226 protein-coding genes, 3 tRNA genes, 1 other RNA gene, 1 pseudogene and 1 riboswitch (2 of these 232 cut by a window edge) are annotated in these 226,315 nt (G+C 55.7%); of the genes and pseudogenes, 90 read left to right on the forward strand and 141 right to left on the reverse strand.

Translation table 11 applies throughout. The features are described 5' to 3' along the window. The 3 genes from AC4IC4_RS18680 to AC4IC4_RS18690 all read left to right on the forward strand — a co-directional run. Positions 1-425, forward strand: the 3' portion of a protein-coding gene (locus AC4IC4_RS18680; protein WP_023294491.1) for an ABC transporter permease. The gene continues 1,345 nt to the left of window position 1, outside the view; the window shows 425 of its 1,770 coding nt (coding positions 1,346-1,770); its start codon lies beyond the left edge, outside the window; its stop codon occupies positions 423-425. Further along, positions 418-1,488, forward strand: a complete 1,071-nt coding sequence (locus tag AC4IC4_RS18685; RefSeq protein WP_023333294.1) for an ABC transporter ATP-binding protein — start codon at positions 418-420, stop codon at positions 1,486-1,488. Before AC4IC4_RS18680 ends, AC4IC4_RS18685 begins: the two co-directional genes overlap by 8 nt. A gap of 364 nt (positions 1,489-1,852) precedes the next feature. Beyond that, positions 1,853-2,665: a LecA/PA-IL family lectin gene (locus AC4IC4_RS18690; RefSeq protein WP_491471683.1), complete on the forward strand. Its 813-nt coding sequence runs from the start codon at positions 1,853-1,855 to the stop codon at positions 2,663-2,665. A gap of 531 nt (positions 2,666-3,196) precedes the next feature. Here the strand turns inward: AC4IC4_RS18690 and AC4IC4_RS18695 are convergent. Continuing rightward, the gene (locus AC4IC4_RS18695) at positions 3,197-3,919 is read right to left on the reverse strand and encodes an HNH endonuclease (protein ID WP_491471684.1); all 723 of its coding nucleotides are present in this window, start codon (positions 3,917-3,919) and stop codon (positions 3,197-3,199) included. Positions 3,920-4,555: 636 nt separating this feature from the next. Here AC4IC4_RS18695 and AC4IC4_RS18700 point away from each other — a divergent pair. Continuing rightward, a complete protein-coding gene (locus tag AC4IC4_RS18700) occupies positions 4,556-5,794 on the forward strand; it encodes a tyrosine-type recombinase/integrase (protein ID WP_475680594.1) in 1,239 nt (412 codons plus the stop codon). Positions 5,795-5,980: 186 nt separating this feature from the next. Next, positions 5,981-6,232 (forward strand): hypothetical protein, encoded by a 252-nt coding sequence (locus AC4IC4_RS18705; protein ID WP_114506843.1) that lies wholly within the window; start codon positions 5,981-5,983, stop codon positions 6,230-6,232. Between the two features lie 19 nt (positions 6,233-6,251). Here AC4IC4_RS18705 and AC4IC4_RS18710 read toward each other — a convergent pair whose 3' ends face one another. From AC4IC4_RS18710 to AC4IC4_RS18760, 11 genes are all read right to left on the reverse strand, one after another. Then, the gene (locus tag AC4IC4_RS18710) at positions 6,252-6,926 is read right to left on the reverse strand and encodes a phage baseplate protein (protein WP_475680593.1); all 675 of its coding nucleotides are present in this window, start codon (positions 6,924-6,926) and stop codon (positions 6,252-6,254) included. Further along, a complete protein-coding gene (locus AC4IC4_RS18715) occupies positions 6,927-8,795 on the reverse strand; it encodes a hypothetical protein (RefSeq protein ID WP_491471685.1) in 1,869 nt (622 codons plus the stop codon). 2 nt (positions 8,796-8,797) lie between these two features. Continuing rightward, positions 8,798-8,998, reverse strand: coding sequence for an uL22 family ribosomal protein (locus tag AC4IC4_RS18720; RefSeq protein WP_225561446.1), 201 nt, complete (start codon positions 8,996-8,998; stop codon positions 8,798-8,800). Between the two features lie 122 nt (positions 8,999-9,120). Continuing rightward, entirely contained in the window at positions 9,121-10,158 is a 1,038-nt protein-coding gene (locus tag AC4IC4_RS18725) for a major capsid protein E (protein WP_058671553.1), read from the reverse strand. Positions 10,159-10,181: 23 nt separating this feature from the next. Beyond that, on the reverse strand, positions 10,182-10,529 hold the full coding sequence (locus tag AC4IC4_RS18730) for a hypothetical protein (RefSeq protein WP_032625268.1): 348 nt from the start codon (positions 10,527-10,529) through the stop codon (positions 10,182-10,184). 7 nt (positions 10,530-10,536) lie between these two features. Continuing rightward, a complete protein-coding gene (locus AC4IC4_RS18735; protein WP_032625265.1) occupies positions 10,537-10,734 on the reverse strand; it encodes a hypothetical protein in 198 nt (65 codons plus the stop codon). Positions 10,735-11,362: 628 nt separating this feature from the next. Beyond that, positions 11,363-11,710 carry a hypothetical protein gene (locus AC4IC4_RS18740; RefSeq protein ID WP_475680591.1) on the reverse strand — a complete coding sequence of 116 codons (348 nt, stop codon included), beginning with the start codon at positions 11,708-11,710 and terminating at the stop codon, positions 11,363-11,365. After that, positions 11,703-12,086 carry a hypothetical protein gene (locus AC4IC4_RS18745; protein ID WP_475680590.1) on the reverse strand — a complete coding sequence of 128 codons (384 nt, stop codon included), beginning with the start codon at positions 12,084-12,086 and terminating at the stop codon, positions 11,703-11,705. The genes AC4IC4_RS18740 and AC4IC4_RS18745 overlap by 8 nt, the downstream gene beginning before the upstream one ends. 112 nt (positions 12,087-12,198) lie before the next feature. Continuing rightward, positions 12,199-12,477 carry a hypothetical protein gene (locus AC4IC4_RS18750; RefSeq protein WP_332934085.1) on the reverse strand — a complete coding sequence of 93 codons (279 nt, stop codon included), beginning with the start codon at positions 12,475-12,477 and terminating at the stop codon, positions 12,199-12,201. A 20-nt stretch (positions 12,478-12,497) separates the two neighbouring features. Next, positions 12,498-13,313, reverse strand: a complete 816-nt coding sequence (locus AC4IC4_RS18755; RefSeq protein WP_475680589.1) for a DUF6945 domain-containing protein — start codon at positions 13,311-13,313, stop codon at positions 12,498-12,500. A gap of 14 nt (positions 13,314-13,327) precedes the next feature. After that, the gene (locus AC4IC4_RS18760) at positions 13,328-13,504 is read right to left on the reverse strand and encodes a hypothetical protein (RefSeq protein WP_023309089.1); all 177 of its coding nucleotides are present in this window, start codon (positions 13,502-13,504) and stop codon (positions 13,328-13,330) included. Positions 13,505-15,417: 1,913 nt separating this feature from the next. Here AC4IC4_RS18760 and AC4IC4_RS18765 point away from each other — a divergent pair. Further along, positions 15,418-15,978 carry a tyrosine-type recombinase/integrase gene (locus AC4IC4_RS18765; protein ID WP_045148753.1) on the forward strand — a complete coding sequence of 187 codons (561 nt, stop codon included), beginning with the start codon at positions 15,418-15,420 and terminating at the stop codon, positions 15,976-15,978. Here AC4IC4_RS18765 and AC4IC4_RS18770 read toward each other — a convergent pair. From AC4IC4_RS18770 to actS, 6 genes are all read right to left on the reverse strand, one after another. Then, positions 15,973-16,383, reverse strand: a complete 411-nt coding sequence (locus tag AC4IC4_RS18770) for a hypothetical protein (protein WP_114506849.1) — start codon at positions 16,381-16,383, stop codon at positions 15,973-15,975. The genes AC4IC4_RS18765 and AC4IC4_RS18770 overlap by 6 nt on opposite strands. 49 nt (positions 16,384-16,432) lie before the next feature. Continuing rightward, entirely contained in the window at positions 16,433-16,855 is a 423-nt protein-coding gene (locus tag AC4IC4_RS18775) for a hypothetical protein (protein ID WP_475680588.1), read from the reverse strand. A gap of 270 nt (positions 16,856-17,125) precedes the next feature. Beyond that, positions 17,126-17,623 (reverse strand): hypothetical protein, encoded by a 498-nt coding sequence (locus AC4IC4_RS18780; RefSeq protein ID WP_114506851.1) that lies wholly within the window; start codon positions 17,621-17,623, stop codon positions 17,126-17,128. A gap of 23 nt (positions 17,624-17,646) precedes the next feature. After that, positions 17,647-18,213 (reverse strand): hypothetical protein, encoded by a 567-nt coding sequence (locus tag AC4IC4_RS18785; protein ID WP_114506852.1) that lies wholly within the window; start codon positions 18,211-18,213, stop codon positions 17,647-17,649. A gap of 511 nt (positions 18,214-18,724) precedes the next feature. Beyond that, positions 18,725-18,798: transfer RNA gene (locus AC4IC4_RS18790), tRNA-Gly, on the reverse strand. Between the two features lie 80 nt (positions 18,799-18,878). Continuing rightward, positions 18,879-19,622 (reverse strand): amidase activator ActS, encoded by a 744-nt coding sequence (actS, locus tag AC4IC4_RS18795; protein ID WP_024906588.1) that lies wholly within the window; start codon positions 19,620-19,622, stop codon positions 18,879-18,881. 163 nt (positions 19,623-19,785) lie between these two features. On the opposite strand from actS, the gene idi reads away from it, so the two are divergent. Continuing rightward, positions 19,786-20,328 (forward strand): isopentenyl-diphosphate Delta-isomerase, encoded by a 543-nt coding sequence (gene idi, locus AC4IC4_RS18800; protein WP_032650117.1) that lies wholly within the window; start codon positions 19,786-19,788, stop codon positions 20,326-20,328. Positions 20,329-20,366: 38 nt separating this feature from the next. Here the strand turns inward: idi and lysS are convergent, their stop codons facing one another. From lysS to xerD, 5 genes are all read right to left on the reverse strand, one after another. Beyond that, positions 20,367-21,884 carry a lysine--tRNA ligase gene (gene lysS, locus AC4IC4_RS18805; protein ID WP_032650119.1) on the reverse strand — a complete coding sequence of 506 codons (1,518 nt, stop codon included), beginning with the start codon at positions 21,882-21,884 and terminating at the stop codon, positions 20,367-20,369. A gap of 9 nt (positions 21,885-21,893) precedes the next feature. Continuing rightward, a protein-coding gene (gene prfB, locus AC4IC4_RS18810; RefSeq protein WP_095908218.1) for a peptide chain release factor 2 occupies positions 21,894-22,992 on the reverse strand; the annotation gives its coding sequence in 2 pieces (ribosomal slippage) (positions 21,894-22,916 and positions 22,918-22,992; 1,098 coding nt in all). 90 nt (positions 22,993-23,082) lie between these two features. Next, positions 23,083-24,816, reverse strand: coding sequence for a single-stranded-DNA-specific exonuclease RecJ (gene recJ / locus AC4IC4_RS18815; RefSeq protein ID WP_370884348.1), 1,734 nt, complete (start codon positions 24,814-24,816; stop codon positions 23,083-23,085). Positions 24,817-24,821: 5 nt separating this feature from the next. After that, positions 24,822-25,535 carry a bifunctional protein-disulfide isomerase/oxidoreductase DsbC gene (dsbC, locus tag AC4IC4_RS18820; protein WP_024906584.1) on the reverse strand — a complete coding sequence of 238 codons (714 nt, stop codon included), beginning with the start codon at positions 25,533-25,535 and terminating at the stop codon, positions 24,822-24,824. A gap of 28 nt (positions 25,536-25,563) precedes the next feature. After that, positions 25,564-26,460, reverse strand: a complete 897-nt coding sequence (gene xerD, locus AC4IC4_RS18825; RefSeq protein WP_023309098.1) for a site-specific tyrosine recombinase XerD — start codon at positions 26,458-26,460, stop codon at positions 25,564-25,566. Positions 26,461-26,561: 101 nt separating this feature from the next. On the opposite strand from xerD, the gene fldB reads away from it, so the two are divergent. Further along, entirely contained in the window at positions 26,562-27,083 is a 522-nt protein-coding gene (gene fldB / locus AC4IC4_RS18830; protein ID WP_090418575.1) for a flavodoxin FldB, read from the forward strand. Positions 27,084-27,089: 6 nt separating this feature from the next. Here fldB and AC4IC4_RS18835 read toward each other — a convergent pair whose 3' ends face one another. Next, a complete protein-coding gene (locus AC4IC4_RS18835) occupies positions 27,090-27,500 on the reverse strand; it encodes a protein YgfX (protein ID WP_023326024.1) in 411 nt (136 codons plus the stop codon). Continuing rightward, positions 27,481-27,747, reverse strand: coding sequence for an FAD assembly factor SdhE (sdhE, locus tag AC4IC4_RS18840; protein ID WP_006178375.1), 267 nt, complete (start codon positions 27,745-27,747; stop codon positions 27,481-27,483). Before sdhE ends, AC4IC4_RS18835 begins: the two co-directional genes overlap by 20 nt. Before the next feature lie 294 nt (positions 27,748-28,041). On the opposite strand from sdhE, the gene ygfZ reads away from it, so the two are divergent. Then, the gene (ygfZ, locus tag AC4IC4_RS18845) at positions 28,042-29,022 is read left to right on the forward strand and encodes a tRNA-modifying protein YgfZ (RefSeq protein ID WP_024906581.1); all 981 of its coding nucleotides are present in this window, start codon (positions 28,042-28,044) and stop codon (positions 29,020-29,022) included. Between the two features lie 98 nt (positions 29,023-29,120). Here ygfZ and trhA read toward each other — a convergent pair whose 3' ends face one another. Then, entirely contained in the window at positions 29,121-29,780 is a 660-nt protein-coding gene (gene trhA, locus AC4IC4_RS18850; RefSeq protein ID WP_024906580.1) for a PAQR family membrane homeostasis protein TrhA, read from the reverse strand. A gap of 265 nt (positions 29,781-30,045) precedes the next feature. Between trhA and AC4IC4_RS18855 the strand changes: the two genes are divergently transcribed. Together AC4IC4_RS18855 and AC4IC4_RS18860 are read left to right on the forward strand one after the other, a co-directional pair. Beyond that, positions 30,046-30,777 carry a MurR/RpiR family transcriptional regulator gene (locus tag AC4IC4_RS18855; protein ID WP_063144934.1) on the forward strand — a complete coding sequence of 244 codons (732 nt, stop codon included), beginning with the start codon at positions 30,046-30,048 and terminating at the stop codon, positions 30,775-30,777. A 116-nt stretch (positions 30,778-30,893) separates the two neighbouring features. Further along, positions 30,894-32,327, forward strand: coding sequence for a 6-phospho-beta-glucosidase (locus AC4IC4_RS18860; protein ID WP_491471686.1), 1,434 nt, complete (start codon positions 30,894-30,896; stop codon positions 32,325-32,327). Positions 32,328-32,402: 75 nt separating this feature from the next. Here AC4IC4_RS18860 and AC4IC4_RS18865 read toward each other — a convergent pair whose 3' ends face one another. The 8 genes from AC4IC4_RS18865 to AC4IC4_RS18900 form a co-directional block, all read right to left on the reverse strand. Then, the gene (locus tag AC4IC4_RS18865; RefSeq protein ID WP_473722246.1) at positions 32,403-33,146 is read right to left on the reverse strand and encodes an SDR family oxidoreductase; all 744 of its coding nucleotides are present in this window, start codon (positions 33,144-33,146) and stop codon (positions 32,403-32,405) included. A 70-nt stretch (positions 33,147-33,216) separates the two neighbouring features. Then, a complete protein-coding gene (gene gcvP, locus AC4IC4_RS18870) occupies positions 33,217-36,090 on the reverse strand; it encodes an aminomethyl-transferring glycine dehydrogenase (RefSeq protein WP_248165625.1) in 2,874 nt (957 codons plus the stop codon). Positions 36,091-36,217: 127 nt separating this feature from the next. Further along, positions 36,218-36,607 (reverse strand): glycine cleavage system protein GcvH, encoded by a 390-nt coding sequence (gene gcvH / locus AC4IC4_RS18875; protein WP_368526026.1) that lies wholly within the window; start codon positions 36,605-36,607, stop codon positions 36,218-36,220. Positions 36,608-36,630: 23 nt separating this feature from the next. Then, entirely contained in the window at positions 36,631-37,725 is a 1,095-nt protein-coding gene (gene gcvT / locus AC4IC4_RS18880; protein ID WP_370884343.1) for a glycine cleavage system aminomethyltransferase GcvT, read from the reverse strand. Between the two features lie 397 nt (positions 37,726-38,122). Next, positions 38,123-39,325, reverse strand: a complete 1,203-nt coding sequence (ubiI, locus tag AC4IC4_RS18885) for an FAD-dependent 2-octaprenylphenol hydroxylase (protein WP_491471687.1) — start codon at positions 39,323-39,325, stop codon at positions 38,123-38,125. Between the two features lie 12 nt (positions 39,326-39,337). Continuing rightward, the gene (gene ubiH, locus AC4IC4_RS18890; protein WP_491471688.1) at positions 39,338-40,516 is read right to left on the reverse strand and encodes a 2-octaprenyl-6-methoxyphenyl hydroxylase; all 1,179 of its coding nucleotides are present in this window, start codon (positions 40,514-40,516) and stop codon (positions 39,338-39,340) included. Then, positions 40,513-41,826, reverse strand: coding sequence for a Xaa-Pro aminopeptidase (gene pepP / locus AC4IC4_RS18895; protein WP_090418935.1), 1,314 nt, complete (start codon positions 41,824-41,826; stop codon positions 40,513-40,515). Before pepP ends, ubiH begins: the two co-directional genes overlap by 4 nt. A gap of 31 nt (positions 41,827-41,857) precedes the next feature. Then, entirely contained in the window at positions 41,858-42,436 is a 579-nt protein-coding gene (locus AC4IC4_RS18900) for a YecA/YgfB family protein (protein ID WP_024906571.1), read from the reverse strand. Between the two features lie 168 nt (positions 42,437-42,604). Here AC4IC4_RS18900 and zapA point away from each other — a divergent pair, with 168 nt between their 5' ends. The 3 genes from zapA (at position 42,605) to AC4IC4_RS18915 (ending at position 43,780) form a co-directional block, all read left to right on the forward strand. Then, entirely contained in the window at positions 42,605-42,934 is a 330-nt protein-coding gene (gene zapA / locus AC4IC4_RS18905) for a cell division protein ZapA (protein WP_006811891.1), read from the forward strand. A 41-nt stretch (positions 42,935-42,975) separates the two neighbouring features. Continuing rightward, a non-coding RNA gene (gene ssrS / locus AC4IC4_RS18910) (6S RNA) lies at positions 42,976-43,159 on the forward strand. Between the two features lie 24 nt (positions 43,160-43,183). Beyond that, positions 43,184-43,780 carry a 5-formyltetrahydrofolate cyclo-ligase gene (locus AC4IC4_RS18915; protein WP_032650138.1) on the forward strand — a complete coding sequence of 199 codons (597 nt, stop codon included), beginning with the start codon at positions 43,184-43,186 and terminating at the stop codon, positions 43,778-43,780. A gap of 107 nt (positions 43,781-43,887) precedes the next feature. Here AC4IC4_RS18915 and serA read toward each other — a convergent pair whose 3' ends face one another. Beyond that, the gene (gene serA, locus AC4IC4_RS18920) at positions 43,888-45,120 is read right to left on the reverse strand and encodes a phosphoglycerate dehydrogenase (RefSeq protein ID WP_491471689.1); all 1,233 of its coding nucleotides are present in this window, start codon (positions 45,118-45,120) and stop codon (positions 43,888-43,890) included. Positions 45,121-45,386: 266 nt separating this feature from the next. Continuing rightward, positions 45,387-46,046 carry a ribose-5-phosphate isomerase RpiA gene (gene rpiA / locus AC4IC4_RS18925; protein WP_491471690.1) on the reverse strand — a complete coding sequence of 220 codons (660 nt, stop codon included), beginning with the start codon at positions 46,044-46,046 and terminating at the stop codon, positions 45,387-45,389. Between the two features lie 127 nt (positions 46,047-46,173). On the opposite strand from rpiA, the gene argP reads away from it, so the two are divergent. After that, on the forward strand, positions 46,174-47,067 hold the full coding sequence (gene argP, locus AC4IC4_RS18930) for a DNA-binding transcriptional regulator ArgP (RefSeq protein WP_008499727.1): 894 nt from the start codon (positions 46,174-46,176) through the stop codon (positions 47,065-47,067). A gap of 42 nt (positions 47,068-47,109) precedes the next feature. On the opposite strand, the gene AC4IC4_RS18935 is transcribed toward argP, so the two are convergent. From AC4IC4_RS18935 to tkt, 7 genes are all read right to left on the reverse strand, one after another. After that, positions 47,110-47,841 carry an oxidative stress defense protein gene (locus tag AC4IC4_RS18935; protein ID WP_008499728.1) on the reverse strand — a complete coding sequence of 244 codons (732 nt, stop codon included), beginning with the start codon at positions 47,839-47,841 and terminating at the stop codon, positions 47,110-47,112. 91 nt (positions 47,842-47,932) lie between these two features. Then, a complete protein-coding gene (gene argO / locus AC4IC4_RS18940) occupies positions 47,933-48,568 on the reverse strand; it encodes an arginine exporter ArgO (RefSeq protein ID WP_021242063.1) in 636 nt (211 codons plus the stop codon). Positions 48,569-48,713: 145 nt separating this feature from the next. Beyond that, complete coding sequence (gene mscS, locus AC4IC4_RS18945; RefSeq protein WP_024906566.1) at positions 48,714-49,568, reverse strand: small-conductance mechanosensitive channel MscS; 855 nt, start codon at positions 49,566-49,568, stop codon at positions 48,714-48,716. Between the two features lie 186 nt (positions 49,569-49,754). Beyond that, a complete protein-coding gene (gene fbaA, locus AC4IC4_RS18950) occupies positions 49,755-50,834 on the reverse strand; it encodes a class II fructose-bisphosphate aldolase (RefSeq protein ID WP_008499731.1) in 1,080 nt (359 codons plus the stop codon). Positions 50,835-50,926: 92 nt separating this feature from the next. Further along, entirely contained in the window at positions 50,927-52,090 is a 1,164-nt protein-coding gene (gene pgk / locus AC4IC4_RS18955; protein ID WP_024906565.1) for a phosphoglycerate kinase, read from the reverse strand. Positions 52,091-52,139: 49 nt separating this feature from the next. Then, a complete protein-coding gene (gene epd / locus AC4IC4_RS18960) occupies positions 52,140-53,159 on the reverse strand; it encodes an erythrose-4-phosphate dehydrogenase (RefSeq protein WP_023333324.1) in 1,020 nt (339 codons plus the stop codon). A gap of 341 nt (positions 53,160-53,500) precedes the next feature. Beyond that, entirely contained in the window at positions 53,501-55,492 is a 1,992-nt protein-coding gene (tkt, locus tag AC4IC4_RS18965) for a transketolase (protein WP_032650139.1), read from the reverse strand. Positions 55,493-55,764: 272 nt separating this feature from the next. Here tkt and loiP point away from each other — a divergent pair, with 272 nt between their 5' ends. Further along, on the forward strand, positions 55,765-56,523 hold the full coding sequence (loiP, locus tag AC4IC4_RS18970) for a metalloprotease LoiP (RefSeq protein ID WP_021242066.1): 759 nt from the start codon (positions 55,765-55,767) through the stop codon (positions 56,521-56,523). A 210-nt stretch (positions 56,524-56,733) separates the two neighbouring features. Beyond that, positions 56,734-58,002, forward strand: coding sequence for an OprD family outer membrane porin (locus AC4IC4_RS18975; RefSeq protein WP_491471691.1), 1,269 nt, complete (start codon positions 56,734-56,736; stop codon positions 58,000-58,002). A gap of 51 nt (positions 58,003-58,053) precedes the next feature. Here AC4IC4_RS18975 and speB read toward each other — a convergent pair whose 3' ends face one another. From speB to AC4IC4_RS18995, 4 genes are all read right to left on the reverse strand, one after another. After that, complete coding sequence (speB, locus tag AC4IC4_RS18980) at positions 58,054-58,974, reverse strand: agmatinase (protein WP_008499737.1); 921 nt, start codon at positions 58,972-58,974, stop codon at positions 58,054-58,056. Positions 58,975-59,184: 210 nt separating this feature from the next. Continuing rightward, entirely contained in the window at positions 59,185-61,161 is a 1,977-nt protein-coding gene (gene speA / locus AC4IC4_RS18985) for a biosynthetic arginine decarboxylase (protein WP_024906561.1), read from the reverse strand. Between the two features lie 8 nt (positions 61,162-61,169). Beyond that, on the reverse strand, positions 61,170-61,301 hold the full coding sequence (gene yqgB / locus AC4IC4_RS18990) for an acid stress response protein YqgB (RefSeq protein ID WP_127312443.1): 132 nt from the start codon (positions 61,299-61,301) through the stop codon (positions 61,170-61,172). Positions 61,302-61,395: 94 nt separating this feature from the next. After that, positions 61,396-61,539 (reverse strand): hypothetical protein, encoded by a 144-nt coding sequence (locus AC4IC4_RS18995; protein WP_419716730.1) that lies wholly within the window; start codon positions 61,537-61,539, stop codon positions 61,396-61,398. A gap of 425 nt (positions 61,540-61,964) precedes the next feature. On the opposite strand from AC4IC4_RS18995, the gene metK reads away from it, so the two are divergent. From metK to ruvX, 8 genes are all read left to right on the forward strand, one after another. After that, on the forward strand, positions 61,965-63,119 hold the full coding sequence (gene metK, locus AC4IC4_RS19000) for a methionine adenosyltransferase (RefSeq protein ID WP_010435443.1): 1,155 nt from the start codon (positions 61,965-61,967) through the stop codon (positions 63,117-63,119). 415 nt (positions 63,120-63,534) lie between these two features. Further along, positions 63,535-64,932, forward strand: a complete 1,398-nt coding sequence (gene galP, locus AC4IC4_RS19005; protein ID WP_048991665.1) for a galactose/proton symporter — start codon at positions 63,535-63,537, stop codon at positions 64,930-64,932. A gap of 58 nt (positions 64,933-64,990) precedes the next feature. Further along, a complete protein-coding gene (locus tag AC4IC4_RS19010) occupies positions 64,991-65,488 on the forward strand; it encodes a SprT family zinc-dependent metalloprotease (protein ID WP_032650144.1) in 498 nt (165 codons plus the stop codon). A 94-nt stretch (positions 65,489-65,582) separates the two neighbouring features. Then, positions 65,583-66,290, forward strand: a complete 708-nt coding sequence (endA, locus tag AC4IC4_RS19015; protein ID WP_491471692.1) for a deoxyribonuclease I — start codon at positions 65,583-65,585, stop codon at positions 66,288-66,290. Positions 66,291-66,341: 51 nt separating this feature from the next. Beyond that, a complete protein-coding gene (gene rsmE, locus AC4IC4_RS19020; protein WP_024906558.1) occupies positions 66,342-67,073 on the forward strand; it encodes a 16S rRNA (uracil(1498)-N(3))-methyltransferase in 732 nt (243 codons plus the stop codon). A 19-nt stretch (positions 67,074-67,092) separates the two neighbouring features. After that, entirely contained in the window at positions 67,093-68,040 is a 948-nt protein-coding gene (gene gshB / locus AC4IC4_RS19025) for a glutathione synthase (protein ID WP_024906557.1), read from the forward strand. 87 nt (positions 68,041-68,127) lie between these two features. After that, complete coding sequence (locus AC4IC4_RS19030) at positions 68,128-68,688, forward strand: YqgE/AlgH family protein (RefSeq protein ID WP_032645077.1); 561 nt, start codon at positions 68,128-68,130, stop codon at positions 68,686-68,688. After that, positions 68,688-69,104, forward strand: a complete 417-nt coding sequence (gene ruvX / locus AC4IC4_RS19035; protein WP_021242076.1) for a Holliday junction resolvase RuvX — start codon at positions 68,688-68,690, stop codon at positions 69,102-69,104. The genes AC4IC4_RS19030 and ruvX overlap by 1 nt, the downstream gene beginning before the upstream one ends. A 10-nt stretch (positions 69,105-69,114) precedes the next feature. Here the strand turns inward: ruvX and AC4IC4_RS19040 are convergent, their stop codons facing one another. Then, a complete protein-coding gene (locus AC4IC4_RS19040) occupies positions 69,115-70,095 on the reverse strand; it encodes a type IV pilus twitching motility protein PilT (protein ID WP_491471693.1) in 981 nt (326 codons plus the stop codon). 17 nt (positions 70,096-70,112) lie between these two features. Between AC4IC4_RS19040 and AC4IC4_RS19045 the strand changes: the two genes are divergently transcribed. The 6 genes from AC4IC4_RS19045 (at position 70,113) to AC4IC4_RS19070 (ending at position 73,829) form a co-directional block, all read left to right on the forward strand. After that, the gene (locus tag AC4IC4_RS19045) at positions 70,113-70,814 is read left to right on the forward strand and encodes a YggS family pyridoxal phosphate-dependent enzyme (RefSeq protein WP_491471694.1); all 702 of its coding nucleotides are present in this window, start codon (positions 70,113-70,115) and stop codon (positions 70,812-70,814) included. Positions 70,815-70,835: 21 nt separating this feature from the next. Beyond that, complete coding sequence (locus tag AC4IC4_RS19050) at positions 70,836-71,402, forward strand: YggT family protein (RefSeq protein ID WP_024906554.1); 567 nt, start codon at positions 70,836-70,838, stop codon at positions 71,400-71,402. Then, on the forward strand, positions 71,399-71,695 hold the full coding sequence (yggU, locus tag AC4IC4_RS19055; protein WP_023333349.1) for a DUF167 family protein YggU: 297 nt from the start codon (positions 71,399-71,401) through the stop codon (positions 71,693-71,695). The genes AC4IC4_RS19050 and yggU overlap by 4 nt, the downstream gene beginning before the upstream one ends. Positions 71,696-71,698: 3 nt before the next feature. Beyond that, positions 71,699-72,292, forward strand: a complete 594-nt coding sequence (locus AC4IC4_RS19060; protein WP_370884338.1) for an XTP/dITP diphosphatase — start codon at positions 71,699-71,701, stop codon at positions 72,290-72,292. After that, positions 72,285-73,427: a radical SAM family heme chaperone HemW gene (gene hemW, locus AC4IC4_RS19065; protein ID WP_491471695.1), complete on the forward strand. Its 1,143-nt coding sequence runs from the start codon at positions 72,285-72,287 to the stop codon at positions 73,425-73,427. Before AC4IC4_RS19060 ends, hemW begins: the two co-directional genes overlap by 8 nt. A 63-nt stretch (positions 73,428-73,490) precedes the next feature. Further along, on the forward strand, positions 73,491-73,829 hold the full coding sequence (locus AC4IC4_RS19070) for an endonuclease domain-containing protein (RefSeq protein ID WP_491471696.1): 339 nt from the start codon (positions 73,491-73,493) through the stop codon (positions 73,827-73,829). 82 nt (positions 73,830-73,911) lie between these two features. On the opposite strand, the gene AC4IC4_RS19075 is transcribed toward AC4IC4_RS19070, so the two are convergent. The 3 genes from AC4IC4_RS19075 to trmB are packed head-to-tail and all read right to left on the reverse strand — an operon-like array spanning position 73,912 to position 75,730. Next, positions 73,912-74,628, reverse strand: coding sequence for a YggN family protein (locus tag AC4IC4_RS19075; protein WP_024906551.1), 717 nt, complete (start codon positions 74,626-74,628; stop codon positions 73,912-73,914). A 56-nt stretch (positions 74,629-74,684) separates the two neighbouring features. Then, positions 74,685-75,011, reverse strand: coding sequence for a YggL family protein (locus AC4IC4_RS19080; RefSeq protein ID WP_014885198.1), 327 nt, complete (start codon positions 75,009-75,011; stop codon positions 74,685-74,687). Next, complete coding sequence (gene trmB / locus AC4IC4_RS19085; RefSeq protein ID WP_491471697.1) at positions 75,011-75,730, reverse strand: tRNA (guanosine(46)-N7)-methyltransferase TrmB; 720 nt, start codon at positions 75,728-75,730, stop codon at positions 75,011-75,013. The genes AC4IC4_RS19080 and trmB overlap by 1 nt, the downstream gene beginning before the upstream one ends. A gap of 144 nt (positions 75,731-75,874) precedes the next feature. On the opposite strand from trmB, the gene mutY reads away from it, so the two are divergent. From mutY to AC4IC4_RS19105, 4 genes are all read left to right on the forward strand, one after another. Further along, a complete protein-coding gene (gene mutY, locus AC4IC4_RS19090; protein ID WP_175557797.1) occupies positions 75,875-76,927 on the forward strand; it encodes an A/G-specific adenine glycosylase in 1,053 nt (350 codons plus the stop codon). A 26-nt stretch (positions 76,928-76,953) separates the two neighbouring features. Then, on the forward strand, positions 76,954-77,226 hold the full coding sequence (locus tag AC4IC4_RS19095) for an oxidative damage protection protein (RefSeq protein ID WP_023309138.1): 273 nt from the start codon (positions 76,954-76,956) through the stop codon (positions 77,224-77,226). Between the two features lie 84 nt (positions 77,227-77,310). Then, a complete protein-coding gene (gene mltC / locus AC4IC4_RS19100) occupies positions 77,311-78,387 on the forward strand; it encodes a membrane-bound lytic murein transglycosylase MltC (RefSeq protein WP_024906549.1) in 1,077 nt (358 codons plus the stop codon). Between the two features lie 218 nt (positions 78,388-78,605). Continuing rightward, the gene (locus AC4IC4_RS19105) at positions 78,606-79,862 is read left to right on the forward strand and encodes a nucleoside permease (protein WP_008499767.1); all 1,257 of its coding nucleotides are present in this window, start codon (positions 78,606-78,608) and stop codon (positions 79,860-79,862) included. An 80-nt stretch (positions 79,863-79,942) separates the two neighbouring features. Here AC4IC4_RS19105 and citG read toward each other — a convergent pair whose 3' ends face one another. The 8 genes from citG to AC4IC4_RS19145 are packed head-to-tail and all read right to left on the reverse strand — an operon-like array spanning position 79,943 to position 87,251. Then, positions 79,943-80,746: a triphosphoribosyl-dephospho-CoA synthase CitG gene (gene citG, locus AC4IC4_RS19110; protein WP_491471698.1), complete on the reverse strand. Its 804-nt coding sequence runs from the start codon at positions 80,744-80,746 to the stop codon at positions 79,943-79,945. Then, on the reverse strand, positions 80,724-81,263 hold the full coding sequence (gene citX, locus AC4IC4_RS19115) for a citrate lyase holo-[acyl-carrier protein] synthase (RefSeq protein WP_024906547.1): 540 nt from the start codon (positions 81,261-81,263) through the stop codon (positions 80,724-80,726). Before citX ends, citG begins: the two co-directional genes overlap by 23 nt. Further along, positions 81,260-82,783: a citrate lyase subunit alpha gene (gene citF / locus AC4IC4_RS19120; RefSeq protein ID WP_491471699.1), complete on the reverse strand. Its 1,524-nt coding sequence runs from the start codon at positions 82,781-82,783 to the stop codon at positions 81,260-81,262. The genes citX and citF overlap by 4 nt, the downstream gene beginning before the upstream one ends. A gap of 10 nt (positions 82,784-82,793) precedes the next feature. Beyond that, positions 82,794-83,669 (reverse strand): citrate (pro-3S)-lyase subunit beta, encoded by an 876-nt coding sequence (gene citE, locus AC4IC4_RS19125; protein WP_216357817.1) that lies wholly within the window; start codon positions 83,667-83,669, stop codon positions 82,794-82,796. Beyond that, the gene (citD, locus tag AC4IC4_RS19130; protein ID WP_491471700.1) at positions 83,666-83,959 is read right to left on the reverse strand and encodes a citrate lyase acyl carrier protein; all 294 of its coding nucleotides are present in this window, start codon (positions 83,957-83,959) and stop codon (positions 83,666-83,668) included. The genes citE and citD overlap by 4 nt, the downstream gene beginning before the upstream one ends. 16 nt (positions 83,960-83,975) lie before the next feature. Further along, on the reverse strand, positions 83,976-84,998 hold the full coding sequence (gene citC / locus AC4IC4_RS19135; protein ID WP_491471701.1) for a [citrate (pro-3S)-lyase] ligase: 1,023 nt from the start codon (positions 84,996-84,998) through the stop codon (positions 83,976-83,978). A 10-nt stretch (positions 84,999-85,008) separates the two neighbouring features. Beyond that, complete coding sequence (locus AC4IC4_RS19140; RefSeq protein WP_491471702.1) at positions 85,009-85,872, reverse strand: fumarylacetoacetate hydrolase family protein; 864 nt, start codon at positions 85,870-85,872, stop codon at positions 85,009-85,011. Positions 85,873-85,889: 17 nt separating this feature from the next. Continuing rightward, positions 85,890-87,251, reverse strand: a complete 1,362-nt coding sequence (locus tag AC4IC4_RS19145; RefSeq protein ID WP_032650157.1) for a 2-hydroxycarboxylate transporter family protein — start codon at positions 87,249-87,251, stop codon at positions 85,890-85,892. Positions 87,252-87,596: 345 nt separating this feature from the next. Between AC4IC4_RS19145 and AC4IC4_RS19150 the strand changes: the two genes are divergently transcribed. Further along, positions 87,597-89,222 (forward strand): ATP-binding protein, encoded by a 1,626-nt coding sequence (locus AC4IC4_RS19150; protein WP_491471703.1) that lies wholly within the window; start codon positions 87,597-87,599, stop codon positions 89,220-89,222. After that, positions 89,212-89,904: a response regulator gene (locus tag AC4IC4_RS19155; RefSeq protein WP_491471704.1), complete on the forward strand. Its 693-nt coding sequence runs from the start codon at positions 89,212-89,214 to the stop codon at positions 89,902-89,904. Before AC4IC4_RS19150 ends, AC4IC4_RS19155 begins: the two co-directional genes overlap by 11 nt. A gap of 88 nt (positions 89,905-89,992) precedes the next feature. Here AC4IC4_RS19155 and AC4IC4_RS19160 read toward each other — a convergent pair whose 3' ends face one another. Further along, complete coding sequence (locus AC4IC4_RS19160) at positions 89,993-92,128, reverse strand: ornithine decarboxylase (RefSeq protein WP_491471705.1); 2,136 nt, start codon at positions 92,126-92,128, stop codon at positions 89,993-89,995. Between the two features lie 181 nt (positions 92,129-92,309). Here AC4IC4_RS19160 and AC4IC4_RS19165 point away from each other — a divergent pair, with 181 nt between their 5' ends. Further along, positions 92,310-93,026 carry a DUF554 domain-containing protein gene (locus tag AC4IC4_RS19165; protein WP_491471706.1) on the forward strand — a complete coding sequence of 239 codons (717 nt, stop codon included), beginning with the start codon at positions 92,310-92,312 and terminating at the stop codon, positions 93,024-93,026. 95 nt (positions 93,027-93,121) lie between these two features. Beyond that, positions 93,122-93,197: transfer RNA gene (locus tag AC4IC4_RS19170), tRNA-Phe, on the forward strand. Positions 93,198-93,695: 498 nt separating this feature from the next. On the opposite strand, the gene AC4IC4_RS19175 is transcribed toward AC4IC4_RS19170, so the two are convergent. The 7 genes and pseudogenes from AC4IC4_RS19175 to AC4IC4_RS19205 form a co-directional block, all read right to left on the reverse strand. Continuing rightward, complete coding sequence (locus tag AC4IC4_RS19175; RefSeq protein ID WP_491471707.1) at positions 93,696-95,726, reverse strand: RNA/DNA-binding domain-containing protein; 2,031 nt, start codon at positions 95,724-95,726, stop codon at positions 93,696-93,698. Between the two features lie 98 nt (positions 95,727-95,824). Next, positions 95,825-96,973, reverse strand: coding sequence for a DUF3322 domain-containing protein (locus AC4IC4_RS19180; RefSeq protein WP_491471708.1), 1,149 nt, complete (start codon positions 96,971-96,973; stop codon positions 95,825-95,827). Beyond that, the gene (locus AC4IC4_RS19185; protein ID WP_491472839.1) at positions 96,974-98,320 is read right to left on the reverse strand and encodes an SbcC/MukB-like Walker B domain-containing protein; all 1,347 of its coding nucleotides are present in this window, start codon (positions 98,318-98,320) and stop codon (positions 96,974-96,976) included. A gap of 1,785 nt (positions 98,321-100,105) precedes the next feature. After that, a pseudogene (locus tag AC4IC4_RS19190) lies at positions 100,106-100,261 on the reverse strand (ATP-binding protein); the annotation flags it as partial. Beyond that, the gene (locus tag AC4IC4_RS19195) at positions 100,258-101,007 is read right to left on the reverse strand and encodes a DUF4194 domain-containing protein (RefSeq protein ID WP_491471709.1); all 750 of its coding nucleotides are present in this window, start codon (positions 101,005-101,007) and stop codon (positions 100,258-100,260) included. The pseudogene AC4IC4_RS19190 and the gene AC4IC4_RS19195, both read right to left, overlap by 4 nt. Positions 101,008-101,012: 5 nt before the next feature. Next, positions 101,013-102,509: a DUF3375 domain-containing protein gene (locus AC4IC4_RS19200; RefSeq protein WP_491471710.1), complete on the reverse strand. Its 1,497-nt coding sequence runs from the start codon at positions 102,507-102,509 to the stop codon at positions 101,013-101,015. Positions 102,510-102,850: 341 nt separating this feature from the next. Next, positions 102,851-103,378, reverse strand: coding sequence for a LuxR family transcriptional regulator (locus AC4IC4_RS19205; protein WP_491472840.1), 528 nt, complete (start codon positions 103,376-103,378; stop codon positions 102,851-102,853). Positions 103,379-104,050: 672 nt separating this feature from the next. Here AC4IC4_RS19205 and pgaA point away from each other — a divergent pair. Genes pgaA through pgaD form a run of 4 tightly spaced genes read left to right on the forward strand, consistent with a single transcriptional unit; the run spans position 104,051 to position 110,190 of the window. Further along, positions 104,051-106,489 (forward strand): poly-beta-1,6 N-acetyl-D-glucosamine export porin PgaA, encoded by a 2,439-nt coding sequence (gene pgaA, locus AC4IC4_RS19210; protein WP_491471711.1) that lies wholly within the window; start codon positions 104,051-104,053, stop codon positions 106,487-106,489. 8 nt (positions 106,490-106,497) lie between these two features. Then, entirely contained in the window at positions 106,498-108,435 is a 1,938-nt protein-coding gene (gene pgaB, locus AC4IC4_RS19215) for a poly-beta-1,6-N-acetyl-D-glucosamine N-deacetylase PgaB (RefSeq protein WP_491471712.1), read from the forward strand. After that, positions 108,428-109,759, forward strand: a complete 1,332-nt coding sequence (gene pgaC, locus AC4IC4_RS19220) for a poly-beta-1,6-N-acetyl-D-glucosamine synthase (protein ID WP_491471713.1) — start codon at positions 108,428-108,430, stop codon at positions 109,757-109,759. The genes pgaB and pgaC overlap by 8 nt, the downstream gene beginning before the upstream one ends. Next, entirely contained in the window at positions 109,756-110,190 is a 435-nt protein-coding gene (gene pgaD / locus AC4IC4_RS19225) for a poly-beta-1,6-N-acetyl-D-glucosamine biosynthesis protein PgaD (RefSeq protein ID WP_032650232.1), read from the forward strand. Before pgaC ends, pgaD begins: the two co-directional genes overlap by 4 nt. A gap of 52 nt (positions 110,191-110,242) precedes the next feature. Here the strand turns inward: pgaD and gss are convergent, their stop codons facing one another. From gss to AC4IC4_RS19255, 6 genes are all read right to left on the reverse strand, one after another. Further along, a complete protein-coding gene (gene gss / locus AC4IC4_RS19230) occupies positions 110,243-112,105 on the reverse strand; it encodes a bifunctional glutathionylspermidine amidase/synthase (RefSeq protein ID WP_061714481.1) in 1,863 nt (620 codons plus the stop codon). Between the two features lie 111 nt (positions 112,106-112,216). Next, positions 112,217-113,194, reverse strand: a complete 978-nt coding sequence (locus AC4IC4_RS19235; RefSeq protein WP_491471714.1) for an ABC transporter ATP-binding protein — start codon at positions 113,192-113,194, stop codon at positions 112,217-112,219. Then, on the reverse strand, positions 113,191-114,168 hold the full coding sequence (locus AC4IC4_RS19240) for an ABC transporter ATP-binding protein (RefSeq protein ID WP_491471715.1): 978 nt from the start codon (positions 114,166-114,168) through the stop codon (positions 113,191-113,193). Before AC4IC4_RS19240 ends, AC4IC4_RS19235 begins: the two co-directional genes overlap by 4 nt. Next, positions 114,161-115,006: an ABC transporter permease gene (locus tag AC4IC4_RS19245; RefSeq protein WP_021242100.1), complete on the reverse strand. Its 846-nt coding sequence runs from the start codon at positions 115,004-115,006 to the stop codon at positions 114,161-114,163. Before AC4IC4_RS19245 ends, AC4IC4_RS19240 begins: the two co-directional genes overlap by 8 nt. A gap of 5 nt (positions 115,007-115,011) precedes the next feature. Continuing rightward, positions 115,012-115,965 carry an ABC transporter permease gene (locus AC4IC4_RS19250; protein WP_491471716.1) on the reverse strand — a complete coding sequence of 318 codons (954 nt, stop codon included), beginning with the start codon at positions 115,963-115,965 and terminating at the stop codon, positions 115,012-115,014. Between the two features lie 45 nt (positions 115,966-116,010). Next, the gene (locus AC4IC4_RS19255; protein ID WP_491471717.1) at positions 116,011-117,600 is read right to left on the reverse strand and encodes an ABC transporter substrate-binding protein; all 1,590 of its coding nucleotides are present in this window, start codon (positions 117,598-117,600) and stop codon (positions 116,011-116,013) included. Between the two features lie 245 nt (positions 117,601-117,845). Between AC4IC4_RS19255 and yghU the strand changes: the two genes are divergently transcribed. Both yghU and AC4IC4_RS19265 read left to right on the forward strand, forming a co-directional pair. Continuing rightward, the gene (yghU, locus tag AC4IC4_RS19260) at positions 117,846-118,712 is read left to right on the forward strand and encodes a glutathione-dependent disulfide-bond oxidoreductase (protein ID WP_491471718.1); all 867 of its coding nucleotides are present in this window, start codon (positions 117,846-117,848) and stop codon (positions 118,710-118,712) included. A 158-nt stretch (positions 118,713-118,870) separates the two neighbouring features. Next, positions 118,871-119,203, forward strand: a complete 333-nt coding sequence (locus tag AC4IC4_RS19265; protein ID WP_008499797.1) for a glycine zipper domain-containing protein — start codon at positions 118,871-118,873, stop codon at positions 119,201-119,203. 119 nt (positions 119,204-119,322) lie between these two features. Here AC4IC4_RS19265 and AC4IC4_RS19270 read toward each other — a convergent pair whose 3' ends face one another. From AC4IC4_RS19270 to AC4IC4_RS19280, 3 genes are all read right to left on the reverse strand, one after another. Further along, positions 119,323-119,595 carry a hypothetical protein gene (locus AC4IC4_RS19270; protein ID WP_491471719.1) on the reverse strand — a complete coding sequence of 91 codons (273 nt, stop codon included), beginning with the start codon at positions 119,593-119,595 and terminating at the stop codon, positions 119,323-119,325. Positions 119,596-119,798: 203 nt separating this feature from the next. Continuing rightward, positions 119,799-120,053, reverse strand: coding sequence for a hypothetical protein (locus tag AC4IC4_RS19275; protein WP_024906521.1), 255 nt, complete (start codon positions 120,051-120,053; stop codon positions 119,799-119,801). Positions 120,054-120,180: 127 nt separating this feature from the next. Next, on the reverse strand, positions 120,181-121,728 hold the full coding sequence (locus AC4IC4_RS19280) for a methyl-accepting chemotaxis protein (protein ID WP_491471720.1): 1,548 nt from the start codon (positions 121,726-121,728) through the stop codon (positions 120,181-120,183). A 219-nt stretch (positions 121,729-121,947) separates the two neighbouring features. Here AC4IC4_RS19280 and AC4IC4_RS19285 point away from each other — a divergent pair, with 219 nt between their 5' ends. Next, the gene (locus tag AC4IC4_RS19285; RefSeq protein ID WP_491471721.1) at positions 121,948-122,988 is read left to right on the forward strand and encodes an aldo/keto reductase; all 1,041 of its coding nucleotides are present in this window, start codon (positions 121,948-121,950) and stop codon (positions 122,986-122,988) included. Positions 122,989-123,081: 93 nt separating this feature from the next. Here AC4IC4_RS19285 and AC4IC4_RS19290 read toward each other — a convergent pair whose 3' ends face one another. Both AC4IC4_RS19290 and AC4IC4_RS19295 read right to left on the reverse strand, forming a co-directional pair. Next, entirely contained in the window at positions 123,082-123,570 is a 489-nt protein-coding gene (locus AC4IC4_RS19290; RefSeq protein WP_023333400.1) for a TIGR00645 family protein, read from the reverse strand. An 81-nt stretch (positions 123,571-123,651) separates the two neighbouring features. Then, entirely contained in the window at positions 123,652-124,155 is a 504-nt protein-coding gene (locus AC4IC4_RS19295) for an ESA_00282 family adhesion-associated protein (protein ID WP_023309170.1), read from the reverse strand. Positions 124,156-124,258: 103 nt separating this feature from the next. Between AC4IC4_RS19295 and AC4IC4_RS19300 the strand changes: the two genes are divergently transcribed. Both AC4IC4_RS19300 and AC4IC4_RS19305 read left to right on the forward strand, forming a co-directional pair. Next, on the forward strand, positions 124,259-124,663 hold the full coding sequence (locus tag AC4IC4_RS19300; RefSeq protein ID WP_024906518.1) for a hypothetical protein: 405 nt from the start codon (positions 124,259-124,261) through the stop codon (positions 124,661-124,663). Between the two features lies 1 nt (position 124,664). Next, positions 124,665-125,111, forward strand: coding sequence for a cytoplasmic protein (locus AC4IC4_RS19305; protein WP_491471722.1), 447 nt, complete (start codon positions 124,665-124,667; stop codon positions 125,109-125,111). On the opposite strand, the gene AC4IC4_RS19310 is transcribed toward AC4IC4_RS19305, so the two are convergent. From AC4IC4_RS19310 to exbB, 3 genes are all read right to left on the reverse strand, one after another. Continuing rightward, positions 125,108-126,559 (reverse strand): methyl-accepting chemotaxis protein, encoded by a 1,452-nt coding sequence (locus tag AC4IC4_RS19310; protein ID WP_491471723.1) that lies wholly within the window; start codon positions 126,557-126,559, stop codon positions 125,108-125,110. The genes AC4IC4_RS19305 and AC4IC4_RS19310 overlap by 4 nt on opposite strands. Positions 126,560-126,832: 273 nt before the next feature. Continuing rightward, the gene (gene exbD / locus AC4IC4_RS19315; protein ID WP_024906515.1) at positions 126,833-127,258 is read right to left on the reverse strand and encodes a TonB system transport protein ExbD; all 426 of its coding nucleotides are present in this window, start codon (positions 127,256-127,258) and stop codon (positions 126,833-126,835) included. Between the two features lie 4 nt (positions 127,259-127,262). After that, on the reverse strand, positions 127,263-127,994 hold the full coding sequence (gene exbB / locus AC4IC4_RS19320) for a tol-pal system-associated acyl-CoA thioesterase (RefSeq protein WP_024906514.1): 732 nt from the start codon (positions 127,992-127,994) through the stop codon (positions 127,263-127,265). Between the two features lie 251 nt (positions 127,995-128,245). On the opposite strand from exbB, the gene metC reads away from it, so the two are divergent. After that, the gene (metC, locus tag AC4IC4_RS19325) at positions 128,246-129,433 is read left to right on the forward strand and encodes a cystathionine beta-lyase (RefSeq protein ID WP_491471724.1); all 1,188 of its coding nucleotides are present in this window, start codon (positions 128,246-128,248) and stop codon (positions 129,431-129,433) included. Between the two features lie 143 nt (positions 129,434-129,576). Beyond that, entirely contained in the window at positions 129,577-130,236 is a 660-nt protein-coding gene (gene yghB, locus AC4IC4_RS19330) for a DedA family general envelope maintenance protein YghB (protein WP_024906512.1), read from the forward strand. Between the two features lie 48 nt (positions 130,237-130,284). On the opposite strand, the gene AC4IC4_RS19335 is transcribed toward yghB, so the two are convergent. Continuing rightward, complete coding sequence (locus tag AC4IC4_RS19335; protein ID WP_032650243.1) at positions 130,285-131,184, reverse strand: AraC family transcriptional regulator; 900 nt, start codon at positions 131,182-131,184, stop codon at positions 130,285-130,287. A 195-nt stretch (positions 131,185-131,379) separates the two neighbouring features. On the opposite strand from AC4IC4_RS19335, the gene yqhD reads away from it, so the two are divergent. Beyond that, entirely contained in the window at positions 131,380-132,543 is a 1,164-nt protein-coding gene (yqhD, locus tag AC4IC4_RS19340; protein WP_024906510.1) for an alcohol dehydrogenase, read from the forward strand. Positions 132,544-132,648: 105 nt separating this feature from the next. Further along, entirely contained in the window at positions 132,649-133,476 is an 828-nt protein-coding gene (gene dkgA / locus AC4IC4_RS19345; RefSeq protein ID WP_491471725.1) for a 2,5-didehydrogluconate reductase DkgA, read from the forward strand. 83 nt (positions 133,477-133,559) lie between these two features. Here dkgA and AC4IC4_RS19350 read toward each other — a convergent pair whose 3' ends face one another. The 5 genes from AC4IC4_RS19350 to AC4IC4_RS19370 form a co-directional block, all read right to left on the reverse strand. After that, positions 133,560-135,731 carry a YgiQ family radical SAM protein gene (locus AC4IC4_RS19350; RefSeq protein ID WP_491471726.1) on the reverse strand — a complete coding sequence of 724 codons (2,172 nt, stop codon included), beginning with the start codon at positions 135,729-135,731 and terminating at the stop codon, positions 133,560-133,562. A 151-nt stretch (positions 135,732-135,882) separates the two neighbouring features. Beyond that, positions 135,883-137,295, reverse strand: coding sequence for a cell division protein FtsP (gene ftsP / locus AC4IC4_RS19355; RefSeq protein ID WP_491471727.1), 1,413 nt, complete (start codon positions 137,293-137,295; stop codon positions 135,883-135,885). Between the two features lie 58 nt (positions 137,296-137,353). Beyond that, on the reverse strand, positions 137,354-138,091 hold the full coding sequence (gene plsC / locus AC4IC4_RS19360) for a 1-acylglycerol-3-phosphate O-acyltransferase (RefSeq protein ID WP_024906505.1): 738 nt from the start codon (positions 138,089-138,091) through the stop codon (positions 137,354-137,356). A 163-nt stretch (positions 138,092-138,254) separates the two neighbouring features. Next, complete coding sequence (gene parC, locus AC4IC4_RS19365; protein ID WP_032650247.1) at positions 138,255-140,513, reverse strand: DNA topoisomerase IV subunit A; 2,259 nt, start codon at positions 140,511-140,513, stop codon at positions 138,255-138,257. Between the two features lie 118 nt (positions 140,514-140,631). Beyond that, the gene (locus AC4IC4_RS19370) at positions 140,632-141,033 is read right to left on the reverse strand and encodes a YgiW/YdeI family stress tolerance OB fold protein (protein ID WP_023344926.1); all 402 of its coding nucleotides are present in this window, start codon (positions 141,031-141,033) and stop codon (positions 140,632-140,634) included. 137 nt (positions 141,034-141,170) lie between these two features. Here AC4IC4_RS19370 and qseB point away from each other — a divergent pair, with 137 nt between their 5' ends. The 4 genes from qseB (at position 141,171) to AC4IC4_RS19390 (ending at position 144,209) form a co-directional block, all read left to right on the forward strand. Further along, positions 141,171-141,830 carry a quorum sensing response regulator transcription factor QseB gene (gene qseB / locus AC4IC4_RS19375; RefSeq protein ID WP_491471728.1) on the forward strand — a complete coding sequence of 220 codons (660 nt, stop codon included), beginning with the start codon at positions 141,171-141,173 and terminating at the stop codon, positions 141,828-141,830. Then, on the forward strand, positions 141,827-143,176 hold the full coding sequence (gene qseC / locus AC4IC4_RS19380; RefSeq protein WP_491471729.1) for a quorum sensing histidine kinase QseC: 1,350 nt from the start codon (positions 141,827-141,829) through the stop codon (positions 143,174-143,176). The genes qseB and qseC overlap by 4 nt, the downstream gene beginning before the upstream one ends. 105 nt (positions 143,177-143,281) lie before the next feature. Next, positions 143,282-143,863: an NAD(P)H-dependent oxidoreductase gene (locus AC4IC4_RS19385; RefSeq protein ID WP_047650114.1), complete on the forward strand. Its 582-nt coding sequence runs from the start codon at positions 143,282-143,284 to the stop codon at positions 143,861-143,863. A gap of 31 nt (positions 143,864-143,894) precedes the next feature. Next, the gene (locus AC4IC4_RS19390; protein ID WP_032640570.1) at positions 143,895-144,209 is read left to right on the forward strand and encodes a putative quinol monooxygenase; all 315 of its coding nucleotides are present in this window, start codon (positions 143,895-143,897) and stop codon (positions 144,207-144,209) included. Between the two features lie 96 nt (positions 144,210-144,305). Here the strand turns inward: AC4IC4_RS19390 and AC4IC4_RS19395 are convergent, their stop codons facing one another. The 5 genes from AC4IC4_RS19395 to AC4IC4_RS19415 are packed head-to-tail and all read right to left on the reverse strand — an operon-like array spanning position 144,306 to position 148,967. Next, complete coding sequence (locus AC4IC4_RS19395) at positions 144,306-145,181, reverse strand: MurR/RpiR family transcriptional regulator (RefSeq protein ID WP_048990494.1); 876 nt, start codon at positions 145,179-145,181, stop codon at positions 144,306-144,308. Beyond that, positions 145,178-146,128, reverse strand: coding sequence for an iron-siderophore ABC transporter substrate-binding protein (locus tag AC4IC4_RS19400; protein WP_491472841.1), 951 nt, complete (start codon positions 146,126-146,128; stop codon positions 145,178-145,180). Before AC4IC4_RS19400 ends, AC4IC4_RS19395 begins: the two co-directional genes overlap by 4 nt. 9 nt (positions 146,129-146,137) lie before the next feature. After that, positions 146,138-147,178, reverse strand: a complete 1,041-nt coding sequence (locus AC4IC4_RS19405) for a FecCD family ABC transporter permease (protein ID WP_491471730.1) — start codon at positions 147,176-147,178, stop codon at positions 146,138-146,140. Further along, positions 147,175-148,158, reverse strand: a complete 984-nt coding sequence (locus tag AC4IC4_RS19410) for a FecCD family ABC transporter permease (RefSeq protein WP_491471731.1) — start codon at positions 148,156-148,158, stop codon at positions 147,175-147,177. The genes AC4IC4_RS19405 and AC4IC4_RS19410 overlap by 4 nt, the downstream gene beginning before the upstream one ends. Then, positions 148,155-148,967, reverse strand: a complete 813-nt coding sequence (locus AC4IC4_RS19415; RefSeq protein WP_491471732.1) for an ABC transporter ATP-binding protein — start codon at positions 148,965-148,967, stop codon at positions 148,155-148,157. Before AC4IC4_RS19415 ends, AC4IC4_RS19410 begins: the two co-directional genes overlap by 4 nt. Before the next feature lie 382 nt (positions 148,968-149,349). Between AC4IC4_RS19415 and AC4IC4_RS19420 the strand changes: the two genes are divergently transcribed. Continuing rightward, complete coding sequence (locus tag AC4IC4_RS19420; RefSeq protein WP_491471733.1) at positions 149,350-151,491, forward strand: TonB-dependent siderophore receptor; 2,142 nt, start codon at positions 149,350-149,352, stop codon at positions 151,489-151,491. A gap of 125 nt (positions 151,492-151,616) precedes the next feature. On the opposite strand, the gene parE is transcribed toward AC4IC4_RS19420, so the two are convergent. Genes parE through nudF form a run of 5 tightly spaced genes read right to left on the reverse strand, consistent with a single transcriptional unit; the run spans position 151,617 to position 156,025 of the window. Further along, positions 151,617-153,509 carry a DNA topoisomerase IV subunit B gene (gene parE / locus AC4IC4_RS19425; RefSeq protein WP_157189732.1) on the reverse strand — a complete coding sequence of 631 codons (1,893 nt, stop codon included), beginning with the start codon at positions 153,507-153,509 and terminating at the stop codon, positions 151,617-151,619. Between the two features lie 28 nt (positions 153,510-153,537). Then, positions 153,538-154,119: an esterase YqiA gene (gene yqiA / locus AC4IC4_RS19430; RefSeq protein ID WP_008502976.1), complete on the reverse strand. Its 582-nt coding sequence runs from the start codon at positions 154,117-154,119 to the stop codon at positions 153,538-153,540. Continuing rightward, on the reverse strand, positions 154,119-154,946 hold the full coding sequence (gene cpdA, locus AC4IC4_RS19435) for a 3',5'-cyclic-AMP phosphodiesterase (protein ID WP_024906493.1): 828 nt from the start codon (positions 154,944-154,946) through the stop codon (positions 154,119-154,121). Before cpdA ends, yqiA begins: the two co-directional genes overlap by 1 nt. A 27-nt stretch (positions 154,947-154,973) precedes the next feature. Continuing rightward, positions 154,974-155,396 (reverse strand): DUF1249 family protein, encoded by a 423-nt coding sequence (locus AC4IC4_RS19440; RefSeq protein WP_014833293.1) that lies wholly within the window; start codon positions 155,394-155,396, stop codon positions 154,974-154,976. Beyond that, entirely contained in the window at positions 155,393-156,025 is a 633-nt protein-coding gene (gene nudF / locus AC4IC4_RS19445; protein ID WP_024906492.1) for an ADP-ribose diphosphatase, read from the reverse strand. Before nudF ends, AC4IC4_RS19440 begins: the two co-directional genes overlap by 4 nt. Positions 156,026-156,229: 204 nt before the next feature. Here nudF and tolC point away from each other — a divergent pair, with 204 nt between their 5' ends. The 3 genes from tolC (at position 156,230) to AC4IC4_RS19460 (ending at position 159,734) form a co-directional block, all read left to right on the forward strand. After that, positions 156,230-157,708, forward strand: coding sequence for an outer membrane channel protein TolC (gene tolC, locus AC4IC4_RS19450; RefSeq protein ID WP_491471734.1), 1,479 nt, complete (start codon positions 156,230-156,232; stop codon positions 157,706-157,708). 194 nt (positions 157,709-157,902) lie between these two features. After that, positions 157,903-158,571 (forward strand): DUF1190 family protein, encoded by a 669-nt coding sequence (locus AC4IC4_RS19455; RefSeq protein ID WP_491471735.1) that lies wholly within the window; start codon positions 157,903-157,905, stop codon positions 158,569-158,571. A gap of 2 nt (positions 158,572-158,573) precedes the next feature. Continuing rightward, positions 158,574-159,734: a glutathionylspermidine synthase family protein gene (locus AC4IC4_RS19460; protein WP_032650261.1), complete on the forward strand. Its 1,161-nt coding sequence runs from the start codon at positions 158,574-158,576 to the stop codon at positions 159,732-159,734. 93 nt (positions 159,735-159,827) lie between these two features. On the opposite strand, the gene ygiD is transcribed toward AC4IC4_RS19460, so the two are convergent. Beyond that, on the reverse strand, positions 159,828-160,616 hold the full coding sequence (ygiD, locus tag AC4IC4_RS19465; RefSeq protein ID WP_491471736.1) for a 4,5-DOPA-extradiol-dioxygenase: 789 nt from the start codon (positions 160,614-160,616) through the stop codon (positions 159,828-159,830). Between the two features lie 196 nt (positions 160,617-160,812). Here ygiD and zupT point away from each other — a divergent pair, with 196 nt between their 5' ends. The 5 genes from zupT (at position 160,813) to AC4IC4_RS19490 (ending at position 166,811) form a co-directional block, all read left to right on the forward strand. Continuing rightward, the gene (zupT, locus tag AC4IC4_RS19470) at positions 160,813-161,586 is read left to right on the forward strand and encodes a zinc transporter ZupT (RefSeq protein WP_491471737.1); all 774 of its coding nucleotides are present in this window, start codon (positions 160,813-160,815) and stop codon (positions 161,584-161,586) included. Between the two features lie 334 nt (positions 161,587-161,920). Then, entirely contained in the window at positions 161,921-162,481 is a 561-nt protein-coding gene (locus AC4IC4_RS19475) for a fimbrial protein (protein ID WP_491471738.1), read from the forward strand. 75 nt (positions 162,482-162,556) lie between these two features. Then, entirely contained in the window at positions 162,557-164,995 is a 2,439-nt protein-coding gene (locus AC4IC4_RS19480; protein WP_491471739.1) for a fimbria/pilus outer membrane usher protein, read from the forward strand. 9 nt (positions 164,996-165,004) lie between these two features. After that, positions 165,005-165,766 carry a fimbrial biogenesis chaperone gene (locus AC4IC4_RS19485; RefSeq protein WP_491472842.1) on the forward strand — a complete coding sequence of 254 codons (762 nt, stop codon included), beginning with the start codon at positions 165,005-165,007 and terminating at the stop codon, positions 165,764-165,766. Next, positions 165,750-166,811 carry a fimbrial protein gene (locus AC4IC4_RS19490; RefSeq protein WP_491471740.1) on the forward strand — a complete coding sequence of 354 codons (1,062 nt, stop codon included), beginning with the start codon at positions 165,750-165,752 and terminating at the stop codon, positions 166,809-166,811. The genes AC4IC4_RS19485 and AC4IC4_RS19490 overlap by 17 nt, the downstream gene beginning before the upstream one ends. A gap of 45 nt (positions 166,812-166,856) precedes the next feature. Here the strand turns inward: AC4IC4_RS19490 and ribB are convergent, their stop codons facing one another. Then, a complete protein-coding gene (gene ribB / locus AC4IC4_RS19495; RefSeq protein WP_010435670.1) occupies positions 166,857-167,510 on the reverse strand; it encodes a 3,4-dihydroxy-2-butanone-4-phosphate synthase in 654 nt (217 codons plus the stop codon). 106 nt (positions 167,511-167,616) lie between these two features. Beyond that, positions 167,617-167,767, reverse strand: a riboswitch (FMN riboswitch). A 119-nt stretch (positions 167,768-167,886) separates the two neighbouring features. Between ribB and ubiK the strand changes: the two genes are divergently transcribed. Next, the gene (ubiK, locus tag AC4IC4_RS19500; RefSeq protein WP_014071796.1) at positions 167,887-168,183 is read left to right on the forward strand and encodes a ubiquinone biosynthesis accessory factor UbiK; all 297 of its coding nucleotides are present in this window, start codon (positions 167,887-167,889) and stop codon (positions 168,181-168,183) included. Between the two features lie 80 nt (positions 168,184-168,263). On the opposite strand, the gene hldE is transcribed toward ubiK, so the two are convergent. Genes hldE through AC4IC4_RS19515 form a run of 3 tightly spaced genes read right to left on the reverse strand, consistent with a single transcriptional unit; the run spans position 168,264 to position 173,913 of the window. Beyond that, positions 168,264-169,694 (reverse strand): bifunctional D-glycero-beta-D-manno-heptose-7-phosphate kinase/D-glycero-beta-D-manno-heptose 1-phosphate adenylyltransferase HldE, encoded by a 1,431-nt coding sequence (gene hldE, locus AC4IC4_RS19505; protein WP_003862540.1) that lies wholly within the window; start codon positions 169,692-169,694, stop codon positions 168,264-168,266. Positions 169,695-169,734: 40 nt separating this feature from the next. Beyond that, on the reverse strand, positions 169,735-172,590 hold the full coding sequence (gene glnE, locus AC4IC4_RS19510) for a bifunctional [glutamate--ammonia ligase]-adenylyl-L-tyrosine phosphorylase/[glutamate--ammonia-ligase] adenylyltransferase (protein ID WP_491471741.1): 2,856 nt from the start codon (positions 172,588-172,590) through the stop codon (positions 169,735-169,737). Between the two features lie 21 nt (positions 172,591-172,611). Further along, on the reverse strand, positions 172,612-173,913 hold the full coding sequence (locus AC4IC4_RS19515) for a CYTH domain-containing protein (RefSeq protein ID WP_491471742.1): 1,302 nt from the start codon (positions 173,911-173,913) through the stop codon (positions 172,612-172,614). Between the two features lie 229 nt (positions 173,914-174,142). Between AC4IC4_RS19515 and AC4IC4_RS19520 the strand changes: the two genes are divergently transcribed. Both AC4IC4_RS19520 and AC4IC4_RS19525 read left to right on the forward strand, forming a co-directional pair. Beyond that, positions 174,143-174,763 (forward strand): TIGR04211 family SH3 domain-containing protein, encoded by a 621-nt coding sequence (locus AC4IC4_RS19520; protein ID WP_024906484.1) that lies wholly within the window; start codon positions 174,143-174,145, stop codon positions 174,761-174,763. Between the two features lie 60 nt (positions 174,764-174,823). Continuing rightward, positions 174,824-176,065 (forward strand): multifunctional CCA addition/repair protein, encoded by a 1,242-nt coding sequence (locus AC4IC4_RS19525; RefSeq protein WP_157189737.1) that lies wholly within the window; start codon positions 174,824-174,826, stop codon positions 176,063-176,065. A 10-nt stretch (positions 176,066-176,075) separates the two neighbouring features. Here the strand turns inward: AC4IC4_RS19525 and bacA are convergent, their stop codons facing one another. Together bacA and folB are read right to left on the reverse strand one after the other, a co-directional pair. Then, positions 176,076-176,897 carry an undecaprenyl-diphosphate phosphatase gene (gene bacA, locus AC4IC4_RS19530; protein ID WP_024906482.1) on the reverse strand — a complete coding sequence of 274 codons (822 nt, stop codon included), beginning with the start codon at positions 176,895-176,897 and terminating at the stop codon, positions 176,076-176,078. A 105-nt stretch (positions 176,898-177,002) separates the two neighbouring features. Further along, positions 177,003-177,371 (reverse strand): bifunctional dihydroneopterin aldolase/7,8-dihydroneopterin epimerase, encoded by a 369-nt coding sequence (folB, locus tag AC4IC4_RS19535; protein ID WP_032645073.1) that lies wholly within the window; start codon positions 177,369-177,371, stop codon positions 177,003-177,005. Between the two features lie 107 nt (positions 177,372-177,478). On the opposite strand from folB, the gene plsY reads away from it, so the two are divergent. Both plsY and AC4IC4_RS19545 read left to right on the forward strand, forming a co-directional pair. After that, positions 177,479-178,099: a glycerol-3-phosphate 1-O-acyltransferase PlsY gene (plsY, locus tag AC4IC4_RS19540; protein ID WP_023309216.1), complete on the forward strand. Its 621-nt coding sequence runs from the start codon at positions 177,479-177,481 to the stop codon at positions 178,097-178,099. Between the two features lie 84 nt (positions 178,100-178,183). Then, complete coding sequence (locus tag AC4IC4_RS19545) at positions 178,184-179,650, forward strand: MFS transporter (protein WP_491471743.1); 1,467 nt, start codon at positions 178,184-178,186, stop codon at positions 179,648-179,650. A 38-nt stretch (positions 179,651-179,688) separates the two neighbouring features. On the opposite strand, the gene AC4IC4_RS19550 is transcribed toward AC4IC4_RS19545, so the two are convergent. After that, positions 179,689-180,111: a MarR family winged helix-turn-helix transcriptional regulator gene (locus AC4IC4_RS19550; protein ID WP_023617355.1), complete on the reverse strand. Its 423-nt coding sequence runs from the start codon at positions 180,109-180,111 to the stop codon at positions 179,689-179,691. Between the two features lie 148 nt (positions 180,112-180,259). Between AC4IC4_RS19550 and AC4IC4_RS19555 the strand changes: the two genes are divergently transcribed. The 9 genes from AC4IC4_RS19555 (at position 180,260) to ureG (ending at position 186,914) form a co-directional block, all read left to right on the forward strand. After that, on the forward strand, positions 180,260-181,273 hold the full coding sequence (locus AC4IC4_RS19555; protein WP_491471744.1) for an alpha/beta hydrolase: 1,014 nt from the start codon (positions 180,260-180,262) through the stop codon (positions 181,271-181,273). Between the two features lie 149 nt (positions 181,274-181,422). Continuing rightward, positions 181,423-182,250: an urease accessory protein UreD gene (locus tag AC4IC4_RS19560; protein WP_491471745.1), complete on the forward strand. Its 828-nt coding sequence runs from the start codon at positions 181,423-181,425 to the stop codon at positions 182,248-182,250. Between the two features lie 10 nt (positions 182,251-182,260). Beyond that, positions 182,261-182,563 carry an urease subunit gamma gene (locus AC4IC4_RS19565; protein WP_003862556.1) on the forward strand — a complete coding sequence of 101 codons (303 nt, stop codon included), beginning with the start codon at positions 182,261-182,263 and terminating at the stop codon, positions 182,561-182,563. A 10-nt stretch (positions 182,564-182,573) separates the two neighbouring features. Beyond that, the gene (locus AC4IC4_RS19570) at positions 182,574-182,888 is read left to right on the forward strand and encodes an urease subunit beta (protein ID WP_491472843.1); all 315 of its coding nucleotides are present in this window, start codon (positions 182,574-182,576) and stop codon (positions 182,886-182,888) included. Then, a complete protein-coding gene (gene ureC, locus AC4IC4_RS19575) occupies positions 182,881-184,584 on the forward strand; it encodes an urease subunit alpha (RefSeq protein WP_491471746.1) in 1,704 nt (567 codons plus the stop codon). The genes AC4IC4_RS19570 and ureC overlap by 8 nt, the downstream gene beginning before the upstream one ends. 9 nt (positions 184,585-184,593) lie before the next feature. Next, positions 184,594-185,064: an urease accessory protein UreE gene (gene ureE, locus AC4IC4_RS19580; RefSeq protein ID WP_491472844.1), complete on the forward strand. Its 471-nt coding sequence runs from the start codon at positions 184,594-184,596 to the stop codon at positions 185,062-185,064. Positions 185,065-185,073: 9 nt separating this feature from the next. Beyond that, the gene (locus AC4IC4_RS19585) at positions 185,074-185,613 is read left to right on the forward strand and encodes a HupE/UreJ family protein (protein ID WP_491471747.1); all 540 of its coding nucleotides are present in this window, start codon (positions 185,074-185,076) and stop codon (positions 185,611-185,613) included. Further along, the gene (locus AC4IC4_RS19590) at positions 185,613-186,287 is read left to right on the forward strand and encodes an urease accessory protein UreF (RefSeq protein WP_491471748.1); all 675 of its coding nucleotides are present in this window, start codon (positions 185,613-185,615) and stop codon (positions 186,285-186,287) included. The genes AC4IC4_RS19585 and AC4IC4_RS19590 overlap by 1 nt, the downstream gene beginning before the upstream one ends. 9 nt (positions 186,288-186,296) lie before the next feature. Then, the gene (gene ureG, locus AC4IC4_RS19595) at positions 186,297-186,914 is read left to right on the forward strand and encodes an urease accessory protein UreG (RefSeq protein ID WP_024906473.1); all 618 of its coding nucleotides are present in this window, start codon (positions 186,297-186,299) and stop codon (positions 186,912-186,914) included. A gap of 87 nt (positions 186,915-187,001) precedes the next feature. On the opposite strand, the gene tsaD is transcribed toward ureG, so the two are convergent. After that, positions 187,002-188,015: a tRNA (adenosine(37)-N6)-threonylcarbamoyltransferase complex transferase subunit TsaD gene (tsaD, locus tag AC4IC4_RS19600; RefSeq protein WP_032650276.1), complete on the reverse strand. Its 1,014-nt coding sequence runs from the start codon at positions 188,013-188,015 to the stop codon at positions 187,002-187,004. 236 nt (positions 188,016-188,251) lie between these two features. Here tsaD and rpsU point away from each other — a divergent pair, with 236 nt between their 5' ends. The 3 genes from rpsU to rpoD all read left to right on the forward strand — a co-directional run bounded on the left by rpsU (position 188,252) and on the right by rpoD (position 192,329). Next, entirely contained in the window at positions 188,252-188,467 is a 216-nt protein-coding gene (gene rpsU, locus AC4IC4_RS19605; protein WP_001144069.1) for a 30S ribosomal protein S21, read from the forward strand. Between the two features lie 115 nt (positions 188,468-188,582). Further along, positions 188,583-190,328 (forward strand): DNA primase, encoded by a 1,746-nt coding sequence (gene dnaG / locus AC4IC4_RS19610; RefSeq protein WP_320732147.1) that lies wholly within the window; start codon positions 188,583-188,585, stop codon positions 190,326-190,328. A gap of 153 nt (positions 190,329-190,481) precedes the next feature. Beyond that, complete coding sequence (gene rpoD, locus AC4IC4_RS19615; RefSeq protein WP_023309228.1) at positions 190,482-192,329, forward strand: RNA polymerase sigma factor RpoD; 1,848 nt, start codon at positions 190,482-190,484, stop codon at positions 192,327-192,329. Positions 192,330-192,864: 535 nt separating this feature from the next. Here the strand turns inward: rpoD and mug are convergent. After that, positions 192,865-193,371 carry a G/U mismatch-specific DNA glycosylase gene (gene mug / locus AC4IC4_RS19620; RefSeq protein ID WP_029741755.1) on the reverse strand — a complete coding sequence of 169 codons (507 nt, stop codon included), beginning with the start codon at positions 193,369-193,371 and terminating at the stop codon, positions 192,865-192,867. A gap of 125 nt (positions 193,372-193,496) precedes the next feature. Here mug and AC4IC4_RS19625 point away from each other — a divergent pair. Further along, a tRNA-Ile gene (locus AC4IC4_RS19625) sits at positions 193,497-193,572 on the forward strand. 82 nt (positions 193,573-193,654) lie between these two features. On the opposite strand, the gene AC4IC4_RS19630 is transcribed toward AC4IC4_RS19625, so the two are convergent. The 25 genes from AC4IC4_RS19630 to AC4IC4_RS19750 form a co-directional block, all read right to left on the reverse strand. Beyond that, complete coding sequence (locus AC4IC4_RS19630) at positions 193,655-193,855, reverse strand: ogr/Delta-like zinc finger family protein (protein ID WP_032650280.1); 201 nt, start codon at positions 193,853-193,855, stop codon at positions 193,655-193,657. A gap of 67 nt (positions 193,856-193,922) precedes the next feature. Further along, on the reverse strand, positions 193,923-195,077 hold the full coding sequence (locus AC4IC4_RS19635) for a phage late control D family protein (RefSeq protein ID WP_048990830.1): 1,155 nt from the start codon (positions 195,075-195,077) through the stop codon (positions 193,923-193,925). After that, entirely contained in the window at positions 195,074-195,538 is a 465-nt protein-coding gene (locus tag AC4IC4_RS19640) for a phage tail protein (protein WP_024906449.1), read from the reverse strand. Before AC4IC4_RS19640 ends, AC4IC4_RS19635 begins: the two co-directional genes overlap by 4 nt. A 17-nt stretch (positions 195,539-195,555) precedes the next feature. Continuing rightward, complete coding sequence (locus tag AC4IC4_RS19645; protein ID WP_491471749.1) at positions 195,556-197,829, reverse strand: phage tail tape measure protein; 2,274 nt, start codon at positions 197,827-197,829, stop codon at positions 195,556-195,558. Then, on the reverse strand, positions 197,822-197,941 hold the full coding sequence (locus AC4IC4_RS19650; RefSeq protein WP_023616176.1) for a GpE family phage tail protein: 120 nt from the start codon (positions 197,939-197,941) through the stop codon (positions 197,822-197,824). Before AC4IC4_RS19650 ends, AC4IC4_RS19645 begins: the two co-directional genes overlap by 8 nt. 32 nt (positions 197,942-197,973) lie before the next feature. Further along, entirely contained in the window at positions 197,974-198,282 is a 309-nt protein-coding gene (locus tag AC4IC4_RS19655; protein ID WP_024906448.1) for a phage tail assembly protein, read from the reverse strand. Positions 198,283-198,338: 56 nt separating this feature from the next. Next, complete coding sequence (locus tag AC4IC4_RS19660) at positions 198,339-198,857, reverse strand: phage major tail tube protein (RefSeq protein WP_023309235.1); 519 nt, start codon at positions 198,855-198,857, stop codon at positions 198,339-198,341. 11 nt (positions 198,858-198,868) lie between these two features. Next, positions 198,869-200,056 carry a phage tail sheath protein gene (locus AC4IC4_RS19665; RefSeq protein ID WP_491471750.1) on the reverse strand — a complete coding sequence of 396 codons (1,188 nt, stop codon included), beginning with the start codon at positions 200,054-200,056 and terminating at the stop codon, positions 198,869-198,871. Positions 200,057-200,180: 124 nt separating this feature from the next. Further along, the gene (locus AC4IC4_RS19670; protein WP_491471751.1) at positions 200,181-200,702 is read right to left on the reverse strand and encodes a tail fiber assembly protein; all 522 of its coding nucleotides are present in this window, start codon (positions 200,700-200,702) and stop codon (positions 200,181-200,183) included. Continuing rightward, positions 200,699-202,426, reverse strand: a complete 1,728-nt coding sequence (locus tag AC4IC4_RS19675) for a phage tail protein (protein WP_491471752.1) — start codon at positions 202,424-202,426, stop codon at positions 200,699-200,701. Before AC4IC4_RS19675 ends, AC4IC4_RS19670 begins: the two co-directional genes overlap by 4 nt. Before the next feature lie 11 nt (positions 202,427-202,437). Further along, entirely contained in the window at positions 202,438-202,968 is a 531-nt protein-coding gene (locus tag AC4IC4_RS19680; protein WP_248165531.1) for a phage tail protein I, read from the reverse strand. After that, a complete protein-coding gene (locus AC4IC4_RS19685; protein ID WP_024906443.1) occupies positions 202,961-203,869 on the reverse strand; it encodes a baseplate assembly protein in 909 nt (302 codons plus the stop codon). Before AC4IC4_RS19685 ends, AC4IC4_RS19680 begins: the two co-directional genes overlap by 8 nt. Before the next feature lie 5 nt (positions 203,870-203,874). Then, complete coding sequence (locus tag AC4IC4_RS19690) at positions 203,875-204,225, reverse strand: GPW/gp25 family protein (protein ID WP_023309241.1); 351 nt, start codon at positions 204,223-204,225, stop codon at positions 203,875-203,877. Beyond that, the gene (locus tag AC4IC4_RS19695) at positions 204,222-204,863 is read right to left on the reverse strand and encodes a phage baseplate assembly protein V (protein WP_491471753.1); all 642 of its coding nucleotides are present in this window, start codon (positions 204,861-204,863) and stop codon (positions 204,222-204,224) included. Before AC4IC4_RS19695 ends, AC4IC4_RS19690 begins: the two co-directional genes overlap by 4 nt. 112 nt (positions 204,864-204,975) lie before the next feature. Beyond that, complete coding sequence (locus AC4IC4_RS19700) at positions 204,976-205,443, reverse strand: phage tail protein (RefSeq protein WP_491471754.1); 468 nt, start codon at positions 205,441-205,443, stop codon at positions 204,976-204,978. After that, positions 205,406-205,651, reverse strand: coding sequence for an Rz1-like lysis system protein LysC (gene lysC / locus AC4IC4_RS19705; RefSeq protein WP_230581841.1), 246 nt, complete (start codon positions 205,649-205,651; stop codon positions 205,406-205,408). Before lysC ends, AC4IC4_RS19700 begins: the two co-directional genes overlap by 38 nt. Further along, positions 205,539-205,964 (reverse strand): Rz-like lysis system protein LysB, encoded by a 426-nt coding sequence (lysB, locus tag AC4IC4_RS19710; RefSeq protein ID WP_491471755.1) that lies wholly within the window; start codon positions 205,962-205,964, stop codon positions 205,539-205,541. The genes lysC and lysB overlap by 113 nt, the downstream gene beginning before the upstream one ends. Continuing rightward, positions 205,961-206,470, reverse strand: a complete 510-nt coding sequence (locus tag AC4IC4_RS19715) for a lysozyme (protein WP_024906439.1) — start codon at positions 206,468-206,470, stop codon at positions 205,961-205,963. Before AC4IC4_RS19715 ends, lysB begins: the two co-directional genes overlap by 4 nt. Continuing rightward, positions 206,454-206,675 carry a phage holin family protein gene (locus AC4IC4_RS19720; protein ID WP_023309247.1) on the reverse strand — a complete coding sequence of 74 codons (222 nt, stop codon included), beginning with the start codon at positions 206,673-206,675 and terminating at the stop codon, positions 206,454-206,456. Before AC4IC4_RS19720 ends, AC4IC4_RS19715 begins: the two co-directional genes overlap by 17 nt. Then, the gene (locus tag AC4IC4_RS19725; RefSeq protein WP_024906438.1) at positions 206,666-206,869 is read right to left on the reverse strand and encodes a tail protein X; all 204 of its coding nucleotides are present in this window, start codon (positions 206,867-206,869) and stop codon (positions 206,666-206,668) included. Before AC4IC4_RS19725 ends, AC4IC4_RS19720 begins: the two co-directional genes overlap by 10 nt. Positions 206,870-207,047: 178 nt before the next feature. After that, a complete protein-coding gene (locus AC4IC4_RS19730) occupies positions 207,048-207,488 on the reverse strand; it encodes a DinI-like family protein (protein ID WP_024906437.1) in 441 nt (146 codons plus the stop codon). 109 nt (positions 207,489-207,597) lie between these two features. Beyond that, positions 207,598-209,787, reverse strand: a complete 2,190-nt coding sequence (locus AC4IC4_RS19735) for a replication endonuclease (RefSeq protein ID WP_491471756.1) — start codon at positions 209,785-209,787, stop codon at positions 207,598-207,600. A gap of 1 nt (position 209,788) precedes the next feature. Then, on the reverse strand, positions 209,789-210,010 hold the full coding sequence (locus AC4IC4_RS19740) for a TraR/DksA family transcriptional regulator (RefSeq protein ID WP_032650300.1): 222 nt from the start codon (positions 210,008-210,010) through the stop codon (positions 209,789-209,791). After that, on the reverse strand, positions 210,010-210,237 hold the full coding sequence (locus tag AC4IC4_RS19745; protein WP_491471757.1) for a DUF2732 family protein: 228 nt from the start codon (positions 210,235-210,237) through the stop codon (positions 210,010-210,012). Before AC4IC4_RS19745 ends, AC4IC4_RS19740 begins: the two co-directional genes overlap by 1 nt. Before the next feature lie 68 nt (positions 210,238-210,305). Beyond that, positions 210,306-210,644: a DUF5347 domain-containing protein gene (locus AC4IC4_RS19750; RefSeq protein ID WP_491471758.1), complete on the reverse strand. Its 339-nt coding sequence runs from the start codon at positions 210,642-210,644 to the stop codon at positions 210,306-210,308. 227 nt (positions 210,645-210,871) lie between these two features. On the opposite strand from AC4IC4_RS19750, the gene AC4IC4_RS19755 reads away from it, so the two are divergent. After that, entirely contained in the window at positions 210,872-211,447 is a 576-nt protein-coding gene (locus tag AC4IC4_RS19755) for a phage repressor protein CI (protein WP_032650305.1), read from the forward strand. Positions 211,448-211,548: 101 nt separating this feature from the next. On the opposite strand, the gene AC4IC4_RS19760 is transcribed toward AC4IC4_RS19755, so the two are convergent. Beyond that, complete coding sequence (locus AC4IC4_RS19760) at positions 211,549-212,232, reverse strand: outer membrane protein (RefSeq protein WP_491471759.1); 684 nt, start codon at positions 212,230-212,232, stop codon at positions 211,549-211,551. Between the two features lie 363 nt (positions 212,233-212,595). Here AC4IC4_RS19760 and AC4IC4_RS19765 point away from each other — a divergent pair, with 363 nt between their 5' ends. Further along, entirely contained in the window at positions 212,596-213,765 is a 1,170-nt protein-coding gene (locus AC4IC4_RS19765) for a DNA repair protein (RefSeq protein WP_491471760.1), read from the forward strand. On the opposite strand, the gene AC4IC4_RS19770 is transcribed toward AC4IC4_RS19765, so the two are convergent. Further along, positions 213,766-214,530 carry a siderophore-interacting protein gene (locus tag AC4IC4_RS19770; protein WP_491471761.1) on the reverse strand — a complete coding sequence of 255 codons (765 nt, stop codon included), beginning with the start codon at positions 214,528-214,530 and terminating at the stop codon, positions 213,766-213,768. Between the two features lie 147 nt (positions 214,531-214,677). Here AC4IC4_RS19770 and AC4IC4_RS19775 point away from each other — a divergent pair, with 147 nt between their 5' ends. Next, the gene (locus AC4IC4_RS19775; RefSeq protein WP_024906427.1) at positions 214,678-215,172 is read left to right on the forward strand and encodes a PadR family transcriptional regulator; all 495 of its coding nucleotides are present in this window, start codon (positions 214,678-214,680) and stop codon (positions 215,170-215,172) included. Here AC4IC4_RS19775 and AC4IC4_RS19780 read toward each other — a convergent pair. Both AC4IC4_RS19780 and AC4IC4_RS19785 read right to left on the reverse strand, forming a co-directional pair. Then, positions 215,169-216,728 (reverse strand): methyl-accepting chemotaxis protein, encoded by a 1,560-nt coding sequence (locus tag AC4IC4_RS19780; RefSeq protein WP_024906426.1) that lies wholly within the window; start codon positions 216,726-216,728, stop codon positions 215,169-215,171. The genes AC4IC4_RS19775 and AC4IC4_RS19780 overlap by 4 nt on opposite strands. Before the next feature lie 336 nt (positions 216,729-217,064). Beyond that, a complete protein-coding gene (locus AC4IC4_RS19785) occupies positions 217,065-218,585 on the reverse strand; it encodes a methyl-accepting chemotaxis protein (protein ID WP_032650310.1) in 1,521 nt (506 codons plus the stop codon). A gap of 435 nt (positions 218,586-219,020) precedes the next feature. On the opposite strand from AC4IC4_RS19785, the gene ygjG reads away from it, so the two are divergent. Beyond that, positions 219,021-220,400, forward strand: coding sequence for a putrescine aminotransferase (ygjG, locus tag AC4IC4_RS19790; protein WP_491471762.1), 1,380 nt, complete (start codon positions 219,021-219,023; stop codon positions 220,398-220,400). 36 nt (positions 220,401-220,436) lie between these two features. Here the strand turns inward: ygjG and AC4IC4_RS19795 are convergent, their stop codons facing one another. Beyond that, positions 220,437-221,039, reverse strand: a complete 603-nt coding sequence (locus AC4IC4_RS19795) for a helix-turn-helix domain-containing protein (RefSeq protein ID WP_491471763.1) — start codon at positions 221,037-221,039, stop codon at positions 220,437-220,439. A 42-nt stretch (positions 221,040-221,081) separates the two neighbouring features. On the opposite strand from AC4IC4_RS19795, the gene AC4IC4_RS19800 reads away from it, so the two are divergent. The 3 genes from AC4IC4_RS19800 (at position 221,082) to AC4IC4_RS19810 (ending at position 223,731) form a co-directional block, all read left to right on the forward strand. After that, entirely contained in the window at positions 221,082-221,768 is a 687-nt protein-coding gene (locus tag AC4IC4_RS19800) for a B3/B4 domain-containing protein (RefSeq protein ID WP_491471764.1), read from the forward strand. Between the two features lie 12 nt (positions 221,769-221,780). After that, the gene (locus AC4IC4_RS19805; RefSeq protein WP_491471765.1) at positions 221,781-222,629 is read left to right on the forward strand and encodes a dihydrodipicolinate synthase family protein; all 849 of its coding nucleotides are present in this window, start codon (positions 221,781-221,783) and stop codon (positions 222,627-222,629) included. 130 nt (positions 222,630-222,759) lie between these two features. Further along, on the forward strand, positions 222,760-223,731 hold the full coding sequence (locus AC4IC4_RS19810; protein ID WP_491471766.1) for a WaaS/CpsH family glycosyltransferase: 972 nt from the start codon (positions 222,760-222,762) through the stop codon (positions 223,729-223,731). A 42-nt stretch (positions 223,732-223,773) separates the two neighbouring features. Here the strand turns inward: AC4IC4_RS19810 and lsrG are convergent, their stop codons facing one another. The 4 genes in view from lsrG to lsrD are tightly spaced (at most 11 nt apart) and all read right to left on the reverse strand, a layout consistent with a single transcriptional unit that may run on beyond the window. Further along, the gene (gene lsrG / locus AC4IC4_RS19815; RefSeq protein ID WP_463699965.1) at positions 223,774-224,067 is read right to left on the reverse strand and encodes a (4S)-4-hydroxy-5-phosphonooxypentane-2,3-dione isomerase; all 294 of its coding nucleotides are present in this window, start codon (positions 224,065-224,067) and stop codon (positions 223,774-223,776) included. Next, complete coding sequence (gene lsrF, locus AC4IC4_RS19820) at positions 224,064-224,951, reverse strand: 3-hydroxy-5-phosphonooxypentane-2,4-dione thiolase (protein WP_491471767.1); 888 nt, start codon at positions 224,949-224,951, stop codon at positions 224,064-224,066. The genes lsrG and lsrF overlap by 4 nt, the downstream gene beginning before the upstream one ends. A gap of 11 nt (positions 224,952-224,962) precedes the next feature. Beyond that, positions 224,963-225,964: an autoinducer 2 ABC transporter substrate-binding protein LsrB gene (gene lsrB / locus AC4IC4_RS19825; RefSeq protein WP_491471768.1), complete on the reverse strand. Its 1,002-nt coding sequence runs from the start codon at positions 225,962-225,964 to the stop codon at positions 224,963-224,965. A gap of 1 nt (position 225,965) precedes the next feature. Beyond that, positions 225,966-226,315: the 3' portion of an autoinducer 2 ABC transporter permease LsrD gene (lsrD, locus tag AC4IC4_RS19830; RefSeq protein WP_491471769.1), read on the reverse strand. 628 nt of this gene lie beyond the right edge of the window; 350 of the gene's 978 nt are visible here — the last part of the coding sequence; its start codon lies beyond the right edge, outside the window; it ends in the stop codon at positions 225,966-225,968.

Raw genomic sequence — 226,315 nt, forward strand, 5'->3', positions numbered from 1 at the left:
TCATCGTCTGGCTGCGTTCGCTGCGCAGCACCATTTTCAGCGTCTGGCTGGCCTATACCGTGGTGTGGATGGCTTACGGGCTGAGGCTCATCTCTTCCACGCTGCTGCAGGTAGGGCCGGAGCTTGAAGAGGCGGCGCGCAGCACCGGGGCGACGCGCGGGCAGATCACCCGCCACGTCACCATTCCGCTCTCCCGCTACGGCCTTATCGGTTCGTGGCTGCTGATGTTCCTGATCTTTGAACGCGAATACTCAACGGGTGTGTATCTGCTTTCGCCCGGCACGGAGACCATCGGCTCGATGCTGGTTTCCCTCTGGGCCGCGGGTGCCATCGATATCGTGGCGGCGCTCTCTTTCATTAACATCCTGCTGGTCGTGGTAGGTCTGGGCATTGCCCTTCGTTTCGGAGTGAAAATACATGATTGAATTAGCGGTTGACGATCTGCACTTAACCTACGGCGACAATCCTGTTTTAAAAGGTGTCTCCATGAACCTGAAGCGCGGCGAAGTGGTCTCCCTGTTAGGCCCCTCCGGCAGCGGTAAAACCACCCTGCTGCGCGCCGTCGCGGGTCTGGAAAAACCGACGCAGGGGTCGATTGTCATTGGCAACAATAAAGTTTACGACGGCACGCCGCGCAGTGAGGTCCCGGCGGAAGAGCGTAACCTGGGGCTGGTGTTCCAGTCCTACGCCCTGTGGCCGCACAAAACCGTGTTTGAGAACGTGGCCTATCCGCTCAAGCTGCGCAAAGTCCCGGCCAAAGAGATCCAGCAGCGCGTGCAGGACGTGCTGGACCAGCTTGGTCTGGGCCATCTTGGCAAACGTCACCCGCACCAGCTCTCCGGTGGGCAGCAGCAGCGCGTAGCGATTGGTCGTGCACTGGTGTACAACCCGCCGGTGATTTTACTGGACGAGCCGCTCTCTAACCTCGACGCCAAGCTGCGCGAAGAGGCCCGCGTGTTCCTGCGCGAGCTGATTATCAAGCTCGGGTTATCCGCGCTCATGGTGACGCACGACCAGAACGAAGCGATGTCCATATCCGACCGCATCCTGCTGCTCAACAACGGCAAAATTGAGCAACAGGGCACGCCGCAGGAGATGTACGGCTCGCCGAAGACGCTGTTTACCGCCGAGTTTATGGGCAGCAACAACCGCCTGCACGGCAAGGTCACCGAAGTGCGCGACGGCAAAGCGCGCATCGAGGGGAAAGGCTGGGTGCTGTGGGGCCAGGCCGGTGAAGGGGTGCAGAGCGGTGAAGAAGCGACGGCGGTGATCCGCGTCGAGCGCGTGGCGGTGGTCGAGGGGCCAGGGGAAAATCAGCTTGAGCTGCCGCTGCTCACCAGCATGTATCTCGGCGACCGCTGGGAGTATCTGTTCCGCACCGTGGGGGATGATTTTGTCATTCGTGCGTATGGGCATGAGGTTCGGGATCCACAGCATTGTCATCTTTCGCTGCCGGAGAAGCATGTTTGGGTGTTCCCGAAAGGGTGAATGTGAAAAGAAAAGGCTGCGGGATGCAGCCTTTTTTATTTTTAGAACATAAGAGTCGTTAATAAAAGAACACCGATTTACACAATGCTTCAAATTAAGATTATTCCTAATATTATTTATAATAGCTTTTGATTTTTAATGAATTATAAAACTGCAACCTAAAATAGAAGTATCAGGATTTTGAAATGTATATACACCCAGACTATTCTCATTCGAGTCGATAAGAAGCAGAAGTAAACACGGGAATATTTCGCAATATTCATTGAACTTATCAGGCAATTAATCGAAGAGTTTTAAACTTACTCTTTATGTATGGATATTTGAGAAGGTGTATTATTGCACCACTATGTCACGGGAGTCCGACATGAGTACAAACTTAATCTGGTCAGGAAAAGTTGACGCAAAAAACGCCGAAGGGACAAATACAGGGCTCGCCCTCAAAGCGGGAGAGATAATTACTATTCTGGCCAGTGGTTGGGCCAAGAATGGGAGTGAAATGTTTGCACTGACCGCACCTCAGGGACGCATTCCCAGAGAGGGAGAAACGCTGACGATACGTAATGCTTCGCTTCAGGCACGGATTGGCAATGAAACCTGGCCAGTGGGCAACCATAAATATCGCTGGCCGGTTCCTGCAGAAGGTACTCTGACGCTAATTTTTGCCGATGGTAAAGACCAGTACAAAGACAATTCTGGTGAATTCAGCATTGAAATTTATCGCGAGAGCGATATTTTAGCCCCGACGGCTGCCCCGTTTGAAGATTTAACCAACTTCGAACGTGATAACTGGAATAACTGGCAGACGGGACCGGCCGGACACGATCTTTACCTGGTTGACGCCAGCTCCCGTGCCGTCGAGTTCATTACCAATGCCAATAAAAACCATGCCGGAGTGATCCTCAAAAAAACGCTGACAGGCCTTACTGCCGGGCATGAATATACCTGGACGGTGAAAGCCGCACGCATTATCGGAAAATATGAAGCGCCAAAAATTTCGCTCCGTGCTGACGGCAAAGATATTTCCGCACCTCAGGAACTGAAGCAAGCAAACGAATGGGTAATCCTGAGTGGAAAATTCAAAGCCACAGGCAGTAAAGCTGAACTCGAGGTTGTCAGCCATGTTGCAGCCAGTATGGGGAATGATTTCCGCATCAAGGAGCTCAAAATTAAGGGTTAATCAACAGAAATGTCGATCTGCTTTTCAGCAAAATGTGGGATGGCAATTCGATATTCAAAAATAGATTAAAAATTGTGTAGCGCATACGATGAGATATGCGCTACACCAACAGGCAATAAACACACACGGTATTACTCTTTGTTATGTTATCTTTCCTCTCAGGATCGCTAGCGCGTTGAAACAAGACACGTCTCGATTAGCGCTACTCTGAAGCAAGACTCTTAACGATTCCACTGCGCATTAACGCTTAGGGTACCTGAGCGGAAGTAACACACTTCACGCCTAATAAAACCAATGGGGTATTCCTGATTGCGAACCTGCGTTCGAAAAAGCGTATTCCTTTACTAAAAAGAACATGGTGCCTTAAAAAACGCACCATGTAAGAGTCACTACCTGTAACTGAGCAAAGCACTTCCCTGTTTAATTAAAAGGCAACGCAATTGTACTGCCTCGATATCACGAAACGATACAAGACCTGTCTGGTTAATGTATGATGACGGTGAGAATGGCGCTACTGGCTAGTGTTTAGGTTTATTTGTTAACTGGAACTAACTCCAAAACGCCGAAATGTGCCTGTCTGTGACAATTCGGGCACAATGCAATCGCATTTTTAACGGAATCCTCCCCACCATTCGAAAGCCACTCAATGTGATGAACCTCAAGAAATGGTGTGCCGTCTACTTTGAGAAAAGGAGCGTCACTCTTACAGCTTTGACACTTGCCATTAGCCCTTGAAAGAACTTCGGCTACTACATACGGGCTTCGCTTATAAACTCGCGTTGTAACCTCGATTAGCTCAGGAGTTTTATTCTCGTTTTTTAAAAACTCTTTGCGTTCTGGTGGGGAAAGTTCTAAAGCAGCATCAACAGCCTTTTCAAACTCGGACTTTACCTGGCGGTAACTCCATTTCCCTTGCTGATCCTGATACAACTCCCAAATGCCATGCACAGAGGGTTGATAGATTTCAAAAATGTTCCCTCGCTTGAATAAGCGGTCATATTCATGGTAACGGTGAGTCGTGTCATCTGTTCTTCTGGCAACTTCATTACAAGGCCAATGACTTCTATTGCAATTGACGGTGTTAATAACCAAGTTAGAGCGCGTGTTGTCCCGATAGTGAGGATACAATCCCCTAAGATAAGCATCGACTTGCTTTATTGTTGCAGCCCCTCCCAACTTCTCCACTACCTGAACAGTAGTGATCCTAATCGGCTGATCTCCATACTTCAAAGCACGATTTGATTTTGTCACCATCCTGGCCTCACCTGGAACTAAGATTTATCTTAGACTATCTATCGAGCATAGTTTGTGCAACTTTCTGATTTGAAGCAATAGAAGCCATAAAGCCCCGTTGGCGATACAGCAACAAGCGGAGCATAGCGACTTCATCAGACTTCAGAGGGTTCACATCTTATCAGGGTGCTCATGTACCGTTAGGAGCGTGAGCGAAACGCTGATAGAGCCTACATGTCGTTTGTAGGTACATAAGCCTGTTTACGTGGCTCATAAGGCCTCACATCGGGCTTTAATGCGTGTGTTCAATCTGTCGATGACATAACGATGCCTGAATGGGCTTTTTCTTCACGTTTTGCTATCGCGGTGTGAGGATGCAACTGCCGCCAACGCTGAATTATAAAGTCATCTCGCCATCTAACTTAGAGTAACAATTACTAAGGGCGAATCAGAATGGTAGAACCTATAGACGACTAAAATAGGTAGCAATTTAAGTAGCTGATAGAGAGGATTTTAAAGATTTCTTCACAAGGGAAAATTCTGGAGCGGGCGAAGGGAATCGAACAAAAATCCATTCCACTTCTGTAACCTACTGACAGATAACGATATTGCGATCAGCATAGGTAACTGATTACGTGATAATAGAGGATCATTATCGTGTCAATCAAGGGCCAGGCTTACCTTTACAAGCGAAAAGATGGAATCTGGATGTTTCAGATCTTCGTCCCGAAGTACCTCAGATTTTTATACCCGTGCCGGATGTGGCGTAAAACCACCTCAACCCGCGATCTTAATGAGGCTCGACGGTTCAGAAACCACCTGTTATTAGAATGGGAAGAGCTTAAGCGGAAGTACAATCCGAGCAACCCCGATCAGTGGTTGCAGCAGTCAATAGCCGCCTTGCACACGGAAGGGAAAAAGAACAAGAGCCGCCCTCAGCCTGTAGCGCGATCCTGTTCTATTCCCACTCTGTGCCTCTTACGGGACGAATACGCCGAAAGCTATAAAGACCGCCGCTCTTATTCCACCTTGAGCAAATCGGCGCGAGCCGTTGAGCTATTTCTTGAGAGCGCCAATCAACCGGACATTGCCTTAGAAAGGATAGGTCGCCGCCTGGTGACTGAGTTCCTCGATACGCAAAAGGAGAAAGGAGCCGCCGATCAATCTCGTCAAAACTGGCTAACGTGTTTAGGGAGTCTCTACGAGTTTGCAAAGCGCCGCTACGATGGCATACCAGACCGCAACCCTTTTCACGGTCATAACCTCGAAGCACGTCGCACGATAGAGAGTTATCAGCCGTTTGAGCCTGACCAGATGCAAAAGCTACTGGATGCAGCAGAGCCGGAGATCAAGAACATCATACTTATGGGGCTGTTTTCAGGATGCCGCCTTGATGAACTGGCAAGCCTCAAGAAGTCAGAGATCCAAACGGTGGAAGGTGTACGCTGTTTCTACATTTCGAAATCAAAGACCAAGGCGGGGGTACGGTACGTCCCTATTCATTCCCGAATAGCTGAAATTGTCGATGAATACCTAAGCCACAGCTACGGAGAATACCTATTCCCACAGGCTAACAAGATTAACCGCGCTGACGGTAAGAAAGGCCCGTTCTATTCTCAAGCGTTCACCAGGCTTCGCCGTCGTGTTTTGCCTACAGCTACAGATCGCCAATGCTTCCACAGCTTACGAGGGATGTTCATAACCTGCCTGGACCGTACCAGATGCCCCGAACAACGCATAGGGGCTATCACCGGACACACAGAGCAAAAAGCCAAAACAGAAGCGTTCCGCACCTATTCCCAGGGGGCGAGCTTGGAAGAGTTAGCGGGGTATGTTGAGATGGTGGATTATGAACAAATACCGACCAACAAAACCAGTTTTATCCTCTACTCATAGCGTAAATGAACCCAAAAGAACAGCATAAAATACCGCACGAATTACCAACTGTGAATTTAACCAGTGAACTGGGTTTTCATCGTTGCAAAGCGAAGCGGTGAGGATTACCATAATACTATATGTTGTGTTTATTGATGTAGATAATACAACATGTGCAATAATTCACTTCATGAATAGGTGTTGATAATGGCTAATAATCCAAAGCAAACATCAAGCAAAGTCGCATCAGTGGCAGCACAAACCTTGAACAACCCTAACGCATCTGGAATCCAAAAGAGTCTTGCTGGTTCAGCACTGTCTCAAAAGGGTTCTTCAAACCAAACAAGCGGTGCAATGGAACATAAAGCATCTGCTGCCCTCAACAACCCTCGCTCAAGTGAATTGACCAAAGAACTTGCCGCCTCTGTTCTGGCTCAGTCCAACAAAGGGCGTAAATGAAAAAAGGGGCGCAAGCCCCTTATTTTTTAAACTCCGTAGTAACAGTGTCACCCTCGGTTTTCTTAGGTGCATTGTTCACTACCTTCTGTTTCACCGTACCGCCTACAGATTTATTTCCCTGCGTTTTAGTTGCAATCACATTAACTGTAGCTTTACTGACAAGCCTGATCTGTTCAAATTCAAGATCGAATTGCATCGCGTATTCAGATTTATAATCGTAGGAAATGCCGGAGAGAATAACATTCTCGTACACTTTGTGCTCTGTCACTAATGTGATGGGCTGGCGACTGTCAAACATCTTATCGAGGTATTCGATAGCTTGACTGATACGAGTGCCATTCACACCAGCGCTGTATAACAAATCCTTTTCCAGCCTCACCGGAGTTTCGGAAATAATCCCCGATAGCTTGAATATATTATTCTTAATCTGAACGTGATCGCTCACCTCTGCCCCGCTCTCAACGGGATAACTGGTAATGTCAGCCTGTCTACGGACTCCCGTGTCCGTCACAGCATCAAACACTATCGCCTGATAGTTCTGGATATAGCTATCTGAGGACGAATTATATACAGATGCAAGGATAGTGAATCCATTTTCACCTTTGGTGCGGGTAGCACTGCTGTTATTACTATTCGAGGTGGAATTCACACCTTCCGAGGTGTTTCCGATAGTTAAACTACCTGGTGTTGCCATTTAGCCCCCCGTCCCTTGTCCAGATGAAACAGCCAGCACCATACGCTGATTGTTGTCATTGATACGCTGATCAACGGTAGCATTGAGCATGTTTCCAAACGTTGGATCAGGAGAAATAGTTAGATGGATAAGCCCTTCCGGTAGCTGATTCTGCAACACTACAGGCTGCATGATCGGTGCATTGGCTGGCTTAACTGGCGCTGCTGCACTCTGTTTCAACATCGAAACAGGAGAGTAATCTCCGTTGGTGCTCTGCGCGTAGCTGCTCACGTCTTTAGCGTCGCTTGTCCCGTTCCACCAATCATGGAATGTATCGAACACATTAGGCTGGTGTGTGCCGTCTGCTTTCGGCTGGCTGGCTCCATAGGCGTTAGCCACAGGGTTACTTCCAGGCTGTGCAGGTGCTGACGTAGTGCCGTAGTGCTGGCTAACAGCTTCTTTAGAGGTGTTATCCCCATTGAGGAGGTTTAGCTTGCCTGTGATCCAGTTGGTTAGCTTCATCAGACCATCCACCACATCGCCCGCAGCCCGTCCGACACCCTGAAAGAAGGGTAACGCCTCCTGCATAGCGTCCTTAAACTCTCGCATGGTTTCAGGGTCAATCTCTGACATAAACCCTTCGAAGAATGCCAGCTTCTGGCTATCGGAGAGAATGCTAAGCTCCTGGTTAAACTTACGGTAGGCGACAAGCTGATCCTGCTGCTCCTGGTTCAACCATTGCCCGTTACGCTTGAGCACGTCCACCTGATCAGTGAGTGCCTTACCTTGATTGCGGAAAGCCCCCACATACAAACCCATGTCATCACCAAGCTGTTCCAAAGATGCGAGGATTTGCTCTGAGGATTTCCCTTTTTTTTCCAAGGTGTTAACATAAGCAGAGGTAAAGCCCATCGGGTTTGTTTGGTATCGGCGTAAATCGTCCATCGTGAATCCGGCAGTGTTCACTGCTGACAGAATCCCCTGATCGCCACCTTTCCACTCTCCAGATTTCTTATCGTATTTAGCCTCATTGAGAGTTTGACCGATGCGGTCCTGGATGTCTTTGTAGTTGTCCAATAGCTTACGCTGGCCTTGAATACCCATTCCCGAATCAATCCCGTTAGCGGTAGCGTATTGGCTCTGTGCGGCTAATGCGTTAACGTCAACGTTCCCTAATCTGGCACGTTGCACAATTTCGCTACGCTCTTCCTGTGCTGTAACAGCCTCTTTCCCCCATGAATAAGCGCCATAAGCCGCCGCCCCGATACCAGCGCCAGCCAGCGCACCAGTGCCTAAACCCATTAGAGAACCAGAGATTGCCCCTGTAGCCTTACCACCGCCACCAAGAGCGTTAGCCCCTCCCGCCTTTGCTGCTGCCCTACGCTCTGCGTTAATGCGTCTGTAGCTCTGCTGTAGTCGTTTGATCTCGCTGTTTTGGCGTTGTAATGAGATAGTACCTGCTGCATATGCTTTAGTGATCCGTGACGCTGCAAGCGCGGCCTGTGTAAGCTCAACATTGGTAAGGTGCTGCATACTCTTAAAGCTGCTGGCTGTATCTAAGAGCCGCAATTCAGCCCGTTCACGACGAGCCGCCGAACGTGCGGCCTCTTTCGCTGCCTGAGCCTCTACACGGGCTTGCGCCTTAGCTGCCCTTGCCTTTTCTCGTTCATCGCTATTACGTGGCTTAGAGGCTTTCTTATTCAGCTTGTCTAATTCTCTTTCAGCAGATTTAAGCCCTTGGCTGAATCTCTTCATGTTCAACGTAGGGTCTTTAATGCCTTTGGCTTTCTTCTGAATTTGATCGAAAGCGTCCATAGCTTCTTTCATTGAATTACGATCAACGCTAAATGTGACGGTAGATTTTATTTGTGCGACGTTGATATCAAGCATGATTATTCACACCCTTTCTTTTCGTTCACAAGATAATTAAGTGCATCTGATACACTCATTCCTTTGAAAATAAGTTGTCTTAAATGTGAATAGCTCACATCAAGTGCTCTCGATACGGCTGCTAAATTCAGTAGTTGCTCTGCATTTGTATCATTTAGTTGTAAATGCAAGCCTCGACTCTTTAGGATAAGTTCCAATTTCATCTTTCCTCTTATTCTGGAAATAAAAAAGGGCGGGAACACTGGGGAGATGTTCCCAACGTTCACACGCCCTATTCAAATAGTTCTTCTTTATTTCAGACGGTTAGAACTACCGTCTACGCTCGTTAAGCGCTCAAGCTACCGAATACAATCGACTGTGCCACCACTTGTGGGATGAACGGCAGGAATGAAGACTCGGAACAGATAGAAGGGAAACCAAATTGCTGATCAACCACAACGTATTGATGAACCAGATCAGCACCCTTGCCCTGTGTAGCGTGGCGAGTACCTACACCGCTATGCAGAGTGAAAGCATTGTTATCAAGCAGTGGGATCGCTACGAAACCATCAGCGCCAATGCGGGAGGCAATGGAAGGGATTCCGGTAACATCGATCACGGTAACGCCGTTTAACTGCCAGGACTCAAGCCCAGGGTTATCGGTCTGCACTTTGGTAAAGAAGTTATCAGGATTGTTAACGCTCAGGGTGTAGGTCATAAACTGCGAAATGCTTGAATGGTAACGGAGGGCGCTTGCGGCCTTTCCTGCTGCCAGAATCACCATACCACGGCGTTGTTTTGCCAGCCCTTCACCCAGAGTTACCGACTGAATACGGTTAATCTGCGTTAGCTGTTCAAAGATATTCGCTGTGTCGCTTGCATCAAGCGTGAACTGCGTTTTAGCACCACCTGCAAGGAAATCTAAGTTTCCCTGATCGGCGTAGTCGCTGTCCTGTTTCAGATCCAACAGGGCTTCACAAAGTGCAAGCTCGATACTGTTTTGAATCTGACTGTATTGGGCGGCAGAGAAATCAGCCAGTGCCAGCGTAATCTGATCGCCTACATCTGGAATTTGACGGCTGCGGTACTGTTCCAGATCACGCGAGGTTACGGAGTTTAAAGAGTTCACGTAGCGAAGACCATAAAGCTGAGTGCTGAACTCTGGACGGCGTGCCGTACCCCAGGCGCTTTGTGCGTAGGCTGGCTGTTCCGGTGCAGTCAGATTATCAGAGATAATGCTGGTATCAATTGCAATGCGGTTTAGCTGGTGATGTTCAATCTTAAATAGATTTAAATTCGAGATGACATTATTGGGGGCAACGCTGATCTCGAAGGGAGAGGCGAAATCATACATTTTCCCAGAAAATAGATCGGTGTAAGACATTATGTTGTTATTCCTTATTATTCTTATGTGGTACGCAGTGCAACAGTGCCATAATCGGCAAAGACATAGCCTTTAGCTAAAAGGGTCGCCACGACAGAAGCGTGATCGAGAGATGTTTCCAGAGCTTCCGCATTCAGAACCACCATTACCGGATTGGCAACAATCAGATATTTATCCCCTGCTTTCGCTGGTTCTACGAGTACATACGCAATTGAGCCAGTGCTTGCGGCTGATTCGCCGTCTTCGTCCACCACAGCCCCGACAGGGAGATCGGTAGAGATACCAGCATCCAGTTTGATTAAAGAATCCTGCAAAATACCATCTGCTGCGTAGCAAACCACTGATGCTCGGATTAGGTCGTTAAATGACATTGTGTTATCAGTCCTTATTCTTTGCCGCTAATGCTGATAACTTGTCTTTCAATCCGTAGGATGTATCTTTATTAGCTGCTTTGGTTTTAAATAAACGTTCAGTTTCTTTGATTAGCTCTTCTTTAGAAATATTAAGTAGCTTAGAAACTGCCGTAATAGTTTCATCAGAGAGTGTCAAACTCTCACCTTTATTCATCAGAAACATTGTTGTTTCCTCGTATTTATAACGTTTTTGTTACTGTGGGTAAAAAGAAAGCGGCAATAAAGCCGCTTCTTTGGGATAGCTGGAAATCTTATAAACCAGCCTGGGGATCATTCCGTGTCGTTGCAAAACACGCTTAGGATGAATGTTCCCCTATTGGAATTTCTTATCACTACCAAGCCTTTCGGCTTAATAATTAATAAGGAGACAATACAACTCGACTAAAGAAAAAATGTTCCAGTGTCTGAATTCTCTGTATTGTCTGACAACCACGCTTATGATTAGAATGGTTATGAAGAGCCGGATTGCTCTTCTATAAAATCACTCGTTGTGAATGGCTACCTTTAGAATGAAGGGCGCACCTTAAAAAGGTGCTCTCCACCGGATATCCCCTATTCATTGAGAAGAGGCAATAAATAAGGCAGTGGAGATCCCTTGTTAGAAACAAACGAAACGTAGCAATAAAGGACACAACCAAAAATCACAGAAGGAATGATTTTAGAGAAGAGGGCTACCCTACAAGGGAGGAGTAGCCATCTATGGGAGAAGTGATTCGAATACTTACCCTATAACTTATATTAACATAAAAGTTATGCACCTGTCAAGGTATTTATGCACTAATGGTGAATATTTATTCACACTGAATCATGCCATAAACCTTGGCAATCTCGATGCTAAGCTCTCCGAGTTCAACGGTGAGATGTTGCATAGCGAGGGCAAGCTCCTCCATATCATTTGCAATGCGCCACGCCTGATCCACGGTGACGGTATCCCCGTTCAACTGCACCAGGTGCTCTACAGCAGCGTTCCAGTGTTCAAGCGCGGTGATTGCCTGTTCAATGTATTGTACCGCTTCCAGGAGCGCGGAGGGCGTTCTCTCACGCCACGCCTTATTAACAAGCTGTAAGGCTGGTAAATGCCAGATATCGTGGAAAGAGTTAATTAGGATGTTCACGGTGTCCATAGTTTTATTATTCATTGTTGTTTTCCTTGTCGTCAAAGAGAATGTCAAAATCTTGTATGTGGTGAGATAAGCCGTTAGTTTGGGAATACCCTACCCAGTCAATATAGTTTTCTGCGTATAGCTGCCACTTCTTGAGATTCGATGAATCAACACGGTATTCACGGCGGCGGCGTGGTTTATAGAAGACATTATCCGAAGATGCTAAAACATCCTGCAATAGTTCAAACTCTGCCCCTACAGGCACCGTTGCAGGGTGTTCTATTATTTCGGTGATCCATTCTCCTGGAATAGACTCTCGTGCGAGGTCTTGTAGAGAATTGGTGTATTTACGTTTGCTGGCGCGAGTGGCTTTTTCGATTCTAACAATGTTACTTCGTTCTTTTCGTCCCATTCATTCCTCGTAGAGGGGGAAACTCCGTGTTTTCTCGTTAATGTCCATACTGCGTAAAATGCAAATAACCAATACATAGCGATGATCATAAAAGTTTCCCGATTGTTGTTATTTAGTCGTTCGAATAAATGATCTCATAATCCGAGATCATAGATTTTATTGTTATGTCGAAATGTCCAGCTTCCTTAAAAGCGATCACACCGAAAGATTTAAGAGAATGTAGCCAGAACATCACACCACCTTGCGAACATCCAGAACGTTCGATAATGTCACCGTAGCTGATCTTTGTCGGTTTGGATTTATAGAAGTAATGCAGGGTTTCTAACACACGCTTTCCAGCGTCATTAATCTGAATACGGTCAACGCCGTATTTCACTAAGTATTGGATCATAATCCTCCTGGTTAAAATGGCTACAAGCGCCCTATTGTTTCGAAGAGATTCCTCTTCATTTTCAAATGTTCTATTGCGGCTGGGTTGGTTAGTTTCCCCTGACTTTCGAATAACACGAGGTATGGCAGATCGTAATCCTGGAAAACTAAGAAGCGATCAGATGCGTCGTTTAACCTTTCAAAGGCTAACCCATCAAAACGTTCGTCTCGTGGCGTTTTAAACTCGAATGGGGAAACGGTTTGCTGTTTGGCGGGTGCTTTCCTTGCCGCTGGTTTCTTCGTGGGCTTCACTTTTTCCGGCGCTGGCGCTTCTTCTTCCGGTGCTTCCTCAAGTTCGCACATCGGATCGGCTTTCGCCTCTTCGCGTTGCACCTCTAATTGCACCTCTGGAGTTACGTCTTCATTAGATTTGCCAAACACTGGATGTTTTAGACAATCTACCCACACTGGATCGGCTGTTGTTCCCGCGTTGCGTTCAAGCAAGAAAGAATCCGGTGTAATGTTGGCTACAGTCCATTGATTAGATCGGCCTGACAGAGTGGCAACCACTAAACCAACTTGTTTTAACACCCTCAAACATCGTAGCGCTGTACTCTTCGAGAGATTAGCACTATCTTTCAACTCTTCAATGTTGTCATGGTAAATCCCTTTATTGCCGCCAGCGCTGGACGTGGTAAAGAAGTGATAACGCTTGCGCATACGCGAGTATAAAATTTTTGCATCATTGGAGAGTTCCACGCGCTCGCCTGTTTTAAGGTTGGTAATGTGGCTTGCTTCGATTAATGCTTCTTCTGTACCAAAGTATCTGTAAATGTCTCCGTTTATAATGTCGGTCATGTTAGGGTGTATCCTTATTTGGTAGAACGTTCTCCGTTCTTAATTGATGTGGAAAGTGTGGTTGCAGCGTCAATTAACATCTCCTGCACTGTTACGCCTCTCGCTCGCGCCTCTTTGAACAAAGTGCTAAACACTTCATCAGGCAGTTTTACGAATGTTCCGGCTGGTTTCTTCTTCTGGATTTCGCTCATTTGGTTTCTCCTTCTGGTTTATTCGTTAGTTTCTTTCTGTTCTGCTCGGATTAGATCGAAACGGCGAAGCACTTCATTAAAGAACTCTTCACGATCTTTATAACCTTGTCTGCGGTTGGTGTTGCGGATTGCTTTAATCTGAAAGCGAGTGACCTCGCCATTTACAAGCTGTGACACCGTAGTGTCAATGTCAAAATACTTAATTTTGGTTCTCCTTGCGTGAGATAAAAGAAAACACCATCCAGGGAGAACGTTAATAACGTTGCCTGATAGTGCGGTGTAATTTAGATTGTTTAAGAGGCTGAACACCTCAGAGATAGAAGGTAAGAATCTTTTTCTTAGCTCTTAATACTACTCTAACACAAAAAAGCCATTCTGTCAATTATTATTTTTACCCATTTTAGATCATAACACGCTTTCCAGTTGGGATCAACCTCTACCATTCACCATAAAACGCGCTGTATCGCGTCATGCGAGGTTTGCATACACATGCACTACATCGGTATTCCCTGCACCGTTTAAAGCGCTCTATGGGCTTCCTGTTAAGCGTGGCGGCATACGGGCGCACCTCTGGCACTTACCGAAACCAATAGCACCACTACAGAGGGATAACGGTAGTTATCATGATAGTAGGTGATGGTATTGGATTGAGGCTGGCTGAACCGTAGCACGGTGAAGCCTTAGCCGTGGGCTAACTTTGCATGGATGAAATGCGGAGCATGGAAGACAGGCAGAAGTTATGCCGAAAGACATTGCGCACACGGCGCATAGCTTCTGTGCCTCGTTTCACGAGGGCGAAGCCCTGGCACAATCACAGACAGATGCGCTGATCGCTGCGTCGTGAGCGGCTGACCGAGTAGCCACCCAAAGGCGAATCAGGTCACTTGCCAGGCGACACACGCCAGCAAAGCGAATCTTTCACAAGATCTTCTAAAAGCTCTCTTTTAGAGATCGCTTTTTGAATCTCTTTGTATAGAGTGCCAAATTGACACCAATCACAGCTCAATCGGTGCCAAATTGACACCTGTTATTCCCGAATAGGTGCCATTTTGACACCTATCCATGAGTGCCATTATGTCAATCGGTGCCAAATTGACACCATTTAGGGTTATCCAAAGTGCCGTTTCGTTACTTCACCCAACGGTAGGCTGTCGCCCTGCTCACTACGAATCGTCCATGCTTCAACCCTAAGATTAATCTTAGATAATTCCCATCAAACAGGCGTCTAATCAGCAGGTAAATGGCAGGTAAAGAATGCCGTTGTTACAGTGGTAAAGTTGCCATAGCTATTAAGATAGTAACAATTGAAACTATCACTTACTTTGCGTAAAGCCTTGCGCCATGCGACTCACAGCGATCATTGTCCACAATGAGCACTTCCATATTCGGTGCAATGTGCTGAACGAGTTTTCTCATTTTATTGTTATAAAGTAACAATTCGATTTTTCCATGCCAAACCCGTCAATTAGTTAGCATTCTAATCATTTCATGATGCAATCAGTTTCAAGTGCATAAACTCCGCATAATCTGTGCATACAGGCAGGTTAGCGACGCCCTCGCCCAACGAACAGACATTCATCCCCATTAAATCAATGAGATAGGCAACAACCACACACAACCACCTGTAGTGTGATGTTCTGGTGTTCCCGCTCTTCTTCGAGCCGATCTGATGGTTTGGCAACGTTCAAACACATGTTTATAAATGCCAACACAATGATTTTATTGAAGATATTTCAAAATCATGCAGATTTCGATCTGGGTGTGCCTGATCTTCGCGTTCAGCAGTGGACACAACCGCGCCATTTACCACACATAATCAAGATCAATTTTTGATCATTTTTATTGCAACCCACTGAAAATGATCATAATGTTTATTTCATTAGTTTAGATATGTGTCCTTAAAGGAGGGTAAATTGAACAGAGCAGTCGTGTTAGACGAGCAGCAAGCAAAAGCGATCAGGGAGTGGCTAAACGCTCATAACAAAAGCCTGATAGCTGACGTTACGTTAATGATGCAAGCCGCCGTATTGCGTGTGGGGGATGCCGTAGCTTTGCGCTTCGACGAAGTGATCAACGGAGAGATAGACATAGAAGAACAGAAGACTGGGAAGCGTAAAGCCCTCACCCTTCCGGCTCCAGTGGTGCAGATGATAGCTCGTCGCCGTGCTGAGTATCCGCATGATGTGCATGTGTTCAGGAGCCAGCGTAACCGATCAATGAACAAGCAAGCGCCTGTACGACGCGAAGAAGTGAGCAAGCAGATCGCAGAGGCCGCTAAAGCTATCGGTATTCATGGCACTGTATCGGCTCACAGTTTCCGTAAAGCTGGCGGGAATGCCATCTACAAGCGTTCAGCAAACAACATCGCTTTAGCTATGACCGTGCTCAATCATAGCAACATCACCGACACCAGGCGCTATCTGGATTTAGACAAGCAAGCCGTTAGCCGGATTATCAATGAAATGGATTTATGAGAATCGAACACTCAATTTGCAGACACTACAGTACCAAGCGTTTTGACCCCTCGTGACAGCAAACTGTTGCATGTGTCTTTTGATATTGCCTGTTTCATAACAATGAGGACAAAATGGAACTTCATCTCCAGCTTTCCAATAAACATTATCCTTGAAGATAAATGTCGATTTATCTTTCAGCTGATCTTCAAGCTGCTTATTTTTCTGTTCCGCGTCGAAAAGTAGAGTTTGTGTTGTTACCGCTTCAATCTTGGCGTTAGCAAGTTCGACCATTAGATTGGCTAACTCAAGTTTGAGCGTAGCCTTGTCCAGTTCATCACTGTTATTTGCCAGCTTCTGAGTGATGCTTACTGCTTTATCAAGAATCCCTATAGCTGCCACCGTGCTTGATAATACTCCTGCCATACTGACTAACCTCCTATTATTAAAAATTCATACGGAATAATCGCACTCTTTACTGGCAATGCTTGTCAAACCACTGGCGGACTTCATCAGTGCTGATGCTCTCATCATGTTTGGCCACAGCCCAAGAAGCAAAGTTACTCTGGTACTTATCGTAAAAACCGCCGACAGGGTATTCGATCCTTTTTTTCAAGAAAGCCGTTACAAATTTTTGCTCTGCTACTTCCTTCTGACGGTTTGAAAAATCCACAGAGTAGCGAGGCGCGTTAGCAATAAAATGGCAATAAACCGCGCTAAGTATGTCAGTATCATTTAGCATTGGGGAAGTCTGACAAGCCCAAACTTCTTGAATAGTGGATGTGTTGCCAGCAGTCGTCTTATAGAGAGTCGCCTCCTTCCCTTTGCTCCTGCAAAAGTCTCCAACCAGTGACATAACGATTTCTGCATTTTCTGAATCCCGATAACGAGCAGTCACTAACCACCCCAGGGCTTGATCGTAGCTCTCCGAGTAAGTCGGCACATCTAAGTGCTCTTGCCGCTGCGAGTACCCACTACAACCAACGCAAACGGCACAGAAGAACAGAGATAATCCCTTAATACGCATGATCCACCGACAATAGTTTGTTTTTCAAGCTATCTTAGCGGTCAGATTGTTCCTGGACAAGGGTAGTTAACTATCGGCGTTCTCGTATTGGCAGCGCTGATTATGGAAACAATCTCACATCCGCTAAAAAAGAATCATAGGCTAAAGGTTTGAAGTATCGCTTGCCACCCTACTGTTTGGAATATACCGAACAATTGTCTGTGCCATAATCCCATTAATGACCATCTGACTTAACTCAACCGTTGTGTCAGGAAGTTTCCAGGTTACTTTACTTGGATCAGAAAATTCAGGCTTTCCATACTTCTGAGTTAGTAATTGATTTAATGTGCCAAATTGACGTGCTGCGATGCCTTCATTTTTCTTCTCATTGCTGGCTACGTTCGTTTGGACAAGACGATCAGCGCTGTCGAACAAAAATGTCACTGTATAGAGACCGCTACCAATCGATACATTATCAATCCGCACTTTCCCAAAGTTATCCTTATATTTTTCTGGTGAGATGAGATGTGCACCATTGCCCTGAGCAGCAACAACTTCTGATGGATTCATGTCCCATTTAGTGTTTCCGTAACCAATACCTTTAGCGAACGAGAGCAGAGGTAAAGTTAGAATCACGAAAGCCATTAGTAATTTTTTCATTCCATCCCCACGAATTGAGTTTATTAATTATGAACCAGTTTACAATGATCCCATTGCTCAGTGCTTCTTGCGATGCGGTCACTAATTGCAAAGTTTCCCAGCGACGGATCATAGGCGTACACCTTGCTTTTATCATCTGCCATCATCAACTTACCGTTAGCTTTCAGCTTTGGTGAGAGCAGGTACGTACCATTTAAACGGTTAGCTTTGAAGCTATCGACATACAACGTTACCTCGGCACTACCCAACACACGTAAAGCACCGATTCTTCCATTCTGTATCGCTGCAATAGCATACTGACAGAGATACGTTTTAGCAGTTGAAGACGTATTTTTTCCGTCAACCTTAGCTGATGAGGAAGGGGAAGAGGATTTAGGGATTGAACTATGAAGAGAAGATGACGGGTAAGAGTATGAATAATTTTTATACGTAGATGAGGTGCCTGATCCAATCCGGCACGTTTTTCCAACCGCAATGCACGAATTACCGCATGGAATACCTTTCTTGCAGTTCTTAGCGTGTGCAGAGAATGACAACCCAGCCAATAGAAATGTACCAATGGTTATCCTAACCAACGAAGACCAGCCCATAAACCACCCTTCTTTTAAGATTTCCTCTACATGATACCATATTTAAATTAAGGGAATAGAAGCCATAAAGCCCCATTAGTGGTACAAGCAACAAGCGGAGCGTAGCGACTTCATCAGATTGTCAGAGGGATCACACCTTATCAGGGTGCTCGTGTACCGTAAGGAGCGTGAGCGAAGCGCTGGCAGAGCCTGCATATCGTGTGCAGGTACGTTTACCACTATTCACCTGTTTACGCAGCCACAAGGCCGCACATCGGGCTTAAAATGCGTATGATCAGTCTGTCGATGACATAACGATGCCTGGGTGGGCTTTTTCTTCACGTTTTACTGTCGCGGTGTGAGGATGCAACTGCCGCCAACGCTGAGTTATACTGTCATCTCACCATGTAACTTAGCGTGACAGTTACCAGGGGCGGATCACAATGGTAGAACCCATAGGCGACTAAAATAGGTAACTATTTAAGTTGCTGATAGAGAAGGCTTTCAAGGCTTCTCCACAAGGGGAGAGATCTGGAGCGGGCGAAGGGAATCGAACCCTCGTATAGAGCTTGGGAAGCTCTCGTTCTACCATTGAACTACGCCCGCTTTGAGGTGCGTAAGGCATTATAGACCTTACGCACCTTCATACAAGCCTCTTCACAACTAACCGGCGATTAAATAATCACTTAGCACTTCGGTTTGCTGCCGGGCGCAGGAAGATAGCGCTGCGGATCGATGGCCGTCGCCTTATAGCGAATCTGGAAATGCAGCTTCACCGCATCCGTACCGGTGCTGCCCATGGTGGCAATCTTCTGCCCGGCTTTGACGTTCTGCCCGTTGTTGACCAGCATCGTGTCGTTGTGCGCATAGGCCGTGATGTAGTCTTCCCCATGCTTAATCATGATCAGGTTACCGTAGCCGCGCAGCTGGTTACCGACATAAACCACCTTCCCGGCTCCGGAGGCATAAACCGGCGTACCGCGCGCAGCGGCGATATCAATACCCTTGTTACCACCTTCAGAGAGTGAGTAAGGGGCAACCACTTTACCGCTGGCAGGCCAAATCCAGCAGCGCTGTCCAACCGGCGGCCATGACGATTGCGGCACCTGATAGGACGGCGTCACTTTGGCGGTTTTGCCTTTCGAAGAAGACTTTTTACCCGAGGACGATCCGCCGCTCACCTTCAGCTGCTGCCCCACCTCGATGGTGTAGGGCGGAGAAAGGTTATTCATCCGCGCCAGATCCTTCACGCTGGTCCCCGTTGCGCGCGAAATCCGGTATAGGGTGTCCCCGCGTTTGACGGTGTAGACCGAACCGGAATAGCTTCCCGTATCCGAAGATTTGCTTCCTGAACAGCCTGCCAGGAATAGCGTCAGCGTCAGGCAAAAAACAGCGGTAATGGGATTTTTCGTCAGGCTTCCTGCAAACAAAACAGATCCTCGGTCAGCGTGAATGGCGCCCTATGATAACAGCCAAAACGAACAGGGGTCATGCCCTTTTCCGCTCTACGAGCCAAACCGTTCGTATAAGAATGCAGTATAATGCTTCGGCTGATGGTGCTGAACCACTCGGCATTTTGGCACTGGAGCATCAATGAGTATTCAAGAACACGTTATTTTGGTAAACGACCAGGGAATGGTGATTGGCACTCAGGAAAAATATGCCGCGCACACGTTACATACCCCGCTGCATCTGGCGTTCTCTTCCTGGCTTTTTAACGCAAAAGGCGAATGTCTGATCACCCGGCGCGCCTTAAGCAAAAAAGCCTGGCCCGGCGTCTGGACCAATTCCGTCTGCGGCCACCCGCAGTCCGGCGAAGAGACGATACAGGCGATAATCCGCCGCTGCCGCTTTGAAGTGGGCGCGGAACTGGCCGATATCACCGCCGTCGCCCCTGAATTTCGCTATCGGGAAACCGACCCGTCCGGGATCGTGGAAAACGAAATTTGCCCGGTATTCGCCGCCCGCATCACCAATGACGTGACGATAAACGAAGATGAAGTGATGGACTATCAGTGGGTTGAGCTGGACGCGTTATTCCGCGCGCTGGACGCGACGCCCTGGGCCTTTAGCCCGTGGATGGTCATGGAAGCGACGACCGCCCGCGAAAAACTCAAAGCCTTCGCGGCGCAATAAAAAAGCCCCTTTCGGGGCTTTTTTTACATCTTAATGTCTTATTTCACCGGGCGCATCGCCGGGAACAGGATCACGTCGCGGATGGTGTGGCTGTTAGTGAACAGCATTACCATACGGTCGATACCAATCCCCAGACCCGCCGTTGGTGGCAGACCGTGCTCCAGAGCGGTCACGTAGTCTTCGTCGAAGAACATCGCTTCGTCGTCGCCTGCCGCTTTCGCGTCAACCTGATCCTGGAAGCGCTGAGCCTGGTCTTCCGCATCGTTCAGCTCGCTAAAGCCGTTGCCGATTTCACGGCCGCCGATGAAGAATTCGAAGCGGTCAGTGATCTCCGGGTTCTGATCATTACGACGTGCCAGCGGAGAGACTTCAGCCGGGTATTCGGTGATGAAGGTCGGCTGAATCAGGTGCGCTTCGGCGACTTCTTCGAAGATCTCGGTCACGATACGGCCCAGACCCCAGCTCTTCTCAACCTTGATACCGATGCTGTCGGCGATCGCTTTCGCAGAATCGAAGTTATCCAGATCCGCCATGTTGGTCTCAGGGCGGTATTTCTTGATCGCTTCGCGCATGGTCAGTTTTTCGAAAGGCTTACCGAAGTCGAAGACTTCTTCACCGTAAGGCACTTCGGTGGTGCCCAGAATGTCCTGCGCCAGGGTGCGGAACAGGGATTCGGTCAGCTCGATCAGATCTTTGTAATCCGCATACGCCATGTAGAGTTCCATCATGGTGAACTCTGGGTTATGACGAACGGAGATACCTTCGTTACGGAAGTTACGGTTGATCTCGAACACGCGATCAAAACCACCAACGACCAGACGCTTCAGGTACAGTTCCGGCGCGATACGCAGGTACATGTCCAGGTCCAGGGCGTTGTGATGGGTGATGAACGGACGTGCAGATGCGCCGCCAGGGATCACCTGCATCATTGGTGTTTCCACTTCCATAAAGTCGCGGTTCACCATGAACTGGCGGATACCGGCCATGATCTGGGAGCGAATTTTGAAGGTCTTGCGGGATTCATCGTTAGAGATGAGATCCAGGTAACGCTGACGGTAGCGCGCTTCCTGATCCTGCAGGCCGTGGAATTTGTCCGGCAGCGGGCGCAGGGCTTTGGTCAGCAGACGCAGCTCGGTGCAGTGGATAGACAGTTCACCGGTTTTGGTTTTGAACAGTTTACCTTTCGCGCCCAGGATATCGCCCAGGTCCCACTTCTTGAACTGCTCGTTGTAGATGCCTTCCGGCAGATCGTCACGGGAAACGTACAGCTGGATACGGCCGCCAACGTCCTGCAGGGTTACGAAGGAGGCTTTACCCATGATACGACGGGTCATCATGCGGCCTGCAACGGCCACTTCGACGTTCAGCGCTTCCAGCTCTTCGTTCTCTTTCGCGTCGAAGTCAGCGTGCAGTTGGTCTGAGGTATGGTCACGACGAAAATCGTTCGGGAACGGCACGCCCTGCTCGCGCAGCGCTGCCAGCTTCTCGCGGCGGGTTTTCAGTTCGTTGTTAAGATCGACTACCGCGTCAGCGCCCTGTGCTTGTTGTTCAGACATGTTGGTTCCTCATAACCCTGCTTTCAAACTTGCTTCGATAAATTGGTCCAGGCTGCCGTCCAGCACCGCCTGCGTGTTGCGGGTTTCAACCCCGGTACGCAGGTCTTTGATGCGGGAGTCATCAAGGACGTAAGAACGGATCTGGCTGCCCCAGCCGATGTCAGACTTGTTGTCTTCCATCGCCTGTTTCTCAGCATTTTTCTTCTGCATCTCCAGCTCATAAAGCTTCGCTTTCATCTGCTTCATGGCCTGGTCTTTGTTCTTATGCTGGGAACGGTCGTTCTGGCATTGCGTTACCAGCCCGGTTGGAATGTGGGTAATACGCACCGCCGATTCCGTACGGTTAACGTGCTGGCCGCCCGCGCCGGATGCGCGATAAACGTCGATACGCAGGTCCGCCGGGTTAATTTCGATATCGATATCTTCATCAACTTCCGGGTAAACAAACGCGGAGCTGAAGGAAGTATGACGACGGCCACCGGAGTCGAACGGGCTCTTACGCACCAGGCGGTGAACGCCGGTTTCAGTGCGCAGCCAGCCGTAGGCGTAATCACCGATGATCTTGATGGTGACGGATTTAATACCGGCCACTTCACCTTCAGACTCTTCGATAATTTCGGTTTTGAAGCCGCGCGCTTCGGCCCAGCGCAGATACATGCGCATCAGCATGCTGGCCCAGTCCTGCGCTTCGGTACCGCCAGAACCTGCCTGAATATCGAGATAGCAGTCAGCGCTGTCGTATTCGCCGGAGAACATGCGACGGAATTCAAGCTGCGCCAGCTTCTCTTCCAGCACGTCGAGTTCTGCTACGGCTTCGTTAAAGGTTTCTTCGTCGTCGGCTTCGACGGCCAGCTCCAGCAAACCGGAAACATCTTCCAGCCCCTGGGCCATTTGATCCAGCGTATCTACGATAGCTTCGAGAGAGGAACGCTCTTTACCCAGCGCCTGTGCGCGTTCAGGTTCGTTCCAGACGTCCGGCTGTTCCAGCTCGGCGTTTACTTCTTCAAGACGCTCTTTCTTGGCATCGTAGTCAAAGATACCCCCTAAGAACGTCAGAGCGCTCCGTGAGGTCCTGAATACGGTTTTTTACCGGATTAATTTCAAACATGGTCTGTTTTCTTTTATGGACTTGTCAAAATGCGGTGATAAGAGCGGGATTGTACCGAATCCACGCCCTTTTTTATAGAGATTACTGCCGCTAAATTGGCCAGATATTGTCGATGATGATTTGAAGGGTGCGGTTACCGCGAAACTCGTTGATGTCCAGTTTGTACGCCAGCTCGACCTCGCGCACGCCGTTGTCCGGCCATACCGCCGTGTCAACGTTAAAGGCAATACCGTCCAGCAGCGGGCCGCCGCCGACCGGTTCAACCATCACCTTCAGATGACGCTCGCCGACAATGCGCTGCTGCAGCAGGCGGAAACGGCCGTCGAACAGCGGTTCCGGGAACATCTGCCCCCATGGACCGGCATCGCGGAGCATTTGCGCCACGTCCATCGTCATCTCAAGCGGTGAAAGCTCGCCATCGGACACCACTTCCCCCTGCAACAGGGCCGGGTCGATCCAGTCGGTGACCAGTTCACCAAACAGACGCTGGAACTCGTCGAACTTCGCCTCTTCCAGCGACAGGCCCGCCGCCATCGCATGGCCGCCAAACTTGATCATCAGACCCGGGTACAGCGTATCGAGACGCTCCAGCGCATCGCGCATGTGCAGACCCTGGATTGAGCGGCCAGAGCCTTTGAGCGTGCCGTCGCCCGCGGGGGCGAACGCGATCACCGGACGGTGGAAACGCTCTTTAATGCGCGACGCCAGAATGCCGACGACGCCCTGATGCCACTCAGGATGGTACATCGCCAGACCGCCCGGAAGCGTATCTCCGCTGCGCTCAAGTTTTTCGCACAGGGTCAGCGCCTCGGCCTGCATCCCCTGCTCAATCTCTTTACGAGTCTGGTTCAGGGCGTCCAGCTCGTTGGCCAGCACGCGTGCTTCACCGATGTTGTCGCACAGCAGCAGCGCCACGCCGACGGACATATCGTCCAGCCTTCCGGCTGCGTTAAGACGCGGCCCGAGGGCAAAGCCCAAATCGCTTGCCGCCAGCTTGAGCGGATCGCGGTTGGCAATCTCCAGCAGCGCCTTGATCCCTGGACGGCACTTGCCTGCCCGGATGCGGCTTAAGCCCTGCCAGGTCAAAATGCGGTTATTGGTATCAAGCGGCACCACGTCCGCGACGGTACCCAGCGCCACCAGATCGAGATATTCGGCCAGGTTCGGTACGGCAATACCGCGGGAGTCGAACCAGCCCTTATCGCGTAACAGGGTACGTAACGCCAGCATCAGATAAAACGCCACGCCCACGCCTGCTAGGGATTTCGACGGGAAATCGCAGTCGCGCAGGTTGGGATTAATAATCGCTTCCGCATCTGGCAGCGTTTCGCCCGGCAGGTGGTGATCGGTGACCAGCACCGGGATCCCCAAAGCGTGAGCATGATCGACGCCCGCATGGGAAGAGATCCCGTTATCGACGGTCATGATCATCTGTGCACCACGGGCGTGGGCCTGATCGACCACTTCCGGGCTGAGGCCATAGCCGTCTTCAAAACGGTTCGGCACCAGATACGTGACGTTATCGCAGCCCAGCGCGCGCAGGCTGAGCACGCTCAGCGCGGTGCTGGTTGCGCCGTCGGCGTCGAAATCCCCTACCACCACAATCCGCGTTCCCTCACGAAGCGCGTTGTAGAGCATTTCAGTGGCTTTTTCGATACCGCTCAGTTGCTGCCAGGGCAGCATTCCTTTCACGCTGCGTTCAAGATCCTCAGCGCTACGCACGCCGCGGCTGGCGTAGAGGCGCTTAAGCAGCGCCGGGAGATCGTCTGGCAAATCAACCGGTTCAACCGCCTCGCGGCGGCGCAATTTTATTGGGGCTTTCACGCGGATTATTTACCACCAAACTGTTTCTGGTGCGCGTCGAGGAACTCTTTCATCTCTTTCGGTCCCTGATAGCCTGGCACGACATAGCCGTTGCTCAGGACAATCGCTGGCGTACCGTTAACGCCAAACTGCACGCCAAGCGCGTAGTGGTTAGCAATATCAATGTCGCAGGAGGCCGGCTTAACGCCTTTGCCGTTCATCGCGTCGTCAAACGCTTTGTTGCGGTCTTTCGCACACCAGATGGCCTTCATGTCCTGCTCTGGCTGGCTCTGTACGCCCGCGCGCGGGAAGGCCAGGTAACGCACGGTAATACCCAGCGCGTTGTAATCTTTCATCTCTTCATGCAGCTTGTGGCAGTAGCCGCAGGTGATGTCGGTGAAGACGGTAATGACGTGTTTTTCCTGCGCCGCCTTATAGACGATCATCTCTTTTTCGAGCGCGTTCAGGTTTTTCATCAGCAGCTGGTTGGTGACGTTCACCGGCTGCGCGCCGCTCACGTCGTACATTGGCCCCTGAATAATGTGTTTGCCGTCTTCGGTGACGTACAGCACGCCGCTGCTCGTCAGCACCGTTTTCATGCCGGCAACCGGTGCAGGCTGAATATCGCTGCCGGTGACGCCAAGCTTGGCCAGCGACTGTTTGATGGCGGCGTCGTCCGCATGGGCGAAACCGGTAAATGAGGCTGCCAGCAGGGTGAACAGCGCGAAAGACTTTTTCATAAGTGATCCTGTTACAATTCGTCGGCACTCACGCACGAGGGTGGTGCTGTTGGTGTAGCTGCCGCAGGCGTTCCGTCGCGACATGGGTGTAAATTTGCGTCGTGGAAAGATCGCTGTGCCCCAGCAGCATCTGCACCACACGTAAATCAGCGCCGTGGTTTAACAGATGCGTCGCGAAGGCGTGGCGCAATACGTGCGGCGAAAGCTTTTCACTGTCGATACCCGCCAGTGTGGCGTAATGCTTGATGCGATGCCAGAACGTTTGCCGCGTCATCTGCTGCGCGCGCTGGCTTGGAAACAGGACGTCGATAGACGTACCATTGAGCAGCCACGGACGACCATGCTCCAGGTACGTTTCCAGCCAGTAAACCGCCTCTTCACCCAGCGGAACCAGCCTTTCCTTGTTTCCTTTACCGATGACGCGCACCACGCCCTGACGCAGGCTGATGTCGCTCATCGTCAGACCAACCAGTTCCGAAACGCGCAGGCCGGTAGCATACAATAGCTCAAGCATGGCTTTATCGCGTAACTCCAGCGGCAGGTCAACTGCCGGTGACTGTAATAATCTCTCAACTTGTGCTTCGCTGAGATCTTTCGGCAGCCGCTGCGGGAGTTTAGGGGATGCCAGCAGCGCGCTGGGATCGTCCTCGCGGATCTTCTCACGATAGAGATGCTGGAACAGCCGACGCATGGCGCTGAGTAAACGTGCGGAACTGGTGGCTTTGTAGCCCCCTGCGATACGTTCCCCAAGCAGCGCCTGCAGGTCGTCACGCTGTGCACTCGCAAGGGATAAACCCCGGTGCGCAAGCCACTCCACCAGCATGGTGAGATCGCGACGGTAGGCGCTGAGGGTATTCTCGGCCAGGTTTTTCTCCAGCCACAGCGCGTCGAGAAACTGTTCGATCAGTGCGAGATCCTTTTCCACATCAGCCCCTTTGATTCTGCAGTCAGGCCATTATGCCTGATTGCGACTGGTTTCTGGTACACTACGCGCAAAGTCAAAGCAAGAATTGAGATAGTTACGCGATGAATATTGGTCTGTTCTATGGTTCCAGCACCTGCTACACCGAAATGGCGGCAGAGAAAATTCGCGACATCATTGGCCCGGAACTGGTGACGTTGCATAACCTGAAAGATGACGCGCTTACGCTGATGGAGCAGTATGACGTGCTGATCCTCGGCATCCCGACATGGGATTTCGGCGAGATACAGGAAGACTGGGAAGCTATCTGGGACCAGCTTGATACGCTCAACCTCGAAGGCAAAATCATTGCCATGTACGGCATGGGGGATCAGCTGGGTTACGGGGAGTGGTTCCTGGACGCGCTCGGCATGCTGCATGATAAGCTGGCGCCGAAAGGGGTGTCGTTCATCGGCTACTGGCCAACCGAAGGTTACGAGTTCACCAGTAAAAAGCCGATTATTGCCGACGGCGAGCTGTTTGTTGGGCTCGCGCTGGATGAAACCAACCAGTACGATCTCAGCGATGAGCGCCTGCAAAGCTGGTGCGAGCAGATCCTGAGCGAAATGGCAGAAAAGTTTAGCTAATGCGCGTTACCCCTGCGTCGTCTGTTGTAGCAACATCCGGCGCAGGTCTCGCCACTCGGCAGCATCCATACTGTCAGCCGCCAGCCACAGATGCTGGCAACGCCCGCCGTCCACCTTGCGTAACCGTAACATCATGCCGCAGTTGAGCATCCAGGGCATACCGAGGATATCCCACTCTTTACCCTGCCAGCGCAGGCGGGAATCCATCAGTAATTTAATCTCTCCCTGGCGGGCATTAATGCGACGCTGGCTGCGTACGCTGTCAAAAACGACAAACGACAGTAACAGCAGCCACAGCGGCGTATAGCTCAGCGGCCACGGCATCAGTAACACAATGGCCGCAACCAGGCCGTGGAGCAACAAAGACATCCACTGCGAGCGCCACGAGACGCGAAGATCAGATTGCCACAGGACCACGTTCCCGATTCCGTGTTTGAATTAATTGCACCATCCGTTGCAACTCGGTGTCGGCGGGTTTGCCGTGGTTCATCAGCCAGTTGAATAAATCCGGATCGTCAGACTCAAGCAGTCGAACAAACAGACGCTTATCATCGTCGCTTAAGGTGTCATACTCATATTCGAAGAAAGGCATGATGGAAATATCAAGTTCACGCATGCCGCGGCGGCACGCCCAGTGAATACGGGCCTTGTTGTTAATATCCATGTTCAGTTTCCTGCATTACGTTTGGCACAGTCGGTACCCCCTTCAGTGTTCTTTATTTCTCTACGGGGACACCAGCTAGTGTAACGTGTTTTTGACCGTTTCATTACTGGAATATTGCGTTCGCCGAGCAGGCTTCCAGAATAATCCCCACAAAGACAGCGGATTACATTATTTTGCGTAGCGCTACGCATAACCGGTTTAAGGCACAAATGGTCTGCTGAAAGCGCTTGCATTGCCTGCAGGCTCTTTTACCATTAGGCATTATCAAAGCGTTAAGCAATTCAGGATATCGTTATGGCCTTTACACCATTTTCTCCTCGCCAGCCCGCCGCCTCTGCGCGTCTGCCGCTGACGCTTATTTCTCTTGATGACTGGGCGCTGGCAACGCTCACCGGTGCCGACGCCGAAAAATACCTGCAGGGCCAGGTGACCGCCGACGTCAGCCAGATGACCGAACACCAGCACCTGCTGGCCGCGCATTGCGATCCAAAAGGCAAAATGTGGAGCAACCTGCGCCTCTTCCGCCGCCAGGACGGCTTTGCCTTTATTGAGCGCCGCAGTCTGCAAGAGGCCCAGCTCAAGGAGCTGAAAAAGTACGCGGTCTTTTCCAAAGTCACTATCACCCCGGACGACGAACATGTCCTGCTGGGTGTGGCCGGTTTCCAGGCGCGTGCGGCGCTGAAAAATCTGTTCAGCGAACTGCCGGATGCGGAAAAGCAGGTGGTCAGCGAAGGCGCGACCTCCATCCTGTGGTTTGAACACCCGGCGGAGCGTTTCCTGTTAGTTACGGATGCGGCAACTGCCGAACGCGTCACCGAGGCGCTGCGCGGCGAAGCGCAGCTTAACAACAGTCAGCAGTGGCTGGCGCTGAACATCGAAGCGGGTCTGCCGATCATTGACGCCGCAAACAGCGCGCAGTTTATTCCTCAGGCAACCAACCTGCAGGCGCTGGGAGGCATCAGCTTTAAAAAGGGCTGTTACACCGGCCAGGAGATGGTCGCCCGTGCGAAATTCCGCGGGGCAAACAAACGTGCGCTGTGGACGCTGGCGGGCCATGCCAGCCGTGTACCTGAAGCGGGTGAAGACTTAGAGCTGAAGATGGGTGATAACTGGCGCCGCACCGGCACCGTGTTAGCCGCTGTACAGCTGGATGATGGACGTCTTTTGGTTCAAGCCGTCATGAACAACGACATGGAGGCTGACAGCGTGTTCCGCGTGCGTGACGATGCGAACACACTGAGCATCGAGCCGCTGCCATATTCTCTGGAAGAGTGATGCTGTATCGCCCGGTGGCGCTGCGCTTACCGGGCCTACGGTTTTGGTGTCCTCCCTCTCCCTGTGGGAGAGGGCCGGGGTGAGGCACGGTGGAAAAACTACGCCTGCCCCACATACAGATAAATAGCCAAAAAGTGGCACACGCTGCCGCCCAGCACAAAGCCGTGCCAGATGGCATGGTTGTACGGGATGCGCTTGCAGACGTAGAAAATCACGCCGAGCGAGTACACCACACCGCCTAAGGCCAGAAGCGTCACGCCCCCTACCGACAGTTTGACTGCCAGTTGATACACCACAATCAGCGACAGCCAGCCCATCGTCAGATAGGTGACCAGTGACAGCACCTTAAACCGGTGCGCAATGGTCAGCTTAAACAGGATCCCCAGCAGTGCCAGGCTCCAGATAACAATCATCAGGCCACGCGACAGCGGCGAGTTAAGCCCCACCAGCAAAAACGGTGTGTAGGTGCCTGCAATCAGAAGATAGATAGCGCAGTGGTCAAATTTCTTGAGCCACGTCTTGGCCCGCTGATGCGGGATCGCGTGATACAGCGTCGACGCCAGGAACAGCAGGATCATACTCCCGCCATACAGGCTGTAGCTGGTAATGGCCATCGCGCTGGCATTGGTGTCCACCGCCTGCACCAGCAATAACACTAAACCGACAATCCCAAACACCAGGCCAATGCCGTGGCTGATGCTGTTGGCTACTTCCTCAGCCAGCGAATATCCCTGTGCGATTAATGGTCTGCTCACCATACAAAACTCCGGGAAAACAAAAGATGATTATTCATCGCATAACTATGCTAACTGAGAATGATTCCAGTGAACACCTGTTAGCTAAAATAATTTCATTTCAAAATTTATACCTAAAAATCATAGATATAAAGAAATCTTTCACCTAACAATTGTTCACATAAAAATTTAATCATTATGAATCAAGAGCATAAAAATGGATCCTGCCGTCCGGGTGCATGTTATGATGTGACGATGAGGTCAGAATAAGAGTTATGCCATTGTGAGTATGTTCACCCACTCCGCCATTGCCAGTCTCAATAACCTGGAGATGATGGTCTACAACTATGTCATAAAAAATCGTGACAAAGTCATGTACATGACCATCCGCGAGCTGGCGGATGCGGCAGACGTCTCAACCACCACTATCCTGCGCTTTTGCCGCAAGCTTAACTGCGAAGGCTACTCGGAGTTTCGCGTACGCTTTAAGCTTTATCTTGAACAGAACGAGCCCCAGCAGGCGAACTTCGGTGCCAGCGAAATTATCAGCTTCTTTAAAAGCGTGAATAATGAAGAGTTCGACGCGTTATTAGATAATGCGGTCGATATTATTTTATCGTCAGAACGCATTATATTTGTCGGCGCAGGGACATCGGGTTCGCTGGCAAAATATGGCGCACGTTTCTTTTCTAATATCGGAAAATTCAGTAACCATATTGATGACCCTTATTTCCCGGTCACCAATGACATGGCGAAAAATGCGCTGGCGATTGTGCTCTCCGTCTCGGGTGAGACCGAGGAGATCCTGCGCTTCGCCAGCCAGTTCAGCCTGCATCACTGCAAAGTGCTCTCCATTACCAGCCATGAGCACTCGCGTCTCGCAAAGCTGGCGGACTTTAATCTCTCCTGGCATGTTCCTCAGACGCGTATTGCAGGCGTCTACGACATCACCACGCAAATTCCCGTCATTTATATTCTGGAGTCTCTGGGACGTAAACTGGCGAAGAAACTCACAGAATAAAACACCCTGTTTTTTTGATGTGACAAATCACATTATGCACACCTTGTTATATCGTGACATTTAATTTCGCTTTGCTAGACTCGATGCCAATAAGCCAATTATTGAGAATAGCAGCGATGAAAAAATTGACCTTACCAAAAGATTTTTTATGGGGCGGCGCGGTTGCGGCTCACCAGGTAGAAGGCGGCTGGAACAAAGGCGGTAAAGGGCCAAGCATTTGCGATGTATTGACCGGCGGCGCACACGGCGTGCCGCGCGAAATCACGCAGGACGTGGTGCCAGGGAAATATTATCCCAATCATGAGGCGATTGATTTCCACGGCCACTATAAAGAAGACATCAAGCTGTTTGCCGAGATGGGCTTCAAGTGTTTCCGCACCTCTATTGCCTGGACGCGTATCTTCCCGAACGGTGACGAAACGCAGCCAAACGAAGAGGGTCTGAAGTTTTACGACGACATGTTCGATGAGCTGCTGAAGTACAACATTGAACCGGTAATCACCCTCTCCCACTTCGAAATGCCGCTGCACCTGGTGAAGGAGTACGGTAGCTGGACCAACCGTAGAGTGGTCGATTTCTTTGTGCGCTTCGCGGAAGTGGTCTTTGAGCGCTACAAAAACAAGGTCAAATACTGGATGACCTTCAACGAAATCAACAACCAGCGTAACTGGCGCGCGCCGCTGTTCGGCTACTGCTGCTCGGGCGTGGTCTACACCGAATATGAAAATCCGGAAGAGACCATGTATCAGGTCCTGCACCACCAGTTTGTGGCCAGCGCCCTGGCGGTGAAAGCCGCGCGCCGCATCAACCCGGAGATGAAAGTCGGCTGCATGCTGGCGATGGTGGCGCTCTATCCGTTCTCCTGCAAACCGGAAGACGTGATGTTTGCCCAGGAATCGATGCGCGAGCGCTACGTCTTTACCGATGTCCAGCTGCGCGGCTACTACCCGTCCTACGTGCTGAACGAATGGGAGCGCCGTGGCTTCTCCATTAAAATGGAAGCGGATGACGAGCAGATCCTGCGTGAAGGCACCTGCGACTACCTGGGCTTCAGCTACTACATGACCAACGCGGTGAAGGCGGAAGGCGGTACCGGCGATGCCATTTCCGGTTTCGAAGGCAGCGTGCCGAACCCGCACGTGAAGGCCTCCGACTGGGGCTGGCAGATTGACCCGGTGGGCCTGCGTTATGCCCTGTGCGAACTGTACGAACGTTACCAGAAGCCGCTGTTTATCGTGGAAAACGGGTTCGGCGCTTACGATAAAGTCGAAGAAGACGGCAGCATCAACGATGACTATCGTATCGACTACCTGCGTGCCCACGTGGAAGAGATGATCAAAGCCGTGACGCACGATGGCGTGGATCTGATGGGCTATACGCCATGGGGCTGTATCGACTGCGTGTCGTTCACCACCGGCCAGTACAGCAAGCGCTACGGCTTTATCTATGTGAACAAGCACGACGACGGCACGGGCGACATGTCGCGTTCCCGTAAGAAGAGCTTCGAGTGGTATAAAGGGGTGATTGCCAGCAACGGCGAAGCGTTGTGATTTTTTGCCCGGTGGCGCTGCGCTTACCGGGCCTACTACTCGTGTAGGCCGGGTAAGGCGACGCCGCCACCCGGCTTATTTCCCGCCCGCCAGCTCTATAAAACTCCCCGTGACGTACGACGCCTTCTCGCTCAGCAGCCAGACAATCGCCTGCGCCACTTCTTCCGGCTGGCCGCCGCGCTGCATCGGCAGCAATGATTTCACGCGATCCACCCGCCCCGGCTCTCCGCCTGAGGCATGGATATCGGTATAGATCAGACCCGGACGGACGCAGTTAACGCGAATGCCCTGCGCCGCGACCTCAAGCGATAAACCCGTTGTCAGCGAATCCACCGCCCCCTTCGACGCGGCATAATCCACATATTCACCCGGCGCGCCCAGACGTGACGCCGCGGAAGAGACGTTCACTATCGCCCCACCCTTGCCGCCGTGTTTGAAGGACATGCGCTTTACCGCTTCCCGGCAGCAGAGGAAGTAGCCCGTGACGTTGGTCGCCAGGACGCGGTTAATGCGCTCAGCGGAGAGATTCTCGATAGTGGATTGCTCAAACAGAATCCCCGCATTATTGACCAGCGCGGTCAGCGGCTCACCTTCACGATCGAGGCTGTTAAACATCGCCAGCACCTGAGCTTCATCGCTGATGTCTGCACGGACGGTAAAGGCTTTACCGCCTGCATCCACAATCTGCCTGATGACGTCCGTCGCGGCTTTAATGTTGTGATGATAGTTCACCGCCACGGTGTAGCCTTCGCGAGCCAGCTGCAGCGCGGTGGCTTTACCGATGCCGCGGCTGGCGCCGGTGACCAGTGCAATTGCCATTCGCTTCTCCCAATAAAAAAGCCGGGTGGCGGCTTCGCCTTACCCGGCCTACGTTACTACTTCAGCACTATTACTGGTATTCGCTCATCGGCACGCAGGAACAGAACAGGTTACGGTCGCCGTAGACGTCATCAAGACGCTTCACGGTCGGCCAGTATTTGTTCGCCACGCCTGCCGGGAAGACCGCCAGCTCGCGGGAATAGCCGTGGTTCCACTCTGCCACCAGCTCGTGCTGGGTGTGCGGGGCGTTAACCAGCGGGTTATCTTCCAGCGTCCACTCGCCGTCCTGCACGCGGTCGATCTCCATGCGGATGGCCAGCATCGCGTCGATAAAGCGGTCCAGCTCGGCTTTGCTTTCAGATTCCGTTGGCTCCACCATCAGCGTGCCCGCAACCGGGAACGACATGGTTGGCGCGTGGAAGCCGTAGTCGATCAAACGCTTGGCGATATCCAGCTCGCTGATGCCGGTCTGCTCTTTCAGCGGACGAATATCGAGGATGCACTCGTGCGCCACGCGACCGTCACGGCCGGTATAGAGCACCGGGAAGGCGGACTTCAGGCGAGTTGCAATATAGTTAGCGTTCAGGATCGCCACCTGGCTCGCCTGCTTCAGCCCTTCCGCGCCCATCATGCGGATATACATCCAGCTGATTGGCAGGATAGAGGCGCTGCCGAACGGTGCCGCAGAGACCGCGCCCTGACGGGTCAGCATGCCTTCAATCTGCACCACGCTGTGGCCCGGCACAAACGGCGCCAGATGCGCTTTCACGCCGATAGGCCCCATGCCCGGGCCGCCACCGCCGTGCGGAATGCAGAAGGTTTTGTGCAGGTTCAGGTGCGACACGTCCGCGCCGATAAAGCCCGGCGAGGTAATGCCCACCTGAGCGTTCATGTTTGCGCCGTCGAGGTAAACCTGACCGCCGAACTGGTGCACGACTTCGCACACTTCACGGATGGTTTCTTCGTACACACCGTGGGTAGACGGGTAGGTCACCATGATGCAGGAGAGCTTGTCGCCCGCCTGCTCGGCTTTCGCACGCAGGTCGGCCAGATCGATGTTGCCGTTCTTATCGCACGCCACCACCACAACTTCCATGCCCGCCATCTGGGCAGAGGCCGGGTTGGTACCGTGGGCGGAGCTTGGGATCAGGCAGATATCGCGGTGACCTTCATTGCGGCTTTCGTGATAGTGACGGATCGCCAGCAGGCCCGCGTATTCGCCCTGCGCGCCGGAGTTCGGCTGCATGCAGAGCGCGTCGTAACCGGTCAATTTCACCAGCCAGTCGGAAAGCTGGTTGATCATCATGTGATAACCTTCCGCCTGCTCTGGCGGGCAGAACGGGTGCAGCTCGGAGAATTCTGGCCAGGTGATAGGGATCATCTCTGCTGCAGCGTTCAGCTTCATGGTGCAGGATCCCAGCGGGATCATCGCCTGGTTCAGCGCCAGATCCTTGCGCTCCAGAGAGTGCATGTAACGCATCATCTCGGTTTCGCTGTGATAGCGATTAAAGACCGGGTGCGTCAGGATGGCGTCGTTACGCAGCATGCTGTCCTGAATGGAGCGGCTGTCGAGCGCAACTTCTTTGTCGAGCGCATCAATGTCCAGACCGTGCGCGTCACCCAGCAGCACGCTGAACAGGTTCAGGATATCGTCACGGGTGGTGCTTTCATCCAGCGTAATGCCGACGGCGTTGTGAATGTCGCTGCGCAGGTTAATCTCTGCCGCATTCGCGCGCGCCAGCACGGCCGCTTTGTCCGCCACGTCCACGCACAGGGTATCGAAGTAGTGGGCGTGGCGCAGCTTAAGGCCTTTCTGCTGCAGACCGCAGGCCAGAATATCGGCCAGGCGGTGAATGCGGCTGGCAATGCGTTTCAGGCCTGCCGGGCCGTGGAACACGGCGTACAGGCTGGCGATGTTTGCCAGCAACACCTGTGAGGTACAGATGTTGGAGTTCGCTTTCTCGCGGCGGATATGCTGCTCGCGTGTTTGCATCGCCATGCGCAGCGCGGTGTTACCGGCAGCATCTTTGGAGACGCCGATAATACGGCCAGGCATGGAGCGTTTGAATTCATCTTTCGCGCCGAAGAACGCCGCGTGCGGGCCGCCGTAGCCCATCGGTACGCCGAAGCGTTGTGCGGAGCCGAATACGATATCTGCGCCCTGTTTACCCGGCGCCGTCAGCAGCACCAGCGCCATAAAATCGGCGGCAACACTGACAACCACTTTGCGGGATTTCAGCTCGGCAATCAGCGCGCCGTAGTCGTGAACTTCACCGGTGGTGCCCACCTGCTGCAGCAGCACGCCGAAGACGTCCTGATGATCCAGCACTTTGTCGGCGTCGTCGACGATCACGTCAAAGCCGAAGGTCTCTGCGCGAGTACGCACCACGTCCAGCGTCTGCGGATGCACGTCCGCCGCGACGAAGAAGCGGTTGGCATTTTTCAGCTTGCTCACGCGTTTTGCCATCGCCATCGCTTCGGCGGCGGCGGTCGCTTCATCCAGCAGAGAAGCAGAGGCGATATCCATGCCGGTCAGGTCCAGCGTCACTTGCTGGAAGTTCAGCAGCGCTTCCAGACGGCCCTGGGAAACTTCTGGCTGATACGGGGTGTAAGCGGTGTACCAGCCCGGGTTTTCCAGCATGTTGCGCAGGATAACCGGCGGCAGCTGCACGTTGGTATAGCCCATGCCAATGTAAGACTTATAGCGCTTATTCAGGCCGGCGATAGCCTTCAGCTCCGCCAGCGCGGCGAATTCCGTGGTAGCTTCCCCCACCTGAGGCGGCGTGGCAAGCTGGATGTCTTTTGGCACAATCTGGCCGATCAGTGCGTTTAATGAATCCGCGCCAACTGTCTTCAGCATCTCCTGCTGCTGCTGAGCATCCGGCCCAATGTGACGTTCAATGAAGGCGCCACGGTTTTCAAGCTGGCTTAAAGTCTGTGTCATGAGCGATGGTTCCTGAAACGTGCAGTGAATCGTAGTTATCTGTAACGCTGTTGCCCGGTGGCGCTAACGCTTACCGGGCCTACATTGAGCTGTAGGCCGGATAAGCCCAGCGCCATCCGGCACAACGTTATTCGTCTTCCAGTAGTGCTTCGTACGCGGTCGCATCCAGCAGCGCGGCAACCTGGGATTCGTCGCTGGCTTTGATCTTGAAGATCCAGCCGCCTTCATAAGGCTCGCTGTTCACCAGCTCTGGCGAATCGCTCAGCGCGTCGTTGACGGCAACGATTTCGCCGCTCAAAGGGGCGTAGATGTCAGAGGCCGCTTTTACGGACTCCGCCACGGCGCAGTCGTCGCCCGCGCTAACGGTCGTGCCCACGTCAGGCAGGTCAACAAACACCATGTCACCCAGCAACTCTTGCGCGTGCTCGGTGATCCCTACGGTGTAAGTGCCGTCCGCCTCTTTACGCAGCCACTCGTGTTCTTTGCTGTATTTCAGTTCTGCTGGCACATTGCTCATTGAAATTCTCCTGATAAAAATGATTAGGCGACCGGCTTACCGGCGCGAACAAAAATCGGTTTGGTTACGTTGACCGGCATTTCACGGTTGCGGATTTGCACCACCGCCGTTTCGCCAATCCCCGCCGGCACGCGTGCCAGTGCAATACTGTAGCCCAGCGTCGGTGAGAAGGTTCCGCTGGTGATCACGCCTTCGCGAGGATTGCCGTCAGCATCGGTAAAGCGCACCGGCAGTTCGCCGCGCAGCACGCCCTTCTCGGTCATCACCAGGCCCACCAGCTGTTCGGTGCCCTTCTCGCGCTGCATCTCCAGCGCTTCACGACCAATGAAGTCACGGTCAGCCGGTTCCCACGCGATGGTCCAGCCCATGTTGGCGGCCAGCGGAGAGACGCCTTCATCCATCTCCTGACCGTAAAGGTTCATCCCCGCTTCCAGACGCAGCGTATCGCGCGCGCCCAGGCCCGCAGGCTTCACGCCCGCTTCCACCAGCGCACGCCAGAAATCAGCGGCCTTCTCGTTTGGCATGGCAATTTCGTAGCCCGCTTCACCGGTGTAGCCGGTGGTGGCGATAAACAGATCGCCCGCCTGCACGCCGAAGAACGGCTTCATGCCAGCGGTGGCTTTACGCTGCTCGTCGTTAAACAGAGAGGCGGCTTTCGCCTGCGCGTTCGGCCCCTGCACGGCGATCAGCGACAGATCGTCACGGACGGTGATGTCGATGGCATAAGGTTCGGCGTGTTGGGTGATCCAGGAGAGGTCTTTTTCGCGGGTGGCGGAGTTTACAACGAGGCGGAAGAAATCTTCAGTGAAGTAATAGACGATAAGGTCATCAATCACGCCGCCCGAGGCATTCAGCATGCCGGTATAGAGCGCTTTACCCGGCGTCTTCAGTTTGGCGACGTCGTTTGCCAGCAGATAACGCAAAAACTCCCGGGTGCGGCTACCGTGCAGATCGACAATCGTCATGTGGGACACGTCGAACATACCGGCATCGGTGCGCACCGCGTGGTGCTCATCAATCTGCGAGCCGTAGTGCAGCGGCATCATCCAGCCATGGAAGTCCACCATGCGGGCGCCGCATAACACGTGTTGTTCGTACAAAGGAGTCTGTTGAGCCATCTTGTCCTCGTTGAAAAATTCACCGTGAAACCCGGTATCGGCACCGCGTTCGGGCACCGACGCAAACGTTCTCTTTTACCTGAACTTACCACCGAAACCGGCGGTTAACCATAAGGCAAAATGGGTCATCACATTAGCTTATGACCAAAAAACGCTAAAAAGCCTACAGAGTTATTCACTGGAAAAATGCGATTAACCCCGCACAAAATTAACAATGATCTAACAGGATTTAGCACATGGTGATATTTCGTGCGGAAAATCGGGCCGAATTTCCGTAACAAGAAAAACGCGACATTAGATTATCTAATGCGAAAAATGACGTGAAATTAGAATATTTCAAACGAGGGCATTTCCCCGGCGCAGAGGCCGGGAAAAGAAAGTGTGACAGGGGTCTAAATTAACGTAGCCAGTCCGGCAGGTCGTTAAGACCCATCGCCTGACGGAGGAGTTGAGGTTTGACGCCAGGAAGGGTATCGGCCAGCTTGAGGCCGATATCGCGCAGCAGTTTTTTCGCCGGATTCGCCCCGGCAAACAGCTCGCGGAAGCCCTGCATGCCCGCCAGCATCATCGCCGCACTGTGCTTGCGGCTGCGCTCGTAGCGGCGCAGATAGAGATGCTGCCCGATGTCCTTCCCTTCGCGATGCAGGCGACGCAACTCCTCGACCAGCTCCGCCGCGTCCATAAAGCCAAGGTTAACGCCCTGCCCGGCCAGCGGATGAATGGTATGCGCCGCATCCCCCACCAGCGCCAGACGGTGCGCGGCAAACTGACGCGCGTAGCGGCCGGTTAACGGGAACACCTGACGCTCGCTTTCAAGCGTGCACAGGCCAAGGCGGTTATCAAAGGCCACGCACAGCGCCTGGTTAAAGGCGTCCGGCGTTGCCTCCTGCATCTGCTGGGCTTTCTCCGGCACCAGGGACCAGACAATCGAGCACAGGTGCGGATCGGCAAGCGGCAGGAACGCCAGTATGCCGTCGTTGTGGAAAATCTGGCGCGCCACGCCGCCGTGCGGCTCTTCGGTGCGGATCGTCGCCACCAGCGCGTGATGACGATAGTCCCAGAAGGTCAGCGGGATATCGGCTTTATTACGCAGCCAGGAGTTGGCACCGTCAGCACCGACCACCAGACGCGCGGTCAGCATGTCGCCGCTCTGCAGGGTGATAAACGCCTCGTTTTCGCCCCACGCCACCTGCTGGATCTGCGCAGGCGCAATCAGGGTCACGTCGCTGCACTGCTGTGCTTTCTGCCACAGCGCGTGGTGGATCACCGCGTTTTCAACAATGTGACCCAGATGGCTATAGCCCATGCTTTCATCATCAAAAGCAATATGACCAAAGCTGTCTTTATCCCACACTTCCATGCCGTGATAGCAGCTGGCGCGCTGCGCCACAATATCTGACCAGACGCCAAGGTGCGTCAGCAATTTCTCGCTGGCGGCATTGATCGCCGAGACGCGGAGTTCCGGCGGGGCATCCGGGGCAACGGGCTGAGACTGCTTTTGCTCCAGCACAGCCACGCGCAGGCCGCTGCCCTGTAAACCACAGGCCAATGCCAGTCCGACCATTCCGCCGCCAACGATGGCGACATCAACATTTTGCACGGTGATAACTCCTTAACGCGCGACCCAACCCAGGGTCCGCTGCGCCAGCACGTCACGTGCCGGAATGAATAGTTCCATCGCCATCAGCCCGAGGTTGCGGCCCGCAACCAGCGGTGCCCAGCGATTGGCAAAAAGATGGACCAGACCATCGGTCACACCGATGGTGGCCTCTTTATCCGCCTGGCGGCGCTTCTGGTAATGGCTCAGCACCGAATACGCCCCGCAGTCTTTTTGCTCACCCCACGCCTGTGAAAGGGTTTCCGCCAGGCTCATGACGTCGCGTAAACCAAGGTTGAACCCTTGCCCCGCGATGGGGTGCAGCGTCTGCGCGGCATTACCGACAAGCGCCAGACGATGGGAGATGGACTGAGAGGCCGTAGTCAACGAAAGCGGGTAGACCGCCCGCTGGCCGGCATGGGTGATACGCCCCAGCCGCCAGCCAAAGGCTTTTTGCAGCTCGGTACAAAAACGTTCGTCTGACCAGGCCTTCACCTCTTCAGCTTTATCCTGCGGGTGACACCACACCAGGGAACAGCGCCCGTCCGACATCGGCAGCATCGCCAGCGGGCCATGCTGCGTAAAGCGCTCAAACGCCCTGCCGTCGTGGTCAGCTGCGGTAGCGACGTTCGCAATGACCGCCACTTGGCCGTAAGGCTGCTGGCGCCACTCCACGCCACACTGGGCGCCGAGCGACGAGCGCGAACCGTCCGCGGCGACCAGAAGCTGGCCTTCAAGGACGGTGCCGTTTTCCAGCGTCACGCTAACCGACGCCTCACTGCGGCTCACGCTGGCCACACGCGCCGGACAATGCAGCGTAACGCCCGGCGCGTCCTGAAGCAGGCGGAACAGACGCAATCCGACGTCATGCAGCTCAACAACCTGCCCAAGAGCATCAATACGATAATCCTGCGCGTCCAGGGTGACAAAGCCAGCATGGCCGCGATCGCTGACGTGAACGGTTTTAATTGCCGTGGCGCAGTCGGCAATGGCCTGCCAAATGCCAATGCGGGAAAGCTGCTGGCAGGTGCCCTGCGCGAGCGCAATGGCGCGGGCATCAAAACCGGGGTGGTTGGACGCCTCTGGCGCAACGGCTTCCACCAGGTGCACCGGAAGCTGGCCTTTCGTCAAATGTGAAATGGCCAGCGCCAGCGTGGCCCCGGTCATGCCGCCACCAACGATAATCACGCTCATGCGCGTGCCGCTGCCATCAGCGCCTCAATATCGTCAGCGTTTTTCACGACGCTCGCGGTCAGGTTTTCGTTACCGGTTTCGGTAATCACGATGTCGTCTTCAATACGAATGCCAATCCCGCGGTACTCTTCAGGCACGTCTGCATCCGGCGCGATATACAGACCCGGCTCCACGGTTAACACCATGCCCGGCTCCAGTACGCGCGAACGGTCGGTGCCGTATGCGCCAACGTCATGCACGTCCAGCCCCAGCCAGTGGCTCAGGCCGTGCATGAAATACGGTCGATGCGCATTTTCAGCAATCAGGGTGTCGACATCCCCTTTCAGGATCCCGAGCCTGACCAGACCGGTAATCATGATGCGCACCACTTCACCGGTCACTTCCTGCATGGAAGTTCCAGGGCGATACAGCCTGAGCGCCGTCTCAAGCGACTCGAGAACAATGTCGTAAATCGCGCGCTGTGCCGGCGAGAATTTACCGTTCACCGGGAAGGTTCGGGTGATATCCCCCGCGTACCCCTGATATTCGCAACCGGCGTCAATCAGCACCAGATCGCCGTCGCGCAGCGCGCTTTCGTTTTCGGTGTAGTGCAGAATGCAGCCGTTTTCCCCGCCGCCAACGATGGTGTTATAGGAGGGATAGCGCGCGCCGTGGCGGTTAAATTCGTGGTGAATTTCGCCTTCCAGCTGGTATTCGAACATCCCGGGACGGCATTTCTCCATCGCGCGGGTGTGCGCCAGCGCGCTGATTTCGCCCGCACGGCGCATCAAATTCAGCTCTTCTTCAGACTTGAACAGACGCATCTCATGCACCACCGGACGCCAGTCCGTCAGCGTGGCCGGTGCGGACAGGTTCTGGCGCGAGCCTTTGCGCAGCTTATCCAGCGCGGTGAAGACAATCTCATCGGCGTACGCATATTCGCCCTGCGCGTGATAGAGCACGTCGAGGCCGTTAAGCAACTGATAGAGCTGCTGGTTGATTTCGCTAAACGCCAGCGCGCGGTCAACGCCCAGCTTTTCCGGTGCGGCCTCTTGCCCTAAGCGGCGGCCAAACCAGATTTCGGCCGTCAGATCGCGCACGCGGTTGAAAATCACGCTGTGGTTGTGGGTGTCATTGCTCTTAATCAGCACCAGTACCGCTTCCGGCTCGTTAAAGCCGGTGAAGTACCAGAAGTCGCTGCTCTGGCGATAGGGATATTCGCTGTCGGCGCTGCGCGTCACTTCGGGCGCAGCAAAAATCAGCGCGGCGCTGCCCGGCTGCATTGTTGCCAGCAGCGCCTGACGGCGGCGCGAATACTCTTGACTTGAGATAACCATGACACCCTCCTGTGCGTTATTTTTCTTAATGTAAGGTTGGCTTGCGGACTTCCGGCGCGGTCGGCTGTGAGCGCGTGAAGTTGTCGTGGCACAGCAGTGCCGCCACGCGCACGTACTCGATGATCTCTTCAAGCGACATTTCCAGCTCTTCCTGGTCTTCGTCTTCGTCGTAGCCAAGCTGGGCGATGTTGCGCAGATCGTCGATCGCTTCACCCGCTTCGCCGGTGACTTTATCCAGTTTAGGCTGCGTGACGCCCAGCCCCAGCAGATAGTGGTTTACCCAGCCGGCCAGCGCATCGGCGCGATCGAACACGCTGACGTCGTCGCCTTCAGGCAGATAAAGCTGAAAAAGGAAGCCATCGTCTTCCAGCGAATCACTGATGGCGGCATGCATTTTACGCAGCGCTTCCGCCAGCTCGTGACCAAACGCCAGCCCTTCATTCGTGAGGTCGTGGATCAGCGGCTGCCATGAGCTGTCGCTGTTTCCGCCGCACAGCATGCCACTGATCAGACCGTGCATTTCGGCAGGGGTTAAACCGACTCCCTGCTGGTTCAGTAACTGGTTTAAATCCTTGTAACCAGGCATTTCGTTCTGTATAGACATGAGCATTCGTCGTCAAAGGGGGGAAGTTTCATGATATGCTACCACTTTGGACCCTGGTGATACCAGAAAAGGGCTTGTATCTTCACATCAGGGTAGCTATAGTGTCGCCCCTTCGCAGCCCCCGGGGCAGTAAGCGAAGGCAGCGCAGTCAATCAGCAGGAAGGTGGCATGTCTGCACAACCCGTCGATCTCCAGATTTTTGGCCGTTCACTGCGAGTGAATTGTCCGCCTGAACAAAGGGATGCTTTGAATCAGGCAGCGGACGATTTGAATCAGCGGTTGCAAGATCTAAAAGAACGCACTAGAGTCACAAATACTGAGCAGCTGGTTTTCATCGCCGCGTTGAACATCAGCTATGAACTGACTCAGGAAAAAGCGAAGACCCGCGACTACGCGGCAAGCATGGAGCAGCGCATTAAAATGCTCCAGCAGACCATAGAACAGGCATTGCTTGATCAAGGTCGCAATCCCGAAAGACCGGGACCCAAGTTTGAATAACACTTCTCAGTTGACTATGGTAGAGTAACTGGGAAGACAAAATTTCTCTGAGATGTTCGCAAGCGGGCCAGTCCCCTGAGCCGATATTTCATACCACAAGAATGTGGCGCTCCATGGTTGGTGAGCATGCTCGGTCCGTCCGAGAAGCCTTAAAACTATGACGACACATTCACCTTGAACCAAGGGTTCAAGGGTTACAGCCTGCGGCGGCATCTCGGAGATTCCCTCTCTTTTCTTCTACCGACTACCATGACTCAATTCCCTGAAGTTTCGGCTTCACGCCAGGACATTCGTCAGCTCATTCGTCAGCGCCGCCGTGCGTTAACCGCCGATCAGCAAGCGCATTTTGCCCAGCAGGCCGCCGCCCGTATGATGGCATATCCCCCTGTCGTAATGGCGCATACCGTTGCGCTGTTTCTGTCATTTGATGGAGAGCTGGATACCCAACCGCTGATAGAGCAGCTCTGGCGCGCCGGGAAGAAAGTCTACCTGCCGGTGCTGCACCCGTTTAGCGACGGTAATCTGCTGTTTCTGCACTACCACCCGCACAGCGAGCTGGTGGTGAATCGCCTGAAAATTACGGAGCCGAAACTCGACGTCCGCGACGTGCTCCCGCTGTCACAGCTGGATGTACTGATTACGCCGCTGGTCGCGTTTGATGAGCAGGGACAGCGCCTGGGAATGGGCGGTGGTTTTTACGACCGGACGCTGCAAAACTGGCAGCAGTATGGATTGCAGCCGGTGGGCTACGCGCATGATTGCCAGGGCGTGGAGGCGTTGCCGGTAGAAAAATGGGATGTGCCGTTACCGGCGGTGGTGACGCCATCGAAGTTGTGGGAGTGGTGAAGCAGGCGTGCAGCCTGATGCCCTCACCCCAGCCCTCTCCCACAGGGAGAGGGTGAAAACATAAAAAACGGTAACTATCGTTACCGTTTTGCATTTACCTCGCACCATCAGTACAGCAGACGCGCGCGAATCGTCCCCGCAATAGACTTCATGCTCAGCAACGCTTTCTCGGCAACATCGTCATCCGCTTCGATATCAATGACCACATAACCCATCTGCGAGTTCGTTTGCAGATACTGCGCGGCGATGTTGACGCCCTGCTCGGCAAAGATCTGGTTGATCGCGGTCAGAACGCCCGGACGGTTTTCGTGGATATGCAGCAGACGACGACCGCCGTGCAGCGGCAGCGACACTTCCGGGAAGTTCACGGCAGAGAGCGTAGAACCGTTGTCGGAGTATTTGCTCAGTTTACCCGCCACTTCCAGACCGATATTCTCCTGCGCTTCCTGGGTAGAACCGCCGATGTGTGGCGTCAGGATCACGTTGTCGAACTCGCACAGCGGAGAGGTAAACGGATCGCTGTTGGTGGCTGGCTCCGTCGGGAACACGTCAATGGCCGCGCCCGCCAGGTGCTTACGCTTCAGCGCATCAGCCAGAGCCGGGATATCGACAACCGTGCCGCGCGCGGCGTTAATCAGCAGTGAGCCCGGCTTCATCAGCGCCAGCTCTTTCGCGCCCATCATGTTTTTGGTGGACGCATTTTCCGGCACGTGGAGGCTCACCACGTCGCTCATGTTCAGCAGATCAGAGAGGTGTTGAACCTGGGTGGCGTTACCCAGCGGCAGCTTGCTTTCGATATCGTAGAAAAACACATGCATACCCAGGGATTCCGCCAGAATACCGAGCTGCGTACCGATATGGCCGTAGCCGATAATCCCCAGCTTTTTACCACGCGCTTCATAGGAGCCAGACGCCAGCTTGTTCCACACACCGCGGTGCGCTTTGGCGTTCGCTTCTGGAATGCCGCGCAGCAGCAGCAGCAGTTCGCCAATCACCAGCTCCGCCACGGAACGGGTGTTGGAGAATGGGGCGTTGAAGACGGGAATACCGCGTCTGGCAGCAGCATTCAGGTCAACCTGGTTGGTACCGATGCAGAAGCAGCCGATAGCCACCAGCTTTTCCGCCGCAGCAATAACGTCTTCAGTCAGGTGAGTACGGGATCGCAGGCCAATGAAGTGGGCATCACGGATGGACGCTTTCAGCTCTTCGGTATCGAGCGCCCCTTTGTGAAATTCGATGTTGGTGTAACCTGCCGCACGAAGGCTATCGATTGCTTTTTGATGCACGCCCTCGACCAGCAGGAATTTAATCTTGTCTTTCTCCAGTGATACCTTTGCCATTTACCCGACCCTGTTTTTGTCTGAACTGATGTTGTGCTGGATATGAATCCGCTGTAGCCAACATATCAAAAAAAACTATTGCAGCAATATGAACGTTTGCGTCGGCACTCTGAAGAAAAGTCATACAGAGCAAAATGTCAGAGGAAAATGCTATGGAAATTTACAAACGCGGCAGGATCGGCAAAAGAGGCTCAAAAACGTGACACAAGTCACCGAATTTAGCTTTTCAAAAATTTTTTAGCGGGGGGAGGACTCCCCCCGTCAGATCATTTTACGATGGTTTTCACGCCGTCAGCGGTGCCGATCAGTGCCACATCCGCGCCACGATTGGCGAATAGCCCTACGGTCACTACGCCTGGGATAGCGTTGATGGCATTTTCCAGCGCAATCGCGTCGAGAATTTCCAGACCGTGAACGTCGAGGATCACGTTACCGTTGTCGGTGACTACGCCCTGACGATATTCCGGACGACCGCCCAGCTTCACCAGCTGACGGGCAACCGCGCTACTCGCCATCGGGATCACTTCGACCGGCAGCGGGAAATTGCCCAGAATGTCGACCTGCTTGGAGGCGTCTGCGATGCAGATAAACTTGTCCGCAACGGAGGCGATGATTTTTTCGCGCGTCAGCGCCGCGCCGCCGCCTTTGATCATCTGCATGTGGCCGTTGATTTCATCCGCGCCATCAACGTAAATCCCCAGACGATCCACTTCGTTGAGATCGAAAACGGTAATGCCGAGGCTTTTCAGCTTTTCCGTGGAAGCATCAGAGCTGGAAACCGCGCCCTCGATCTGCCCCTTCATCGTGCCCAGCGCATCGATAAAGTGTGCCGCGGTTGATCCCGTACCGACACCGACAATGGTACCCGGCTGTACGTACTGGAGAGCGGCCCATCCTACTGCTTTTTTCAGTTCATCCTGCGTCATGATCGTTTTGCCTGTGGTGTGAAAACTCAGGGCGCATTATAGAACACGTCGAATGGAATTCGTCTGCCACAAAGGGAAAATTGTGTCATAGTGCAGAATAAGCAAAATTAAGGAGCCAGCCAGAGCAATGAAACGTCCGGACTACAGAACACTACAGGCACTTGATGCAGTTATTCGTGAACGAGGTTTTGAGCGCGCGGCGCAAAAGCTTTGCATCACGCAGTCCGCCGTATCACAGCGTATCAAACAGCTTGAAAATATGTTCGGCCAGCCGCTGCTGGTGCGTACCGTGCCGCCACGGCCAACCGAGCAGGGACAAAAGCTCCTCGCCCTGCTGCGCCAGGTTGAACTGCTGGAAGACGAGTGGCTGGGTGACGAACAAACGGGCTCTACGCCGCTGCTGCTCTCTCTGGCGGTCAACGCCGACAGTCTGGCGACCTGGCTGCTGCCGGCCCTGGCGCCGGTATTAGCTGACTCCCCTATCCGCCTGAATTTACAGGTTGAAGATGAAACGCGAACCCAGGAGCGCCTGCGTCGCGGTGAAGTGGTTGGGGCAGTCAGTATCCAGCCTCAGGCGTTGCCAAGCTGCCTTGTCGATCAGTTAGGCGCACTGGATTACCTGTTTGTGGGTTCAAAAGCCTTTGCCGAGCGCTACTTCCCGAACGGCGTCACCCGCGCGGCGCTGCTGAAAGCCCCTGCCGTGGCGTTCGACCATCTGGATGATATGCATCAGGCGTTCCTGCAGCAAAACTTCGATCTGCCGCCGGGCAGCGTGCCGTGCCATATCGTTAACTCGTCTGAAGCCTTCGTGCAGCTTGCGCGTCAGGGCACCACCTGCTGCATGATCCCGCATCTGCAGATTGAGAAAGAATTGAAAAGCGGTGAGCTGATTGACTTAACGCCGGGGCTGTATCAGCGTCGGATGCTCTACTGGCACCGTTTTGCGCCGGAAAGCCGGATGATGCGCAACGTCACTGACGCGCTGCTGGCGTACGGGCACAAGGTGTTGAGACAGGATTAAAAAATAAGCCGGGTGGCGGCTTCGCCTTACCCGGCCTACAGATTACTGAGCCGGTTTCGGCTGTGCTGCAACGGGTTCCAGCTGGAAGACCACATCCACCTGATCGTCGAACTGAATGGTTGGCTGCTCGTAAGTTTCCTGAGCGGACACCGGGGCTGCATCAGCCTTCATCATCCGTACCATCGGGCTTGGCTGGTAGTTAGAGACGTGGTAACGCACGCTGTAAACCGGGCCGAGCTTGCTCTTAAAGCCAGAAGCCAGCTGTTCCGCCTGGTGAATGGCATCATCAATCGCCGCTTTACGCGCTTCGTCCTTGTATTTCTCCGGTTGCGCAACGCCCAGCGACACGGAACGAATTTCGTTCAGACCCGCCTTCAGCGCACCATCCAGCAGCGAGTTAAGCTTATCCAGCTGACGTACGGTCACTTCAACGGTACGCACGGCGCGGTAGCCCTTCAGGATGCTTTTACCATTCTGGTAGTCGTAATCGGGTTGAGTACGCAGGTTCGCGGAGTTGATATCTTTTTTACCGACACCGTTCTGCTCGAGGAAAGAGAGGTATTGCGCAACGCGATCGTCAGCCTGCTTCTTGGCCGTCGCCGCATCTTTCGCCGCCACATTGACTTCAATTGCCAGGGTTGCAACATCGGGTACCGCGTCCACGCTTGCGGTGCCAGACGTGACGATGTGCGGACCATCCGGCAGTTCACTTGCCTGCACCGAAACCGCACCAAAACTTACTAATGCCGCCAGGGCCATCACCTTAAACTTCACTGTTATTCCTCCATGTTGCGAAGAGTGCCCATTAACAGGGCGCATGCCAGCAAGCTTAGCGGGTCTTATTCAGTTGTCCATAAGACAAGGATTAGTTGAACAATTCCTGAACGTGGTGAATCCCCTCTTTTGCCAGCTGAAAGGCAATAAACCACATCACCAGCCCTACCAGGGTATTAATGATGCGCTGGGCTTTGGCTGTACGCAGACGGGGTGCCAGCCATGCCGCAAGAATGGCGAGACCGAAGAACCAGAGGAACGAGGCGCTGACCGTACCGAGCGCAAACCAGCGTTTCGGCTCTACGTCCAGCTGTCCGCCCAGGCTGCCCAGCACCACAAAGGTGTCCAGATAAACATGCGGATTAAGCCAGGTGACCGCCAGCATGGTGACGATAATCTTCCAGCGGCCCTGCTTCATGACCTCCGCGCTCGCCAGTTCGAGGTTGCTGCTCATTGCCGTTTTCAGGGCACCAAAACCGTACCAGAGCAGAAACGCCACGCCGCCCCAGGTGACCAGCGCCAGCAGCCAGGGAGACTGCATCAGCAATGCGCTGCCGCCAAAAATCCCGGCACAGATCAGCAGTAAATCGCTTACCGCGCACAGCAGGGCAATCATCAGATGATACTGGCGGCGGATGCCCTGATTCATCACGAACGCATTTTGCGGGCCGAGCGGAAGGATCATGGCCGCGCCTAATGCAAGCCCTTGAAAATAATAAGATAGCATGACGATTTTCTCGCAGTGTTGTTCTGGAAGCCGACTATACTGCGCGAATCACATTAGAGGAAATGGATAATTTTAATTGGGTATTAGCGGAGCTTATAAAAATAAAGCCCGGTGGCGCTAACGCTTACCGGGCCTACGGGTGATGTTATTCTGCTTCTTTAACTTTTTTGACGTTTACGTCCATCTGCGGGTACGGGAAGCTGATGCCGTTGGCGTCGAAGTCGCGCTTAATGCGTTCCAGCACGTCCCAGTACACGTTTTGCAGATCGCTGCTCTTGCTCCAGATACGCACCACGAAGTTAATGGAGGACGCGCCCAGTTCGTTCAGGCGAACCGTCTGCTCTTTGTCTTTCAGAATGCGATCGTCTGAAGCAATGATGTTGCTAATCAGCGACTTCACCTGATCGATATCGGAGTCGTACGCCACGCTGATAATCAGCTCATTACGACGCACCGGCTCACGGGAGAAGTTAATGATGTTGCCCGCGATGATTTTCCCGTTCGGCACGACCACGATGCGGCCATCGACGGTACGCATGGTCGTTGAGAAAATCTGCACCTGCAGCACGGTCCCGGCAATGCCACCAAGGTCAACGTATTCGCCGGAGCGGAACGGACGGAAGGTGACCAGCAAAACGCCTGCCGCCAGGTTTGAAAGCGAGCCCTGCAGCGCCAGACCAATGGCCAGACCGGCGGCACCGAGAACGGCAATGACGGAGGCGGTCTGCACGCCCACGCGGCCCAGCGCCGCAATCAGCGTAAAGGCGATAATGCCGTAACGCACCAGTGCGGAGAGGAAGTCAGCCACCGTGGCGTCAATGTGACGGGCCAGCATGACGCGGTTAACCGCGTTAGATACGATACGCGCCACGATCATCCCGACGATGATGATCGCAATGGCTGCTACAATATTAACCGCATAACTCAGCAGCAACGCCTGGTTGCGCACCAGCCAGTTACCGGCGTTATTGATGCTGTCTACAACATCGAGTTGTTCCATTTATTCTTCCTTTTGTTAAACCAAAACACAAAATCCATCCCCCATGGAGACAGGCAGGTCCGTAAAGGGTAAACAAAAAGCGCAAGTATTGCCAAACAGATCACAAAAACCGGTCCGGCAGGGTATTGAAAAAGCATAAAAAAAGGCCCGCATTTGCGGGCCTTCTGATGCTGTTAGCAGCTCAAATTACAGAACGTCGATCGCGTTCAGTTCTTTGAAAGCCTGCTCCAGACGGGTCACCATGGACGTCTGGGCAGCGCGCAGCCATACGCGTGGATCGTAGTATTTCTTGTTCGGCTGGTCTTCGCCTTTCGGGTTGCCCAGCTGGCCCTGCAGGTAAGCTTCGTTCGCTTTGTAGTACTGCAGGATACCGTCCCATGTTGCCCACTGGGTGTCGGTATCGATGTTCATTTTCACTACGCCGTAGCTTACGGAGTCTTTGATTTCCTGAGCAGAAGAACCGGAACCGCCGTGGAAGACGAAGTTCAGGCTGTTGTGCGGCAGGTTGTGTTTCTTGGAAACGTATTCCTGAGAATCACGCAGGATGGTTGGGGTCAGAACCACGTTGCCTGGTTTGTAAACGCCGTGTACGTTACCGAAGGACGCTGCAATGGTGAAGCGTGGGCTGATTTTACTCAGCTCGGTGTAAGCGTAATCAACGTCTTCTGGCTGGGTGTACAGTGCAGAAGCGTCCATGTGGCTGTTGTCCACGCCGTCTTCTTCACCACCGGTGCAACCCAGTTCGATTTCCAGGGTCATGTCCATTTTGGCCATGCGCGCCAGGTACTTAGAGCAGATTTCGATGTTTTCGTGCAGTGACTCTTCAGACAGGTCGATCATGTGAGAAGAGAACAGTGGCTTACCGGTTGCCGCGAAGTGTTTTTCACCCGCGTCCAGCAGACCGTCGATCCACGGCAGCAGTTTCTTCGCGCAGTGGTCAGTGTGCAGGATAACTGGAACACCGTAGTGCTCAGCCATCTGGTGAACGTGGTGCGCACCAGAGATAGCGCCCAGGATTGCAGCACCCTGAGGAATGTCAGTTTTCACGCCTTTACCTGCGATGAACGCAGCGCCGCCGTTAGAGAACTGAACGATAACTGGAGCTTTAACTTTAGCAGCAGTTTCCAGTACGGCGTTGATGGAGTCGGTACCCACGCAGTTAACTGCTGGCAGAGCGAAGTTGTTTTCTTTAGCTACCTGGAACACTTTCTGTACGTCATCACCAGTGATAACGCCAGGTTTTACGAAATCAAAAATTTTAGACATGTTGCTTAGTCCTGTATCTTCGGCCGTTAGAAAAGGTGCGAGCTCTTAAAAGCGCGCTGAAAATTGGGCAGGTTTCCCTGCCCTTGAATGGCTTACTTCTTAGCGCGCTCTTCGAGCATTGCTACTGCTGGCAGTACTTTGCCTTCCACGAATTCGAGGAATGCGCCGCCACCAGTGGAGATGTAGGAGATCTTGTCAGCGATACCGAACAGGTCGATTGCTGCCAGGGTGTCACCACCGCCTGCGATAGAGAACGCTTCGCTGTCTGCGATAGCGTTAGCAACGATTTCAGTCCCTTTGCGGAAGTTCGGGAATTCGAACACGCCTACCGGACCGTTCCACAGGATAGTTTTTGCGTTTTTGAGGATTTCAGCCAGTTTCTGTGCAGAAACGTCGCCCAGGTCCAGAATCTGCTCTTCATCTTTGATGTCGTTTACAGACTTCAGAGTCGCGGTTGCGGTTTCGGAGAACTCGGTCGCGACGCGAACGTCAGTTGGAACCGGGATATCGCAGGTGCTCAGCAGGCGTTTGGCTTCGTCAACCAGATCTGCTTCGTACAGGGATTTACCCACGTTGTGGCCCTGAGCGGCAACGAAGGTGTTCGCGATACCACCGCCAACGATCAGCTGGTCAGCGATTTTAGACAGGGAATCCAGAACGGTCAGTTTGGTAGAAACTTTAGAACCACCAACGATAGCCACCATTGGACGAGCAGGTTCTTTCAGTGCTTTACCCAGCGCTTCCAGTTCGTCAGCCAGCAGAGGACCGGCACACGCTACGTCTGCGAATTTACCGATACCGTGGGTTGAAGCCTGTGCACGGTGAGCCGTACCGAAGGCATCCATCACGAATACGTCGCACAGTGCAGCATATTTTTTGGACAGGGTTTCGTCGTCTTTCTTTTCGCCTTTGTTGAAGCGAACGTTTTCCAGAACAACCAGTTCACCGGCTGCAACGTCAACGCCGTCCAGGTAATCTTTCACCAGGCGAACCGGGTTGGACAGTTTGTCTTTCAGGTAATTAACCACTGGCAGCAGAGAGAACTCTTCGTTGTACTCGCCTTCAGTTGGACGACCCAGGTGGGAGGTGACCATCACTTTCGCGCCCTGCTTCAGAGCCAGTTCGATGGTTGGCAGAGATGCACGGATACGCGCGTCGCTGGTCACTTTGCCATCTTTAACCGGTACGTTCAGATCGGCACGGATGAAAACGCGTTTACCAGCCAGATCCAGATCGGTCATCTTAATTACAGACATGGTGAATCCTCTCGTTGATTCTTAAAGTTTTGCAGACGCACGATGCGTCTTACCTGAAACCTTGAGCGGCCATTGCTAACGTGGTGTCGAGCATTCGGTTAGCAAAGCCCCATTCGTTATCACACCAGACCAGCGTCTTGATAAGGTGTGCACCACTAACCCTCGTTTGCGTGCCATCAACGATGGCACTGTGCGGGTCGTGGTTAAAATCTACTGAGACCAACGGTAATTCCGTATAGTCAACTATACCATGAAATGCACCCTGTGCCGCTTTTTGCAGCAACAGGTTGACTTCACAGGCTTTTACCGGTTTTTTCACCGTCACGCTAAGGTCGATTGCAGTGACGTTAATCGTTGGAACACGCACGGCAATCGCTTCAAACCGGTCATTAAACTGCGGAAAAATTCGGGTGATCCCTGCCGCCAGTTTCGTATCCACCGGAATGATTGACTGGCTCGCCGCGCGAGTGCGTCGTAAATCCGGATGGTAGGCGTCGATAACCTGCTGATCGTGCATGGCGGAGTGAATCGTGGTCACGGTGCCGGATTCAATGCCATACGCATCGTCTAACAGTTTGATGACCGGAATAATGCAGTTGGTGGTACAGGAGGCGTTGGAAACAATGCGGTGTTCGGCCTGCAGCTCATGCTGGTTGACGCCAAACACGACGGTCGCGTCGAGGTCGTTACTGCCGGGATGAGAAAACAGGACTTTTTTCGCGCCGGCAGCCAGATGCGCTTCGCCATGTTCGCGGTTGCCGTAGACACCGGTACAGTCAAGCACCACATCCACACCCAGTTCACGCCAGGGTAGCCCGGAGATGCTGTTCTCATGCAGCACACGAATAGCGTCGTCACCCACAAAGAGCTGATCTCTTTCCTGGCGCACATCCCAGGCAAAGCGTCCGTGGCTGGTGTCATATTTCAACAAATGCGCCATGCCCGTGGCATCCGCCAGTTCATTGATTGCCACCACGGTTATTTCCGCCCGACGTCCGGATTCATACAAAGCACGAACCACATTACGTCCGATGCGACCGAAGCCATTAATCGCTACGCGTACGGTCATAGATCTCCTGCAAAGCAATCCCTGAGTTTGAGGTGGCTGAAAGAGTAATCCAGCTACGCCCGAAGGGGAATCCTTGCTGTCACAAACTGCGATTGATTGGTCAATTGTCGAACATTTAATCGACTGAAACGCTTCAGCAAGAATAAGCGAATCGGGGAATAAAAGGAATGTCTGTCCAGATGAATAAGCGAGCTATATGACTTGCGTCACATTTTAGGTGGAATAATTTACGGCGAGGTAAAAGCAAAACGGTAACCGAGAGGTTACCGTTTTTAGTGTTTGCACCCTCTCCCAGTGGGAGAGGGCTGGGGTGAGGGCATCAGCCCGCACCGTACAAACGATTACAGCAGTTCTTTCGCTTTCGCGACAACGTTCTCAACGGTGAAGCCGAACTCTTCGAACAACTGCTCTGCCGGAGCAGACTCACCGAAGGTGGTCATACCGACGATAGCGCCGTTCAGGCCCACGTATTTGAACCAGTAGTCAGCGATACCCGCTTCCACTGCCACGCGAGCGGAAACCGCTTTAGGCAGCACGGATTCACGGTAAGCGGCATCCTGCTTGTCGAACGCGTCGGTAGACGGCATGGAGACCACGCGCGCCTTCACGCCTTCGGCAGTCAGTTTTTCCCACGCTGCCACAGCCAGTTCAACTTCAGAACCGGTGGCGATGAAGATCAGCTCTGGCTGGCCCGCGCTATCTTTCAGCACGTAACCACCGCGAGCGATGTTCGCCAGCTGCTCAGGGGTACGCTCCTGCTGTGCCAGGTTCTGACGGGAGAGGATCAGCGCGGTTGGACCGTCCTGACGCTCAACGCCGTATTTCCACGCTACCGCGGATTCAACCTGGTCACACGGACGCCATGTGCTCATGTTTGGGGTCACGCGCAGGGAAGCCACCTGCTCTACCGGCTGGTGAGTTGGACCGTCTTCGCCCAGACCGATGGAGTCGTGGGTGTAGACCATCACCTGACGCTGTTTCATCAGCGCGGCCATACGCACGGCGTTACGTGCATATTCAACGAACATCAGGAAGGTAGAGGTGTACGGCAGGAAACCACCGTGCAGGGAGATACCGTTGGCAATCGCAGTCATACCGAATTCACGTACACCGTAATGGATGTAGTTACCGGCAGTATCTTCGTTGATTGGCTTAGAACCGGACCACAGGGTCAGGTTAGATGGCGCCAGGTCAGCGGAGCCGCCGAGGAATTCAGGCAGCAGAGGACCGAACGCTTCAATCGCATTCTGAGACGCTTTACGGCTCGCGATTTTAGACGGGTTCGCCTGCAGCTTAGCGATGAACTCGTTCGCTTTCGCGTCGAAGTCGGACGGCATGTCGCCTTTCATACGACGGGTGAATTCAGCCGCTTCCTGCGGGAACGCTTTCGCGTAAGCAGCGAACTTCTCGTTCCAGGCCGCTTCTTTCGCCTGGCCCACTTCTTTTGCATCCCACTGAGCGTAGATCTCAGATGGGATTTCGAATGCAGGGTGTTTCCAGCCCAGCGCTTCGCGGGTCAGTGCGATTTCCGCGTCGCCCAGCGGCGCGCCGTGGGAGTCGTGCGTACCCGCTTTGTTCGGCGAACCGAAGCCGATGATGGTTTTGCACATCAGCAGGGACGGCTTGTCCGTCACCGCGCGCGCTTCTTCTACCGCACGTTTAATCGAGTCAGCATCGTGGCCATCAACGCCACGCACAACGTGCCAGCCGTAGGCTTCGAAACGTTTAGCGGTGTCGTCGGTGAACCAGCCTTCAACGTGACCGTCGATGGAAATACCGTTGTCGTCATAGAACGCAACCAGTTTGCCCAGCTTCAGGGTACCTGCCAGGGAGCACACTTCGTGAGAAATGCCTTCCATCATGCAGCCGTCGCCCATGAACGCATAGGTGAAGTGGTCAACGATGTCGTGACCAGGACGGTTGAACTGCGCCGCCAGCGTCTTCTCAGCAATCGCCATACCCACAGCGTTAGCAATACCCTGACCCAGCGGACCGGTGGTGGTTTCTACGCCAGCGGTGTAGCCCACTTCCGGGTGACCTGGAGTTTTAGAGTGCAGCTGACGGAAGTTTTTCAGCTCTTCAATTGGCAGATCGTAGCCGGTGAGGTGCAGCAGGCTATAGATCAGCATAGAGCCGTGGCCGTTAGACAGTACGAAACGGTCGCGGTCAGCCCATGACGGGTTCTGCGGGTTGTGGTTCAGGAAATCGCGCCACAGGACTTCGGCGATATCAGCCATACCCATAGGGGCCCCTGGGTGGCCGGATTTGGCTTTCTGTACTGCGTCCATGCTCAGCGCACGAATAGCATTAGCAAGCTCTTTACGTGAGGACATTTTAACTCCAGATCGGACTGTTAAAGGCCATGCCCTTGACGACAGCGCGTTTTGGGCTACGCCGGAAAAAAGTGCCAACAATGTAACCCAAGCCGCAAGTCATGTACATGGAGCATTCTTTTGCTTGTTAAGAAATCTCTGGATCATGCTCGCATGTTGCGCAATCTACTCGCCCGGCTCTGTCGATATTCCTTATACTTAGCCCGACACCGGCTTCGCTGACGGTGCACTTTTCGGATTTTATTCAGATTAACGAGTACGGAAGCAACCTCATGAAAATGCGTGCAATAGTGCTGGCCCTGGGTACAACGCTCCTGCTGAGCGGCTGTCAGAATATGGATTCTAACGGTCTGATGACGTCAGGCGCAGAGGCCTTCCAGGCCTATTCCCTGAGCGATGCGCAGGTGAAAGCGCTGAGCGACCAGGCCTGTAAAGATATGGACGGAAAAGCCACGCTTGCGCCGGCTAACAGTACCTACACGCAGCGTCTGAATAAGATTGCTTCTGCGCTGGGCGATAACATCAACGGCCAGCCGGTGAACTACAAGGTGTACATGGCGAAAGACGTGAACGCCTTCGCGATGGCGAACGGCTGCATCCGCGTCTATAGCGGGCTAATGGACATGATGACCGACAACGAAGTGGAAGCGGTCATCGGCCATGAAATGGGCCACGTTGCCCTGGGCCACGTGAAGAAAGGGATGCAGGTTGCTTTAGGCACCAACGCCATCCGCGCAGCGGCGGCCTCAGCGGGCGGTATCGTTGGCAGCCTGTCGCAGTCGCAGCTTGGCGACGTAGGTGAAAAGCTGGTTAACTCCCAGTTCTCCCAGCGCCAGGAGTCCGAAGCGGATGATTACTCTTACGATCTGTTGCGCAAACGCGGCATTAATCCATCAGGTTTAGCCACCAGCTTTGAAAAACTGGCCAAACTGGAAGCGGGACGTCAAAGCTCCATGTTTGACGATCACCCAGCCTCAGAAGAGCGCGCACAGCATATTCGCGACCGTATGGCCGCAGACGGAATTAAATAATTTCAGAAGGAGGCAGTTTTGCCTCCTTTTTATTTCGCATGAATTGTTAACTTAACAGCACATATCGATAACACCCCTGCAAGCCCCGCCAAATCTACGTTATCATATTGAAATTTCTGGTCACATAATTATTGCAAAGGTCACTTTTTCCGGTAATTATCACTTCCGCAGTTATTCAAATTAATATATCCAGACAGAGACGTTCCCTCCGTGAAAAAAGAATTATCATTAATTGCTTTAAGTTTATTTGCCGCATTACCTGCCGCTGCAAGCCAGCAATCCGACAGTCAGGGTTTTATTGACGACAGCCATCTGGATCTGTTTTTACGCAATGCCTATATCAGCCGCGACTACCATCAGGGCCAGCAGGACAAAGCCGAATGGGGTCAGGGGATCATCGCCACGTTTGCATCCGGCTATACCGAAGGGCTGGTGGGCTTTGGTGTGGACGGTATTGCTCAATACGGCGTGCGCCTGGACGGCGGGCGAGGCAAAAGCGGCGCAGGCGGCATCGACTTCTTTAAACAGGAAGATGATGGCCGGGCAAAATCCGATCTGGCAAAGTTTGGCGCAACCGCCAAAATGCGCATATCGAACACCGTGCTAAGCTACGGGAATCAGCGTCCTGAGTTGCCTATCATCAATGCCGACAGTTCCCGCCTGCTGTTTGAAAGCTACACCGGCGCTATGTTGACCTCAAAAGAGATCGACGGTCTGGAAATCAACGCCGGTTACTTCACCGACGAGCAGCGTAAAAGCGATGACCGCCACGACAGCGGGCTGAAGAGCCTCTCCTTCGGCGGCGCAAGCTACCAGTTCAACGACCAGTTCAGCGGCGCGCTTTACGCTTCTCATAATGAAGAGGTGATGAACAAGCAGTATCTGGGCCTGAACTTCAAACAGCCGTTCAGCACCGGGCAGCAGCTGGTGCTCGACTTCAACGGCTATAACTCCCGTCTGGACCAGGGTTACGCTGACAGCCTCGACACGGGCCGCAGCAACACCATCTGGAGCCTGGCGGCGAGCTACATCTGGGATATTCACACGTTCAAAGTGGCCTACCAGCAGAGCAGCGGCAGCACCGGCTACAACTATGGCGGCTATCGCGACCAGGGCGGCGTGGGTGACGGCGGTAACACCATCTGGCTGGCGAACTCCTACTGGTCTGATTTTAACGGCGAAGATGAACGTTCCTGGCAGGCATCCTACGGTCTGGACTTTGGCGGCCTTGGTTTACCGGGCCTGAGCTGGACCACCGCCTACGTGCGCGGGGACAACATCAAAACCTCTGAAACCAGCAACGGTAAAGAGCACGAGTGGTTTAACCAGATCCAGTACCAGGTGCAGGATGGCCCGGCGAAGGATCTGAAACTGAAACTGCGCTATTCCGTACTGCGCGTCTCCAGCAACGCCAGCGAGTACAACGTGGGCGGGGACGAGATCCGCGCTTACGTGGAATACCCGTTTAACGTGTTCTAAAGGCAATAAAAAACCTCTCCATGGAGAGGTTTTTTTCACGTCAGGCGAGGCTTATTCGCCTTTTTTGGCAGCCTGGATGTAGAGCATTTCCAGCGCCAGGGTCGCTGCGGCCAGCGCAGTGATTTCGGACTGGTCATACGCAGGCGCCACTTCCACCACGTCCATCCCAACAATGTTCAGATCCTTCAGGCCGCGCACCAGCTTGATAGCACGGTCTGAGGTCAGGCCGCCGATCACCGGCGTACCGGTACCCGGTGCAAATGCCGGATCCAGGCAGTCGATGTCGAAGGTCAGATACACAGGCATATCACCCACGATCTGCTTCACCTGCGCGAGGATGTCATCCACGCCGCGATCGTTAACCTGGCCCGCATCCAGCACGGTGAAGCCGTTATCTTTGTCGAACTCAGTGCGAATACCGATCTGCACGGAGTGGTTCGGGTCGATCAGACCTTCGTTCGGCGCGGTGAAGAACATGGTGCCGTGGTCAAACTCACAGCCGTTCGCGTAGGTGTCGGTATGCGCATCAAAGTGTACCAGCGCCATTTTACCGAAGTGCTTGGCATGGGCACGCAGCAGCGGCAGGGTCACGAAGTGGTCGCCGCCGAAGGAGAGCATGCGCTTACCGGCAGCCAGCAGCTTCTCGGCGTGCGCCTGCAGCTTTTCGCTCATCTCACGCGCGTCACCAAAGGCATACACCAGGTCACCGCAGTCCACCACGTTCAGGCGCTCGCGCATGTCGAAGTTCCACGGGAAGCGGTTATGCTCCCAGGCCAGGTTAGTGGAAACCTGACGAATCGCCGCCGGGCCGTGACGACCACCCGCACGGCCAGATGTTGCCATATCGAACGGCACGCCAGTGATCACCCAGTCCGCGTCGCTGTCGTACGGCTGGAAGTTCATCGGAAGGCGTAAAAAACCAAACGCGTTAGATACCAGAGAGTTATCGTACTGATGACCTAAAGTGCTCATGTCCTGACCTCTTTTAAAGTCGATACATTAAAAACAGATGAAAAAAAATCCCCTCCGCGTCGTTAAACCCGACGAGGAAGGGATTGATTCGTAAATCGCTTATTGAGGCGAATTATCGCCGGTAATGCATACGGGTTCAAGTGAGTATAGGGCATTGTGCGGACTGATGCCCTCACCCCGCCCCTCTCCCACAGGGAGAGGGAGGTTTTCCTACTCGTCTTCCAGGTAGGTGTACCCGTACAGACCCGCTTCAAACTCTTCCAGGAACTGCTGCTGCAGCGCATCGTCCAGCCCGGTGTTTTTCACCTGGTCGCGGAACTGCGTCAGCAGGGTTTTCGGATCCAGCTGAACGTATTCCAGCATGTCCGCCACGGTATCCCCTTCGTCAGACAGCTCAACTTCCACGCTGCCGTCAGGGAAGACAAACACGTCAACCGCCTCGGTATCACCGAACAGGTTGTGCATGTTGCCGAGGATCTCCTGATACGCGCCGACCATAAAGAAGCCCAGCATCGGCGGGTTCTCCGGGTCGTACTCCGGCATTGGCATCGTCGTTGCGATACCGTCGCCGTCAACGTAGTGGTCGATAGCACCGTCGGAGTCACAGGTGATGTCCAGCAGCACCGCGCGACGTTCCGGGGCGTGGTTCAGCCCTTCCAGCGGCAGAACCGGGAACAGCTGGTCGATACCCCAGGCATCCGGCATTGACTGGAACAGCGAGAAGTTGACGTAAATCTTATCCGCCATACGCTCCTGCAGCTCGTCGATAATCGGACGGTGCGCTCGGTTGCTCGGGTCGAGCTGTTTCTGCACTTCATGGCACATGTTCAGATAGAGCTGCTCCGCCCACGCGCGCTCCTGCAGGCTGAAGGTGCCTGAGGAATACCCCACGTGGATATCATGCAGGTCCATCTGGCTGTCGTGCAGCCATTCGCGCAGGGAACGACGCGTGCCCGGCTCGTGCATTTCCTGCCAGGTTTCCCACATGCTTTGCAGGGAACGCGGGGCATCGTCTGCCGGAGGCGTCGCTTCGGTGATTTCGCTACGCTCAACGCCGATGATGTTAGAGACCAGCACCGTATGGTGCGCGGTGACCGCGCGGCCGGATTCGGTGATTACCGTCGGGTGCGGCAGGCCGTTCTCTTCACAGGCATCGCCGATCGCCCAGATGATATTGTTCGCGTATTCGTTCAGGCCGTAGTTCACGGAGCAGTCCGACTGCGAGCGGGTCCCTTCGTAGTCCACGCCCAGGCCGCCGCCCACGTCGAAGCACTGAATGTTCACGCCAAGCTTGTGCAGCTCAACGTAGAAACGCGCTGACTCACGCACGCCGGTGGCGATGTCGCGAATGTTGGCCATCTGCGAGCCGAGGTGGAAGTGCAGCAGCTGAATGCTGTCGAGACGACCGCGCTCGCGCAGGATTTCCACCAGCTGCAGCACCTGGTTCGCCGCCAGGCCGAACTTGGATTTTTCGCCGCCGGAGGACTGCCATTTACCGGAACCCTGTGACGCCAGACGCGCACGCACGCCAAGGCGTGGCACCACGTTCAGACGCTCGGCCTCTTCCAGCACGATGGCGATTTCGGTCATCTTTTCGATAACCAGATAGACCTTGTGGCCCATCTTCTCGCCAATCAGTGCCAGACGAATGTATTCACGGTCTTTATAGCCGTTACAGACGATCACCGAACGGGTCATGCCCGCATGCGCCAGAACCGCCATCAGCTCCGCTTTGGAGCCAGCTTCCAGCCCCAGCGGCTCACCGGAGTGGATCAGGGATTCAATCACGCGGCGGTGCTGGTTTACCTTGATTGGGTAAACCAGGAAGTAGTCGCCTTTATAGCCGTAGGACTCACGCGCGCGCTTGAAGGCGGCGTTAATAGAACGCAGGCGATGTTGCAGGATCTGCGGGAAGCAGAACAGTGCAGGCAAACGCTGGCCCTGAGCTTCACGGGCTTTCACCAGTTTAGCAAGGTCCACGCGCGCTTCAGGGACGTCCGGATCCGGGCAGACGCTGATGTGGCCCAGTTCGTTGACGTCGTAGTAGTTATTGCCCCACCAGGCAATATTGTAAGTGCGCAGCATCTTGCTGGCTTCCTCGGAGCTCATCGCAACCTCCTGCATAGAACGTAGTACACCCTGTTCGCCCGCTGACGAAGGCGAAAAAGAAGACATGTCGTCAGACATAGCGAACCTCAACTCTTTGTATTAAGTGTAAAACAGTTGACTACTATCGCAGCGTTATACGGCGATAACAACCCATAAACGGCTCCGTTTCCCAGCAGAGTATGCTGAAATCCAGACCGTGCGACCGGTTTCTTATTCATATCATTGTAAAACACGTATCCGAACTCTGTATGACAAGGTTCGGCGAAACCACGAGAAAACTCTTGTATTAACAAGAGCGCCCTTGTTCAGTTTTCACAAAGCGTGACCGGCCCTGGAATCCTGAGAAGCGCCGAGATGGGTATAACATCGGCAGGTTTGCAGACTAGAAATGCGGGTTGCGGGAATCAAATACGCGCCAGAACGGCTGCGCTGAATTAGCGGAAAACGATGGTTCATTATCTCGTATCACCTCCACGGCCGCCTCTGCTGAAACGGACCCCAAGCCAAAGCTAAAAGTTCACTGCTTAACCCGGCTGGAAGTGGCGACACGATGAGTTCATCGAGCGCTTATTTTATATGAGCCGCGCGCCGCGTTTTATACCGAGAAGGGGGCTAAAAAGCAAAACAAAAATGCGCGTGTTGCCGGGGCCGTCAGGAATTATTGCCAGCAGCAATTTCAACTGAGTGAGAGGTTAGTCAAAAAAAACTGGAAATCGGGCGAAGAAGTGACCTAAAATAGCCATCCAGATGTTAATCCATCTATACTGATTAACACTCATACTGCCAGTGTCAAAAACCTGCAGGCCTTGGTAGAATTATCTCCTTTGGCTATTCCACACAGCAGCTTGAGCTAACCAAATTCCTCTTAGGTGAAATAAAACATGGCAAAACACCTGTTTACGTCCGAGTCCGTATCAGAAGGACATCCTGATAAAATTGCTGACCAAATCTCCGATGCGGTGCTGGATGCGATCCTGGCGCAGGATCCAAAAGCGCGCGTCGCGTGTGAAACCTATGTCAAAACCGGCATGGTTCTGGTTGGCGGTGAGATTACCACCAGCGCATGGGTTGATATCGAAGAGATCACCCGTAACACGGTGCGTGAAATCGGCTATGTGCATTCTGATATGGGCTTTGATGCCAACTCCTGCGCGGTACTGAGCGCGATTGGCAAACAGTCTCCAGACATCAACCAGGGCGTTGACCGTGCCGATCCGCTGGAACAGGGCGCGGGTGACCAGGGTCTGATGTTCGGCTATGCAACCAACGAAACCGACGTGCTGATGCCAGCACCGGTCACCTACGCACACCGTCTGGTGCAGCGTCAGGCTGAAGTGCGTAAGAACGGCACCCTGCCGTGGCTGCGTCCGGATGCAAAAAGCCAGGTCACCTTCCAGTATGACGACGGCAAAATCGTTGGGATTGACGCGGTAGTGCTTTCTACCCAGCACTCTGAAGATATCGATCAGAAATCCCTGCAGGAAGCAGTGATGGAAGAGATCATCAAGCCGGTTCTACCGACCGAATGGCTGAGCTCTGCGACCAAATTCTTTATCAACCCAACCGGACGCTTCGTTATCGGCGGCCCAATGGGTGACTGCGGTCTGACCGGTCGTAAAATCATCGTTGATACCTACGGCGGCATGGCGCGTCACGGTGGCGGTGCGTTCTCCGGTAAAGATCCGTCTAAAGTTGACCGTTCTGCGGCGTACGCGGCACGTTATGTGGCAAAAAACATCGTTGCCGCCGGCCTGGCTGACCGCTGTGAGATCCAGGTTTCCTACGCTATCGGCGTGGCTGAACCAACCTCCATCATGGTTGAAACCTTCGGTACCGAGAAAGTGCCTTCAGAACAGCTGACGCTGCTGGTGCGCGAGTTCTTCGACCTGCGTCCATACGGCCTGATTCAGATGCTGGATCTGCTGCACCCGATCTACAAAGAAACCGCGGCATACGGTCACTTTGGTCGTGAACATTTCCCATGGGAAAAAACCGACAAAGCCGCCCTGCTGCGTGAAGCTGCCGGTCTGAAGTAATCGACTGACATCGCCTTTAAAAGGCCAGCCTTCGGGCTGGCCTTTTTTGTCGGGTGGCGGCTACGCCTTACCCGACCTACGGGGTACGGAGCTTTTGTAGGCCGGGTAAGGCGTAGCCGCCACCCGGCGTTATTTGGAACCGATTACACCGCAGCGGATATCTTCCGCTTTCAGAATAATCTCTTTGCCTGATCGCCTTTCTTCTGCTGTTACATTTCATTTCAGTTAAGTCCGAAATTCTAACAAACGCGATGCGTATCACCTCGTTTACCTCTATATTTTCAAAGCTTTAATTATTTTTACGGTTCCACATTAGTGTAACCGATTACACCTATGTGATTAATCTCACATATTTTTACGAGTCACTCACCTACCCTTTACATCAATAAAACTGATAACCCAACTGGAGGGCATAATGCCTGACAATAAAAAACAGGGGCGTACGTCCAACAAGGCGATGACATTCTTCGTCTGTTTCCTCGCCGCCCTGGCAGGATTACTTTTTGGCCTGGATATCGGCGTGATTGCCGGTGCATTACCTTTCATCACTGACGAGTTCCAGATCAGCGCTCACACCCAGGAATGGGTGGTCAGCTCCATGATGTTTGGCGCTGCCGTCGGGGCCGTCGGCAGCGGCTGGCTCTCCTTCAAGCTCGGGCGTAAAAAGAGCCTGATGATCGGTGCGATCCTGTTCGTTGCTGGTTCACTCTTCTCTGCCGCAGCGCCTAACGTTGAGGTTCTGCTGGTTTCACGCGTGCTGCTCGGCCTGGCCGTGGGCGTGGCGTCCTATACCGCCCCGCTCTACCTGTCTGAAATCGCGCCGGAGAAAATCCGCGGCAGTATGATTTCGATGTACCAGCTAATGATCACCATCGGTATCCTGGGCGCGTACCTTTCCGATACCGCGTTTAGCTACAGCGGCGCATGGCGCTGGATGCTCGGCGTGATCATCATCCCAGCCATCCTGCTGCTGATTGGCGTCTTCTTCCTGCCGGACAGCCCGCGCTGGTTCGCTGCCAAACGCCGCTTCGTGGATGCTGAACGCGTGCTGCTTCGCCTGCGCGATACCAGCGCAGAAGCGAAAAACGAGCTGGAAGAGATCCGTGAAAGCCTGAAGGTCAAACAGTCCGGCTGGGCGCTGTTTAAAGAGAACAGCAACTTCCGCCGTGCGGTGTTCCTTGGCGTGCTGCTACAGGTCATGCAGCAGTTCACCGGGATGAACGTCATCATGTACTACGCGCCAAAAATCTTTGAGCTGGCGGGTTATACCAACACCACCGAGCAGATGTGGGGGACCGTCATCGTGGGTCTGACCAACGTGCTGGCGACCTTTATCGCCATCGGTCTGGTGGACCGCTGGGGACGTAAGCCAACCCTGACGCTGGGCTTCCTGGTGATGGCGGCCGGTATGGGCGTCCTTGGTACCATGATGCATGTGGGCATTCACTCCCCAACCGCCCAGTACTTTGCGGTAGGCATGCTGCTGATGTTTATCGTCGGGTTTGCGATGAGCGCCGGTCCGCTGATCTGGGTACTGTGCTCGGAGATTCAGCCGCTGAAAGGGCGTGATTTTGGTATCACCTGCTCTACCGCAACCAACTGGGTTGCCAACATGATCGTCGGCGCAACGTTCCTGACCATGCTCAATACCCTGGGCAACGCGAACACCTTCTGGGTATACGCCGGTCTGAACATCTTCTTTATTGTGCTGACCATCTGGCTGGTTCCAGAAACCAAACACGTTTCGCTGGAACATATTGAACGTAACCTGATGAAAGGTCGTCCTCTGCGCGAAATCGGCGCTCACGACTAATTATCTTGCGGGAGGCGCCTCTTGCGCCTCCCCGCTTCGCGCTTTATGCTCTGCCCCTATGAAAGCACCCCGTCTCCCCATCGCCATTCAGCAGGCCGTTATGCGCAGCCTGCGGGAAAAACTCGCCCAGGCGAACCTGAAGCTCGGTCGCAATTATCCTGAACCCAAACTCGTCTACCAGCAGCGTGGAACCTCGGCCGGTACCGCCTGGCTCGAGTCGTATGAGATCCGCCTTAACCCGGTGCTGATGATGGAAAATCAGCAGGCGTTTATCGAGGAAGTGGTACCGCACGAGCTGGCACATCTGCTGGTGTGGAAACACTTTGGCCGCGTCGCGCCGCATGGAAAAGAGTGGAAGTGGATGATGGAGGCAGTGCTCGGCGTTCCGGCACGCCGTACCCATCAGTTCGAGCTGGAATCGGTGCGCCGCAATACCTTCCCCTACCGCTGCCAGTGTCAGCAGCACCAGCTTACCGTCCGTCGCCATAATCGCGTGGTGCGCGGTGAGGCGACCTACCGCTGCGTCAAATGCGGCGAGCCGCTGGTTGCGGAATAATCATCTGAACTTTCAGGAACTTTCCTGATCTGACTGATTGCATACAGGAACAACATTCGTTACGTTGCGGGCTCGTTTTGACACGGAGTGTAAGATGTCCCGTAATTTTTCTCTCGCGGTCGCCTTTCTGACGACGGCGCTCTCAGGCCATGCTCTGGCCGACGGTATCAACAGTTTTTCCCAGGCCAAGGCCGCAGGCGTGAAGGTCAACGCCGATGTGCCGGGCGATTTCTACTGCGGCTGTAAAATTAACTGGCAGGGTAAAAAAGGGGTCGTTGACCTTGAGTCCTGCGGCTATAAGGTGCGTAAAAACGAAAACCGCGCCAGCCGTATTGAATGGGAGCATGTCGTTCCGGCCTGGCAGTTTGGCCACCAGCGCCAGTGCTGGCAGGATGGCGGACGTAAAAACTGCACCAAAGATCCGGTGTATCGCCAGATGGAAAGCGATATGCATAACCTGCAGCCCGCAGTGGGTGAGGTGAACGGCGACCGGGGTAACTTCATGTACAGCCAGTGGAACGGTGGTGAAGGCCAGTACGGCCAGTGCGGTATGAAGGTTGATTTTAAAGAGAAAGTCGCCGAGCCCCCTGCCCGCGCGCGCGGCAGCATTGCCCGCACCTACTTCTATATGCGTGACCGTTACGACCTCAACCTTTCCCGCCAGCAGACGCAGCTGTTCAACGCCTGGGACAAGCAGTACCCGGTGACGGAGTGGGAATGCCAGCGCGACGAACGTATCGCCAGAGTCCAGGGGAATCACAACCCTTACGTCCAGCGGGCTTGCCAGGCGCAAAAGAGCTAACCTACACTACGGCAATTCGCTTATATCGCATGACACATGGAATTTCTGACTATGCGCATTCCCCGCATTTACCATCCTGAACTGATTACCGCAGGCCGCGAAATCGCCCTGTCTGATGACGCTGCCAACCACGTTGGCCGCGTGCTGCGCATGGGCGCAGGTCAGGCAATACAGCTGTTCGACGGCTCGAACCAGGTTTTCGACGCGGAAATCACGCGGTCTGATAAAAAAAGCGTACACGTTAACGTCCTGCGTGGCGAAGTGGACGACCGGGAATCACCGCTGCACATTCATCTGGGCCAGGTGATGTCGCGCGGCGAGAAAATGGAGTTCACCATTCAGAAATCCATTGAACTGGGTGTAAGCCTCATTACGCCACTTTTTTCTGAGCGCTGTGGCGTTAAACTGGATGCGGAACGTCTGAACAAAAAGATCCAGCAGTGGCAGAAAATTGCCATTGCGGCTTGCGAACAGAGTGGCCGCAACCGTATTCCGGAGATCCGCCCGGCGATGGATCTGGAGGAGTGGTGTGCAGAAGAGGACAGTGGGCTGAAGCTCAATCTTCATCCGCGCGCCAGCGCCAGCATCAATACGCTGCCCCTGCCCGTTGAGCGCGTACGCCTGCTGATTGGCCCCGAAGGCGGCCTGTCGGCGGACGAAATTGCGATGACGGCACGTTACCAGTTTACTGATATTCTGTTGGGACCTCGCGTTCTGCGCACTGAGACAACGGCACTCACGGCCATTACCGCGCTACAGGTACGGTTTGGCGATCTGGGTTGAAGCATTAACGGAGAAGAACATGATCAAGCTCGGCATCGTGATGGACCCCATCGCAAACATTAATATCAAGAAAGATTCCAGCTTCGCCATGCTGCTGGAAGCGCAGCGTCGCGGCTATGAACTCCACTATATGGAGATGAACGATCTTTACCTGATCAACGGTGAAGCCCGCGCGCGCACCCGCATCGTTAACGTCGAGCAGAACTACGACAAATGGTACGAATTCGGTACCGAGCAGGACATTGCCCTGGCCGATCTCAACGTCATCCTGATGCGTAAAGATCCGCCGTTCGACACCGAATACATCTACTGCACCTATATTCTCGAACGCGCTGAAGAGAAAGGCACGCTGATCGTCAACAAGCCCCAGAGCCTGCGCGACTGTAACGAGAAGCTCTATACCGCCTGGTTCTCTGACCTGACGCCGGAAACCCTGGTGACCCGCAGCAAAGCGCAGCTGAAAGAATTCTGGCAGAAGCACGGTGATATCATCATGAAGCCGCTGGACGGCATGGGCGGCGCATCGATTTTCCGCGTGAAAGAGAGCGACCCAAACATTGGCGTGATTGCCGAAACGCTGACCGAACTGGGCACGCGCTACTGTATGGCACAGAACTATATTCCGGCGATCAAAGACGGCGACAAACGCGTTCTGGTGGTGGATGGCGAACCGGTTCCTTACTGCCTGGCGCGTATCCCGCAGGGTGGCGAAACCCGCGGTAATCTGGCCGCCGGTGGCCGCGGCGAGCCGCGTCCGCTGACCGAAAGCGACTGGGAAATTGCCCGCCGCGTTGGCCCGACGCTGAAAGCCAAAGGCCTGATCTTCGTCGGACTGGATATCATCGGCGATCGTCTTACCGAAGTGAACGTCACCAGCCCGACCTGCATTCGTGAAATTGAAGCGGAATTCCCTGTCTCAATCACCGGTATGCTGATGGACGCTATCGAAAAGCGTTTACAAAAATAACCTAACAATACTATTAGTGACAGCGCCTGAGTTTGTCCCCATACTGGGCGCTGTCGCTTTTTAAACCAGGAAACAGTACCTCTGACAATGAATTTACAGCATCACTTTCTTATTGCCATGCCTGCTCTCCAGGACCCGATTTTTCGCCGCGCCGTGGTTTATATTTGTGAATACAATGAAGACGGCGCGATGGGCATTATCATTAATAAACCGCTGGAAAATCTTCAGGTTGAAGGAATTCTGGACAAGCTGAAAATCCCGGCTGAAGCGCGACTACCGGAAATCCGGCTTGATAAACCCGTGATGCTGGGTGGACCTCTTGCAGAAGATCGCGGTTTTATCCTGCATACGCCGCCGGTATTCTCTTCCAGCATTCGCATCTCCGACAAGACCGTTATCACCACCTCGCGTGACGTGCTCGAAACGCTGGGCACCGCAGAGCAGCCTTCTGAAGTGCTGGTGGCGCTGGGCTATTCGTCGTGGGAGAAAGGCCAGCTTGAGCAGGAGATCCTCGATAACGCCTGGCTCACCGCCCCTGCGGACATGAATATCCTGTTTAAAACCCCTATCGCCGATCGCTGGCGTGACGCGGCAAAGCTGATTGGCATTGATATCCTGACCATGCCTGGCGTAGCGGGGCACGCCTGATGAGCGGAACGCTTCTGGCCTTCGATTTTGGTACCAAAAGCATTGGCGTCGCCGTGGGGCAGCGCATCACCGGTACCGCGCGTCCGCTTACGGCCCTGAAGGCCAACGACGGTACGCCGGACTGGAACCTCATTGAGCGCCTGCTCAAGGAGTGGCAACCGGATGACGTGATCGTTGGGCTGCCGCTGAACATGGACGGTACCGAACAGCCGCTGACCGCCCGGGCGCGTAAGTTCGCCAACAAAATCCATGGCCGCTTTGGCGTCTCCGTGAAGCTGCACGACGAGCGTCTAAGCACCGTCGAAGCGCGTGCGGGTCTGTTTGAGCACGGCGGCTTCCGGGCGCTGAACAAAGGCAGCGTGGACTCCGCTTCTGCCGTTATCATCCTCGAAAGCTATTTCGAGCAGGGCTTTTAAGCACAGGGGCCTACAGCCGCCCCTGCGCCCGTCTCTCCGCCAGGCTCTGGTCAAAGTTCTGCATTCCTGCCTGCTGACCGGTTTGAATAATGCCGGGCAGTTGCCACGTTTTCCCTTCACGAATAAGATTCGCCGACGCTGCAGTGTTCACCAGCAGTTCATACAGCGCGACGCGCCCGCCCTGGAGATCGGGAAGCAGCTTTTGCGCCAGTACCGCCCGCAGGCTGCCGGCCAGCTGGTTACGCACCGGATCTTTCTCCTGCGCCGGGAACGTATCGACCAGCCGTTCAATCGCCTGCGATGCCCCGCGCGTATGCAGCGTCGCCAGCACCAGATGTCCGGTCTCCGCCGCCGTCAGCGCCAGGCGGATCGTTTCGCTGTCGCGTAACTCCCCAAGCAGAATCACGTCAGGATCCTGGCGTAAGGCACTGCGCAGCGCTTCTGCAAATGACGGGCTGTGCTGACCTATCTCCCGCTGCTGGATCAGACAACGCTCGCTCCGGTAGATAAACTCCACCGGATCTTCGAGCGTGAGGATATGGCCATCAGTATGGCGGTTAAGAAAATCGACCATCGCCGCCAGCGTAGTTGATTTACCGCTGCCGGTTGCTCCTGTCACCAGAATCAGTCCGGCGTCATTGGACAACAGTTCCGGGATTGCCCGCGGCGCGCCCAGCGAAGCGAGCTGCGGGCAGGTACGCGGCAACAGCCGGAGCGTTACAGAGATACCGCTCATCTTCTTAAAGGCACTGCCGCGCAGACGCTGGCTTCCCGCCACCGTCACGGCAAAATCCACCTGCCCGCTGGCCCACCATATCCCCTGCTGCTCGTCGTTGAGCCACGCTTTTAACAACGCCCCGACGTCAGGAGGAGGAAACGGTGCCGGCTCAAGGCGGCCCGTTCTGCGCCAGCGGGGTGGCGAATCACTGCATAGGTGTAGATCGGAGACGTTATGCTTTACACTAAGGGCCACAATTTCTTCCACATCCATAGACTACTCCTCGGAAAATGAACGACATTGCGCATAACCTGGCACAGGTCCGGGACAAAATCTCAGCCGCCGCAGCGCGTTGCGGCCGGGCTTCAGAAGAAATTACCCTGCTTGCAGTCAGCAAAACCAAGCCTGCGAGCGCCATCGCAGAAGCGATAGCGGCAGGCCACCGGGCGTTTGGTGAAAACTACGTGCAGGAAGGCGTGGATAAAATTCGCTACTTCCAGGAACAGGGGAAGACGGATCTGCAGTGGCACTTTATTGGCCCGCTGCAGTCGAACAAAAGCCGTCTGGTGGCAGAGCACTTCGACTGGTGCCATACCATTGACCGCCTGCGCATTGCGACACGTCTGAACGACCAGCGTCCGGCAGAGATGCCAGCGCTTAACGTGCTGATTCAGGTCAACATCAGCGACGAAAACAGCAAGTCCGGCATTGCGCTGAGCGAGCTGGACGCACTGGCCGCAGAGGTGGCCGAACTGCCGCGCTTAACCCTGCGCGGGCTGATGGCCATTCCGGCGCCTGAGTCAAGTTATGAAAGGCAGTTTGCCGTGGCACAGCAAATGGCTGTAGCATTTGAGGCGCTTAAAGCGCGCTATAACACGGTAGACACGCTTTCTCTGGGCATGTCGGATGATATGGAAGCCGCCATCGCGGCAGGCAGCACTATGGTGCGCATCGGCACGGCAATTTTCGGTGCGCGCGACTACTCAAAATAATAAGGAAACCTGAGGAACGCCATGAAGACGTTGACTTTCCTGCTCTCAACTGTGCTTGAGCTGTATACGATGGCGCTTTTGCTGCGCGTCTGGATGCAGTGGGCCCGCTGTGATTTTTACAATCCGTTCTCGCAGTTTGTCGTGAAAATCACGCAGCCTGTTGTCGGACCATTGCGCCGTATTATCCCGGCTATGGGCCCCATCGACAGTTCGTCTCTGCTGGTGGCGTTTATTCTGAGCGTTATCAAAGCGATCGTGCTGTTTATGGTCATCACCTTCCAGCCGATTATCTGGATTGCTGCGGTCCTTATTCTGGTCAAAACCATCGGTCTGCTTATTTTCTGGGTGCTGCTGGTGATGGCCATCATGAGCTGGGTCAGCCAGGGGCGTAGCCCGGTGGAGTATGCTTTGATTCAGCTGGCAGAGCCGCTGCTGCGTCCAATCCGTAACCTGCTTCCGTCTATGGGCGGCATCGATTTTTCCCCGATGATCCTGGTTCTGCTGCTCTATGTGGTCAACATGGGGATCGCTGAGCTGTTACAGTCCACGGGCAATATGCTGCTGCCGGGGCTGTGGATGGCGCTATGAGTGCAGTAAGCACCTGCGCTGACGGGCTGGTCTTGCGGCTGTATATTCAGCCAAAAGCCAGCCGTGACAGTATTGTTGGGCTGCATGGCGACGAGTTAAAAGTCGCCATCACCGCCCCGCCGGTTGACGGCCAGGCGAACGCGCATCTGACTAAATATCTGGCAAAACAGTTTCGCGTCGCCAAAAGCCAGGTCATCATTGAAAAAGGTGAACTTGGGCGACATAAACAGGTAAAAATCCTTAATCCGCAATCTATCCCGACGGAAGTCGCGGCACTGAAAGAACAGGACTAAACCATGCAGAAAGTTGTTCTCGCGACCGGCAACGCTGGTAAAGTGCGCGAGCTGGCCTCGCTATTAAATGATTTTGGGCTGGACGTGGTCGCCCAGACCGATCTTGGCGTGGATTCCGCCGAAGAGACGGGGCTGACGTTTATCGAAAACGCGATCCTGAAAGCGCGCCACGCCGCGCAGATTACGGGCCTGCCCGCGATTGCCGACGACTCTGGCCTGGCCGTGGATTTTCTCGGCGGCGCGCCGGGGATTTACTCCGCGCGCTACTCCGGCGTTGACGCCACCGACCAGCAGAATCTCGAAAAGCTGCTTGTCGCCCTGAAAGACGTACCAGACGAGCAGCGCACCGCGCAGTTCCACTGCGTGCTGGTCTATCTGCGTCACGCGGAAGACCCTACGCCTATCGTCTGCCACGGCAGCTGGCCGGGCGTGATTACCCGTGAAGCGGCTGGTAACGGCGGCTTTGGCTACGACCCGATTTTCTTTGTCCCGACCGAGGGCAAAACCGCTGCGGAACTGACCCGCGAAGAGAAAAGCGCGATTTCCCACCGTGGACGCGCGCTGAAACTGTTACTGGAAGCACTACGTAATGGCTAATTTGCCGCCTCTGAGTCTTTATATTCACATCCCGTGGTGCGTTCAGAAATGCCCGTACTGCGATTTCAACTCGCACGCGCTGAAGGGCGAAGTGCCGCACGATGATTACGTTGCGCATCTGCTGGCCGATCTGGACGCCGATGTACCTTACGCACAGGGACGTGAACTTAAGACCATTTTCATTGGTGGCGGTACGCCGAGCCTGCTTTCAGGCCCGGCGATGCAGACGCTGCTGGACGGCGTGCGTGCGCGCCTGAACCTGGCAGCGGATGCTGAAATTACGATGGAAGCCAACCCCGGCACCGTTGAAGCCGACCGTTTTGTTGACTATCAGCGCGCGGGCGTAAACCGCATCTCCATCGGCGTGCAGAGCTTTAGCGAACCGAAGCTAAAACGTCTTGGGCGCATTCACGGCCCGGAAGAGGCGAAGCGCGCGGCAAACCTGGCGACCGGGCTTAATCTTCGCAGCTTCAACCTCGATTTGATGCACGGCCTGCCGGATCAGTCGCTGGAAGAGGCGCTGGATGACCTGCGCCAGGCGATCGAACTGAACCCGCCGCACCTGTCGTGGTACCAGCTCACCATCGAGCCAAACACGCTGTTCGGTTCCCGCCCGCCGGTGCTGCCGGACGACGACGCGCTGTGGGATATCTTTGAGCAGGGTCACCAGTTGTTAACCGCTGCGGGCTATCAGCAGTATGAAACGTCCGCGTACGCGAAGCCGGGCTATCAGTGTCAGCACAACCTGAACTACTGGCGCTTTGGCGACTATCTCGGGATTGGCTGCGGCGCGCACGGCAAGGTGACCTTCCCGGACGGGCGCATTCTGCGTACCGCCAAAACCCGCCACCCGCGCGGATATATGGAAGGCCGCTACCTGGAGCGTCAGCACGACGTCGAGGCGGCGGATAAGCCGTTTGAGTTCTTTATGAACCGCTTCCGCCTGCTGGAGGCCGCGCCGCGTGCGGAATTTACACGTTACACCGGGCTGCCGGAGTCGGTGATTCGCCCGCAGATCGACGAGGCGCTGGCCCAGGGGTATCTCACCGAGTGTGATGGATACTGGCAGATCACCGAGCACGGCAAACTGTTCTTAAACTCCCTTCTTGAGCTGTTCCTCGCCGAAGATTCCTGAAGGCTGATTCAGGATTTTGCATCCCGTTCTGCCGGCTGAGGGAAAGGCAGGCAGAGTGTGGGGATGGACAAATCAAAACAACTCCGCAAACAAATGACGCCCGAAGAGTTACGCCTCTGGTATTTACTCAGGGGACGCCGCTTCTTTGGCTATAAGTTTCGCCGCCAGATGCCGATTGGTGCGTATATCGTGGATTTTGCCTGTTTTAAGGCAAAGCTGATTATCGAGCTGGACGGTGGACAACATCAGGATGAGGAGAACTATGATTCACGTCGTACCGCGTTTTTGAATACGAACGGATGGGAAGTCGTACGGTTCTGGAATAATGAATTTCGCGTTAACGAAGATGAAGTGTTAAATATCATTCTTCAACGACTGCAATGCCTGATGCCCTCACCCTAACCCTCTCCCACAGGGAGAGGGAACGATTACACCCTCTCCCCTGGGGAGAGGGATGGGGTGAGGGGCCCAGCGCGCAGAGATCTTACTTCAACGTCCCCACCAGCGCCTTCCTACTATCTTCCAGCGACACCACGCGTTTACACACGTCTTTGCCGAACTGCTGGAAATCATCTTCCTGGTTCTTCCACTCGTTCTGAATAGAGGTTTGCAGGCCGCCCAGACTGCCCAGCACGCCCTGCAGCGGGTTACCGCCGCCTTTTAGCACGGCTTTGGCGCCCATCTCGTTGATGCTGTCCTGCAGGATGCCGCCCATCGCCTGATTCACCAGCTGCTGCCCGTCGGCACGGACCTGATCAATCGCCTTGTAGTGGAAAGTCAGGCCGTCGGAGCGCGTCTCGATAATGCGGTTCATCTGTTCTTTAAGCTGCTTATCAAGCTTCGTCAGGCGGGTGCGCATATTGCTGCTCTCCCCCACCTCTTTAGTGATGATCTTATCCAGCGCCACGCGGCTCTTTTCGACGCGCGTCAGGGCACCTTCATTAATCCACGGCAGCGCGGTACGCAAATCGGCCTGATAGTCTTTCGCCTGCTCACGCTGTGCGGCAGTCAGGTTGTACTGCTTGCCGTTAAAGGTGACGTTCCCCTGCGGCGTAATCACCAGATTGCCGTTCTCGCCTTTGACCTGCACGGTTTGCGGGCTTAACACCACGTCATCACGCGGGGTGACGCTACACTGATAATCCGCATGGGCGGTGAATCCAGTTGCCATCAAAGCAACAGCCAGCAACGTTTTGCGCATCTTAAACACTCCCTCAGACAAAATGGGCCAGCTAATGCTGGCCCCTGACTTCTTTATTAGTCCCACCAAACGTCGAAAAGTTCGCTGACGCGGACATCTTCCAGCTTGTGGTCCTCAAGCCATTTACGCACCAGCGCCTGATGTTCTTCGGTGCATTTACCCACTTCCTGGGTGCAGATCAGACCTTCCCATGCCAGGTAGCCGCTACCGTCGAAGGCCAGCTTGTTTGGCTCAATCACGTCGTTGATGAACGCATCCACGTCCTGATCGATCTGTTCTACACTGGTGCCTTCCGGGAAACGCCACGCAACGGAGAAGCCCACTTCCTGGAATTCTTCGATGTGCATCTTTTTACGCAGACGACGGCTACGATTTTTTGCCATTATTTCACCCTCTCGAACATTAAGTCCCATACACCGTGACCAAGACGATGGCCACGCTGTTCAAATTTCGTTACCGGACGCGATTCCGGACGCGGTACATAGTCGTTGCTCGCAGACTGGTTTTTATAGCCGTCCAGCGACGACATCACTTCCAGCATATGTTCCGCATACGGTTCCCAGTCGGTCGCCATATGGAAGACACCGCCCAGCTTCAGCTTGTTTTTCACCAGCTCGGCAAACGGCGCCTGAACGATACGGCGCTTATTATGACGCGCTTTGTGCCACGGGTCAGGGAAAAAGAGCTGAACCATGGTTAAAGAATTGTCAGGAATCATTTTGTGCAGCACTTCCACCGCGTCATGACACATCACGCGCAGGTTCTCTACGCCCTCTTCATGGGCCGTTGCCAGGCATGCACCCACGCCCGGGGAGTGGACTTCGATACCGAGGAAGTTCTGCTCCGGGCGGGCTTTCGCCATGGTCACCAGCGAGGTGCCCATACCAAAACCGATCTCCAGCGTGACGGGTGCTTCGCGGCCGAACAGTTCAGTAAAGTCCAGAGGCTGCTCGCTGAACTCAACGCCCATCACCGGCCAGTAGTTGTCCAGCGCGTGTTGCTGACCTTTTGTCAGGCGGCCCTGACGACGGACAAAGCTGCGAATACGGCGCAGCGGGCGACCGTTTTCATCAAATTCCGGTGAAATGACGTCGTTTTTCATAAAAGAGTTGTCTGCTTGTGAGAATGTTCGGGAAACGGGCATTATCCAAAGTTAAGGCTTCTATGCAAGCATGGGAAAGATCCGGTTTACAGCAGATTGACGCTGTGCTGCAATCTGCGTCCCTGATTATGCGAATCGATGACCATGCAAGCCTCTCAATTTTCAGCCCAGGTGCTGGACTGGTACGACAAATACGGGCGTAAAACCCTGCCCTGGCAAATTGAAAAAACGCCTTACAAAGTATGGCTCTCCGAGGTGATGTTGCAACAAACGCAGGTCGCCACGGTGATTCCTTACTTCGAGCGTTTTATGGCGCGCTTCCCGACGGTCACCGATCTGGCCAACGCCCCGCTGGACGAGGTTCTGCACCTGTGGACCGGTCTTGGCTATTACGCCCGCGCGCGTAACCTTCACAAGGCCGCACAGCAGGTCGCCACGCGCCACAACGGGAAATTCCCGGAAACCTTCGACGAGGTTGCCGATCTCCCCGGCGTCGGACGCTCAACCGCAGGTGCGATTCTTTCCCTGTCGTTAGGCAAGCATTTCCCGATCCTCGACGGCAACGTAAAGCGCGTGCTGGCACGCTGCTACGCCGTCGACGGCTGGCCGGGGAAGAAGGACGTTGAAAAACGTCTTTGGGAAATTAGTGAAGCGGTCACCCCAGCCAACGGCGTCGAGCGTTTCAACCAGGCGATGATGGATCTCGGCGCCATGGTCTGCACGCGCTCAAAACCAAAATGCGAACTCTGCCCGGTGAATACTCTCTGCGTGGCGTATGCCAACCATTCCTGGGCGCAGTATCCGGGTAAGAAACCCAAACAGACGCTGCCGGAGCGCACCGGCTATATGCTGCTGATGCAGCACGGCGACGAGGTCTTCCTGGCCCAGCGTCCGCCGAGCGGCCTGTGGGGTGGTCTATACTGCTTCCCACAGTTTGAAGATGAAGACTTGCTGCGTGAATGGCTTAAAAAGCGCGGGATTGCTGCCGATAACCTGACGCAGCTGACCGCGTTTCGCCATACCTTCAGCCATTTCCACCTGGATATTGTACCCATGTGGCTTCCCGTGTCGTCATTTGCCTCGTGCATGGATGAAGGCACCGCTCTCTGGTATAACTTAGCGCAACCGCCATCAGTCGGACTGGCGGCTCCCGTGGAGCGCCTGTTACAGCAATTACGTGCCGGTGCAATGGTTTAGCATCGACAAGAAAAAGAGGAATGAGTATGGCCAGAACGATTTTTTGTACTTTCCTGCAGCGTGACGCTGAGGGCCAAGATTTCCAGCTTTATCCGGGCGACCTGGGTAAACGCATCTACAATGAAATCTCCAAAGAAGCCTGGGGACAGTGGCAGAAAAAGCAGACCATGCTGATCAACGAGAAGAAACTCAGCATGATGAACCCGGAACACCGCAAGCTGCTGGAGCAGGAGATGGTGAGCTTCCTGTTCGAAGGTAAAGACGTGCACATCGAAGGCTATACGCCACCGGAAAAATAATATCGAGCGGCTGTTGCCGGGTGGCGCTGCGCTTACCCGGCCTACAGCAACGACTAAGCAAACACAACACGCACTCCCGGAATGATGAAAAAACTTTTAGCGCTAGCCCTTGTTGCGCCGTTGCTTGTCTCGTGTTCGTCAAAAAAAGGCGAAGATTACAACGAAGCCTGGATCAAGGACACCAACGGTTTTGACATTTTGATGGGGCAGTTTGCCCACAACATCGAGAACATATGGGGATTTAACGAAGTTCTTATTGCCGGACCCAAGGACTACGTTAAGTACACCGACGCCTATTTGACCCGTAGCCACATCAACTTTGATGAGGGTACGATCACGATTGAGACCATTGCAGGCACTGACCCTGCAGCGCGCTTACGTCAGGCCATTATCAAAACCCTGCTGATGGGTGACGATCCGGGATCTATCGATCTCTACTCCGATGCCGACGATATTACGATCTCGAAAGAGCCGTTCCTGTACGGTCAGGTTGTCGATCAGACCGGCCAGCCGATCCGCTGGGAAGGTCGCGCCACGAAATTTGCCGACTACCTGCTGCAGACACGCCTGAAAAGCCGCTCTAACGGTCTGAAGATCATCTACAGCGTCACCATCAACCTCGTCCCGAACCACCTCGACAAGCGTGCGCATAAGTACATTGGGATGGTGCGTCAGGCCTCACGTAAGTACGGCGTGGATGAGTCGCTGATCCTGGCGATTATGCAGACCGAATCGTCGTTTAACCCGTATGCGGTAAGCCGTTCCGACGCCCTGGGGCTGATGCAGGTGGTGCAGCACAGCGCCGGGAAAGACGTCTTCCGCGCGCAGGGGAAATCCGGCACGCCGAGCCGCAGCTATCTGTTCGACCCGCAGAGCAACATTGATACCGGCACGGCCTACCTGGCGATGCTGAACAATGTGTACCTGGGTGGAATTGATAACCCAACGTCGCGCCGCTATGCGGTGATCACCGCCTATAACGGCGGCGCGGGCAGCGTGCTGCGCGTCTTCTCGAATGACAAAGTGCAGGCCGCGAACATCATCAACAGCATGGCGCCGGGGGATGTTTACTCCACCCTCACCACCCGCCACCCTTCTGCGGAATCCCGCCGGTACCTGTATAAGGTGAATACGGCACAGAAAAACTATCGTCGCCGGTGATCGGCACACCTTCTCCTGCAAGGAGAAGGTGTTCTGCTTCCCCCCACCCATACGAAAATGTTATTTGCTTCACAATCCAAACTGCAAATTAATGTGGATTGCATTTTTTTGCGGGAGGTAACAAAACATATCGTTGCCAACTGATAGAATTGCATCAAATAACAACCCTGAATGTTCCTATAACAACATATCTCCCGCTCACTTGTGAGGAAAGTAACATGAACCTTAAGCTGCAGCTTAAAATATTGTCGTTTCTGCAGTTCTGCCTGTGGGGTAGCTGGCTGACTACACTCGGCTCCTATATGTTTGTGACGCTCAAGTTCGACGGTGCGTCAATCGGTGCCGTATACAGCTCGCTCGGTATTGCGGCGGTCTTCATGCCAACGCTGCTGGGGATCGTGGCGGATAAATGGCTAAGCGCCAAATGGCTGTACATGCTTTGCCATCTGGTGGGCGCGGGGACGCTGTTTATGGCAGCCCAGGTGACCACGCCGGGAGCAATGTTCATGGTGATCCTGCTTAACTCGCTGGCCTATATGCCAACGCTTGGGCTGATCAACACCATCTCCTACTACCGCCTGAAATCCGCGGATATGGATATCGTGACCGATTTCCCGCCAATCCGTATCTGGGGCACCATCGGCTTTATCATGGCGATGTGGGGCGTGAGCTTCGCGGGCTTCGAACTGAGCCATATGCAGCTCTATATCGGTGCAGCGCTCTCCGTGCTGCTGGCGATCTTCACCCTGACGCTGCCAACCATTCCGGTGTCTAACCAGCAGAAAAACCAGAGCTGGAGCACCATGCTCGGCCTGGACGCCTTCGCGCTGTTCAAAAACAAACGCATGGCGATCTTCTTCATCTTCTCCATGCTGCTGGGCGCGGAGCTGCAGATCACCAACATGTTCGGCAACACCTTCCTGCACAGCTTCGATAACAATCCGCTGTTCTCCGGCAGCTTTATCGTTGAACATGCGTCGGTGATGATGTCCATCTCTCAGATCTCTGAGACGCTGTTCATCCTGACCATCCCGTTCTTCCTGAGCCGCTACGGCATCAAGAACGTCATGCTGATCAGTATCGCGGCATGGATGTTGCGCTTCGGTCTGTTCGCCTACGGCGACCCAAGCCCGTTCGGCACCGTGCTGCTGGTGCTGTCGATGATCGTTTACGGCTGCGCCTTCGACTTCTTCAACATCTCCGGTTCGGTGTTTGTGGAAAAAGAGGTGAAGCCTGAAATCCGCGCCAGCGCGCAGGGTATGTTCCTGATGATGACCAACGGCTTCGGCTGTATTCTGGGCGGCGTGGTGAGCGGTAAAGTGGTTGAGATGTACACCACCAACGGTATCACCAACTGGCAGCCTGTATGGCTGATCTTCGCGGCGTACTCGCTGGTGCTGTTCTTCGCGTTCATCGCGCTGTTCAAGTACAAGCACGTACGTGAACCACACGGTGCGCAGCCGATCGCGCATTGATTGTTGTGCCCGGTGACGCTAACGCTTACCGGGCCTACAAAACCAGACCGTAGGCCGGGTAAGGCGAAGCCGCCACCCGGCTATTTTATTGCAGACAGCACCCATCCCACCGACAGCAAATCCGCACTGCCGCCCGGACTCAGATTGCGTTCAATCAATGCGTTATCCATCCTAAGCAACGCCTCGCGATCCCAGCCGTTAGCCAGCAGTTCCCGCGCATAGCCCTGAACGTAGCGCAGCCCTTCCATGCCGCCGCGAGACACAAGATTGCTGTCCTGATTGACGGCCATCAGGCGTAACAGCAGGCCGTGAAGTGAATGTCCGTTCCACTGCGCCAGCGCCTTACGCACCGTCGCAAAGCCGCTCTCCGCCTCACCGCGCGCACCGGTTAAGCCGTACTGCTGGAACTGTCGCTCGCCAGCCGTCGCCTGTCCGCTGCGTGCGGCCAGCTCCCGCGACACCAGCCCGCGGCAGATGTTACTCACCTCACAACAGAGGCTGTCTGCGGAGATATTTTTCACACGTCCGGCGGCGAAGCACAGTAAACCCAGGGCAAAAATCCCGCCTTTGTGCGTGTTCACCCCGTTCGTCGCGGCATACATCGCCTGCTCGCAGGCCAGCCCCATCGGGCGGAGAAACCGTATCTGTTCGCCAGCGGGTTTATCCGCATGCGCGCTGCCCAGCTCGGCAAAGCGCGAAAACCACGGCGTAATCGCCGCAATGCTGCGGACGAACAGCGCGTAGTCCATATCCCGATGGGAACCGTTGTTGAGCGTGTCCACCAGCCCCGGCTTGGGCGTCAGCTCCAGCTCCTGCCACAGCGCCGCTTCGGCAAGCGCGGGCACGTCAACCGGGCGCGGTTTAGTCGCGAGCAAACCAGTCATCGATCGTCTTCTCCACGCGGGAAACCACCTGCTCAACGGGGTGGTTACGCGAACGGGAACAGGCATGAGCGGGCGCGTCGCAGATCAGGCAGCGCCTGAGATTCGCCCCCAGCGACTGACGCCCGACATGGCCATGCTGAGGGCAGATCACGTCCAGATCCCACAGCCTGCCGAGCGGGTGCGTCTGCTCCAGATCCGTACAGTGCGCTTTGATTTCCACCGCCGGATGGGCCACGCACCAGAGGGCTTCTGGCCCTGTCGGGAGCCACAGTACCTGGCGATCCAGCACCTGCCAGCGGTTTTCCCACAGCAGCTGGTCGCACATCTGCAGCGCCACGCCCATGGTATTGCGATAGCGCAGGCTGTCCTTGATTTCCCCTGGCGTGACCAGCGTGAGGGAAATCACCGGTTGTTGATAGTGCTCAAGCATGTCAGCCTGGCGCGCTGCGCGGCGCTCTTTCGCCGCCAGCAGTTCGTCAAGGCTGACACCCGCCCGCACGGGTGTCGCTAAAGTCATTCTTCCTCCTTCACCTGTCGCACGGTGTCGATCACGCTGCCGTCGCGATAGCGGATCACCCCGACGATTTTGTCGGTAAACTCAATCGGTTTCGGGACGCCGGTCAGGGAGATCGCCCGCTCATACAGCGCGTTGATATCCACAACCTTCAGCCCGGCTTCCAGCAGCCGCTCGCGGATCTCCGGGCGCGCCGGGTTGACCGCGATGCCGTGATCGGTAACCAGCACGTCGATGCTTTCGCCCGGCGTGAGGCGCGTGGTAACCCGCTTCACCACCGTCGGAATGCGGCTGCGCAGCAGCGGGGCAACGACGATGGTCAGGTTCGCCGCGGCGGCCACGTCGCAGTGCCCACCGGACGCGCCGCGCATCACGCCGTCGGAGCCGGTGATGACGTTGACGTTGAACTCGACGTCGATTTCCAGGGCGCTGAGGATCACCACGTCGAGCTGGTCGCAGCTTGCCGCCTTGCTGCCCGGGTTGGCGTAGACGTTAGTGGAGATCTCCACGTGGTTCGGGTTACGCGCCAGCGAGGCCGCCGCCTGGCCGTCAAAGCACTGGGTATCGAGCAGCTTTTCGATGAGCCCCTTCTCGTGCAGATCCACCAGGCTGCCGGTGATGCCGCCGAGCGCAAAGCGCGCCTTCACGCCGCTGCGCTCCATCTTCTCTTCCATAAAGCGGGTGCAGGCCGTGGCCGCCGCGCCGGAGCCGGTCTGCATCGAGAAGCCCGGTTTGAAGTAGCCGGAGTGTTCAATGACGTCCGCCGCATAGCGGGCGATCATCAGCTCGCGCGGGTTGCTGGTGACGCGCGCCGCGCCGACGCTGATTTTCGCCGGGTCGCCCACGCTTTCAACCTGTACGATGTAGTCCACCTGGTCCTGCACCAGGCTGGCGGGCATATTGGGGAACGGCACCAGCTCTTCAGTCAGCAGCACCACCTTGCGGGCAAAGTGGGCGTCCACCATCGCGTAACCGAGCGAACCGCAGCACGATTTGCCGTGCGTCCCGTTGGCGTTGCCAAACTCATCGCTGCACGGCACGCCGAGAAACGCCACGTCGATATTCAGCTCGCCGTCCTGGAGCAGCTTCACGCGCCCGCCGTGGGAGTGAATTTGCACCGGCTCGTCCATCAACCCGTGGGAGATGGCGTCCGCCAGCCTGCCGCGCATGCCGGAGGTGTAAATCCGGGTGATGACGCCGCTTTCGATATGCTCGATCAGCGCATCGTTGCAGGTCATCAGCGAGCTGGAGGCCAGCGTCAGGTTTTTGAAGCCCATCCGCGCCAGCAGCCCCACGACGGTGTTGATCACCCGGTCGCCTTCGCGAAACGCATGGTGGAAGGAGATGGTCATCCCGTCCTGCAGGCCGCAGCGCTTAACCGCCTCTTCAACAGAGGCGCAGAGCTTGCGGCTGTGCTTCGCGTCGCTGTCCGCCAGCCACGGCGTGGCGCTGTGGGCGGTATCGAAGGGTTTTAGGTCCCGCAGATGGGGAAAATTCACATGGAGAAGTTCAGTCTGATTCATTGTCTTATCCTTACCGACGCACGCCGGAGGCTGCCGCGCGCTCCAGAACCACCTGCGCGTGGTTAATAATCGGTGCATCCACCATTTTGCCGTTGAGCGACACCACGCCCAGGCCGTTACGCTCGCCCTCTTCCGCCGCCTCAATCACCCTTCTGGCGTGATCCACCTCTTCCTGCGTCGGGGCGTAAGCGTTGTGCAGCAGATCAATCTGACGCGGGTTGATCAGCGATTTGCCGTTGAAGCCCATCTTGCGGATCAGATCGACCTCGCGCAGGAAACCGGCCTCGTCGTTAACGTCTGACCACACCACGTCGAAGGCGTCGATACCGGCAGCGCGGGCGGCGTGCAGCACGGCGCAGCGGGCGTAGAACAGCTCGGTGCCGTCGCCGCGCTCGGTCTGCATGTCCATCACGTAGTCAAAGGCGGCCAGCGCAATGCCGATGAGGCGCGGAGAACTGCGGGCAATCGCCACGGCGTTAATGACGCCAACGGCCGACTCAATCGCCGCCATCACGCGGGTGGATCCGACCTCGCGGCCGCACGCCTGCTCGATGCGCTCGAGGTGGCCTTCCAGCTCGTAGATATCGTCCGGCGTGTCGGTTTTTGGCAGGCGGATCACGTCCACGCCGGCCCGCACGGCGGCTTCCAGATCCAGCAGGCCAAACGGCGTGCTGAGCGGGTTAATGCGCACCACGGTTTCGATATCCTGATACATCGGGTGCTGCAGCGCGTGAAACACCAGCATGCGCGCGGTATCCTTCTCGCGCAGGGCAACGGCGTCCTCAAGGTCAAACATGATGGAGTCGGGACGGTAGATAAAGGCGGTGGAGAGCATGGCGGCGTTGGCGCCCGGCAGGAACAGCATGCTGCGGCGGAGTTTGCTCATTTCAGCGCCCCCCAGTTGATGGACTGTTCATCGGCGGCACGCATCAGCGCGCTTTGCAGACGGGCGCGAATCACACAGTCCAGCGCCCCTTTGTCTTCAATAATGATTAACCCCTGGTGCACGTTCATGGCGCGCAACGTGTCGTTGACCACCTGGCGAATTTGCTCGCCAAACTGCTTAATCACTTCACTGTGGATGACTATCTCCAGCTCGCCGTGAGCGGGAGCGATTTTCACCATCAGGTCGCTGGACTCCTGCGTTCCGGCCAGCGCCTCCCTTACAATTTTCATGATAAATTCCTGGTAGTTAAGCGACTTCCGCACTCGCACGGTAATGCGTTTCGAGATGCGCGAAGGTGGAGTCCGGGACAATCTCCCGGATCCGGGAAAACTGCTGTGTCTTCAGTAATCGGCGCACTTCGGACGCCGATATGGCGTTGCCGGTGGCCTTGATGCGCGGCATCTCCACCACCTCGATATGCGAGGCCAGCAGGTCGTGCAGCGTCTGGTTGTACTGGCGGGTGATATCGCAGAACGGCTCCGAGCCGATGAAGCGGTGCGTGATGCCGAGCGCCGGGGCGATAAAGTCCCGGAAGATCAGCACGTCAATCTCGCTCCACGCCTGCTGCACTTTGCCGGTCTCCTTCAGGAAGTAGGCCGGAAACGTGGCGCGAGAGATGATGTACTGCGAGCCTTCATGCACCACCACGTTGGGCAGATGCGCCACGCCCGCGCGCACCATCTCAAGGCGCGCGCTGAACGGGAAGAACGACGCGTCTTCACGCACCACGAACAGGTGCAGGGCGTCGCACTGCGCCGCCGCCTGCTCCACCAGATGGCGGTGGCCGAGGGTGAACGGATTGGCGTTCATCACGATGGCGCCAATCTTCTCCCCGCACTTGCGGTTCGCGCGCAGAGAGCGGCAGTAGCGCTCGATCCCCTGCGGGGTGTTCTCCATCAGCACGGCATTGTTCCCGCTCTGGGCAATCGGCCAGAAGCCGCTGCGGGCAAAGCGCTCCCGGTTGCACGGACGGGTGCAAAGGAAGAGGTGAAAATGGCCGCGCTCCAGCGCCGCATGTTCCACCTCTGCCAGCAGCCGCGCGCTGAGGTTCTCGCCGCGAAGCTGCTCGTTGACCGCCACGCACTTGATGACGTTGGCGGCAAGCCCTGCGCAACCCACCAGCTGCGGGCCTGACCAGGCTTCGACAAACAGCGTGATGTCGTTGTCCAGGCCAAGGCCGCTGTCTGCCAGCAGGTAACGGATCTGGCTTAAGCGTTCCGGATGCTTCGCCACGAGGGTGTGGCGAAAATCGATGGGTTGACTGTTCATGCCGCCTTACTCAGTGTGCCGCCGCAAGCCCGACGGCTGGCGCTTCCACGATCACGTTGCTCAGATGACCGATATGCTCGATCTCCACCTCAATGCGGTCGCCCTCTTTCATAAACAGCGGTGGGTTACGCTTTTTACCCACGCCGCCCGGGGATCCGGTGATGATCACATCGCCCGGGCTTAAGCGGGTAAAGGTGCTGATGTACTCAATCAGCTCCGCAACCTTGTGGATCATGCTGCTGGTGTTGTCTTCCTGCACCATGCGGCCGTTCAGCCAGGTGCGGATTGCAAGCCTGTGCGGATCCGGGATCTCGTCCGCCGTTGCCATCCACGGGCCGAACGCGCCGGTCTGACGCCAGTTTTTACCGGCGGTAAACCAGGTGTGCTGCCAGTCGCGGGCGGAGCCGTCCATATAGCAGCTGTAGCCCGCCACGTGGCGCAGGGCGTCATCACGGCTGATGTTCTCCCCGCCTTTACCGATGATCACCGCCAGCTCGCCTTCGTAGTCGAATTCGCTGGAGTGGCGCGGCTTCAGCACCGGCTCGTTGTGGCCGGTCTGTGAATCCGGGAAGCGGACAAACAGCGTTGGGGCCGGGTTGTGCTGGTCAAACTCCTTGCGCTTGTCGGCGTAGTTCATGCCCACGCAGAGGATTTTTTCCGGCTGCTCAATCACCGGTAAGAAGGTGATGGCGCTCATCGGCACGTCCACAGCATCGTTCAGGTAGGGGGTGGCCTGTGCCAGCCCGTTGCCCTGCAGCAGCGCTTTGAGGTCACTGTAGCGGTCGCCCAGACGGCGGCCTAAATCAATCACGCCGTCGACCTGGACGATGCCGTAGCTGCGTTTTCCCTGGTATAAAAAGCTTGCGAGTTTCATTGTTCTTTCCTGAAAACTTAAACGAGGAAGTTGCCCAGAATCAGCAGTGAGACAGAGACGTTAATCGCGCCGCCGATACGGGTAGCAATCTGGGCGAACGGCATCAGGCTCATGCGGTTGCCTGCGGTCAGGATCGCCACGTCGCCGGTACCGCCCTGGCCGCTCTGGCAGCAGGAGACGATGGCGACATCAATCGGGTGCATACCAATCTTTTTGCCGACGAAGAAGCCGGTGGCGACCAGTGCAGAAACGGTGCTGACAATCACCAGCAGGTTGCTGACGGTGAACGCCGCCACCAGTTCATGCCACGGGGTGATGGCCACGCCAACGGCGAAGAGGATCGGGTAGGTCACAGAAGTCTGGAAGAATTTGTACACCACCTGAGAACCTTCCAGCAGGCGTGGAGAGGCGCCGTTGCAGAGCTTAACCAGCACCGCCATAAACAGCATGCCGACCGGAGCAGGCAGGCCAATCAGCTTGTGGCCGAGCATGCCCAGCATGTAGAGCAGCACCGCCAGCAGCGCGCCAGAGGCGATAGTGGTCACATCCGCTTTGCCGGAGAACGCAGGCTGAGAGACGGTGGTATCGGCATTGGCGCGGTTAGGCATCAGCTGGCCTTCACCGGTCAGGTGCGGGAAGCGTTTACCGAGCTGGTTCAGGCAGCCGGAGATGATGATCGCCGTCAGACCGCCGAGCATCACCATCGGCAGCACGCGGCCGAGCGCCACGCCCTGGTCCATGTGCAGTAAAGTGGCATAGCCGATGGAAAGCGGGATCGCCCCTTCCCCGACGCCGCCCGCCATAATAGGCAGAATGATAAAGAAGAAGATCTGGAACGGCTCAAGACCCAGCGCCAGGCCGACGCCCATCCCCACCAGCATGCCGACGATTTCGCCGCACAGCATCGGGAAGAAGATGCGCAGGAAGCCCTGAATCAGCACCGTGCGGTTCATGCTCATGATGCTGCCGACAATAATGCAGCAGATATAGAGATAGAGAATGTTGGTGGATTTGTAGAACTTGGTGGTGGACTCAACCACCACGTCCGGCAGCAGGCCGTAATAGACCAGCGCGGAAGGGATAAAGGTGGCGCAAATCGCCGCCGCACCGAGCTTGCCGACAATCGGCAGGCGTTTGCCAAACTCGCCGCAGGCAAAGCCAAAGAAGGCCAGCGTTGCCACCATCACCACGATATCGCTCGGCAGTTTTCCGCCCAGGCAATCAATCGCGATCAGCGCGCCCGCCAGAACGAACAGCGGCAGAGGAATAATCCCGATTTTCCAGGTATCCATAATATGCCACCAGCGCTCTTTGAGCGAAGGTCGCTGAATTTCAATCGGGTCGTGGGTAACAGAGAAAGAATCGTCAGTTGTGCTCATAATAAGCCCCTTGGTTATTTTGTGCGTTCAGCTTAGAGTCACAAAGGCTTACTTTATGTGAGGAATGGCATATTAAAAGCGAAGTTTTAATGGCAGCTATGGTTTTAATGGTTTCTTTTATTTAATGTGATTTATACCTTATTTATTAGCGTGGTTTTTATGGTTTCTTTTACGAATTGAACAAACAAATAACATTTGTTCATGCAGCCAGAGGCACGCCAGACTTTAGGATAACGCTTTTACAGCGCCCGCTGTGCAAGGGATCACAAGTTTTCGGCAAAGCGGACGTCCGCGCGAAAAAAGATGATATATTGGCGATCTTTGCTGCTACCTCGCGTGATAGTTATGAAAGTCTCTTTCCAGATCAAGTTGTTTATTTCGCTGGTTGCCTTTTTCTCAGTACTTTTTGCGTTACTGGGCGGATATTATTATGCCGACGTCGGGAAACAGCTATATCAGGAAATGAGTACGCGAGCCAAAATACAGGCTGAGGAGATTGCGCTTATTCCGACATTGCGTAATGAAGTTGAACAAAAAAATATCAGCGCCATCCATGATTTTATGCAGAAGATTTCTGCGCACAGTGACGCCAGCTTTATTGTGATTGGTGATAATAAGGGTCAGCATCTTTTTCACTCCGTCTTTGCCGACAGAGTGGGCACAACCCTGGTTGGCGGAGACAACGAAGCCGTATTGCAGGGTAAAAGCACCACCACCATTCGCAAAGGCGGGTTGGGTATTTCGCTGCGCAGTAAGGCCCCCATCTTCAACGCTGCCGGACAGGTGGTCGGCATTGTTTCGGTCGGCTATCTCACCAGCTACCTGGACACCATTACCGTCAGTAAGGTGGTCAATATCCTGATTGCCGCCGTGCTGCTGCTAATCGCTCTCTTTATCTTCTCCTGGTTCTTTACCCGCAGCATCAAGAAGCAGATCTTCTCTCTTGAGCCGCGAGAAATCGGGTTGCTGGTGCGCCAGCAGAAGGCGCTAATGGAGTCTATTTATGAAGGGGTGATTGCCATTGACGATCGGCGGCGGATTGAGGTGATCAACCAGGCGGCGCGCAAGCTGCTGGGTCTGAGCCAGCCGGCCCGGGAGCTGCGCGGGCAGCTGATAAGCCAGGTTATCGATCCGGTCCCGTTCTTCGACACGCAGACGATGCTGGCGAAAGATACCCATGACGAGATTTGCCGTTTTAACGATCTCACGGTAATTGCCAGCCGGGTGCACATCATGCTTGAGGGGTCGCTGCAGGGGTGGGTGATCACCTTCCGCGATCGCAACGAAATCGACTCGCTGAGCGCCCAGCTCAGCCAGGTAAAACGCTATGTCGATAACCTGCGTATTATGCGCCATGAGCAGTTAAACCGAATGACCACGCTCTCCGGCCTGCTGCATATGGGCCGCTATGAGGAAGCCATTGGCTACATTCAGGCGCAGTCGGAGCATGCCCAGGAGCTGCTGGACTTTATCTCTTCGCGCTTCAGCTCTCCGACCCTGTGCGGCCTGCTGCTGGGGAAAGCCGCCCGTGCGCGGGAGAAAGGCGTCGAGCTGTGCTTCGACCCGGCCTGTCAGCTGGACAAACCGTTCCTGCCGCTGGGGGAACAAGAGCTGATTTCAATTATTGGCAACCTGCTGGATAACGCCATCGAAGCGACACAGCGATCGCCGCTTCCCCATGCGCCGGTAGAAGTGCTGATAAAACTCAGCGACCAGGAGCTGATTATTGAAGTCGCCGACCAGGGCGTTGGCATTACACCGGAGATCCGTGACCGGATCTTTGAACGCGGCATCACCACCAAAACACGCGGCGATCATGGGATTGGCCTGTATCTGATCGAAAGCTATGTCACACAGGCTGGCGGCGCGATAGAAGTTGCCGATAATACCCCGCGCGGCGCCATTTTCTCCTTGTTTATCCCGGCCACGGGAACCGCCCGGCAACTGGAAGACACCGACTATGCAACATGAACTTATCGACGTACTGATTGTTGAAGACGAGAACGAACTGGCGCAACTGCACGCGGAGCTGATAAGCAAACATCCGCGACTGAGGCTGGTGGGCATTGCCTCGTCGCTGGCTGCGGCTCAGGCAGAACTTGCAAACAAACAGCCGCAGCTGGTGCTGCTGGATAACTATCTGCCAGACGGCAAAGGGATCTCGCTGATCAATAACCCCATGCTGGCCCGCGCCAACTGCTCGGTGATTTTTATTACCGCCGCCAGCGATATGGACACCTGCAGCCAGGCGATCCGCAACGGCGCGTTCGACTACATCCTCAAACCCGTCTCCTGGAAGCGGCTCAGCCAGTCGCTGGAGCGGTTTGTGCAGTTTGCCGAACAGCAGCGGGTCTGGAAGATTGTCGACCAGCAGAACGTGGATTCGCTGTATCAGCTACAGGCGAAAAACTACCGCCAGGACAACGGCAGCAAGGGTATTGAGGAGAATACGCTGGCGCGGGTGCAGTCGCTGTTTAACGACAAGGCAACCCACTGCTTTACCGTGGATGAGGTGGTGAGCGAAACGGGATTAAGCAAAACCACCACCCGGCGCTATCTGGAACACTGCGTGGAGGCGGGTTTTCTGACGGTGGAGATGCTGTACGGTAAGATTGGGCATCCGAGGAGGATGTACCGCCGCGCGGAAGCCTGACGCACTATTGTAGGCCCGGTAAGCTTGCGCCACCGGGCAAATCGCCGGGTGGCGCTAACGCTTACCCGGCCTACGTTCGAGGTAGGGTCTACTTTAAAACATACCCATACAGCCGCTTGATCCCGTCAGCATCCTTCTCGCTGTAAACCCCCTGCAGCTCCGGCGAGAAGCCCGGCAGCAGGTTGATCCCTTCCTCCAGCGCCAGGAAGTAACGCTGCACCGCCCCGCCCCAGACTTCACCCGGCACCACGCACAGCACGCCCGGCGGATAGGGCAGCGCTCCTTCGGCCGCAATTCGCCCTTCGGCATCCCGTATGCGAACCAGCTCCACCTCTCCGCGAATATACGCCTGATTGGCATCCTGCGGGTTCATCACCACCTCCGGCAGGCTCTCCTTGCGGAACATCGCCTTCTGCAGATCCTTGACGTCAAAGCTGACGTAGAGATCGTGCATCTCCTGGCACAGCTGGCGAAGGGTGTAATCCCGGTAGCGCACCGGGTATTTCTGGAAGATCGTCGGCAGCACGTCCGCCAGCGGCGTGTCGTCTTCAATATGCTGTTCAAACTGGCCCAGCATCGCCACCAGCTGCGCCAGCTTCTCGCTGCTTTCGGCAGGCGTCAGCAGGAACAGGATCGAGTTGAGGTCGCATTTCTCCGGCACGATGCCGTTTTCGCGCAGGTAGTGCGCCAGAATCGTCGCCGGGATCCCGAAATCGGTGTACTCCCCGGTTTCGGCATCGATACCCGGCGTGGTCAGCAGCAGCTTGCACGGGTCGACAAAGTACTGCTCATGAGCATAGCCCTCAAACCCGTGCCATTTGGCCCCCGGCTCAAAGCTGAAGAAGCGCAGCTCGCTGGCGATGGCGTGCGTCGGATGATCCTGCCACGGCCGCCCCGCCACCACCGGTGGGATAAACGGTTTGATCATATGACAGTTGGCAATGATCGCCTTACGCGCCTCAATCCCCAGCTCAACGCACTCGGCCCACAGCCTGCGCCCGCTTTCCCCTTCGTGGATCTTGGCATTCACATCCAGCGCGGCGAACAGCGGGTAAAACGGGCTGGTGGAGGCATGCAGCATAAAGGCGTTGTTCAGCCGCTTGTGCGGGCAGAAACGCGCCTGGCCGCGGATGTGGTTATCCTTTTTATGGATCTGCGACGTTTGTGAGAAACCGGCCTGCTGTTTGTGCACCGACTGGGTCACAAAAATGCCCGGATCGTTCTCGTTCAGCTCCAGCAACAGCGGGGACGTTTCCGCCATCATGGGAATAAATTGCTCGTAGCCCACCCATGCTGAGTCAAAGAGGATGTAGTCGCACAGATGACCGATCTTATCGATCACCTGACGGGCGTTGTAGATCGTCCCGTCGTAGGTGCCGAGCTGAATGATCGCCAGACGGAACGGACGCGCCTCGTCGGCTTTCTCCGGCGCCGCCTCGCGGATCAGGTCCCGCAGATACGCATCATCAAAGCAGTGCTCGTCAATCCCGCCAATAAAGCCAAACGGGTTACGCGCGGCCTCCAGATAAACCGGCGTGGCGCCCGCCTGGATCAGCGCCCCGTGGTGGTTAGATTTATGGTTGTTGCGGTCGAACAGCACCAGATCGCCGCGGGTGAGCAGCGCGTTGGTCACTACCTTGTTGGCCGCCGACGTTCCGTTCAGCACGAAATAGGTTTTATCAGCGTTGAACACTTTCGCCGCGAACTTTTGCGCATGCTTGGCGGACCCTTCGTGGATCAGCAGATCGCCCAGCTTCACGTCGGCATTACACATGTCGGCGCGAAACACGTTCTCACCGAAGAAATCATAGAACTGCCGCCCTGCCGGGTGTTTTTTGAAAAAGGCGCCGTGCTGGTGTCCCGGGCAGGCGAAAGTGCTGTTGCCCATCTCCACATACTGGCTCAGAGTGTCGAAAAACGGCGGCAGCAGGTTCTCTTCGTAACGGCTGGCAGCGGTCTCCAGTTCCAGAAACTCCTGAGCTTTACCCGATATAACCGCGGTGGCGCAGTCGGGTACGTCCGTTGCCTCCTGAGAGAAAATAAACACCGGTAGCTGAAAGCCCGTACGTTTCAGCAGTGCAAGAATGCCGCTGCGACTTTCAGCTGGTGTGATGACGACGGCCGCCACATCGGTAAAATCAGTGCTGTCCAGCATCACCTTTTCGCGGTGCGTAGACACAGTGGAGACCAGCTCGCGGCTGACGGCAATTTTCATGGTTTTCATAGGCGCAGTTACCCTCACCGAGCGGTGAGACAGGGAGGAGAAAATTCGCGCAATAATGTCACCTTTTATTTTGAGGTGCAAGAAGGAATCAGTATGCACGAAACCACCCAAAGCTAAGGCTCGCGCAGGCCTGACGTGCCATAATAATGCAATATCAATGATTAAATAACAGGAGTTAACTTTGGTTATCGGGCCATTTATCAACGCAGGCGCCGTATTGCTGGGCGGCGTACTCGGCGCCGTGCTGAGCCAGCGGTTGCCGGAGCGGATTCGCACCTCCATGCCCTCGATATTCGGCCTGGCATCGTTAGGGATCGGTATTCTTTTAGTCATCAAATGCGCCAACCTGCCGGTGATGGTGCTGGCCACCCTGCTCGGCGCGCTGATTGGCGAGTTCTGCTATCTGGAAAAAGGCATTAACGGCGCGGTGAGTAAAGCCAAAAACCTGATTGCCCGACCGGGCGGCAAGGCGAAACACGGCACGCACGAGACGTTTATTCAGAACTATGTCGCCATCATTATTCTGTTTTGCGCCAGCGGCACCGGGATTTTCGGTTCGATGCAGGAAGGGATGACGGGCGACCCGAGCATTTTGATTGCAAAAGCGTTTCTTGATTTCTTCACCGCCACTATTTTTGCCACCACGCTCGGCATTGCCGTGGCGGCGATTTGCGTCCCGATGCTGCTGATCCAGCTGGCACTGGCTACCTGCGCCACGTTAATTCTCCCGCTCACTACGCCGGCGATGATGGCAGACTTTACCGCCGTCGGCGGCCTGCTGCTGCTGGCTACCGGGCTGCGCATCTGTGGGATTAAGATGTTTGCCGTGGTGAACATGCTGCCCGCACTGCTGCTCGCCATGCCGCTCTCCGCGCTCTGGACGCATTTTTTCGCTTAAGGATGCGGCGAAATGGTGAGAGATTGCGCAGTCTGTAACGAAAACAACATTTTTCGTTGACGCCACCGGGCAGATCGGGTTTAATGCGCCCCGTTGCCCGGATAGCTCAGTCGGTAGAGCAGGGGATTGAAAATCCCCGTGTCCTTGGTTCGATTCCGAGTCCGGGCACCACTTCTTCAGAAAACCCGCCCTCGTGGCGGGTTTTTGCTTTTGCGCTAGTCCAGTCCTTCAATGCCTCCTCTCTTTTATTGTTAGACAACGCGGTGCTTTTAGCGCGTCGGCGTAATATTCCACGACTTCATACAGCAAATCGCTGGCAGCAGGCTGACGCAGAAAAGAACGTATCGTGTTAAATCTCAGGTCTCCGTCGCAATGTTCTGCGACCTGATGTTTGCAGAGGTATGCATCGATAACGGATCAACCGTCCTAATAGCAGGCGCTTCTTTCAGGTTGCAAAGCGTTGGACGCTGTCAATGACAGCATGGAGCAGGAGGAAGACTATGCCAGTGCCAATGGTACAGAAAGGAAAAACTTTTTTGCGTTAACAAGGATTTTTACGAGCCTGGACTGGCGCGCTTCGCTTATCTTCCCCCTATTTTCTGGCATCAAAGCCATCAGAAGCTCGGGAGAGACTTCAGGCTTACGGTAACGGAAGGACCAGATAAAGCATTAAACCGCGCTATACCCCTGCTTTGGGTCATTCTTATACTGCGGAAACGCCAGTTTAAGCTCCCCTTTCTCAACCAGCGGTTTTAAGTACTGCTGACGCAGCGCGTTAGGGTTACGACAAAGGATCTGCCCCAGCGCAGCAACGGAAATATACTGCCCCTGGCACACATTCAGGATCACACTCTTCATCAGCTCTTTATCCCCCAGACGCAGCCTTTCACGCGGAACCACGGCTAAAGTAAACAGCGAATCCCGGAAATCCTCGGTGAGCTTGTCAACATCATCAATATAGGGTCTGTCCATAAAGCGGTTAAGCAAACGCCCATACTCATCCCGCGACGTGGGTTGGTCGCCCCCGGTGTTATAAGTGAAGTTTTCCTCGTTATGTGTGGACCTCTGCTCGTTATATGTGGAGCTCCCCTCGTTATGTGTGGACCTCTGCTCGTTATATGCGGAGTGCCCCTCGTTATGTGTGGAGCTCGCAACCGTACCTAACGAGAAAACCTCATCCGGCGTCATGACCGATACGCCGGGCAAGGTGTAATATTTGCTTTTCTGCTCCCCCCCAGCGACCAGAAAACCTTTACTTTCCAGACGTGGAAGCGTCAACGTGACTTCGCGGGAATGACGGGTTGTTAACTGGCAGGCGCGTTCATGATTGACCCAGCCTTCAATCGCCGCTGTTGCAATAATCACCTGTTCAAAATCATCAAGCTGATCGAAGGTTTCACTAAACCGCTGATGCAAATCATCCAGAACATGCTGCGGGATCAGGCTAGCCGTAGAAAGCTCTAATAGCGTCTGGGCTGGAAATGTTTTTTCCCAAAGTTTGGGAGTTCGCCAGTTAGCCGATTTCCAACCACTGAAGATCTTTGGCATCCCTGAACCTGCTTTCTCACCCAGACCAATCAGCAAAAACATCTGATGTAGCAATCTGTTGCGGCAATCACTGACGCCGCCCGCGATCACCTCCTCCAGCGGCAGACGCATCAAGCCGGGATTACGAAAGCCAAACATGTCGGGACGTTTGACAATAAGAATAGAAACCCGATCGGTAAAATCAGCATGTACCAGCGTGTTGACCAGCGCTTCACGCAGTGCGATATGTACTGGCGTATCCGTTCTGCGCTGCCCCTCTTCAAGCATAAAGGGGACTTTAAGATCGGCGACCAGCTTTTGGTATACCTTGCGATAAAAATCAAACAAGTTCCCTGACCACGTACCGTCCGGACATACCCGATCCACCCAACGCAGCTCCGTTTTAGCTTCGGGGCGTTCCTGGTAATCCACCATGTAGTTAGGCGCTGCGGCAATAATCGCATCCCATTTACCAAACATGAGAACGCCAGCTAGCGTTATGCCCTCTTTTCCGGTTTCCCTGTCTTTACGCCATCCACCAACCATTTTAAATAGTTCAAACGGCTCACAGGCCAGATAAGGATGCTGCGGGTTATTTGCTGATAGCAGATTGCGATAGACTTTCAGACTGTCCAGATCGATATCGTCCTGAAAAGTGTAGTGCTCAGAAAGCACTTCATTATCGCGGCTGTCGTGGATCTGCTCTGCAAGCATCCGCTTGACGGTCATATCATCACAAACGCGATCGCCTTCGTGCAGACGTTGATAGGTGTTACCAAATGGGGATTTTTTCAGGTGAACCGGCTTTTGTTTGCGCATCGCCTGTGGAATATGGATCGCCAGAACGTCCGTTCCATGCAAAGAGACCTGTTGCACATCGTTTTCTGATTTCAGCACATTCGCACTGACCCGATCGCGATCGTTTAACTGATTAAACAGATCGGTCTTAATCTTTTCGGGATCAACAATACCCACTGGTGTAAATTTTCCAGCCTGTTCTTTTACACCGAGAACTACCCAACCACCCCGACCATTTGCCATTGCGGAATAGGTGGGCCAGAAGTCTTTCGGTAACTCACCTTTGCCGTCTTTCCCCCCTGCCAGCTTGAACTCTACCTGTTCCGACTCGACAAGGGTTTGCAGATCTATAATGTCTTTTATTTGCAAAGGCATAGAGGTTCCTCTGGCTGAAAAATATTCGGCTTTATCATACCGCATCTACCGAATATCCGGTAGGTTGATAAGGGTACTGACGGATCCTTCAGCCTTATTTATAATCCTTTCTGCCACATGAGCAGCGCCTCTTCAACTCTCCCCTTAGGCAAAAATTCCTGCTCCAGTCGACCACGCGGTAAGCAAGTTAAGTAGCGATAAAAATCGGCCTCTTCATTTAGCAAGCCATCGGGTATTGCTTCCTGTGCTTTTACCGGTTCAGAAACGGCGCTGTGGCTGGCGTATTGCTCAAACAACTCACGATTCATGAGCAGAACATCAAGCGTAGGACGACAGCACCTGGCTCTCGCCAGCATCAGTAGCCCCCAACTGTCCATGTCCCCCCAATAAGCCACGCGTTTTTCATTCAGAACAGAGCTGGATAACCATTGCACGTCAAGGCCGCACCCTAAGATCGCGATAGTATCAGGTAACGCTGGAAGTTGATGCAGGCACTGTTCATTTTCAATCACCAGCACACGCGACGCGGGCAATGTCGTTTCCGCCAGTTCCGCCGTCGTCACCCGGCATTTTTTAAAAGGGAGCAATCCGGGCGATAATGGCACAACCAAAACCCAGTGGCTGGACTCATCAAAAGCATCAAGAAAGGTGGTTAACCCCTGCTCGCTGGCTTCGCCGGAAAAACGCACGTCCAGCAGTCGGGTTAATAATGAAATATTATTCTCAATAAATTTGGTATCTACCCCTTGCCCGGAAAGCAGTCTTAGCGGCAGCCCTTTTGCGCAGCCCGGTTCTAATCTGCTGGCCAGCCTGGCAGCGCTAATGATGTCCTGCGAGCCTTTGTTCCGCCAGAGCGAACGATGGCTGACCAACAGCGGATGAAAAATGGGAGCAACCTGCTCAATAATTCCCTCCAGCATGCGAAATTCCCGGCTTACCGTCGCATCTGCCGCTGCGTTGATCCAGTCAGAAGGGCCATTCATGATCCAGCGCAACGGCATTGATACCGGTCCGTCGCTCGCCCGATAACTTACCTCTTCCCATTCCACACGCCCAACCGCGACTTGCCGCCATAACTGCACGTGTTGTAAAACGCGCTGAGGCTGCTCTGCGAATATTTTCGCGGGAGGTTTGCCAATGGACAGACAGAGCGGCCAGTTACCGGGTGGAAGTAAACGCTCAGCCCGGAGCTTTGCATTATCCCACTGCCGGGCAAGCTTTATACGCAGTTCATCAGGAGAATACACTTACGCGTCCTCCCGTCGTCGGGAGTGTTGTTCAAGCTCTTCCCAGCTCAGCGAAGCCATATTTGAATCCTGACCGCGCCGGTGGACGACAATCGCCGACCGGGTATGGTCACGCAGCAGGCGCATTTCCTTATTGGGGGTGATAAATACGGCATGTAAGCCAAATTCTCTAAGCGCGGCAATGATCCTGCCCGCCACAGCATGAGAGCTGCGGGAGAAAGCTTCATCAAGGACAATGGTGCCGAAAAGCGGATAACGGCTCCCCGCAGGACAAAGCGCATAGCTGAGTGATGCGGTCAACACGTAAGACGCGATAATCTCTTTTTCTCCACCGCTGCCGCCCTGCGATCCAGTACGCGACTCAATCACGCTTTTGCTCTGGCGATCCATCACCGACACGGCGAACTCCAGACGGAAACGGGGATCCAGCAGCGCCTTCGCCCCCAGGGTACGATTTCGTTCACAGGCATCCCGCAGTTGCGCCACCAGCACCTGCAAAGCCTTATAATGGCTCTCGCCGTTATCATCAACAAACCGGGCGGCATTCAGCTGACGCTGTGCTTTTTCAAGCGTGCGCAGGCTTTCATGAACAACTTTTTTGGTATCCAGACGCAGGTAGCGACCCGGCTGAAAATCGACCCTGAACATGGTTTCATTGAGTTCGTTGAGGCGTTCCTCAATCACCAGCACCTCATGATCGATGTGGCTGAGCAGTTGTGTTACCCCGTCGTCAGATGAGCGATTCAGATAATCAAGGAAACGGTTGAGCTTTTCCGGCAGGGCTTCTTCAGTCAGTTCCTTCAAACGTTGTAAAAAGACAGGAATATCGCCCAAATCAGCCCCTGCCTCCACGAGCGCCCCGGTATCCACTCTTTTGGCTTCAGACATACGTTTGGTCAACTCAAGGCTCAGTCGGTGCAGTTCACCTTTAACAGCCTCAATGTCTTGCTGAATACCCCGCTCATGTTGACGTTCCAGATCCCGAATGTCGGGCAGTTGCTCCAGAGCAACCGTCGGAAAATGTGACGCGCACAATTCTTGCTCTTCATCCCGCATACCTTGTTGCGCGGTTTGCTGAACCTTACGTTCTGCAGTCCGGGCAAAGGTGAGCTCCGTATCCAGCCCGTTAGTGACTTTATTGGCGGCTCTGAGTTGCTTATCAAGTTCAAATTCAGCAGCTTGAGCCTCATCAAGCTTTGCTTTCGCTACACTGGCGTCAGAATCAGGGCGGAGCAGATTCTCCAGCCGCGCCTTAAGCGCATCCAGCTGGTTCTTTGCGCCGGGAACATCGATGCTATCGTAAGCAATTTGTTGTATTTTTTGGAATAAAATGGCCTGGTTTTGCAAAAGCCCCACCTCGCCTTTCGCAAATTCAAATGCCTCGTTTGAAGCTTTAAGCCGCTCCTGGAGCACGGCAATTTCTTTGGCAAGGAAGTTCAGTCGATCGCGGTTATCGAATCCCGTTAGCCAATCCTCATCAAGGCGTTTCTGATCCTGCTTGTCATAGAAACGTTGTTTACCAGACATTAATCCCTGTACCGTCATAGCGTGAGGTGTGTCACGCAGTTGTTCAGGGCTGTCAACACAATGCCTGTCGCTTTCGGCCAATAATACTTTGACGGCCTCTCGCCAAGGATGATCTTTCCACAACAGCTTGCGGGTAAAACCATCATCAAAAAATCTGGCTGGAAAGTGCGGTAATTTGACCTCCAGTAGCCGTACATGCAGATGATTGTTACGCTGGTTTACCCAGCGCAGCGCTTCCTGTAAAGATTCAGGCGCAACCAGAATACGCAGCCTGTTACTCCCGACCGCGCGCTCAATCGCACCGCGCCATTGCGCCTCTTCCGGTTTAACCTGTATCAGCTCAGCGACGAAGGGCAATTCAGATTCATCGACGTTTAGCGCTTTTGCCAGTTCGCTGCGAAACGCCTGATAATGTGCGGGAAGGTTAGAGTCCGGACGACGCGCGATTTCTGCGCGTTCAGTTTCCCGTTCACGCAGTTCAACGGTGATGCTATGGCTGAGTGCACCCTTTTGATACGTCTCTTCTTGCTTCAGCTTTATATCATCAGCAAGCTTTTCACATCTGATCCCGGCGTGATGCTTATTCACCTCCAGCTGTCGCTGACTCAGGTCAGGCGGTAATTCAAGATTACGGGTCAGCTGTTGATACTGGCGTGCCAGAATCTCCCGGCTGCTGAACGTTTTTTGCCATTCATTGATACGCTCGTTCAGTTCATCAATATTGGCGCCGCCTACCTGGAGATAGCGCTGCAAGCAGTCAGTAACCACTCTTTTCTGCAACTCTAGTCGTGACTGGATTTGTTCTTCACCGGTCTGCGCCTCACCAAGCTCGGCTTCAAGAAGGCTGATCTTCTCACGCCACAGCTGGCTCGCCTGTCGTGCAAACCAGATGGGTAATAGTGATTCCAGCATCTGCCCGTCTGCAAGGATGCGTTCTTGCTTCTGGTACTTATCCCAACTCAGGGCGACAGGTTGCAATGACTGCTGCTGTTTACGCGCCGTTTCCAGTTCCTGATGGATTTCTGTCAGGCCATCAAAACTATTGGCGACTTCCGTCGCGCGATCAAAGGCGGAGTGATCGTCCAGTACCAGCTCGCGAAAAATCTCATCAATACTGTTGAGTTGTTTCAACCCTGCCGCCCGATTTAACAGCGTAAATGCGTTTTCCCCCACTTCGAAGAAGTCCCGCAGGCGCGCCAGGTACTGCTTTTTATTCGGGTATGTCCAGATCCCGATCGCTTCTTTTTCCATTTGCCGGAGCAAACGTGTGCCGCCTTCATGATAAACGTTCAGCCAATGCTCCAGCGTCTGCTCGGAGCTATCGCTGAAAAGCCAAAGCCTTTTCATATCCGTCACGCTGGAACTGGTAGCATCAAACCACAACAGCGCGCCCAGACGTACCTGCTGCCCTTCACGCTCCAGCGTAGCAGCAATACCAGTCACAGTTTTTCCCGGTCTGGCAATGTGCGATTGACCCTCTCCGCCATCGCCTGGTCCGGAGACACCACGGACGTAAGAGATAAGATCCCTGTCGCTTTCATGCCCCCCGGTTGAGGCCAGGTTGTAGCGGGGATTGGCGCAGAGTAGCGTCATTAAGGCATCGACAAGCGTCGTTTTTCCACTCCCGGTTGGGCCAATAACGGCAGTACCTTCCTGATGGATTACTGCCTGATGCAATCCATGAAAACCGCCCCAGTTGAATAACTCGATACGAGTAAGAATAAAAGATTCCTTTCCAGCCAGACGCGCTATTTGATTCATACGTCCTCCTCACTACTTCCGTTTTCTGACGAATCATCTATGGAGGTTTGTTGAGCAATTTGTTCCCTCAGCCATGCCAGTAATGCCTGAAGATTCATCGGGTCCGCAAGATGAGCAATAATCGGACGAATCACGATCCGCTCATGCGCATCCGGCGACGTGACCAGCCCATGCCCCTTTAATTGATCCAGCAAGGTAAGCAACCGGGTGCGTTCTTTTGATTCACTCCCCGGATCGCCAAGGTAAATCTGGAGCTGAGGGAGGAGATCGTCTATAGCAATCTGTGCCTGGCTGGCGCCCGTTCCACTTTCCTGCTCCCAGGCAACAAAATGCTGGCGTAGTATGGCAACTAACAACGACTGTTCAAGGTTAAGTCGCTGCCGTCTCACCAGAGGGTGGGACCATTCATCCTGCTCCGGCGTTTCGTCAAGCCTGACTTTGACATACAGCAGGCCGCGGATCTCATCAATGCCAATATCCAGATCGAGAGGTTCAAGAATGCGAATCACCTCTTCAGGATGGGTCAGTACAACGCGGTACAGATTAGGTTTACTGACCTCTTCCAGCAGGCCGTATTTGAGCAATTCCTGAGTCGCTTCGCGTATTTTTTTCAGCGTTCGCATTTCGCTACTGATTGTACATTCTTCAACCAACTCATCAGTAATTTCTTCGTCCGATGTTTCTGGTTCACTAACTGTATTTGCAGCAACGCTTCGGCTAATCAGTTTGTCAAAAAATCCCGCCATGCCTGTTACTCCCAATCAATATCCATTAATGCCTGGCTTTCCAGACCGGTAGTGGGCAGATTAAATCGCCAGCGACGACCTTCCCCATCACTCAGTTCAGCAAATTCGCGATGTGAATCAATAACCTCAATGCCCGCTTCTCTCGCCATGCCAATCCAGACGGTAAACGTTTCAAGATCGTGAACCGGGGGCAACAGCGCCGCCAATTCAGCCAGGCCAATGGGGCGATTTTCTTTTGCCAGAAGCAGCAGCGTCTGCTGAATCAACGCCTCACGATCGAGGCCGTTGAAAGCGTCCCAAAAATCATCACCAATCTGCGTTAAATCCGCCGCATGATTACTGAGATCCAACGTTTGTTCCGCTTCATCATCCACCTCTTTAAACCGTAAACGTTCAATCGCAGGGACGCCCGTTACCGCTACGCCAACAGCAGGAAGCGGAACCTCTTGTTTGCGAACAGTCTGGCGCTGCCAGTCGAGTTTTAACGCCTGATTTAGAAATTCGTTAAGCAGATGACCAACACGGTGATGTTCAGCAGCAAGCCCGGTTTTCATAAAACCACGGACATCGCGCTCGCTTCGGGCGCGAGCCTGGAGAACGGTTTGCGATTCATCGACCAGGCGTTTTACCAGCCAGCGTAAATCATGACGCTGGAGACGGTTAAGCGCATCGGAAGCAGACGGATGGCTAAGGATCACACGTAGCCTTTCACTCATCGCCTTAAGTTCAGAGGATTGACGGAGTTGCTGCTGAAAACTGTCGAAAACTCTTCCTTCGGGAGTATTAAGCAACGCCTCCTGATCGTTGAGCAAACGTTCTACTATATCGCCGCGATGATACTGCTCACCAATAATGGATTGCCGAAGCGCACGGTCGGCCTCGCGCCAGGAGTCTTCAACACGACGAAAGTCAGCCCTCAGGCTGGAAGCTAAGTTGAAGACCTCTCGAATATGTTCAACCGCCTGATGCGTTTCCAGCACCTCAATATGCCCGGCTTCGGCTTCCTGTAATTCACGTTCCAGTTCGGCAATACGACGACGTAAGGTTGAAACCCGGTTTGCCGGATTAGGATTAAGCCGGGTTTCCAGGTTTTCAATTTCTCGCTGTACTGTGGACAGACGGGAAGCCGTAGAGGTCATGAAACGATTATCCAGCGACTCAACAAACGTAATCGCGACCTCAAGCGCATCGGTAGCAAATACACGGCCATCCCGTTCGACAATTAAACGACGTCTAATCCATTCCCGCAGTTCACGGCTGGCCTGAAGAGAGGGATTGTCCTGATTAATGTCATACTGTTCCTGACTCACGTGCTCAACAAGAATGCCGGTAAGAGACTGAATCGCTTCCTCAAGGGGGATACCATCATGTGATTTTTCGAAGAGCGTTTTCAGGCAGCTCAATACCAGCGGGGCACGGCGGGTGGCAAGAAGTATCCAGGCTGGATGCTGGTTTTTTGCTAAGATATATTTTTCCGTACGCTGCCTTATGTTTTCGTCCATGTAGCAGAGCCTTCTAAGGGTAGATTAGATTGCAAAGACCATGATAATTTGCCGCCACAGACTTTCTATCCAGCAACCAGACTTACTTACCATCTGATTTTTATCATATTATTTTCGAAAGCAACTCTTCCTGGTCTCCAGAAAAAATATCGGAATTTGCATACTACACGTTCAGCTTAACGTTTGGATTGATAATGTCCTGCGCGACTTTACAACGTACATTACAACAATGTTTAGCGGAAAAATGTGGAAATAATGCGGGTTCCCATAAAGAAAATAACTGTCTACTTCATAAAAAACCCGCCCTCGTGGCGGTTTTTTGCTTTTGTTCTCTCCCCACTCTAGGGATCGTTCCCACCTGCGTCCAGCAGTTTGTTTTTAAAGATAAACAAACACGCCTCATTAAAGTTCTCCGCCCCCAGCCGTTCCGAGAGCGCCGTCCGTTTGCGATAGAGGCTTTTCACCGACGTATTCAGCTCGCCTGCAATCTCCTCCATTGACATCCCTGCCCTCAGCAACCGCAACATGATCGTTTCATGTGTGCTCAGCCGTAAATTCAGCAGCCACTTCGTGGTCAGGCGTCGGCCCTTCATATTAAGCACCAGGTTAAACAGCGAGGCCATATCCGGCGCCGTCAGCGACGTATTCATAAACAGCTTCATACTGAGCAGATTCTCCTCGCGGTGACGCATATCAAGCATAACGCAGCAGATCGTTTTTCTCGTTCTGGCCGGATGGCGTATCAGGTAATCATATAAACGGAGCGGACAACGACTATCAATCAATACAGAATATTCATCTGCACCGTTATCAAATATGTTTCTGTCAATCGAATCGAGCAGGATAATATCCGGAAAAAATATCCGCATGCCCCTGACAAGGTAGCGATCCTGAGTCACTAACACTATTGAAGTTGCCACTAACCATCCCTTTTAGATTAAAGCAAGAACGATCCTGCGAAAAGAAGACCGCCTTCGTTTTATAGCGCCGTTATATTAACGATAAATGTATTCTGGCTTTGGACATCCCTCAATACACACATTGATGAGTAAGACTTCCTGTAGACTATCATTCAATGGCTGCCATTAATTATAAATAAAAAACAATCGCAGAAAAGTCACTTCTCTAAACATTAAGAATTTTTGTCATGAAACTTCCCAAACATGCACCAGAAAGTACTTTAATTGAGGCAGATATGCGTCATTAAAAATATATACAAAACTGTCACAATAAAAATAAAATCATTTTATTTCAGTTAGTTACGATTAAGACCTCAATTCAAAATAATCATTAAAACCTGCTCGCTCCAGAATTATCTCAAAACTACTCAGCCGCTTTTCAGCATATTTATCCGGCAACATATCAGGTGTACATTACCTCCCATCCAGTCTACTGAGATGAGGATCCATAATTACCTTTAAGTAAGTACCCCGTAACATCACTGCATTCAGATTTAATGTTCTCATTTATGGCCTTTTACGCTGAGCTTAAAGGCGGCCGTGTTATGCAATGGATTCATGATAAACAAATGGCAAATAGATATGGAAAGATCACTTAGCTTCAGTACATTATTCTTTTATCGCACCCCAACATTATTGTTTCTGTTATTACTCTTTCCTGTTCTGGTTCAGGCTACGGAATCCGTTTATGAACAACAGATTCAACAGGCGCGTAACGGTAATTACACGTCGTTTCTCGATTATCTTCAGCGTTATCAGCAGCAGCATGCCCTGACGCCTGAAAACGTCGCGGACTGGTTACAGGTGGCGGCCTGGGCAGGTCATGATGACGAGGTTATACAGGTCTGGCAGCGCTACAGCATTTATATGCCGCTGCCCGCCCGCGGCGTTGCGGCTGTCGCGCAATCCAGGCGAAATCAAAAGGCGTGGCAGCCAGCCCTGGCGCTCTGGGAAAAGGCGCGCAGCCTTGCGCCGGATAACGACGATTATCGTATCGGCTATATCAAAACCCTGGCCGATGCCCGCAAAGATACGCTTGCCCTGCAGGAAGCCCGGCGGCTGGTGGCGGAAAATCCCTCTCAGGCGCATCTTCAGACGCTGGCATATGTCTGGTTACGCCAGAGAAAAAGCTGGGATCGGCTCTTAGCAGACACGCGAGCGCTGAATATCGCACCTGAGAATAAAACGCTCCTCAGGGAGCTGATTGATGCACTAACGGATAACCGGGTCAATACCCCCGCGCTCCTTCTTTCACAAAAGGTGGCGCTGTCCCCCGCGGAGCGTCGTCGCCTTGAGCTGAATGCCGCAGCCGAAAGCGTTCGCCTTGCCGATGTACCTGGCCGAACAGAAAAGGAGCGCCTGCAGCTTGCGCAATCTGCGCTGAATCGTTACGGCGCGCTGCTTGCTCGCTGGCAACGCGAGCCGCAGGCGGCGGAAGACATCATCCTTGCGCGTATCGACCGGCTCGGCGCGCTGTACGCCCATGGTGATTACCCGCGGGTCATCAGCGAATATCAGGATCTGACGGCAGCCCAGCATCCGGTGCCGGGCTGGGCAATCGGCTGGGTGATCTCCGCGTATCTGCAGGAGAAAAACGCGGCTGCCGCCTTCGCGCTTCTGCAACGCTATCCGCAATACGCTTCCGACCCGCAGGATGAGGAGCACGCGCTTTTCTACGCCTGGCTGGATACGGGAGAGTATCCCTCCGCCCGCCGGTATGCAGAGCGCCAGACCCGCAACGTCCCCTGGACCCGCTACGATTTCGGCTCCCCTACCCCTCAGCCTAACGATCTGTGGCTTACCGGGCAGTCGCTCCGTTTTAACTATTTGCTGGCGACGAATGCCCTGCCGGAAGCCGAAAAGCTGGCGCACCATCTGGCGACAACGGCGCCGGGCAATCAGGGCTTACAGATTGACTACGCCACGCTGCTTCAGGCGCGGGGTCTGCCGCGCGCGGCCGAGCAAACGCTGAAAATGGCGGAGGCGCTGGAGCCCTCGAATCTGGAACTTGAGCAGCAGCAGGCTTACGTCGCCATGGATCTGCAGGAGTGGCGGCAGATGGATTTACTGGCCGACGACGTCATCACCCGCACGCCCGTCGATCGCAGCGCAAGGCGTCTGGACAGGCTACGCACCGTCCACCATATGTCCGAACTGCGCCTCAACGCGAGCAAGGGCTTGCACTCCGATAACCCCGTCAGCGGGACGCACGACCTCAACTGGGACGCCACGCTCTATGGCCCGCCCGTAGCGGATAACTGGCGGCTGTTTGCCGGCACCCGCTATGCGCAGAGTAATTTCGAAGAAGGCAAAGGCACCAGCCGTCACCTGTTGGGCGGCGTCGAATGGCGACCACGCGACCTCCAGCTCGAAGCCGAGCTCTCCAGCAACCGCTATCACGGGGCAAACAAGCCGGGCGCTCGCCTCTCAACCTCGTACGTTCTGACGGATAACTGGCAGGTCAGCGGCAGCCTTGAACGCCTGTCGCGCACCACACCCCTGCGGGCGTTACGCAACGGGATCAGCGCCAACCGGGGTGAAGGCGGGGTGCGCTGGTATCAAAACGAGCGCCGTGAGTACCAGTTCAGCGCCGCCCTCAGCCGCTTCTCAGACCATAACCGCCGTCAGGAATACACCCTCACGGGTAAGGAGCGTCTCTGGCAGACCCCGTCCCTGACGCTGGATCTCGAACCAGGGATCGCCGCCAGTAAAAACAGCCTGCACGACACGCTCTATTACAACCCGGCGCGGGATCTCTCCGTGACGGCCGCCCTGTCCATCGACCATGAAATGTATCGCCATTACGACACCCTCTGGACCCAGCAGTTCGTGGCGGGTGGCGGCGGCTACTGGCAGAAAAATCAGTCCGCTGGCGCCATCACCCTGCTGGGTTACGGACAACGCGTTCAGTGGAACAACGTCATGGACACCGGCGTGATGCTGAACTGGGACAAGCGCCCTTACGACGGCAAACGCGAAAGCAACCTCTCCGTCACGTTTGATGCGACTTTACGCTTTTAAGGATGATGATGATGAACACACGTTTTTCCGTGAGCCTGATACTCATCGGCTGGCTCTGCCTCAGCGCGAGCGTCTGCGCGCAGGCATTTTCGTTTATTGCGCCCAACGCGCGGCCACAGCTGGAGGCGAGCAAACCCTGGCCGCAGAACCAGTTTCTGGTACTGGCCTACCACGACGTCGAAGACGATGCCGCCGATCAGCGCTACCTCTCCGTGCGTACCAGCGCGCTAAACGAGCAGATAAGCTGGCTGCTGCACAACGGCTATCACGTCATCAGCGTGCAGGACATTCTCGATGCCCATGACGGGAAAAAAACGCTGCCGCCCAAAGCCGTTCTGCTCAGCTTTGATGACGGCTATAGCAGTTTTTACACCCGCGTCTGGCCACTGCTTCAGGCGTGGAACGTTCCTGCGCTGTGGGCACCGGTGGGCAGCTGGGTGGATACGCCGGAAAATCAAAAAGTTAACTTCGGCGGTCTGATGACGCCCCGCGATCGCTTCGCGACGTGGGACATGGTGCGCGAGCTCAGCCAGTCCCCGCTGATTGAGATTGGATCGCATACCTGGGCCTCGCATTACGGCATTCCGGCCAACCCGCAGGGCAGCCGCGAACCGGCGATCGCCAATCGCTTTTATGATAAAGCCACGGGCCGCTATGAAACCGACCAACAGTTCAACCAGCGGATCGGCGATGACGTTCGTAAAGTGACTGAAAAAATCACGCAGGTGACGGGCAAGGCGCCGCGCGCCTGGGTCTGGCCCTACGGCGCTGCTAACGGTACGTCGCTTGCGATCGCCAGACAGCAGGGTTATCAGCTGGCCTTTACCCTTGAAGACGGGCTGGGGAACGTGCAGGAACTGGGGAACATCCCTCGTCTGCTGATCGCCGGTAATCCCTCCCTTAAGGCGTTTGCCAGTACGGTAAGCCAGGTTCAGGAGCGCGAGCCCGTGCGCGTCATGCACGTCGATCTCGACTACGTTTACGATCCCGATCCGGCCCAGCAGACCCAAAATATCAACAGGCTGATCCAGCGGGTCTACGACATGAAAATCAGCCATGTTTTCCTGCAGGCGTTTGCCGACCCGCAGGGCGACGGCAGGATCAAAGCGCTCTATTTTCCCAACCGTCGGCTACCGGTCCGGGCCGATCTCTTTAATTTTGTCTCCTGGCAGCTGCAAACCCGCGCGGGCGTGAAAGTCTTCGCGTGGATGCCGGTGCTCTCGTTCGATCTCGATCCTGCTCTGCCGCGCGTGCAGCGCCGGGATCGCCAGACAGGCCAGCTGAGCGAGGCCACCGAGCCCTATATCCGGCTCTCCCCGTGGAACCCGCAGGTGCGCCAGCAAGTGACGGACATCTATGAAGATCTGTCCCGCTATGCCAGCTTCAATGGGATTTTGTTCCATGACGATGCGGTGCTGACGGACGTGGACGATGCCGGGCAGGACACGACTCGCCAGAAGAGCCAACTGCTTATCGGGTTTACCCACGCCCTGAGCCTGGCGGTGAAGCATATCCGTGGCCCGCAGATAAAAACCGCGCGCAACATGTTCGCCTTACCCATTCTGCAACCCGAAAGCGAGGCGTGGTTCGCGCAGAATCTTGACGATTTTCTGGCGGAGTATGACTGGACGGTGCCGATGGCCATGCCGTTGATGGAGTCCGTCCCGGTAGACGAAAGCGATGCCTGGCTGACGCGTCTGGTTAAAGCGGTCGCCACGCGTCCCGGCGCACTCGATAAAACCATTTTCGAGCTGCAGGCCAGAGACTGGGATAAGCAACCGCCGCGCGCCGTTTCCGACAGCCAGCTGGCACAGTGGATGCGCGTGCTCCAGCTGAACGGCGTCAAAAACTACGGCTACTACCCCGATGATTTCATCAACAACCAACCTGATATCTCACGTATCAGGCCTGTATTTTCTTCGTACTGGTATCCTGACAATGACTGATCGCATTATCGCCTTTTCTATTTTATGTCTGGTATTCGGGTTGCCGTTAGGCGTGGCCGCCCTCTTTACCGGCGAGCTGATTCTGGATTTTGTGTTCTTCTGGCCGCTGTTCATGTCGGTGCTCTGGATAACCGGCGGCCTCTATTTCTGGTTTCAGCTTGAACGCCACTGGTCGTGGGATAAAGAGACGCCCGCGCCGACGCTCGCCGGTGAGCCGCTCATCTCCATTCTGATCCCCTGCTTTAACGAGGGACGAAATGCCCGGGAGACCATCAGCGCCGCGCTGGATCAGCGGTATGAAAATATAGAAGTTATCGCCATCAACGACGGCTCCTCTGACAACACGGCGGAGATATTGCAGGCTCTGGCGCAGGAGCAGCCGCGCCTGCGGGTGATTAACCTCGCGGAAAACCAGGGGAAGGCGCTGGCGCTCAAAGCCGGGGCAGCGGCGGCCCGGGGCGATCTGCTGGTCTGCATTGACGGTGACGCCCTGCTCGATCGCGATACGGCAGCGTATCTGGTGGCACCGCTGATTCAGTATCCCCACGTTGGGGCAGTCACCGGGAATCCGCGTATTCGCACGCGTTCCACGCTGATTGGTCGCATCCAGGTGGGCGAGTTCTCATCGATTATTGGGCTCATCAAACGGACGCAGCGGATCTATGGCCGGGTCTTTACCGTCTCGGGCGTCATCGCCGCCTTTCGCCGACAGGCGCTGGCGGACGTCGGGTACTGGAGCCCGGATATGATCACCGAAGACATCGACATCAGCTGGAAGCTCCAGCTGCGCCACTGGGATATCTTTTTCGAGCCGCGGGCGCTGTGCTGGATCCTGATGCCGGAGACGCTCAAGGGCCTGTGGAAACAGCGTCTGCGCTGGGCCCAGGGCGGCGCGGAGGTGTTTCTGGTCAACCTTCGCAGGATTGTGCGCTGGGAACATCACCGCATGTGGCCCCTGTTTCTTGAGTATGCCCTGTCAACGCTGTGGGCCTTCGCGTACGCGATGACGGTGCTGTTATTTATCCTCAGCCATATCGCCCCTGTTCCTGCCAGGCTGACCGTGGAGAGCCTCTTTCCACCGGAGTTTACCGGGCTGCTGCTGGGGGTGATGTGCCTCCTGCAGTTCCTGGTCAGTTTGTACATCGAGCGACGCTATGAACGGAAGGTGGCCAGCTCGCTTTTCTGGGTGATCTGGTTCCCGATGGTGTACTGGATGATTGGCCTGTTCACCACCCTCGTCGCATTTCCAAAAGTCATGCTTAAACGCCAGCGCGCCCGCGCGCGCTGGATCAGTCCGGACCGGGGAAAAGGAAGCATTCAATGAACGAAAATACCTTAATTCTGACCGAACATCGGCTGTTGCCACGTGTTTTCGATGCCGCGTTAACGCTGGTGGCGTGGGGAGGCTTTCTGTTTTTCCTGTATGCCCGGCTCTGGATGCAGCTCACCGATGAGAGCGACCACCGCTGGGGCGTCATTATTGCGTCCTTTAATACGGTGTTGATCTATTTACTGTTCGCCGCGCTCAATGGCTGGCTGCTGATTTTGTGGTATCAGTACAACCGCCGCCGCGCCCACGTGAGGCGGCGTCAGCCGGGCTATTTTCACCAGGAGGAGCTGGCCCGCAGCTTTAATGTCTCACCGCAGATCATCTCCGAGATGAGCCAGTACAACCTGCTGACGGTCTATCATGACCAGATTGGCCGCATCATCGATCTGAAGATCAGCGAGCAGCTGGAAGAGGAAGAACAGTAACGAAAAGCCCCCGCAGAATGCCCAGCGGGGGCTTTTTTATTGCGGGTAATAACTACTTATCTTTAACCACAATCAGCGGCTCGATATCACTCTCTTTCTTCACCACCAGCGAGTCATCGCCGCGCAGGCAGGTTCCGCCGTAGTTCCCGCCCACGGTGAAGGTGCAGACCTGAATGTACTTGCCGTCGACCTTCGGCAGGCACCACAGCTGCTGGTAGATGTTTTTACGATCGACAAACTTGCCGCTGGATTTATCCAGCAGTTCGTCCTGGGCGCTGATCAGGTCGATATTGCTGCCGCAGCGTCCGGCAATCGGCTTGACGGCATAGCCGGTCTGCTTCAGCAGATCGTTAACCTCAAAATCGGTGTCGAGCAGGTAACGGTGGTTCGGGAACAGCTGCCACAGTACCGGGAGAATCGCCTTGTTGCCGGGAATGACGGTCCACAGCGGTTCAAAGACCAGCACCTCCGGGCGCAGTAAGACGTCAATCAGGCGCACTTCGCCTTCAGGATGTCCGGTGCGGATCGGCACGGCGGCGTATTCGGTTTCGCTGACCTCGCGGATCTGCTCTATCGCCGTTTCCCACGCCCAGGTTTTCCACACGCAGTTGACGTGGCGACCTTCGTCGTCAATCAGCTGTCCGGCGGCATCCCAGCTCAGCGCCCCCAGCCCGTGCAGGATTTTGGTTTCAAACCCGGCCTGCATCAGCGAACGCTGGATAAAGAGCGCGTGATAGTCCTCTTCGACATCGTTGTCCTGCATGATGTGGACAAACGGCCGCGCGTGGCTGTGCTTCCAGGCGCCGGTCAGCTCTTCCAGCAGCCCTTCCGCCGGGTTATGCCCGTTGCCGCGATAGCCGTTTTTCACCCACTCTTCGAGAATCAGCCCACCCTCGGTATGGCAGGACGCGGAGTCGGCGTTGTACTCGTAGACCTTGATGCCGCGCTCATCCATGCAGAAATCCATACGACCGGTGATCATATGGTGACGACGCCACTGCCAGGAGAGGCGCAGGCGCGGCCAGAGGATTTTCGGGATGTCGAAAAGCGCCAGCAGACTGTCGTCTTTCAGCACCTTGTCCGTGGCGTGCAGGTACATCAGGTGCAGTTCGTTGGTGGCCTTGATCAGCTCCTGCTCGGCGCTTTCGGTAATGGTGAAGTACTGGCAGGGATCTTTGTTGATCACATGGCCGTTGGCGCGGATATACGCCTGCTGCAATGCGTCATTTTCGTTAAGCCATTTTCCGTCGAACTGACGCCTGTTTTTCAGCCGCGCGCCGCTGATTTTCAGCAGTTCGCCGTCGATTTCCGGCTGGGGAATGCTGTGTTCCGTGTCGTCGGTCTGGATCATCCAGCCGAGGATCTCCGTGTCGTTGAAAGTGTCATGGATCGTATAACACCCGTTCTCCACGCTCAGACGCAGCTCGCGCGTCCACTGCTGCCCGAGCGGCAGCGGAGAGTGAATCACGTTCTGCTCGGCGATACGCACCTTATCGTCCAGAAGCTGGGTGATCACCGCCACGTGGCCGGTCTCGTGAAACTCGCCACCCTTTTGCCAGATCAGCAGCGCCCCGGCCCGCGGCGCGCGTTTTGAGCCATTGGCAAAAGCCTGAAGGGGCAGGATGTTATCGTTCACCACCTGACGCAAAAAGCGCAGGGAGAAGATTTCCCACGCCATGCCAACGTCGGTAAACACGAAGCCATAGTTGAGAAACAGGAAACGGCGGGCAAACTCAACGCACTGCCACTTGTGGCCCATGTATTCGTTGCCAATGTAGCTGCGAAAATCCGCGTCTTGCGGGTAGTTGCGCGGGTCCAGACTGCCGTAATTTGAAGAGTAAATCGCCACGCCACCGGGCGCATAGCCTAACAATGTCCCGAATGGCGCATCACTGCTTAACTTTCCTTTACGCATGTATCCAACCTAAAACAGGCAGGCGGCAATTTTTTTAAGGGTTGTCGTCGTCTGCACGTTGTAATTAACCTGACAGAGGGGCATTTATCATACACCTGCGTGGGGCATTAATTACACGTTAAACAACCAGCACGCCGCGAAATGCCCTGGCGCAATCTCCTGCATCGCAGGCTCCTGCGTCTGGCAAACCGGCATGGCGTGCGGGCAGCGGCTGCAGAACTTACAGCCCGGCAGCGCGGACGTGGGGCCTGGAATGTCGCCGCGCAGGGTGGCGTCTTCGAGATTGCGGATGCGCGGATCGGGCCGGGGAACCGCCGCCAGCAGCGCGCGGGTGTAGGGGTGCGCGGGACGCTGATACAGTTCATTCGCCGGGGCCATCTCCACCAGTTTACCGAGATACATCACCCCAATGCGGCTGGAGATATGGCGCACCATGGAGAGATCGTGGGCGATGAACAGATAGGTCAGCCCCAGCTCCTGCTGCAGATCCTGCAAAATATTCACCACCTGCGCCTGCACCGAGACGTCCAGCGCAGAAAGCGGTTCATCGCACAGCACGAATTCAGGATGCACGGACAACGCGCGGGCAATACTGATGCGCTGGCGCTGCCCGCCGCTGAACTCATGCGGGAACCGCTCAAGGTGCTCCTGCTTAAGCCCCACTTTGTAGAGCAGCGTTTCCGTCCGTTCCCGCTGTTCTTCGCGGCTGTAGCCGTGGATCTGCATCGGCTCGGCCACCAGCTGTCGTACCGTCATGCCCGGGTTAAGCGAGGAGTAAGGATCCTGAAAAATCGCCTGCATCCGCTTACGCAGCGGCTTGAGCTCTTTTTCGCGGGCGTGAGCGATCGCCTGCCCGGCAAAGTGGATCTCGCCAGAGGTAATATCGAAAAGGAGCAGGATGGCGCGCCCGAGGGTGGATTTCCCACAGCCGGACTCTCCCACCAGGCCAAACGTCTCACCGGGCTGAATATCAAAGCTCACGCCATCAACCGCCTTCACGGCCACGCCTTTACGCAGCAAACCACCGTTAAGCTGATAATGTTTGCGCAGATCGCGAACGCTCACTAATGGCGCCTGTTGTTCACTCATGCCTGAATCTCCTTATCGGCCCATAGCCAGCAGGCGGCGCGATGGTCCTCTCCGGTGGTGTAAAATGCGGGCTGCCGTTCACACTGGGGAATGCGTTTCGGGCAGCGTTCGGCGAACGGACAGCCCGGCGGCGGGTTAAGCAGGCCGGGCGGCGCGCCTTCGATGGGCGATAAGCGCTGATTAACCTCATCCGGGCGCGGCAGCGAGGCCAGCAGACCCTGGGTGTAAGGATGCGCAGGGCGATAAAAAATGTCCTCCACGCTCCCCTCCTCCATCACCAGCCCGCCGTACATCACCACCACGCGGCTGCAGACCTGCGCCACCACGCCGAGATCGTGGGTGATCAGCAGAATCGCGGTTTGGGTCCGCTGTTGCAGGCTTTTCAGCAGACGCAGGATCTGCGCCTGAATGGTCACGTCCAGCGCGGTGGTTGGCTCATCGGCAATAAGAAGCTTCGGGTTGCAGGAGAGCGCAATCGCGATCATCACCCGCTGGCGCATCCCGCCGCTGAACTCGTGGGGATACTGATCGTATCGGCGTTCAGCCTCGGCAATGCCCACCTGTTCCAGCATGGCGATAGCCGCCGCTTTGGCCGCTTTTTTGGTCAGTCCTTTATTGCGCATCAGGATCTCCGCCATCTGTTTGCCGATGGTCAGCACCGGGTTCAGGGCGGTCATCGGATCCTGGAAAATCATCGCGATCTCGTTGCCGCGAATGGCGCGCATCTGCTCAGGGGTTTTCTGCGCCAGATCGTCATTCTGGAAGCGGATGCTGCCGCCGGTTATCCGTCCGTTGTTCCCCAGAAGCTGAATGATCGACTTACAGGTGACGCTTTTCCCGCAGCCCGACTCACCGACGATGCCGACAAGTTCGCCCGGCTGCACCTGAAAGCTCACACCGCGCACCGCGTGAACCTCGCCCTCGCGGGTGCGGAAGGTGGTTTGCAGGTTCTCAAGCGCTAATAAGTTACTCATCGCGATTCGCTCCTGGCTCAAAGGCGGTACGAAACACATCGCCCAGCACGTTAAAGCTGAACACCGTCAGCAGGATCAAAATGCCGGGGAACATCGCCAGCCACGACGCTTCGCCAATATACGACTGGGCGTTGTTGAGCATGCTTCCCCACGATGCCGCAGGCGCCTGCACGCCCAGCCCTAAGAAGCTGAGCGTCGACTCCATCAGAATGGCCGAGGCGATATTGAGCGTGGCGGCCACGATAATGGTCGGCAGCACGCCGGGAATAATGTGGCGCACGATAATGCGCAGCGGGTTTTCCCCCGACGCGCGGGCATAAAGCACATACTCGCGCTCTTTCACCGATAAGGTTTCTGCGCGCACCAGCCGCGACATGTTCATCCACGTCAGCAGGCTGATGATCAGAATGATGTTATCCACGCCCGGCTTGAGGTAAGCATTCACCACCAGCAGCAGGAAGAAGGCCGGAATGGCCATCAGGATATCCACGGCGCGCATCATCAGGTTATCCAGCCAGCCGCCAAAATAGCCGCTCACCGTTCCTACCACCGTGCCGATAAGCGTGGAAAAGAGCATGGCGAGAAAACCGACCATCAGGGAGATCTGGCCGCCATACAGCGCGCGGGTGAAGTAGTCGCGGCCATACTCGTCGGTGCCGAACCAGTGCGCGGCATCCGGCGGTAGCGTGCGTGCGCCGAGCGCCATCCGATCCGGATCGTACGGACTTAGGCCCGCACAGAGTGCGGCGACAACGAAAATAAAAAGCACAAACAGGGAGAACTGCGCCGGACGGTTGCGGCGCAGCTGGTGACGAACCTGCTGCCAGCGTCTGCTCATCCGGGTTACCTCAGCGTACGAATGCGGGGATCGGCGAAGCGATAAAGCAGATCGGCGATCAGGTTACCGACGATCAGCATCATCGACGAGAGCATGATGATCGCCATGATCAGCGGGTAGTCCAGCGAGGCGATCGACTGGATCCCGAGTAGCCCCATCCCCGGCCACGAGAAGACGCTTTCCGTCACATAGGCCCCCACAATCAGCTCACCGAATGACAGGCCGAACAGGGTGATCACCGGCAGCAGCACGTTTTTCAGCACGTGGCGGAACAGAATGCTGGAACGCGTGGCGCCGTAAGCCAGCTGGGTCTGCACGTAGTCGGCCGAGAGCTGCGAAATGGTGTTGGAGCGGATGTAGCGCACGTAGCTGGAGAGGTTGTAGAACGTGAGGGCAATACACGGCAGCACGCCGTGACGCAGCACGTCCAGCGCGTTATCTTCCATGCCGATGGTGCGCATACCCATGCTGGGGAACCAGTTAAGCTGCACGGCAAAGACCGTAATGAGCAAGATGCCGAACCAAAAAATCGGCACCGAGATGCCGATATAGGCGAACAGGTTCAGCAGGTGATCCAGCCAGCGGTGCTTAAATGCCCCCGCCAGCAGGCCCAGCGGGATCGCCAGCACGATCGCCAGCAGCAGCGACGCGCCCATCAGCCCCAGCGTGGCCGGAATGCGTTCGCCGATCATCTCCAGCACGGGGCGGTGGTAGATAAGCGAATAGCCGAGATCGCCCTGCAGGACGTTTTTCAGCCACAGGATGTACTGCGTGACCAGGGGCTTATCCAGCCCCAGGCTCTGGCGAATACGCTCGATATCTTCCGGGGCCATGCGCGGCGTAATGTACGCCGCCACCGGATCGCCGGGCGCAAGTTTGACCAGCAAAAACGCCACTAGTGAAATAAAGAACAGCATCGGCAGCAGCTGCAGCAGCCGACGGGTGAGGAGTGTGTTCACGACATGCCCTTACAAAATCCCCGACCTGACGGCCGGGGCAATCACTTATTTCTGATAGATTTTTGATAGATCCTGGAACAGATAGACCGGTTTCGGCTCTGCCTCCTGGGTGCCGCCGAAGCGCTTGTCCACCGCGACGGTCGCATTGGTATAGGCAATCGGGTAGTACGTCATGTCGTTCGCCACGGTCTGCTGAATGTGCTTGTAGATATCGGCACGTTTCGCGGCGTCGGTTTCCACTGCGCCTTTATCCCACAGGGCATCAAACTGCGGATTTTTGTAGTGCGCATAGTTATAGGCTTCGTTGCTCATGAACAGCGATTTGTAGCCGTCCGGCTCGGAGCCCATGATGTAGCCGCCCAGGTTCAGCTCCCACGCGGTGTTGTTCATATCAAGGCTGCGCTGAGACATGGCGTTGGAGTCCAGCGGCATCAGCTCCACGTTCACCCCAATGCCCTTCAGCGCCTGCTGAATATAGAGCGCCATGCTCTCCTGGGTTTTGTTGGTGTTCACATACGCCAGGCGCAGCTTGAGGTTGTCCGGCGCGCCGGAGCTCTTGAGCAGGTCTTTGGCTTTTTGCAGGTCAAACTTGTACTGCTCGACATCATCCGTCTTGTAAAGCGTATCGGGCGTCAGGAACGACGTCGCCGGTTGAGCGTAGTCCAGCGAGGTAAACGCCGTCTGGGTTAGCTCGTCTTTGTTGATGGCATACGCGATGGCCTGACGCAGCGCTTTGCTCTTCATCACCGGCACGTTCTGGTTGAACGTCATATAGGCCAGACGGCCTTCCGGATAGACCACGAAGTCGAACTTACCGGTATTTTTCAGGCGGTTTACATCCTGCGGGTCAACCATCTTGAGGTTGATTTCTCCGTTTTGCAGCGCCAGGTTGGCGGCGTTGCTGTCTTTGGCGAAACGGTAGGTAACCGAATCAAGCTTCGCTTTGCCGTTCCAGTAATCGTCAAAACGGGTCAGGGCGTAGTATTGTCCGGCGCGGTACTCTTTGAATTTGAACGGCCCTGAGCCTACCGGCGCATCGTTTTTGCTGCTCTTTTCCAGGTCGCCTTCACCGGCGAACACGTGCTGCGGAATCGGGTAGATCTGAACCAGAGTGCCGGTAAAGGCCGCGCTGACCTGCGGTAAGGTGAACTTAACGGTGCGGTCGTCAACCTTGCTTACCTGTACCGGCTTATCGCCGTAGGTGAACATGCTGCGGAAGAAGCTGTGCTGTTTGGCATCCAGCAGCTTATTGAATGTAAAGACCACGTCGTCCGCCGTCAGCGGCTGTCCGTCCTGCCATTTCAGATTGGGTTTTAACGTCAGGGTGTAGCTCAGGTTTCCGGCGGAGGGCGTCAGGCTTTCCGCCAGGCCCCACTCGATCTTACCGTTGTTGAAGCTATAGAGCGGGGCATACAGCGCCTGCATGATGGTTAACGTGGTACGGTCACTGGCATAGAGCGGATTAACGGCTAACGGGTCGCCGGAGGTAATACCTATAATCAGCGAACCGCCCTCTTTTGGCGCGTCGCTTTTTGCCGCTGAGGGCGTATTTGTCTCTTTATTTTTCGCATCATCACAGCCAGCCAGGCCTAACGCGAGCGAAACCACCACTGCCGATAACAGAAGCTTGCGCATCTCACTAACTCCTTGCCTTATAAAGTGTTTATGACTGCATCTTTTATTTATGTTGAAGCATCATATGCAGCTTTATCCGTTTACGCATTAATTATGAAAATGCGATTTTCGATTAAGCTTATGCCGGATTTGATATATATCAGCGCCGGAAGGAATAGCGGCAGATCGATTACGCTCAGTTGGTTAAACGCTTCACAAATCTCCTGCTACACTGCCTCAACACATCACTCAAAAGGCAGGTCAACATGTCAGACAACACATATCAGCCACCAAAAGTGTGGGAATGGAAAAAGAACAACGGCAGCGCGTTCGCCAACATCAACCGCCCCATTTCCGGCGCGACCCATGAGAAAGATCTTCCTGTCGGTTCGCACCCGCTGCAGCTCTACTCGCTGGGAACACCGAACGGCCAGAAAGTGACGATCATGCTCGAAGAGCTGCTGGCGCTGGGCGTGACGGGCGCGGAGTATGACGCGTGGTTGATCCGTATCGGCGAGGGCGATCAGTTCTCCAGCGGCTTCGTTGAGGTGAACCCGAACTCGAAAATACCGGCGCTGCGTGACCACTCCACGAACCCGCCAACGCGCGTCTTTGAATCCGGCAATATTCTGCTCTATCTGGCAGAGAAATTCGGCCACTTCCTGCCGAAAGATCCCGCGGGACGCACCGAGACGCTGAACTGGCTGTTCTGGCTGCAGGGCGCGGCGCCGTTCCTCGGCGGCGGTTTTGGTCACTTCTACAACTATGCCCCGGTGAAAATCGAGTACGCGATTGACCGCTTCACCATGGAAGCTAAACGCCTGTTCGACGTGCTGGATAAACAGCTGGCGCGCGGTCGCTACGTGGCGGGTGAGGAGTACACCATCGCGGATATCGCCATCTGGCCATGGTTCGGCTGCGTGGCGCTGGGCAGCGTGTACAACGCCGCCGAGTTCCTGGATGCAGAGAAGTACACCAACGTGCAGCGCTGGGCGAAAGACGTGGCGAATCGCCATGCCGTTAAGCGCGGACGTATCGTTAACCGCACCAGCGGCGAGCTGAACGAGCAGCTCCACGAACGCCACGCGGCGAGCGACTTCGAGACGAATACGGAAGATAAGCGTCAGGCGTGACGACTGGCCGGGCGGATCGCCGCCCGGCAACAGAGATCCTTGCTCAGGGCATGATTGGCCTAAAGGTTGAGCCGGTATTGCTGGCACTATCTGTGCGTTTTTCTCACCTCAGAGTGAGAAGTGACGTATCAACCGACAGCAGTCACAAAGGATCTGTTATGAAACTGATTAAAACAACGCTGGTTATCAGCGCCCTCATTTTTTCCACCTCGGGAATGGCCATCGATAAAACCGCCGCTGGCGCGGTAGCAGGCGCTGCCATTGGCGCGGCCACGGGCAAAGATCTGAAATCGACCGTTGGCGGTGCCGTTGTTGGCGCAGGCACGGGGGCTATGTTCAAAAACGGCGACAAAGGTAAAGCCGCGCGTAAAGGCGGCGCCGTAGGGGCTGCCGTGGGCGCAGGTGCCGCGGCGGTTACCGGCAAGAGCGTGCTGAAAGGTGCAGCCGTTGGCGCAGGCACGGGCGCGCTGATTGGTGAAGCGACGCACTGATAAACTTCGCCGGGCGTCGCAGCGCGTGCCCGGCCTCATGGCTGTTCAGTAATAACTCCCTGCACCCAATCACGACTTTTTGCCCTCAACTTAAGGCCAGAAATGTCACCCGGAATACATCAATGGTGATCGTCATACTGATGCTCAATCACCATCCCTTCCGCCACGCTCGCCACATGGCGTGCACGCGGATGATAGACCGGTGCAGGAGCGGCATACGTTGTTTGTGCCGGTGCAGGCGCAACGCTTAGCGCCTCAGGAACCGTGGCTGACTGCGGAACAATCACGACCTTATACCCGGCAGGGACATTGACCGTGACGCTCTGGGCCATCGCTGTATTGACCACGGCAAAACCTGCCAGGGCAGCAAATAAAATAATACGGTTTTTCATAAATTGAATTATTTCCAGTATCAAGAAGATAATTCATTATGTCGACTGAATCTTAAGACAATATTAATTTTCATGTTCTGGAATGTGCAGAAAATGCCAAATATATTGTTACAAGCAAATACTTTAATATTTAAAAAATATTGACTTACGTTTTTTTAAAAAGGCGGCAAGAAATACGCTTGCATGCCGCCTCACCTGTTATGTTAATACTTAATATCCCGCGCTTTTTGCCGTCCGGACTGTTTCATCTGGCGCTTGTCCTGGCGGCAGTCGTGATTACTCTGGTTATTGTTTGCCACGCAGGTCTGCTTCACCTGCCGTGACGCATCGCGGGTTTCCTGCCTGACATCACGCGCCACGCGCCGTTCCTGCGCCTGCTGGGTCGCACTGGCAAAAACCGAAAACAGCATCAGAAAAATGAAAGAGAGAACAGGGATGACAGATAACGATCTGTTCATAGCAACACCTCTTAGAAGAGAGCCCAGAACGTCAAGGGGATTAGCAAAAGAATAGCAGTTTCAGCGCGAGCTGGAGGGGAAGGCGTTAATAATGCAAGGCCGCACAAGACGGCCTTGCAACGCTGCGTTATGCCGTCAGGCGGAACTTCTGCACCGAGCGCTGAAGATCTTCGGTCTGGCGCTCCAGCGCCGCCGCCGCCGCGGAAACCTCTTCAACCAGCGAGGCGTTTTGCTGGGTAACGCCGTCCATCTGGGTAATGGCAACCCCGACCTGCGAAATGCCCTTGCTTTGCTCCTCAGAGGCGGAAGCGATTTGCTTCATGATGGTCGTCACTTCCGTCACGTCACGCAAAATCGCATCCATGGTGGTGCCGGTGTCGCCCACCAGCTTCGCCCCCTGCTCCACGCGGGACACGGAGTCGGTAATCAGCCCCTCAATCTCTTTGGCCGCGTTGGCGCTGCGGCTTGCCAGGTTGCGGACTTCGCCTGCAACTACCGCGAAACCACGGCCCTGTTCGCCCGCGCGCGCCGCTTCAACCGCCGCATTGAGTGCCAGAATATTGGTCTGGAAGGCAATGCTGTTAATGACGTTGGTGATTTCAGCAATTTTCTTCGAGCTTTCCGAAATCCCGCTCATGGTGGTCACCACCTCTTCCACCAGTGAGCCGCCGCGGCTGGCAGTGGTAGAGGCCACATCGGCCAGCTGGCTTGCCTGACGCGCGCTTTCCGCGTTCAGTTTCACCGTGGCGGTCAGCTGTTCCATGCTGGCTGCCGTCTCTTCCAGCGCGGCCGCCTGCTCTTCGGTACGGGACGAGAGATCGTTGTTACCGCTGGAGATCTCCGTCGCGCCGCGCCAGATATTCTCACTGCCGGAGCGGATCGTGCTGACCGCTTCGCGCAGGCTGTCCTGCATGGCGCTCAGCAGCGGCACCAGTTGTCCCACGCAGTTGCGGCCGAACGGCTCAATGGGCTGGCTGAGATCGCCCTGGGCAATCTGGCGGAACTGCTGGCGAATGCGGTCCAGCGGTTTGACCAGCATCGCAACCAGGTAGCGGTCGGTGAAGAGCAGGATCAGCAGGCCGATTATCGTGGCGACGATAATCACCGTGCGGGTCATGCTGGTCAGGCTATCCACCACCACGCGGGTGCTGTCGAGCGACTTCGCGGCAGCATTGTTGAACTCTTCAGCCGCCGCACCGAACGCGCGGCTCAGCGGTGGGGTGACGTTGTTGGCCTGCTGACGGTAGCCGTCCAGCGCGCCCAGCTTCGCCTGCTGCATTTGCGGCGTCACGCCCTGTTCAAGCAGCGCCTGCCAGGTGCCGAGCACCCGGGAAGAGATCTGCTCATCCATCGGGCCAGGGGAAATGGCTTTCATTTCAGCCAGCTTCTTGCCCATGTTATCCAGCGCCTGCTGGGCAGAGGCCAAATCCGGCGTGCCGCCTGCGGCTTTAACTTCCATTGCGCGGCTCAGACGGGTCACAAAGCGGAAATACTGATCGTTACCCTGGCTGAGTACCGTCATCTGTTTAACCAGCTGGCGATCGACTTCATTGCCATCAGTCACGCGAGAAAGGGACCAGGTGCTGTACAGCCCAACACCCGCCCACATTAAACAAAAGATCCCGAGGATCGCCAGCATGACGAAGCGGATCGTGAAATTACGGAGCATATTCATAAGTCTTCCTTGCCGTGAGGGTGAGTTCGCCCAGAGGCGAGTACTACTCTCGTTATCGGCAGGAACGAGGGAAATTATAACGTTTTGTGATCATTTTTAATTAGCGTGGCTTCACTGGTCGCACAGCCGCCGTTAACCATTATCTTCGCGCTTAGTGATGTGATAAGTTCAGAATGAAAACGACGTTTCAAAAAATTATCGATAAGAAAAGGAGACATCATGTCCTGGTATCCTGACGCTACCCGCTATGAACATATGCAGTACCGCTACTGTGGAAAGAGCGGTCTGCGCCTTCCTGCGCTGTCGCTGGGACTGTGGCACAGCTTCGGCCACGTCCAGCCTCTTGATGCCCAGCGCGCGCTGCTGCGCAAAGCCTTCGACCTCGGCATCACCCATTTCGATCTCGCCAATAACTACGGACCTCCGGCGGGTAGCGCGGAAGAGAATTTCGGCCGCCTGTTGCGGGAGGACTTCGCCGCGTACCGCGACGAGCTGATTATCTCCACCAAGGCGGGTTACGACATGTGGCCAGGGCCGTACGGCTCGGGCGGTTCACGCAAATATCTGCTCGCCAGCCTCGACCAGAGCCTGAAGCGCCTGGGCGTCGAATACGTGGATATTTTCTATTCCCACCGCGTGGATGAAAACACGCCGATGGAAGAGACGGCCTCTGCGCTGGCCCACGCCGTGCAGAGCGGCAAAGCGCTGTATGTGGGCATTTCCTCCTACTCAACCGGGCGCACGCAAAAAATGGCCGAGTTGCTGCGCGAGTGGAAGATCCCTCTGCTGATCCACCAGCCGTCCTATAACCTGCTCAACCGCTGGGTCGATAAGACCGGTTTGCTGGATGCGCTGGAAGCAAACGGTACGGGGTGTATCGCCTTTACCCCGCTGGCGCAGGGTTTGCTGACCGGAAAATACCTGAACGGTATTCCTGAAGATTCACGCATGCAGCGTGAAGGCAAGAAAGTCCGTGGTCTGAACGAAAAAATGCTGACCGAAGCCAACCTGAACAGCCTGCGTTTACTGAGTGAAATGGCGCAGGCGCGCGGTCAGACCATGGCGCAGATGGCGCTAAGCTGGCTGCTGAAAGATGCGCGCGTGACGTCCGTGCTGATTGGCGCAAGCCGCCCGGAACAGCTGGAAGAGAATGTTCAGGCGCTGGAAAACCTGCGCTTTACGGAGGACGAACTCAAGCGGATTGACCAGCATGTTGCGGATGGGGAGTTGAATCTGTGGCAGGCGTCGTCGGATAAATAGTGCGGTCTGATGCCCTCACCCCGGCCCTCTCCCACAGGGAGAGGGAGCTAACTCTTCCCTCTCCCTGTGGGAGAGGGTTAGGGTGAGGGGGAATTACTTCTTACTGATCTTATCCAGATACCCCATCACAAACGCAGAGAGCACAAACGTCAGGTGGATAATGACGTACCACATCAGTTTGTTATCCGGCACGTTCTTCGCGTCCATAAATACGCGTAGCAGGTGGATAGAGGAGATCGCCACAATCGACGCAGCCACTTTATTCTTAAGCGACGACGCATCCATTTTGCCCAGCCAGCTGAGCTTCTCTTTACGCTCGTCGATATCAAGCTGGGAGACAAAATTCTCGTAGCCGGAGAACATCACCATCACCAGCAGTCCGCCCACTAGGGTCATATCCACCAGCGACAGCAGAACCAGAATCAAATCCGCTTCGGCAATGGAAAAAATGTTCGGCAGAACATGCAGGATTTCCTGAAAGAACTTAATCGTCAGCGCGACAAGCGCCAGCGAAAGGCCAAAATAGACGGGGGCCAGTATCCAGCGAGAGGCGTACATGGCATTTTCAAAAAAGCGTTCCATAAAGTCCTGTTTGCAAAAGAAACCAGCGCCCAGTATATCTCAACGGCGCTGACTGTTTGCAATAACTCAACAGTACGCCACTCAGACGTTGTCCGGGTTAACCTCGGGACGGGCGTACTCCGGCCAGACAAGCGCCACCAGCTCAGGATAGGCTTCCAGACTGAACTCGCGAAAACACTGCCGCAAATTTAATACGTCCAGATCGGAATAAGAGACCTTCTCGCCGTTAAGGCAGCGCTTTTTGATATTGTCATAATATTTATACACGGCTGAATTCAGGTCGCTACAGCGACGCTGCGCCTCAAACAGTCCGGGCGTATCATTAATTTCCGACATTTTCATGCGCTTAATTGTCGCGTGTAAAAAGTCGATATATTCGTGGTTCACCCGCCAGTACCAGACCGGCGTAACGGAGTTCATCAATACAGAGAAATGGTCTTCACCTTCCTCTTTTGTCATCAGTTCAGGTTGCGGGGGTTCACTGGTGTCTTTCGACACTTTCGTTTTATTGAACTCCTGCATCAATAAAAGAACACCAGCGGTCAGTAATAGTAATGTGATGACCGTAAAAAAGATGCTGTTCATGGGTAGGCTCCATTTTTTTTGATTTTAAATTTGCCTCATGATATTGTCAACGAATCTCACGCCTTTACCAACCCCACCCTGTTGAAATTAAAGGAAATTGAAAATGCTGCCCGACTATCTCGTCCCGGCTAAGTACCACATCACGCCTGTGGAACAGCAACCGACGGAAGCAGAAAAAGAGGCCAGTTTCACTCAGGGGAAAAGAAAGCTCTCTGATTTCGAGCCCGATATATTAATTGGTGTTTCCCGAACTGGCAAATCCCGAAATATGTTGCTGGAAGAGCACGATCGCCATATAAAAGACCGCTTATTTCGCGCCATAAAAATTGAAGCCTTTGTCCACCTGCTGAATGACCTGCAGGCCGAGGGTGAAATAGATGCCCAGAAACTAAGTCAAATATTGGCCGAGAAAACCCAAGAAATTAACGAAGCGGGCAATGAAATTTGGCTTAACTTAATTACGCGCGAAAAAAACAACCCAATTTTTTATAGCCTGGGGGAGGATTAACGTGAAGGAAGTTAAAAACAACGATATTTATTTGACTTTAGATGATAAGAAAAGTGATGAATTTATCTTAAAGCAAAATCTCGATGCGCTGCGAAACACAAAAAATGACGAGATGACGCGTATTACCCAGGACCTGGTATCGATCCCGGCAACGCTGGTGCGGCTGAAATGGCAGAATCGCCGCGAAATTTATCCGCTACAGGTCAAAGAAGAAATTTACGGTGCCGTGATGAACGACATCATGGAACAACGGCCAGAGCTGAAAGAGAAGCTTCTGGGTCGCCTCGAGGCCAATTACCAGTATCTGCTTGCCAGAGAAATCGCCACCCTGCGCCTGACGCGCAAGCTGTCAGACGGTGAGTACCGTACATCAAACGTCACCTGCGTGGCGCTTGATGAAGACGCGCTGGCGTCTGGCACCAGCGCCTCCTCCGAACCGCAACGCTAATTAAATCTGAATACGGCAATCGCCTCTTTTAACTGACCCGTCTGCTGGCGCTGCGCTTCAGCCACCTGCACTGTTTGCGCTACGTGACGCACGTTCTCCTGCACGCTGGCATCGATGCTGGCAATGCTGTCGTTCATCTGCGCAATGCTCGCCCGCTGCTGCTCGCTCATCTGCGACAGCTCCTCCAGCAGAGAGCGAAGCCCTTCGATACTCTCAATGATCGACTTCATTGTCATACCCGCCTGCTCAACCTGCTCGACGCCCTGCAGCGTGGTTGCCTGCGATGCGGTCAGAAGCTGGCGGATATCTTTTGCAGCCCCCTCGCTGCGCTGGGCCAACACGCGCACTTCCGAGGCAACCACTGCGAAGCCTTTGCCATTTTCGCCCGCTCTGGCAGCCTCGACCGAGGCGTTGAGCGACAGAATATTGGTCTGGAACGCAATCCCGTCGATCAGCTCCAGAATGGCGTAAATGCGCTGCGACTCCTCGCGAATGTGCTCCATCGCCGCAATCGCCTGCCGTACGTTATGGCCCCCCTGCTCCGCCACGTTACTGGTACTGAATGCCACCTTCCGAACCTGGCGGGCTTTTTCACTGGTCAGGGTGGCAACAGCCCTTAACTGTTCCATCGCACTGGCCGCCGTCGCCAGCGAACTTGCCTGGTGATCGGTACGTTCCGACAGCGCGCTGTTGCGTTGTCCTAACGCGCGGGATGCCTCCAGCAGTTGCCCAATATTGGCGCTGACCTGCTCAAGCGTGGCGCGCATGGTGCCCAGCGTCAGGCTGAACGTGCGGGCAAAGGAAGACTCTGCGGGGACCGCATCGACGGCCAGCGTGAGGTACCCCGGTTCACGGTTGATCACCCCCGCCAGCCTTGCCACCTCGCTCGCCGAGCGAGCGTCCTGCTCCATACGAATCGCCAGCAGAACCAGGATCGCGGTCTGAACCACCACAAACAGCCCGTGGAAAACCACCATATGAAAGCCGGTGTGCATGAACACCACGACGCCGTAAAGGGCATTCTCCTGCAGATAGTTAAACACCAGATGATGTAACGCGATGACCGCCGCCCCCATCACCAGCGGGCGCCAGTCTCGCCAGGCAAGGAGCGCGGAGAGCAGGACAAAAACCGAAAAATGGTATTCAGTTTCGCCTTCGCCCAGATGAATCAGCAGCGCGGAAAATGCCATTAGCACAAACGCAGAGCTCAGGCGGAGCAACAGCGCGCCGGGAAACAACAGCGTCAGCAGCGTCGATAAACAGGCCAGAGAGGTGCCAATAATCGCCCCCTGCACGATATTCTCGTTGATATAGCCCACCCCCAGCGAGATGGCCCACAGCGACCAGATGAGCACCAGTATTAGCCTGTCGGCGCGTCGTCGAATGGCAGAAAGCGAGAACAGATCGTTTTGAGGCGCGTGCGGATACAGCCATGTCATCGTAGCCATAGGGAGTCTCTTGCTGTGCAGGTGAAAAGATCCTTCGAAGAAGGTCTGTTTTTATTATCTTTTTTAAGCGTAGTGGGGATATTCCACGACGCCATTTCAGCAAACGATATATTTTAATGGCTCAGCCGAATACTGATATTTACTTAACTATCAATGGATTATTAATTATGGCTTTATTGATAAGGAAATATGAAGAATGGGGATATACAGCAGAAAATAATAACGATGCCGCGTGGCAGAAAACAAAAAAGCTGGCTTTCGCCAGCTTTCGTTCTATTTTTTGGCCGCTTTTTCTTCGCCGACCAGCCCAATCTTCAGGTAACCCGCCTGATGCAGCGTGTCCATTACCTTCATCATGGTTTCATAATCAACGGTTTTATCCGCACGGAAGAAGACCGTGGTGTCTTTCTTACCGCCCGTAAGCTGATCCAGGGCCGGGATGACAGAGTCGGCCGTCACCGGATCATTGCCGAGGAACATGGATTTATCCGCCTTCACCGACAGGTAGATAGGCTTCTCCGGGCGCGGCTGGGGCTGGCTGGATGAGGCAGGCAGATTTACCTTCACATCCACCGTCGCCAGCGGCGCAGCCACCATGAAGATAATCAGCAGAACCAGCATAACGTCGATAAACGGCGTCACGTTGATCTCATGCATTTCACCGTTATCGTCCAGATTTTCGTTTAGACGCATCGCCATACTATCAACCCACGCGCAGTTTGGACGCCGCGTGCACCGGCTTAACCGAGCTGGCATTCAGGTCGAGATCGCGACTTTGCAGCAGCAGAACCTGCGCGGCAACGTCACCGAGCGTCGCTTTGTAGCTGCCAATCATACGCGCGAAGATGTTATAGATAACCACCGCTGGAATCGCCGCGACCAGACCAATCGCCGTCGCCAGCAGCGCTTCTGCGATACCCGGGGCCACAACCGCCAGGTTGGTGGTTTGGGTCTGCGCGATACCGATAAAGCTGTTCATGATGCCCCAGACCGTACCGAAAAGACCGATAAACGGTGAGATCGCCCCGATGGTCGCCAGATAACCATTGCCGCGCCCCATGTGTCGGCCAACGGCCGCCACGCGACGCTCCAGGCGGAAACCGGTACGTTCTTTGATGCCTTCGTTATCTTCACTGCCCGCGGAGAGTTCCAGCTCGTTCTGTGCTTCATTCACGAGCAGGGTGGTCAGGCTTTTCGCGTGGAAGGATGAGGTCATGTCTGAAGCCTGATCCAGAGAGCGGGCTTCAGCCAGCTGCTGCTGTTCCCGCTTGAGGCGACGCTTCTGCGAAAGCAGCTCGGCGCTCTTGCTGAAGAAGATAGCCCAGGTGACAACGGACGCCAGAATCAGGCCGATCATCACAATCTTAACCACGATGTCAGCATGCTGATACATGCCCCAAACGGAGAGATCCGCCTGCATCAAATTATTACCCACTCTGTATCTCCAGGACGCAAATCACAAAATCTGACCGTAATAATATCAAAACGTCGTCGAATTGATAGTAGTTCTCATTAGTATTTGCATAGTGCCGCAATTTTCGTTCACTTTCCTTGCGCTTACGCAGTAAAAATTTCTTATGCGGTTTTTTGCTAATATTTTCTGCTTATTCGATAAGCCTGCGGGTGCAGTTTTTTCCAATCGTGGTAGTCTGGACGTCCAGACGTATAAAAACAGGGTTAGCGAACATGACAAAGAAGCATCTTGATACCACGCTGGTACAGGCAGGACGCAGCAAAAAATATACCCAGGGATCGGTCAACAGCGTGATTCAACGCGCCTCCTCGCTGGTGTTTGATACCGTTGAGGAGAAAAAAATCGCCACGCGCAACCGCGCGAAAGGCGGCCTGTTTTATGGCCGTCGCGGCACGCTAACCCATTTTTCTCTGCAGGAGGCGATGTGCGAGCTGGAAGGCGGCGCAGGCTGCGCGCTGTTCCCGTGCGGAGCGGCTGCGGTCGCCAACACCATTCTGGCGTTCGTGGAACAGGGCGATCACATCCTGATGACCAACACCGCCTACGAACCCAGCCAGGACTTCTGTACCAAAATTCTCAGCAAGCTCGGCGTAACCACCGGCTGGTTCGACCCGCTGATTGGTGAAGGTATTGCCGAACTTATTCAGCCAAACACGCGCATTGTGTTCATGGAATCGCCGGGGTCGCTCACCATGGAAGTTCACGACGTGCCGGCTATCGTGAAGGCCGTGCGCAACAAAGCGCCAGAGGCGATCGTTATGATCGACAACACCTGGGCGGCAGGCGTGCTGTTCAAAGCGCTGGAATTCGACATTGATATCTCGATTCAGGCGGCGACGAAGTACCTGATTGGCCACTCTGACGGCATGATCGGCACGGCGGTCTCCAACGCGCGCTGCTGGGATCAGCTGCGTGAAAACGCCTACCTGATGGGGCAAATGGTGGACGCAGACACGGCCTACATGACCAGCCGGGGCATCCGCACGCTGGGGGTTCGCCTGCGTCAGCACCATGAAAGCAGCCTGAAGGTGGCCGAATGGCTGGCACAGCATCCGCAGGTTGAGCGCGTAAATCACCCCGCGCTACCCGGCAGTAAAGGCCATGAGTTCTGGCAACGTGACTTTACGGGCAGCAGCGGGTTGTTCTCGTTTGTGCTGAAAAAACGCCTGAATAACGACGAACTGGCAAGCTATCTGGATAATTTTACCCTCTTCAGCATGGCCTACTCGTGGGGCGGTTTTGAATCCCTGATCCTGGCTAACCAGCCGGAACAGATTGCGGCCCTGCGCCCCGGTGGCGACGTGGACTTCAGCGGTACCCTGATTCGACTGCATATCGGTTTAGAAAATGTTGACGATCTGATTGCGGATTTAGCAGCAGGGTTCGAGCGTATCGTGTAGAGTGCTGGCTGAAAATGTACTCCCTGGACGCTTTTATGGACACCGCAAGCGGAAAAGTCTGCATGAGTTGCGCCCGGGATCAAACCCGACGGGCGAATAAGGGAGTACAATAGCGCTATATCTGCTGTTCCACAGGAAAGTCCATGGCTGTTATTCAAGATATTATCGCGGCGCTCTGGCACCACGATTTTGCCGCGCTGGCGGATCCTCACGTCGTCGGTATCGTCTATTTCGTGATGTTCGCAACTCTGTTTCTGGAAAATGGATTACTGCCAGCCTCGTTTTTACCCGGTGACAGCCTGCTTTTACTTGCCGGGGCGTTAATCGGTAAAGGCGTCATGGACTTCACGCCAACGATGGTTATCCTCACCTCCGCAGCCAGCCTGGGCTGCTGGCTGAGCTATCTGCAGGGCCGCTGGCTGGGGAACACGCGCGTCGTCAAAAGCTGGCTGGCGCAACTGCCGCATAAATATCATCAGCGTGCGACCTGCATGTTTGACCGGCACGGCCTGCTGGCGCTGCTGGCGGGGCGTTTCCTGGCGTTTGTTCGCACGCTTCTGCCGACGATGGCGGGCATTTCCGGCCTGTCGAACCGCCGCTTCCAGTTCTTCAACTGGCTGAGCGCCCTGCTGTGGGTTGGCGTGGTGACGACGCTCGGCTATGCGCTGAATATGATCCCCTTCGTGAAACACCACGAAGATCAGGTGATGACCTTCCTGATGGTGCTGCCGATGTTCCTGCTGGTGGCGGGCCTGGTGGGGACTATCGCGGTGGTGATTAAGAAGAAGTACTGCAGCGCATAATTCAACAAAGCCGGGTGGCGCTATCGCTTACCCGGCCTACGTTTTTCGTCAGACTCCCTGCATCGTTCTTATACGTGACGCATCCTCTCCCGGCGTAACGCCGAAATAGCGCTTAAACTCCCGACTGAACTGCGACGCACTTTCGTAGCCCACCCGCATCGCCGCCGCGCTGGCCTTCATGCCGTCGTGGATCATCAGCATCCGCGCCTTATGCAACCGGTAGGTTTTGAGGTACTGCAGCGGCGAGGTGCTGGTCACCGATTTAAAATTATGGTGAAACGCCGAGACGCTCATGTTCGCTTCCGCCGCCAGCTGGTCGACGCTGAGGTTTTCCGTGTACTGGCTCTCGATACGCTTGAGCACGCGGCTTATCAGACTGAAGTGGGTCTGTCGGCTCACCAGGGCCAGTAACGCTCCGCCCCCCGGGCCCAGCAGCACGTGGTAGAGAATTTCGCGGATAATCTGCTTGCCCAGAATGCGCGCGTCCAGCGGCCTCTCCATCACGTCCAGCAGACGCTCAATGGCGCAGAGGATCTCTTCCGACAGCGTCGCCGAGTTAATCCCGCTCGACGCCATCGAAGGCTGGAAGAACTCGTCTTCACCTATCTCCATCAGCAGCTCCTGCAGCTGGAGAATATCGACATTGACGCGAATACCCGCCAGCGGAACCGCCTCTGTCGCGAAGGTTTCACATTCAAAGGGTAAAGGTACCGTCAGAAGCAGATATTCATTGGTGTCGTAGCGGAACACGCGCTCGTTGATATAGCCAATTTTATGGCCCGAGAAGAGAAAAACGATGCCCGGCTGATACATGACCGGCGTGCGCGTCCCGGGCTGCGTGCCATAAAGCAGGCGAATATCAGGAAGCAGGCCACTGACGCCATTTTCGTTATCTATCAGTCTTTTAATCTGCGCAGTGAGCTGCTGGCAGATAGCCTCACGGTTCATCTTGCGTTACTCCGGGTGCGGTTTTCGACGTTGACAGTGTGCGTTGTTTTCCGCGCTTTCTCCAGCGCTCTGTAGAAATGGGCAAGACATCGGCAGGAATGTGCATTGAGGGCGTAGCCCCGGGCGGCCACAATGAGCAGCATCAGGTCGCCCTCTGCGCCACCACGGTTTTTCACCCACTAAAGGGAACGAGCAATGAACAACTTTAATCTTCACACCCCAACCCGCATTCTGTTTGGTAAAGACGCTATCGCCGATCTGCGCGCGCAGATCCCTGCTGACGCCCGCGTGCTGATCACCTACGGTGGCGGCAGCGTGAAAAAAACCGGCGTATTGGATCAGGTTTACAGCGCGCTGGACGGTCTGGACGTGCGTGAGTTCGGCGGCATCGAGCCAAACCCGTCCTACGAAACGCTGATGAACGCGGTGAAAATCGCCCGCGAAGAAAACATCACCTTCCTGCTGGCGGTCGGCGGCGGCTCCGTGCTGGACGGTACCAAATTCATCGCGGCGGCAGCGCACTACGCTGACGGCATCGATCCATGGCACATTCTGGAAACCCGCGGCAGCGACATCAAAAGCGCTATCCCGATGGGCTCCGTGCTGACCCTGCCGGCCACCGGTTCTGAATCCAACAAGGGCGCGGTGATCTCCCGTAAAACCACCGGTGACAAGCAGGCCTTCATGAACGAACACGTTCAGCCTGTGTTCGCCATTCTGGACCCGGTTTACACCTACACCCTGCCTGCGCGTCAGGTGGCGAACGGCGTGGTCGACGCCTTTGTTCATACCGTTGAGCAGTACGTCACGTATCCGGTGAATGCCAAAATTCAGGATCGCTTCGCGGAAGGCATTCTGCTGACGCTCGTCGAAGAAGGTCCGAAAGCGCTGAAAGAGCCGGAAAACTATGACGTTCGCGCCAACGTAATGTGGGCCGCCACGCAGGCGCTGAATGGCCTGATCGGGGCTGGCGTGCCGCAGGACTGGGCAACCCACATGCTGGGCCACGAGCTGACGGCAATGCACGGTCTGGACCACGCTCAGACGCTGGCCGTTGTGCTGCCTGCCCTGTGGAACGAAAAACGCGACACCAAACGCGCCAAACTGCTGCAGTACGCTGAACGCGTGTGGAACATCACCGAGGGTTCTGACGATGCGCGTATTGATGCCGCCATCGAAGCGACCCGCAGCTTCTTTGAAGGTCTGGGCGTGCCAACGCGTCTGTCTGGCTACGGCCTGGACGGCAGCTCGATCCCTGCCCTGCTGGCGAAACTCGAAGAGCACGGTATGACCCATCTGGGCGAGCACGGCGACATCACGCTGGACGTCAGCCGTCGTATTTACGAGGCGGCACGCTAAGCGTTTTTGTCCCCCCGACTTTCGTTTTTTGACATTTCGTCCAGACTTAATGCACACCCCATCGCCGGAGGAACCCTCCGGCGATGCGCACCTGAAGGAGGAAAAATGGCAAACCAAACCGTAATCAAGCTGCAGGACGGCAACGTGATGCCCCAGTTGGGGCTAGGTGTATGGAAAGCCGGTAACGACGAGGTCGTCTCCGCCATTCATAAAGCCCTGGAAGTCGGCTACCGGTCGATTGACACCGCCGCCGCGTACAAAAACGAGGACGGCGTGGGTACCGCACTGGCCAGCGCCGGTGTCCCTCGCGATGAGTTGTTCATCACCACTAAACTCTGGAACGACGACCAAAAACGTCCCCGCGAAGCCCTGGAAGAGAGCCTGGAAAAACTCCAGCTCGACTTCGTCGATCTCTGGCTGATGCACTGGCCGGTTCCGGCTATCGATCACTACGTTGATGCCTGGAAAGGGATGATTGAACTGCAGAAAGAGGGGCTGGTGAAAAGCATCGGCGTCTGTAATTTCCAGGTTCATCACCTGCAGCGGCTGATTGACGAGACGGGCGTCGTGCCTGTCATTAACCAGATCGAGCTGCACCCGCTGATGCAGCAGCGGCAGCTTCATGCCTGGAACGCCACGCATAAAATCCAGACCGAGTCCTGGAGTCCGCTGGCGCAGGGTGGCCAGGGCGTGTTCGATCAAAAAATTATCCGCGAACTGGCGGATAAATACGGCAAAAGCCCGGCGCAGATCGTCATTCGCTGGCATCTGGACAACGGCCTGGTGGTGATACCGAAATCAGTCACGCCGTCGCGCATCGCCGAGAACTTCGACGTCTGGGATTTCCGTCTGGACAAAGACGAGCTGGGTGAGATTGCGAAGCTGGATAAGGGTAAGCGGCTTGGGCCGGACCCGGATCAGTTTGGCGGTTAAGTGCGTAAAAAAGCCGGGTGGCGGCTGCGCCTTACCCGGCCTACGTGTCGAAATAAAAACCCCGGCTTGCCGGGGTTTTTTATTTACGCTTTGCGCTTCACGGGCTTCTTCACACTCGAATTACCGTTCGAACGCTGGTGCACAATTGGCGTGTGCTTGGTCAGCGCCGGGCGCGTATTGCGGTTCTGGCGACGCGCTTCGCGCATCTCCTCCAGCGTCGGGGCCGGTACCAGGCAGTCGCGGCGCGAGCCGATCAGGTGTTTTTTACCCATCTCTTCCAGCGCCTGGCGGATCAGCGGCCAGTTTTTCGGATCGTGGTAACGCAGCAGCGCCTTGTGCAGACGACGCTGTTTATCCCCTTTCGGCACCACCACCTCTTCACTCTTATAGCCAATCTTACTCAGCGGGTTCTTGCCGGTGTAATACATGGTCGTCGAGTTGGCGAGCGGTGATGGATAGAAGTTCTGCACCTGATCCAGGCGGAAGCGACGCTGCTTCAGCCACAGCGCCAGGTTCACCATGTCCTCATCGCGCGTGCCCGGGTGGGCGGAGATGAAGTACGGGATCAGATACTGCTCTTTGCCCGCCTGCTTCGAATAGGTGTCGAACAGCTCTTTAAAGCGGTCATAGCTGCCCATGCCCGGCTTCATCATCTTCGACAGCGGGCCTTCTTCGGTATGCTCCGGCGCAATCTTCAGATAGCCGCCGACGTGGTGCGTCGCCAGCTCTTTGATATAGCGCGGATCTTCCACGGCGATGTCGTAACGTACCCCGGACGCGATGAGGATCTTCTTGATGCCCTTCAGGTCACGCGCGCGGCGGTAGAGGTTGATCGTCGGCTCGTGGTTGGTGTCCATGTGCTCGCAAATGCTCGGATAGACGCAGGAGAGGCGACGACAGGTTTGCTCCGCGCGCGGCGACTTGCAGCGCAGCATGTACATGTTGGCGGTTGGGCCACCGAGGTCAGAAATCACACCGGTAAAGCCCGGTACCGTGTCACGAATCGCTTCGATCTCATTGATGATCGACTCTTCCGAGCGGCTCTGAATAATGCGCCCTTCGTGCTCGGTAATGGAGCAGAAGGAGCATCCGCCGAAGCAGCCGCGCATGATGTTGATCGAGAAACGGATCATCTCATACGCCGGGATGCGGGCGTTGCCGTACGCCGGGTGCGGCACGCGCTTGTACGGCAGCGCAAAGACGCTGTCCATCTCTTCGGTGGAGAGCGGGATGGCCGGCGGGTTGATCCAGATAAAGCGCTCGCCGTGCTTCTGCATCAGCGCGCGGGCGCAGCCCGGGTTGGTTTCATGGTGCAGAATACGGGACGCGTGCGCGTAGAGCACCTTGTCGGCTTTCACCTTCTCGTAGGACGGCAGCAGCACATAGGTCTTTTCCCACGGTTTCGGGCGCGGCGGCTGCACGACGATAGCCTTCGCTTCCGCTTTTTTCGGCTCAACCGGTTTGTTATCGGCACACGGCAGATCTTCACCGTACGGGTGTGGGATCGGGTCGATTTTGCCCGGCATATCAATGATGCGGGAATCCACACCGCGCCAGCCCGGCAGCGCCTCTTTCACCATGATGGCGGTATTGCGCACGTCACGGATGCTGCTCACCGGCTCACCCTGCGACAGACGGTGCGCCACTTCCACCAGCGGACGCTCGCCGTTGCCGTAAATCAGCATGTCGGCTTTGGAGTCCACCAGCACCGAGCGGCGAACGGTATCAGACCAGTAATCGTAGTGCGCGGTGCGGCGCAGGCTCGCCTCGATGCCGCCCAGGATCACCGGCACGTCTTTCCAGGCTTCTTTACAGCGCTGGGTATAGACGAGGGTCGCGCGGTCCGGACGTTTACCCGCCACGTTATCCGGCGTGTAGGCGTCGTCATGACGCAGCTTACGGTCGGCGGTATAGCGGTTGATCATCGAGTCCATGTTGCCTGCGGTCACGCCGAAGAACAGGTTGGGTTTACCCAGACGCATAAAGTCGTCTTTGCTGTTCCAGTCAGGCTGGGAGATGATCCCCACGCGGAAGCCTTGCGCCTCAAGCATGCGGCCACAGATGGCCATGCCGAAGCTCGGATGGTCAACGTAGGCATCGCCCGTGACCAGAATAATGTCGCAGCTGTCCCAGCCCAGTTGGTCCATCTCTTCCCGGGACATCGGCAGGAACGGCGCCGGTCCAAAGCAGGCCGCCCAGTACTGGGGCCAGGAGAAGAGGTCACGATCCGGCTGGATCAGGGAAATTGCGCTCATAATGCTTCCGAAGAAAAAATAGACAAAAGGAGCGGGATTATACGCTGGATCAATGTGGGAAATGAAGGGGTATTTATTGCCCGGTGGCGCTACGCTTACCGGGCCTACGGGCCTGTAGGTCGGGTAAGGCGAAGCCGCCACCCGACTCGTTTTACGGTGCCGGATTGATCAGCATCTGCCCTACCGAGCCCCTGTCCATCATCTCCAGCGTCTGGCTGTGGAACAGGAACGGGAAGTGCGGCCACGAAGGCTGACCGTAGTAGACGAGCAGTTCGACCTGACCGTCCACCCAGACGGTATCTTTCCAGCCGCGATCTTCCGGGAACGGCATAGCGCCGTTGACGTTGCGGATCAGGAATGACACCCCTTCAATATGGAACGACTGCGGCATATCCGAGCGAACCGTCCAGCGCTCCCAGGTGCCCTGCTGCGCGGTGATGTCGATGCGGTTGACGTCCCACAGCGCGCCGTTGATCCCCGGATCGTCGCCCAGGCTGATATCACGGCTACGCACCGGCGAGCCGCTCATGATCTCCTGAGGCAGCAGACGCATTGGCAGGCTATCGGTCACCAGCGGCAGCAGACCGGTTGGACGCAGGGTCAGCACCAGGGTCGAGACAAGTATGCTCGACGGTTCAAAGAACCCGCGAATACGGTCAACAATGCTGGCCGCTTCGCCGCAGGTGACAGACACTTCATCCCCATTGGTCATATCAATAAGCACTTCGCGACGTTCACCCGGCGAGAGCGCCAGCTGTTTGACGGAAACCGGCGCCGGTAAAAAGCCCTGATCGCCGGAAATTACGTGCAGTGGACGGCCATCGCTCATTTTCAACTGATAGCGGCGCGAGTTAGACGCGTTGAGCAGACGCAGGCGCACCCAGCCACGGGACACTTCGACAAACGGGCTCTGCGCGCCGTTTACCAGCAGCGTATCGCCGACGAAGCCACCGCTGCCCGGCTCGCTGTATTCCGGCGTACCGAAATTATCCAGACGTTTGTCCTGGATGATAATCGGGAAGTCATCCACGCCGTAGTGGTTCGGGATCGGCAGGGATTTGCTGACCTCATCTTCCACCAGCCACATGCCCGCCAGGCCGTTATAGACCTGCTGCGCCGTGCGGTTAGGCGTGTTGGCGTGATACCACAGGGTTGCCGCGCTCTGGCGAATCGGCAGAACGGGCGCCCAGTCGGCGCTGGGTGACATCATTCGCGCCGCGCCACCAATCAGCGGGCCAGGCACCTGCAGACCACTGATGGTCATGGCGACATTTTCAGGGGTACGGTTACTGTAGATGAGCTTTACGTCATCGCCATTCCACACGCGTATGGTCGGCCCAAGGTAACGTCCGTTAATGCCCCAGACCGGCGCACGCGTCCCCTGGGTAAAGGACCAGTGGCTGCGCTGCAGCGTCAGGAAAAGCGGCTGACCGCGACGGGATTCAATGAGTGGCGGAATAGGCAGCGGCTGTTGCTGCCCGGCGGCGCTGGCTGTCAACGGCATCGCACCCGCACAAAGGGCGATCCCCGAAGCCTGAATAAACTGACGCCGACTGAGTGACATATAAGCTCCATCTGAAACGACTAACAACGCGGGAATTCGTTTTCCCTTCAACGCCGGATTAAATCTTACCGGCGGCTTCTCTCTCTGCGACTTCTTTATCGAGCAGCGCAATATGCTCAGCCATCAGATCACGGCAGTGCGCGGCCAGCTCGCGCACCTGATCTTTACCGTATTTGCTGGTATCGACGGGTGGCAGCATTTCGACAATCACCAGCCCGTTATTCAGGCGGTTAAGATTAATCTTATTCGAAGTATTGGAAACGCACACAGGAATAATTGGAACACCTGCCGCAATTGCGGCATGAAACGCACCGGTTTTAAACGGCAGCAGGCCGCGGCCGCGGCTACGCGTCCCTTCCGGGAACATCCAGATTGAAATTTTGCGCTTTTTAAAATGATTCACCACTTCCGCAATGGTGCTGTGCGCTTTTGCACGGTTGTTACGGTCGATCAGCAGGTTACCGGTAAGCCAGTACAGCTGACCAAAAAACGGGATCCACAGCAGGCTTTTTTTGCCCACCGTCACGGTCGGTGGAAGCACGATATTAGAGGCCGTCACCATATCGTAGTTGTTCTGATGGTTGGCGATATAGATGGCGTTACCGAAATTCTCCGCCCCTTCCGGCAGACGTTTTTCAACCTTCAGACCGAACAGCGGCGCAAGGCGACCAAACATATGGCCGAAGGTGGCGACATGCTTCGGATTACGCGGGCTGAACAGGCAATAAATAGAGCCGAAAATACAGACCAGAATGCAGTAGATAACGGTAAGAATAAGACGAACAATATATAGCATAGCGACCTCTGAAGCCCCAACAGCTGACAATTATACTTCACCTGTGGCCAGGTAAGGACTTTATTACGAGCGCGTATTGTTAATCGCAACGCACGAATTAACAACGATTTTACGGGAAATTTTATTGAAATTCCCCCTCCGGACAGAGGGGGGTATCACGACATTACTCTTCGCTGTCACCCGCGGTGCTGCGTGCAGGAGAGTCAATCTCCACGCGGTCGATGCGCTGCAGACCGCGCATCAGCGAGCCGCGGCGACCGCGCTCACCCACCACTTTCTGCAACTCTTCCGGACGAAGCTTGATTTTGCGCTTGCCGACGTGAATGGTCAGCGTGCTCTGCGGCGGCAGGAGGAAGAGGTGCGCCAGGCCATCTTCGCCTTTCGCGGCCTCCGCCGACGGGATGTTGATGATCTTGTTGCCCTTGCCTTTCGACAGCTCCGGCAGATCGCTGACCGGGAACATCAGCATACGTCCGGCGGTGGTGATCGCCAGAAGCATGTCGCTTTCGTTCTCAATCACCAGCGGTGCCATCACGTGGGCGTTGTCCGGCAGGCTAATCAGCGCCTTACCGGCACGGTTGCGGGAAACCAGATCGTTAAAGGTACAGATAAAGCCGTAGCCCGCATCGGACGCCAGCAGCAGCTTCTGCTCATCGGCTTCCATCAGCATATGGTCAACCGTCGCCCCCGGCGGCAGCGTCAGCTTGCCGGTGAGCGGCTCGCCCTGCCCGCGCGCGGAAGGCAGCGTGATCGGGTCGATGGCGTAGCTGCGGCCGGTGGAGTCGATAAACGCCACCGGCTGGTTGCTCTTCCCTTTCACCGCCGCTTTGAAGCTGTCGCCCGCTTTGTAGCTGAGCCCCGGCGCGTCGATATCGTGGCCTTTGGCGCTGCGTACCCAGCCGCTCTGCGACAGGACAATGGTCACCGGCTCGGACGGCTGCATGTCGTGCTCGTTCATCGCCTTCGCTTCTTCGCGCTCGTGCAGCGGAGAACGACGGTCGTCGCCGAAGGCGTCGGCATCGGCCTGCAGCTCTTTCTTCAGCAGGGTGTTCATCTTGCGTTCGGACGCGAGGATCGCCTGCAGCTGATCGCGCTCTTTTTCCAGCTCGTTCTGCTCGCCGCGGATCTTCATCTCTTCCAGTTTGGCGAGATGGCGCAGCTTCAGCTCGAGGATCGCTTCGGCCTGGGTTTCGCTGATGCCAAAGCGCGACATCAGGGCGGGCTTCGGTTCGTCCTCGGTACGGATGATCTCAATCACCTCGTCGATATTGAGGAACGCCACCAGCAAACCTTCGAGGATATGCAGGCGCTTAAGCACTTTCTCCAGACGATGGTTCAGACGACGGCGGACCGTATCGCGGCGGAACGTCAGCCATTCGGTGAGGATCTCCAGCAGGTTTTTCACCGCCGGGCGTCCGTCGAGTCCGATCATGTTCAGGTTGATGCGGTAGCTTTTTTCCAGATCGGTGGTGGCAAACAGGTGGTTCATCACCTGCTCCATGTCCACGCGGTTGGAGCGCGGCACAATCACCAGACGGGTCGGGTTCTCGTGGTCAGATTCGTCGCGCAGGTCGTCCACCATCGGCAGCTTTTTATTGCGCATCTGGGAGGCGATCTGCTCCAGCACTTTGGCTCCGGAAACCTGATGCGGCAGCGCGGTGATGACGACTGCGCCGTCTTCTTTATTCCACACCGCGCGCATGCGCACGGAGCCGCGACCGTTCTGGTAGATTTTGCGGATTTCCGCGCGCGAGGTGATGATCTCAGCTTCGGTCGGGAAATCCGGACCCTGCACGATATCCAGCAGATCGTCGAGCGAGGCTTTCGGCTGCTCAATCAGGGTGATGGCGGCTTTCGCCACTTCACGCAGGTTGTGCGGCGGAATGTCCGTCGCCATACCGACCGCAATCCCGGTAGTGCCGTTCAGCAGGATGTTCGGCAGACGCGCAGGCAGCATCTTCGGCTCCTGCAGCGTACCGTCGAAGTTCGGTACCCAGTCAACGGTCCCCTGACCCAGCTCGCCCAGCAGCACTTCGGCATATTTAGACAGACGGGATTCGGTATAACGCATCGCCGCGAAGGATTTCGGATCGTCCGGCGCCCCCCAGTTCCCCTGGCCATCCACCAGCGGGTAGCGGTAAGAGAACGGCTGGGCCATCAGCACCATCGCTTCATAACAGGCGCTATCGCCGTGCGGATGGTATTTACCCAGCACGTCACCGACGGTACGGGCGGATTTCTTGAACTTGGCGGTGGCGTTCAGCCCCAGCTCGGACATCGCATAGACGATGCGGCGCTGAACGGGCTTCAGGCCATCCCCGATAAACGGCAACGCCCTGTCCATGATGACGTACATGGAGTAGTTCAGGTAGGCGTTTTCCGTGAATTCATGTAGCGCGAGGCGCTCTGCCATATCGCTCATTACGTGTGATTCCTCAACTCAGAAACCGAAGGGTTTCAGGCAATATTGCCGCAGATACTACCTTATCTGGCGAGTTGAGTCACAAAGAAAAAGGGCCGCTTATGCGGCCCTTTCCGGGTTATTTGTTCAGCTTAATGACCTGCTTCACGTCGATTTCAAAATCGTTCCACTCTTTATCGACCTTGCCCTGGATTTCCACTTTATCCTGAGGGGTGACGGTCACGCCGTTCCAGCGCTTGTGGTCAATTTCCACGTTCACCGTGCCGGTCTCATCGCGGAAGGTGTAGCGGTCATCGGACAGGCGCTGGGTGATGTTCCCGCGCAGCTTCACCCAGCTGTCGTCCTTCATCTCTTTCACCTTCACCGCGGTGGTGAGGTTAGCGTCGTTATCGACAAAACCGCCTGCCTGCGTTTGGGTCTGGGTCTGTGCGGCAGACGGGCCGTTAAATCCGCCCTGCGCGGCAAAAACGGGGGCAGTGGTCATCATCATGATGGCGGCAATAGCAGCGAATTTTTTCATATTAACTCTCCCTTTAATTGGTTTCGCAGTCCATTAAACAGGGTAATCCTTAACAACTTCTTAAGGGAAAAATTTATTTATTATTGCTGTACAGCAGGCGCTTACAGAGGGTTTACTGACGGCATCAAGGAGGGAACATGCGCATTTTACTGGTAGAAGACGACAGGTTAATCGGTGACGGTATCAAGGCGGGGTTAAGCAAAATGGGCTTTAGCGTGGACTGGTTTACCGACGGTAAAACCGGTCAGGCCGCGCTCGCTTCTGCGCCCTATGATGCCGTGGTGCTGGATCTGACGCTGCCGGAAATCGACGGTCTGGACATCCTGCGCGCGTGGCGCGAAAGCGGGCGCAGCGAGCCGGTATTGATCCTGACCGCGCGGGATGCGCTTAACCAGCGCGTGGAGGGGCTGCGTCTTGGCGCGGATGATTATCTCTGTAAGCCGTTCGCGCTGATTGAAGTCGGCGCCCGCCTTGAGGCGCTGGTCCGCCGCAGCCACGGGCAGGCGCGTAGCGAGCTACGCCACGGCAAGGTCACGCTCGATCCGACCCGACTCGTCGCCACGCTGGACGGTGAGCCGCTGACGCTGAAGCCGAAAGAGTTCGCGCTGCTGGAGCTGTTAATGCGTAACGCGGGCCGGGTGCTGCCGCGAAAGCTTATCGAGGAAAAGCTTTATACCTGGGACGACGATGTCTCCAGCAACGCCATCGAAGTCCACGTTCATCATCTGCGCCGCAAGCTTGGCAGCGAGTTTATCCGCACCGTGCACGGCATCGGCTATATCCTGGGTGACGCATGAAGCTGACGCAACGCCTGAGCCTGAAGCTGCGCCTGACGCTCCTTTTTTTAGCGCTTTCCCTGACGGCATGGTTTGCCGCCAGCCTGGTGGCCTGGCAGCAGACCACCCACAAGCTGGATAAGCTCTTCGACACGCAGCAGATGCTGTTTGCCAAACGGCTGCTGACGATGGATCTTGACGAGATCCGCGCCCCCGAACGGATGCGCGAGATCCCCAAAAAAGTGAAGCATGGCCGTCTCGATGACGACGCGCTGGCTTTCGCCATTTACGCCGTCGATGGCAAAATGATGCTGAACGACGGCGAGAACGGGCGCGATATTCCGTACCACTATCGCCGCGACGGGTTTGATAACGGGCAGCTCCAGGACGACAACGACGAATGGCGTTTCCTGTGGCTGACCTCACCCGACGGGAAGTACCGCGTGGTGGTCGGTCAGGAATGGGAGTACCGCCAGGATATGGCGCTGGACGTGGTCAGCTCACAGCTGACCCCCTGGCTGGTGGCGCTGCCCGTGATGCTGCTCTTGCTGGTTCTCCTCCTGAGCCGGGAGCTGAAGCCACTGAAAAAGCTGGCGCAGACCCTGCGCTCCCGCTCGCCGGATGCCACAGATAACCTGCCGACGGAGGGCGTACCAACAGAAGTACGCCCCCTGCTCGACGCGCTGAATCATCTCTTCGCGCGCACCCAGGAGATGATGACCCGCGAGCGCCGCTTTACGTCCGATGCGGCCCACGAGCTGCGCAGCCCGCTGGCGGCCCTGAAGGTACAAACTGACGTGGCGCAGCTCTCTCATGACGATCCGCAGGCGCGGGAAAAGGCGCTGGCGCAGCTGCATGCGGGAATCGACCGAGCTTCCCGGCTGGTGGACCAGCTCCTCACGCTGTCGCGTCTGGATACGCTGGACAACCTGGACGATATCGAACCTATAACACTTGCCGATCTACTGCAGTCGGCGGTGCTGGATATCTGGCATCCGGCGCAGCAGGCAGGGATTGATATTCGCCTCAACAACCACGCCCCGCAGGTCAAGCGTCAGGGACAGCCGCTGCTGCTGAGCCTGCTGGTGCGCAACCTGCTGGATAACGCAATTCGCTACAGCCCGCACGGCAGCGTGGTGGATGTGACGCTGGACGCGCGTAGCTTTAGCGTGCGCGACAACGGTCCCGGCATTTCACCGGACGCGCTGGCGCGCATCGGCGAGCGCTTTTATCGTCCGCCGGGTCAGGATGCGACGGGCAGCGGGCTGGGATTATCCATAGTAAAACGCATCGCCGCGCTGCACGGGATGCGCGTTTCGCTGAGCAATGCGCCGGAGGGTGGCTTTGAGGTGAAGGTCAGCTGGTAGCGGATTATTGCATCTCATGCAAAAGACTTTGCACATTTTGCTCATTTTTCCGCTCCGTCCTCGCGCGTAGAATACCCGGCATACTCTCATCGTCGAGGACAAAAAATGAGCAACATTCTGATTATTAACGGTGCAAAAGAATTTGCGCACTCTAAAGGCCAGCTGAATGACACCCTGACCGAGGTCGCGGACGGTTTCCTGCGCGACGCCGGGCATGATGTTAAGGTCGTGCGTGCAGACAGCAACTACGACGTGAAAGCCGAAGTGCAGAACTTCCTGTGGGCTGACGTGGTGATCTGGCAGATGCCAGGCTGGTGGATGGGCGCGCCGTGGACCGTGAAAAAATACATGGACGACGTGTTCACCGAAGGTCACGGCTCACTGTATGCCAGTGATGGCCGCACCCGCTCTGACGCGTCCAAAAAATACGGTTCAGGCGGTCTGATTCAGGGCAAAAAATATATGCTGTCACTGACCTGGAACGCGCCGCTGGAAGCCTTCACCGAGAAAGATCAGTTCTTCGAAGGCGTGGGCGTGGACGGTGCGTATCTGCCGTTCCACAAGGCGAATCAGTTCCTGGGCATGGATCCGCTGCCGACCTTTATCGTCAACGACGTGATTAAAATGCCTGATGTCCCGAGCTATATCGCAGAATATCGCAAGCATCTCGCGGAAATTTTTGCTTAACTGGTAGCCTGGAATTAAAGGAGTAGTAAACATGCTTACCGTTATCGCAGAAATCCGTACTCGTCCAGGTCAACATCACCGCCAGGCGGTGCTGGATCAGTTCGCGAAAATCATCCCGACCGTACTGAAAGAAGAAGGCTGCCACGGCTACGCGCCGATGGTGGATGCCGCCACTGACGCCAGCTTCCAGGCGACCGCGCCGGACTCGATCATCATGGTTGAGCAGTGGGAAACCGTCGCGCATCTTGAAGCGCACCTGCAGACCCCGCACATGAAAGCGTGGAGCGACGCGGTGAAGGGTGACGTGCTGGAAACCCACATCCGCATTCTGGAGCAAGGGGTTTAAGTTCGTGGAATTTGCCGGGTGGCACTGCGTTTACCCGGCCTACAAAACCTGAACCGTAGGCCCGGTAAGCGCTAGCGCCACCGGGCTTTGTTGTTTTTAGCTGCTTTTCTTCCCCGGCTTTAACCCGCGATGTAGCTCGTTGATGCGCTTCATTGACTTAATGGTGCGCTGCGGCTCGGTGGAAGCGACGGATAAAATGATCATCTCCAGACACAGCAGCACCGTGCCATGGAGCGGGATTTTGCCCTTTTCGCCGCCGCGCGGAACGTGGATCACCACGCTGGCCTCCTTACTGAAGCGCGAATCAAGGGCGTTGGTCAGCAGGATGGTGGGAATGCCCAGTCGTTTTGCTTCACGCAGGGTGGTTTGCCCCTCCCGGTGCGCGGATTTCTGCGCCATCATCACCAGCACGTCGCCGCGCTGAAGCGCAATCAGCTGTTCGGCAAGCCCGATCCCGGTACGGTTGAGCGGCGTGGCGGGTAATCCCATACGGCTGAACAGCCTGGCGGTGTACTCGGCCAGAATGCCGGAGGCCCCAATACCAAATATGGCGACCTGCCTCGCCTGCGCCAGAAGAGAGACCGCCTGCGCCATCGCGTAGCGGTTGTGGGGCTCGGATAACACCTCGCAGGTGTGCTGATGCCCCTCAAGCACGAAATCAATGCTCGCATTGACGTCGCTGGCGAGCGTGTTCACCGTGGTGGACATCTTTTCGCTGGAGGTGACCACCGGACCAAACCACTGCTCCAGCGTCTGCTTGAGATCGCGCAGCCCGGCGAACCCCAGCGCCTGAATGGCGCGGACTACCGTGGCATCCGAGGTTTTCAATACGGCGGCAATCTCCATGGCGGTCTGCTCCATTACCGCTTCGCGGTTGTCATGGATATAGCGTGCGACCTGCAGCAGACGCGGCGTCAGCTGATGCGCCCGCGAGCGGAATCGCTCACCGTAAACATCGACTCTTCGGATCACCGTGACGCCTCCGGCAGCGGACGCCCGGCAATCTGCGACTGCACCTGCGCGGCCATCAGCCCTAATGACGCGAACGAATTTGAGATCGCCTCTTCACGCGAGATCAGCACGTAGCGCCCGGTTCGGCAGGCATTCAGGAACTGACACCAGCCCGGCATGACCGCATCCATCGCCGCCAGCTCGTCCTGCGGTTTACCGCCCGTATCCCCGCGCCAGGTGGCGAAGACGAAATCGGCATCCAGCTCCGGCAGGCGCTCGGCGCTGACGTCGATGCGCCCCCCTTCCGGGATGGACTCAATCAGCGGCGGGAATTTGAATCCGGCGTCGCGCAGCACGCGACCCAGCGAGTGGTAGCTGTGCATGGCGTTGATTTTCCCCTGATTAGCCTGAATCACCGACACAGTGATTTTGCGCGTGTCGATGGTCGCCTTCAGCGCCTTGATTTGTTCCTGATAGCGGCGTTCCAGAATGTTTAGCCTTGCCTGCGTGCCCGTGAGCTGCGCCAGCTTGCGGTAGATTTCCGGCGCGCCGCCGTCGAGATGATCGATGCTCACCGTCGGGGCAATTTTTTCCAGCTGTTCCACCGGGGTGTTGCGCGTCGGCTCGGTGATAATCAGGTCAGGCTTTGCGGCGGCGATGGCTTCGATGTCGATATCGGCCGTGCCGATAAATTTAATATCGGAATTATCGAAATCGACGCCGGTCAGCATGCCGCTGGAGCGCAGAAAGTGGCTGCCGTCCGGCCGCGTGCGGCCATGGCTCGCCACCGGCGGCACGCCAAGTTCAATCAGCGGAATGGTGACATCCAGATCGTGTAATGAAACAATCCGCTTCGGATGAACCGGCACAACGACCTTACGTCCCAAATCGTCGGTAAATACCTGCGTCGGCTCCGCCGCGCTCACCGCGAACCCCACCAGCAACAGCATCGAAAACAGTACGCGCATCATAATCCCCTAAAATCTGTCCCGACGCTGCCAGAGCAGCAGCAGGAAAAACGGTCCGCCAATCAATGAAATTACAATCCCCGCCGGCAGCTGCAGCGGGAGGAATGCCAGACGTCCGACGTTATCCGCCAGCAGCACCAGCAGCGCGCCCAGCACCGCACTTCCCGTCAGGAGCGCAGTTTGCCCACCGCGCAGCAGCAGGCGCGCCATGTGCGGGGCAATCAGCCCCACGAAGCCAATACTGCCCACGCAGGAGACGCAGGCCGCCGTCAGCACCACCGGGGCGAGAACCCGCAGCAGCGCCAGCCGGGTTGTGCGCACGCCAAGACCCGCGGCGACCTGATTGCCGAGCAACGCCACGTCCGCGGCCCGGGCGGTAAACAGCAGCAGCGCAAACGCGGGAGCCGTCCAGAGCGCGGCCAGCCCTACCAGCGTCCAGTTGGCCGCGTGCAGGCTTCCCGCCAGCCACAGCATCGCCGTCTGCACGTCGCGCACGTCGGCGGTGGTGATAAAGATGCCCATCGCCGCGGCAAACGCCCACGACACGCCGATGCCGATCAGGATGAATCGCGGGCGCGAGATATCGCGCGCCAGGGCGATGACCAGCAGCGCGGTAAGCAGCCCGCCGGCCATGCCAACCAGCGGACGCCAGGCCAGGCCCAGCGCCGGGAACTGAAAAATCAGCAGCAATACCGCCGCGCTACAGCCCTCCTTCACGCCGATAAGCCCGGGGTCAGCCAGACCGTTGCGGGTGATGGACTGCATCGCCGCACCCGCCATGCCGAGCATCGCGCCGCACAGCACCGCCATCAGCAGGCGCGGCAGGCGGATATCCATCACGACGTAGCGCGTCTCGGCCGTCAGACTTTCAGGCGAAAAAAGCGCGCGCCCGATGGCAGAGGCGGGAATGGGCAGAGAACCGTGCGTCAGGCCAAAGCCCAGCAGACTTAGCGCCGCCAGCGCGAAAAGCGACAGGTACGCCAGCGCCTTCGGACGAACCAGCGCCGATAAACGACCAACACGGATCGCGCGGAGTCCGGCCCGGTTCATTTGAACATCCTCGACGTCATAAAGATGAACACGGGCGCGCCGACCAGGGCCGTCATGATGCCGGTTGCCAGCTCCCAGGGGGTAAACAGCGTGCGGGCAGCGATATCCGCCAGCAGCAGTACCAGCGCGCCGCACAGGGCCGACAGCGGCACCATCACGCGTAAATCGACCGACACCAGACGGCGGATGAGCTGCGGCACCACAAGGCCGATAAAGCCAATCGGCCCGGCGACAGAGACGGCCGCGCCGCAGAGCAGCGCGATGGCCAGCAGGGCAAGCAGGCGAGTTTTCAGCAGCGACACGCCAAGCCCCTGCGCCATTCTGTCGCCCAACGCCAGCATGTTGAGCGTGGGCGACAGCCCGATAGCGAGAACAAAACCGGCGGATGCCGCCCACAGGGCGCTCTGGAGCGTCTGCGCGTTGACCCCGGCGATATCACCCGCCAGCCAGGTGCGCAGGGCGAGCAGCGTCTGTTCATCCAGGATTAACACCGCGGCGGTAATCGACGAGGCAAACGCCGACATCGCCACGCCGCACAGGGTGACCTTCATCGGCGTAAGCCCGGTGCGACCGGACGAGGAGAACATCATCACCAGCAGAAACAGCGCGGCGGCACCGACGGCGGCAATCAACGGGCGACCAAACGGCAGCGACAGCCCAAGCGCGCTGGTAATCACTACCGCCAGCGCGGCCCCGGCGTTGAGCCCCAGAATATGCGGCTCGCCGAGCGGGTTGCGGATCACGGACTGTAGCAGCACGCCCGCCACGCCGAGCGCGGCGCCCGTCACCATCGCGGCGCAGAGGCGCAGCAGCCGTAGTCTGATGATGATGTTATGGTCGAAATTGCGCGGATCGAAGTGGAAGAATGCCTCTACTACCGTTCGGGGAGGGATAAACCGCGCCCCGATGCCAAGATGCATAATCGCGCCCAGCGCCAGCAGCAATGTAAAAATCAGGAAGGCCAGAGAGGAGCGCATCATGGTTGAACAGCGCCCTGCCGAAACGGCATAAAGAACGGCTTGCCGGTCAACGGGTTTAGGGACATATGCACGTCCACATCAAACACCGCTTTGATCAGCTCCGGCGTGCAGGCATCGCCCTCATGCAATACGCCCTCAACTTTTCCCTGGCGTAAAAAGACCAGCGAATCGCCGTAGTTCACGGCGAAGTTGAGATCGTGCAGCACCACCACCACGGTACGCCCGTGCTGGCGGGTCAGGGCGTGCAGCAGTTCCAGGATCTCCACCTGATAGCGGAGATCGAGATACGTCGTCGGCTCGTCAAGCAGGATATACGGCGTTTGCTGCGCCAGCGCCATGGCGATCCAGCAGCGCTGACGCTGCCCGCCGGATAAGCTTTCCACCGGCATATGGGCAAACTCTGCCGTGCCGGTCAGACGCAGGGCCTCTTCCACCGCCCGCTCGTCCTCATCGCTCCACTGGCGCATAACGTTCTGCCAGGGAAAACGCCCGCGCGAGACCAGTTCAAAAACGGTTAACCCTTCCGGCAGCAGCGGAGACTGCGGGAGAATGCCAAGCTGACGGGCGACCGCTTTGGTGGGCTGCTCATGAATGGCTTTACCGTCCAGCAGCGCGGTTCCCCCCAGCGGCTGCAGCAGCCGCGCGATAGTGCTCAACAGCGTGGATTTCCCACAGCCGTTCGCCCCTACCAGCACCGTCATTTTCTGCTGAGGGATGGCAAGGGAGATATCATCAACGATGATTTTTTTCTGATAGCCCGCAGAGAGGTTCTCCAGAACCAGACCCGGTTTGTGTGTGTTGTGAGCCACGTGAACGCCAACGTAATGAAAAACCAACAAATAAAAATAAAACTCATTCTCTTTTGAGAGTTTGACGCTACGCCATGTAGTAGTCAAGCGAAGAAACACCCTGAAAAAATCAGGGGTAAGCCAGAGTAAAGATGAACGCGTTAAGGTTTATAAAAGTATTAATTTCAATAAGTTAATTCACATTCCTCTGCGCTTATCCGCACGTTTAAAAGCTGTAGTCGATTTTTTCTTTTTTCCATTTACTACTACATTCCCGCATGATTGAATGATTCTCAATTACATGTCCGATGCCACTTCCAGCTAACGGACAGACCGTAAAGGGCAATGATTCACACAGTTTGCCGCGAACGCATTCGCGGGATATTTCGGGATAACAGATGTAATGGCTACGTTCACACCTTCACTCTCTGGGGTAAAAGGGCGCGCGCTCTTTTCACTGCTGTTTATGGCGCCGCTGGCGCAGGCAGCAGACACCACCGCGGCTAAAGACGGCGAAACGCTTACCGTCACCGCCGATCCAAATACTGCGGCGGAAGCCACTAATGGCTATCAGCCGCTGAATACCTCCACCGCGACGTTAACCACCATGCCGATGCTGGATATCCCGCAGGTGGTGAATACCGTCAGCGACAAAGTGCTGGAGGATCAGCACGCCACCACGCTGGACGAAGCGCTCTATAACGTCAGCAACGTGGTGCAGACCAACACCCTTGGCGGCACGCAGGATGCCTTTGTGCGCCGCGGGTTTGGCGCGAACCGCGACGGGTCAATCATGACCAACGGCCTGCGCACCGTCCTGCCGCGCAGCTTCAATGCCGCAACCGAGCGCGTGGAGGTGCTGAAAGGGCCGGCCTCAACGCTGTACGGCATTCTCGATCCGGGCGGCCTGATCAACGTCGTCACCAAACGCCCGGAGAAAATCTTCGGCGGCTCGATTTCTGCCACCTCTTCTAGCTTTGGCGGCGGCACCGGACAGGTCGATGTGACCGGCCCGATCGACGGCACGCGCCTGGCGTATCGCCTCACGGGTGAGTATCAGGACGAAGATTACTGGCGTAATTTTGGCAACGAACGCAGCACCTTTATCGCCCCGTCGCTCACCTGGTTTGGTGACGATGCCACCGTGACCGTGCTCTATTCGCATCGCGACTATAAGACGCCGTTCGATCGCGGAACGATCTTCGATCTCAATACCAAGAAAGCCGTCGACGTCGATCGCAAAACCCGCTTCGATGAGCCGTTTAACGTGACCGACGGCCAGTCCGATCTCGCTCAGCTCAACGCGGAGTATCGCCTCAACAGCCAGTGGACCGCGAAGTTCGACTACAGCTACAGCCAGGATAAGTACAGCGATAACCAGGCCCGCGTGATGGCCTACGATTCAAAAACCGGCAACCTGACCCGCCGCGTGGATGCTACCCAGGGCTCGACCCAGCGCATGCACAGCACCCGCGCGGATCTGCAGGGGAACGTGGATATCGCAGGCTTTTACAATGAGATCCTCACCGGCGTGTCGTATGAGAATTACGATCTGCTGCGCACGGACATGATGCGCTGTAAAAACGTGAAGGATTTCAATATCTATCACCCGACGTATGGCAATCTCGGCAAATGCACCACCGTGTCGGCGTCCGACAGCGACCAGACGCTCAAGCAGGAAAGCTACTCTGCGTACGCGCAGGATGCCCTGTACCTGACCGATAAGTGGATCGCCGTCGCCGGGATGCGCTATCAGTATTACACCCAGTACGCGGGCAAAGGCCGTCCGTTCAACGTCAACACCGACAGCCGCGACGAACAGTGGACGCCGAAGCTGGGGCTGGTCTATAAGCTCACGCCATCCGTCTCGCTGTTTGCCAACTACTCGCAAACGTTTATGCCGCAGTCGTCCATTGCGAGCTACATCGGCGACCTGCCGCCGGAAACGTCGAATGCTTACGAAGTGGGCGCAAAATTCGACCTGTTCGACGGGGTTACCGCCAATATCGCGCTGTTTGATATTCACAAACGCAACGTGCTGTATAACGAAAGCGTGGGGGGTGAAACCATCGCCAAAACGGCGGGCCGCGTGCGCTCCCAGGGCGTGGAGGTAGATCTTGCCGGATCGCTGACCGAGAACACCAATATCATCGCCAGCTATGGCTATACCGACGCTAAGGTGCTGGAAGACCCGGACTATGCGGGCAAACCGCTGCCGAACGTGCCGCGCCATACCGGCTCCCTGTTCCTGACCTACGATATTCACAACGCGTTTGCCGGGAATACCCTGACGCTGGGCGGCGGCGGGCACGGCGTAAGCCGTCGTTCCGCAACCAACGGTGCGGATTACTATCTGCCGGGCTATTTCGTGGCGGATGCGTTTGCGGCGTATAAGATGAAGCTGCAGTATCCGGTGACGCTGCAGGTGAACGTGAAAAACCTGTTTGATAAGACCTACTACACGTCGTCCATTGCGACCAACAACCTGGGCAACCAGATTGGCGATCCGCGCGAAGTGCAGCTGACGGTGAAGATGGAGTTTTGACGTCAGTGCGGGGCGTTCCCCTCACCCTAACCCTCTCCCCAAAGGGGCGAGGAGATCGATCGTAGGCCCGGTAAGCGCAGCGCCACCGGGCAAAAAAAGCCCTGCATCGCAGGGCTTTTTCAGCATCAGGCCTCAATATCCGCCATATCGCCTTTCTCCTGCAGCCAGTTACGACGGTCTTCCGAACGTTTCTTGGCAAGGAGCATATCCATCATGGCGTTGGTCTGCTGTTCATCTTCGTCGCTGATCGTCAGCTGCACCAGGCGGCGCGTGTTCGGATCCAGCGTCGTTTCGCGCAGCTGCATCGGGTTCATCTCGCCCAGCCCTTTAAAGCGCTGCACGTTAGGCTTGCCCTTCTTACGCTTCAGCTGTTCCAGCACGCCCGCTTTCTCTTCTTCCGTCAGCGCGTAGTAAACCTCTTTGCCGAGGTCGATACGGTAGAGCGGCGGCAGCGCCACGTGGACGTGACCGTTTTTCACCAGCGTTTTGAAGTGCTTCACAAACAGCGCGCACAGCAGCGTGGCGATGTGCAGACCATCGGAGTCCGCATCCGCGAGGATACAGATCTTGCCGTAGCGCAGCTGGCTCAGATCGTCGCTGTCCGGATCGATGCCGATCGCCACCGAGATATCGTGGACTTCCTGCGAGGCCAGCACTTCATCAGACGAGACCTCCCAGGTGTTCAGGATCTTACCCTTGAGGGGCATGATCGCCTGATATTCACGATCGCGCGCCTGCTTGGCCGACCCGCCCGCCGAGTCCCCTTCCACAAGGAACAGTTCGGTACGGTTGAGATCCTGCGCGGTACAGTCCGCCAGCTTGCCCGGCAGCGCAGGGCCGCTGGTCAGCTTTTTACGCACCACTTTCTTGGCGGCGCGCAGACGACGCTGGGCGCTGGAAATCGCCATTTCAGCCAGCATCTCTGCCGCCTGAACGTTCTGGTTCAGCCACAGGGTAAATGCATCTTTCACCACGCCGGAAACGAACGCCGCGCACTGACGTGACGACAGGCGCTCTTTGGTCTGACCGGCAAACTGTGGATCCTGCATCTTCACGGAGAGCACGTAGGCACAGCGGTCCCAGATATCTTCCGCCGACAGCTTCACGCCGCGCGGCAGAATGTTGCGGTATTCGCAGAATTCGCGCATCGCGTCCAGCAGCCCCTGACGCAGGCCGTTGACGTGGGTACCGCCCAGCATGGTCGGGATCAGGTTAACGTAGCTTTCGGTCAGCAGCTCGCCGCCTTCCGGCAGCCACAGCAGCGCCCAGTCCACCGCTTCGGTGTCGCCGGTGAAATTGCCGACGAACGGTTTTTCCGGCAGCGTCGGCAGGCCATTTACCGCTTCGCACAGATAGTCATTAAGGCCATCTTCGTAGCGCCAGGTCTGCTCGGTGTTGTTGACGTTGTCTTTAAACGTGATTTCCACGCCCGGGCACAGCACCGCTTTGGCTTTCAGCAGGTGCGTCAGGCGGGAAACGGAAAAGCGCGGACTGTCGAAGAAGCTTTCGTCAGGCCAGAAATGAACGCTGGTGCCGGTGTTGCGTTTGCCGCACGTGCCGACAACCTGCAGATCCTGCACCTTCTCGCCGTTTTCAAACGCGATGTTGTACACCTGACCGTCGCGACGGACGTTCACTTCCACGCGTTTTGACAGGGCGTTGACGACGGAAATCCCCACGCCGTGCAGGCCGCCGGAGAACTGGTAGTTTTTATTGGAGAACTTACCGCCCGCGTGCAGACGACAGAGGATCAGCTCAACGGCCGGGACGCCCTCTTCCGGGTGGATATCCACCGGCATGCCGCGCCCGTCGTCGATGACTTCCAGCGACTGATCGGCGTGCAGGATGACGTCAACGCGTTTGGCATGGCCCGCCAGCGCTTCGTCCACACTGTTATCAATAACTTCCTGGCCCAGATGGTTTGGGCGCGTCGTATCGGTGTACATCCCCGGGCGGCGGCGAACCGGCTCAAGCCCGGTGAGGACCTCAATGGCATCAGCGTTATAGGTTTGCGTCATGATTTAAACTAGCAATTCGCATTGATTGTCAGTGGCTGTGCAGTCCAAGAAAATCGACAATCTGGGTGAAATGATTCTCAAAGCCCGTGAAAGCATGGTTTCCGCCCTCTTCTATAGTCTGGCGGCAGGAGGCGTAATACGCCACTGCCTGGCGGTAATCCAGCACTTCATCTCCCGTCTGCTGCAGCAGCCAGATGAGATCCGGCGCCTCGAGCGGGTCGACCTGCATAACTTTGAGATCGTAAATATGGCGTGACTCTAGCACATATTGCTGGCCCGTGTAGGGGTTCTCGTTTTCGCCAAGAAAGTCCCGCAGCAGCTCAAATGGCCGTACCGCCGGATTAACCACAACGGCGGGCAGCATAAAGCATTGCGAGAGCCAGGTGGCGTAATACCCGCCCAGGGATGAACCGACCACACCAAAGGTTTCGCCGCCGTGCGCAAGCACAATGGATTCCAGCATCTCCGCGGCCTCTGCCGGGTAAGGCGGCAGCTGAGGGATAATCATCTCAACGTCGGGGTGATGCTCGCTCAGCCACTGGCGAAACTGTGTCGCTTTTGCGGAGCGTGGCGAGCTGTTGAATCCGTGCAGATAAAGGAGCGTAGACATCAATAGCCTTCTGAAGCGGTATCCGGGCGGAATTTTGCACCGGTCAAACGGCAGACTTCCGTGGTCAGCGTGCCGTCGGCATGCAGTTCCAGCCAGCGCCAGCCTGGCGCGATGGTATCCAGCGTAAAGTTGGCGCAGTGCGGCTTAAACTGAACGCAGGTCGACGGCGTCGCCAGCATGCGGCGCCCGTTCCAGTCGAGATCCTGTTCCTGGTGAATATGTCCACACAGCAGATTTTTCACCCGCGGGAACTTCGCCAGCACGCGATCCAGCGCCGCGGAGTTGCGCAGGCTGTGCTGATCGAGCCAGCTGCAGCCCGCCGGCAGAGGGTGATGATGAAGCAACAGCAGCGTATGACGTTCAGGTTCAGCAGCCAGTTTGGTCTCAAGCCAGTCGAGCTGAAACTCGCTTAATTCACCGTGCGGGACGCCAAACACCTGACTGTCCAGCAGCAGGATCTGCCACTGTTCACCCGCAAAAACACATTTCGCCGGAGAAATACCCGCATCCTGAAGAGAACTGTACATGGCAGGCTGGAAGTCATGGTTTCCCGGCAGCCAGACGCAAGGCACGCTAAAGCTCGCGATGCCTTCAGCAAAATGCTGGTAGGCCGCGGAAGATTGGTCCTGCGCCAGATCGCCCGTTGCGACAATCAGATCGCATGCACGGTTTTCAGCGTGAATGGCGCTCAGTACCGCCTGATAACTCTCCCAGGTGTTCACCCCCAGCAGCGTTTCATGCTTTTCGGCAAAAAGGTGGGTATCGGTGATTTGTAATATCCTGACTGGCGCCCCACCAGCAACAGTCAGGTTCAACAGGCTTTCCAAATGGTGTCCTTAGGTAGGTTTATGACGCTAACAAACCGGAATCGCCATTGCTCCATGTGCTAAACAATATCTTAGCCAGTCGGCTAAAAACTGGTTAATTTGATGCTTTTCGTCGCGTTGATGCAACTTTTTATTCGGGTAATCATACCGCGCCTTGAAGCGAAAGATCTGCTGGCTTGAACACACTTCAGCGACCATCGCGTCGTGATAGAGGCGTACCGTCATCGACGGCAGACTCCAGTAGCTAATGCTGGGTGCCGTTTGCTCAATCTCCACCAGCGTAGTGTAGCGCGTTGATTCTGTTATCGTTAATCGATACTGCGCGTTGCTCACCTGATAGCTTACCGTTTCGCCGGGTGCGTCGTTTTTCGGCAGCAGGCGGCGCAATTGTGCGAAATTGGTTTCGCACAGGCGCATCATTTCTGGGAAGTCAGGCGTATAGCGCTTCATTTTTTCCACTCGTTTCGTAATGTCTGATAATGCAGCTGTAGCCATTGCAGGGCGATGACAGATGCTGCGTTGTCGATTTTCCCCTCTTCTACCCACTGATAAGCCTGCTCCCGGCTTACCACATGAACCCGAATATCTTCGTTTTCATCTGCCAGACCGTGGATCCCTTCCGCCGTCGTGGCGTCCACTTCGCCCACCATAATGGATAAGCGTTCGCTGGTGCCTCCCGGGCTTGCCAGGTAGCTCAGCACCGGTTTGGTACGGCCGACCACCAGCCCCGCCTCTTCCAGCGCCTCGCGCCGGGCGACGTCCTCGACCGACTCGCCTTCTTCGATCATCCCGGCCACCATCTCCAGCAGCCACGGGCTCTCACTGACGTCATAAGCGGCGATGCGGATCTGCTCCACCAGCACAACTTCGTCACGCACTGGGTCAAAGGGTAGCAAGACTGCCGCATGCCCGCGCTCAAAAATTTCGCGTCTGATTTCGCCGCTCATTTCCCCGTTAAACAGGCGATGCCTGAAACGGTAAAGATCCATTGAAAAAAAACCGCTATAAAGCGTTTCTCGTGCAATAATTTCTACATCGTTTTTGGCGAAAGTCACGGGCAACTTATCTGGTTTTTGCATGAGTCGAGTCCTGGTAGCAATGGTGATGAAATTGTGAATTTCAAGGCTGTTTGGCTGCCGTTTGTAAGGCTATATGGTAGATTGGTGCAAATTACCGCCAGATGGCACGTAACGCCAACCTTTTGGTATGGAAGATTCTGTTAGAATCGGCAATTATTTTTTAATTAGATCAGCGCTAATACTGCTTCACAACAAGGAATGCAAATGAAGAAATTGCTCCCCATCCTTATCGGCCTGAGCCTGACGGGCTTCAGTGCAATGAGCCAGGCGGAAAACCTGTTACAGGTCTACCAGCAGGCACGTCTGGGCAACCCTGATTTACGTAAATCAGCGGCCGATCGTGATGCTGCGTTTGAAAAGATTAACGAAGCGCGTAGCCCCTTGCTGCCACAGTTAGGTTTAGGTGCAGATTATACCTACAGCAACGGTTTCCGAGACGCTAACGGCGTAAACTCCAATGCTACCAGCGCCTCACTGCAATTGACACAGACGCTGTTTGATATGTCCAAATGGCGTGCCCTGACCCTGCAGGAAAAAAGCGCGGGCATCCAGGATGTGACCTATCAGACCGACCAGCAGACGCTGATCCTGAACACGGCCACGGCGTATTTCAACGTGCTGAGCGCGATTGACGCACTCTCCTACACCGAAGCGCAGAAACAGGCGATTTACCGCCAGTTAGATCAAACTACCCAGCGCTTCAACGTGGGCCTGGTGGCGATCACCGACGTGCAGAACGCCCGTTCACAGTACGACACCGTGCTGGCCAACGAAGTGACCGCGCGTAACAACCTCGATAACGCGCTGGAATCCCTGCGTCAGGTCACCGGGAATTACTATCCTGAGCTGGCGTCTCTGAACGTCGACAGCTTTAAAACGGATAAACCGCAGGCCGTTAACGCCCTGCTGAAGGAGGCGGAAAACCGCAACCTGACGTTGCTGCAGGCGCGTCTGAGCCAGGACCTGGCCCGCGAGCAAATTCGTCAGGCGCAGGATGGCCATCTGCCAACCCTGAGCCTGAGCGCCTCTACCGGTGTCTCTGATACGACCTATAGCGGCTCTAAAACCAATACGTCCCAGTATGACGACAGCAATATGGGTCAGAATAAAGTGGGTCTGAGCTTCTCCCTGCCGCTGTACCAGGGCGGTCAGGTCAACTCTCAGGTGAAACAGGCGCAGTACAACTTTGTTGGCGCGAGCGAGCAGCTGGAAAGCGCCCACCGTAACGTGGTGCAGACCGTGCGTTCCTCCTTCAACAACGTGAACGCCTCGATCAGCAGCATCAACGCCTATAAACAGGCCGTTGTGTCTGCACAGAGCTCCCTGGACGCGATGGAAGCGGGTTACTCGGTCGGTACACGTACTATCGTTGACGTGCTCGACGCGACCACCACGCTGTACAACGCGAAGCAGCAGCTCTCCAGCGCACGTTACCAGTACCTGATTAACCAGCTGAACATTAAGCAGGCTCTGGGTACGCTGAACGAGCAAGACCTGCAAATGCTGAACAGCGCGCTGGGCAAACCGGTCTCCACCTCTCCGGAGAGCGTTGCACCTGAGAATCCTGATCAGGTTGCCGCGGTTGATAACTTCAACGCTAACAGCAACACCCCTGCTGCACAGCCCGCTGCCGCACGCACCACAGCGCCTGCCAGCAAGGGCAATAATCCGTTCCGTAACTAAGCATTGCCCGATGGCGCTTCGCTTATCGGGCCTACTGAATCGTAGGCCGGGTAAGCGCAGCGCCACCCGGCGCAAAATCACATCCGAACGTAAGCCAACGTAAAGATCCCCCTGATTCCGCCCCTCTTCGCTTCATTTTCAACCACTCATCCTCTATCCTGAGCGTTATTACCACTGGGTCCTGGAAGACAAAGATGAAACGGACAAAATCTATAAATCACGCTTCGTTCCGCAAGAGCTGGAACGCGCGTCACCTCACCCCTGTTGCGCTGGCGGTCACGGCTGTCTTTATGCTGGCAGGCTGTGAGAAAAATGACGAAACGGTTTCGCTGTATCAAAACGCAGACGACTGCTCTGCCGCAACCGGCAAAGCCGACGAGTGTAAAACGGCTTATACGAGCGCGCTGAAAGAAGCAGAACGTACCGCGCCGAAATATGCCTCACGCGAAGACTGCGTGGCGGAATTCGGTGAAGGTCAGTGCCAGCAGGCACCGGCCCAGGCCGGCACCGCACCTGAAAATCAGGCGCAGGCGCAGTCCAGCGGCAGCTTCTGGATGCCGCTGATGGCAGGCTACATGATGGGTCGCCTGATGGGCGGCGGTGCAGGCTACCAGCAGCAGCCGCTGTTTAGCTCGAAAAACCCGGCCAGTCCGGCTTACGGTCAATATACCGATGCCAGCGGTAAAGGCTACGGCGCAGCGACGCCTGGACGCACCGTGACGGTACCGAAAACGGCGATGGCGCCGAAGCCTGCGACGACCAGCACCATCACCCGCGGCGGGTTTGGTGAATCGGTGGCGAAGCAGACCAGCGTGCAGCGCAGCGCGACAGGCACCTCCTCTACTCGCTCAATGGGCGGCTGATCATGGAACGAGTCAGTATCACCGAGCGCCCGGACTGGCGCGAAAAAGCCACCGAGTACGGTTTTAACTTCCATACCATGTACGGCGAGCCATACTGGTGTGAAGACGCTTACTACAAGCTCACGCTGGCCCAGGTTGAGAAGCTGGAAGAGGTGACGGCCGAGCTGCATCAGATGTGCCTGAAGGTCGTGGAAAAGGTCATCGACAGCGACGAGCTGATGGCCAAGTTCCGCATTCCAAAGCACACCTGGAGCTTTGTCCGCCAGTCGTGGAAAACAAATCAGCCTTCGCTTTACTCTCGCCTGGATCTGGCGTGGGACGGCAAAGGTGAACCGAAGCTGCTGGAAAACAACGCCGATACCCCAACGTCCCTGTACGAAGCGGCGTTCTTCCAGTGGATCTGGCTGGAAGACCAGGCCAATGCCGGAAACCTGCCGGAAGGCAGCGACCAGTTCAACAGCCTGCAGGAGAAGCTGATCGAGCGCTTCGCCGAGCTGCGCGAGCAGTTTGGCTTCAACCTGCTGCATCTTGCCTGCTGCCGCGACACGGAAGAAGACCGTGGCACGGTTCAGTATCTGCAGGACTGCGCTGCCGAAGCGGAGGTGGCGACCGAGTTCCTCTATATCGAGGATATCGGCCTGGGTGAAAAAGGTCAGTTTACGGATACGCAGGATCAGGTGATCAGCAACCTGTTCAAGCTCTACCCGTGGGAGTATATGCTGCGCGAGATGTTCTCCACCAAGCTGGAAGATGCTGGCGTGCGCTGGCTGGAACCGGCCTGGAAGAGCATTATCTCTAACAAAGCCCTGCTGCCGATGCTCTGGGAGATGTTCCCGAATCACCCTAACCTGCTGCCCGCGTATTTTGCGGAAGATGATTACCCGCAGATGGAGAAATACGTCGTTAAGCCGATCTTCTCCCGCGAAGGCGCGAACGTGTCGATTATCGAAAACGGTAAGACGCTGGAAGCGGTTGAAGGGCCGTACGGCGAAGAAGGGATGATCGTCCAGGAGTTCTGGCAGCTGCCAAAATTTGGCGACAGCTATACGCTGATTGGCAGCTGGCTCATCAACGATCAACCGGCCGGGATTGGCATTCGCGAAGATCGCGCGCTGATCACGCAGGATCTGTCGCGGTTCTATCCGCATATTTTTGTGGAGTAAGACTGCGGCCTGATGCCCTCACCCCAGCCCTCTCCCACAGGGAGAGGGTGCACACACTAAAAACGGCAACCTGAAGTTGCCGTTTTGCTTTTATTACCCCACCTGCACCGACAGCATACTCAGACTCCCCATCTCAATCCCGTCGACCGGGATCGTAACCGGCTCCTGACCGTCCCACGCGCCAAGCACGTACAGCAGCGGCAGGAAGTGTTCCGGCGTCGGGTTAGAGAGCGAACCGCCCTCATGATCCAGATAGTTCACCAGCGGATGCGCATCAGCCGGACCCTGCCACGTCAGGTTCGCTTTAACGTAGTCATTAAAAGCGGTCGCCCATGGATATGGCGTGTTTTCACCGTGCCAGCGCGCCGTACGCAGGTTATGCACCACGTTGCCGCTTGCCACCAGCATGATGCCTTCATCACGCAGGGTTGCCAGCTTGCGGCCCATTTCCAGATGCCAGGCGGCAGGTTTGGTGCTGTCGATGCTCAACTGCACCATTGGGATATCGGCATCCGGATACATCTTAATCAGCACGCCCCAGGCTCCGTGGTCAAAGCCCCAGGCTTCTTTATCCAGCGTAACCGGAACGGGAGCCAGTAAATCAACCAGCTGTTGTGCCAGTTCAGGCGAACCCGGCGCAGGATAATGCGTATCGTACAGCGCCTGCGGGAAGCCGCCAAAATCATGAATGGTTTTTGGCGCTTCCATGGCGGTCACGCCCGTTCCACGGGTGAACCAGTGCGCGGATACCACCACAATCGCTTTTGGACGCGGCAACGTCTCGCCCAGATGACGCCAGGCACGGGTATAGACGTTGTCTTCCAGAACGTTCATTGGGCTGCCGTGGCCTAAAAACAGGGCTGGCATACGGGAAGAAGTCATGATGATATCCTTACAGAAGGTGTCAATTTAATGGTGCTACATTACGCGCAATCCGGCAAAGATGAACGCAGATAAGCGTGAAGATCATCATCAGGAAATTTGAATGTAAGGAATGTGTAAAGCCGGGGTTCGCCCCTCGCTTTGCCAGAAATGAATCATTTATATTAATGAGAATCATTATCACAAGGAGTTATGCATGTCAGTCCCCTTGATCCTGACCATACTCGCGGGCGCTGCGACCTTTATCGGTGCGATCCTCGGCGTACTTGGTCAAAAGCCCTCTAACCGCGTGCTGGCCTTCTCGCTGGGCTTTGCTGCCGGGATCATGCTGCTCATCTCCCTGATGGAGATGCTGCCTGCCGCGCTGGGCACAGAAGGCATGTCTCCGCTGCTGGGTTACGGCATGTTTGTCTTTGGCCTGCTGGGATACTTTGCCCTCGACCGTGTGCTGCCTCACGCGCATCCGCAGGATTTAATGCAGAAAAACGTGACGCCTATGCCGCGCAATATCAAGCGTACCGCCGTGCTATTAACGCTTGGTATCAGTCTGCATAATTTCCCGGAAGGGGTCGCCACCTACGTGACGGCCAGCAGCAATCTGGAAATGGGCTTTGGCATCGCGCTGGCGGTCGCCTTACACAATATTCCTGAAGGACTGGCCGTCGCCGGACCGGTATATGCCGCCACGGGCTCGAAACGCACCGCGGTGTTCTGGGCAGGTATTTCCGGGATGGCCGAAATCCTTGGAGGGGTGCTGGCCTGGTTGATCCTCGGAAGTCTGGTCTCCCCTGTGGTGATGGCTGCCATTATGGCCGCGGTTGCCGGGATCATGGTTGCGCTCTCCGTCGATGAGCTCATGCCGCTGGCAAAAGAGATCGATCCCAATAACAACCCCAGCTATGGCGTACTGTGCGGAATGTCGGTGATGGGATTTAGCCTGGTGTTATTACAATCGGCGGGTATCGGTTAGCATTAACCTGCCTCCGTGTCATACGGAGGCAGGTTTGCGAAACGTTAATATAGAGATAAAAATGCGCTATTCTGTTGTCAAAAATACGCACCTCATAAATAATATTATTTTATAGAAATAAACTTATAAAATTCAATAATTATACTATCTAAGCTCACCATATAAATTGTCAATTTAAGCCGTTACTTATAATCAAAATGAATTATATATTAATATAATCTTAAAATGGCTTTAAGCTACGATAATCGCATCCCTCCACCGCTCTCCCGTATACTCAACGTGCGTTCTGAAATTAATATTCAGAGTATGAATTCGTTTGAAAAAGGATATTTTCATGTATATGGGTAAAAAAGTTCTGTTAGCCGTTGCTATGGCTGCCATCGTATCGGGTTCTGCCTTTGCTGACGACCAGGGCTCAGGCAAAATCAAATTCAAAGGTGTAGTCATTGATGCCCCTTGCAGCATTGCACCAGACAGCGTTGATAAAGAAGTCGATCTCGGTGAAGTGACCACGGCCGTCATCAACGCCAACAAAAAGTCTACCGCTGTTCCGGTGGATATTAACCTGGAAAACTGCCAGCTTGACGATCCGGCAGATGAGACTGACACGCCAATTACCAAAGTCGATGTTACTTTCACCAGCGCAGCAACAGACGCGACCGACACCAGCCTGATGACAAACACCTACGCAAGTGGCGCACAGAACGTGGGCGTTCGTCTTCTGGATAATGCCGAAGCCAACATTACGCTGGGTGCGGCTAACGAAGTTGATCTGCTGGCAGGCTCCACCACGCAGACGCTGCACTTCAAAGCGTTAATGGAAGTCCTTGCAGGCAAAACCGCGACTGCGGGTCAGGTTGAAGCCACCGCTAACTACGTTCTGGCGTATAAGTAATAACTTCGCGTCACAGTATAAACCGGCTGGCATTTAATGCAGCCGGCATTCTCTTTTTTTCTGAGTAACAGGACGATGACATACAAATTACAATGGATAATTATTATTACGTCCCTGTTAATGACGAAAATTTCCTTCGCGACCGAATTTAACATTAATGCTATTGATAAAGATCAGCGCGGTAGCGTTGACTTATCTCTCTTCAAAGATCAAATAGCCGTAATTCCAGGTAACTATTTCGTTACGGTTTCCATTAATGATATTCCCCTGGCAAACGGCTGGCAGCTTCGATGGCGAGACATTAATAATCAGGTACAGGTCTGTATTCCACCTGAATTGGCCGATACCTTTGCTCTGCAGGAAAACATTCGCAGCGCCCTGCCAGAAAAAGAGGGGTGCATTGATTTTTCTTCCAGACCCGATATTACGTTTACCTTTGACCAGGCCAGCCAGACGCTCAAGGTGACCATCCCTCAGGCATGGCTACAGTACCGTGCCGCAGACTGGATGCCGCCATCCACCTGGGACAACGGCGTACCCGGCGTATTGCTGGATTACAACCTGTTCGCCAGCCATTACCAACCCAATAACGGCTCAGGCACGGACAACGTCAACACCTACGGTACCGCGGGTGCAAATATGGGTGCGTGGCGTTTACGCAGTGATTATCAGTATACGCAAACGCATACTGATGCCGGTACTGAACATGACGGGCGCTTTTCACGCGTTTATATGTTCCGTCCTCTGCCCTCGCTCGGGGCAAAATTAACCCTGGGTGAAACGGATTTCCAGTCTGCTATTTTTGATGCGTTCACCTATACCGGTGCATCCCTGATTAGCGATGAGCGCATGCTGCCGTGGTCGCTACGCGGTTACGCGCCACAAATTACCGGGATAGCGCAAACTAACGCCACGGTCACCGTCAGCCTTGCCGATCGCGTGATTTACCAGAGCAAAGTCCCGCCAGGTCCCTTTGTGATTCAGGATCTTAACCAGTCTGTTCAGGGCACGCTGGACGTCAAAGTGACGGAAGAAGACGGGCACGTCAGCACCTTCCAGGTGTCGGCAGAATCGGTGCCGTTTTTAACCCGAAAGGGTCAGGTTCGCTACAAGCTGGCGACCGGGAAAGCGCGCAAAGACGCTTCGCATGACGTTGAAGATAACGCGTTTCTGAGCGGTGAATTCTCCTGGGGGATGCTGTCACAAACTTCTCTCTATGGCGGTACGCTCGCCGATGGCGACCATTATCGGTCCGTCGCCGCCGGCATTGGACAAAACATGGAGTACCTGGGTGCCCTCTCTTTTGACGTCACGCAGGCGACCAGCCAGTTGCCCGGTCAGAATAGCCAGACGGGCTACAGCTACCGCGTCAACTACAGTAAACGTTTCGATACCACAGGCAGCCAGCTTACGCTCGCCAGCTATCGCTATTCAGACCCACAGTTCCTGAGCTACGCCCGTTTTCTGGATAATGACAATAACGATCGGCAGTCAGAAAAACAGACGCTCAGCGTGACGGCAAGCCAGTACATTTCGGCGCTATCGCTCAACCTCTATGTGAATATTCTGCGTCAAACCTGGTGGAACGACTCGCCGTCCACCACGGGCAGCGTGACCGCAGGCTACAACTTTGACTTAGGCCGCTGGAAAAACCTGGGCGTCACCCTGTCATGGAGTAAAACACACTATCAAGACGAGAACGATGATACGCAGTTCTATCTCTCACTGAGCGTACCGCTCGATCCCGATCATCGTCTGAATTACGACCTGCGAAATAGCGACAACCTGAGCCAGAACGTATCGTGGTATGACACATCAGATCGCAATAATACCTGGGGCGTTTCCGCGGGCACCGAGAGCGAGAAGTCAGATGCTGGGGCACAGGTGAGCGGCAACTATCAACATTATTCCCCTTATGGCGATCTGAATCTCTCAGGGAGCTATAAGGCTAATGAATACAATTCCCTGAGCGCCAGCTGGAACGGCTCCTTCACCTCGACGGCGAAAGGTGCCGCCCTGCACCGGCGCAGTTACGGTAATGAACCGCGCGTGATGGTCAGTACCGACGGCGTAGGCAACATCCCGCTGAACATGTCGCGGGATGAAACCAACCGGTTTGGCATTGGCGTTTTACCCTCGATTTCCAGCTATTCGCCCTCCAGCGTGCAGGTCAATATGAACAACCTGCCCGATGGTGTGGACGTGGACACCCGCGTCGTCACCTCAACCTGGACGGAAGGGGCGATTGGATACCGTCAGATTGCCACGCGTGCCGGCAGTGATATTGCAGGCATCTTACGCACCGCTTCCGGTACGCCGCCGCTGGGCGCGGTAGTTCGCCTGCTGGAAAACGATAAGCAGATTGCCATGGTCGCCGATGACGGCCACGTCTGGCTCGGTGCCGTAGAGCCAGAACAGCAGTTCCGCGTGACGTGGGGAGACAATCAGCAGTGTCGCTTCTCGTTACCTTCACACCTTGAAAACAGTATGCAGTTGATACTGCCATGTCAGTAAGAAATCATGATGAAATTAACCCCACTTAAAAGCCTGTGTCTGATGCTGGCCGGCACAGCATTCGCCACCCACGCGGCCGTTAACCTGGACCGCACGCGCATTGTCTTCCCGGAAAGCGACAAAGCCAGCAGCCTGAAGGTTGAAAATCAGAGTAAGGCGTTACCTTATCTGGCGCTCTCCTGGATTGAAGATGAAAAGGGTCGCAAAGAAGACACGCACTTCATGGCGCTTCCTCCGATTCAGCGCATCGAAGCGGGCTCCGCGTCGCAGGTCAGGATCGTTAAGCAAGCGTCCACCGGCCAGTTGCCGAAAGACAGAGAATCCCTGTTCTACTTCAACCTGCGCGAAGTACCGCCAAAAAGCAGCAGCGCCAGCGAGGAACACAGCGTTATGCAGGTCGCGATGCAGAGCCGCATCAAACTGTTCTGGCGTCCTAAAGGCATTACCAAAAAGCCCGGCGAGCAGTCGGAAATGCGGATGGAAATATCAGCCAGTGCGAAAGGGCTGACCGTGCATAACCCCACGCCCTATTACATCACCCTCGCGTGGCTCAGCAAGAATGCAAAGACCATGCTGCCGGGCTTCGACAGCCTGATGATCGCGCCTTTCGCAACGGCAACGACGTCTACCGGTGATTACCACGGCAATTATTACAGCATCGGTTACATCGACGATTACGGGGCTCTGAAAAAAATCGACGCACAGTGTGCAGGAACAGCGCCGTGCAAGCTCACCGAACGGAAGATCGAAAAAGATGCAAAAACTCGTTAACGCACTGTTTATGTCGCTGCTTTTAATGCTGCCGCTAAAAGAGGCTCTGGCGCTCGATTGCTACCTGGGTGGCTCCGGCGGTCCCGTTGAAGAAACCAAAACCATCTCGCCGTTTGCCATCCCCAGCAATGCGCAGGTGGGTGAGAAAATTTGGGAGTCGGATGACATTAAAATTCCTGTGACCTGCGACCACAACGTCGTGAGTAGCTTTGAACCAGAGGATGTTTACGCCTGGGTCAACCCTTATCCCTCCGCAACCGACCCCTACTACGAGCTCGGTGTTACTTATGAGGGGGTGGATTACGATGCGACTGGCCAGCCTAACGGGATCGATACCCGTCAATGTCTGGATAATAACAGCATCACTATCTACACCCCGCAGCAGATTCGGGATATGGGGTGGGAAAACCGCATCTGTTCCGGTAATCCGGATGATATTCACACGTCACGTACCTTTATCGCGCGCCTGCGCTTGTATGTAAAAATCAAAGCCGTACCGCCGCACGGTTACGTAAGTTCGCTGAGTGATTACATCGTCGTCCAGTTTGACGGAAAAGGCGGTGTTAACCAGATGGCGGATGCGAAGAACCTCAAGTACCACATTAACGGTCTGCAAAATATTACCGTTCTGGACTGTGGGGCGACGTTCAGCATTTTCCCGGAGAATCAGGAGATCGATTTCGGCACCTTTAGCGCTCGCGATATTGTGAATCAACAGACGCGTAAACGAACCTTTTCGGTGAAGACAACGAAGGTGCAGGATGCGCAGTGTTCAGATGGCTTCAAAATGGACTCGTCGTTCTATACGACTGAATCACTTGATCAAGATGACACCGCGCTGCTCATCGGGAATGGCTTACAGCTGCGCATACTTAATGGAACAGAACCTTACACGTTCAACCATTACGAGGAGTATGCTGATTTTACCGGCAGTACATTGCAGTACGAACAGAACTACACCGCGGAGCTCTCACCGATCCCTGGGAAAGCGATTCAGTCCGGGCCATTCGAAACGGTGGTGCTGTTTAAGATCAACTATCACTGAATACAAAAAAGCCGGGTTTCCCCGGCTTTTTTCATATCAGCAATTTCAGCTGGCTTTGCGTTCGTGCGCCTGGCGATACTCCACCAGATCTTCAATCGTGACCACTGGCATGTTGTGCAGACGCGCAAAGGTGATGCACTCCGGCGCGCGCGCCATGGTGCCGTCATCGTTGGTCAGTTCACACAGCACGCCCGCAGGTTTGAAGCCCGCCAGCGTCACCAGGTCGATGGTCGCTTCGGTGTGACCGCCGCGGGTCAGGACGCCGCCCGCCTGCGCGCGCAGTGGGAAGACGTGGCCTGGACGATGCAGATCGGATGGCTTCGCACCGTCAGCAATGGCGGCACGTACGGTGGTCAGGCGGTCAGCCGCAGACACACCGGTGGTCACGCCATGCGCCGCTTCAATGGTCACGGTAAAACCGGTACCAAAGGCGCTGGTGTTGTTTTCGACCATCATCGGCAGCTCGAGCTGCTTACGACGATCTTCGGTAATACACAGGCATACGATGCCGCTGCCGTGACGGATGGTCAGCGCCATCTGTTCAACGGTCATGTTTTCGGCGGCGAAAATCATGTCGCCTTCGTTTTCACGGTTTTCATCGTCAAGCACCATTACACCGCGGCCTTCGCGCAGTGCGTCCAGTGCATGTTCAACACGTTGAGTTGAAGTGCCAAAAGAGGAAAGTAGCGTCTGATTCATGGTAAAAAAACCTCATTAACATTATGGTTACCAGAATCAGGGCAGTCTTAGGAGCGCCGTATAAGCGGCAAAAAGATAACGTGAGCGGGCCCATGCCCGACTGGATCGTTACTCTCTCCCATCCGGACTCTAACCGTCGGCCCCGGAATTACACCGGATCTGCTGACCTTTGAGTTTTCACCCAAAGCGCTCGCGGGCTTTCAGCGTCACGCTGATTTACCGCCGGTGGGGAATTTCGCCCCGCCCTGAGAATAAGCGAGATAACTATAACGCTATTGATTATCCTGGGCAATGCATAAGCATCAAACAATTTTGTTTACCCCGGGCATGACGCGCTACAATGGACACTGACACCTTTCCATCAAGGGAAACGACAATGATTGACCCGAAGAAAATTGAGCAAATTGCGCGTCAGGTTCATGAATCCATGCCAAAAGGCATTCGTGAATTTGGTGATGACGTTGAGAAGAAAATCCGCCAGACGCTGCAGGCGCAGTTGGTTCGCCTTGATTTAGTCAGCCGTGAAGAATTTGACGTGCAGACCCAGGTTCTGCTGCGCACCCGCGAGAAGCTGGCGCTGCTGGAACAGCGTCTGACCGAGCTGGAAAACCGCAATGCGCCGGAAGAAGTGAAGCCAGCACCGGCCATTCCACCGGTGGATGACCAGGAGTAAGTGCGGCCTGATGCCCTCACCCCAGCCCTCTCCCACAGGGAGAGGGTGAAAAAATAAACGGGCCAGCTGGCCCGTTTTTTTTACTGACTGTCTTTCTGGATCTTCTTGATGATGTTGGTGGTGGAACACCCGTCCTCAAAGTTGAGCACCATCACTTCACCGCCATTGGCCCAGACCTCTTCGCTGCCCGCGATTTGCTCCGGCTTGTAATCCCCGCCTTTTACCAGCAGATCCGGCAGAATACCGGCAATCAGACGCTGCGGTGTGTCTTCTTCAAACGACACCACCCAGTCCACGGCTTCCAGCGCGCCGAGCACGATCATCCGCTGCTCAAGCGGGTTCACCGGACGCGTTTCACCCTTCAGGCGTTTCGTCGACGCATCGCTGTTGACCGCCACAATCAGGCGATCGCCCAGCTTGCGCGCATTCGCCAGATAGGAGACGTGGCCCGCGTGCAGGATGTCAAACACACCGTTGGTCATCACCACTTTCTCACCGCGCTTGCGCGCGGCGGCGACGGCCACTTTAAGCTCGTCTTCGGTCATGACGCCAAAACCGGTGTCCGCACGGCCGCGCACCGCGTTTTCCAGCTCGATTGGGGAAACGGTTGAGGTACCGAGTTTACCGACGACCACACCCGCCGCGGCGTTAGCGAAGTAGCACGCCTCTTCCAGGGAGTTTCCTGCGGCCAGCGTCGCCGCCAGCACGCCGATCACCGTATCACCGGCACCGGTCACGTCGTACACTTCCTGCGCCTGGGTTGGCATATGCAGCGGCGCCTTGCCCGGCTGCAGCAGCGTCATCCCCTGCTCGGAGCGGGTCACCAGCAGCGCGGACAGCTCAAAGTCAGCAATGATCTTCATGCCGCGCTCAACCAGCTCTTCCTCGGTTTTGCACTTGCCCGCCACAGCCTCAAACTCGGAGAGGTTTGGCGTCAGCAGCGTCGCGCCGCGATAGCGCTCAAAGTCGGTGCCTTTCGGGTCGATCAGCACCGGCACGCTGGCTTTACGCGCCAGCTGGATCATCGTCTGCACGCTCGCCAGCGCGCCTTTCGCGTAGTCGGACAGCACCAGCGCGCCGATATTGCCCAGCGCCTGGTTAATGCGCTCGTGCAGCGGCTCGGGATCAACGCCTTCGAACCCTTCTTCAAAGTCGAGGCGGATCAGCTGCTGGTTGCGAGACAGCACGCGCAGCTTGGTGATGGTCGGGTGGGTCGGAACCGAAACGAAGTCGCACTTCACGTTCACGTCCGCCAGCGACTTACTCAGCGCGCGCGCCGCATCGTCGATGCCGGTCAAGCCCACCAGACGCGAGTGCGCGCCCAGAGAGGCAATGTTCATCGCCACGTTTGCCGCGCCGCCGGGACGCTCTTCAATGGTGTCGACCTTTACCACCGGTACCGGTGCTTCCGGAGAGATGCGGCTGGTCGGTCCATACCAGTAGCGATCCAGCATCACATCCCCAACAACCATTACCCCAGCACGTTCAAACTCTGGCAGTGTTACTTTCATTCCTGACTCCAGAAAGATTCACAATTTGCGCGCGATAATATCACACTTGATTTGTTACGCACGGTTCCACCAGCCACTTCTGCCAGCTGGCCGTTACCTGAGCGCGTTCAGCAGTGAAACAGTCCAGCGCCACGTGCCCCGGTTCCTCCTGCAGCGCCAGGTGATGAAGCTCGTCGCGCAGCGTGGTGTAGGCGCGGGTTAAGGCCTGCGCCTCCTGTTCGTCCATGATGTCGTTTTGCGCCAGCAGTTCCAGAATGCGCACGTTATCCGACCAGCGCGTCAGCTTCGGCTTGTCGTGGGCGTGGAGCAGCACCAGATACTGGGTAATGAACTCAATATCGGTGATCCCGCCCTCGTCGGCTTTAATATCAAAGCGATCGCGGTGTTTATTGCCGAGATGCGCGCGCATTTTCTCGCGCATCTCGCGCACTTCGGTCTGCAGCGTACTGCCCTCACGCGGGGTGGTCATGACGTCCTTACGGATGGCATCGAACTGCGTTTTGAGCTGCGGATCGCCATACACCACGCGAGCGCGCACCAGCGCCTGATGTTCCCACGTCCAGGCTTCATTCTTCTGGTAATCGGCGAAGGATTCCGTTGAGGTCACCAGCATGCCCGCCGCGCCGGACGGACGCAGGCGCGCATCGACTTCATACAAAATGCCCGACGAGGTGCGGGTGCTGAAGAGATGCATGATGCGCTGCGCGAGGCGCAGGTAGAACTGACGCCCGTCAATCTCGCGCTCGCCGTCGGTCATCACGTCAACCGGGCAGTCGTGCAGGAAGATTAAATCCAGATCGGAGCTGTATCCCAGCTCCCAGCCGCCAAGCTTGCCGTAACCGACTACGGCAAACCCTCGCCCCTCACGGTCAGCAAGGTGCTTCGGCTGGCCGTAGCGGGCCACCATCTGCACCCACGCCTGCTGCACTACCGCGTCGATGATCGCCTCCGCGAGCCAGGTTAAGTGATCGCTCACTTTCATCACCGGCAGCGTTCCGGCGATGTCCGCCGCCGCCACGCGCAGCATCTGGGCCTGCTTAAACTGGCGCAGCGCCTCCAGCTGCTGCTCTTCGTCCTCTTCCGGCACGCGCAGCAGATACTGACGCAGCTCGTCCCGGTAGGCATCCGTCGCCGTGGGTTGATACAGGGTGTTCGGGTCGAGCAGTTCATCCAGCAGCAGCGGATAGCGCGCCAGCTTGTTGGCCACCATCGGCGAGGCGGCGCAAAGCGTAATCAGATGCTTCAGCGCCCCCGGAAACTCGCTCAAAAGCTCCAGATAGGTGGTACGCGTGATGATCCCACTCAGCAACGGCATCATGCGCGACAGCGGCACCGGCGCATCCGCCCGCGAGCAGACCTCGCTCAGCAGGTGCGGCATCAGGTGATCCAGCACCTGACGGCCGCGCGGGCCGATGGCGCGCTTGTTCAGCTCAAGACGGAAATCAGCGATCAGCGCCACCACGCGATGCCGGGCATCGTCACTCAGGTGCGCCAGCACGGGGGTCGTGTCATCTTCCTGCAGCGCATCCTGCCACAGCTCGCGCCAGTGCTCGGAAAGCGCATCGTCCTGCGATTCGCTTTCGTCATCACCGATCAGTTCGTTAAAGATGCGGCGCACACCTGCCATATGGGCATCGAGCCGTTCGGTCAGCGTTGACCAGTCGTCCACGCGCATCCCCCAGGCCAGACGCGCCCGGTTAAGGTCATCCCCCGGCAGGGTCTGGGTCTGTTCGTCGTTGATACTTTGCAGCAGGTTTTCCAGACGACGCAGGAACAGATAGGCCTCGCGCAGGGTTTGCGCGTCGCCGTCCGGCAGCAGGTGCAGCTGCTCGATGGCGCTCAGCGTCGGCAGCAGCGAGCGGGACTGCAGGGACGGCTCACGCCCGCCGCGAATCAACTGGAAGACCTGGACGATAAATTCGATTTCGCGAATGCCGCCCGCGCCAAGCTTGATGTTGTCCTTCAGCCCACGACGGCGAACCTCACGGGCGATCATCCCTTTCATATTGCGCAGGGACTGGATGACGCTGAAGTCGATATAGCGACGGAACACGAACGGGCGCAGCATGGTGCGTAGCTCGTTGGCGTAGGCGTCGTCGCTGTCGCCCATGATCCGCGCTTTAACCATCGCATAACGCTCCCAGTCGCGTCCCTGCTCCTGGTAATAATCTTCCAGCGCGGCAAAGCTCAGCACCAGCGGGCCGCTGTCGCCAAACGGACGCAGGCGCATGTCTACACGGTAAACAAAACCGTCCTGCGTGGGCTGATCCAGCGCCTTAATCAGACGCTGACCGAGACGGGTAAAGAACTGGGCGTTGTCCAGCTCGCGACGGCCGCCGCGCGTGGAGCCGTTCTCGGGCCAGGCAAAAATCAGGTCGATATCGGAGGAGAAGTTCAGCTCGCAACCGCCCAGCTTGCCCATCCCCAGAATCAACAGCGGCTGAGGAACCCCTTCCTCGCTGCACGGCGTGCCCCACTCTTTACAGCAGGCGGCGTAGAGCCAGTCGCGCGCGGCGACAATCAGCGTTTGCGCCAGCTCGCTTAGCTGCTGCAGCGTACTCTCTTCGCTCACCAGCTCCAGCGCCTGCGCCCAGGCAATGCGCACCATCACCCGACGGCGGAACTGACGCAGGACGCGCATCAGCGTCGTCTCATCCGCTACGTCTTCGAGTGCGGTCTGCAGCCAGCCGGCGTAATGCCGCCACTCGTCCGCCTGCGGCGGCGCGTTCTCAAGCTCCACCAGCCAGTCCGGGTAGGCGGTGATGCTTTCCTGCACAAAATCACTGAAGGCGAGTACGCTTTTCGCCTGCTCGCTTAACGATGACGCCGGTAATGACTCAGGCAGACGTTCGCAAACGGTCTGCCACTGCTGCTGTAACGGTGAAGAAAGCGGCATTCTAGGGGTTCCTTGCCAGAGTTAACGTTTTCCGCTGTGCAGCCAGAACGGCTCCTGCGAAATGGCCTCGTTACGGAAATGCTCAATCTCAATATGCTGGCGGGTTTCGATGGCATGCTTCAGCCCCTGCCAGTTTTCCAGCCAGGCCTGGGTTTTAACGCCGTCATAAGCGCCGGAAAGCAGCAGCATGCTGTCGATGTTGCGCGACAGACGGGGAAGCTGATCGCCATACTTATCGCCGAGCGGATAGGCAAAGGTGCTCTTCAGTTCAGCGGCATGACGGGAAAGATGAATATCCGCAAAACGCTTGAAGTTTTCCGCGATTTTGGCCTCTGCTTTCGCATCCAGGAAGGCGCGCCAGCCGCGCGTCACCAGAAACTCGGTCAGCGCCAGTTTTGCCGTGGCGGCTTGCGGGCTGTAAATCGCCGTTTGCGCCGAGACATCGGAGAGCATCAGCGTTTCGGTCTGCGTCAGCAGGTCACGTAAGTGAGCGCTCGCTTTGCGAGGAACAATACCGCCGAACAGCGCAAGGGTATGGCGCACCAGAGCAATCGCCGCCAGCACGTGGGATTTGGCGTTTTTCACATTCCGCACCCACAGCTCTTCATGGTATTGCCACTGAGAAAGCGCCAGCTCCAGCGCGGCTTCCAGACCCTGTTCTATGCTGGCTTTCGGCGCAACGTGCAAAATGGTCGTCTCTTTCAGCACGCGCGGCGCATTTCCGGCGGCCAGATGGTAACCTCGCGCGGCTTTACTCAGGCTTCCCTGACGTAATCCGGACTGGTTTACCAGCTTGCGCGCCAGCTTCAGCACGTCATTTGCGTCCCCTTCCAGCAGCTCAAGCTCCAGTTCGCAAATCGGTTCCTGGAACTCACCCGCCTTCACGTCCCCCAGATCGAGGGCAATTTCGATGCGGCTTTTACCTTCCGTCACCAGCCATTTTTCGCGCCAGAAATCGGTGCTGAACAGCGGCTGCACCTGTTCCGCCAGCGTGGAAGGCAGCTCGCCTTCCGGCCAGACTTCCGCCGGAAAACGTTCCAGCTCAAGTTCTGGCTTGCTGATGTCGATATTGTATTCCGGGCGCTGATGTAAGCCGCCGACCACGCGGCCGGCAATTTTCATCGTCATCTCGTAGCGCCCGCCCGCGCCGCGGATACGCAGCCCCATATCGTGGCGGCGCAGCCAGTTGTCTGGCGTTTCGTAATAGATATTAAGCAGTTGTACCGGTGCATGGTGTTCGCCGGAAAGCGTATGCAGATGCTGGCGGAGTGCGTCAACGCTGTCTTTTTCGACGATAAACTTTAATTCGATTTCTTGTGCCATAGCCTTGTACTTTTGCGTGCGTCACAGACGCGTCAATGAGGGCGAACTTCCTCGCCATTTGTTTGTCAGTACATAGTATTTTGCGCCAAATTGCCATGCAATGAGCAATTTGTCGGGCGTAAATGTGTAGAGTCGTGACACAGATGATTCTGATTGCTGACGAATGCTTTGCGTAGAGACACTGTTGCCACTACTATCGTTCCACTATTTATGAAAATAACGACTAATGATGCTTAAATTACGCCTGATTGGACTTACTTTACTCGCTTTTAGCGCCGCAACCGCCGTGCACGCTGAAGAAAAGCGTTACGTTTCTGACGAACTGAACACCTGGGTACGCAGTGGCCCCGGAGATAATTATCGCCTCGTGGGCACGGTAAATGCCGGCGAGGAAGTCACCCTGTTACAAACCAATGCGGACACCAATTACGGTCAGGTTCGCGACAGTACCGGTCGTACTTCCTGGATCCCGCTGAAAGAGCTGAGCACCGTGCCAAGCCTGCGCACGCGCGTGCCGGATCTGGAAAACCAGGTGAAGACCCTGACCGACAAGCTGAACAACATCGACGGCACCTGGAACCAGCGCACCGCTGAAATGCAGCAGAAAGTGGCGCAAAGCGACGGTGTGATTAACGGCCTGAAAGAAGAGAACCAGAAACTGAAAAACGAGCTGATTGTCGCGCAGAAGAAAGTGAATGCCGCCAACCTGCAGCTCGACGACAAACAGCGCACCATAATCATGCAGTGGTTTATGTATGGCGGTGGCGTGCTGGGCGTGGGTCTGGTACTGGGTCTGGTCCTGCCGCATCTGATCCCAAGCCGTAAGCGTAAAGACCGCTGGATGAACTAATTCGTCTTCTCTGCCAGACTTACGTATCATTCTGGAAAAGAGAAAACGGGAGAGTTGGGCGTGAAGAGTTATCTGGTCGGTGGTGCGGTACGTGATGCGTTGTTAGGTCTGCCGGTCAAAGATAAAGACTGGGTGGTGGTTGGCGCCACCCCTGAAGAGATGCTCGACGCGGGCTACCAGCAGGTAGGCCGCGATTTTCCCGTGTTCCTGCACCCGAAAAGCCGTGAAGAGTATGCTCTGGCGCGTACCGAGCGGAAATCGGGCTCGGGCTATACGGGCTTCACCTGCTATGCCGCGCCGGACGTGACGCTGGAGCAAGATCTCCTGCGCCGCGATCTCACCATCAACGCGCTGGCGCAGGACGAGCACGGGCAGATCGTTGACGCCTATGGCGGTCAGGACGATCTGCGCAACCGTCTTTTACGTCACGTCTCCCCGGCGTTTTCTGAAGATCCGCTCCGCGTGCTGCGCGTGGCGCGCTTTGCCGCGCGTTACGCCCATCTCAGTTTCCGTATTGCCGATGAGACAATGGCGCTGATGACCGCCATGACCGAGGCGGGCGAGCTTGAACACCTGACGCCAGAGCGCGTCTGGAAAGAGACGGAAAATGCGCTCACCACGCGTAACCCGCAGGTCTTTTTCCAGGTCCTGCGCGACTGCGGCGCGCTGAAGGTGCTGTTCCCGGAAATAGACGCGCTGTTTGGCGTACCTGCCCCGGCAAAATGGCACCCGGAAATTGATACCGGCATACACACGCTGATGACCCTGAGCATGGCGGCCATGCTCAGCCCTGACGTGGACGTGCGCTTTTCCACCCTGTGCCACGATCTCGGCAAAGGCTTAACGCCAAAAGAATTCTGGCCTCGCCACCACGGGCACGGTCCGGCAGGGGTGAAGCTGGTCGAGGGGCTGTGCCAGCGTCTGCGCGTGCCGAACGAGATCCGCGATCTGGCGAAACTGGTGGCCGAATTCCACGATCTGATCCACACCTTCCCCATCCTGAAACCGGCCACCATCGTTAAGCTTTTCGATAACATCGACGCCTGGCGCAAACCCCAGCGCGTAGAGCAAATCGCGCTGACCAGCGAAGCTGACGTGCGCGGGCGTACCGGGTTTGAAGCGTGCGACTACCCGCAGGGACGTTTACTGCGTAAAGCCTGGGAGGTGGCGAAAGCGGTGCCCACGAAGGACGTTGTCGAGGCGGGATTCAAAGGACCGGAAATTCGCGAAGAACTCACGAAACGGCGAATTCAGGCGGTGTCTGACTGGAAAGAAAAGCATTGCCCTCAGCCAAAAGACTGAGGGCCATCGGTCAGAAGAAGACCACGTACACCGCAGCCGCGACGATAAAGCGATAGATCGCGAACGGAATAAACGAGATACGCTTAATCAGCTGCAGGAAGGTTTTGATGGCAATCAGCGCCACGATAAACGCGGTGATGAAGCCAACGGCGAACATCGGAATGTCGCCAGCCGTCAGGAAGTGATAGCTCTTATAGACGTCGAGTACGGTGGCGCCCATCATCATCGGCACCGCCAGAAGGAACGAGAACTCTGACGCGGCGTAACGGCTTACGCCCATCAGCATCCCGCCGGAGATGGTAGCGCCTGAACGCGAGAAGCCCGGCCACAGCGCCAGACACTGGAAGCAACCAATGATAAACGCCTGACGATACGTCATATCGTCCAGACCTTCCGCGCGCGGCGTTTTTGGCTTCAGCACTTCCGCGGCGATCAGCAGGAAGCCCCCCACCACCAGCGCGTACATCACGTTAATTGGGTTAAACAGCGATTTGATGGCGTCGTGGAAAACCAGGCCCAGCACCACCGCAGGTATCATCCCGAGCAGAATATGGATCAGCGACAGGCGACCTTTACTCATCCCTTCGTGCTGCGGCGGACGGCCAAAATGGATACCGATCAGACCAAACAGACGGCGCCAGAACATCACCACCACCGCCAGAATAGACCCCAGTTGGATCACCACTTCGAACGTTTTGGCGGTATCGCCTTCAAAGCCCAGCAGATGGCCAACGATAATCATATGGCCCGTACTGGACACCGGCAAAAACTCCGTCAATCCTTCGACCACACCCAGTATTGCCGCCACCAGCAGCGAGTGCATATCGCTCATCTATAAACCCCTAAAAAGATATAAAAAAACGGTGTCCCATACGGACAACCGATAAGATACAGTCCTGAGACCGGTATAACCTAAATTGGTTTAGCAATTATGACGTTAATTCTTGCCTTTCAGATTTGTGCCACGCTCAATGATGACGCCAACGTTGGCGGCGCGCGCCACCGCGCCCGGTTTACTCAGCTTGATGCGCACCCACGGTGAGTTGAATTTTTTCAGCAGCAATTCTGCGACTTCTTCCGCCACCCGTTCGACGAGAGCAAAACGTTGCCCTTCCACATGGTTGATGACCGTTTCACTGATGTCGGCATAGCTCAGACAGTCGTTCACGTCATCGCTTTTTGCCGATTTGCGGTTATCCCAGCCCATTTCGATATCGAACACCAGTTTCTGCTCGATGGTCTGTTCCCAGTCGTAAACACCAATAGTGGTGATTACCGAAAGTTGCTCTATAAATACAATATCCATCACGACCTGCCTGCTTTTTGGCTAAACCGGATACCACTTCCGGCGAATTATGCGTATTATCCACAGATGCTGAGAATACAGATACATTTTCAAAACGGAACAGCGTTATGAGTGCAATCGCGCCTGGAATGATCCTCCTCGCCTATCTTTGCGGCTCAATCTCCAGCGCCATTCTGGTCTGCCGCATTGCCGGGTTACCTGACCCGCGTGAAAATGGTTCCGGGAATCCGGGGGCGACCAACGTACTACGAATTGGCGGCAAGGGAGCAGCCGTAGCGGTTTTGATTTTTGATGTTCTGAAAGGGATGCTACCCGTCTGGGGCGCGTATGCGCTGGGCGTCACGCCGTTCTGGCTGGGGCTCATTGCTATTGCTGCCTGCGTCGGCCACATCTGGCCCGTATTCTTCGGCTTTAAAGGCGGCAAAGGTGTGGCGACCGCCTTTGGTGCCATTGCCCCCATTGGCTGGGACTTAACCGGCGTCATGGCCGGGACCTGGCTTCTGACCATTCTTCTGAGCGGCTATTCGTCGCTGGGCGCTATCGTCAGCGCGCTGATCGCCCCGTTCTACGTCTGGTGGTTCAAACCCCAGTTCACCTTTCCGGTGTCGATGCTCTCCTGTCTTATCCTGCTGCGTCATCACGACAATATCCAGCGCCTGTGGCGTCGTCAGGAGACCAAAATCTGGACGAAGCTCAAGAGGAAGAAAAAAGACGCTCCGAAGGGTTAGTTATGCCTTATAGCCAAATGTGATTTTGGTCACCTTCTGCCTGTGGTAACTGTTAGGGACACAACACAACCGCATAAGAAGAAAATGGCTGAAATCACAGAATCTACTCCCCTTTCAACGGCAGGTATTCCCCCTGATGGCGACATCCAGTGGGTTCGCAGCGCATCGGATGTATCACGCCTCGTTAATGACGGTTCTCAGGGCCGGGCAAACGCCCGTATCGTGGTCGGTATCGCGCTGGGCGGAATTTTCCTCGATGCCTACGATCTGGGCGCGCTGGCATTCGGCATTAAAGACATCACCCGCGAATTTAACCTGACGCCCGCCGGTACCGGTATGGTGGCCTCGGCCATTACCTTTGGCGCCATTGTCGGGGCGCTGCTTGGCGGTTACCTCACGGATAAAATCGGGCGCTACCGCGTTTTTATGGCTGATATGGTGTTCTTCGTGGTGGCCGCTATCGCCTGTGCACTGGCTCCGAACGAATATGTGCTCGCGGGCGCCCGCTTTGTGATGGGGCTGGGGGTTGGGATCGACCTTCCCGTGGCGATGGCGTTTTTAAGCGAGTTCGCCAGGCTGAAAGGGCCCGGCAATAAGGCCTCCAGCGTCGCGATGTGGTGCCCCACCTGGTATGCCGCCATCAGTATCTCCTACCTGCTGGTGCTTTTCTTCTACGCCGTGCTGCCGGAAAGCCACAGTGACTGGCTGTGGCGTTTGATTCTCGGCTTTGGCGCGGTGCCCGCGCTGGTGATTATCGCCATCCGCAGCCGCTATATGAGCGAATCTCCGGTCTGGGCGGCGAATCAGGGCAACCTGAAAGAGGCGGCGTCCATTTTACGCCAGTCGTATAACATCAATGCCCACGTGCCGCAGGACGCGCTCAGCCAGCCCGCACCTGTCGTGAATAAAGCGAAATGGTCAAACTATCTGAACCTGTTCCGCGGCATCTACTTACGCCGCACGACGCTCGCCACGCTGCTGTCCGTCGTCTCCTCGTTTGCCTATAACGCGGTGGCGTTTGGCCTGCCGGTGATCATCTCCAGTTTCTTTGTCCAGTCGATGCTAACCACCATCCTGATATCTCTGGCGCTTAACCTGCTGTTTGCCTTCGTTGGCGGACTGCTGGCGGTACGCTACGTACCGCGCTTCGGTGCCTGGCGGATGTCGCTTGCGGGTTATGCCTGCCAGCTGGTCGCGCTGCTGGGACTGGCGCTGATTGGCCGCCCTGAAGGCACCTCTGAAGGGGTACTCGCCGTCGCGATGCTGGCGCTATTCCTGTTCGGTCAGGGCTTTGGCCCGGGCGCGCATACCATGACGTTCGCCTCGCTGAGCTACCCGACCTCGCTGCGCGGCGTGGGTGTGGGTCTCAACCAGACGCTGATGCGCAGCAGCTCGACGCTGTCGCTGTTCCTGTTCCCGCTGCTGGTCGCCTCGCTGGATACCGCTGTGTTCTGGGTAATTGCCCTGGCGCCGTTTATCGGCCTGGCCTCGCTGCTGGCAATCCGCTGGGAGCCGTCCGGGTATGATGTGGATGCGGAGGATTACCGCTAATGACCTCGCTTCGGTGGGTTAACCCCACCGAAGGGTTCTTACAAATCATCCAGCAGCGTTCGGGAAAGTTTCTTCAGCATCTCAAGCTCTTCATCATTCATCCGCATGCTGCAGCGTATCTGGTCCGGCAGCGCCATCACCTGCTTTTTCAGTGCGTTAGCCTTTTCCGTCAGAACGACATTTTTCATTCTTTCGTCACCCACAACCGCGATACGGTTGAGAAACCCTTTTGCCTCAAGCTTTTGCACCAGCGGGGTCAATGTGCCCGAATCAAAAAACGTCTTATCGCTGAGATCGCGAAGTGGAATGTTGTCTTTCTCATAAAGCGCCATTAAAACAACAAATTGCGGATAGGTGAGATCCATTTCCTGCAATAAGGGACGATATTGCCGAACGAACGCGTTGGTGACCGAGTACAGTGAGAAGCAAAGTAAATCATCTAACGTCTTGTTTTCTTTCATTTCTCTTTCAACCCTTAGTCAGTTTTATAAAAAAATTATAAATAAAGTTTGACTAAAAGTATCTTGCGCGCAAGTATTATAACAACAACTTAATAGCGCACTATTTAAATAACGTCACTGTCTAACACTCGCTTAAAGAGGTACTACCATGAAAACATTAGCCGCCATCCTGGTTTCTTCCGTGTTCGCGTCTGCTGCCGCGTCCGCTAACACCACCAATACCCCTACCCCGACCGCAGGTGTACAGGCATTTCTTAATATTCTGAATTCGGGCAAGGGTAAGCCAATGGAACAGATGACCCCGCAGGAGGCCCGCCAGGTACTGATCGGCGCACAGCAAGGCGCAAAACTGCCGCCCGCTCAGGTTTCAGAAAAGACGATCCAGGTAAATGGTCAGGCGATCAAACTGAAAATAGTGAAACCTGAAAACGCGACCGGCACGCTCCCGGTATTTATGTTCTTCCACGGCGGCGGCTGGGTGCTGGGTGATTTCCCAACCCACGAACGCTTAATCCGAGATCTCGTTCGCGCGTCAGGTGCCGCAGCGGTTTACGTTGATTACACGCCGTCACCTGAGGCCCATTTCCCGGTGGCCATTCATCAGGCTTTTGAAGCGACAAAATGGGTAGCCGAGCACGGTCAGGAAATTGGCGTGGACGGTAGCCGTCTGGGTCTGGTCGGTAACAGCGTGGGCGGCAATATGGTAGCTTCCGTGGCGCTGCAGGCAAAACAATTTAATGGGCCAAAAATTCGCTACAACGTCATGCTCTGGCCTGTGACAGATGCGAATTTTGATACTGCCTCGTATAACCAGTTTGAGAACGGCTATTTCCTGTCGAAAAACATGATGAAATGGTTCTGGGATAACTACACCACCAACGCGGCCGATCGCAACAATATCCTTGCCTCTCCGCTTCGCGCCAGCGCCGCGCAGTTGAAAGGCTTCCCGGAGACGCTGATTCAGACAGCAGAGCTGGACGTTCTGCGGGATGAAGGTGAAGCATTCGGGCGTAATCTGGATGCGGCTGGCGTCCCGGTGGCCGTCACGCGCTATAACGGCATGATCCACGATTACGGCCTGCTCAATCCACTGAGCGAAGAGCCTACGGTCAAGGTAGCCCTGGAGCAGGCTAGTGCAGCGCTGCATGAGCACCTGAAATAACGGCATCGCGATATTTGTCGGACAGCACGCCCCCGGGGCGTGCTTTTTTGTTTCTTCTTAACCGTCATCCATAAGCGACTCATATGACAGCCTTCATTTCCGCCAGGGCATACTGAAACGTATCCCGATGGTGTGGAAATGGATGCAGCATGTTAGCAGCTCAGGTCACTGATAATTCGCACAAAGGCTGGCAAGCGTCGCTTGCCTTGCAGTTTTGTCACACCCCTGAGAAAACCCTCCTGCACTCCGCCCACCACGTCGGGCCGCTTACCGTTCAGCGTCCATTTTATCCCGAAGGGGAAACCTGCCACCTTTATCTGCTGCACCCGCCGGGCGGGGTTGTGGGCGGCGATACGCTGGATATCACCGTGCGTCTGGACGCCAAAAGCCATGCGCTTATCACCATGCCCGGCGCCAGCAAGTTCTATCGCAGCAGCGGCCCACAGGCTCGCCTGAATCAGCATTTTTATCTCGAGGAAAATTCCACCCTGGAGTGGCTGCCGCAGGACACGATTATTTTTCCCGGCGCGAATGCCGCGCTGCGCTCCGTTTTCCACCTGAAGGCCTCCAGCACGCTGCTGGCATGGGAGCTGTACTGCCTGGGCCGCCCGGTGATAAACGAAACCTTCAGCCACGGCACGCTGGAGAGCCGTCTTGAGGTGTGGGTAGATGACGAGCCGCGCCTGATTGAGCGTCAGCACCTTAGCGACGGCGATCTCACGCCCGTCGCCGGGCATCCGTGGCTCGGCACGCTGCTGTTCTACCCTGCCCAGGAAGAACATCTCGAGGCGGTGCGTGAACGCCTCGCACCGCTGGAAAATTATGCAGGTGCAACGCTCACCGATGATCTGCTGTCGGTCCGTTTTCTCTCCCACGATAACCTGATTTGTCAGCGGGTGATGCGCGACGTCTGGCAGTCGCTTCGCCCACTTCTCACCACCAAGACCGCCTGTTCGCCGCGTATCTGGCAGACATAAGAGAAACGTTATGGAACTGACCCCCAGAGAAAAAGACAAGCTGTTGCTGTTCACCGCCGCGCTGGTTGCCGAACGCCGCCTTGCGCGCGGGGTAAAGCTCAATTACCCGGAATCGGTCGCGCTGATCAGCGCCTTCATCATGGAAGGCGCGCGCGATGGTGAAACCGTCGCCTCGCTGATGGAGGCGGGCCGCCACGTCCTGACGCGCGACCAGGTAATGGAGGGCGTCCCGGAGATGATCCCGGATATTCAGGTCGAAGCCACCTTCCCGGACGGATCGAAGCTCGTCACCGTCCATAACCCGATCGTCTAAGGAGCGCATGATGATCCCTGGCGAATATCAGATCCAGCCTGGCGCGATTGCGATCAACGTCGGGCGCAAAACCCAAGCCGTGATTGTCGAAAACCACGGCGACAGGCCGATCCAGGTCGGATCGCACTACCACTTTTACGAGGTCAACCCGGCGCTGAAGTTCGATCGGGAAGCCACCAAAGGCTACCGGCTGAACATCCCGGCAGGCACCGCCGTGCGCTTCGAGCCCGGCCAGAAGCGGGAAGTCACGCTGGTTCAGGTCGCCGGCGCGCAGCGCATTGTCGGCTTTCGCGGCGAGGTGATGGGCGAGGTGAAACATGGCTGAGATTTCACGCCGGGCCTATGCCGATATGTTCGGCCCCACAACCGGGGATAAAGTGCGGCTGGCCGACAGCGAGCTGTGGATCGAAGTGGAAGACGATCTCACGGTCTACGGCGAAGAGGTTAAATTCGGCGGCGGGAAGGTGATCCGCGACGGCATGGGTCAGGGGCAGATGACCGCAGACGGCTGCGTGGATCTGGTGCTGACCAACGCGCTGATCGTCGATCACTGGGGGATCGTAAAAGCCGATATCGGCGTCAAGGACGGGCGGATCTTTGCCGTCGGTAAAGCCGGAAACCCGGACATTCAGCCCGGTGTGACGATCCCGATTGGTGCCGCAACCGAAGTGATTGCCGCCGAAGGAAAGATCGTCACCGCTGGCGGGATCGACACCCACATCCACTGGATCTGCCCGCAGCAGGCGGAAGAGGCGCTGGTCTCCGGCGTCACCACCATGATCGGCGGCGGCACCGGACCCGCGGCGGGCACCAACGCCACCACCTGCACGCCGGGGCCGTGGTATATCGCCCGCATGCTGCAGGCTGCCGATACGCTGCCGGTGAATATCGGCCTGCTCGGCAAAGGTAACGGCTCCAGCCCGGATGCCCTGCGCGAGCAGATTGCCGCCGGCGCCATCGGGCTTAAAATCCACGAAGACTGGGGCGCGACGCCTGCGGCGATCAACTGCTCGCTGGAGGTGGCCGAAGAGATGGACATTCAGGTGGCGCTGCACAGCGACACGCTGAACGAGTCCGGGTTTGTCGAAGACACGCTGGCCGCCATTGGCGGGCGCACCATTCACACCTTCCACACCGAAGGGGCGGGCGGTGGCCACGCGCCGGATATCATCACCGCTTGCGCGCACCCGAATATTCTGCCCTCTTCCACCAACCCAACGCTGCCCTACACGGTCAATACCATCGACGAGCATCTCGACATGCTGATGGTTTGCCATCACCTCGACCCGGATATCGCCGAGGACGTGGCGTTTGCAGAATCCCGCATTCGCCGGGAGACCATCGCCGCTGAAGACGTGCTGCACGATATCGGCGCGTTCTCGCTCACCTCGTCAGACTCTCAGGCCATGGGCCGCGTCGGGGAAGTGATTATCCGCACCTGGCAGGTCGCGCACCGCATGAAGGTCCAGCGCGGCGCGCTGCCGGAAGAGACAGGCGAGAACGATAACTTCCGCGTGAAGCGCTATGTCGCCAAGTACACCATTAACCCGGCGTTGACCCACGGTATCGCCCATGAAGTGGGTTCGATTGAGGCGGGCAAGCTGGCGGATCTGGTGGTCTGGTCCCCGGCGTTCTTCGGCGTCAAACCCGCCACCATCGTCAAGGGCGGGATGATCGCCTGCGCGCCAATGGGGGATATCAACGCTTCAATCCCCACGCCGCAGCCGGTGCATTACCGCCCGATGTTTGGTGCGCTGGGCGCCGCGCGCCACGCCACCCGACTGACGTTTGTCTCGCAGGCGGCCAGTGCGAACGGCATCCTGCAGCAGCTCAACCTGCAAAGCGCCACCGCGGTGGTAAAAGGCTGCCGGACGGTGAAAAAGGCGGACATGATCCACAACGGGCTGCAGCCGAATATCACCGTCGACTCGCAAACCTACGAGGTGCGCGTCGACGGCGAACTGATTACCAGCGAACCGGCTGACGTTCTGCCGATGGCGCAACGCTATTTCCTGTTTTGAGGAGTGATGATGATCTATTTAACCCAACGCCTGGATCATGCGCACCCCGTCACCGCCAGCGTCACGCTGCCGATTGACGTGCGGGTGAAAAGCCGCGCCCGCGTATCGCTGAACGACGGCCGCGAAGCCGGGCTGATGCTGCCGCGCGGCCTGCTGCTGCGCGGGGGCGACCTGCTGACCACCGACGACGGCAGTGAGGTGATCGAAGTGATCGCCGCCCCGGAGTCGGTTTCCGTGGTGCGCTGCGCCGATCCGTTCCTGCTCGCCCGCGCCTGCTACCACCTGGGCAACCGCCACGTGCCGCTGCAGATCATGCCCGGCGAGCTGCGCTATCACCACGACCATGTTCTCGACGACATGCTGCGCCAGTTCGGGCTGGACGTGGGCTACGCCAGCCTGCCGTTTGAACCGGAAGCGGGCGCGTATGCCAGCGATGCCCACGGCCATAGCCATAGCCATTCTCACGCTCATTCACATTAAGGACTAATCATGCGCAAGTATTTACCGCTGTTACTGCTGGCTTTTTCCGTTCCCGCGCTCGCGCATCCCGGCCACGGCGCCGACAGCTTTCAGGCCGGTTTTTTCCATCCGCTGACCGGGCTGGATCACCTGCTGATGCTGACCGGTGCAGGCGTGCTCTCGGCGCTGAGCGGTCGCAAACTCCTGCTGCCGTTTGCCACCCTCGGGATGATGCTTGTCGGCGCCATTGCGGGCAGCCTGCTCGGCGGCTTCAGCGGCATGGAGATGCTGATTATCGCCTCGCTGGCGGTCAGCGGCGTGATGATGTTTAAAACGGAAAATCGTCTGCTGCTGGCGGTGCCTGCCCTGGCGATGTTCCACGGCTGGGCGCACGGCGTGGAGATGTCCGGCCACAGCTTCTGGCTCTTCACCAGCGGCTTTATGCTGGCCAGCGCCGCGGTGCTGTGCTCCAGCTTTGCCGCAGGGCTGCTGCTGCGCCGTCACGACGGCCTGCGTAAAACCTTCGGCGGCGGGCTGATTGTCTCCGCCCTGCTGGCGCTGATGAGCTGATGGAGCACGCCCGCCAGAGGCTGCGCCTGATGCAGCTCTCCAGCAGCAGCCTGCCGGTCGGGTCGTTTACCTGGTCCCAGGGGCTGGAGTGGGCCGTTGAGGCGGGCTGGGTCACGGACGCCGGGGCCTTTAAACGCTGGCAAATACAGCAGATGGAGCAGAGCTTTTTCTGCGTCGATCTGCCGCTGTTTCACCGTCTCTGTCAGGCCAGCGATCGGCACGATCTGGCAACGGCCAAACGCTGGACGGCATACCTTCTCGCCTGCCGGGAAACGCGTGAGCTGCGGGAAGAGGAGCGCAACCGTGGGGCGGCCTTTACGCGACTGATTAAGAGCTGGGAACCTGACTGTCCGCCCGAATGGCTGCCGCTGTTTATGCAAAGCCAGCTCTGCGGCATGGCCTGGCTCGGCGTACGCTGGGGCATTAGCGTGCGCGAGCTGGCGCTGAGCCTGGGATACAGCTGGATTGAGAGCGCGGTGATGGCAGGCGTCAAGCTGGTGCCGTTTGGGCAGCAGGCCGCACAGCAGCTGATTATCGAACTGAGCGACCACTACGCCGCTGGTTTTGAACAGGCATTTTTACATCGCGACGACGCGCTGGGGGCAGCAACGCCGCTGTCCGCCATCGCCTCCGCGCGCCACGAAACCCAATATTCACGACTATTCCGTTCCTGAGGAGTCAATATGGCTGATTACAAACATCCCCTGCGCGTGGGCGTGGGCGGCCCGGTAGGGTCGGGCAAAACCGCGCTGCTGGAAGCGCTCTGCAAGGCGATGCGCGATACCTACCATCTTGCGGTGGTGACCAACGATATCTACACCAAAGAGGATCAGCGCATTCTGACCGAGGCGGGCGCGCTGGCGCCGGAGCGCATTGTGGGCGTGGAGACGGGCGGCTGTCCGCATACCGCCATCCGTGAAGATGCCTCAATGAACCTGGCGGCGGTGGAAGCGCTCAGCGAGAAATTCGGCAACCTGGATCTGATCTTCGTTGAAAGCGGCGGGGATAACCTGAGCGCGACGTTCAGCCCGGAGCTGGCGGATCTGACCATCTACGTGATCGACGTGGCCGAAGGGGAAAAAATCCCGCGCAAGGGCGGGCCGGGGATCACCAAATCCGATTTTCTGGTGATCAACAAAACCGATCTCGCGCCGTACGTCGGTGCGTCGCTGGAGGTAATGGAGCGCGACACCAACCGCATGCGCGGCGAGCGTCCATGGACCTTTACCAACCTGAAGGCGGGGGACGGTTTAGCGACGATTATTGCGTTTCTGGAAGAGAAAGGGATGCTGCGGGTGTAGTGCGGTTTGTTGCCGGGTGGCGGCTTCGCCTGAACCGGCCTACAAAACCGTAGGCCCGGTAAGCGCAGCGCCACCGGGCAAAAAAACTCACGCCTCAGGCAGTTCCGCCAGCGGCCAGCGCGGACGCACGGACACGCTCAGGTCAGACGTTGCGCCAGCGTTCAGGCGCACCATACCCGCGTAGGCGATCATCGCCCCGTTATCGGTACAAAATTCCGGACGGGCATAGAACACTTCCCCGCGACGCTTTTGCATCATCTCGGCAAGCTTCGCGCGCAGCGTACGGTTGGCGCTGACGCCACCAGCCATCACCAGACGCTTAAAGCCGGTCTGATCCAGCGCGCGCTTGCACTTGATCATCAGCGTATCCACCACCGCATCTTCAAACGCGCGGGCGATATCGGCGCGGGTCTGCTCGCTGTCATCGTTATTGCGGATCGTGTTGGCCGCGAAGGTTTTCAGCCCGGAGAAGCTGAAGTCCAGCCCCGGACGGTCGGTCATCGGGCGCGGGAAGACAAAGCGCCCTTCCGTTCCCTGTGACGCCATTTTCGACAGCATCGGCCCACCAGGGTAATCGAGTCCCAGCAGCTTGGCGGTTTTGTCGAACGCTTCACCGGCGGCATCGTCGATCGACTCGCCCAGCAGCTCGTATTTGCCAATGCCCGTTACGCTAATCAGCTGCGTGTGACCGCCGGAGACCAGCAGCGCCACAAACGGAAATTCAGGCGGATTCTCTTCCAGCATCGGCGCCAGAAGGTGCCCTTCCATATGATGAACCGGGATCGCCGGCACATCCCACGCGAAGGCCAGCGAACGGCCAACCGTTGCGCCAACCAGCAGCGCGCCGACCAGGCCCGGGCCTGCGGTATACGCCACTGCATCAATCTCTTTTGCCGTTAATCCTGCTTCTTTCAGCGCCGCCTGAATCAGGGGAACCGTTTTACGCACATGGTCACGAGAGGCCAGTTCAGGCACGACGCCGCCGTAGTCAGCGTGCAATTTCACCTGACTATACAGCTGGTTGGCCAGAAGCCCTTTTTCGTCGTCGTAAATGGCGATGCCGGTTTCATCGCAGGATGTTTCAATACCCAGTACACGCATGACTTGTTTTACCTCGTTTCAATACCGCGCAGTGTAGAGCCTGGGCGGGTTGATGTAAAACTTTGTTCGCCCCAGGAAGAAGGCTCGTGTATACTCCTCACCCTTATTAAAGTCCCTTTCAAAATCGCATCGGTGCTTTACAAAGCAGCAGCATTTGCAGTAAAATTCCGCACCATTTTGAAATAAGCTGGCGTTGATGCCAGCGGCAAACCGAATTTATTAAAGGTGAGAGTTACATGCCGGTAATTAAAGTACGTGAAAACGAGCCGTTCGACGTAGCACTGCGTCGCTTCAAACGTTCATGCGAGAAAGCAGGTGTTCTGGCTGAAGTTCGTCGTCGTGAGTTTTATGAAAAACCAACGACCGAACGTAAGCGCGCTAAAGCTTCCGCTGTGAAACGTCACGCGAAGAAACTGGCTCGCGAAAACGCACGCCGTACTCGTCTGTACTAATTGGTTGAGGGCCTCAGCCCTCAATTGACAGACAGAGTAATAGTCGTAAGGCCGTGCTTCCGGAAGGAATGCGCGGCTTGTTTTCGTTTATAAGTCGCTTAAAATTTTGGGGCATATGGCCGGAAGAATCCCACGCGTTTTCATCAATGACCTGCTTGCCAGAACCGACATCGTCGATCTCATCGACGCGCGGGTAAAGCTGAAAAAGCAGGGCAAGAACTACCATGCGTGCTGTCCGTTCCATAACGAAAAAACCCCCTCCTTCACCGTAAACGGTGAAAAGCAGTTCTACCATTGCTTCGGCTGTGGCGCACACGGTAATGCCGTCGATTTTTTGATGAACTACGACAAGCTCGAGTTCGTTGAAACCGTCGAAGAGCTGGCGGCGATGCATAACCTTGAAGTGCCGTATGAAGCAGGCAGTGGGCCAAGTCAGATCGAGCGCCATCAACGGCAAACGCTGTATCAACTGATGGATGGCCTGAATTCGTTTTACCAACAGTCTCTTAAGCACTCTGCGGCTGAGCCTGCGCGTCAGTATCTGAACAAGCGCGGACTGAGCGACGATGTCATTGCGCGCTTCGCTATTGGCTACGCCCCGCCCGGCTGGGACAACGTGTTAAAGCGTTTTGGCGGCAATAGCGAAGATCGTAAGTCTCTCATCGATGCAGGCATGCTGGTCACCAACGACCAGGGACGAAGCTACGACCGCTTCCGCGAACGGGTGATGTTCCCAATCCGCGACAAGCGAGGCCGGGTAATTGGTTTTGGTGGTCGCGTGCTGGGTGATGCCCTGCCGAAGTACCTCAACTCCCCGGAAACCGATATTTTCCATAAGGGCCGCCAGCTTTACGGTCTTTATGAGGCGCAGCAGGATAACGCGGAACCTCCGCGTCTTCTGGTCGTCGAAGGCTATATGGACGTCGTGGCACTGGCGCAGTACGACATCAACTACGCGGTTGCGTCGTTAGGAACGTCCACGACAGCGGATCACATTCAACTGCTGTTCCGCGTGACCAACAACGTCATCTGCTGTTACGACGGTGACCGCGCAGGACGCGACGCCGCCTGGCGCGCGCTGGAAACCGCGCTACCCTATATGACCGACGGGCGTCAGCTACGCTTTATGTTTCTGCCCGACGGTGAAGACCCGGATACGCTGGTGCGTAAAGAGGGCAAAGCGGCGTTTGAAGCGCGGATGGAGCAGGCTCAGCCGCTCTCCACGTTTTTGTTTAACAGCCTGATGCCGCAGGTCGATTTGAGTACCCCTGACGGGCGCGCGCAGCTCAGCACGCTGGCGCTGCCGTTAATCAGTCAGGTGCCCGGCGAAACGCTGCGCATCTATCTGCGTCAGGAGTTAGGCAACAAGCTCGGCATTCTGGATGACAGCCAGCTTGAACGTTTAATGCCTAAACAGGCTGAAAACGGCGCGGTTCGCCCCGCGCCTCAGCTAAAACGCACAACCATGCGTATACTGATAGGGTTACTGGTGCAAAACCCGGAACTGGCGCCACAGGTGCCGTCGCTGGCGGGTTTGAACCAAGAAAAATTGCCCGGACTTGGCTTATTTTCAGAACTGGTCAACACGTGTTTGTCTCAGCCAGGTCTGACCACCGGACAACTTTTAGAGCATTATCGCGGCACAAAAGAGGCCGCTACCCTTGAAAAATTGTCGATGTGGGACGATATAGCAGATAAGGATATTGCAGAAAAAACGTTCACCGACTCACTCAACCATATGTTTGATTCGATGCTTGAGCTGCGCCAGGAAGAGTTGATAGCTCGCGAGCGCACACACGGTTTAAGCAGCGAAGAACGCCGGGAGCTCTGGATGATTAACCAGGAACTGGCGAAGAAATAAAAAATTTAACGGCTTAAGTGCCGAATATCGATCGGGAAGCCCCCGGCAGCCGCACTGAGAGGCAGCGGCAAAAATATAAGTACGCCCTCGCTTTAAAGGTTGGCAGCCCCATCGCCGACACCAATCAAACGAATTAAGTGTGGATACCGTCTTATGGAGCAAAACCCGCAGTCACAGCTGAAACTTCTTGTCCAACGTGGTAAGGAGCAAGGCTATCTGACCTATGCCGAGGTCAATGACCATCTGCCGGAAGATATCGTCGATTCAGATCAAATCGAAGACATCATCCAAATGATCAATGACATGGGCATTCAGGTGATGGAAGAAGCACCGGATGCCGATGATCTGTTGCTGGCTGAAACCTCCAACAACACTGACGAAGATGCGGAAGAAGCTGCTGCACAGGTACTGTCCAGCGTGGAATCTGAAATCGGGCGTACCACTGACCCGGTCCGCATGTACATGCGCGAAATGGGTACCGTTGAACTGTTGACCCGCGAAGGCGAAATTGACATCGCAAAACGCATCGAAGACGGGATCAACCAGGTTCAGTGCTCTGTTGCCGAGTACCCTGAAGCGATTACCTATCTGCTGGAGCAGTACGATCGCGTTGAAGCGGAAGAAGCGCGCCTGTCTGACCTGATCACCGGTTTTGTCGACCCGAACGCTGAAGAAGATATGGCGCCTACCGCCACTCACGTCGGTTCTGAACTGTCTCAGGAAGAGATGGATGATGACGAAGACGAAGATGAGGAAGAGAGCGACGACGACACCGCGGATGATGACAACAGCATCGACCCGGAGCTGGCGCGTGAGAAGTTTGCCGAGCTGCGTACCCAGTACGAAGTGACGCGTGACACCATCAAAGCGAAAGGCCGCAGCCATGCTGCCGCACAGGAAGAAATCCTGAAACTGTCTGAAGTATTCAAACAGTTCCGCCTGGTGCCAAAACAGTTCGACTACCTGGTAAACAGCATGCGCGTGATGATGGATCGCGTACGTACCCAGGAACGCATCATCATGAAGCTGTGCGTTGAGCAGTGCAAAATGCCGAAGAAGAACTTCATCACCCTCTTCACCGGCAACGAAACCAGCGAAACCTGGTTCAACGCGGCTATCGCGATGAACAAGCCGTGGTCTGAAAAACTGCACGACGTGAAGGACGATGTGCATCGCGGCCTGCAGAAACTGCATCAGATTGAAGAAGAGACTGGCCTGACCATCGAGCAGGTTAAAGATATCAACCGTCGTATGTCCATCGGTGAAGCGAAAGCCCGCCGTGCGAAGAAAGAGATGGTTGAAGCGAACTTGCGTCTGGTTATCTCTATCGCCAAGAAATACACCAACCGTGGTCTGCAGTTCCTGGATCTGATTCAGGAAGGCAACATTGGTCTGATGAAAGCGGTAGATAAGTTTGAATACCGTCGTGGTTACAAGTTCTCCACCTACGCAACCTGGTGGATCCGTCAGGCAATCACCCGCTCTATCGCGGATCAGGCGCGCACCATCCGTATTCCGGTGCATATGATTGAGACCATCAACAAGCTCAACCGTATTTCCCGCCAGATGCTGCAGGAGATGGGCCGCGAGCCGACGCCGGAAGAGCTGGCCGAGCGCATGCTGATGCCGGAAGACAAGATCCGTAAAGTGCTGAAGATCGCCAAAGAGCCAATCTCCATGGAAACACCAATCGGTGATGATGAAGATTCACATCTGGGTGATTTCATCGAGGATACCACCCTCGAGTTGCCGCTGGACTCTGCCACCACCGAGAGCCTGCGTGCCGCAACGCACGACGTGCTGGCTGGCCTGACCGCCCGTGAAGCGAAAGTCCTGCGTATGCGTTTCGGTATTGATATGAACACCGACCACACGCTGGAAGAAGTGGGTAAACAGTTCGACGTTACCCGCGAACGTATCCGTCAGATCGAAGCGAAGGCGCTGCGTAAACTGCGTCATCCAAGCCGCTCTGAAGTGCTGCGTAGCTTCCTGGACGACTAATCCAGGTAAACAGCAAAAAGCTCCCAATCGGGAGCTTTTTTTTTGTTTATTCCTTCTCCCTGTGGGATGTGGGATCCCCTCAAAATAATGGCTGCACGGACGACCCCCTCTCCCTTGAGGGAGAGGGATGGGGTGAGGGGGAACCTACGGCTGTGGTGGTCATTCCGTTCACTTTATGTTCCTTGCTACTCTGTAACGACATGACCAGTGAACGTGCCAGGGTGGCTCAGTCGCCACCACCCTGGCGACCCGGGCTCCCGGCGGTAAATCGCCGCTTCGCGGTACCCTCAGCTTATTCCTTCAGGCTATCGGGTCGGGCATGAGCCTGCATCCCTGCAGGCCACGCCCTCTCGGCGCATCCCTGCGCCTCGCCCCGGCCTTACGGAAACGCTTCGGCGATTTACAGCCGGACCAGGGCGTCGCTGTAAGTTATTAATTTTGCTGAAGCAACGTTCATCGCTTCAGGGAAAATTACTGGGGAACCCTCAGCCCTGTGGGAGAGGATTAGGGTGAAGGCATCAGCCCGCAGAGGCCCCTAAAGCCCCCGCACCATCAGCGCCTCATCCAGCTCCCGATACGCCTCTACCAGCTTATCCAGCGTCGCTCTGTTGAGCCCGCTTGGATTTGGCAGCACCCATACCTGCGTAACGCCAATCATGATGCTCTGTTTGCCCCACTGCGTTCCGCGCTGGCTAAACGCCTGCTCGTAGGCCTGCTTGCCGAGGATCGCCAGCGCGGCCGGCTGATAATCCTCTATCTTCTTGATCAGCTCCCGCCCGCCGCTGCGCAGCTCATGCAGGTTGACCTCACTCGCCTGCACCGTAGGCCGCTCAACCAGCATGGTGATCCCGCAGCGCGTGTCCAGCAGATGCTGCTCCTCTTCGGGCTTGAGTAGCCTGTCGGTGAACCCGGCCTGGTAGATCACCTTCCAGAAGCGATTGCCCGGATGGGCGAAGTGAAAACCGGTGTGCGCCGAGGACTTGCCCGGGTTGATTCCGCAGAACACCACCCGCAGGCCTGGGGCCAGAATATCGTTGATCATCTTTACTCCCGCTCGATACATCGTCAGGGAAGTATAAAGGATTGATTATGCGTTGTTTATAAAAACAGCAGGCAGGTGTGAATGGCTGGATTGCTGCGGGGAGTTACTTTATAATTCACCGCCACGGCCCCTTAGCTCAGTGGTTAGAGCAGGCGACTCATAATCGCTTGGTCGCTGGTTCAAGTCCAGCAGGGGCCACCAAATTTTAGCAGTAGAATCATATGATTAAGCCACTCGATTGAGTGGCTTTTTTATTGGCTTTTTTGAGCCGGTGACGCAGCCGCTAACCCTGATTCAGCGAAGCCGTCTGGACACGTTCAGAAACACCGGGGGTCGCAATCAGGCGCTCCACGGACTCCATCGTCACGAACGTACAGCTGCAGTCCACATTGGTGCACTGGTGATAGCGCTCTTTGGTATTTTCACTTAGATAGCGACTGGTACGCGCATGCGCAGAGTGCTTGCACTTAGGACAATGAAACATGTACCCCTCCACTTGATTCACATTTTGTGAATCAATAATACCCAAAATAAAACCAATAGCAACTGTATTACTCACTATCAACAGTAAATTTTTCGTCAGTGGCATTCAGTTCAAGCTTAAGCTGCGTGGTAAATCCGCTATCGTTGAGGGTATGCACCACCTCGCTGATGATCCACGCCTGCTCGTCAATAACGCGTTTAAAACCGTTTACCAATACCGGCGTTTCGGGGTACAGATCGGCTCGCCCCAGCGCCAGTTGGATAGAGAAATTCACGGTACCCCGCTGCAGCGCGCGCCACTTCGCCTCTGCGGCCCTGAGAGCCTGCTCTTCAGAGGCATACACCGTGGTGAGCTCAAATACGTTTTCCGCCGATCCCACCAGCCTCTCTTGCGGCTTCTGCTCCTTGCCTCCCGTTTCTGCAATCGGCACGGCGGCATCCGGGTGCTGCAGCCCCTCTGTCGCTTGCCCCTCAGGCAGACGATTAATACTCAATTGAGTATTTTGCTGTTTTGGGTCGCGCGTTTGCAGCCATTTGGCCGTCACGCCGGAATAGTTTTCACGATCGGCAACGTAAAAAAGGTGCTTATCGCCGTCACCACGCTCAATCATCATTAAGGGGATCGGCGTGCCGCTGGCCGTCACGGCGTGCCCCGCTTTCATAAAAATAACCTTGCCGGCTTTGATTGAAACAAAGGCACCATTACGTTCGGCCAGGCGGGTGAGAAACGCAGCGTCGGTCTCCTGAGACTGATCGATATGAGAAATAGCAATCGATGAAAGTCCCGCCGCAACGCTGGCAGTTAACTGGTTACGCTGAGCGATAGTATTGACTATCGCGCCGATCGTCGTGTCATGCCACGACTGTTCGCGCCGCACGTTTAGCTTTCCACGAAAATCAGCACTGCATCCCCGAATGGTCAGCGTGTCCGGCGCGCCCCGAAATTCAATTGTATCGATCGTAAAGTTCCCTTTCGGCTGGAGCGGGGTTCCCTCCCATCCCAGCCATAAGGAGAGCCTTGCCCCCCGGGCCGGCAAGTCTAACAGCCCGTCGGAATCATCCAGTTGAATATCCAGCTGATCGGCTTCCAGTCCACGTTTGTCGATCATGCTCAGACTGATAAGACGATGGCTGAAATTTTGTGTGATATCGCGATCGTCAAGCTTAAGCATAAAATCAGGGGCGATTTTCCCACCCGCCCGGATATTCATTTCGGTGATCATCCCACCAGCCCTCCAATGCTATTACGTGCGCTCGTCACCAGCTCTTCGGCCTGGGTTCTCAGATCGCCAAACATCGTCATCAGCGATTCGTCCACGCGTTTCAGTTCCAGCGTAAAATTAATTTTTCGGGCAGTACCGTCACTGTAAAAATCCGAATGCGTATGCGTGACTTTCTCAATGATAAACATGCCGTGAATGATGCCGGTTCCGTCTATCAACGGCCATGCCCTCCCCTCATTCGCCATCAGCTCAACCGCCTTGAGGGAAAGCCGCCCTCCCGTGAGTTCAGGGTAAAGCAGTCCGGAGAGGGTAAAAGATGTCTCGCCTTCGCCAAGGTACTGCCAGGCTTTAGGTTTCCCGATCCGATTGTTGGACGCCCAGCGATAATCCTTTGTAAACTGCATTGTCTGATAGGGTAAGGTTCGTCGTTCAAAGACAAACAGACCCAGCACCATTAACATTTTCTCTCTCCTCAACCTTACATAAAGCTGGCTTGCTGCCGTCTCGCTTTATCCTGTTCAATGCTATCTATTGTCTCCCGGATTTGACGCGTCAGATCCGTTCCTGAGGCCGTGCCCCCCTGCAGCGTGATGTTGTATTCGCTTTTACTCTGATCGACGTAAGAGCGTCCTCCCGGCACGAGGGTTGGCTGATACCCCAGGCCGACGCCCGAGATCCCCGCCACCGGAATGGACGAACTGCCCGCAGAAGAGGATGTCGCGCCTGCTTTTTCCGCCGCGGCATCGAGATTACCCGACTCGTTTTTGATAAGACCGAGTTTCTCCAGCAGCCAGCTGGCCTTGCCGCTCAGGCTGTTAAAGAGATTAAGCGGTGCCATTAACGCATCACCCAGCGCCTGTCCAAAAATCACGCCAGCGTTTTTACAGCCATCCAGCGTTTCCTGCGTCGCCTTGATCGGCGTGATTAAGTCGGTGAACCATTGCCAGATACCGCCCAGCTTCTCCGAGATAGCGTCAAATACCGTCATCACCGGTGAGAACAGCGCACCCAGCGGTGCGAAAGCCGTTGAAAGCCCTTCCATCACTCCGCCAAAGAAGGCGCTGATGGGCTCCCAGTATTTGAAAATCAGTAAGGCGCCGGCGGCAATCGCCGCGCCAAGGGCAATCACCGGCCAGCTAAGTGCGCCCAGCACCGTCATGATGGCGCCGCCCACCACGCTGAATACCGTTCCTAACATCCCGGCCGCGGTGATAACCATATTGACGCCCGTCAGAACCGGGCCGAGAACCGTGCCTACGCCACCCAGTACGCCAGCAAACGCCTGCGCGCCGACAACTACGCTGGCGAGGGTCTGCGTTAGCTCAGGGTTGGCATTCACCCAAAGGGAGGCCGTGCCAAGCCAGCCGGTTGCGGTTGTTATCAGGTTACGCAGAGCGCCATCCGCTTTATCAAATACATCAATCTTCAACCCGTTCCACGCGGCCTGGAATCGGTTGATATCGCCGTCAAGATTATCGGTCTGCACGGAAGCCACGAGCGCGGTACTCCCCTTCGCCCCTTGCAACTGCTGGCGTTTTTCATCAAGCGATCCATCACCCGCGGCGGAAGCCAGCGCCCCCGAGGCTTTTATGGCATCCGGAGTCTGAACATGGCGCAACATCGCGCTGAGCGCGTCCCCGGCGGCGGCGCCTTTCATCCCTTTTTCCGCCAGAACGCCCAGCAGCGCGGTGGTCTCTTCAAGCCCCATACCGGCGGCATCCGCAGCGGGCGCTGCAGAGGTGACGGCCGCCACCATCTCAGCGAGGCTGGTATTCGAAGAGGTAAAACCGCGGGTAAGCACATCTGCGATGCGTCCCGCATCCGCATCGGCCAGGCTATACGCGGCCTGCGTGCTGGCGATCATATCGGCCGCTTTAGCCGCGTCGACATTCCCCGCCAGGCTGAGGTTGACCGTTGGCGCGGTGGCCGCAAGCAGCCCATCGGCGTCATAGCCTGAACGAGTCAGTTCGGTTTGTGCCCGAAGGACCGTATCTGCAGGTACTCCGGTCCTGGCACTGACCTCCCGCGCCTGCTGGCGAATCGCCTCAAGCCGGGAATCCCCCTTCGACAGGCCAAGGTTTGCCTGAATGGCCGACATCTGCTTTTCAACGCTGATGCCTGGCGCCATAAACCGGGACGTCTGGTCAAAGCCCGCTTTGGCCATGCCCACACCCGTATTCGCAAGCTGGCGCACCCGCGCGGTAACGCGTTTGCCTGACTCGTAGCGATTCTGAACGGTACTCAGCCGCTCCTGCTGCTGGTTGACGCGGGCCAGCGCATCCCGCTGTCGGTTAAGCTGCTGCGTTTTTTCGCTGATGTGAGTTCGTAAACGACGCTCATCAGACGAGAGCGTACGCGTGTTGACTCCCGCCTGGGCGAGTTCAGTGCGCTGGCGCTGTACCGAATAGCGTAAGCTGTTGTACTCAAGCTTAAGGTCGGCCGCCGATTTTCGGGCTGCGGACAGCGCATCAGCCTGTGCCTGGGTAGGGTTTTGCGTGTTTTTAAGCTGCACCGCCAGCGCCGCTGCCTGTTGTTTCGCCTGAGCAAGCGACTGCTCCGTCACGGAGAGCTGGGCGTTTGCTTTCCTGAAGCCGTTAATACGCCCCGCCTGCTCATCAAGCGCCCCCAACGCCGTCTGCGAATCGTGGATATCGCTTGCGAGAGTGACGCTGGCGTTCTGGAGAGCGTTAAGCGGTCGGGTTGCCCGGTCGACTGCCTTAAGCAGCTCCTGAAGACTGACATTATTACTCATGGTGGTTTCCGCTTCGCTGCAGCGCTTTTTCGCGCCATAAGAGGAGTTCGGTCACGCTCAGGGAGTACAGTTCTGACGGCGGCCAGTGAAAAATCACCGCGATATCCGCCATCAGATCGTCGACCGACAGATTTTCGGGAAATTTCAGCGAGCCGAAGCCGGTGACAAAAAACCGATCACCTTACCTGCAAAAGAGAGCAGATCGCAGGCATCCAGGCGCGCAACCTCATGCTCGGTCAGCGCCGGAGAGGTCATTCGCGGCAGCACCTTAATCAGCGCATCAACGTCGGATTGCGCCAGCGACGCCAGCGATACCCCGCGCAGGGTTCCCGCATTGGGTTTAGAAACCGTCACCTGTTCAATTTTCTGCTCACCGCGCTGAACGGGGCTATCAAGCGTGACGATATGTGGGTTTTCACTTTCGTGCATGGCGGTCTCGTTGATATTTTCCATTTCGTTACTCTTCAGAAAGTTAACTCACCGGCCGGTAATCCCGGCCGGTTAAAGGGTTACAGGCCGATGGCCTTACGGTGTTCTGCCAGACGATCGACGCCGTCGACTTTCAGCACCATGTTGATGATGTCGATCTCGATGATCTCTTTGCCATCAATGGTCAGCTGGTAGTACGCGCACTCGGTGGACATCTTGGTGGTGCCGCTCTCGCCCTGCTTGTTTTCACCGCCATCGAACTCTTTATGACGGCCGCGCATGACGATTTCGACGGCGGAGATTTCGCCGGTATCATCGCGCTGATAAGAGCCGGTAAAGCGCAGCGGCACGCTGTCCGCGCCCGGAGAGGCATACTGCGCCCACAGCGCGGCGTCCGGCAGACCGCCAACGGTCCACTCCAGCGCCAGGGCATCATCGTCCAGACCGAGGTCGACAGAGACCGAGCCCGGCATACCGCCGCCGCGATACTTCTCCAGCTTGCGGGTAAGCTTCGGTAGGGTCACAGACTCAACAACGCCCATATAGCTCAGGCCATCGTTGAACATATTCAGGTATTTAAGTTTGCGTGGTAACGCCATGCTGCAGCTCCTTAGCTATTAACCGAATCTGACAGGTCTGCCAGATAGGTATCGGTGATGCGCTGGCGCAGAGTCAGATTTTCCAGCGGCGGGACAGGGGTGTAGTCGTAATCGATATACAGTTTCCCCGCTTTCAGGGTTGATGCATCGTTAGACTCAGGGTCATACCAGCAGGAGCCGTCGACGATATAGCCGTTTGTTTTCAGCTCGCGGAACTTGGCATTAATACCGGAAACGATGTCGCGGATAAGCGTTGGCGTGATGGGTTTATCCATCGCCCACGCGTGCGCTTCCGCCATGGTATCGGCCAGCACCTGCGCGGTACGGGTGTAGTTTTCAAAGACGAATAACGGGTCGTCAGAGCAGGTACGGTTACCCCAGAATTTGAAGCCGTCGTTGCGAATCAGCGTGGTGACGCCCGCCTGGTTAAGCAGGTTCGCATCGGTAGCCTGTTCCTGCAGATCCCAGGAGACAGAGGCGCTTACGCCCGTGACGCCGTTGACGCCAACGTTTGACAGGGTTTTATGCCAGCCGATGGTCTGGTCGATTTTGGCGCGCAGGCCAAGCGCGCGGGCGGTTGCCCAGGCCGTCGTCGTTGCGTTCGTGGTGGTATCCCATGCCAGAAAATCAGGGTGAATAACCATCAGCTCGCGCTGGCTGAAGTTTTTGCGGTAGTCGATCGCGTCAGAAATGGTTTTACGGCCCCATGCGCTGACATAGCCGAACGCGCGCAGGCTCTGGCACATCGCGGCCAGTGCGGTCGCCACTTCCTGAGAATCCAGCCCCGGGACGCCGAGAATACGTGGCTTAACGCCGGTCACTGTTTTCGCGGTCAGAAGCGCCTTCAGACCGGTATATTTACCGTTTTCATCAGTGGTACCGATGATGTTGGAAACGGTCTGTTTGCGCGCCTCTTCCGGTGTTTCAGCGGTGCCTTCAGCCACGCGAACAACAACGACAACCGGTTTACACTGGTCAGCGATCGCCTGCAGAGAAGCGGACAGCGTCCCCGCCTTGCCGGCTTTCGCAATCGCATTTTGCACGTTGGTAATGAGCACGGGCTCGTTTAAAGGAAATGTCTTGTCGTCAGCATCGCTGGCCGTACAGACCATACCGATGATTGCCGTCGAGACGGTGGAAATGGTGCGGGTGCCATCGTTGATTTCGATAACTTCCACGCCGTGGTGATAGTCGCCCATCCGGTTAACTCCTTCGTTTAGTGGTGAGGCTATTGTCTGTGGAGTGCGTGATTGATGCGACGTATTGGGGTTGGGGAAAGGATTACACAACAAACGAAAAACCCTCCGGATGGAGGGCTTGGGGTCAGGCTGGGCGTTCGGGCCAGTCGATAGCTGGGGCAGTACTGAGATCCAGCCGGTTTAGCATCACCCGATAGCGCTTCCAGAGTAACAGCGAGGCAGCTTCCTCATCTGTTACAATGCCAAGATCGGAGGCATCCTGGAGTGGGGCAATAATATCTGAAGCTTCGGCAAGTAATTCACTTCTTCGGGTTTCCGCCTGTTGAATCAATTCCTCCCGGCTCAACTGGCGTGGAATAATTTCAGTGCCATTCCACATCCACTCGCCGTGTATATTAAGACCTTTAGGCACGTCTGTTAGGTCAACTTCTGAAACTGACATACCCAGCGGAAAAAGCCGATCTACCTGTTCGCTAAAAGAACGAATGACATTATTTTTGTCGTAGCATATTTTCAAACTATCGGGCTGAAAGCGGGACATATGATAATACCAATCCAGCCCTTCTTCTGACTGAAGGAAAATTGCGTTAAACATAAAGTCTTTATATTCTGGTTCATATTGAACGAAATTTTTAAGTGTAATCATGCTGTATGACCTACAGTAATCCATCCGATATTAGACATGTACTTCTGAATTGGGCGGTAGAAAATCGTATCGCCACCGGGGTTATCGCCTTCAAAGTTATAACCTGTCATGGCACATCCTGGAGGGACACGCTGCCAGGCATTTCTTACAATCGTGAATCCCCCCTCCGCCCCCATTGCGACATCACGGACAAAGTATTGCAGCGTCCAGTCCTGCCTTGCATAAGGACTTAAATCTTGTTGTGGGGGCGGGTTATTTGATGAATAAACTCGAACCGCTCCGCCTGATTCAAATACTCCTTGTCCTGAGTAGATATTTCCACTACTCGCAATCGCTCCATCTGGAGCAACTGTTGCCAGGAGACGATTGTTGAGCCATATAGCAAATCCAGTAGCGTCGGTGCCTCCACCCCTCGTCAGGCCGATAGCCATCGAATTGTCGTACCATTCGAATATAGCGCCAGAAACAATCCCACCGGGTCCTCCTGGCTGAGCGCTAATAAGCACTGAAGAGTTTCTTTCAGTAGGTACCGTTCCTACCCTGCCAAATCTGAAGGTACCGTTATAATCTCCGCCAGAGGCTGATACCGCATTAACATCGACAGCATTGGGCTTATTACCGGTATGATAAATCTTCTGCCAACCTCCCCACGTACTATTGTCACCATTAAGCGCACGAAATTTAAGCTGTTTCCCACCATCGCTATAAGATGCAGCGTATTGAACCCGGTAACCACCCAGCCCGCCGACATCAAGAATCGTCGCCTCATAACCTGGCGAATTGGTTGCATTCGAATAACAAAAACTCACCGAGTTGGGCGGCAGAGCATCGGCATTTGAAAGTCCCGTACCGGCTCTTGCAGATACAGATCTGATAGCTACTGCACCACCATTAACCAGCAACCGACCAGGAGTTATATCGTCAGGCGCCTCCTGGGCATTTTTGGTCGCAGCGGTACCCTGGCTATTCCTGAGTTTAATGAGGTCATCACTAACCGTTTTCACAGCCTTGGGTGTCGCAGCAAGGGCCTCAGACGCACTATCGGTCGCACTGCTAAGCTGAACAATCCCCTTTTGTCCGGTAGTCGCATCCTGAGCCGTATACTTCCCACTGGCGAGGTCGTAGGCAGCCTTGACCGCTTTCGGCGTTGCGGCCAGCGCTTCAGACACACTATCAGTCGCACTACTGAGCTGCGTAAACCCTTTAGCCGTTAGCGTGGCATCGGGATGGCGACGAGACTGCTCATGCTCCTCAAGCTTCTCATCAACGTACTCCTGGGTCGCCATCACCGTAGACGTATCTATCGAGAGCTCGACCGAGGCGATATCACTGACCATGATCACCATTCTCACGGTCTGCGCGCGGCCTGACCCTTCCTCAAGTTTCGGCTTATAACTTTCCGCCATGTTGCCGACGGCAATCAGCGTACCGGTGTCATCGTAAAGCCCCATCTCACGCATCCAGAAACCACCCGCTTCGGGAGGAATGAGAAGCTCCGCGATCACATAGTTCAGCTTTTTGTTGTCCTGGCTGATTTTATTCAGCCCATGGCGCCAGACTTCATTAACCAGCTTCGTCTGCCCGGCATCAGGCACCGGCAACGTGCCGCCACCGTCACCCACGGCCATCGCCGTAAAATTGACTTTCTTGCCGTTCGGGACGGTCGCGGCAGCCAGTTTTTCGGCACCGGCTTTGGTGATAACCGTTTTATATTTCACTGTCATAGTGCTCTCACTTATCCGGGATAAACCGTGATGATGTCGCCGTCATAGCTCAGGGCACCGGTATAGAGATAACCGGGAATGTCCTGGATGATATTCAGGCCAATAAGGTGGCGGCTGGCAGGCTTCGCATCGGCAATAAGCCTCTCCATTTCGTAATACATTTCCTCAGTGATGCCCGTTTCTAACACGCCGATATCAAGGCGGAAGGTGCCGGGCGGATCGTTGGTTTGCCACCACTCGGTAACGTTAATCAGATAGCCAAGCGGCTCCACCACGCGACGTACGGCGCCAATCGTTCCCTTGTGGGCATGAATAAACCACGCGGCGCGGATCACCTCCCGCTTGGTGGCCTCCGGCCAGTTCTCATCCCAGCGGTCAACGGAAAACGCCCACGCCAGCCAGGGCAGCAAATTCGCCGGACAGGTATCCGCACTCCAGAGATGGCGCAGCGGAACCGGCGTATTTTCGATGTCCGCGCAGGCGCGCGCCGCAGCGACCTCAAGCGCCGATGAGCCAACCGGTAACAGGCGTGTATTACTCATCGTTTCCCCCCACGATTACGCTGTAGTGGCTGCACCATGAGGCCTGCGTTTCATCAAGCACAATGTCAGCCGCGGGTGCGGTCAGTTCCACCCGCTGCACCCCTTCCACATGAAGGGCCGCGTAAATGGCGGACTTGCGGATATCGCGTCCCAGCCGATGCTGAGCCGTGATGTAGGCCTGTAACCGGGCTCTTGCCGCATTGAGTACCGGTTCACTTTCGGGGCCGGGAAAAAGGAAAAGCGATGCTTCAATGCTGTAGTCGACAATGTTGGCCGACTGGACGGTCACCCGGTCGGCGACGGGCCTGACATCCTCATCGTTCAGCGCATTGCGAACAATGGCGAGCAGTTCCTCAGATGCTATGCCGTTATTCTCCCGGGAGAGCACGGAGACCGTGACGTTTGCCGGCTGTGGGCTAATGACGGAAATGTCCGCCACCCGGCCATCTGCACTGCGGCCATGGAACTGATACGCGCCCGTCGAACCGGCCACGCTCAGCCCTTCCGGCGCCTGCTGGATGCGCAGACGAAAGTCGGTATCGGACTCCATCACAGCCGGAGTGGGCGGTAACGTGGTGTCGTCGGCAGGGGTAATAGTCAGACGCGCAAGGTTAGCGTTTGCCCCAATCTGGTCCAGATCGCTGCCCGCCGCGTAGGCCAACATGACCGCCCGTGCAGCCTCGTTAACCCGCTGGCGCCAGATGACTTCCCGGTAGGCGTTTTCCTGCAGCAGCTTCACAATCGGCTCTGACTCCAGTGTCAGCGTCCGTGCAATCGCCTCTCGCTCCTCTTCCGGATAGAGAGAGACAAAGGTGGCCTTTCGTTCTGCCAACAGCGTTTCATAATCCACCTCCTCCACGACATCAGGCGCGGCGAGCTGGCTCAGATCAACAATAGCCATAGCGTTTAACTCAGTGAAATGGTGATAGAAAAGGATTGTCCGGAGGTCGGGCGCGTGCCGGTGATATCGACATACAACGTCCCGTCGTTCTCCGAACGTTCGAAAGTGATGGCCGTCAGGCTTATCCGCGGCTCCCATTTCTGGATGGCGGAATAGCATGCGGCCATGATCTGCAGGCGCAGCGCCGGGCTCTGCGGCCTGTCGATCATCGCCGCCAGCAGCGAGCCGTAATCCCGCCGCATGACCCGCGAACCAATCGGCGTGACCAGGATGTCGCGCACGCTTTGCCGAATGTGTTCAGCCTCTGAAATGCTCAGCCCGGTCTGCCTGTTCATTCCCCTGTAACGCACCGTCATTGTGTCCCCTTAGTCCAGCTTCCGCCGCTTTGCACACTGCCGTGCGCGTGGTTGTCCACCTGCACCCCGTTGGAGGTGAATTTACCGCCGGAATGCTCAATATTTCCGGCCATCACACCGCCCTTCTGCACTTCCAGCGAGGCGGTAATTAACTTGTTGGTACACACCACTTCAGGCGTATCCAGCGTGATGCGGGATGTTGACGTCACCCGCACCTCCGGCACGGTGGCGGTCAGCGATTCAGAGGCGGTAATGTCGGCAGTTTTAATGCCTGCAACCGTCAGCGCCCCGCGCCCGGGTTCGTACTCGATCACCGCGCCGTCCGGAAACGAGACGTGGAACGCATCAGGTGACTCGGACGGTGCCGGATGGTCGTCCGAGAAAATGCCGGGCAACACAAAGGCGGTATCAAGCTCACCGCCGATGGCCAGCAGCAGCACCTGCTCTCCCTCGGAAGGGGCCCACCACACGCGCGAACGTCCCGCACGACAGGTTAGCCAGTTCAGCCAGGTGGTTTTCATCCCGCCGGTCTGGACACGACAAAGCCCTCTGTTGAGGTCAACGTCGGTCACAACACCGATACGAATCAGGTTGCGGATCGCGCGAGCGATACCGTTCATGGAAGTTAATGTATTCATGAGAAGAGAATGCCGTTCAGGAGGAACGGCAGCAACGAGACGGGGTTTTCTGCGGGATGATACAACAAGCGGTCCAGACAGCAGGCGGCTGGCGGCCTTCAGCGCGGGAAGCTTAATCCTTCCACTGGCTGACCAGCTCACCGTTGATGTACAACGCCTTCGGACGCGTGACGGGCTCCGGCAGCGGCGGCTCCGGGGAATACGTCGCGTGCAGAGCGCCCTGCTCCTGAGTGACAAGAATGCGCTCGGTCAATTGCACGCTGATGGTGATATCCATCGTATCGTCATCGTTTAAGACGAGCGTGAAGGTGTATCCGTTTTTGCGTCCTTCATCGAGGGTAAAAATGTCCGGCTGGTTTTCCCGCAGCCAGGCCAGCACTGGGACAAAAAATCCCTCGCTGTCGCCGCTGAAACCGCTGACCTTCGCGTTCAGCACATACCGCTTTTCAAAGGAGAGCGAGGAGGCAAGTCGGGCGTCTATATTGCCGCTTCCGACCGACATCTGCAGGCGCTCCGGGTTGGCATTCAGTTGGGGGATCGCGTCAATTAATGCCTGACGCAGGCTCTTGAGTTTGTGCATCGAGTTTATCCTGACAGTCTTTTATGGTTTCAACCTGCAGCGCGCAGGCGATAAGGGCGTACTCCAGCCTGCGAATATCGGCGCTGAGATCGCCGTTAGTGGCGGGTTCGCTTCCCGGCATCGGGCAGCGGCTCACCTTCGGGCAGGCGTTGTAAACAATGGGCTGCGGAGGCACAGGCGGTGCGGGTGTGCAACCTGCGGACAGCATCAGGCAGCTGAGCGGTATACCAGCGGCGTAACGCTTCATTTTCATTGAGTAATCTCCCGATAGTCGCTTCCCGTCTTGCCCTCTCCTCGCCCGCAGTAACAAGCTCCTCACGGAGCCTGACCTGGGCGTTTTCATTTGCTCTGGCCATCCGCTGCGACAGGGACAGCTGATGGTTAAGCGTGGCGAGGGCCGTTTTTTGCTCGCTGGCGACCCGGTTGGCCGTGGCTAAAGAATGGGACAGGGTCTGGTTGTCATGACGAAGCCACAGCGCGATCGCCAGTAGTCCGGCCAGCATCAGCATGAGGACTCTCATGGCAGCCCCTTCATGCACCAGGCCTTCTCGCGGACACGACGATTTTCCAGCCCGGTATTTTTGACGCCGTTGACGTACACCCAGCGGGTAAGCTGCCCGCACGCCTGTGACCACTGTTTACGTTTGATAAAGGAGACCAGAGTCGAACGGCAGGCGGCGCCTGCGCCGACGTTAAAGGAAAAACTTACCAGCGCGTCGTAGACCCGCGGCGGCATCTCCACCGGCGCGCACGCCGCCAGACGACGCTCAACGTTGAGCACATCAGCGACCAGATTTACCGCGGCCTCACGCTCGGTAATGTCCCGCGTCGGCACGACGTTTGCCGTGTGACCAATGCCTGACGTCCATACGCCAGCGCTGCACCGGTAGGGCGAGAGGCGACATCCTTCGAGATCGGCAATCAGCGCCAGCCCCTCCGGGGAGGTTTTCAGTAATCGAAAGTCAGGCATCAGCACCGCCAGGGCCAGCACGCCGGCGACGCTGCAACGCTTAATGATTGAGTTCACGAATGCTCTTCTTATCGAGGCCCAGAGACTGGAGGTAGCGCCAGGTTTTGCGCTTAAACCAGTAATTCGTCAGCGCGGTAAAAATGGCGCAAAGGCTCCCCACGTACAGCGCAACCTTTTCAGGAGACATCGCCCCGAACCAGGCCAGCGCCACGGCCAGCCAGTAGGCGATAACCGTGGTGATTTTCTCCAGGCTCAGTCCCATAGGTTTACGGATTCTTTGGTGGGGGCGCTATTCACCTCCGGCATCTCTACCGGCGTGCCGTGAGGCAAAATAACGCCTGACTCCGCGAGGCCAGGATTGGCCTTCAGAACGGCTTCTACGACGCCAGCCGTGCGCCCATAATAGCGGGCGCAAACGGCATCAAGCGTGTCCCCCTGCATTGCATAGATCTTCATCAGACGCTCCCAACATCCGGTTACCAGGTACTGTAGAGTTTCCCGGGCCGGCGGTCTTTTCGCTATCGCTGACGGATGGACAATCTCGGACACAACAGACCGTCCACAAGCAGCGAAGCGTGGGTCGACGAAAGCGCAAAATCTGAATGAGGGTGTACGTTCGGGCTATGACGCTGGGCTAACGCCAGCTCTCGTCTTCCCAGACTTCCCGGAGAATATTATCCAGCATTTCGCGATCGGCCTCTCCTTCAAGCCCCTGGAGCTCGACTCCCGTCACCGATCCTATTTTCACGCTCACCCGCGATGACGGAAACAGGGATCGTATTCTGCGGGTCAGTTCGCACTGAAAGGCTTCAACGACGGCATGGCCAATCTGCTGATCTTTATCGAGCGTAATGTTCACCCGAACGTTACCCTCTTTTTTGATTCGTTCCGGAACAGGCGATGCTGAGAAAACAACGGTAAATGCGTTGTTCTTGATTAAATTTCCCCGCGCAATCTCAGCAATCAAATTCAGGGCAATCTCACGATCTCTTTCCTGACATGTTCCTTCTGTCGTCAGTCGCGCAATCATCTCGACGCGTTCAATCATGACCTGCTCGTTCAACTCTCTGTCCACACAACCTCCACCACGAGATACTGTATAAACATACAGTATCACGTATTCATAAAAAGAGTGAAGCGAAAAATCAGAACCCTTCACGGTATGTACATGATATGGATGGAGATTAGCGGGCTCTCTGAGCGAAGAGATCCGTTAAATACCCAATACGTTCAAGGATTTTCCGCGCCTTGTGCTGATAAGAACGCGCTGCCGGAAAGAGCGATCCGTCAGCTGCGCCTCTGCACCATTTGTTGTTAAAGCGGCTAACGCCGCCAGCCATAAGATGCAGGGCCTCTCCACGGCTGATGGCGATTCCGGTGGCGAGCCGTATCTCATCGATCACCTTCTCCGGAACCCCGTTCTGCGGGTCGCTCGCGAAGACGATGGGCGACGACGCGCCAGGGCGGATGAATTTGATACGTTCGGTTAACGCCCGCCTCGCACGCCTGCTGAGGGGTTGAGAAAGATCGGTCTGCGTACAGTTATTGACAGAACTCCGAGAGGATACAGGTGCGTCCTTAAGATCCGCGGCCCGCTTCGGCACAATTTTCCACTGCGTGAGTCGGGTTATAATTGGGCTGCCCGCGCCAACGGCAGAATCATACACGCCGCGGATGCGGACCGTTTCCTCGCCGTACTGGTTAAACCCGGCGCCCGGCTCATACAGGGTGCGCACCTGTAAATCATCGCGACGCACAAACGGGCCGCCCTGTGCAGTAACGTATCCCGCCCAGTTGCCGGCGTCGGCAGCCTCATGGACGGCAGCAAACTCGACGCTCAGACCGCGCGCGGCCTCGGGATCCGCCAGACGTCGCAGCTCGCGGTAGACCGTTACCGGCGCGCCGCCGATAAACTGAAACTGGCGAATGTGCCAGCGCCCCGCCCAGGCCGACACAACAGACGCCGTCTCCTTCAGCAGCCCGCCGCTTTCGCTATCGGTCTCGCCATCGAGCGCATAGCCGTCGATATTCTTTGAGATGTATTTGGCAATATAGCCGGTAGCACTGCCTTTCTGCGGATCGATCGCGTCCGCGTGAAAGCGCGCCTGTCTGACGCTTTCGCTCTGCAGCTCAGCGGCATCCTCCTGCCGCGCGTAGTCTCCGATAATCCGGCGAACGCATTCGACATCTTCCGGCAGCATAAACATCAGCATGTGCCAGTGGGGCGTACCGTCGTGATGGGGTTCCGCAACGCGGATACCAAAAATACGGATCCCATCACGGTGGAGCTTTGCGCGGATGCGCGCCCACAGTCGGGTGAGGTAGCCTTGCGTATCCGCCGGACTGGCCCCGCTCCACTTCGCGTTGGGGTAGCCTGATTTCAGCGTCGCGTGATACTGCGCGGGTGCGGTTAAGGTATAGAACTCGCCCACATAGCCCAGCGCCTCACAGATATTTTCAAATCCGCGGATACGGGTCATCAGTTCACAGCGTCGTATCGCCGGGTTGGCCACCGAGCTATCGAATTTTTCAATCAGGCTGATGCGGTTGCCCTCTTCATCTTCCAGCTCCATGCCCTTGAGAAATTCGCGGGTGCGGCGCTTCTGCTCGCGCCACTCGGTCACGCAGCGTTTGCTCGCATACGCCGTTCTCCGTTTGCTGACGTTGCCGAGGGCAATCTGCAAATGCTCGCGCCAGGCCGCCGCGACCCGACGCAGACGCCCGCGCCACCACGCCTCGGAAAACATGCGGATCACCGCCGCGGCAACGTCATCTTTGTCGAAACACGTCTTCGACACGTGCTCCCAGTGCGGAGGCGACACGTTGAACTGCCGGGCGATCAGTCCGGCGCGCTGATACCAGACGTACAGCGTCTGGTATTCACCCATCTCAGCATCGTTAATATTCGCCAGCTCGCCGCGAATAAAGCTGGCGATATCGGCGGCCAGCAGGTCGATGTCCGCGCGGGACATATCCGGCAGACGGTTATAGCGGGCAACCAGTTCGACCATTCGCGAGGCAAGGTACTGCAGAAGCTGGGTATCGAAATGGCCGTCAAACACGGCTCGGGAGACTGCTTCATGCAAACCTGCGCAGGCATAGCGTTCAGAGACCCGCCGCAGGCGAGGTAACATTCTTTTGCAGAAGCGGATCAAAAAGGCGTTAGCCTGCGGGCTGCCACGATGCTGTTCGAGGGCGTCAAACGCGCGCCAGACCTCAAAACGCACGCAGTCAGGCTGCTGTGAAAGAGCCATTCTTGCCTGCTTCAGCGCCGCGAAGAAGCGATCGCGGCGCTGCTGTTGGGCATGGGTGAGATAAGGGCTGGCAATGGCCGACCGTGGGGCATTCCACGGATAAGCAAATGACGTCGCCAACTCATCCTCCCCGGACGTGTTTATTTTTCATCTCTGCGATCTCCTGACAGGTGACGCACAGGGCTACGCCAGGCACCGCTATTCGGCGCGCCTCCGGTATCGGCGCCTCGCAGTCCTCGCAGAGGAAACGCGAAGGCGATGCGGGTCGTCTGCGGGCACGATTAATGTGCCGCTCTCTGTCTTCCTGTTCGCGCGCCTGGGCAAGATCGATAAAATCGGCCATCAGTGCAGCTCCTGTGATTCACGCTCGTAGCGGGCCGCCTCGTGGCACAGCAGTTCGGCAACGTCCTCTCCGCTCATACCGGTTTTGTAGATATGGCTCGCCAGCGCCTCCAGGCGCAGGGAGACCGCGAGGGCTCGCGCGCATCGTTCCTCCGTTTTTGCCTCTGCCAGCAGGCGTTTCAGGTCTTCACTTCCGATCGGATAAGGGCGGTTTTCACTGTTTCGCATCACGCGTTCTCCTTAAATTCAGGCAAAAGGATGCCCGGCGGGTTTACGCCATTAGTTTTTGGGTTGGGTTATATCGGCATGGTCAGCCGTTCAGGAAATAAACTCACAACAGCACGAAAATGGTTCATGGCGTTAATCAGCGCCCGTTTCTCTTCGGTCGTCAGCTCGCTGATATCGCACTCATGACGGGCGACGGGCAATCTCGCCAGGAAAAAGAGGGCGGCCAGCGCCCTGCTGTTTTCCTCAAAACAGGGGTCGCGCTTATTGCGCAGCTCGGCCATAAACCGCGCCAGCTCTTTTCCGCTATCGCTCCCGTATCGGGCGCGCAGTTCAGCGACGTGGTTAAGCCCGTTAAGACGCGCTCCCACGCTAAGTGGAACCCTTGCACGGGCAGCTTCTATCGCCATATCTCCCCTCGCATAAATTCACGCACGCTAATGCGCTGAAAACGGGTACAGCACGGTTTTTTCCACCGTTTGATGATTGCGATTTCAGAAGCCATGCTGCATGATTCCCATTTTGATACTGTCTGCAATCATTAGCCTCTGTTTGCCAACGTCTGCCGCTGATTGCCCGAATTTGCAATGATACTAATACCCAATTGAGTATTAGTAAACACCCAAAGGAATATATTTTGATCTTGGATTCTCAAGTGAATAATGAAGAGTTACTCGATAGAATCTGTCAGGTATATGGTTTCACGCAGAAAATCCAGCTGGCCCGGCACTTTAATATCGCCGCCAGCTCGCTTCAGAACCGCTACGCGCGCGGTACCGTCTCTTACGACTTTGCGGTTCAGTGCGCGCTGGACACCGGCGCCAGCCTTCGCTGGCTGATGACCGGCCAAGGGGCGCAGTTTGAAGGTCACCCCGTGCCGGGCGATCCCGTTTCAGTTTCGACATTCACACTCAGTGACGGGAGACTGGAAGAAAATTCCATTTTGAGTATAGACTCTGCTTTCTTTAGCAAACCGCTGGCGCGCGGCATCGCCGTCCGGGCGGAGGGGAAGCTGCACTTTATCGAAAAAGACGCATCGTTAACCGACGGCCTGTGGCTGGTTGAGATTGAAGGCACCGCCAGCATCCGCGACCTGACGCTGCTGCCGGGTAAAAAACTCCACGTGGCGGGCGGCAAGGTCCCGTTTGAGTGCGGTATCGACGAGATTAAAACGGTGGGACGCGTGGTAGGGATCTATCGCGAGGTTAATTGATGGCGTGCAGGTAATCAAAAACACTTGTGTGCAATAAAAAAGCCAACCCCGCATTCACGCGGTGTTGGCCCTGTTTTTAGAGCAATGACACTTACAACAGGTTAAAAGACATAACGCATGCCAAGGGTAAATTCATTAGAGACGATATGGGCCTTCATCTGCTCATCTTTTAAACCACGCATATTCGCATAGTTGTTATATCCGCTTTCGATCTTACCCATATCAACATAGCGATAGCCCAGATCGATATACAGACGTTCAACCGGCGTGTAGCTTACGCCTGCACCTAACGCGTAAGTCAGATTATTTTGCGTCGTCGAGCCATATTCACGGCCAGGATTGCCCTGCCAGCCGCCTGCTTTAATCCTGCTTACACCAAGCCCTGCGGTACCGTAAACAGAGACGCCGTAGCCCAGCTCGTAATCACGATAGACATTCAACATCAGACGTTCAGTTTCAGTCTGAAGATGATCAAAACCGTTAGGGAAGGCGCTGGAACCGTTGGTGTATTCGGTTTTCTGCTTAAAGGTGTATTCACCTTCAGTGCGCCAGCCGTTACCAAACTGATAACCCGCAGCAATCGCCGCACCGCCTAAGTGCTCTTTCTGTTTACCACCCACAAACTGCCCGACACCTGGACGGGAACTGGTATCCATCTCTTTGGCCCGCTGTTCAATCTGCAGATATTTTGCCGAACCGTAATACCCTTCTTCCGTATTTGCCGCCAGAACGGTTGCCGGGATCAGCGCGATCGGCAGGGCGACTACAATAGCTTTCATCTTCATCTACACTCCGTTGAAAATAATATTCCGCACGGCGAACCATCGTCTGCCGGTGTCAGGAAAAGTCAGTGAGATGAAGCATAAGCACTCCAGAAAGGGCAAACTATTCGGATGAATACGCGTTTTACCTGGTAATTTTACGTAGGGACTTGTCTTGATTTAAAACTATTGTTATCTATTTCAAGGAATTAACTCTCACCTCAAAAAACAAAGCGCTTATTCACCTGTTAAGCGCCCATCTTCACACTCTGTAAAATCTAAAGAAATCCCCCATCGCGCCGATCATCATCCGTGTGTATTATTTCCTGTAGCTTTTACAACAACTAACCTTAACTCAAATACTTAAGCGCCAAAGCGAAAGGCATCATGAGCACACCGATCAAACGGCTAGAAATCATTAAAAATGCCATTGAACTGGAAGATGACGACATCATCCAGAGCCAGCTGACACGCCTGAAAAATGAAGCGTTTGACGATGAGCTACAGGCAATCGTCGTGGCGCTTGAGGAGAAGAACTACACCGCTGCGATGGCGGCCATTACCGCCTGGCTGCAGAGCCAGCGCGCCGTCACCCCGTGGCGCGACCCGCAGGTGGCCGCCAGCAAGCTGGAGCTGAAGGCGCTGGAAGAACGTCTGCGCGATCTGATTGACCGCCGCAACGCCCGCGTGCAGCAGCTTGATGAGTTTAACGATCTCTATTTTTCCCGCCTTGGGCCGCTGATGCAGCAGATCCTCGCCCTGCGTAAAACCCTGGCGGAGCTAAACCTGCGTCGTCAGCAGGCGGAAGCGCGTCGTCGCGAGGAAGATTACCGTCGCTGCCAGCACTATATGGCGCAGGCGGTAGAGGTGCTGGCGACGCTCACCCAGCGCTGGCGCGATCTCCCGGCCGATTCCGTCCAGGCCGCTGAGGCGCGTAAGCATCTGGAACAGCAAAGCAATCTGATTGCCAACCTGCTGGCCGAAGCGCTGGAGCTGGAGAGCGGCTTAACGCGCGAAGAGGAGCCTGCGCGTCAGGCGCGCGACGAGGCGAACGAAGAGTACGAGAAGTATCGCGAACAGCATCACGATGCCGAAGTGCGGCTGCGCAAAGGTAAGCATCTTTCGGAAGAAGACCAGAACGAGCTCAAGCGTCTCTGGCGGCAGGCGAGCAAGCTCTGCCACCCGGATCTGGTGGCGGACGATCTGAAAGAAGAAGCCAACAGCATGATGGTGCAGCTAAACCAGGCGAAGCAGCGCGGCGATGTGAAAGCCATTCGCTCGCTGGTGGCCCGCCTGCAACAGGGCTTCGAGCCATTGATGGCCAGCGACAGGCTGAACGATCTGGAACGTATCCGCAAAAAAATGGCGCAGGTCCGCGAGCAAATCGACATTTTAGTGAACGAGCTGGCGGAACTGGAGAAAGAGGAGTCCTGGCTGCTGGTCTCGTCGCTCAACAATATGGAAGCGTACTTCGCTCAGCAGGAGAAAGCGCTGCACGAGGTCCGCGCCTCGCTCGAACATCAGGTGAACGAAGCGCAGCTGGATTCCGCCGCCTGATTATTTGGCGTGCCAGTATGCGCTGGCACGCACCAGCTGCGGGTCAATCGCGTCGGTTTCAAACTGACGGCTCAGCGTTTTCACCACCTTCCCTTCCCCGGTCAGCCAGATGAAGTAGTCTTCCCCCGGAACGGTCAGCGCCGTCAGATGGTCTGCGACCGCCTGCTCGCTATGGCCCACCACCCAGGTGATATTGAACCCGCTCAGGTGCGCCAGATAGTCTTTATAAGATTCGTCCCCGACCGTCACGACCGCATGAACCTCCGGGCGAACCGGCAGTTTAGCAATGCTTTCTAAACGTCGACGCAGCGCGGGCATGCCGGATTCATCGCACACGTACAGCTGCCAGGCGTAATCCTCCGGCACCACCAGCGAACCGCGCGGGCCGCCGATAGTCAGCGTGTCGCCCACTTTCGCCTCGACCGCCCAGCTGCTGGCAATGCCGCCGTCATGAATGAAGAAATCGAGAATCAGCTCATGATTTGCCTCATCGTAGAGCGGCGTATAGTCGCGCGCCTGCGGACGCACGCCGTCGCCCCAGTCGATGCCTTCATCGGTGACCACCGGCGGCGTAAACGTCGTCCCGGGTGCCGGGAAAAAGACCTTGGTATGGTCGTCGAAACCGCGGGAGCTAAAGCCCTCCAGCGCCTCGCCGCCTAAAACAATGCGCTGGAAACCCGCGCTGGCGCGCTCAACGCGGAGCACCGTCAGCTCGCGAAAACGCAGGTCATTACGAACACGCTGTGGATAACGGGTAGATGCCATTTTTAGACCCTTTGCTGGTGAATACGATATATCTAAATCAATTTTCAAATGATAATGATTACTAATAATGAAAAATGCAAGATCTTTTAGATTGCATCTGAATATATCTTAGATATAGTTTAGATATATCAAATTAAAGGACCTGTTATGCGACACGAACACGACAGCGGCGGGCGCCGACCGCGCTTTTTCGGCCACGGCGATCTGCGGCTGGTGATTCTGGATATCCTGACCCGTAGCGCGAGCCACGGCTACGAACTGATCAAAGAGATTGAAAACCTGACCCAGGGGAATTACACCCCGAGCCCAGGCGTCATCTACCCAACCCTGGATTATCTTCAGGATCAGTCCTTTATCACCATTACGGAAGAAGAGAGCGGGCGTAAGCGCATTGCGATTACCGCTGAAGGACAGCGCTGGCTGGATGAAAACCGGGAACAGCTGGAACAGATCCAGGTGCGTATCAAAGCGCGCAGCGTTGGTTTTCAGCTGCGCAAAAACCCGCAGATGAAGCGGGCGCTGGATAACTTCAAAGCGGTGTTAGACCTGAAGGTGAACCAGGGAGAGCTCAGCGACGCGCAGCTTAAGCAGATTATCGGCGTGATTGACCGCGCGGCGCTGGAGATCTCCCAGCTGGATTAAGCCGGTGCGTGCTCGCTCACGCGGAAGACGCGTACCAGCTCTTTCAGGTGCATCGCCTGTTCGTTAAGCGATGCCGCCGCCGCGACGGACTCCTCCACCAGCGCGGAGTTCTGCTGGGTGGTGGCATCAATCAGGCCAATCGCGCTGTTAATCTGCGAGATACCTTCCGTCTGCTCGTGGCTGGCCTGACGGATCTCACGCAAAATCACGTCCATCTCTTCCACGTTGCCCACCATCCCGTTGATCAGCCCACTCGCTTTTTCGACCAGGTTCATCCCGTCCTGGGTCTGGCTGGTGGAGCTCTCAATCAGCTCACGGATTTCGCTGGCAGACGACGCGCTCTTCTGGGCAAGCTGACGCACCTCACCGGCCACCACCGCAAAGCCGCGTCCGTGCTCGCCGGCACGCGCCGCTTCCACCGCCGCGTTGAGCGCCAGAATGTTGGTCTGGAACGCAATGGCGTCGATCAGGTCGATAATGTCGGACATCCGGTTCGATGTTTCGTTAATCAGGCGCATTTTGCTGGTCACCTGCTTCATCATCTCACCGTTGTTTTTGACCACCGTGGCGGCATCGGCAGAAAGGTTGGTCGCTTCCCCGGTATGCGAGGCGGTATTTTTCACCGTCGCGGTGATCTGCTCCATCGAGGCGGCGGTCTGTTCGACAGAACTTGCCTGCTCTTCCGTGCGCGCGGCCAAATCCTGGTTCCCGGCGACAATCTGCGCGGCTGCACTGGAGATATTCTCCGAGCCGGTTTGCACCTGCTGCACAATGTCCAGCAGTCGCGTCTTCATCTCCATCAGCGCATGCAGCAGCAGACCCGTTTCGTCTTTGCCGTGCGGCGTGATGCTGCCCGTCAGATCGCCCTCTGAAATGGCTTTTGCAAAATGCACCGCCTCGCCGAGCGGACGTGTGATAGCGCGCACGATAAACCAGCCAATCAGGCTGCCTGCCACGACGCTAAAGAGCGTGATCAGGATCAGCAGCAGGCGGTTAGACCTGAAATCTCCTTCCACCTGTGCCCCTGCACTCTGCATCTCGCTGTTTTGAATAGTAATCAGCTCCTTCACCTTCGCTTTATAAGCCTGCTGCACGGCGAGGGTGGTGGTCATCATCTCCTGAATAGCGCCCGCACGATTGTTGTTCTGCACCGCCTGCAAAATGCGGTAGCGCGAGTCCAGATACTGCTGGCGCACGCTGCGAATATCCGCCAGCACCTGCTGAGACTTTTGATCCTGCAGCGCGTTGTTAAGCTCGCCGAGGATCACCGTGATGTGCTCGCTGATCTCTTTCAGGCGCTGCTGCGATTGCCCCGTGTAGGTACCCTGCTCATCCAGCAGCATCAGCTGTTGCGTGCTAATAAATTCCTGGAAGTTATCGATTAACTGGTTCGCTTTTACCGTGGTCGGATAATCACTGGTAATAATGGATTGCATCCCGTTATTAGCCCGGTTCAGACTCAGCAGAGACAGGCTCGCGCTGATCGCCATCAGGACAATAAAGAATCCAAACGCCAGAAATAATTTCGTGCCGATCTTTACGTCATGTAAGAACATATTTTCTCCATCGATGTGATTATTTCTCAGACGATCGCTGTTATCGGTAATGATTTCGCTAACTTTATGAGTTTGATCGTTTTTTTATTTCATAACCGTCACAATGGATAGGTATAGGCTATTAATATTTCTCCATCGATCGTTACCAGACCACCAGATGGGTATTTTTCAAAATAGCGCTCTGAATAATTGACTTAGGCAGGAATAAATAACTGAGGCACTTTCTTTAGTTATTTAATATTAACTTAACAATAAAATACATTAATAGTCACAACCAGAAAATAAAACGCCGCTTATTCCTTACGGAATAAACGGCTTTTCCGGAACATTATTGACTCAATGGAGCACAGTCACCGCATCCTTAAGGCGTCCGGCGCGATGCTTCACCATCGCAGAAATGTGCGCGCTCTCCTCGACCAGGTCGGCGTTTTTCTGCGTGATGCTGTCGAGTTCAGCCACCGCGCGGGTCAACTCTGAAAGTCCGGTTGCCTGCTCGGAGGTCGCGTGGCTGATCTGGGCGATAAGCTGCGTCACGTTTTTCACCTGCACAACGATATCATCCATCGTACGGCCTGCGGCGTGTACCTGCTCAGAGCCGGACTGCACCTTGCTGGCGCTGGCATCAATCAGTTTACGAATATCATTCGCGGCACTAGCGCTGCGGCTGGCAAGATGGCGGACTTCGCCCGCGACCACGGCAAAACCTTTGCCCTGCTCCCCTGCCCTTGCCGCTTCAACCGCCGCGTTCAGCGCCAGAATATTGGTCTGGAAAGCGATATCGTTAATCAGGGAGGTAATCGAGCCAATTCGCTGCGTGCTGTCGGCAATGTCATCCATGGTTTTAACGACGGTCTGCATCGCGTTGCCCCCTTTCGTTGCCGCGCTGCTCGCGGCCACGGAGAGTTTGTCCACCTCGGCGGCGGTTTCGGAGTTGCTCTGAACGGACGCGGCCATCTGGTTCATTGTCGCGACGGTCTGCTGCACGTTCGCCACGGTCTGACGCGTCCGATCGTTCAGATCTTCATTTCCCTGCGCCAGCCTGTCGCTGCCGTCACGGACGCTCACCACCTGGCTCGACACGTCATTGATTAACCAGCGGCACATCAGGCCCAGTTGCCCGACCGCACGCAGCGTCAGCCCCAGCTCGTCGCTGCGGTTAAGGTGCTGCACGCTGTTGCGCTCGCCGGTGGCGACCTTCAGCGCCTGTCGCGCCACATTCTCTATCGGGCGGACAATCTGTTGCTCAAACAGCAGTGTCCCCAGCAGCATTACCAGCGCGGCTGCGGCAAGCGGCATCCACCCGGCGGAGGTCGCGACCAGCGTGGCGGCGAGTACGGCAAAGAGCACCGCCATCACGCTGCGCACGCGCCAGCGCAGCGGCATTGCCGGCAGTTTGCCCAGCCAGCCCTTTCCGACCACCAGCCCTTTATGAATACGTTTTTTACAGCGCCCGTCGTTCAGCGCCCGGTAGAGCGGCTCCACGGCGGCAATCTCTTCCGCTGTGGCTTTGGTACGAATGGACATATAGCCCGTCACCTGCCCGCGGCGCACCATCGGTACCGCATTCGCACGCACCCAGTAGTGGTCGCCGTTTTTGCGCCGGTTTTTGACAATCCCGCTCCACGGCTCGCCCTGCTGCAGCGTGTACCACATATCGGCAAACGCGGCTTTTGGCATATCGGGATGGCGTACCATATTGTGCGGCTGGCCCGTCAGCTCATCGAGCTGGTAGCCGCTCACCTGCACAAAGGTGTCGTTGGCGTGGGTGATGTAGCTGTGGACGTCTGTGGTAGACATTAAGGTGGTGTCATCGTCCAGAGGATATTCATTCTGGGTGACATATGTTGGAGAGGACATGGCGTGCATCCCTTGCAGGTTATTTGAATGTTAATTTTGTGGGTCAATGTTTTTTCGGCGGTAAACAATTTATCTTTAGTTGTTAAACTTGATGGAGATCGCAGATTTGACTTAAACCATACTTTTTGTGCGATTTTTTAATCCATTGATTTCAAATACTTTCGCAGAGAAATTACCCACAAAGCATGACCCGTTAATGCCCACTTAAGTTGCAGCGTATGCACTTCTTTAGTGCAGCGGCGCTCTTCCCCCTTCTTTTATACTCTCTGCCCCGTACCGCTAAATCCCGTTTGGCTTCTATCGGCATGATTAAATATTGTGCAACATTATTTTAACCTGGCGTTTATCCCGATTTTCGTTAAGTCATCTGAAGTGGCGTAATCCCTGCAATACTTAAACCAGTATCATGTGATACGCGATCCCCGGGAGCACATTTTGAACAGGTTACCTTCCAGCGCCTCGGCTCTTGCCTGTACCGCGCACGCACTGAATCTCATTGAGAAGCGAACGCTCGATCATGAGGAGATGAAACAACTTAACCGAGAGGTCATCGATTACTTTAAAGAGCACGTCAATCCAGGGTTTCTGGAGTATCGCAAATCTGTTACCGCCGGCGGGGATTACGGAGCCGTAGAGTGGCAAGCGGGGAGTCTGAACACGCTTGTCGACACCCAGGGACAGGAGTTTATCGATTGCCTGGGAGGTTTTGGAATTTTCAACGTGGGGCACCGTAATCCAGTTGTGGTTTCCGCCGTACAGAATCAACTTGCGAAACAACCTCTCCATAGCCAGGAACTGCTCGACCCGCTTCGCGCCATGCTCGCGAAAACGCTGGCGGCCTTAACGCCCGGCAAACTGAAGTACAGCTTCTTTAGCAACAGCGGCACGGAATCGGTCGAAGCGGCGATTAAACTCGCTAAAGCGTACCAGTCGCCGCGCGGGAAATTCACCTTTATCGCCACCAGCGGCGCGTTCCACGGTAAATCCTTGGGCGCACTGTCTGCTACCGCCAAATCCACCTTCCGCAAACCGTTTATGCCGCTGCTGCCGGGCTTCCGCCACGTGCCGTTTGGCGACATCAACGCCATGCGCACCGGGCTGAGCGAATGCCGCAAGACCGGCGATGACGTGGCGGCGGTGATCCTGGAGCCGATTCAGGGCGAAGGCGGCGTGATCCTTCCTCCGCAGGGCTATCTGCCCGCCGTGCGTCAGCTGTGCGATGAGTTTGGCGCCCTGCTGATCCTCGACGAAGTCCAGACCGGGATGGGGCGCACCGGCAAGATGTTTGCCTGCGAGCACGAAAACGTGCAGCCGGACATCCTGTGCCTGGCGAAGGCGCTCGGCGGCGGCGTGATGCCGATTGGCGCGACGGTGGCCACCGAGGAGGTCTTCTCGGTGCTGTTCGACAATCCGTTCCTGCATACCACCACCTTTGGCGGTAACCCGCTGGCCTGTGCGGCCGCTCTGGCGACCATTAACGTGCTGCTGGAGCAAAACCTGCCCGCGCAGGCGGAGCAGAAAGGCGACATGCTGCTGGACGGCTTCCGTCAGCTAGGCCGGGAGTATCCGGACCTGGTGCAGGACGCGCGTGGGAAAGGGATGCTGATGGCGATTGAGTTTGTTGATAACGAAACCGGCTACAGCTTCGCGAGCGAGATGTTCCGCCAGCGGGTGCTGGTGGCCGGAACGCTCAACAACTCGAAAACCATCCGCATTGAACCGCCGCTGACGCTGACGATTGAGCAGTGTGAGCAGGTGCTGAAAGCGGCGCGTAAAGCGCTGGCAGCGCTGCGGGTGAGCGTGGAAGAGGCGTAATCAACGCCGGGTGGCGTTACGCTACCCGGCAGTTTTTTATCGGTGAAACTCCGCCACCGTCATGGTGAAGCGAAGCACGGTATCGCTTTCATTGGCGTAGCCGTGCAACGCTTCCGTTTTCGCCACCGCCGACGCACCAGCGTTAATCTGGGTCACCGCCTCATCCACCGTCAGCGTTAACACGCCCTCGTTTACGTGCAGCAGCTCAAAGGTTCCCGCCGGGTGCCCCGGAGAGGTAAAACGTTCTCCCGGCTGCATCTCCCACTGCCATAACTCAATCATGTCAGGTCCCGCGGTACCCGCCAGCAGTCTGGCACGTCCACCCAGCGCGCCCTGCCACAGCACCGGAATCGCCTCTTCTTCGATAACATGTACCAGCGGCTCGCTGGAGACGTTGACGATATCCGCCACGGAGATGCCGAGCGCGGCGGCCAGCTTGCACAAAATGGCGATACTGGGATTGGCTGCGCCCTTTTCGATCTCCACCAGCATCCCTTTGCTGACGCTGGCGCGGCGGGACAGCTCGTCCAGCGACAGCTTTTTCTCTTTACGCCAGTTGCGGATGCGGTTCGCCACGGCCAGGCTTACCTGGGCAACATCGGCACCCGAATCAGTCATTATATTGACTTTATCAGTCATTGGTCACTACCATGGTATAAAACAGTCAATACAGGATTATTTATGTCTCTCGTTACGCCGTCAATAGATTCGCGTCTTGCCGGGATTGCCCCAGGCTTTCGGGCGCTGAGCATTCTGGTGGAAGCTGCGCCGATTACCCACCCGGAGGTAGCGCCCGCCGCGCTGGCGCAGGCCTGCCAGCAGATGTTGAATGATGATGTGCCGTGGGCTGATGCACACCTTTCAGACTGGGATGAGGTGTTTAAAGCCTTCGGCGCGAAACCGAAACGCACGCCCTGTTCCGCCGCGGCCCTGCGCAAGCGGGTACTGAAAGACGGTTCGCTGCCGTCGCTGGATCCGGTGGTGGATATCTATAACGCAGTGAGCATTCGCTATGCCATTCCGGTGGGTGGGGAAAATCTCGCGGCGTACTCGGGTGCGCCGCGTCTGACGCTGGCCGACGGCAGCGAGCCGTTTGATACTTTAAAAGAGGGACAACCAGTGGTAGAACATCCGGAACCTGGCGAGGTTATCTGGCGCGACAATCTCGGCGTCACCTGCCGCCGCTGGAACTGGCGACAGGGGGTGCGTACCCGTCTGGACAGCCACGCGCAATCTATGTGGTTTATTCTTGAAAACCTGCCGTCGATGCCGCTTGCGGCACTGGAAGAGGCGGGAGAAGAGCTGGTCAACAACCTGCAGCGGCTGATGCCGGGGGCCACGGCTCAGGTTAAGATGCTGATGCTGTAAGAGGACAACACGATGTTTCACGGATTAAGCGCTTTTCCGTTAACCCCCCTGAAAGAGGGGACGTTTGACGAGCAGTCCTTCATCAATCTTCTGCGCCCCGTGGTCGACGCTGGCGTGGATTCTCTGGGCATTCTCGGCTCAACGGGAAGTTATGCCTATCTGACCGTAGAAGAGCGCGGTCGGATCGCACGCTGCGCGGTGGCGCATGCTGATGACATTCCGGTCATCATCAGCATTGGCGCATTACGGCTGGACGATATTCTGCGTCTGGCTGACGACGCGCAATCGGCTGGTGTCTCCGGCGTGCTGCTGGCCCCCGTGTCGTACCAGCGATTAACGGAAGACGAAGTGTTTAATCTCTATGAAACGGTGACTCGCCAGATCTCCGTACCGCTGTGCATTTACGATAATCCCGCCACGACCGGTTTTTCGTTTAGCGATGAACTGTTATTTGCCACCGCGGCCCTGCCGAATATAGGCTCCATAAAGCTTGGTCGCCTGCCGGAGGACCTGTCGCAGGTACGCGCTCGTCTTCCTGAGACCGTCACGCTGGGCATCGCCGGCGACTGGCGAGCGGCCTCCGCCCTGCATGCCGGGTTTGACGTCTGGTACTCGGTGCTCGGCGGATTGTTCCCGCAAACAGCGCTGGCGATTGCGCGTTCGAAAGAGACGGCACAATCCGAGCGGCTGGAGCCGCTGTGGGAATTGTTCCGTCGATACGGCAGCTTGCGGGTGGTAGCGGCCGCGGCAGAAATGCTGGGGAAAGTGGAAACACCCGCGCTCCCCTTCCCGCTTCAGGCTATTCAGGGTGAGCCGCGCGAAGCGCTTGCTGCGATACTTGCGGATCTGGTGCTGGCCTGAACAACGCCGGGTGGCGCTAGTGCTGACCCGGCCTACAAAATCAACACAACCTCACCGTACCGGCATAATGATTCTCCCTCTGGAATAAGATATCATTTGGAGAAATTCGACCATCAATCCCTGAGGGACCATGCGCTACTATTTTCTGGAATGGGTAAATGATTTCGAAATTATGATGCTTAATTCTCTGGCGAAGGATTATCCTGTCATGAAAATCAATCGTATTATGCGGCGTTATAAATCAGTTAATGCCTTTATGCCCGGTACGCTTTTAAAAAAGTGGCATAAACGTTTTCATTGTGCCGTTAAATTATCGGCGATAAAGCCAGATGATATTGTAATTTGTAACGGCTATAGCGTTTTCCCCTTCCTGGATTATATTACCAGCATGCCGTGTAAAAAAGTGTTAATCCTGCGCGATTCGGTTGTGGCCTTAACACGCAAGCGCCGCCTTCTTGGTCAACTGACTGAAGACGAAGACTATATCGAAAAGGTTCGCCCGGTATTTGACGTAATATTTAGTTTTGACTCTGCTGACTGCCAACGCTATAACCTGGCGATGATTGAACAATTTTTACCGTTCAGCCTGCATGAAATTCAACGATTACAAAAAGAGAGCCAAAGCGAGAATAAAAGCTGCTTTTTTGTTGGAGGCTATGAGCCGGTTCGTGCAGAAACCCTTAAGATAATCACGCCTGAACTTGAAAATAACGGTTATAACCCTGACTTTTACCTTTTGGATAAATACAACAATCAGAATAACTACCCGGACAACTGTCAAAATAAAAGACTTAGTTACATCGAAAACATTGAGAAGGTGAAACACGCCTCTGTTTTACTGGAAATCAATAAGCCTGAGCAGCAGGGATTAACGCTACGTGCTTTGGAAGCGCTTATTTTCAATAAAAAACTAATTACCACCAACGTGTCGATTCGAAGCATGGATCTTTACGACCCTGCACGAATTTTTATTTATAACGAGGATGATATTGAAGGTCTTCGGGATTTTTTGCAGAGCCCACTTCCCAACGTGGATGAAACGCTTCTGAGTAAATACAGTGCTGATAGTTTGATAAAGACATTGCAGAAGGTTAATTTCTGACAGGGCGTTTACCCGACAGACATACGCTGTCGGGTAACTCCGTTACTCCGGCAACAACCCCACAAAACTGCGTTTCTTACGTGGCTCCGACATCAATTCCTCAAGCTTATCCACGCACGCCAGATAGTGCTGCGTTTGCTTATGCGCCAGCACCGCCTCTTCGTCTTTGTAGGCCTCGTAGATAAAGAACCGGGTTTTCACCCTCGGGTCCTGCAATACGTCAAAACGCAGGTTTCCCGGCTCCTTGATTGCCCCCTCGTGGTTGGCGCGGAATACCTCCAGAAACTCGTCCACCCGCTCGGGCTTAATGTTGATTTCAACCAGCGTCACGTTCATTTTGCTTCTCCCTGTTTCTCTTCCTGCCAGAACTGGAACGCATCGCGGGCATTCCAGTTCTCGTGAACCACTTTTTTCACCGCCTTCAGCATGGCGAGCGGCGCGCTGGACTGGAAGATGTTGCGCCCCATGTCCACACCGGATGCACCCTGATCTATCGCGCGCCAGCACATCTCCAGCGCCTCGTGCTCCGGCAGCTTTTTGCCCCCGGCGATGACTATCGGCACCGGGCAACTGGCGGTCACTTTTTCAAAGCCCTCGTCCACGTAGTAGGTTTTGACGAACTGCGCCCCCATTTCGGCGGCGATGCGGCTGGCGAGCGAGAAATAGCGCGCGTCACGCGCCATCTCTTTACCGACCCCCGTCACCGCCAGCGTCGGCATGCCGTAGCGCGCGCCCGCATCGACAAGCTTGATGATGTTGTTGATCGACTGATGCTCAAACTCACTGCCGATGTACACCTGCGCCGCCACCGCGCAGACGTTCAGGCGCAGCGCGTCCTCCATCGCCACCGCCACGCACTCGTTCGACAGCTCGCCCAGAATCGAGTTACCGCCGGAGGCGCGCAGCACCACCGGTTTGTTCGCCGCGGCGGGCACCTGGCTCCTGAGGATGCCGCGGGTGCACATCAGCACGTCGGTTTCACCAAACAGCGGCGCGATGGAGAGGTCGATACGCTCAAGGCCGGTGGTCGGCCCCTGAAAGTAGCCGTGGTCAAAGGCCAGCATCACCGTACGGTTGCTCTTAGGGTTGAAGATGCGTGCCAGGCGGGACTGCATGCCCCAGTCCAGCGAGCCGCAGCCCTTCAGCGTGAACGGCACGTTGACCTGCGGCGTGCCGATGCCAAAATCCTTACCGTCTTTGATATCGTCTAAATCAGCCATTTGCTCCCCCGTCAGAAATCGTATTTGCTGATGTTCTCTTTGGTGAACACCACCCGCTCCGGCAGCAGCACGATGCCGTTGCCCTTCGCCTCATACTGGTAACCCTGCACGCTGTTCGGCTCGACCTTCAGCGCCCCGATATTTTTTACGTCCACGCTGTCGCCGACGTTAAGATCGCCTTTTTTCAGCAAACGATCGGCGACATTGACCGCAATTTTGCCCTGTTGTACGACATCCCACAGGCCGAAGGCTTTTACCGTGCCGCGCTCAACGTACGGACGCATCACGTTCGGCGTACTGAACCCGACAATCGCCACCCCTTCGCGATTCAGGTTTTCCGCCGCCTGCGCAGCGGCCGGCAGCGCGTTGGCATCCGGGGCGATGATCGCATCCAGATCCGGATACGCTTTTAAGATCCCTTCGGCGGTTTGCAACGATTTGGTGGCGTCGTTATAGCCAAACTGGGTAGTGACGACCTGCCACTGGGGATGATCTTTCTCGATTTTGGCCTTCGCCTCTTTCACCCACTGGTTCTGGTCGGTGACGGTGGGGCTGGAGTAGAAGAACGCCACTTTGGCATTCGGTTTGGTGACCTGCTTGCCCGCCATCTCCACCAGCAGGCCGCCCAGCTGTTCCGGCGTTCCCTGGTTGATATAGATGCTGCGGCACTCCGGTTTGGTGTCGGAGTCCCAGGTCAGGACCTTGACGCCGCGCTGCATCGCGCGCTTGAGCGCCGGGCAGAGGCCGTCCGGCGACACGGCGGAGACGATGATGGCGTTATAGCCCTGGTTGACGAAGTTATTGATCAGCTGCACCTGGCCGGAGACGCTCGGCTCGGTCGGGCCGTCGTAGGTGACGTCCACCCCAAGGTCTTTCCCCGCCTCTTTCGCGCCGTTGCCGCCGCTGGTGAAGAAGCCCACGCCCACCAGCTTCGGGATAAAGGCAATGCGGTCCGCCGCCTGCGCCGAAGCGAAGCTGAGGGCCATTGCCAGGACGAACAGTTTTGTTTTCATCTTACGCTCCGGATAGTTTTCTAAAGAGAGAACGCACCCACTCGCGGTGCAGACTCAGCGAACGTCCCATCACCACCACGACCAGCAGCGCCCCTGACAGCGCGCTCGACACCTGATTAGGGATACCGACCATCTGTAAACCCTGCTGCAGGTAGCCCACCAGCAGCGCCGCCAGCGCCGTACCGACAACCGAACCTGAACCGCCGTAGATATTGGCCCCGCCGAGCACGGCAGCGGTGAGCGCGGGCATCAGCAAATCGCGCCCCAGATCCGACCGCGCGGAGCCGAAATAGGAGACCATTACCAGCGCGGCAACCGCCGAGGCCACGCCCACCAGACCATACAGCGCGT

It is taken from the genome of Enterobacter sp. Taxon_2, assembly GCF_058355295.1.

What these genes read in the sequence shown, in the direction of transcription:
- AC4IC4_RS18685 (WP_023333294.1), top strand. Translation starts at nt 418, where the DNA reads ATGATTGAATTAGCGGTTGACGATCTGCACTTAACCTACGGCGACAAT.
- AC4IC4_RS18690 (WP_491471683.1), top strand. Translation starts at nt 1,853, where the DNA reads ATGAGTACAAACTTAATCTGGTCAGGAAAAGTTGACGCAAAAAACGCC.
- AC4IC4_RS18695 (WP_491471684.1), bottom strand. Translation starts at nt 3,919, where the DNA reads ATGGTGACAAAATCAAATCGTGCTTTGAAGTATGGAGATCAGCCGATT.
- AC4IC4_RS18705 (WP_114506843.1), top strand. Translation starts at nt 5,981, where the DNA reads ATGGCTAATAATCCAAAGCAAACATCAAGCAAAGTCGCATCAGTGGCA.
- AC4IC4_RS18710 (WP_475680593.1), bottom strand. Translation starts at nt 6,926, where the DNA reads ATGGCAACACCAGGTAGTTTAACTATCGGAAACACCTCGGAAGGTGTG.
- AC4IC4_RS18715 (WP_491471685.1), bottom strand. Translation starts at nt 8,795, where the DNA reads ATGCTTGATATCAACGTCGCACAAATAAAATCTACCGTCACATTTAGC.
- AC4IC4_RS18720 (WP_225561446.1), bottom strand. Translation starts at nt 8,998, where the DNA reads ATGAAATTGGAACTTATCCTAAAGAGTCGAGGCTTGCATTTACAACTA.
- AC4IC4_RS18725 (WP_058671553.1), bottom strand. Translation starts at nt 10,158, where the DNA reads ATGTCTTACACCGATCTATTTTCTGGGAAAATGTATGATTTCGCCTCT.
- AC4IC4_RS18730 (WP_032625268.1), bottom strand. Translation starts at nt 10,529, where the DNA reads ATGTCATTTAACGACCTAATCCGAGCATCAGTGGTTTGCTACGCAGCA.
- AC4IC4_RS18735 (WP_032625265.1), bottom strand. Translation starts at nt 10,734, where the DNA reads ATGTTTCTGATGAATAAAGGTGAGAGTTTGACACTCTCTGATGAAACT.
- AC4IC4_RS18740 (WP_475680591.1), bottom strand. Translation starts at nt 11,710, where the DNA reads ATGAATAATAAAACTATGGACACCGTGAACATCCTAATTAACTCTTTC.
- AC4IC4_RS18745 (WP_475680590.1), bottom strand. Translation starts at nt 12,086, where the DNA reads ATGGGACGAAAAGAACGAAGTAACATTGTTAGAATCGAAAAAGCCACT.
- AC4IC4_RS18750 (WP_332934085.1), bottom strand. Translation starts at nt 12,477, where the DNA reads ATGATCCAATACTTAGTGAAATACGGCGTTGACCGTATTCAGATTAAT.
- AC4IC4_RS18755 (WP_475680589.1), bottom strand. Translation starts at nt 13,313, where the DNA reads ATGACCGACATTATAAACGGAGACATTTACAGATACTTTGGTACAGAA.
- AC4IC4_RS18760 (WP_023309089.1), bottom strand. Translation starts at nt 13,504, where the DNA reads ATGAGCGAAATCCAGAAGAAGAAACCAGCCGGAACATTCGTAAAACTG.
- AC4IC4_RS18770 (WP_114506849.1), bottom strand. Translation starts at nt 16,383, where the DNA reads ATGGCAGGAGTATTATCAAGCACGGTGGCAGCTATAGGGATTCTTGAT.
- AC4IC4_RS18780 (WP_114506851.1), bottom strand. Translation starts at nt 17,623, where the DNA reads ATGAAAAAATTACTAATGGCTTTCGTGATTCTAACTTTACCTCTGCTC.
- AC4IC4_RS18785 (WP_114506852.1), bottom strand. Translation starts at nt 18,213, where the DNA reads ATGGGCTGGTCTTCGTTGGTTAGGATAACCATTGGTACATTTCTATTG.
- idi (WP_032650117.1), top strand. Translation starts at nt 19,786, where the DNA reads ATGAGTATTCAAGAACACGTTATTTTGGTAAACGACCAGGGAATGGTG.
- lysS (WP_032650119.1), bottom strand. Translation starts at nt 21,884, where the DNA reads ATGTCTGAACAACAAGCACAGGGCGCTGACGCGGTAGTCGATCTTAAC.
- dsbC (WP_024906584.1), bottom strand. Translation starts at nt 25,535, where the DNA reads ATGAAAAAGTCTTTCGCGCTGTTCACCCTGCTGGCAGCCTCATTTACC.
- fldB (WP_090418575.1), top strand. Translation starts at nt 26,562, where the DNA reads ATGAATATTGGTCTGTTCTATGGTTCCAGCACCTGCTACACCGAAATG.
- sdhE (WP_006178375.1), bottom strand. Translation starts at nt 27,747, where the DNA reads ATGGATATTAACAACAAGGCCCGTATTCACTGGGCGTGCCGCCGCGGC.
- ygfZ (WP_024906581.1), top strand. Translation starts at nt 28,042, where the DNA reads ATGGCCTTTACACCATTTTCTCCTCGCCAGCCCGCCGCCTCTGCGCGT.
- trhA (WP_024906580.1), bottom strand. Translation starts at nt 29,780, where the DNA reads ATGGTGAGCAGACCATTAATCGCACAGGGATATTCGCTGGCTGAGGAA.
- AC4IC4_RS18855 (WP_063144934.1), top strand. Translation starts at nt 30,046, where the DNA reads ATGTTCACCCACTCCGCCATTGCCAGTCTCAATAACCTGGAGATGATG.
- AC4IC4_RS18860 (WP_491471686.1), top strand. Translation starts at nt 30,894, where the DNA reads ATGAAAAAATTGACCTTACCAAAAGATTTTTTATGGGGCGGCGCGGTT.
- AC4IC4_RS18865 (WP_473722246.1), bottom strand. Translation starts at nt 33,146, where the DNA reads ATGGCAATTGCACTGGTCACCGGCGCCAGCCGCGGCATCGGTAAAGCC.
- gcvP (WP_248165625.1), bottom strand. Translation starts at nt 36,090, where the DNA reads ATGACACAGACTTTAAGCCAGCTTGAAAACCGTGGCGCCTTCATTGAA.
- gcvH (WP_368526026.1), bottom strand. Translation starts at nt 36,607, where the DNA reads ATGAGCAATGTGCCAGCAGAACTGAAATACAGCAAAGAACACGAGTGG.
- gcvT (WP_370884343.1), bottom strand. Translation starts at nt 37,725, where the DNA reads ATGGCTCAACAGACTCCTTTGTACGAACAACACGTGTTATGCGGCGCC.
- ubiH (WP_491471688.1), bottom strand. Translation starts at nt 40,516, where the DNA reads ATGAGCGTGATTATCGTTGGTGGCGGCATGACCGGGGCCACGCTGGCG.
- AC4IC4_RS18900 (WP_024906571.1), bottom strand. Translation starts at nt 42,436, where the DNA reads ATGTCTATACAGAACGAAATGCCTGGTTACAAGGATTTAAACCAGTTA.
- zapA (WP_006811891.1), top strand. Translation starts at nt 42,605, where the DNA reads ATGTCTGCACAACCCGTCGATCTCCAGATTTTTGGCCGTTCACTGCGA.
- AC4IC4_RS18915 (WP_032650138.1), top strand. Translation starts at nt 43,184, where the DNA reads ATGACTCAATTCCCTGAAGTTTCGGCTTCACGCCAGGACATTCGTCAG.
- serA (WP_491471689.1), bottom strand. Translation starts at nt 45,120, where the DNA reads ATGGCAAAGGTATCACTGGAGAAAGACAAGATTAAATTCCTGCTGGTC.
- rpiA (WP_491471690.1), bottom strand. Translation starts at nt 46,046, where the DNA reads ATGACGCAGGATGAACTGAAAAAAGCAGTAGGATGGGCCGCTCTCCAG.
- argP (WP_008499727.1), top strand. Translation starts at nt 46,174, where the DNA reads ATGAAACGTCCGGACTACAGAACACTACAGGCACTTGATGCAGTTATT.
- argO (WP_021242063.1), bottom strand. Translation starts at nt 48,568, where the DNA reads ATGCTATCTTATTATTTTCAAGGGCTTGCATTAGGCGCGGCCATGATC.
- mscS (WP_024906566.1), bottom strand. Translation starts at nt 49,568, where the DNA reads ATGGAACAACTCGATGTTGTAGACAGCATCAATAACGCCGGTAACTGG.
- fbaA (WP_008499731.1), bottom strand. Translation starts at nt 50,834, where the DNA reads ATGTCTAAAATTTTTGATTTCGTAAAACCTGGCGTTATCACTGGTGAT.
- pgk (WP_024906565.1), bottom strand. Translation starts at nt 52,090, where the DNA reads ATGTCTGTAATTAAGATGACCGATCTGGATCTGGCTGGTAAACGCGTT.
- epd (WP_023333324.1), bottom strand. Translation starts at nt 53,159, where the DNA reads ATGACCGTACGCGTAGCGATTAATGGCTTCGGTCGCATCGGACGTAAT.
- tkt (WP_032650139.1), bottom strand. Translation starts at nt 55,492, where the DNA reads ATGTCCTCACGTAAAGAGCTTGCTAATGCTATTCGTGCGCTGAGCATG.
- loiP (WP_021242066.1), top strand. Translation starts at nt 55,765, where the DNA reads ATGAAAATGCGTGCAATAGTGCTGGCCCTGGGTACAACGCTCCTGCTG.
- speB (WP_008499737.1), bottom strand. Translation starts at nt 58,974, where the DNA reads ATGAGCACTTTAGGTCATCAGTACGATAACTCTCTGGTATCTAACGCG.
- speA (WP_024906561.1), bottom strand. Translation starts at nt 61,161, where the DNA reads ATGTCTGACGACATGTCTTCTTTTTCGCCTTCGTCAGCGGGCGAACAG.
- yqgB (WP_127312443.1), bottom strand. Translation starts at nt 61,301, where the DNA reads ATGAATAAGAAACCGGTCGCACGGTCTGGATTTCAGCATACTCTGCTG.
- AC4IC4_RS18995 (WP_419716730.1), bottom strand. Translation starts at nt 61,539, where the DNA reads ATGAACCATCGTTTTCCGCTAATTCAGCGCAGCCGTTCTGGCGCGTAT.
- metK (WP_010435443.1), top strand. Translation starts at nt 61,965, where the DNA reads ATGGCAAAACACCTGTTTACGTCCGAGTCCGTATCAGAAGGACATCCT.
- galP (WP_048991665.1), top strand. Translation starts at nt 63,535, where the DNA reads ATGCCTGACAATAAAAAACAGGGGCGTACGTCCAACAAGGCGATGACA.
- AC4IC4_RS19010 (WP_032650144.1), top strand. Translation starts at nt 64,991, where the DNA reads ATGAAAGCACCCCGTCTCCCCATCGCCATTCAGCAGGCCGTTATGCGC.
- endA (WP_491471692.1), top strand. Translation starts at nt 65,583, where the DNA reads ATGTCCCGTAATTTTTCTCTCGCGGTCGCCTTTCTGACGACGGCGCTC.
- rsmE (WP_024906558.1), top strand. Translation starts at nt 66,342, where the DNA reads ATGCGCATTCCCCGCATTTACCATCCTGAACTGATTACCGCAGGCCGC.
- gshB (WP_024906557.1), top strand. Translation starts at nt 67,093, where the DNA reads ATGATCAAGCTCGGCATCGTGATGGACCCCATCGCAAACATTAATATC.
- AC4IC4_RS19030 (WP_032645077.1), top strand. Translation starts at nt 68,128, where the DNA reads ATGAATTTACAGCATCACTTTCTTATTGCCATGCCTGCTCTCCAGGAC.
- ruvX (WP_021242076.1), top strand. Translation starts at nt 68,688, where the DNA reads ATGAGCGGAACGCTTCTGGCCTTCGATTTTGGTACCAAAAGCATTGGC.
- AC4IC4_RS19040 (WP_491471693.1), bottom strand. Translation starts at nt 70,095, where the DNA reads ATGGATGTGGAAGAAATTGTGGCCCTTAGTGTAAAGCATAACGTCTCC.
- AC4IC4_RS19045 (WP_491471694.1), top strand. Translation starts at nt 70,113, where the DNA reads ATGAACGACATTGCGCATAACCTGGCACAGGTCCGGGACAAAATCTCA.
- AC4IC4_RS19050 (WP_024906554.1), top strand. Translation starts at nt 70,836, where the DNA reads ATGAAGACGTTGACTTTCCTGCTCTCAACTGTGCTTGAGCTGTATACG.
- yggU (WP_023333349.1), top strand. Translation starts at nt 71,399, where the DNA reads ATGAGTGCAGTAAGCACCTGCGCTGACGGGCTGGTCTTGCGGCTGTAT.
- AC4IC4_RS19060 (WP_370884338.1), top strand. Translation starts at nt 71,699, where the DNA reads ATGCAGAAAGTTGTTCTCGCGACCGGCAACGCTGGTAAAGTGCGCGAG.
- hemW (WP_491471695.1), top strand. Translation starts at nt 72,285, where the DNA reads ATGGCTAATTTGCCGCCTCTGAGTCTTTATATTCACATCCCGTGGTGC.
- AC4IC4_RS19070 (WP_491471696.1), top strand. Translation starts at nt 73,491, where the DNA reads ATGGACAAATCAAAACAACTCCGCAAACAAATGACGCCCGAAGAGTTA.
- AC4IC4_RS19075 (WP_024906551.1), bottom strand. Translation starts at nt 74,628, where the DNA reads ATGCGCAAAACGTTGCTGGCTGTTGCTTTGATGGCAACTGGATTCACC.
- AC4IC4_RS19080 (WP_014885198.1), bottom strand. Translation starts at nt 75,011, where the DNA reads ATGGCAAAAAATCGTAGCCGTCGTCTGCGTAAAAAGATGCACATCGAA.
- trmB (WP_491471697.1), bottom strand. Translation starts at nt 75,730, where the DNA reads ATGAAAAACGACGTCATTTCACCGGAATTTGATGAAAACGGTCGCCCG.
- mutY (WP_175557797.1), top strand. Translation starts at nt 75,875, where the DNA reads ATGCAAGCCTCTCAATTTTCAGCCCAGGTGCTGGACTGGTACGACAAA.
- AC4IC4_RS19095 (WP_023309138.1), top strand. Translation starts at nt 76,954, where the DNA reads ATGGCCAGAACGATTTTTTGTACTTTCCTGCAGCGTGACGCTGAGGGC.
- mltC (WP_024906549.1), top strand. Translation starts at nt 77,311, where the DNA reads ATGAAAAAACTTTTAGCGCTAGCCCTTGTTGCGCCGTTGCTTGTCTCG.
- AC4IC4_RS19105 (WP_008499767.1), top strand. Translation starts at nt 78,606, where the DNA reads ATGAACCTTAAGCTGCAGCTTAAAATATTGTCGTTTCTGCAGTTCTGC.
- citG (WP_491471698.1), bottom strand. Translation starts at nt 80,746, where the DNA reads ATGACTGGTTTGCTCGCGACTAAACCGCGCCCGGTTGACGTGCCCGCG.
- citX (WP_024906547.1), bottom strand. Translation starts at nt 81,263, where the DNA reads ATGACTTTAGCGACACCCGTGCGGGCGGGTGTCAGCCTTGACGAACTG.
- citF (WP_491471699.1), bottom strand. Translation starts at nt 82,783, where the DNA reads ATGAATCAGACTGAACTTCTCCATGTGAATTTTCCCCATCTGCGGGAC.
- citE (WP_216357817.1), bottom strand. Translation starts at nt 83,669, where the DNA reads ATGAGCAAACTCCGCCGCAGCATGCTGTTCCTGCCGGGCGCCAACGCC.
- citD (WP_491471700.1), bottom strand. Translation starts at nt 83,959, where the DNA reads ATGAAAATTGTAAGGGAGGCGCTGGCCGGAACGCAGGAGTCCAGCGAC.
- citC (WP_491471701.1), bottom strand. Translation starts at nt 84,998, where the DNA reads ATGAACAGTCAACCCATCGATTTTCGCCACACCCTCGTGGCGAAGCAT.
- AC4IC4_RS19140 (WP_491471702.1), bottom strand. Translation starts at nt 85,872, where the DNA reads ATGAAACTCGCAAGCTTTTTATACCAGGGAAAACGCAGCTACGGCATC.
- AC4IC4_RS19145 (WP_032650157.1), bottom strand. Translation starts at nt 87,251, where the DNA reads ATGAGCACAACTGACGATTCTTTCTCTGTTACCCACGACCCGATTGAA.
- AC4IC4_RS19150 (WP_491471703.1), top strand. Translation starts at nt 87,597, where the DNA reads ATGAAAGTCTCTTTCCAGATCAAGTTGTTTATTTCGCTGGTTGCCTTT.
- AC4IC4_RS19155 (WP_491471704.1), top strand. Translation starts at nt 89,212, where the DNA reads ATGCAACATGAACTTATCGACGTACTGATTGTTGAAGACGAGAACGAA.
- AC4IC4_RS19160 (WP_491471705.1), bottom strand. Translation starts at nt 92,128, where the DNA reads ATGAAAACCATGAAAATTGCCGTCAGCCGCGAGCTGGTCTCCACTGTG.
- AC4IC4_RS19175 (WP_491471707.1), bottom strand. Translation starts at nt 95,726, where the DNA reads ATGCCTTTGCAAATAAAAGACATTATAGATCTGCAAACCCTTGTCGAG.
- AC4IC4_RS19195 (WP_491471709.1), bottom strand. Translation starts at nt 101,007, where the DNA reads ATGGCGGGATTTTTTGACAAACTGATTAGCCGAAGCGTTGCTGCAAAT.
- AC4IC4_RS19200 (WP_491471710.1), bottom strand. Translation starts at nt 102,509, where the DNA reads ATGGACGAAAACATAAGGCAGCGTACGGAAAAATATATCTTAGCAAAA.
- AC4IC4_RS19205 (WP_491472840.1), bottom strand. Translation starts at nt 103,378, where the DNA reads ATGCGGATATTTTTTCCGGATATTATCCTGCTCGATTCGATTGACAGA.
- pgaA (WP_491471711.1), top strand. Translation starts at nt 104,051, where the DNA reads ATGGAAAGATCACTTAGCTTCAGTACATTATTCTTTTATCGCACCCCA.
- pgaB (WP_491471712.1), top strand. Translation starts at nt 106,498, where the DNA reads ATGATGAACACACGTTTTTCCGTGAGCCTGATACTCATCGGCTGGCTC.
- pgaC (WP_491471713.1), top strand. Translation starts at nt 108,428, where the DNA reads ATGACTGATCGCATTATCGCCTTTTCTATTTTATGTCTGGTATTCGGG.
- pgaD (WP_032650232.1), top strand. Translation starts at nt 109,756, where the DNA reads ATGAACGAAAATACCTTAATTCTGACCGAACATCGGCTGTTGCCACGT.
- gss (WP_061714481.1), bottom strand. Translation starts at nt 112,105, where the DNA reads ATGCGTAAAGGAAAGTTAAGCAGTGATGCGCCATTCGGGACATTGTTA.
- AC4IC4_RS19235 (WP_491471714.1), bottom strand. Translation starts at nt 113,194, where the DNA reads ATGAGTGAACAACAGGCGCCATTAGTGAGCGTTCGCGATCTGCGCAAA.
- AC4IC4_RS19240 (WP_491471715.1), bottom strand. Translation starts at nt 114,168, where the DNA reads ATGAGTAACTTATTAGCGCTTGAGAACCTGCAAACCACCTTCCGCACC.
- AC4IC4_RS19245 (WP_021242100.1), bottom strand. Translation starts at nt 115,006, where the DNA reads ATGAGCAGACGCTGGCAGCAGGTTCGTCACCAGCTGCGCCGCAACCGT.
- AC4IC4_RS19255 (WP_491471717.1), bottom strand. Translation starts at nt 117,600, where the DNA reads ATGCGCAAGCTTCTGTTATCGGCAGTGGTGGTTTCGCTCGCGTTAGGC.
- yghU (WP_491471718.1), top strand. Translation starts at nt 117,846, where the DNA reads ATGTCAGACAACACATATCAGCCACCAAAAGTGTGGGAATGGAAAAAG.
- AC4IC4_RS19265 (WP_008499797.1), top strand. Translation starts at nt 118,871, where the DNA reads ATGAAACTGATTAAAACAACGCTGGTTATCAGCGCCCTCATTTTTTCC.
- AC4IC4_RS19270 (WP_491471719.1), bottom strand. Translation starts at nt 119,595, where the DNA reads ATGAAAAACCGTATTATTTTATTTGCTGCCCTGGCAGGTTTTGCCGTG.
- AC4IC4_RS19275 (WP_024906521.1), bottom strand. Translation starts at nt 120,053, where the DNA reads ATGAACAGATCGTTATCTGTCATCCCTGTTCTCTCTTTCATTTTTCTG.
- AC4IC4_RS19280 (WP_491471720.1), bottom strand. Translation starts at nt 121,728, where the DNA reads ATGAATATGCTCCGTAATTTCACGATCCGCTTCGTCATGCTGGCGATC.
- AC4IC4_RS19285 (WP_491471721.1), top strand. Translation starts at nt 121,948, where the DNA reads ATGTCCTGGTATCCTGACGCTACCCGCTATGAACATATGCAGTACCGC.
- AC4IC4_RS19290 (WP_023333400.1), bottom strand. Translation starts at nt 123,570, where the DNA reads ATGGAACGCTTTTTTGAAAATGCCATGTACGCCTCTCGCTGGATACTG.
- AC4IC4_RS19295 (WP_023309170.1), bottom strand. Translation starts at nt 124,155, where the DNA reads ATGAACAGCATCTTTTTTACGGTCATCACATTACTATTACTGACCGCT.
- AC4IC4_RS19300 (WP_024906518.1), top strand. Translation starts at nt 124,259, where the DNA reads ATGCTGCCCGACTATCTCGTCCCGGCTAAGTACCACATCACGCCTGTG.
- AC4IC4_RS19310 (WP_491471723.1), bottom strand. Translation starts at nt 126,559, where the DNA reads ATGGCTACGATGACATGGCTGTATCCGCACGCGCCTCAAAACGATCTG.
- exbD (WP_024906515.1), bottom strand. Translation starts at nt 127,258, where the DNA reads ATGGCGATGCGTCTAAACGAAAATCTGGACGATAACGGTGAAATGCAT.
- metC (WP_491471724.1), top strand. Translation starts at nt 128,246, where the DNA reads ATGACAAAGAAGCATCTTGATACCACGCTGGTACAGGCAGGACGCAGC.
- yghB (WP_024906512.1), top strand. Translation starts at nt 129,577, where the DNA reads ATGGCTGTTATTCAAGATATTATCGCGGCGCTCTGGCACCACGATTTT.
- AC4IC4_RS19335 (WP_032650243.1), bottom strand. Translation starts at nt 131,184, where the DNA reads ATGAACCGTGAGGCTATCTGCCAGCAGCTCACTGCGCAGATTAAAAGA.
- yqhD (WP_024906510.1), top strand. Translation starts at nt 131,380, where the DNA reads ATGAACAACTTTAATCTTCACACCCCAACCCGCATTCTGTTTGGTAAA.
- dkgA (WP_491471725.1), top strand. Translation starts at nt 132,649, where the DNA reads ATGGCAAACCAAACCGTAATCAAGCTGCAGGACGGCAACGTGATGCCC.
- AC4IC4_RS19350 (WP_491471726.1), bottom strand. Translation starts at nt 135,731, where the DNA reads ATGAGCGCAATTTCCCTGATCCAGCCGGATCGTGACCTCTTCTCCTGG.
- ftsP (WP_491471727.1), bottom strand. Translation starts at nt 137,295, where the DNA reads ATGTCACTCAGTCGGCGTCAGTTTATTCAGGCTTCGGGGATCGCCCTT.
- plsC (WP_024906505.1), bottom strand. Translation starts at nt 138,091, where the DNA reads ATGCTATATATTGTTCGTCTTATTCTTACCGTTATCTACTGCATTCTG.
- parC (WP_032650247.1), bottom strand. Translation starts at nt 140,513, where the DNA reads ATGAGCGATATGGCAGAGCGCCTCGCGCTACATGAATTCACGGAAAAC.
- AC4IC4_RS19370 (WP_023344926.1), bottom strand. Translation starts at nt 141,033, where the DNA reads ATGAAAAAATTCGCTGCTATTGCCGCCATCATGATGATGACCACTGCC.
- qseB (WP_491471728.1), top strand. Translation starts at nt 141,171, where the DNA reads ATGCGCATTTTACTGGTAGAAGACGACAGGTTAATCGGTGACGGTATC.
- qseC (WP_491471729.1), top strand. Translation starts at nt 141,827, where the DNA reads ATGAAGCTGACGCAACGCCTGAGCCTGAAGCTGCGCCTGACGCTCCTT.
- AC4IC4_RS19385 (WP_047650114.1), top strand. Translation starts at nt 143,282, where the DNA reads ATGAGCAACATTCTGATTATTAACGGTGCAAAAGAATTTGCGCACTCT.
- AC4IC4_RS19390 (WP_032640570.1), top strand. Translation starts at nt 143,895, where the DNA reads ATGCTTACCGTTATCGCAGAAATCCGTACTCGTCCAGGTCAACATCAC.
- AC4IC4_RS19400 (WP_491472841.1), bottom strand. Translation starts at nt 146,128, where the DNA reads ATGCGCGTACTGTTTTCGATGCTGTTGCTGGTGGGGTTCGCGGTGAGC.
- AC4IC4_RS19405 (WP_491471730.1), bottom strand. Translation starts at nt 147,178, where the DNA reads ATGAACCGGGCCGGACTCCGCGCGATCCGTGTTGGTCGTTTATCGGCG.
- AC4IC4_RS19410 (WP_491471731.1), bottom strand. Translation starts at nt 148,158, where the DNA reads ATGATGCGCTCCTCTCTGGCCTTCCTGATTTTTACATTGCTGCTGGCG.
- AC4IC4_RS19420 (WP_491471733.1), top strand. Translation starts at nt 149,350, where the DNA reads ATGGCTACGTTCACACCTTCACTCTCTGGGGTAAAAGGGCGCGCGCTC.
- parE (WP_157189732.1), bottom strand. Translation starts at nt 153,509, where the DNA reads ATGACGCAAACCTATAACGCTGATGCCATTGAGGTCCTCACCGGGCTT.
- yqiA (WP_008502976.1), bottom strand. Translation starts at nt 154,119, where the DNA reads ATGTCTACGCTCCTTTATCTGCACGGATTCAACAGCTCGCCACGCTCC.
- AC4IC4_RS19440 (WP_014833293.1), bottom strand. Translation starts at nt 155,396, where the DNA reads ATGAAGCGCTATACGCCTGACTTCCCAGAAATGATGCGCCTGTGCGAA.
- nudF (WP_024906492.1), bottom strand. Translation starts at nt 156,025, where the DNA reads ATGCAAAAACCAGATAAGTTGCCCGTGACTTTCGCCAAAAACGATGTA.
- tolC (WP_491471734.1), top strand. Translation starts at nt 156,230, where the DNA reads ATGAAGAAATTGCTCCCCATCCTTATCGGCCTGAGCCTGACGGGCTTC.
- AC4IC4_RS19455 (WP_491471735.1), top strand. Translation starts at nt 157,903, where the DNA reads ATGAAACGGACAAAATCTATAAATCACGCTTCGTTCCGCAAGAGCTGG.
- AC4IC4_RS19460 (WP_032650261.1), top strand. Translation starts at nt 158,574, where the DNA reads ATGGAACGAGTCAGTATCACCGAGCGCCCGGACTGGCGCGAAAAAGCC.
- ygiD (WP_491471736.1), bottom strand. Translation starts at nt 160,616, where the DNA reads ATGACTTCTTCCCGTATGCCAGCCCTGTTTTTAGGCCACGGCAGCCCA.
- zupT (WP_491471737.1), top strand. Translation starts at nt 160,813, where the DNA reads ATGTCAGTCCCCTTGATCCTGACCATACTCGCGGGCGCTGCGACCTTT.
- AC4IC4_RS19475 (WP_491471738.1), top strand. Translation starts at nt 161,921, where the DNA reads ATGTATATGGGTAAAAAAGTTCTGTTAGCCGTTGCTATGGCTGCCATC.
- AC4IC4_RS19480 (WP_491471739.1), top strand. Translation starts at nt 162,557, where the DNA reads ATGACATACAAATTACAATGGATAATTATTATTACGTCCCTGTTAATG.
- AC4IC4_RS19485 (WP_491472842.1), top strand. Translation starts at nt 165,005, where the DNA reads ATGAAATTAACCCCACTTAAAAGCCTGTGTCTGATGCTGGCCGGCACA.
- AC4IC4_RS19490 (WP_491471740.1), top strand. Translation starts at nt 165,750, where the DNA reads ATGCAAAAACTCGTTAACGCACTGTTTATGTCGCTGCTTTTAATGCTG.
- ribB (WP_010435670.1), bottom strand. Translation starts at nt 167,510, where the DNA reads ATGAATCAGACGCTACTTTCCTCTTTTGGCACTTCAACTCAACGTGTT.
- ubiK (WP_014071796.1), top strand. Translation starts at nt 167,887, where the DNA reads ATGATTGACCCGAAGAAAATTGAGCAAATTGCGCGTCAGGTTCATGAA.
- hldE (WP_003862540.1), bottom strand. Translation starts at nt 169,694, where the DNA reads ATGAAAGTAACACTGCCAGAGTTTGAACGTGCTGGGGTAATGGTTGTT.
- glnE (WP_491471741.1), bottom strand. Translation starts at nt 172,590, where the DNA reads ATGCCGCTTTCTTCACCGTTACAGCAGCAGTGGCAGACCGTTTGCGAA.
- AC4IC4_RS19515 (WP_491471742.1), bottom strand. Translation starts at nt 173,913, where the DNA reads ATGGCACAAGAAATCGAATTAAAGTTTATCGTCGAAAAAGACAGCGTT.
- AC4IC4_RS19520 (WP_024906484.1), top strand. Translation starts at nt 174,143, where the DNA reads ATGCTTAAATTACGCCTGATTGGACTTACTTTACTCGCTTTTAGCGCC.
- bacA (WP_024906482.1), bottom strand. Translation starts at nt 176,897, where the DNA reads ATGAGCGATATGCACTCGCTGCTGGTGGCGGCAATACTGGGTGTGGTC.
- folB (WP_032645073.1), bottom strand. Translation starts at nt 177,371, where the DNA reads ATGGATATTGTATTTATAGAGCAACTTTCGGTAATCACCACTATTGGT.
- plsY (WP_023309216.1), top strand. Translation starts at nt 177,479, where the DNA reads ATGAGTGCAATCGCGCCTGGAATGATCCTCCTCGCCTATCTTTGCGGC.
- AC4IC4_RS19545 (WP_491471743.1), top strand. Translation starts at nt 178,184, where the DNA reads ATGGCTGAAATCACAGAATCTACTCCCCTTTCAACGGCAGGTATTCCC.
- AC4IC4_RS19550 (WP_023617355.1), bottom strand. Translation starts at nt 180,111, where the DNA reads ATGAAAGAAAACAAGACGTTAGATGATTTACTTTGCTTCTCACTGTAC.
- AC4IC4_RS19555 (WP_491471744.1), top strand. Translation starts at nt 180,260, where the DNA reads ATGAAAACATTAGCCGCCATCCTGGTTTCTTCCGTGTTCGCGTCTGCT.
- AC4IC4_RS19560 (WP_491471745.1), top strand. Translation starts at nt 181,423, where the DNA reads ATGTTAGCAGCTCAGGTCACTGATAATTCGCACAAAGGCTGGCAAGCG.
- AC4IC4_RS19565 (WP_003862556.1), top strand. Translation starts at nt 182,261, where the DNA reads ATGGAACTGACCCCCAGAGAAAAAGACAAGCTGTTGCTGTTCACCGCC.
- AC4IC4_RS19570 (WP_491472843.1), top strand. Translation starts at nt 182,574, where the DNA reads ATGATCCCTGGCGAATATCAGATCCAGCCTGGCGCGATTGCGATCAAC.
- ureC (WP_491471746.1), top strand. Translation starts at nt 182,881, where the DNA reads ATGGCTGAGATTTCACGCCGGGCCTATGCCGATATGTTCGGCCCCACA.
- ureE (WP_491472844.1), top strand. Translation starts at nt 184,594, where the DNA reads ATGATCTATTTAACCCAACGCCTGGATCATGCGCACCCCGTCACCGCC.
- AC4IC4_RS19585 (WP_491471747.1), top strand. Translation starts at nt 185,074, where the DNA reads ATGCGCAAGTATTTACCGCTGTTACTGCTGGCTTTTTCCGTTCCCGCG.
- AC4IC4_RS19590 (WP_491471748.1), top strand. Translation starts at nt 185,613, where the DNA reads ATGGAGCACGCCCGCCAGAGGCTGCGCCTGATGCAGCTCTCCAGCAGC.
- ureG (WP_024906473.1), top strand. Translation starts at nt 186,297, where the DNA reads ATGGCTGATTACAAACATCCCCTGCGCGTGGGCGTGGGCGGCCCGGTA.
- tsaD (WP_032650276.1), bottom strand. Translation starts at nt 188,015, where the DNA reads ATGCGTGTACTGGGTATTGAAACATCCTGCGATGAAACCGGCATCGCC.
- rpsU (WP_001144069.1), top strand. Translation starts at nt 188,252, where the DNA reads ATGCCGGTAATTAAAGTACGTGAAAACGAGCCGTTCGACGTAGCACTG.
- dnaG (WP_320732147.1), top strand. Translation starts at nt 188,583, where the DNA reads ATGGCCGGAAGAATCCCACGCGTTTTCATCAATGACCTGCTTGCCAGA.
- rpoD (WP_023309228.1), top strand. Translation starts at nt 190,482, where the DNA reads ATGGAGCAAAACCCGCAGTCACAGCTGAAACTTCTTGTCCAACGTGGT.
- mug (WP_029741755.1), bottom strand. Translation starts at nt 193,371, where the DNA reads ATGATCAACGATATTCTGGCCCCAGGCCTGCGGGTGGTGTTCTGCGGA.
- AC4IC4_RS19630 (WP_032650280.1), bottom strand. Translation starts at nt 193,855, where the DNA reads ATGTTTCATTGTCCTAAGTGCAAGCACTCTGCGCATGCGCGTACCAGT.
- AC4IC4_RS19635 (WP_048990830.1), bottom strand. Translation starts at nt 195,077, where the DNA reads ATGATCACCGAAATGAATATCCGGGCGGGTGGGAAAATCGCCCCTGAT.
- AC4IC4_RS19640 (WP_024906449.1), bottom strand. Translation starts at nt 195,538, where the DNA reads ATGTTAATGGTGCTGGGTCTGTTTGTCTTTGAACGACGAACCTTACCC.
- AC4IC4_RS19645 (WP_491471749.1), bottom strand. Translation starts at nt 197,829, where the DNA reads ATGAGTAATAATGTCAGTCTTCAGGAGCTGCTTAAGGCAGTCGACCGG.
- AC4IC4_RS19650 (WP_023616176.1), bottom strand. Translation starts at nt 197,941, where the DNA reads ATGGCGGATATCGCGGTGATTTTTCACTGGCCGCCGTCAGAACTGTAC.
- AC4IC4_RS19655 (WP_024906448.1), bottom strand. Translation starts at nt 198,282, where the DNA reads ATGGAAAATATCAACGAGACCGCCATGCACGAAAGTGAAAACCCACAT.
- AC4IC4_RS19660 (WP_023309235.1), bottom strand. Translation starts at nt 198,857, where the DNA reads ATGGCGTTACCACGCAAACTTAAATACCTGAATATGTTCAACGATGGC.
- AC4IC4_RS19665 (WP_491471750.1), bottom strand. Translation starts at nt 200,056, where the DNA reads ATGGGCGACTATCACCACGGCGTGGAAGTTATCGAAATCAACGATGGC.
- AC4IC4_RS19670 (WP_491471751.1), bottom strand. Translation starts at nt 200,702, where the DNA reads ATGATTACACTTAAAAATTTCGTTCAATATGAACCAGAATATAAAGAC.
- AC4IC4_RS19675 (WP_491471752.1), bottom strand. Translation starts at nt 202,426, where the DNA reads ATGACAGTGAAATATAAAACGGTTATCACCAAAGCCGGTGCCGAAAAA.
- AC4IC4_RS19680 (WP_248165531.1), bottom strand. Translation starts at nt 202,968, where the DNA reads ATGAGTAATACACGCCTGTTACCGGTTGGCTCATCGGCGCTTGAGGTC.
- AC4IC4_RS19685 (WP_024906443.1), bottom strand. Translation starts at nt 203,869, where the DNA reads ATGGCTATTGTTGATCTGAGCCAGCTCGCCGCGCCTGATGTCGTGGAG.
- AC4IC4_RS19690 (WP_023309241.1), bottom strand. Translation starts at nt 204,225, where the DNA reads ATGACGGTGCGTTACAGGGGAATGAACAGGCAGACCGGGCTGAGCATT.
- AC4IC4_RS19695 (WP_491471753.1), bottom strand. Translation starts at nt 204,863, where the DNA reads ATGAATACATTAACTTCCATGAACGGTATCGCTCGCGCGATCCGCAAC.
- AC4IC4_RS19700 (WP_491471754.1), bottom strand. Translation starts at nt 205,443, where the DNA reads ATGCACAAACTCAAGAGCCTGCGTCAGGCATTAATTGACGCGATCCCC.
- lysC (WP_230581841.1), bottom strand. Translation starts at nt 205,651, where the DNA reads ATGCTGTCCGCAGGTTGCACACCCGCACCGCCTGTGCCTCCGCAGCCC.
- lysB (WP_491471755.1), bottom strand. Translation starts at nt 205,964, where the DNA reads ATGAGAGTCCTCATGCTGATGCTGGCCGGACTACTGGCGATCGCGCTG.
- AC4IC4_RS19720 (WP_023309247.1), bottom strand. Translation starts at nt 206,675, where the DNA reads ATGGGACTGAGCCTGGAGAAAATCACCACGGTTATCGCCTACTGGCTG.
- AC4IC4_RS19725 (WP_024906438.1), bottom strand. Translation starts at nt 206,869, where the DNA reads ATGAAGATCTATGCAATGCAGGGGGACACGCTTGATGCCGTTTGCGCC.
- AC4IC4_RS19740 (WP_032650300.1), bottom strand. Translation starts at nt 210,010, where the DNA reads ATGGCCGATTTTATCGATCTTGCCCAGGCGCGCGAACAGGAAGACAGA.
- AC4IC4_RS19745 (WP_491471757.1), bottom strand. Translation starts at nt 210,237, where the DNA reads ATGCGAAACAGTGAAAACCGCCCTTATCCGATCGGAAGTGAAGACCTG.
- AC4IC4_RS19750 (WP_491471758.1), bottom strand. Translation starts at nt 210,644, where the DNA reads ATGGCGATAGAAGCTGCCCGTGCAAGGGTTCCACTTAGCGTGGGAGCG.
- AC4IC4_RS19760 (WP_491471759.1), bottom strand. Translation starts at nt 212,232, where the DNA reads ATGAAGATGAAAGCTATTGTAGTCGCCCTGCCGATCGCGCTGATCCCG.
- AC4IC4_RS19765 (WP_491471760.1), top strand. Translation starts at nt 212,596, where the DNA reads ATGAGCACACCGATCAAACGGCTAGAAATCATTAAAAATGCCATTGAA.
- AC4IC4_RS19770 (WP_491471761.1), bottom strand. Translation starts at nt 214,530, where the DNA reads ATGGCATCTACCCGTTATCCACAGCGTGTTCGTAATGACCTGCGTTTT.
- AC4IC4_RS19775 (WP_024906427.1), top strand. Translation starts at nt 214,678, where the DNA reads ATGCGACACGAACACGACAGCGGCGGGCGCCGACCGCGCTTTTTCGGC.
- AC4IC4_RS19780 (WP_024906426.1), bottom strand. Translation starts at nt 216,728, where the DNA reads ATGTTCTTACATGACGTAAAGATCGGCACGAAATTATTTCTGGCGTTT.
- AC4IC4_RS19785 (WP_032650310.1), bottom strand. Translation starts at nt 218,585, where the DNA reads ATGTCCTCTCCAACATATGTCACCCAGAATGAATATCCTCTGGACGAT.
- AC4IC4_RS19795 (WP_491471763.1), bottom strand. Translation starts at nt 221,039, where the DNA reads ATGACTGATAAAGTCAATATAATGACTGATTCGGGTGCCGATGTTGCC.
- AC4IC4_RS19800 (WP_491471764.1), top strand. Translation starts at nt 221,082, where the DNA reads ATGTCTCTCGTTACGCCGTCAATAGATTCGCGTCTTGCCGGGATTGCC.
- AC4IC4_RS19805 (WP_491471765.1), top strand. Translation starts at nt 221,781, where the DNA reads ATGTTTCACGGATTAAGCGCTTTTCCGTTAACCCCCCTGAAAGAGGGG.
- AC4IC4_RS19810 (WP_491471766.1), top strand. Translation starts at nt 222,760, where the DNA reads ATGCGCTACTATTTTCTGGAATGGGTAAATGATTTCGAAATTATGATG.
- lsrG (WP_463699965.1), bottom strand. Translation starts at nt 224,067, where the DNA reads ATGAACGTGACGCTGGTTGAAATCAACATTAAGCCCGAGCGGGTGGAC.
- lsrF (WP_491471767.1), bottom strand. Translation starts at nt 224,951, where the DNA reads ATGGCTGATTTAGACGATATCAAAGACGGTAAGGATTTTGGCATCGGC.
- lsrB (WP_491471768.1), bottom strand. Translation starts at nt 225,964, where the DNA reads ATGAAAACAAAACTGTTCGTCCTGGCAATGGCCCTCAGCTTCGCTTCG.